The organism is Mesorhizobium sp. CNPSo 4688, assembly GCF_057784295.1.
In genome coordinates this window covers 1-230,686 of the sequence record NZ_JBWLUY010000009.1, presented here as the reverse complement: position 1 = coordinate 230,686, position 230,686 = coordinate 1, and the positions used below count along the sequence as shown (strand labels likewise).

190 protein-coding genes, 1 pseudogene and 1 riboswitch (1 of these 192 cut by a window edge) are annotated in these 230,686 nt (G+C 63.6%); of the genes and pseudogenes, 126 read left to right on the top strand and 65 right to left on the bottom strand.

What is annotated here, in order from left to right; translation table 11 throughout:
• A protein-coding gene (locus AC04SH_RS19020) for an NAD(P)H-dependent oxidoreductase (protein ID WP_488576197.1) crosses the window boundary here: on the top strand, positions 1-705 show its 3' portion. It extends 618 nt beyond the left edge of the window; 705 of the gene's 1,323 nt are visible here — the last part of the coding sequence; its start codon lies off the left edge, out of view; its stop codon occupies positions 703-705.
• Positions 706-724: 19 nt separating this feature from the next.
• Positions 725-2,215 carry a xylulokinase gene (locus AC04SH_RS19015; RefSeq protein ID WP_488576196.1) on the top strand — a complete coding sequence of 497 codons (1,491 nt, stop codon included), beginning with the start codon at positions 725-727 and terminating at the stop codon, positions 2,213-2,215.
• A gap of 210 nt (positions 2,216-2,425) precedes the next feature.
• Here the strand turns inward: AC04SH_RS19015 and AC04SH_RS19010 are convergent, their stop codons facing one another.
• Positions 2,426-3,388 carry a sugar-binding transcriptional regulator gene (locus AC04SH_RS19010; RefSeq protein WP_477237181.1) on the bottom strand — a complete coding sequence of 321 codons (963 nt, stop codon included), beginning with the start codon at positions 3,386-3,388 and terminating at the stop codon, positions 2,426-2,428.
• Between the two features lie 536 nt (positions 3,389-3,924).
• On the opposite strand from AC04SH_RS19010, the gene AC04SH_RS19005 reads away from it, so the two are divergent.
• The 8 genes from AC04SH_RS19005 to AC04SH_RS18970 all read left to right on the top strand — a co-directional run bounded on the left by AC04SH_RS19005 (position 3,925) and on the right by AC04SH_RS18970 (position 13,606).
• Positions 3,925-4,842, top strand: coding sequence for an ABC transporter permease (locus AC04SH_RS19005; RefSeq protein ID WP_488576302.1), 918 nt, complete (start codon positions 3,925-3,927; stop codon positions 4,840-4,842).
• 112 nt (positions 4,843-4,954) lie between these two features.
• The gene (locus AC04SH_RS19000) at positions 4,955-5,893 is read left to right on the top strand and encodes a substrate-binding domain-containing protein (protein WP_488576195.1); all 939 of its coding nucleotides are present in this window, start codon (positions 4,955-4,957) and stop codon (positions 5,891-5,893) included.
• 29 nt (positions 5,894-5,922) lie between these two features.
• Positions 5,923-7,431, top strand: a complete 1,509-nt coding sequence (locus tag AC04SH_RS18995; protein ID WP_488576194.1) for a sugar ABC transporter ATP-binding protein — start codon at positions 5,923-5,925, stop codon at positions 7,429-7,431.
• Positions 7,432-7,534: 103 nt separating this feature from the next.
• Complete coding sequence (locus tag AC04SH_RS18990; RefSeq protein WP_488576193.1) at positions 7,535-8,299, top strand: SDR family oxidoreductase; 765 nt, start codon at positions 7,535-7,537, stop codon at positions 8,297-8,299.
• 11 nt (positions 8,300-8,310) lie between these two features.
• Entirely contained in the window at positions 8,311-9,096 is a 786-nt protein-coding gene (locus AC04SH_RS18985) for an SDR family oxidoreductase (protein WP_488576192.1), read from the top strand.
• Positions 9,097-9,503: 407 nt separating this feature from the next.
• The gene (locus AC04SH_RS18980) at positions 9,504-10,478 is read left to right on the top strand and encodes an ABC transporter substrate-binding protein (protein ID WP_488576191.1); all 975 of its coding nucleotides are present in this window, start codon (positions 9,504-9,506) and stop codon (positions 10,476-10,478) included.
• A 72-nt stretch (positions 10,479-10,550) separates the two neighbouring features.
• Positions 10,551-11,630: a quaternary amine ABC transporter ATP-binding protein gene (locus tag AC04SH_RS18975; RefSeq protein ID WP_477342208.1), complete on the top strand. Its 1,080-nt coding sequence runs from the start codon at positions 10,551-10,553 to the stop codon at positions 11,628-11,630.
• Positions 11,627-13,606: an ABC transporter permease gene (locus AC04SH_RS18970; RefSeq protein ID WP_488576190.1), complete on the top strand. Its 1,980-nt coding sequence runs from the start codon at positions 11,627-11,629 to the stop codon at positions 13,604-13,606. Before AC04SH_RS18975 ends, AC04SH_RS18970 begins: the two co-directional genes overlap by 4 nt.
• Positions 13,607-13,621: 15 nt before the next feature.
• Here AC04SH_RS18970 and AC04SH_RS18965 read toward each other — a convergent pair whose 3' ends face one another.
• Positions 13,622-14,980, bottom strand: a complete 1,359-nt coding sequence (locus AC04SH_RS18965; RefSeq protein WP_488576189.1) for a trimethylamine monooxygenase — start codon at positions 14,978-14,980, stop codon at positions 13,622-13,624.
• A 311-nt stretch (positions 14,981-15,291) separates the two neighbouring features.
• Here AC04SH_RS18965 and AC04SH_RS18960 point away from each other — a divergent pair, with 311 nt between their 5' ends.
• Entirely contained in the window at positions 15,292-16,011 is a 720-nt protein-coding gene (locus AC04SH_RS18960) for a helix-turn-helix domain-containing protein (RefSeq protein WP_488576188.1), read from the top strand.
• 342 nt (positions 16,012-16,353) lie between these two features.
• Here the strand turns inward: AC04SH_RS18960 and AC04SH_RS18955 are convergent, their stop codons facing one another.
• Genes AC04SH_RS18955 through AC04SH_RS18940 form a run of 4 tightly spaced genes read right to left on the bottom strand, consistent with a single transcriptional unit; the run spans position 16,354 to position 20,136 of the window.
• Entirely contained in the window at positions 16,354-17,394 is a 1,041-nt protein-coding gene (locus tag AC04SH_RS18955; RefSeq protein WP_488576187.1) for a heme-dependent oxidative N-demethylase family protein, read from the bottom strand.
• Between the two features lie 9 nt (positions 17,395-17,403).
• Positions 17,404-18,369 (bottom strand): PDR/VanB family oxidoreductase, encoded by a 966-nt coding sequence (locus tag AC04SH_RS18950; protein ID WP_477237202.1) that lies wholly within the window; start codon positions 18,367-18,369, stop codon positions 17,404-17,406.
• Positions 18,366-18,962, bottom strand: a complete 597-nt coding sequence (locus AC04SH_RS18945) for a dimethylamine monooxygenase subunit DmmA family protein (protein WP_488576186.1) — start codon at positions 18,960-18,962, stop codon at positions 18,366-18,368. The genes AC04SH_RS18950 and AC04SH_RS18945 overlap by 4 nt, the downstream gene beginning before the upstream one ends.
• A 40-nt stretch (positions 18,963-19,002) precedes the next feature.
• Positions 19,003-20,136: an aminomethyl transferase family protein gene (locus AC04SH_RS18940; protein WP_488576185.1), complete on the bottom strand. Its 1,134-nt coding sequence runs from the start codon at positions 20,134-20,136 to the stop codon at positions 19,003-19,005.
• Between the two features lie 286 nt (positions 20,137-20,422).
• On the opposite strand from AC04SH_RS18940, the gene AC04SH_RS18935 reads away from it, so the two are divergent.
• From AC04SH_RS18935 to AC04SH_RS18860, 16 genes are all read left to right on the top strand, one after another.
• Positions 20,423-20,710, top strand: coding sequence for a hypothetical protein (locus AC04SH_RS18935; RefSeq protein WP_488576184.1), 288 nt, complete (start codon positions 20,423-20,425; stop codon positions 20,708-20,710).
• A gap of 28 nt (positions 20,711-20,738) precedes the next feature.
• Positions 20,739-21,116, top strand: a complete 378-nt coding sequence (locus AC04SH_RS18930; RefSeq protein ID WP_488576183.1) for a hypothetical protein — start codon at positions 20,739-20,741, stop codon at positions 21,114-21,116.
• Between the two features lie 30 nt (positions 21,117-21,146).
• Positions 21,147-21,302, top strand: a complete 156-nt coding sequence (locus tag AC04SH_RS18925; protein WP_162712379.1) for a hypothetical protein — start codon at positions 21,147-21,149, stop codon at positions 21,300-21,302.
• Positions 21,303-21,311: 9 nt separating this feature from the next.
• Positions 21,312-22,715 carry an APC family permease gene (locus AC04SH_RS18920; RefSeq protein ID WP_192256113.1) on the top strand — a complete coding sequence of 468 codons (1,404 nt, stop codon included), beginning with the start codon at positions 21,312-21,314 and terminating at the stop codon, positions 22,713-22,715.
• A gap of 41 nt (positions 22,716-22,756) precedes the next feature.
• Complete coding sequence (locus tag AC04SH_RS18915) at positions 22,757-23,446, top strand: hypothetical protein (RefSeq protein WP_488576182.1); 690 nt, start codon at positions 22,757-22,759, stop codon at positions 23,444-23,446.
• Complete coding sequence (locus tag AC04SH_RS18910; protein ID WP_488576181.1) at positions 23,443-23,760, top strand: hypothetical protein; 318 nt, start codon at positions 23,443-23,445, stop codon at positions 23,758-23,760. The genes AC04SH_RS18915 and AC04SH_RS18910 overlap by 4 nt, the downstream gene beginning before the upstream one ends.
• 85 nt (positions 23,761-23,845) lie before the next feature.
• A complete protein-coding gene (locus AC04SH_RS18905; protein ID WP_488576180.1) occupies positions 23,846-24,742 on the top strand; it encodes a class II glutamine amidotransferase in 897 nt (298 codons plus the stop codon).
• A 4-nt stretch (positions 24,743-24,746) separates the two neighbouring features.
• The gene (locus AC04SH_RS18900) at positions 24,747-25,475 is read left to right on the top strand and encodes a GltB/FmdC/FwdC-like GXGXG domain-containing protein (protein ID WP_488576179.1); all 729 of its coding nucleotides are present in this window, start codon (positions 24,747-24,749) and stop codon (positions 25,473-25,475) included.
• A 6-nt stretch (positions 25,476-25,481) separates the two neighbouring features.
• Entirely contained in the window at positions 25,482-26,810 is a 1,329-nt protein-coding gene (locus AC04SH_RS18895) for an FMN-binding glutamate synthase family protein (protein ID WP_488576178.1), read from the top strand.
• A gap of 35 nt (positions 26,811-26,845) precedes the next feature.
• Positions 26,846-28,153 carry a type III glutamate--ammonia ligase gene (gene glnT / locus AC04SH_RS18890; protein WP_488576177.1) on the top strand — a complete coding sequence of 436 codons (1,308 nt, stop codon included), beginning with the start codon at positions 26,846-26,848 and terminating at the stop codon, positions 28,151-28,153.
• A gap of 36 nt (positions 28,154-28,189) precedes the next feature.
• The gene (locus AC04SH_RS18885; RefSeq protein ID WP_488576176.1) at positions 28,190-29,443 is read left to right on the top strand and encodes a sarcosine oxidase subunit beta family protein; all 1,254 of its coding nucleotides are present in this window, start codon (positions 28,190-28,192) and stop codon (positions 29,441-29,443) included.
• A gap of 10 nt (positions 29,444-29,453) precedes the next feature.
• Positions 29,454-29,729 carry a sarcosine oxidase subunit delta gene (locus tag AC04SH_RS18880; protein ID WP_488576175.1) on the top strand — a complete coding sequence of 92 codons (276 nt, stop codon included), beginning with the start codon at positions 29,454-29,456 and terminating at the stop codon, positions 29,727-29,729.
• Positions 29,730-29,967: 238 nt separating this feature from the next.
• Positions 29,968-32,946 (top strand): sarcosine oxidase subunit alpha, encoded by a 2,979-nt coding sequence (locus AC04SH_RS18875; protein WP_488576174.1) that lies wholly within the window; start codon positions 29,968-29,970, stop codon positions 32,944-32,946.
• On the top strand, positions 32,939-33,559 hold the full coding sequence (locus AC04SH_RS18870; protein WP_488576173.1) for a sarcosine oxidase subunit gamma: 621 nt from the start codon (positions 32,939-32,941) through the stop codon (positions 33,557-33,559). The genes AC04SH_RS18875 and AC04SH_RS18870 overlap by 8 nt, the downstream gene beginning before the upstream one ends.
• Positions 33,560-33,906: 347 nt before the next feature.
• A complete protein-coding gene (locus AC04SH_RS18865; RefSeq protein WP_488576172.1) occupies positions 33,907-36,276 on the top strand; it encodes a trimethylamine N-oxide demethylase in 2,370 nt (789 codons plus the stop codon).
• A 254-nt stretch (positions 36,277-36,530) separates the two neighbouring features.
• Positions 36,531-38,240, top strand: a complete 1,710-nt coding sequence (locus AC04SH_RS18860) for a trimethylamine N-oxide permease (RefSeq protein ID WP_488576171.1) — start codon at positions 36,531-36,533, stop codon at positions 38,238-38,240.
• A gap of 73 nt (positions 38,241-38,313) precedes the next feature.
• Here the strand turns inward: AC04SH_RS18860 and AC04SH_RS18855 are convergent, their stop codons facing one another.
• From AC04SH_RS18855 to AC04SH_RS18830, 6 genes are all read right to left on the bottom strand, one after another.
• Positions 38,314-39,669 carry an LLM class flavin-dependent oxidoreductase gene (locus AC04SH_RS18855; RefSeq protein WP_488576170.1) on the bottom strand — a complete coding sequence of 452 codons (1,356 nt, stop codon included), beginning with the start codon at positions 39,667-39,669 and terminating at the stop codon, positions 38,314-38,316.
• Positions 39,670-39,801: 132 nt separating this feature from the next.
• Positions 39,802-41,295 carry an aldehyde dehydrogenase family protein gene (locus AC04SH_RS18850; protein WP_488576169.1) on the bottom strand — a complete coding sequence of 498 codons (1,494 nt, stop codon included), beginning with the start codon at positions 41,293-41,295 and terminating at the stop codon, positions 39,802-39,804.
• Positions 41,296-41,412: 117 nt separating this feature from the next.
• Positions 41,413-44,553, bottom strand: coding sequence for an efflux RND transporter permease subunit (locus AC04SH_RS18845; protein ID WP_488576168.1), 3,141 nt, complete (start codon positions 44,551-44,553; stop codon positions 41,413-41,415).
• A gap of 250 nt (positions 44,554-44,803) precedes the next feature.
• On the bottom strand, positions 44,804-45,943 hold the full coding sequence (locus AC04SH_RS18840) for an efflux RND transporter periplasmic adaptor subunit (protein ID WP_488576167.1): 1,140 nt from the start codon (positions 45,941-45,943) through the stop codon (positions 44,804-44,806).
• A 55-nt stretch (positions 45,944-45,998) separates the two neighbouring features.
• Entirely contained in the window at positions 45,999-46,604 is a 606-nt protein-coding gene (locus AC04SH_RS18835; RefSeq protein ID WP_488576166.1) for a TetR/AcrR family transcriptional regulator, read from the bottom strand.
• A gap of 418 nt (positions 46,605-47,022) precedes the next feature.
• Complete coding sequence (locus tag AC04SH_RS18830) at positions 47,023-48,663, bottom strand: acyl-CoA synthetase (RefSeq protein WP_488576165.1); 1,641 nt, start codon at positions 48,661-48,663, stop codon at positions 47,023-47,025.
• A 191-nt stretch (positions 48,664-48,854) separates the two neighbouring features.
• Here AC04SH_RS18830 and AC04SH_RS18825 point away from each other — a divergent pair, with 191 nt between their 5' ends.
• The 5 genes from AC04SH_RS18825 (at position 48,855) to AC04SH_RS18805 (ending at position 53,877) form a co-directional block, all read left to right on the top strand.
• Positions 48,855-49,826 (top strand): sugar-binding transcriptional regulator, encoded by a 972-nt coding sequence (locus AC04SH_RS18825; protein WP_488576164.1) that lies wholly within the window; start codon positions 48,855-48,857, stop codon positions 49,824-49,826.
• Positions 49,827-49,920: 94 nt separating this feature from the next.
• Positions 49,921-51,975, top strand: a complete 2,055-nt coding sequence (locus AC04SH_RS18820) for a bifunctional aldolase/short-chain dehydrogenase (RefSeq protein WP_488576163.1) — start codon at positions 49,921-49,923, stop codon at positions 51,973-51,975.
• A gap of 218 nt (positions 51,976-52,193) precedes the next feature.
• A complete protein-coding gene (locus AC04SH_RS18815) occupies positions 52,194-53,261 on the top strand; it encodes a D-alanine--D-alanine ligase family protein (protein ID WP_488576162.1) in 1,068 nt (355 codons plus the stop codon).
• A gap of 83 nt (positions 53,262-53,344) precedes the next feature.
• Positions 53,345-53,602, top strand: a complete 258-nt coding sequence (locus tag AC04SH_RS18810) for a type II toxin-antitoxin system RelB/DinJ family antitoxin (RefSeq protein WP_488576161.1) — start codon at positions 53,345-53,347, stop codon at positions 53,600-53,602.
• A 2-nt stretch (positions 53,603-53,604) separates the two neighbouring features.
• Positions 53,605-53,877 carry a type II toxin-antitoxin system YafQ family toxin gene (locus tag AC04SH_RS18805; protein WP_488576160.1) on the top strand — a complete coding sequence of 91 codons (273 nt, stop codon included), beginning with the start codon at positions 53,605-53,607 and terminating at the stop codon, positions 53,875-53,877.
• A gap of 78 nt (positions 53,878-53,955) precedes the next feature.
• On the opposite strand, the gene AC04SH_RS18800 is transcribed toward AC04SH_RS18805, so the two are convergent.
• The 3 genes from AC04SH_RS18800 to AC04SH_RS18790 all read right to left on the bottom strand — a co-directional run bounded on the left by AC04SH_RS18800 (position 53,956) and on the right by AC04SH_RS18790 (position 57,645).
• Complete coding sequence (locus AC04SH_RS18800) at positions 53,956-55,008, bottom strand: substrate-binding domain-containing protein (RefSeq protein WP_488576159.1); 1,053 nt, start codon at positions 55,006-55,008, stop codon at positions 53,956-53,958.
• 49 nt (positions 55,009-55,057) lie between these two features.
• Positions 55,058-56,053 (bottom strand): ABC transporter permease, encoded by a 996-nt coding sequence (locus AC04SH_RS18795; protein WP_142869906.1) that lies wholly within the window; start codon positions 56,051-56,053, stop codon positions 55,058-55,060.
• 80 nt (positions 56,054-56,133) lie between these two features.
• Positions 56,134-57,645 carry a sugar ABC transporter ATP-binding protein gene (locus AC04SH_RS18790; RefSeq protein WP_488576158.1) on the bottom strand — a complete coding sequence of 504 codons (1,512 nt, stop codon included), beginning with the start codon at positions 57,643-57,645 and terminating at the stop codon, positions 56,134-56,136.
• Between the two features lie 137 nt (positions 57,646-57,782).
• Here AC04SH_RS18790 and mtnK point away from each other — a divergent pair, with 137 nt between their 5' ends.
• From mtnK to fba, 4 genes are all read left to right on the top strand, one after another.
• Complete coding sequence (gene mtnK, locus AC04SH_RS18785; protein WP_488576157.1) at positions 57,783-59,057, top strand: S-methyl-5-thioribose kinase; 1,275 nt, start codon at positions 57,783-57,785, stop codon at positions 59,055-59,057.
• Entirely contained in the window at positions 59,054-60,148 is a 1,095-nt protein-coding gene (gene mtnA, locus AC04SH_RS18780; RefSeq protein WP_488576156.1) for an S-methyl-5-thioribose-1-phosphate isomerase, read from the top strand. The genes mtnK and mtnA overlap by 4 nt, the downstream gene beginning before the upstream one ends.
• A 207-nt stretch (positions 60,149-60,355) precedes the next feature.
• Positions 60,356-60,500: riboswitch (FMN riboswitch) on the top strand.
• 76 nt (positions 60,501-60,576) lie between these two features.
• Entirely contained in the window at positions 60,577-61,050 is a 474-nt protein-coding gene (locus AC04SH_RS18775) for a 6,7-dimethyl-8-ribityllumazine synthase (RefSeq protein WP_488576155.1), read from the top strand.
• 164 nt (positions 61,051-61,214) lie between these two features.
• The gene (gene fba, locus AC04SH_RS18770) at positions 61,215-62,279 is read left to right on the top strand and encodes a class II fructose-bisphosphate aldolase (protein ID WP_488576154.1); all 1,065 of its coding nucleotides are present in this window, start codon (positions 61,215-61,217) and stop codon (positions 62,277-62,279) included.
• A gap of 205 nt (positions 62,280-62,484) precedes the next feature.
• Here the strand turns inward: fba and AC04SH_RS18765 are convergent, their stop codons facing one another.
• From AC04SH_RS18765 to AC04SH_RS18715, 11 genes are all read right to left on the bottom strand, one after another.
• Positions 62,485-63,774, bottom strand: coding sequence for an amylo-alpha-1,6-glucosidase (locus tag AC04SH_RS18765; RefSeq protein WP_488576153.1), 1,290 nt, complete (start codon positions 63,772-63,774; stop codon positions 62,485-62,487).
• A gap of 16 nt (positions 63,775-63,790) precedes the next feature.
• Positions 63,791-64,831: an ABC transporter ATP-binding protein gene (locus tag AC04SH_RS18760; protein WP_477237272.1), complete on the bottom strand. Its 1,041-nt coding sequence runs from the start codon at positions 64,829-64,831 to the stop codon at positions 63,791-63,793.
• Positions 64,832-64,852: 21 nt separating this feature from the next.
• Positions 64,853-65,698 carry a carbohydrate ABC transporter permease gene (locus tag AC04SH_RS18755; RefSeq protein WP_477237274.1) on the bottom strand — a complete coding sequence of 282 codons (846 nt, stop codon included), beginning with the start codon at positions 65,696-65,698 and terminating at the stop codon, positions 64,853-64,855.
• Positions 65,695-66,540 (bottom strand): carbohydrate ABC transporter permease, encoded by an 846-nt coding sequence (locus AC04SH_RS18750; RefSeq protein WP_488576152.1) that lies wholly within the window; start codon positions 66,538-66,540, stop codon positions 65,695-65,697. Before AC04SH_RS18750 ends, AC04SH_RS18755 begins: the two co-directional genes overlap by 4 nt.
• An 84-nt stretch (positions 66,541-66,624) precedes the next feature.
• Entirely contained in the window at positions 66,625-67,896 is a 1,272-nt protein-coding gene (locus AC04SH_RS18745; protein WP_477237278.1) for an ABC transporter substrate-binding protein, read from the bottom strand.
• Positions 67,897-67,934: 38 nt separating this feature from the next.
• Positions 67,935-68,978, bottom strand: a complete 1,044-nt coding sequence (locus AC04SH_RS18740; RefSeq protein WP_477237280.1) for a substrate-binding domain-containing protein — start codon at positions 68,976-68,978, stop codon at positions 67,935-67,937.
• Positions 68,979-69,371: 393 nt separating this feature from the next.
• On the bottom strand, positions 69,372-70,391 hold the full coding sequence (locus AC04SH_RS18735) for an isopenicillin N synthase family dioxygenase (RefSeq protein WP_477237282.1): 1,020 nt from the start codon (positions 70,389-70,391) through the stop codon (positions 69,372-69,374).
• 138 nt (positions 70,392-70,529) lie between these two features.
• Entirely contained in the window at positions 70,530-71,186 is a 657-nt protein-coding gene (locus tag AC04SH_RS18730) for a methionine ABC transporter permease (RefSeq protein ID WP_488576151.1), read from the bottom strand.
• The gene (locus AC04SH_RS18725; protein ID WP_488576150.1) at positions 71,167-72,255 is read right to left on the bottom strand and encodes a methionine ABC transporter ATP-binding protein; all 1,089 of its coding nucleotides are present in this window, start codon (positions 72,253-72,255) and stop codon (positions 71,167-71,169) included. Before AC04SH_RS18725 ends, AC04SH_RS18730 begins: the two co-directional genes overlap by 20 nt.
• Positions 72,256-72,340: 85 nt before the next feature.
• On the bottom strand, positions 72,341-73,195 hold the full coding sequence (locus AC04SH_RS18720; protein WP_488576149.1) for a MetQ/NlpA family lipoprotein: 855 nt from the start codon (positions 73,193-73,195) through the stop codon (positions 72,341-72,343).
• Positions 73,196-73,367: 172 nt separating this feature from the next.
• Positions 73,368-74,051 (bottom strand): SDR family NAD(P)-dependent oxidoreductase, encoded by a 684-nt coding sequence (locus tag AC04SH_RS18715; RefSeq protein WP_488576148.1) that lies wholly within the window; start codon positions 74,049-74,051, stop codon positions 73,368-73,370.
• A 496-nt stretch (positions 74,052-74,547) separates the two neighbouring features.
• Between AC04SH_RS18715 and AC04SH_RS18710 the strand changes: the two genes are divergently transcribed.
• The gene (locus tag AC04SH_RS18710; RefSeq protein WP_488576147.1) at positions 74,548-75,663 is read left to right on the top strand and encodes an anhydro-N-acetylmuramic acid kinase; all 1,116 of its coding nucleotides are present in this window, start codon (positions 74,548-74,550) and stop codon (positions 75,661-75,663) included.
• Here the strand turns inward: AC04SH_RS18710 and AC04SH_RS18705 are convergent.
• Positions 75,660-76,085, bottom strand: coding sequence for a GNAT family N-acetyltransferase (locus AC04SH_RS18705; protein ID WP_488576146.1), 426 nt, complete (start codon positions 76,083-76,085; stop codon positions 75,660-75,662). The two genes, AC04SH_RS18710 and AC04SH_RS18705, sit on opposite strands and share 4 nt — an antisense overlap.
• Before the next feature lie 73 nt (positions 76,086-76,158).
• Positions 76,159-77,337: an MFS transporter gene (locus AC04SH_RS18700; RefSeq protein ID WP_488576145.1), complete on the bottom strand. Its 1,179-nt coding sequence runs from the start codon at positions 77,335-77,337 to the stop codon at positions 76,159-76,161.
• Positions 77,338-77,385: 48 nt separating this feature from the next.
• Between AC04SH_RS18700 and AC04SH_RS18695 the strand changes: the two genes are divergently transcribed.
• The 6 genes from AC04SH_RS18695 to AC04SH_RS18670 all read left to right on the top strand — a co-directional run bounded on the left by AC04SH_RS18695 (position 77,386) and on the right by AC04SH_RS18670 (position 85,450).
• A complete protein-coding gene (locus tag AC04SH_RS18695) occupies positions 77,386-77,925 on the top strand; it encodes an Lrp/AsnC family transcriptional regulator (protein WP_477237297.1) in 540 nt (179 codons plus the stop codon).
• Between the two features lie 97 nt (positions 77,926-78,022).
• Positions 78,023-79,429, top strand: coding sequence for an SWIM zinc finger family protein (locus tag AC04SH_RS18690; protein ID WP_488576144.1), 1,407 nt, complete (start codon positions 78,023-78,025; stop codon positions 79,427-79,429).
• A complete protein-coding gene (locus tag AC04SH_RS18685) occupies positions 79,426-80,859 on the top strand; it encodes a DUF5691 domain-containing protein (RefSeq protein WP_488576143.1) in 1,434 nt (477 codons plus the stop codon). Before AC04SH_RS18690 ends, AC04SH_RS18685 begins: the two co-directional genes overlap by 4 nt.
• Before the next feature lie 19 nt (positions 80,860-80,878).
• Positions 80,879-81,958 carry an ATP-binding protein gene (locus AC04SH_RS18680; protein WP_488576142.1) on the top strand — a complete coding sequence of 360 codons (1,080 nt, stop codon included), beginning with the start codon at positions 80,879-80,881 and terminating at the stop codon, positions 81,956-81,958.
• A 4-nt stretch (positions 81,959-81,962) separates the two neighbouring features.
• Positions 81,963-84,212 carry a DUF5682 family protein gene (locus AC04SH_RS18675; protein WP_488576141.1) on the top strand — a complete coding sequence of 750 codons (2,250 nt, stop codon included), beginning with the start codon at positions 81,963-81,965 and terminating at the stop codon, positions 84,210-84,212.
• Positions 84,213-84,214: 2 nt separating this feature from the next.
• On the top strand, positions 84,215-85,450 hold the full coding sequence (locus tag AC04SH_RS18670) for a VWA domain-containing protein (protein WP_488576140.1): 1,236 nt from the start codon (positions 84,215-84,217) through the stop codon (positions 85,448-85,450).
• On the opposite strand, the gene tssH is transcribed toward AC04SH_RS18670, so the two are convergent.
• A complete protein-coding gene (gene tssH / locus AC04SH_RS18665) occupies positions 85,451-88,267 on the bottom strand; it encodes a type VI secretion system ATPase TssH (RefSeq protein ID WP_488576301.1) in 2,817 nt (938 codons plus the stop codon).
• A gap of 326 nt (positions 88,268-88,593) precedes the next feature.
• Here tssH and tssA point away from each other — a divergent pair, with 326 nt between their 5' ends.
• The 17 genes from tssA to AC04SH_RS18580 are packed head-to-tail and all read left to right on the top strand — an operon-like array spanning position 88,594 to position 108,735.
• Complete coding sequence (gene tssA / locus AC04SH_RS18660; RefSeq protein ID WP_488576139.1) at positions 88,594-89,772, top strand: type VI secretion system protein TssA; 1,179 nt, start codon at positions 88,594-88,596, stop codon at positions 89,770-89,772.
• 6 nt (positions 89,773-89,778) lie between these two features.
• Entirely contained in the window at positions 89,779-90,318 is a 540-nt protein-coding gene (gene tssB / locus AC04SH_RS18655; protein WP_112565907.1) for a type VI secretion system contractile sheath small subunit, read from the top strand.
• Between the two features lie 3 nt (positions 90,319-90,321).
• A complete protein-coding gene (gene tssC / locus AC04SH_RS18650; RefSeq protein ID WP_112565910.1) occupies positions 90,322-91,830 on the top strand; it encodes a type VI secretion system contractile sheath large subunit in 1,509 nt (502 codons plus the stop codon).
• Positions 91,831-91,886: 56 nt separating this feature from the next.
• Positions 91,887-92,336: an Hcp family type VI secretion system effector gene (locus tag AC04SH_RS18645; RefSeq protein WP_488576300.1), complete on the top strand. Its 450-nt coding sequence runs from the start codon at positions 91,887-91,889 to the stop codon at positions 92,334-92,336.
• Positions 92,323-93,078 carry a type VI secretion system baseplate subunit TssE gene (gene tssE, locus AC04SH_RS18640; protein WP_488576299.1) on the top strand — a complete coding sequence of 252 codons (756 nt, stop codon included), beginning with the start codon at positions 92,323-92,325 and terminating at the stop codon, positions 93,076-93,078. Before AC04SH_RS18645 ends, tssE begins: the two co-directional genes overlap by 14 nt.
• Before the next feature lies 1 nt (position 93,079).
• Entirely contained in the window at positions 93,080-94,954 is a 1,875-nt protein-coding gene (tssF, locus tag AC04SH_RS18635) for a type VI secretion system baseplate subunit TssF (RefSeq protein ID WP_488576138.1), read from the top strand.
• Positions 94,918-95,961 (top strand): type VI secretion system baseplate subunit TssG, encoded by a 1,044-nt coding sequence (gene tssG / locus AC04SH_RS18630; protein ID WP_488576137.1) that lies wholly within the window; start codon positions 94,918-94,920, stop codon positions 95,959-95,961. The genes tssF and tssG overlap by 37 nt, the downstream gene beginning before the upstream one ends.
• Positions 95,958-97,445: a type VI secretion system-associated FHA domain protein TagH gene (gene tagH / locus AC04SH_RS18625; protein ID WP_488576136.1), complete on the top strand. Its 1,488-nt coding sequence runs from the start codon at positions 95,958-95,960 to the stop codon at positions 97,443-97,445. Before tssG ends, tagH (AC04SH_RS18625) begins: the two co-directional genes overlap by 4 nt.
• Before the next feature lie 3 nt (positions 97,446-97,448).
• Entirely contained in the window at positions 97,449-97,901 is a 453-nt protein-coding gene (gene tssJ, locus AC04SH_RS18620) for a type VI secretion system lipoprotein TssJ (RefSeq protein WP_352557200.1), read from the top strand.
• Positions 97,902-97,958: 57 nt separating this feature from the next.
• Positions 97,959-99,293, top strand: coding sequence for a type VI secretion system baseplate subunit TssK (gene tssK, locus AC04SH_RS18615; protein WP_023709959.1), 1,335 nt, complete (start codon positions 97,959-97,961; stop codon positions 99,291-99,293).
• 4 nt (positions 99,294-99,297) lie between these two features.
• Positions 99,298-100,629: a type IVB secretion system protein IcmH/DotU gene (icmH, locus tag AC04SH_RS18610; RefSeq protein WP_488576135.1), complete on the top strand. Its 1,332-nt coding sequence runs from the start codon at positions 99,298-99,300 to the stop codon at positions 100,627-100,629.
• A 1-nt stretch (position 100,630) separates the two neighbouring features.
• Entirely contained in the window at positions 100,631-104,170 is a 3,540-nt protein-coding gene (gene tssM, locus AC04SH_RS18605) for a type VI secretion system membrane subunit TssM (RefSeq protein WP_488576134.1), read from the top strand.
• A complete protein-coding gene (gene tagF / locus AC04SH_RS18600; RefSeq protein ID WP_488576133.1) occupies positions 104,152-104,694 on the top strand; it encodes a type VI secretion system-associated protein TagF in 543 nt (180 codons plus the stop codon). The genes tssM (AC04SH_RS18605) and tagF overlap by 19 nt, the downstream gene beginning before the upstream one ends.
• Entirely contained in the window at positions 104,694-105,800 is a 1,107-nt protein-coding gene (locus tag AC04SH_RS18595; protein WP_488576132.1) for a DUF2169 family type VI secretion system accessory protein, read from the top strand. Before tagF ends, AC04SH_RS18595 begins: the two co-directional genes overlap by 1 nt.
• Complete coding sequence (locus tag AC04SH_RS18590) at positions 105,797-106,819, top strand: 3-oxoacyl-ACP synthase (RefSeq protein WP_488576131.1); 1,023 nt, start codon at positions 105,797-105,799, stop codon at positions 106,817-106,819. Before AC04SH_RS18595 ends, AC04SH_RS18590 begins: the two co-directional genes overlap by 4 nt.
• The gene (locus AC04SH_RS18585; protein WP_488576130.1) at positions 106,819-107,850 is read left to right on the top strand and encodes a PAAR-like domain-containing protein; all 1,032 of its coding nucleotides are present in this window, start codon (positions 106,819-106,821) and stop codon (positions 107,848-107,850) included. Before AC04SH_RS18590 ends, AC04SH_RS18585 begins: the two co-directional genes overlap by 1 nt.
• Before the next feature lie 27 nt (positions 107,851-107,877).
• Entirely contained in the window at positions 107,878-108,735 is an 858-nt protein-coding gene (locus AC04SH_RS18580; RefSeq protein ID WP_488576129.1) for a hypothetical protein, read from the top strand.
• 42 nt (positions 108,736-108,777) lie between these two features.
• Here AC04SH_RS18580 and AC04SH_RS18575 read toward each other — a convergent pair whose 3' ends face one another.
• From AC04SH_RS18575 to AC04SH_RS18565, 3 genes are read right to left on the bottom strand one after another with little or no spacing between them, the layout of a single operon-like run.
• Entirely contained in the window at positions 108,778-109,071 is a 294-nt protein-coding gene (locus tag AC04SH_RS18575) for a hypothetical protein (RefSeq protein WP_488576298.1), read from the bottom strand.
• Positions 109,072-109,112: 41 nt separating this feature from the next.
• Positions 109,113-109,538: a DUF6484 domain-containing protein gene (locus tag AC04SH_RS18570; RefSeq protein ID WP_488576128.1), complete on the bottom strand. Its 426-nt coding sequence runs from the start codon at positions 109,536-109,538 to the stop codon at positions 109,113-109,115.
• Between the two features lie 8 nt (positions 109,539-109,546).
• Positions 109,547-111,880: a type VI secretion system Vgr family protein gene (locus AC04SH_RS18565; RefSeq protein ID WP_488576127.1), complete on the bottom strand. Its 2,334-nt coding sequence runs from the start codon at positions 111,878-111,880 to the stop codon at positions 109,547-109,549.
• A 267-nt stretch (positions 111,881-112,147) separates the two neighbouring features.
• Between AC04SH_RS18565 and tagH (AC04SH_RS18560) the strand changes: the two genes are divergently transcribed.
• From tagH (AC04SH_RS18560) to AC04SH_RS18525, 8 genes are all read left to right on the top strand, one after another.
• Positions 112,148-113,173, top strand: a complete 1,026-nt coding sequence (gene tagH / locus AC04SH_RS18560) for a type VI secretion system-associated FHA domain protein TagH (RefSeq protein WP_488576126.1) — start codon at positions 112,148-112,150, stop codon at positions 113,171-113,173.
• Positions 113,174-113,409: 236 nt separating this feature from the next.
• Entirely contained in the window at positions 113,410-114,942 is a 1,533-nt protein-coding gene (gene tssL / locus AC04SH_RS18555) for a type VI secretion system protein TssL, long form (RefSeq protein ID WP_488576125.1), read from the top strand.
• Positions 114,939-118,457, top strand: a complete 3,519-nt coding sequence (gene tssM / locus AC04SH_RS18550; RefSeq protein WP_488576124.1) for a type VI secretion system membrane subunit TssM — start codon at positions 114,939-114,941, stop codon at positions 118,455-118,457. The genes tssL and tssM (AC04SH_RS18550) overlap by 4 nt, the downstream gene beginning before the upstream one ends.
• Positions 118,458-118,614: 157 nt before the next feature.
• Positions 118,615-119,373, top strand: coding sequence for a PP2C family protein-serine/threonine phosphatase (locus AC04SH_RS18545; protein WP_488576123.1), 759 nt, complete (start codon positions 118,615-118,617; stop codon positions 119,371-119,373).
• The gene (locus tag AC04SH_RS18540; protein ID WP_488576122.1) at positions 119,370-121,769 is read left to right on the top strand and encodes a serine/threonine-protein kinase; all 2,400 of its coding nucleotides are present in this window, start codon (positions 119,370-119,372) and stop codon (positions 121,767-121,769) included. Before AC04SH_RS18545 ends, AC04SH_RS18540 begins: the two co-directional genes overlap by 4 nt.
• 11 nt (positions 121,770-121,780) lie before the next feature.
• The gene (locus AC04SH_RS18535) at positions 121,781-122,236 is read left to right on the top strand and encodes a DUF1036 domain-containing protein (protein ID WP_488576121.1); all 456 of its coding nucleotides are present in this window, start codon (positions 121,781-121,783) and stop codon (positions 122,234-122,236) included.
• Complete coding sequence (locus tag AC04SH_RS18530; protein ID WP_488576120.1) at positions 122,233-124,629, top strand: M23 family metallopeptidase; 2,397 nt, start codon at positions 122,233-122,235, stop codon at positions 124,627-124,629. Before AC04SH_RS18535 ends, AC04SH_RS18530 begins: the two co-directional genes overlap by 4 nt.
• A gap of 226 nt (positions 124,630-124,855) precedes the next feature.
• Complete coding sequence (locus AC04SH_RS18525) at positions 124,856-126,511, top strand: caspase family protein (RefSeq protein ID WP_488576119.1); 1,656 nt, start codon at positions 124,856-124,858, stop codon at positions 126,509-126,511.
• 88 nt (positions 126,512-126,599) lie between these two features.
• Here the strand turns inward: AC04SH_RS18525 and AC04SH_RS18520 are convergent, their stop codons facing one another.
• Positions 126,600-127,136, bottom strand: coding sequence for an OmpA family protein (locus AC04SH_RS18520; RefSeq protein WP_488576118.1), 537 nt, complete (start codon positions 127,134-127,136; stop codon positions 126,600-126,602).
• A gap of 326 nt (positions 127,137-127,462) precedes the next feature.
• Here AC04SH_RS18520 and AC04SH_RS18515 point away from each other — a divergent pair, with 326 nt between their 5' ends.
• The 3 genes from AC04SH_RS18515 (at position 127,463) to AC04SH_RS18505 (ending at position 129,676) form a co-directional block, all read left to right on the top strand.
• On the top strand, positions 127,463-128,026 hold the full coding sequence (locus AC04SH_RS18515) for a DUF6931 family protein (RefSeq protein ID WP_488576117.1): 564 nt from the start codon (positions 127,463-127,465) through the stop codon (positions 128,024-128,026).
• Positions 128,027-128,212: 186 nt separating this feature from the next.
• Positions 128,213-128,851: a response regulator transcription factor gene (locus tag AC04SH_RS18510; RefSeq protein ID WP_488576116.1), complete on the top strand. Its 639-nt coding sequence runs from the start codon at positions 128,213-128,215 to the stop codon at positions 128,849-128,851.
• Between the two features lie 582 nt (positions 128,852-129,433).
• On the top strand, positions 129,434-129,676 hold the full coding sequence (locus AC04SH_RS18505; RefSeq protein ID WP_352589109.1) for a hypothetical protein: 243 nt from the start codon (positions 129,434-129,436) through the stop codon (positions 129,674-129,676).
• A gap of 193 nt (positions 129,677-129,869) precedes the next feature.
• On the opposite strand, the gene AC04SH_RS18500 is transcribed toward AC04SH_RS18505, so the two are convergent.
• Positions 129,870-131,966, bottom strand: a complete 2,097-nt coding sequence (locus AC04SH_RS18500; protein WP_488576115.1) for a DUF5801 repeats-in-toxin domain-containing protein — start codon at positions 131,964-131,966, stop codon at positions 129,870-129,872.
• Between the two features lie 744 nt (positions 131,967-132,710).
• On the opposite strand from AC04SH_RS18500, the gene AC04SH_RS18495 reads away from it, so the two are divergent.
• From AC04SH_RS18495 to AC04SH_RS18485, 3 genes are all read left to right on the top strand, one after another.
• The gene (locus AC04SH_RS18495) at positions 132,711-132,866 is read left to right on the top strand and encodes a hypothetical protein (protein ID WP_488576114.1); all 156 of its coding nucleotides are present in this window, start codon (positions 132,711-132,713) and stop codon (positions 132,864-132,866) included.
• Between the two features lie 71 nt (positions 132,867-132,937).
• Complete coding sequence (locus tag AC04SH_RS18490) at positions 132,938-134,761, top strand: type I secretion system permease/ATPase (protein WP_488576113.1); 1,824 nt, start codon at positions 132,938-132,940, stop codon at positions 134,759-134,761.
• 13 nt (positions 134,762-134,774) lie between these two features.
• Positions 134,775-136,106: an HlyD family type I secretion periplasmic adaptor subunit gene (locus AC04SH_RS18485; protein ID WP_488576112.1), complete on the top strand. Its 1,332-nt coding sequence runs from the start codon at positions 134,775-134,777 to the stop codon at positions 136,104-136,106.
• A gap of 71 nt (positions 136,107-136,177) precedes the next feature.
• Here AC04SH_RS18485 and AC04SH_RS18480 read toward each other — a convergent pair whose 3' ends face one another.
• Positions 136,178-136,825, bottom strand: a complete 648-nt coding sequence (locus tag AC04SH_RS18480) for a ThuA domain-containing protein (protein WP_488576111.1) — start codon at positions 136,823-136,825, stop codon at positions 136,178-136,180.
• Positions 136,826-137,069: 244 nt separating this feature from the next.
• On the opposite strand from AC04SH_RS18480, the gene AC04SH_RS18475 reads away from it, so the two are divergent.
• Complete coding sequence (locus tag AC04SH_RS18475) at positions 137,070-137,726, top strand: YjbE family putative metal transport protein (protein ID WP_488576110.1); 657 nt, start codon at positions 137,070-137,072, stop codon at positions 137,724-137,726.
• A gap of 6 nt (positions 137,727-137,732) precedes the next feature.
• Here AC04SH_RS18475 and AC04SH_RS18470 read toward each other — a convergent pair whose 3' ends face one another.
• Complete coding sequence (locus AC04SH_RS18470; protein ID WP_488576109.1) at positions 137,733-139,118, bottom strand: FAD-binding oxidoreductase; 1,386 nt, start codon at positions 139,116-139,118, stop codon at positions 137,733-137,735.
• Between the two features lie 225 nt (positions 139,119-139,343).
• Between AC04SH_RS18470 and AC04SH_RS18465 the strand changes: the two genes are divergently transcribed.
• Positions 139,344-140,363 carry a LacI family DNA-binding transcriptional regulator gene (locus tag AC04SH_RS18465; RefSeq protein ID WP_488576108.1) on the top strand — a complete coding sequence of 340 codons (1,020 nt, stop codon included), beginning with the start codon at positions 139,344-139,346 and terminating at the stop codon, positions 140,361-140,363.
• Between the two features lie 93 nt (positions 140,364-140,456).
• Here the strand turns inward: AC04SH_RS18465 and AC04SH_RS18460 are convergent, their stop codons facing one another.
• Both AC04SH_RS18460 and AC04SH_RS18455 read right to left on the bottom strand, forming a co-directional pair.
• Positions 140,457-141,605 carry a Gfo/Idh/MocA family protein gene (locus AC04SH_RS18460; RefSeq protein WP_488576107.1) on the bottom strand — a complete coding sequence of 383 codons (1,149 nt, stop codon included), beginning with the start codon at positions 141,603-141,605 and terminating at the stop codon, positions 140,457-140,459.
• 265 nt (positions 141,606-141,870) lie between these two features.
• The gene (locus AC04SH_RS18455; protein ID WP_488576297.1) at positions 141,871-142,632 is read right to left on the bottom strand and encodes a DeoR/GlpR family DNA-binding transcription regulator; all 762 of its coding nucleotides are present in this window, start codon (positions 142,630-142,632) and stop codon (positions 141,871-141,873) included.
• Positions 142,633-142,794: 162 nt separating this feature from the next.
• Here AC04SH_RS18455 and AC04SH_RS18450 point away from each other — a divergent pair, with 162 nt between their 5' ends.
• From AC04SH_RS18450 to AC04SH_RS18410, 9 genes are all read left to right on the top strand, one after another.
• Positions 142,795-143,595, top strand: coding sequence for an aldolase (locus tag AC04SH_RS18450; RefSeq protein WP_488576106.1), 801 nt, complete (start codon positions 142,795-142,797; stop codon positions 143,593-143,595).
• Positions 143,596-143,598: 3 nt separating this feature from the next.
• Complete coding sequence (locus AC04SH_RS18445) at positions 143,599-144,549, top strand: PfkB family carbohydrate kinase (RefSeq protein WP_488576105.1); 951 nt, start codon at positions 143,599-143,601, stop codon at positions 144,547-144,549.
• Between the two features lie 90 nt (positions 144,550-144,639).
• The gene (locus AC04SH_RS18440) at positions 144,640-145,785 is read left to right on the top strand and encodes an ABC transporter ATP-binding protein (RefSeq protein WP_488576104.1); all 1,146 of its coding nucleotides are present in this window, start codon (positions 144,640-144,642) and stop codon (positions 145,783-145,785) included.
• A 120-nt stretch (positions 145,786-145,905) separates the two neighbouring features.
• Positions 145,906-147,153 carry an ABC transporter substrate-binding protein gene (locus AC04SH_RS18435; RefSeq protein WP_488576296.1) on the top strand — a complete coding sequence of 416 codons (1,248 nt, stop codon included), beginning with the start codon at positions 145,906-145,908 and terminating at the stop codon, positions 147,151-147,153.
• Between the two features lie 133 nt (positions 147,154-147,286).
• Positions 147,287-148,183, top strand: coding sequence for a carbohydrate ABC transporter permease (locus tag AC04SH_RS18430; RefSeq protein WP_488576103.1), 897 nt, complete (start codon positions 147,287-147,289; stop codon positions 148,181-148,183).
• Between the two features lie 5 nt (positions 148,184-148,188).
• Complete coding sequence (locus AC04SH_RS18425) at positions 148,189-149,031, top strand: carbohydrate ABC transporter permease (protein ID WP_477238812.1); 843 nt, start codon at positions 148,189-148,191, stop codon at positions 149,029-149,031.
• Positions 149,032-149,050: 19 nt separating this feature from the next.
• Positions 149,051-149,872 (top strand): sugar phosphate isomerase/epimerase family protein, encoded by an 822-nt coding sequence (locus AC04SH_RS18420; protein ID WP_488576102.1) that lies wholly within the window; start codon positions 149,051-149,053, stop codon positions 149,870-149,872.
• Positions 149,873-149,876: 4 nt separating this feature from the next.
• On the top strand, positions 149,877-150,602 hold the full coding sequence (locus tag AC04SH_RS18415; RefSeq protein WP_488576101.1) for a ribulose-phosphate 3-epimerase: 726 nt from the start codon (positions 149,877-149,879) through the stop codon (positions 150,600-150,602).
• The gene (locus AC04SH_RS18410; protein WP_488576100.1) at positions 150,602-151,630 is read left to right on the top strand and encodes an ROK family protein; all 1,029 of its coding nucleotides are present in this window, start codon (positions 150,602-150,604) and stop codon (positions 151,628-151,630) included. Before AC04SH_RS18415 ends, AC04SH_RS18410 begins: the two co-directional genes overlap by 1 nt.
• A gap of 100 nt (positions 151,631-151,730) precedes the next feature.
• Here the strand turns inward: AC04SH_RS18410 and AC04SH_RS18405 are convergent, their stop codons facing one another.
• Complete coding sequence (locus tag AC04SH_RS18405; protein WP_488576099.1) at positions 151,731-152,009, bottom strand: hypothetical protein; 279 nt, start codon at positions 152,007-152,009, stop codon at positions 151,731-151,733.
• A gap of 94 nt (positions 152,010-152,103) precedes the next feature.
• Positions 152,104-153,021: a LysR substrate-binding domain-containing protein gene (locus AC04SH_RS18400; protein ID WP_488576098.1), complete on the bottom strand. Its 918-nt coding sequence runs from the start codon at positions 153,019-153,021 to the stop codon at positions 152,104-152,106.
• A 110-nt stretch (positions 153,022-153,131) separates the two neighbouring features.
• Here AC04SH_RS18400 and AC04SH_RS18395 point away from each other — a divergent pair, with 110 nt between their 5' ends.
• Complete coding sequence (locus tag AC04SH_RS18395) at positions 153,132-153,740, top strand: NAD(P)-dependent oxidoreductase (RefSeq protein ID WP_488576097.1); 609 nt, start codon at positions 153,132-153,134, stop codon at positions 153,738-153,740.
• A gap of 125 nt (positions 153,741-153,865) precedes the next feature.
• Complete coding sequence (locus AC04SH_RS18390; RefSeq protein WP_488576096.1) at positions 153,866-154,603, top strand: SDR family oxidoreductase; 738 nt, start codon at positions 153,866-153,868, stop codon at positions 154,601-154,603.
• On the opposite strand, the gene AC04SH_RS18385 is transcribed toward AC04SH_RS18390, so the two are convergent.
• Positions 154,554-155,492: a LysR family transcriptional regulator gene (locus AC04SH_RS18385; RefSeq protein WP_488576095.1), complete on the bottom strand. Its 939-nt coding sequence runs from the start codon at positions 155,490-155,492 to the stop codon at positions 154,554-154,556. The genes AC04SH_RS18390 and AC04SH_RS18385 overlap by 50 nt on opposite strands.
• A 224-nt stretch (positions 155,493-155,716) precedes the next feature.
• Between AC04SH_RS18385 and AC04SH_RS18380 the strand changes: the two genes are divergently transcribed.
• Both AC04SH_RS18380 and AC04SH_RS18375 read left to right on the top strand, forming a co-directional pair.
• Positions 155,717-156,784: a pyridoxal phosphate-dependent aminotransferase gene (locus AC04SH_RS18380; protein ID WP_488576094.1), complete on the top strand. Its 1,068-nt coding sequence runs from the start codon at positions 155,717-155,719 to the stop codon at positions 156,782-156,784.
• Positions 156,785-156,816: 32 nt separating this feature from the next.
• A complete protein-coding gene (locus AC04SH_RS18375) occupies positions 156,817-157,722 on the top strand; it encodes an allantoinase PuuE (protein WP_488576093.1) in 906 nt (301 codons plus the stop codon).
• Positions 157,723-157,747: 25 nt separating this feature from the next.
• Here AC04SH_RS18375 and AC04SH_RS18370 read toward each other — a convergent pair whose 3' ends face one another.
• From AC04SH_RS18370 to AC04SH_RS18360, 3 genes are all read right to left on the bottom strand, one after another.
• Entirely contained in the window at positions 157,748-160,168 is a 2,421-nt protein-coding gene (locus tag AC04SH_RS18370; protein WP_488576092.1) for a GcvT family protein, read from the bottom strand.
• 121 nt (positions 160,169-160,289) lie between these two features.
• Positions 160,290-161,948, bottom strand: coding sequence for an ABC transporter substrate-binding protein (locus tag AC04SH_RS18365; RefSeq protein WP_477238834.1), 1,659 nt, complete (start codon positions 161,946-161,948; stop codon positions 160,290-160,292).
• Positions 161,949-162,143: 195 nt separating this feature from the next.
• Positions 162,144-163,031, bottom strand: a complete 888-nt coding sequence (locus AC04SH_RS18360; RefSeq protein WP_488576091.1) for a LysR substrate-binding domain-containing protein — start codon at positions 163,029-163,031, stop codon at positions 162,144-162,146.
• 168 nt (positions 163,032-163,199) lie between these two features.
• Here AC04SH_RS18360 and AC04SH_RS18355 point away from each other — a divergent pair, with 168 nt between their 5' ends.
• From AC04SH_RS18355 to AC04SH_RS18315, 9 genes are read left to right on the top strand one after another with little or no spacing between them, the layout of a single operon-like run.
• Positions 163,200-164,618: an MmgE/PrpD family protein gene (locus AC04SH_RS18355; RefSeq protein WP_488576090.1), complete on the top strand. Its 1,419-nt coding sequence runs from the start codon at positions 163,200-163,202 to the stop codon at positions 164,616-164,618.
• A 6-nt stretch (positions 164,619-164,624) separates the two neighbouring features.
• The gene (locus tag AC04SH_RS18350; RefSeq protein WP_488576089.1) at positions 164,625-165,866 is read left to right on the top strand and encodes an FAD-dependent oxidoreductase; all 1,242 of its coding nucleotides are present in this window, start codon (positions 164,625-164,627) and stop codon (positions 165,864-165,866) included.
• A gap of 19 nt (positions 165,867-165,885) precedes the next feature.
• Positions 165,886-166,152 carry a sarcosine oxidase subunit delta gene (locus AC04SH_RS18345; protein WP_488576088.1) on the top strand — a complete coding sequence of 89 codons (267 nt, stop codon included), beginning with the start codon at positions 165,886-165,888 and terminating at the stop codon, positions 166,150-166,152.
• Positions 166,149-169,001: an FAD-dependent oxidoreductase gene (locus AC04SH_RS18340; RefSeq protein WP_488576087.1), complete on the top strand. Its 2,853-nt coding sequence runs from the start codon at positions 166,149-166,151 to the stop codon at positions 168,999-169,001. Before AC04SH_RS18345 ends, AC04SH_RS18340 begins: the two co-directional genes overlap by 4 nt.
• The gene (locus tag AC04SH_RS18335) at positions 169,002-169,583 is read left to right on the top strand and encodes a hypothetical protein (protein WP_488576086.1); all 582 of its coding nucleotides are present in this window, start codon (positions 169,002-169,004) and stop codon (positions 169,581-169,583) included. It begins immediately after the preceding gene.
• 9 nt (positions 169,584-169,592) lie between these two features.
• Entirely contained in the window at positions 169,593-170,501 is a 909-nt protein-coding gene (locus AC04SH_RS18330; RefSeq protein WP_488576085.1) for a dihydrodipicolinate synthase family protein, read from the top strand.
• Between the two features lie 10 nt (positions 170,502-170,511).
• Positions 170,512-171,480, top strand: a complete 969-nt coding sequence (locus AC04SH_RS18325) for a D-2-hydroxyacid dehydrogenase (RefSeq protein ID WP_488576084.1) — start codon at positions 170,512-170,514, stop codon at positions 171,478-171,480.
• Between the two features lie 19 nt (positions 171,481-171,499).
• A complete protein-coding gene (locus AC04SH_RS18320) occupies positions 171,500-173,041 on the top strand; it encodes a trimethylamine methyltransferase family protein (protein WP_488576083.1) in 1,542 nt (513 codons plus the stop codon).
• Positions 173,042-173,044: 3 nt separating this feature from the next.
• The gene (locus tag AC04SH_RS18315) at positions 173,045-174,535 is read left to right on the top strand and encodes an N-acyl-D-amino-acid deacylase family protein (protein WP_488576082.1); all 1,491 of its coding nucleotides are present in this window, start codon (positions 173,045-173,047) and stop codon (positions 174,533-174,535) included.
• Here the strand turns inward: AC04SH_RS18315 and AC04SH_RS18310 are convergent.
• From AC04SH_RS18310 to AC04SH_RS18280, 7 genes are read right to left on the bottom strand one after another with little or no spacing between them, the layout of a single operon-like run.
• Positions 174,520-175,179, bottom strand: coding sequence for a cysteine hydrolase family protein (locus AC04SH_RS18310; protein ID WP_488576081.1), 660 nt, complete (start codon positions 175,177-175,179; stop codon positions 174,520-174,522). The genes AC04SH_RS18315 and AC04SH_RS18310 overlap by 16 nt on opposite strands.
• On the bottom strand, positions 175,176-176,453 hold the full coding sequence (locus AC04SH_RS18305; RefSeq protein ID WP_488576080.1) for a Zn-dependent hydrolase: 1,278 nt from the start codon (positions 176,451-176,453) through the stop codon (positions 175,176-175,178). The genes AC04SH_RS18310 and AC04SH_RS18305 overlap by 4 nt, the downstream gene beginning before the upstream one ends.
• Positions 176,450-177,610: an NAD(P)/FAD-dependent oxidoreductase gene (locus tag AC04SH_RS18300; protein ID WP_488576079.1), complete on the bottom strand. Its 1,161-nt coding sequence runs from the start codon at positions 177,608-177,610 to the stop codon at positions 176,450-176,452. Before AC04SH_RS18300 ends, AC04SH_RS18305 begins: the two co-directional genes overlap by 4 nt.
• Positions 177,607-178,926, bottom strand: a complete 1,320-nt coding sequence (locus AC04SH_RS18295) for a Coenzyme F420 hydrogenase/dehydrogenase, beta subunit C-terminal domain (protein ID WP_488576078.1) — start codon at positions 178,924-178,926, stop codon at positions 177,607-177,609. Before AC04SH_RS18295 ends, AC04SH_RS18300 begins: the two co-directional genes overlap by 4 nt.
• Complete coding sequence (locus AC04SH_RS18290; RefSeq protein WP_488576077.1) at positions 178,919-179,845, bottom strand: nitrilase-related carbon-nitrogen hydrolase; 927 nt, start codon at positions 179,843-179,845, stop codon at positions 178,919-178,921. Before AC04SH_RS18290 ends, AC04SH_RS18295 begins: the two co-directional genes overlap by 8 nt.
• On the bottom strand, positions 179,830-181,260 hold the full coding sequence (gene hydA, locus AC04SH_RS18285; protein WP_488576076.1) for a dihydropyrimidinase: 1,431 nt from the start codon (positions 181,258-181,260) through the stop codon (positions 179,830-179,832). Before hydA ends, AC04SH_RS18290 begins: the two co-directional genes overlap by 16 nt.
• Before the next feature lie 24 nt (positions 181,261-181,284).
• Positions 181,285-181,635, bottom strand: a complete 351-nt coding sequence (locus AC04SH_RS18280) for a RidA family protein (protein WP_477343716.1) — start codon at positions 181,633-181,635, stop codon at positions 181,285-181,287.
• 243 nt (positions 181,636-181,878) lie between these two features.
• Between AC04SH_RS18280 and AC04SH_RS18275 the strand changes: the two genes are divergently transcribed.
• The 10 genes from AC04SH_RS18275 (at position 181,879) to AC04SH_RS18230 (ending at position 193,807) form a co-directional block, all read left to right on the top strand.
• Positions 181,879-183,126: an MFS transporter gene (locus AC04SH_RS18275; protein WP_488576075.1), complete on the top strand. Its 1,248-nt coding sequence runs from the start codon at positions 181,879-181,881 to the stop codon at positions 183,124-183,126.
• Entirely contained in the window at positions 183,126-183,893 is a 768-nt protein-coding gene (locus AC04SH_RS18270) for an SDR family NAD(P)-dependent oxidoreductase (protein WP_488576074.1), read from the top strand. Before AC04SH_RS18275 ends, AC04SH_RS18270 begins: the two co-directional genes overlap by 1 nt.
• Positions 183,894-183,923: 30 nt before the next feature.
• Positions 183,924-184,940, top strand: coding sequence for an NAD-dependent epimerase/dehydratase family protein (locus AC04SH_RS18265; RefSeq protein WP_488576073.1), 1,017 nt, complete (start codon positions 183,924-183,926; stop codon positions 184,938-184,940).
• Between the two features lie 12 nt (positions 184,941-184,952).
• Positions 184,953-185,876: an allantoinase PuuE gene (locus tag AC04SH_RS18260; RefSeq protein ID WP_488576072.1), complete on the top strand. Its 924-nt coding sequence runs from the start codon at positions 184,953-184,955 to the stop codon at positions 185,874-185,876.
• A 14-nt stretch (positions 185,877-185,890) separates the two neighbouring features.
• Entirely contained in the window at positions 185,891-187,225 is a 1,335-nt protein-coding gene (locus AC04SH_RS18255; protein ID WP_488576071.1) for a dihydroorotase, read from the top strand.
• A 104-nt stretch (positions 187,226-187,329) separates the two neighbouring features.
• Positions 187,330-188,103, top strand: a complete 774-nt coding sequence (locus AC04SH_RS18250; protein ID WP_488576070.1) for an SDR family NAD(P)-dependent oxidoreductase — start codon at positions 187,330-187,332, stop codon at positions 188,101-188,103.
• Positions 188,104-188,312: 209 nt separating this feature from the next.
• Positions 188,313-190,175 (top strand): ABC transporter ATP-binding protein, encoded by a 1,863-nt coding sequence (locus tag AC04SH_RS18245; RefSeq protein ID WP_488576069.1) that lies wholly within the window; start codon positions 188,313-188,315, stop codon positions 190,173-190,175.
• A complete protein-coding gene (locus AC04SH_RS18240; RefSeq protein WP_488576068.1) occupies positions 190,175-192,061 on the top strand; it encodes an ABC transporter ATP-binding protein in 1,887 nt (628 codons plus the stop codon). Before AC04SH_RS18245 ends, AC04SH_RS18240 begins: the two co-directional genes overlap by 1 nt.
• 272 nt (positions 192,062-192,333) lie before the next feature.
• Positions 192,334-192,498: a DUF3309 family protein gene (locus tag AC04SH_RS18235; RefSeq protein WP_023667887.1), complete on the top strand. Its 165-nt coding sequence runs from the start codon at positions 192,334-192,336 to the stop codon at positions 192,496-192,498.
• A 94-nt stretch (positions 192,499-192,592) separates the two neighbouring features.
• Positions 192,593-193,807 (top strand): NAD(P)/FAD-dependent oxidoreductase, encoded by a 1,215-nt coding sequence (locus AC04SH_RS18230; RefSeq protein ID WP_488576067.1) that lies wholly within the window; start codon positions 192,593-192,595, stop codon positions 193,805-193,807.
• Between the two features lie 87 nt (positions 193,808-193,894).
• Here the strand turns inward: AC04SH_RS18230 and AC04SH_RS18225 are convergent, their stop codons facing one another.
• The 3 genes from AC04SH_RS18225 to AC04SH_RS18215 all read right to left on the bottom strand — a co-directional run bounded on the left by AC04SH_RS18225 (position 193,895) and on the right by AC04SH_RS18215 (position 196,056).
• The gene (locus AC04SH_RS18225) at positions 193,895-194,317 is read right to left on the bottom strand and encodes a hypothetical protein (protein WP_488576066.1); all 423 of its coding nucleotides are present in this window, start codon (positions 194,315-194,317) and stop codon (positions 193,895-193,897) included.
• 269 nt (positions 194,318-194,586) lie between these two features.
• Complete coding sequence (locus AC04SH_RS18220) at positions 194,587-195,750, bottom strand: MFS transporter (RefSeq protein WP_488576065.1); 1,164 nt, start codon at positions 195,748-195,750, stop codon at positions 194,587-194,589.
• Between the two features lie 75 nt (positions 195,751-195,825).
• Complete coding sequence (locus tag AC04SH_RS18215) at positions 195,826-196,056, bottom strand: DUF1127 domain-containing protein (RefSeq protein ID WP_477238890.1); 231 nt, start codon at positions 196,054-196,056, stop codon at positions 195,826-195,828.
• Between the two features lie 254 nt (positions 196,057-196,310).
• Between AC04SH_RS18215 and AC04SH_RS18210 the strand changes: the two genes are divergently transcribed.
• Positions 196,311-197,828, top strand: coding sequence for a winged helix-turn-helix domain-containing tetratricopeptide repeat protein (locus AC04SH_RS18210; RefSeq protein WP_488576064.1), 1,518 nt, complete (start codon positions 196,311-196,313; stop codon positions 197,826-197,828).
• Here the strand turns inward: AC04SH_RS18210 and AC04SH_RS18205 are convergent.
• From AC04SH_RS18205 to AC04SH_RS18190, 4 genes and pseudogenes are all read right to left on the bottom strand, one after another.
• A pseudogene (locus AC04SH_RS18205) lies at positions 197,807-198,756 on the bottom strand (AraC family transcriptional regulator); the annotation flags it as partial. The gene AC04SH_RS18210 and the pseudogene AC04SH_RS18205 overlap by 22 nt on opposite strands.
• 83 nt (positions 198,757-198,839) lie before the next feature.
• On the bottom strand, positions 198,840-199,865 hold the full coding sequence (locus tag AC04SH_RS18200) for an alcohol dehydrogenase catalytic domain-containing protein (RefSeq protein WP_488576063.1): 1,026 nt from the start codon (positions 199,863-199,865) through the stop codon (positions 198,840-198,842).
• A gap of 12 nt (positions 199,866-199,877) precedes the next feature.
• A complete protein-coding gene (locus AC04SH_RS18195; protein ID WP_488576062.1) occupies positions 199,878-200,579 on the bottom strand; it encodes a glycine betaine ABC transporter substrate-binding protein in 702 nt (233 codons plus the stop codon).
• Positions 200,518-200,808: a glycine betaine ABC transporter substrate-binding protein gene (locus AC04SH_RS18190; protein ID WP_488576061.1), complete on the bottom strand. Its 291-nt coding sequence runs from the start codon at positions 200,806-200,808 to the stop codon at positions 200,518-200,520. The genes AC04SH_RS18195 and AC04SH_RS18190 overlap by 62 nt, the downstream gene beginning before the upstream one ends.
• A 117-nt stretch (positions 200,809-200,925) precedes the next feature.
• Between AC04SH_RS18190 and betI the strand changes: the two genes are divergently transcribed.
• Positions 200,926-201,579: a transcriptional regulator BetI gene (gene betI / locus AC04SH_RS18185; RefSeq protein WP_488576060.1), complete on the top strand. Its 654-nt coding sequence runs from the start codon at positions 200,926-200,928 to the stop codon at positions 201,577-201,579.
• Between the two features lie 54 nt (positions 201,580-201,633).
• Here betI and AC04SH_RS18180 read toward each other — a convergent pair whose 3' ends face one another.
• From AC04SH_RS18180 to AC04SH_RS18160, 5 genes are all read right to left on the bottom strand, one after another.
• Positions 201,634-202,392 (bottom strand): SDR family oxidoreductase, encoded by a 759-nt coding sequence (locus tag AC04SH_RS18180; RefSeq protein WP_477238902.1) that lies wholly within the window; start codon positions 202,390-202,392, stop codon positions 201,634-201,636.
• A 175-nt stretch (positions 202,393-202,567) separates the two neighbouring features.
• A complete protein-coding gene (locus tag AC04SH_RS18175) occupies positions 202,568-203,671 on the bottom strand; it encodes an alcohol dehydrogenase family protein (protein ID WP_488576059.1) in 1,104 nt (367 codons plus the stop codon).
• Positions 203,672-203,679: 8 nt separating this feature from the next.
• A complete protein-coding gene (locus tag AC04SH_RS18170) occupies positions 203,680-205,059 on the bottom strand; it encodes an aspartate aminotransferase family protein (RefSeq protein ID WP_477238906.1) in 1,380 nt (459 codons plus the stop codon).
• 32 nt (positions 205,060-205,091) lie between these two features.
• Complete coding sequence (locus tag AC04SH_RS18165; protein ID WP_477238908.1) at positions 205,092-206,585, bottom strand: NAD-dependent succinate-semialdehyde dehydrogenase; 1,494 nt, start codon at positions 206,583-206,585, stop codon at positions 205,092-205,094.
• Positions 206,586-206,714: 129 nt separating this feature from the next.
• A complete protein-coding gene (locus tag AC04SH_RS18160; RefSeq protein ID WP_477238910.1) occupies positions 206,715-207,203 on the bottom strand; it encodes an Lrp/AsnC family transcriptional regulator in 489 nt (162 codons plus the stop codon).
• A gap of 83 nt (positions 207,204-207,286) precedes the next feature.
• Between AC04SH_RS18160 and ehuR the strand changes: the two genes are divergently transcribed.
• From ehuR to doeB, 10 genes are all read left to right on the top strand, one after another.
• Positions 207,287-208,672 carry a MocR-like ectoine utilization transcription factor EhuR gene (ehuR, locus tag AC04SH_RS18155; RefSeq protein WP_477238912.1) on the top strand — a complete coding sequence of 462 codons (1,386 nt, stop codon included), beginning with the start codon at positions 207,287-207,289 and terminating at the stop codon, positions 208,670-208,672.
• 124 nt (positions 208,673-208,796) lie between these two features.
• Positions 208,797-209,582, top strand: a complete 786-nt coding sequence (gene ehuA, locus AC04SH_RS18150) for an ectoine/hydroxyectoine ABC transporter ATP-binding protein EhuA (RefSeq protein WP_477238914.1) — start codon at positions 208,797-208,799, stop codon at positions 209,580-209,582.
• A gap of 63 nt (positions 209,583-209,645) precedes the next feature.
• On the top strand, positions 209,646-210,497 hold the full coding sequence (gene ehuB, locus AC04SH_RS18145; protein WP_477238916.1) for an ectoine/hydroxyectoine ABC transporter substrate-binding protein EhuB: 852 nt from the start codon (positions 209,646-209,648) through the stop codon (positions 210,495-210,497).
• Positions 210,498-210,686: 189 nt separating this feature from the next.
• Positions 210,687-211,346 (top strand): ectoine/hydroxyectoine ABC transporter permease subunit EhuC, encoded by a 660-nt coding sequence (ehuC, locus tag AC04SH_RS18140; RefSeq protein WP_181061064.1) that lies wholly within the window; start codon positions 210,687-210,689, stop codon positions 211,344-211,346.
• Positions 211,346-212,005, top strand: a complete 660-nt coding sequence (gene ehuD, locus AC04SH_RS18135; RefSeq protein WP_488576058.1) for an ectoine/hydroxyectoine ABC transporter permease subunit EhuD — start codon at positions 211,346-211,348, stop codon at positions 212,003-212,005. Before ehuC ends, ehuD begins: the two co-directional genes overlap by 1 nt.
• A gap of 8 nt (positions 212,006-212,013) precedes the next feature.
• Positions 212,014-212,790 carry an ectoine utilization protein EutA gene (gene eutA / locus AC04SH_RS18130; RefSeq protein WP_488576057.1) on the top strand — a complete coding sequence of 259 codons (777 nt, stop codon included), beginning with the start codon at positions 212,014-212,016 and terminating at the stop codon, positions 212,788-212,790.
• 183 nt (positions 212,791-212,973) lie between these two features.
• Entirely contained in the window at positions 212,974-213,963 is a 990-nt protein-coding gene (gene eutB / locus AC04SH_RS18125; protein WP_488576056.1) for a hydroxyectoine utilization dehydratase EutB, read from the top strand.
• Complete coding sequence (locus AC04SH_RS18120) at positions 213,960-214,952, top strand: cyclodeaminase (protein WP_488576055.1); 993 nt, start codon at positions 213,960-213,962, stop codon at positions 214,950-214,952. The genes eutB and AC04SH_RS18120 overlap by 4 nt, the downstream gene beginning before the upstream one ends.
• A gap of 131 nt (positions 214,953-215,083) precedes the next feature.
• A complete protein-coding gene (doeA, locus tag AC04SH_RS18115) occupies positions 215,084-216,262 on the top strand; it encodes an ectoine hydrolase DoeA (RefSeq protein WP_488576054.1) in 1,179 nt (392 codons plus the stop codon).
• Positions 216,259-217,263, top strand: coding sequence for a N(2)-acetyl-L-2,4-diaminobutanoate deacetylase DoeB (gene doeB, locus AC04SH_RS18110; protein WP_488576053.1), 1,005 nt, complete (start codon positions 216,259-216,261; stop codon positions 217,261-217,263). Before doeA ends, doeB begins: the two co-directional genes overlap by 4 nt.
• 43 nt (positions 217,264-217,306) lie before the next feature.
• Here the strand turns inward: doeB and AC04SH_RS18105 are convergent, their stop codons facing one another.
• Positions 217,307-218,434, bottom strand: coding sequence for a serine hydrolase domain-containing protein (locus AC04SH_RS18105; protein ID WP_488576052.1), 1,128 nt, complete (start codon positions 218,432-218,434; stop codon positions 217,307-217,309).
• Between the two features lie 849 nt (positions 218,435-219,283).
• On the opposite strand from AC04SH_RS18105, the gene AC04SH_RS18100 reads away from it, so the two are divergent.
• From AC04SH_RS18100 to AC04SH_RS18080, 5 genes are all read left to right on the top strand, one after another.
• On the top strand, positions 219,284-221,368 hold the full coding sequence (locus tag AC04SH_RS18100) for a mechanosensitive ion channel family protein (protein ID WP_488576051.1): 2,085 nt from the start codon (positions 219,284-219,286) through the stop codon (positions 221,366-221,368).
• A 294-nt stretch (positions 221,369-221,662) separates the two neighbouring features.
• Positions 221,663-223,111, top strand: coding sequence for a TolC family outer membrane protein (locus tag AC04SH_RS18095; protein ID WP_477238934.1), 1,449 nt, complete (start codon positions 221,663-221,665; stop codon positions 223,109-223,111).
• Between the two features lie 37 nt (positions 223,112-223,148).
• Positions 223,149-225,281: a type I secretion system permease/ATPase gene (locus tag AC04SH_RS18090; protein WP_488576050.1), complete on the top strand. Its 2,133-nt coding sequence runs from the start codon at positions 223,149-223,151 to the stop codon at positions 225,279-225,281.
• A gap of 46 nt (positions 225,282-225,327) precedes the next feature.
• Positions 225,328-226,617 carry an HlyD family type I secretion periplasmic adaptor subunit gene (locus AC04SH_RS18085; RefSeq protein WP_477238936.1) on the top strand — a complete coding sequence of 430 codons (1,290 nt, stop codon included), beginning with the start codon at positions 225,328-225,330 and terminating at the stop codon, positions 226,615-226,617.
• Positions 226,607-227,248 carry a ribbon-helix-helix domain-containing protein gene (locus AC04SH_RS18080; RefSeq protein WP_477238938.1) on the top strand — a complete coding sequence of 214 codons (642 nt, stop codon included), beginning with the start codon at positions 226,607-226,609 and terminating at the stop codon, positions 227,246-227,248. The genes AC04SH_RS18085 and AC04SH_RS18080 overlap by 11 nt, the downstream gene beginning before the upstream one ends.
• 27 nt (positions 227,249-227,275) lie before the next feature.
• Here the strand turns inward: AC04SH_RS18080 and AC04SH_RS18075 are convergent, their stop codons facing one another.
• Positions 227,276-228,220 (bottom strand): transglutaminase-like cysteine peptidase, encoded by a 945-nt coding sequence (locus AC04SH_RS18075; protein WP_488576049.1) that lies wholly within the window; start codon positions 228,218-228,220, stop codon positions 227,276-227,278.
• A 325-nt stretch (positions 228,221-228,545) separates the two neighbouring features.
• Here AC04SH_RS18075 and AC04SH_RS18070 point away from each other — a divergent pair.
• On the top strand, positions 228,546-230,686 hold a 2,141-nt coding region (locus AC04SH_RS18070), incomplete at its 3' end, for an Ig-like domain-containing protein (RefSeq protein ID WP_488576048.1).

Here is a 230,686-nt window from a genome sequence, read left to right as displayed (position 1 = left end):
GCCGAGCGCAACATGAATGCGCGCATGCTGGTCGAGTTCGTCGACGGCTCCAAGACGGCGATCGAGATGGTGGCGATCGCCAACGCCACCGGGCTGGTGCCCGACGTGCCGGGCATGCACGGCCCGACCGCGACGCTGGAGGAACTGGCCAGCGTGCTTTGCCCGCGCGAGGACGGCGGCGTGCTGCACCGCAAGGGCGTGGTCGACTATTCCATCGGCAAGGGCGTGGCGCCCGGCGTGTTCTGCGTCATCGAAACCAGGCATCCGCGCGTCATGGAGCGGATGATCGACCTCAAGGTCGGCAAAGGCCCCTATTTCACGATCTTCCGCCCCTACCACCTGACCAGCCTGGAAGTGCCGCTGTCAGCGGCGCGCGCCGTGGTCTACAAGCGCGCCGACATGGAGCCGCTCGACCATCCAGTGGCCGAAGCGGTGGCGGTGGCCAAGAGCGACCTCGGCGCCGGGCAATCGCTCGGCATGATCGGCGAGACGGACTATCGCGGCTTTGCCATGACCTGGGAGGACGCGCGCGCCAAGGGTGCGCTGCCGCTCGGGCTTGCCGAACGCGCCAAGGTGGTCAAGCCGATCAAGACCGGCGACTTTCTTACCTATGAAAATTGTGTACCCGACGATTCGATGGTGATAACGCAGATCCGCCGTCGTCTCGACCAGTCGGACGGACGGTTCGTGACCAACGCCGCCTGAACCTTCGGGAATAGCTGTGATGGACGATGTCGTTATCGGGATCGATGCCTCGACGACGGCGGTGAAGGCGATCGCTTTCGCGCGCGACGGCGCGGAGCTTTACCAGGCGCGCGAAACCTATCCGCTTTCAAACCCGAAGCCCGGCCATTTCGAGCAGGACGCCGAACATTGGTGGGCAGCCCTTATCGGTGCGCTGAAGCAGGTCACCGACAAAGTCGGCGCCACGCGCGTCGCGGCAATCGCCATCGCACATCAGCGCGAGAGCTTCACGCTGATCGATGACGAGGGCAAGCCGCTCATCCCCGCGATCCTGTGGCTTGACGAGCGCGCGCGACCGCAGGTCGCCAGGCTGTCGGCCGAACTCGGTCGCGAGGCGATCCGCGACTGGAGCGGCAAGCCACCGGATCCTACACCGGCGCTCTATGCCATCGCCTGGCTGGCCGAGCACCAGCCGCAGGTTCTGGCCAAGGCGGCGGCTTTGGTTGACGTCCACGGCTTGTTCGTCCATCGGCTTACCGGCCATCTCGTCACCAGCACGGCAAGTGCCGATCCGCTCGGCCTGCTCGACGTCGCGACAGGAGAATGGCGCCCCGAACTCATTGCGGCCGCGGGACTCAGGCCCGAGCAGTTGCCGGCGCTGATCGGTCCTGGTGAAATCTGCGGCGGACTTGCCGAAAGCATTGCGCAGCTGACTGGCCTGAAGGCCGGTACGCCAATCGTCGCCGGTGCCGGCGACGGCCAGGCTATGGGCCTCGGCATGGGTGTCTATGGCGCCGGCAAGAGCTATCTCTCGCTCGGCTCCGGCGTCGTCAGCGGCTGCTATTCCGGCACGGTCACCACGTCGGATGCGTTTCGCACGCTGGTCTCGCCGACCGGTTCCGGCTTTATGCTGGAGACCGTGCTGCGCTCGGGCATGCAACTGGTCGACTGGATCGTGCGCACCACAGGCGCTTCTTCCGCAGCAGAGCTGGAGAAGCTTGCTATCGACGTCGCGGCTGGCAGTGACGGGCTGCTGGTCATGCCCTATTGGGCCGGCGTGATGAGTCCCTATTGGGATGGCGCGGCGCGAGGCGCTGTCGTCGGCCTGTCGCTCAACCATGAACCCAGGCATCTCTTCCGCGCGACGCTGGAAGGCATCGCTTTCGAGCAAGCCATCGCCAGCGAAGCGATGGAAGCCGAGAGCGGTGGCACACCGGCGGAAATGATTGCCGCCGGCGGCGGCACCAATTCGGCGCTGCTGATGCAAATCATGGCCAGCGTGCTTGAGCGGCCGCTTTTCGTCTCGCCGGTTAGTGAAGCGGCCGCCCTTGGCGCGGCCATGCTGGCGGCCTCGGCGATCGGCTGGTTCGCCTCGCCGGAAGAGGCAGCCAAGGCGATGGCAGCCGCGCCGGCCAGGCGAGTCGATCCTGAAATGGCGCTGGTGCCGGCCTATCGGGCGCGCAAGGCGATCTATCGCGATCTCTATCACGCGACACGCGACATTCATGTGCGGCTGGGTGAGGTTGGGTAGGTTGCTTCAGTGGTGAGACGTTAGCGGGACAGCACCCCCTCTGTCCTGCCGGACATCTCCCCCTCAAGGGGGGAGATCAGCTGTCCATCCGGTTTCGCCAATCTCCAACGTCGCAGAACTGGCTAGGCCGAGAAATTGCCAATCTCCCCCCTTGAGGGGGAGATGTCCGGCAGGACAGAGGGGGGTCGCGAAGGATCGCGACCTCTGAAATCAACGCCCGAGTAACCCCTTGGCCGCGTCCTCGTCGGTGATCAGCACCGAAATCCTGGTGTTGGCGAGTGCCGCGCGCATAACGGCGATCTTCTCCTGCCCGCCTGAAACCAGGATGATGTTGGGAATGTCGGACAGATCCTGCAGCGGATAGGCGCAGACGCGGCGGTTGACCTCATGGTCGACCGGGCGACCCTCGGCGTCGATGAAATGGCACAAGAGGTCGCCGACCGCGCCGGCCGCCTGCAACTCCTCGAGTTCGCTCGGCTTGATGAAGCCGTAATTGGCGATCGGACTGTCGTTGGAGAACGAGCCGACGCTGAGCACGGCGATGTTGGCCCGGCGCGCCCGGAAGACGACGTCCTGGACGCTGCGCTGGCTCATGAAGGCATCGCGCTGCTCGGGCTTGTCGGCATAGACCGGCACCGGCAGCAGGAAACATTCGGCACCGATCTTCTCGGCGAATTCCCAGGCGCTTTCGGTCGGGTTGAGCGGCTGTGCATGGGTGAGGCCGCCGAGCATCGAAACGACGGTGGTTCTGGCAATCGGTCGCCTCGGCAATTCGTTGATGGCGAATTTCAGCGTGCGGCCCCAGCCCAGCGCAATGACATCGCCGGCATTGACGTTGTCGGCGAGATAGGCGGCGGCGGCGTGGCCGATCATCAGCGGCGCGTTGCTGCGGTCGGCGGCCGACGGCACCACGACGGCCTGACTGAGTCCAAAGCGCTGCTTGAGGCTTTCCTCAAGCTGCACGCATTCGACGACACTGTCGCGGATACGGAACTGGACGATGCCCTCCTCGCGGGCGGCGGAGAGAATGCGGTGCACCTTGATGCGGCCGACGCCAAGGATCTCGGAGATGCGCTCCTGTGTCAGGCCCTCGACATAGTAGTGCCAGGCAGCGCGAGCCTTCAGTTCGGCATCGGGGAAGCGCGAGGCCTTCTCGTTTTCGACGGTCGCCATCTCTTGCCCTCCCACGGCCCTTCGGGGACCGCCTAATGCCATTCAGCGTTGCGGCCGAACGGCTGCAACCGCTCGACTCACCTGGCAGCCAAGCTCACGATATCGACAAGACATCGTCCGCAATAAGAGATCAAACTCACAATGCTCTGCTCGCTTGGCGTCACTTGGCCAGCCAAAATTATCTCACAGAGTTCGAAGGGATGAAAACCGTCCCAAGGACAGTCACTCCAGGCCTCCCTCTGGAAAAACTGCCTCGCGACGCCAACTGGTGCTGCATGGCGTGACGGCACTTGACAATTTTCTGATGAACGGCTTAGCTGAACAAAATTGCATATCAAAGATAAATTGTTCACAGGGAGGTGCCTGGTGAACAGAAGCGGACGGCGAGGCATTGCCATCCTGCTTGTGGAGGAGACGAAGTGGCCGTGAGCAACGATGCAAGCGACTCGAAGACTGGCGAGTCGAAGGCTGGCGAATTGAACGCCGCGACCGGCGCCGCCGGAGGCGCAAAGCTGTCGGCGCTGTTTGCCGGAACGATGGGGCCGCTGATCGGGCTGCTGCTGCTTTGCCTGGCGCTGACGCTGACCACCGACACCTTCCTGACGATGCGCAACATCCTCAATGTGCTCGACCAGATCACCGTGCTCGGCATCATGGCGATCGGTATGACGCTGGTCATCCTGATCGGCGGCATCGATCTCTCGGTCGGCTCGGTGCTGGCGCTGGCCGCCATGGTGATGGGCTTCGTCGCCCACCCCGACTATCTCAATCTCGGCATTGCGGCCGGCGTCATCGGCGGACTGGTCGTCGCCGGCCTTTGCGGACTGGTGTCCGGCCTGCTGGTGACCGTCACCCGGCTGCCGCCCTTCATCGCCACGCTGGCGATGATGTCGGTGGCGCGCGGTCTTGCCAACATGATCACCGACGGCTCGCAGATCGTCGGCTTCCCCGACTGGTTCACCAACTTGTCGATCATCCGCCATTTCGGCTTCCTGTCGGTCACCGTCGGGTTGATGATGGTGCTGGCGATCATCTTCGCCATCTTCCTCAACTACCGCGCTACCGGCCGCAGCCTTTACGCCATCGGCGGCAGCGCCGAGGTGGCGCGGCTCTCCGGCATTCCGGTGAAGTCGCTGACCAACTGGGTCTACGCGATCTGCGGCGTGCTCGCCGGGCTTGCCGGCATCGTGCTGGCGGCGCGGCTGGATTCGGTGCAGCCGAGCTCCGGCCTCGGCTATGAGCTCGACACCATCGCCGCCGTGGTGATCGGCGGCGCCAGCCTGTCGGGCGGCGTCGGCTCGATCGGCGGCACCGCGGTCGGCGTGCTCATCATCGGCGTGCTGCGCAACGGGCTCAATTTGCTCGGTGTCTCGCCCTTCATCCAGCAGGTGGTGATCGGCGTGGTGATCGCGCTGGCGGTTGCCACCGACACTTGGCGTCGGCGAGCGCAATGAGGAATTCGCCCGGAGCGTCCGGGCGATAGACGGATCGGTCGATCCGAAACTGGGATGTTCCAAGGGGCGCGATGCGCTGGCGGGACAGTTTGACTATCAACGGAGGAAACACATGCTGACCAAACGTTCACTGCTTCTTGCCGCGGCCGCAATCATTCCGGTGCTCGGCCTGACCGACATGGCCTCGGCCAAAGAGGCCAAGAAACTCGGCCTCGCCGTCGCCAATCTGCAGGCCGACTTCTTCAACCAGATCAAGCAATCCGTCGAAGCCTACGGCAAGGAGAAGGGCATCGAGATCGTCACCGTCGACGCCAAGGGCGATTCGGCGACGCAGGTCAGCCAGGTACAGGATTTGATCACGCAGAACATCGACGCGCTGATCTACATTCCGGCCGGCGCCACCGCCGCCACCGTGCCGACCAAGACCGCCAAGGCCGCCGGCATCCCGGTGATCAATGTCGACCGCAACGCCGACGGCGCGCCCGGCGACACCTTCATCGCCACCAACAGCGTCGCCTCGGCACAGGCGGTGTGCGACTACATCGCCAAGCAGGCCGGCGGCAAAGGCGAGCTGATCATCATCCACGGCCAGAAGGGCACGACGCCGGAAGTCGACCGCTCGAAGGGATGCGGCGAAGCGCTGAAAGCCTACCCTGATATCAAAGTGGTCGGCGAATTGTGGAGCGAAGGTTGGCATCAGGACGAAGGTTTCAAGCTGACGCAGGATCTGCTGCAGTCGCATCCGGATGTCTCGATCGTCATCGGCCAGGCCGATGCGCTGGCACTGGGCGCGGCACAGGCGGTGAAGGTCGCCAATCCCGGCCACAAGGTCTGGGTTGCCGGCTTCGACGGCGACGTGGCGGCGCTGAAGGCGCTGAAGGACGGTGTGTTCGACGTCACCGCAACACAGCAGACGCAAGGCATGGGCCGGCTCGCCGTCGATGCCGCGATCAAACTGGTGGCCGGAGAGAAAGTCCCCGCCGAAGATCTGCAGGACGCGACCCTGACCACCAAGGACAATGTCGAGCAGTTCATCGCCAAGCACCCGTAACAGCTCGCTCCGCGTAAGAGAGCACCACGATGTCCACAGAGCCTCGCCACAGCGAAAGCCCGCATAACGGGCTCTTCGTCAACGGCCTCTGCAAGAGCTACGGACCGGTCCAGGTCCTGGCCGATGCGAGCTTCGAGGTGCGGCCGGGCGAAGTCGTGGCGCTGCTCGGCGAAAACGGCGCCGGCAAGTCGACGGTGTCGAACATCATCGCCGGCTCGACCAGACCCGACGCCGGCACCATCATCTGGCGGGGGAAGCACTACTCCCCCGCCTCGCCTGCCGCGGCAATCGATGCCGGCGTCGGCATGATCCACCAGGAACTGAAGCTGCTGCCGGACCTGTCGGTGGCGGAAAACGTCTATGTCGGGCGCCTGCCAATGCGCGGCGGCCGCATCGACCGCGCCGAGATGAACGCCAAGGCCTCGGCGCAGTTGAAGCGCCTCGGCCTCGACGTCTCGCCGGAACGCAAGGTGCGCACGCTGCGCATCGCCGCCCAACAGCAGGTCGAGATCGCCAAGGCGCTGACGCTGAACGCCGAATTGCTGATCTTCGACGAGCCGACGGCAGCGCTTGGCGGCGAGGAGACGGAACTGTTGTTCCAGCAGATCCGCAAGTTGAAAGCCGAAGGCATGTCCTTCATCTATATCAGCCACCGTCTCGATGAGATCGCGCAGATTGCCGACCGCGTTGTGGTGATGCGCGACGGGCGCATCGTCGCCCGCCACGAACGCGCCGACATTCCCGTGCGCACCGTGGTCGAGCAGATGGTCGGACGCTCGGTCGAGCGGATGTTTCCGCATTTGTCGGCGCCGCGCGAAGAAACACTGCTCGAGGTCGAGAACCTGTCCTCGCCGGAGAACAGTTTCATCAACGTCTCCTTCTCGGTCAAAGCGGGCGAGATCCTCGGCATTGCCGGTCTGATCGGCGCCGGGCGCACCGAACTTGTGCGGGCAATCGCCGGCGCCGATCCGATCTCTTCCGGCTCAATGCGCGTTGGAGGCCAAGCCGTGCATCTCAGTGGCCCGGCCGCGGCGATCAAGGCCGGCGTCGTGCTGGTGCCGGAAGACCGCAAGGCGCAAGGTGTGGTGCTCGACCAGACCATCGGTGAGAATCTGGCGTTCGGCAATTTCGACCATGTCGCGCCGAAGGGCTGGGTGTTTCCCAAAGCGGTGCAGAAATTCGCCGAGGCCGGCATCTCGCGGCTCGGGGTGAAGGGCAAGCCGAACCAGCCGGTCAGCAAACTGTCTGGCGGAAACCAGCAGAAGGTGATCATCGCCAAATGGGTGTCGCGGCCACCAAAGGTGTTCATCCTCGATGAACCCACACGCGGCATCGATGTCGGCGCGCGCGCCGCGATTTATGACGTGATCGCCGACCTCGCCCGCTCCGGCATGGCGGTGGTGGTGGTGAGCTCCGACCTTGAGGAGGTGCTGGGACTGTCGCACCGCGTGCTGGTGCTGAGCCGCGGCCGCCAGCGCGGCATTCTCGACCGCAGCGAGGCCAGCAACGTCGCGGTCATGGAACTCGCCACCAGTTGAGGGATCGGAACAAAGCGCAGCAGGTGATATCCTCCCAGGCACCGGACCGCGCGGGGCGCTAACTCAAGGGTTAGCGCCCCTTCATTTCAGGAGAGGGAGAGACATGACATTATTCGATCTCAGCGGCGACGTGGCGCTGGTGACAGGTGCGGGCAGCGGCATCGGGCAAGCCATCGCCATTGGGCTGGCAGAGGCCGGCGCAGACATTGCCTGTTTCGGCCATGCCTCGAAAGGTGGACTGGAAGAGACCGCGCACAAGATCGCCGCACTCGGCCGCAAAGCGGTGGTGCTAGCCGGCACGGTGACGTCGGAGGACGACCTCGCGTCGGCGGTCGCGCGCACCGAAAACGAACTCGGGGCACTGACCATCGCGATCAACAATGCCGGCATTGCCGGGGCCGAACCGGCGGAGACGATGCCGCTGGAGACCTGGCAGAAAATCTATGACGTCAATGTCAGCGGCGTGTTCCTGTCCTGCCAGGCCGAGGCGCGCGCAATGCTTTCACGCCGCAAGGGTTCGATCGTCAACATCGCCTCGATGTCCGGCTCGATCGTCAATCGCGGCCTGACCCAGGCGCATTACAATTCATCGAAGGCGGCCGTGATCCACATGTCGAAGAGCCTCGCCATGGAATGGGCCGATCGCGGCCTGCGCGTCAATGTGGTGAGCCCAGGCTACACGCTGACGCCGATGAACAAGCGCCCTGAAGTCGCCGAACAGATCAAGATCTTCAAGCGTGACACGCCCATGGGGCGCATGGCGACGCCGGAAGAGATGGTCGGCCCGACCGTGTTCCTGGCCAGCCGCGCCGCGAGTTTCGTTACCGGCATCGACCTGATCGTCGATGGCGGCTTTGTCTGCTGGTAGGAGAACAAGAAGTGCAGAAGCGTTTTGAAGGCAAGACAGCGGTTATCACCGGCGCCAGCGGCGGTATCGGCGCGGCGATGGCGAAGCGCTTTGCCGAGGAGGGTGCGGCGGTCGTGGTCAGCGCCATCGATGCCCGCGTCGAAGAGGTCGCCGCCAGCCTTAAGGCAGCGGGCGCCAAGGTCGCATCGATGCGCATGGACGTGACCAAGAAGGATGAGGTCACTGCTCTTTACGACCTCGCCGAGAAGGAATTCGGCCGCGTCGACATTTCGGTGCAGAATGCCGGCGTCATCACCATCGCCCGGATCGAGGCGATGACCGAGGCCGAGTGGGACAAGGTGATGGCGGTCAACACCAAGGGCGTGTTCCTGTGCTGCCAGGAGGCGATCGCCCGCATTCGCAAGCATGGCGATGGCGGCCGGCTGATCAACACGGCGTCGGGCCAGGCGCGGCAGGGTTTCATCTACACGCCGCATTACGCGGCGTCGAAATTCGGCGTCGTCGGCATCACCCAGAGCCTGGCCAAGGAGGTGGCCAAGGAAAAGATCACCGTCAACGCCATCTGCCCCGGCATCATCGACACCGACATGTGGGCCTATAACGACGCCGCATGGGGCAAGCTTATGGGCGACTACAAGCCCGGCGAGCTGATGGCCGAATGGGTGAAGAACATTCCGATGGGCCGCGCCGGCAGCGGCGAGGATGTTTCGGGCCTGGTCAGCTTCCTCGCCAGCAGCGACGCCACCTACATCACCGGCCAGACGATCAATGTCGATGGCGGCCTGATCATGTCGTAATCGGCAATCGACCCGTCTGAAATTCCGCAGTGCACGAGCCATCAGCCGTTGCGCCGCATGAACGTTGGTATATATAATTTCATCCCATGAAACGGCGATGGCGGGAATGGGGCTCGCCGGCCGAGATCATGGGACCTTGATGGCTCGCACGTCTCAGAGCGCCGCCGGAGCGGCGATCGATCCGTTGACGATTGCTCGCGCAGCAATCCATGCGATGCCATGACGCGAACCCATCCAGCATCGGACCACGACCAGATTGAGCACCATCTCGCCTGCGCCGGTTGCGGCCATGGAGATGGTATGGCGCGAACGAGCTTGCGTAACGACCCGCCTTTCCAACACAATCAAGAAAAGACGCAAGAAGGGAACGACTAAGAACTTCCACATGGTTTGACAGGAGAACAAGCATGTCATTTCGCAGTGTGATTTCGAACCTATCAATGGGAGCCTTCACGCTTGCCGCGGCAAGCGCGCTGACACCGGCGGCGCAAGCGGCCGCGCCTGAATCCAACGACCCGATCAAGATCGCGCTGTTCGACTGGACCAGCGTCAACCTCAACGCCAAGATCCTTGGTGGCATTTTGGAAAAGCTCGGCTACACCGTCGAATATCCGACCGCCGACTACCTTTCCAGCCTGACCACCGGCCTCACCAATGGCGACATCGATGTCGGCCTGGAATTCTGGGACACGACGGCAGGCGAAGCGATGAAGGCCTCCGACGCCACCGGGCAGACCGAGCGACTCGGCAAGCTCGGACCGAAGGCCAAGGAAGAATGGTGGTTTCCCGAATATATGAAGGAGAAATGCCCGGGCCTGCCGAATTGGGAAGCGCTGAAGGACCCGAAATGCGCTGAGGCGTTCTCGACCGCGGAAACGGCGCCGAAGGGCCGCTATCTCGGTGGCCCAGTGACCTGGGAAGGCTTTGACGACGAGCGCGTCGAGGCGCTGAAGCTGCCCTTCACCGTCATCCATGCCGGCACCGACGCGGCGATGTTCGCCGAACTCGACTCGGCCTATCAGCGCAAGGCGCCGATCATGCTGTGGATCTATTCGCCGCACTGGGCGCCGGCCAAGTACAAGGGCGAATGGCTGCAATTCCCCGAATATACGCCCGAGTGCTACACCGACCCGAAATGGGGCACCAACCCCGACGCCAAATATGATTGCGGCAAGCCGCATGGCGAGATCTGGAAATACTCGTGGTCCGGCATGAAGGACAAATGGCCGGTCGCCTACAAGGTCGCCAAGGCCTACACGGTCGACACCGACGAGCTCAACAAGATGAGCGGCGAGATCGACCTCGGCGGCAAGACGCCTGAAGAAGTCGCCGCCGCCTGGATTGCCGCCCATGAGGCCGACTGGAAAGCCTGGGCGCAGTGATCGTTCCGACTGGAAGCCAGACCCGGCCGTAGCGGCCGGGTCTATTTCCCTATTTTCCAGAAGGACCATTGGATGACGGAAGCGACTGAACCGCAGGCAGTTGGCACGCCAAAGGATGCGCGGCCGATAAAGCTTGCCTGCCGCAATGTCTGGAAGCTGTTCGGATCGAACGCCGCGAACTTCATTCGCGAGCGCGACGGCAAGGCCAGCATGGCCGATGTCACTGCCGCCGGACTGGTTGGCGCGGTGCGCGCCGTCGATCTCGAAATACGCCAGGGCGAGATCTTCATCATCATGGGGCTTTCCGGCTCCGGCAAGTCGACACTGGTGCGCTGCATGTCGCGGCTGGTCGAGCCGACCCACGGCAAGGTCGAGTTCGAAGGCAATGATCTGCTCAAGATTTCCGATGCCGCGCTGATCGAACTGCGGCGCCATCGCATGGGCATGGTGTTCCAGAATTTCGCGCTGCTGCCGCATCTCAATGTGCTGGAGAACATCGCTTTCCCCCTCAGCATCCAGGGCCAGGATCGGCCGACGCGGGAAGCGCGGGCGCGCGAGGTTATCGAACTGGTCGGCCTGCGTGGCCGCGAGCATTTCTATCCGCGCGAGCTTTCCGGCGGCCAGCAGCAGCGCGTCGGCATTGCCCGCAGCCTCGCCACCAAGCCGGAGATCTGGTTCCTCGACGAGCCTTTCTCGGCGCTCGATCCGCTGATCCGCCGCGAGATGCAGGATGAGCTGATGCGGCTGCAAACCATGCTGCACAAGACCATCGTCTTCATCACCCATGATTTCGATGAGGCGATCAGGCTCGCCGACCGCATCGCAATCATGAAGGATGGCGAGGTCATCCAGATCGGCACGCCGGAACAGCTGGTGGTCAATCCGGCGACCGACTATGTCGCGGAATTCACCCGCGACGTCGACCGCGCCAAGGTGATTTCCGCGCGCAGCCTGATGCGCGCCTGCGACGGCTCGGAACATGGCGGCACGGTTTCGCCCGATGCCAAGATCGCCAGTTTCTCCGCCAGCATCGTAGCGTCAGGCAAGCCGTTCGCCGTGGTCAACGGCACCGGCAAGCCAATCGGCGAAGTGACGCCGCAAGCGGTGATCGGGCTGCTGGCCGGCCTGGACAAACCGAGAGCCGGCGCATGACGGTAACGGCAAGCGCCAGCGAAACGAGGCCGCCGGTTCAGCGCTGGCTGCTGGTCTGGGCACTGGCACTTGCCGCCGTGCTGGTGGTGTTCCTGCTGCAGGACCGGCTGCCCTGGGCCGTCAATTATCCGGCCGAGGCGGTTGTCCCGGTCGCCGACTGGGTCAGCGCGCTGATGCGCTGGATCAAGTCGAACTTTTCGTGGCTGACGCGCTCGATCACCGCGGTGCTCGGCGTTCCCCTCGATTTCGCGCTCAATCTGCTCGCCAAGAGCTTCAAGATCGGCCACGGCGCGGATGCCTATGTTCTGCCGCGCTTGTCCTGGGTCGGCGTCTGCGCCGCCGCCTTCCTCGCCGGGTATTCAGCGGGCGGACGGAAACTTGGCCTGCTGGTCGGCGGCTGCTTCCTCTACATCGCGCTGTTCGGCCAGTGGACCAGCGCCATGCTGACGCTGGCGCTGATTTCCATCGCGGTGCCGTTCTGCATCGTCACCGGGATGTTCGCCGGCATCTGGGCCTGGCGCAAGCCATGGGCCGAGAGGCTGATCATCTCCCCTGCCCTTGACCTGATGCAGACCATCCCGACCTTCGCCTATCTGATCCCGATGCTACTCCTGTTCGGCAACAGTCCGGTCTCGGCGATGATCGCCACCGCCATTTTTGCCACACCGCCCATGGTGCGGGCAACGATGCTGGGTCTCGCGCGCGTGCCGTCCGAGATCGACGATTTCAGCGAGATGGCCGGCTGCACGGCGCGGCAGAAATTGTGGCGGGTGCTGTTGCCCTCGGCGCGGCCGACGCTGATGGTCGGCGTCAACCAGGTGATCATGCTGGCGCTGAACATGGTCATCATCGCCTCGATGATCGGCGCCGGCGGCCTCGGCTACGAAGTGCTGCTCGCGCTGCGCGCGCTGAAGGTCGGCGAGGCGATGGAAGCCGGCCTTGCCATCGTGGCTTTGGCTATCGCGCTCGACCGGCTGAGCCAGGCCATCGCCCACAAGCAGGCGAAAGGCCAGACGCATCAGGCGGTGAGCCCGGTCTTCTGGCGGCGCTACCCCAACCTGACGCTGGCCGTCGCGATCCTTGCCGCCACCACGCTTCTCAGTCTCTATGTGCCGGCCTTCGCGGCGGTGCCGAAGGCGATCACCTTCACCACCGCGCCTTTGTGGAAGGCGGCGGTGAACTGGGTGACGATCAACTTCTTCGACGTGATCGAGGCGTTTCGCGTGGCACTGATCCTCAACGTGCTCAACCCGCTGCGCGCCTTCTGCGAAGGCTTTCCGTGGCTCGGCGCGGTGGCCCTGCTCGGCCTTGCCGGCTACCACTTAGGCGGCCTCCGCCTCGCCGCTTTGGTCGCGGCGTTGACCGCTTTCTGCGCCATCACCGGTCTCTGGGAAAAGACCATGGCGACGGTTTATCTCTGCGGCATCTCGGCCTTCATCGCTTGCCTGATCGGCATTCCGATTGGCCTGCTGGCCGCGCGCAGCGACCGGTTCGAAAAGATCGTCACGCCCATCATCGACACGCTGCAAGTGCTGCCGTCCTTCTGCTTCATCATTCCGGTGGTGATGCTGTTTCGGGTCGGCGACGTCACCGCCATGATCGCCACGATCGCCTTCGCCGTGGTGCCGGCGATCCGCTACACCAACCACGGCATCCGCCAGGTGCCGCCGGCATTGATCGAGGCGGCCAAGGTGTCGGGCTGCACACCGCGCCAGACTTTCTTCCGCGTGCAACTGCCGCTGGCGCTGCCGGAGATCATGCTGGGGATCAACCAGACCATCCTGATGGCGCTGGCGATGATCATCATCTGTGCCATGGTAGGCACACGCGATCTCGGCCAGGAGGTGTTCATCGCTCTGTCCAAGGCCGATTCCGGGCGCGGCATCGTCGCAGGCCTGGCCATCGCCTTCATCGGCATCGTCGCCGACCGGCTGTTCAACGCCTGGACGGCGAAGGCGCGAGCAAGGCTGGGGTAGTGTGCGGTGCGATGGCTATTCCGCCGCCACCCCTTTGACCTCGAGATAGCTCTCCATCGAATCGTCCAGTGCCTGCAGCCAGGGCGTATGATGCAGCGGCGCCATGGTGCCGGTCATCAGCGAGCGGTAGGCGTGGTCGCGGAAGCTCATAATGTCTTCTGCCTTGTGGTGCTCCCACTCCATGAACGTCTGGTTGACCGCCTCGACGTCGAAGCCGGGATAGTCGGTCTGGTCCATCAGTTCCTTGGTGTAGTCGCCCTGGAACCAGATCATCTGTTCGGCGTCTTCGAGCGTCTCCTCGCGGGCGCGCCATTTTGCGCTGTGCTCGGCCATCGCTTGCGACGACGGCAGCTTGATGCGGCCCATGATGACGTCGCGGGCGAACCACGCCTGGGCGTCGAACATATTGAAGGTGTAGAACTGGTCCTGCATGCCGATATAGGAAACCTTTGTGTTCTTCTCCCAGACGACGCCCTCATAGAGGTCGAGCGGCCACATGCGATTGGCGGTCTTGAGTTTCAGGTCGTCGGTGAGGAAGGGGAAGGAATGGAGATAGCCGGTGCACAGGATGATGGCGTCGACATCCTTTGTCGTGCCGTCCTTGAAATGCGCCGTCTTGCCGACGACCTTCTGCAACAGCGGCACCTCCTTCCAGTTCTCCGGCCACTTGAAGCCCATCGGCTTGGAGCGGTAGCTGGAGGTGATCGATTTGGCGCCGTATTTGTAGCATTGCGAGCCGATGTCCTCGGCCGAATACGAACGGCCGATGATCAGGATATCCTTGCCCTTGAACTCCATCGCGTCGCGGAAATCATGGCTGTGCAGGATGCGGCCGTTGAAGGTGGAGAAGCCTTCGAAATAGGGAACGTTCGGCACGGAGAAGTGGCCGGACGCGACAACGACATAGTCGAACTCCTCGGAATAGGTCACGTCGTTGGTGCGGTCATGCGCGGTGACGGTGAATTTCTTCGTCACGTCCGAGAATGTCACCATGCGCACCGGGCTGTTGAAGCGCACCCATTTGCGCAGGCCTGACTTCTCGACGCGGCCCTTGATGTAGTCCCACAAAACGGCGCGCGGCGGGTAGGAGCCGATCGGCCGGCCGAAATGCTCCTCGAATGTGTAGTCGGCGAATTCCAGGCATTCCTTCGGCCCGTTCGACCAGAGGTAGCGGTACATCGAGCCGTGGACGGGATCGCCATGCTCGTCGAGGCCGGTGCGCCAGGTGTAGTTCCACAGGCCGCCCCAGTCGGACTGCTTTTCGAAGCAGACGATTTCGGGAATTGCGGCACCCTTGTCTTCGGCCGATTTGAAGGCCCTGAGCTGGGCCAGGCCGGATGGCCCGGCTCCAATGACGGCAACGCGAGTGTTCATGGCAGGCCTCCCGGTCTCATTTCAACTTTGGCGCAATCCTATGGGAAAACCGTTTCACGCTTTTCCAGGGATTGCTCTTACGAAACAAATTTCACTCACAGTGACACTAATTGCCCCTTCGATGCTGTCAACAGGGCTTGTGGCGAAACCGCGTTTCCTCCCAGCGGATTTTCGGCAAAAACCGATGACAGCGCAAATTCGGACCCGACACCATTCGACTTAAGGGCTTGCTGTCGCGGTTGCGTTTCTGTACCGGCACCGAATATGTTCACCTTGAGTGAAATAAATCTGCGATTCTTGGGAGCGGCGACATGGCGAAGACAGCATCCGATCTCAAGCCCGGGGCAGCTCCGGCCAAGGCAAAGCCGCTGGCGAAGGTCTCGGTGGACGGAAAGACCATCCGAGCGCCGCTGACGCAGAACCCGCACGCCATCCGCGACACGCGCGAAAAGGTGCTGGAGGTGGCGATCGGCCGCGAGGTGCGCGCCTTCCGCAAGAAGCTCGGCATCACCGTCGCCGATCTGGCTGTCGCCACCGACATTTCGCTGGGCATGCTGTCCAAGATCGAGAACGGCATAACCTCGCCCTCGCTGACGACGCTGCAGGCGCTGTCGCGAGCGCTCGGTGTTCCGGTCACCGCCTTCTTCCGCCGTTTCGAGGAGGAGCGCAGCGCCGTCTTCGTCAAAGCCGGCGAAGGCCTCGATGTCGAGCGCCGCGGCACGCGCGCCGGCCACCAGTACAATCTGCTCGGCCATATCGGCTCCAACACCAGCGGCGTCGTCGTCGAGCCCTATCTGATCACGCTGACCGAGGATTCGGATGTGTTCCCGACCTTCCAGCACGAGGGCATGGAGTTCCTCTATATGCTGGAGGGCGAAGTCGTTTACCGGCACGGCAGCAACCTCTATCCGATGAAGCCCGGCGACAGCCTGTTCTTCGACGCCGACGCGCCGCACGGACCGGAACAGCTGACGAAACTGCCGATGCGGTATTTGTCGATTATCTGCTATCCGCAGAATAGTGCGGGTTAGCTGATCTCCCCCCTCGTGGGGGAGATGTCCGGCAGGACAGAGGGGGGCGTCGTGGAGCGCCGGCTATCGAGTTCGTCATCCTAGGGCGAAGCAAGGAGCGAAGCGACGCGCGCAGACCCTAGGATCCATGCCGTGACGCTAAAGTATTGCAACGGTTCAGAATTCTGCTCCACCGCGCCTTCGACGAAGGCCACGGCATGGATCCTCGGGTCAAGCCCGAGGATGACGAAGCGCGGCACGAGCCAGTCCAAGTACCGATAAGTCGGCGCTCTACAGCGCCCCCCTCTGCCCTGCCGGGCATCTCCCCCACGAGGGGGGAGATCAGCAGGTTCGTCGGCAGCCCTAATCCGGCCCAAACCCCGGTGACGTCGCGCTCCCGTCATCCAGCTTCGACAGCCACTCGACCAACGTCGGCCGATACCGCGTCAGCCCCTTGTAAGTGGCCAGTTCCTCCGGCAGGTCGCGGATCACCCGGTGCAGGCGGCGCGCCCATTTCGGCTGCGTCACCAGCTCGTCCATCTTGATGAGGTAGCAGCGGATCGGGAAGACGATGCCGTTGGAGCGCGGCAGGCGCCAGAAGCTTTGCAATTCGACGCGCAGATGCACCTTGTCGCCGACATTGTCTGGCGTCACCGTCGTGCGGTCCGGACCCCATTTGTGGTAATTCTCGGGGCTGGTGTCGAGGCGCGGATTGATGGTCATCGTCCAGTTAAGCCGCCGCGCCGGCTTGCCCTGCTGGATGTTGGTGAGGAATTTCAGCGCCCTGACAAAAATCCCCTTCTCATGCGCCAACGGCACCGGCGCGTGCCATTCGAAGAAGTTCATGCCGATGTCGAAATCGAGCGACCAGTCGGCCTGGGTGGTGACCATGCCGGCGTCCATCCACAGATTGCCGTCGCGCTGGTCGAGGATGCAGAAATCGCCCTGGCTCTGGCGGGTGATGTATTCCATCGGCCCATAGGGCAGCGTCGAGGTGTCGCCGAAGGTGAAGGTGTCGTCGATGCCGAGCGGCCGGTTGATCCAGCGCCAGCGGTCGCCGTTGCGCTCAAGCGTGAAATGCTCGGGATAGCCAAGCGCCTGCTGCTCCATCAGGAGTTCGAGCAGGTCCCAGCCGGCCAGCGTCATGTGGGGCAGCGACTGACAGCGCAGCGGGTCCTCGGCCAGCACCAAAGCGCGGTCCTGCATCTCGGCGACATAGTGCTCGTCGACGTCGATCAGGTTTTCCAGCACGCTGCCCTTGGGACCGACGACATGCGGCTCGATGTTGACCGCGTACATGTAGCTGTCTTCGTGGAACGGGAACGGGAAGCGCCTGATGTGCTCCGGGCTGTTCTTGAAGGTGAAATCGTCGCGGAACGTTTCCTTGCGAAAGGTGATGCCCATGATTTCCTCCTACCGCTCCAAGACCAGCGACTTGCCTTCGAAGCGCGACACGCACGGCATAATCTTGCAGCCGGAACGGTGGTCTTCCTCGCTCAGCCAGTGGTCGTTGTGGATGAACTTGCCGTCATACGAGATGACGTTGGTCTCGCACTGGCCGCAGACGCCGCCGCGGCAGAGATAGGGCGGATCGACGCCGGCGGCTTCGATGGCTTCGAGCAGGCTCTGCTGTTCGCCGACGCGGATGGTCTTGCCGCTGACCGCAAGTGTGACGTCGAACGGCAGGCCGGGCTGGGGTGCTGCGAAATGCTCGTAGTGCACGGTCTCCGGCGGCCAGCCCAGTTCTGCCGCGCGGGCTCGTACCCAGTTTATCATGCCGGCCGGACCGCAGACATAGAGATGCGTGCCGAGCGGCTGCGAGGACAAGAGACGGTCGAGTTCGATGCGCTCGTCCAGATCGTCGTGATAGAGCCGGATGCGGCGGCCATAGCGTTCCTGCAGCACATCGGCATAGGTGCCGAGCGACGCGGTGCGGCAGGTATAGTGTAGTTCGAAATTGCCGCCTGAGCCGGCAAGCTGCGCGGTCTGCGCCATGAACGGCGTGATGCCGATGCCGCCGGCCAGCATCAGATGTTTCTTTGCCCTGAGATCAAGCGAGAACAGGTTTACGGGATAGCTGACCACCATCTCCAGGCCGGGCTTGACCGACCGGTGCATGAACAGCGAGCCGCCGCGGCCGACATCGTCGCGGCGCACCGAGATGGTGTATTCGCGCGTGTCGAGCGGCGAACCCATCAGCGAATAGGGGTTGAGCCTGGTGAGGTCGCCATCGCGCATCTCGACCACGACATGGGCGCCGCCGGAAAAGGTCGGCAACAGTTCACCGTCGCGGCGGCGGAAATGGAAGCGGGTGACGAGGTCGTTGACCGGGACGACATCGCTGACCACGACATCGAGCTTGGTGGTGCCGGTGCTCATGGGAAGGCCTCCTCGACAGGAGGAATTTCACTGCGATCCTCGGCGTTGATGCAAACGCCCTGGAAGGCCGCGAGCCGCCTTGAATAGTGGTCGCGCACCAGAAGCAGCAGACCGCAATGCGAACAGGTCGCCGGCTGCGTCGTCACGTTTTCCGTGATGCCCTTGCAGTGCACGCACTGCATGCGCCGCGCCAGCGAGCCTCGGTGTTCGGTCTGCATCGAGGTGTGGTCGATGCCGGCTTCGAGCGCCACCTGCATGGCCTGGCCGATCAGCCCTTCGGTGCCGGCGAGATAGAGGCGCAGGCCCATATGGGCGTTGGCCAGCGTCTGCTTCAGCCGCGGCAGCAGGCTGGCGAAGGACGGCGCGACATGGAATTGCGCCGGCTTCAGCGCTTCGAGGGCTGCGACATGCTTGCCGTCAGACCCGGGAATGAAGACGATCTCGGCCCCATCGAAGAAACCAGGCGGGGCTGTCTTTGCCATATCAACAATCGCCAGCGCGCCTTCCGCATCCGCCACGAAAAGATGATGCTTGCCGGGCTGCGGAGACAGGGTTCCGTAAATGGGCCGGCTGATGATCGTCTTGGCTGCCATACTCTCTTTGTGCCCCAAATCCCTCGCTGTCGATTGTGCCTCAACCCTTGGCGGTGCGCTTGGTCTTTTTGGGATCGTCGAAGGGAAGCGGCTGCGCCGTCGCCTTGATCGAACCGCTCTTGTTGCGGATCTCGAGCTTGGTGTCCTTGACCGCGCAATCGACGTCGAGGCGAGCGATGCCCATCGATTTCTTGACCAGCGGCGAATACATGGCGCAGGTCACCACGCCGACCTTTTTGCCGTCGCGATAGACCGGCGCACCCTCGTCGGCCGGCTCCTTGCCGTCGAGCAGAACGCCATAGATCTTGAAGCGTTCCTTGCCCTTCAGCCGATAGTGCTCCTCGGCGCCGCGGAAACCGGTCTTGCCGGGACTGACGGTGAAATCGAGGCCGAGCTCCCAAAGCGTGTCGCCGGGGCCTTCATTCTCGAACGGGTATTTTTGCGAATTGTCGTAGGGATAGAACAGCAGATAGCTTTCGACGCGCAGCATATCCAGCGTGGTGAAGCGGCAGGGAATGATGCCCGCGCTCTTGCCCTCGTCGAGGATCCTGTCCCAGATCGTGCCCGCATCCTGGCCGCGGCAGAAGATTTCGTAGCCGCGCTCGCCGGTGTAGCCGGTGCGCGAGATCATCACCGGGAAGCCGAAGAGCTGCGTCTGCATGTGATGGAAGTACGGCAGGTCACGAATGCCGGGCACATGCTTGGCGAGATAGTCGACCGCGGTCGGCCCTTGCAGCGACAGGTCGTGCAGATTGTCGTCGAAGCGCAGCGAGACGTCGCGGCCGACGGAGGCGCGCTGCAATTCCTCATGGCCGGTGCCGGAACCGTGCACCACCATCCAGGCGTTCGGGCCAGTGCGGTAGAGGATGCAGTCGTCGGTGAATTTTCCGGCCTCGTTCAGCATGCAGGCATAGGCCGACTTGCCGGGATAGATTTTTTCGACGTCGCGCGTCGTGGCGAGATCGATGAGGTGCGAGGCGTGCGGCCCGGTGATGTGGACCTTTTTCAGGCCGGAGACATCCATCAGCCCGGCCTTGGTGCGGATGGCGGTGTATTCCTCGTCGGCGTCCTTGTCATAGGTCCAGGCGGTGCCCATGCCGCTCCAGTCTTCGAGCTTCGAGCCGAGCGCGCGATGGCGATCCGCCAGGGTCGAAAATCTCCAGGATGCCGTCATCCGCTAATCCTCCGTTCGAAAATTCTGTGCTGTTCCCTGCCCCTCGCACTGCTGCGGGCGCTTTGGGTGGAATATTGATCGCAAACGTTCGGGCGCCGCAATACCCGTAAGCAAATAATTTCATTGTCAGGCAAAATTTCCCACGCGAAATGACCAGTTAACCAAACGTAAATTCGTCTTGACAATTCCGCAAATCGGCCTGAATTTATGAAAAAAATTTCACTCTCTTGAAAGAGGGCAGCGATCGGCCGATTCGGAAGCCGGCGTTGGAAAAAGGGGAAAACCGATGTCAGACCTGCAGCAGCGCATCGAAGCGCTGTACCGTTCCGACGTGCGCGGATCCGCGCTCCTGATCATCTGCCTGTGGGCGACGATCCTCTTCGTGCTCATCATGACATGGCCCTACATCCCCGACAGCGGGATCAAGATCGTCGTCGCCATCGCGGCGGCGGCCGTGCTGATCTTCAACACGGCCGCCATTCTGGCGATGATCAATCACTACAAGGAAGACAAGGACTTCATCTACAGTCTCGACATCAAGAACGCCGACGCGGCCCGCAACCGCAAGTCCTGAAAATAGAACGTCCTGAGGGGTAGAAGACATGTCGCGCTACACGCCGCCGGAACAAGGCAAGGCCGGGCAGATTTTCGATATCGTCGTCGTCGTGGTCGCTATTTTCGTGGCGCTGTGGCTGCCGCTGAAACTGGGCCTCGCCGGTGCTGCAAAATCCATCGACGCGCTCGACGCCAAGACCTGGGAGGCGCTCGGACAGAACCCGACCATGGCCTCGATCTGGGAAAAGCTCGGCTACACGCCGGAGACCGCGCACGACATCATCCAGAACCGCTTCCACTACATCATCGACTGGCCGACGCTGATCATCATGGCGGCGGTGCTGATCGGCTATTTCGTCTTCCTGTTCCGCGCCTCCGACCGCGAATACCGCGACGTCATCAACGAAAAATTCGGCGACAAGTAACGCCAGAGATTTTGGGGACGCACCATGTGGATGGCTCTGTCTTATGCATGCTGGGGTATCTCGGTCGTGCTTGCGCTGTGGATGCTCTACGACTGGTTCAAGATCGACACGACCTACTCCGAGGAGGTGCTGACCTCCTCGCGCGAAGGCGAGCTTGAAGCCGTTTCCGAAAAGCACCGGGTTTAGGGGAAAACAATGGCGGTCGCGGCTGAAACGATAATTACGGCAATCCACGGCGACAGGGTTTCGCTGCTCAGGGTGCTCGGCCCGGCCCATGTCTGGGCGCTCGGCGTCGGCATCGTCCTGGTCGGCGAATTCACCGGCTGGAATTTCTCGGCCGACAAGGGCGGCGCGCTGGCAGCACTCATCGTCTGCTGGGTGGTCGGGCTGCTCTACACCTCGGTCGCCATGATCGATTCCGAAGTGACATCGACGGTGGCTGCCGCCGGCGGCCAGTACGCGCAGGCCAAGCACATTGTCGGTCCGCTGATGGCGTTCAACGTCGCGCTGTTCCTGGTCTTTGCCTACACGATGCTTGAGGTCTCGGACGCCATCCTGCTCGGCGATACCATCGTCGCCAAGGCCGGCGTCGAGGGGCTCACCCACAATTCCTTCATTGCCGCCACCATCGTCGTGTTGGCGTGGCTGAACTATCGCGGCGTTCTAATGACGCTCAACGTCAACTTCGTCATCACAGCGATCGCCTATGTCTCGATCGTCATCCTGTTCTTCTCGGTCAGTCCGTGGACGCAAGGCGCGGTGCTGAAGCTCAACGAGCTGGTGACGCCGGGCAATGCGTTGCCCTATGGCTGGATCGGCGTCATCGCCGCCTTCCAGTTCGGCATCTGGTATTATCTCGGCATCGAAGGCACCACGCAGGCAGCCGAGGAAGTGCGTTCGCCGGCCCGCTCGCTGCCCTACGGCACCATGGCCGGCATGATCACGCTTCTGATCGCCGCCGCCATGACCTGGTATGTCTGCGCCTCGCTGATGCCCTGGGAATATCTCGGCATCACCTATTATCCGCTGTGGGATGCCGGCAAGCTGACCGGGAGCGCGCTGCTCGAAAACCTGCTTTTCATCGCCACGCTGCTGGCCGCGCTCGCTTCCGCCAATGGCTGCATCAACGACGCGGCCCGCGCCTGGTTCTCGCTCGGACGCGACCGCTATCTGCCGACCTGGTTCTCGGCGGTGCATCCGAAATACCGCACGCCTTACCGCTCGATCCTGTTCCTGCTGCCTATCGCGCTCGCCTTTGCCTTCATCGCCGACCTCAACCAGGCGATCACCTTCTCGATCCTGTCGGGCGTGCTGCAATACACCTTCATGAGCATCAACATCATGATGTTCCGGAAGAAGTGGCCGCTCGGAACCATCCGCCGCGGCTACACACACCCATTCCACCCGCTGCCCGCGATCGTGCTGTTTTGCCTGTGTGTGGTGACCTTCTTTGCGATCTTCCTCGGCTTCGGCTCGCAGCTGATCGCGATGACCATCTTCTATTTCCTGATCTCGCTGTGGTTCCATTTCTACCGCTACCGCTATGTGCGCCGCGGCGACCAGTTCACCATGCCGTGGCCGAAGCCACAGGGCTATTGACAGGAGAGGGCCTGCCGGTTTGGGCAGGCATTGCGTGACGAGTGTCTGACGTGACGACAGCATTGCTGGCCGGGGCGATAGCCTTGGCTCTCGTCGTGCACCTCGCCTGGCTTGCGCGCGCCAGCCGCAACAGGGCCATGGCTGCTCATGCCGCCGAGGAGGCCAGCATCCGCACCGTCATCGCAGATGCCGTCGACGTTTCAGATGGCACGGTTGGCGTCGTCACCTGGGTGGGTTCGTGGAACGAACGGCGCGTGCAAGTGCGCACCATCGTCGACACGCTGGCGACGCGAAAACTGCCGGCGCGCTGGCTCAGCGTTTCGGTCACCGAACCTGTTGCGGTACCGGCGACCTTCGACATGATGATGCGGCCGGGATCGCCGACCACCTTCTCCAATTTCGATCACCTTCAGCACACGCTTCCGAAAGCTCCGGGTTTTCCGGCCGAAGCCGTGTTGCGAACAGACTTAAGGGGCGCGCGCTTTCCGCAGAACCTGATCGCCAGTCATCTGGACATCTTTGCCGAGGGCCGCGCCAAGGAACTTTTGATCACGCCGAACGGCGTGCGCATCGTCTGGCTGCTGGCCGAGGCCGAGCGCGCGCGCTACGGCGTGTTCCGGCAGGCTGCCTTCGGCGGCGCGAGCCTCGATCCGGCACTGGTCGAGAGGCTGCTCACCTCGGCATCGGCGCTGCGCGATGCCATCAACAGACAGGAAAGGCAGGTGGCATGAGCGCACCCGCACCGACAAATCCTTATCTGGTGCTTGGCGCCGCAATCGTCCTGCCGGCAAGCGGCCATGTCATTCTGGGCGTGCCTGTGCGTGGCCTGCAGTTCCTTTTCTTCATGGTGATCCTCGCCTGGGTGACAGCCAAGATCGCGCCGGCCGACGCCAGCTTTGTCGGCCGGCATGCCGGCGGCTTCCTGATCTATGCGCTGTCGATCCTAGATGCCTACAAAATCGCCCGTGTCCGCACCGCCACATGGGTTCACAGTGTCCGCCTGGGCAGCGATAGTGCACAAAGTGGGATTGAGCCGCATACGTAACTAGAGGAAAATTTTTTTCATATGATTGAATTCGGACAGCGCATTCGATACATCATCTCTTAGCTGCAAACGCCGGGAGGCTGACATGTGTGGAATCGTCGGACTTTTTTTGAAGGACAAGTCGCTTGAGCCGCAACTCGGCTCGATGCTGTCGCAGATGCTGATCTCGCTCAGCGATCGCGGCCCCGACAGCGCCGGCATCGCCATCTATGGCGCCACTTCCAAAAACGAAGCCAAGATCACCATCCAGTCGGCCAAGCCCGAGCGCGATTTTCACGGCCTCGATGCCGAACTTGCCAAGGCCATCGGCGCACCGGTGAGCATCGCGGTGAAGTCGACGCACGCCGTACTCAGGACCGCGCCAGGCAAGGTCGACGCCGCGCGCGAAGCGTTGCAGTCGATCCGGCCCGACGTGCGCATCATGGGCGCCGGCGAAGCGGTGGAGATATACAAGGAAGTCGGCCTGCCGGAGGCGGTGGTCGACCGCTTCGACGTCCGCTCGATGACCGGCACGCATGGCATCGGCCACACCCGCATGGCGACGGAATCGGCCGTCACCACGATGGGTGCGCATCCGTTCTCGACCGGCGCCGACCAGTGCCTGGTGCACAATGGCTCGCTGTCCAACCACAACAATGTGCGGCGCGAATTGCGGCGCGAAGGCATGACCTTCGAGACCGAGAACGATACCGAGGTGGCGGCCGCCTACCTCTCTTCGCAGATGGCGCACGGCAAGAATCTCGGCGAGGCGCTGGAAGGCACGCTGTCCGACCTCGACGGCTTCTTCACCTTCGTCGTCGGCACCAAGAACGGCTTTGGCGTGGTGCGTGACCCGATCGCCTGCAAGCCGGCCGTCATGGCCGAGACCGACCAGTATGTCGCCTTCGGCTCGGAATATCGCGCGCTGACCAAGCTGCCCGGCATAGACAATGCGAGGGTCTGGGAACCGGAACCCGCAACCGTCTATTTCTGGGAGCATTGAGCCCATGCCGGCAACCAAACTTTCGAAGGTGGCGCAAGACCACGCCTCCCGGGTCTTCGACCTCGATGTGTCGTCGCTGCGAGAGCTCAATCAAGCGCTTCACAACTTGACGCCCGGTTCCAACGAGACGGCGTGGGAGGTGCTGCACCCCAAGGGCAGCCATTCGGTCGCCGTCGGCGTCGACCAGCCTGTCACCATCGATGTGCGCGGCAGCGTCGGCTACTATTGCGCCGGCATGAATGACGGCGCTGCCATCACCGTGCATGGTTCGGCCGGCCCCGGTGTCGGCGAAAACATGATGTCGGGCTCGATCGTCATCAAGGGCGACGCCAGCCAATATGCCGGCGCCACCGGCAAGGGCGGGCTGCTGGTCATCGAGGGCAATGCGTCATCGCGCTGCGGCATCTCGATGAAGGGCATAGACATCGTCGTGCACGGCAATATCGGCCACATGTCGGCCTTCATGGCGCAGTCGGGCAATCTGGTGGTGCTGGGCGATGCCGGCGATGCGCTGGGCGATTCCATCTACGAGGCGCGGCTGTTCGTGCGCGGCAAGGTCGAAAGCCTCGGCGCCGATTGCATCGCCAAGGAAATGCGGCCCGAGCACATCGAACTCCTGCAGGGCCTGCTCGACCGCGCCGGCGTGACCGGCGTCAAGCCGTCGGAGTTCAAGCGCTACGGCTCGGCGCGCACGCTCTACAATTTCAATATCGACAACGCCGACGCGTATTGAGGCATCATGACCTACAAGAACCCGCCGACGACGCCGCGCAAATCCGCGACCTTCGACGACTACACGCTCTCCGAAATCCGCCGCGCCGCGGCGACCGGCATCTATGATATCAGGGGCGCCGGCGCCAAGCGCAAACTGCCGCATTTCGACGATCTTCTGTTCCTCGGCGCCTCGATCTCGCGCTATCCGCTCGAAGGCTATCGCGAGCGCTGCGACACATCAGTGGTGCTGGGTTCGCGCCATGCCAAGAAGCCGATCGAGCTGAAGATCCCGATCACCATTGCCGGCATGAGCTTTGGCTCGTTGTCCGGCCCGGCGAAAGAAGCCCTCGGCCGAGGCGCGACACTGGCCGGCACCTCGACCACCACGGGCGATGGCGGCATGACCGAGGAAGAGCGCGGCCATTCCAAGACGCTGGTCTATCAGTATCTGCCATCCCGCTATGGCATGAACCCGCGCGACCTGCGCCGGGCCGATGCCATCGAGGTCGTTGTCGGCCAGGGCGCCAAGCCTGGTGGCGGCGGCATGCTGCTCGGCCAGAAGATCTCCGACCGCGTCGCCGAGATGCGCACACTGCCGAAAGGCATCGACCAGCGATCGGCCTCACGCCACCCCGACTGGACCGGCCCCGACGATCTCGAGATCAAGATCCTCGAACTGCGCGAAATCACCGACTGGGAAAAGCCAATCTACGTCAAGGTCGGCGGCGCGCGCCCCTATTACGATACAGCGCTTGCGGTGAAGGCCGGCGCCGATGTCGTCGTCGTCGACGGCATGCAGGGCGGCACGGCCGCCACCCAGGAAGTGTTCATCGAAAATGTCGGCCAGCCGACGCTTGCCTGCATCAGGCCGGCTGTGCAGGCGCTGCAGGACCTCGGCATGCACCGCAAGGTGCAGCTGATCGTGTCGGGCGGTATCCGCAACGGCGCCGATGTCGCCAAGGCGCTGGCGCTCGGCGTCGACGCGGTGTCGATCGGCACGGCAGCGCTTGTCGCACTGGGCGACAATGATCCGCGCTGGGAGTCGGAGTACAATGCGCTTGGCACCACCGCCGGGGCCTATGACGACTGGCACGAGGGCCGCGACCCCGCCGGCATCACCACGCAGGACCCCGAACTGATGAAGCGGGTCGATCCGATCGCCGCCGGGCGGCGTCTCGCCAACTATCTCAAGGTGATGACGCTCGAGGCGCAGACGATTGCCCGTGCCTGCGGCAAGAACAGCCTGCACAATCTCGAGCCCGAGGATCTCGTCGCACTCACCATCGAAGCCGCCGCCATGGCCGGCGTGCCACTTGCCGGCACCAACTGGATACCGGGGAAGAACGGCTTCTAAGACAACATCCAAAATACCATAAGCGAGGAACTATAATGGGGAACGATCTCGCCGCATTCGCCAAAGAGAACGGCGTCAAATATTTCATGATTTCCTACACCGACCTGTTCGGTGGTCAGCGCGCCAAGCTGGTGCCGGCGCAGGCGATATCAGACATGCAGAAGGACGGCGCCGGCTTTGCCGGTTTCGCCACCTGGCTCGATCTGACGCCGGCGCATCCCGATATGCTGGCGGTACCCGATCCGGCCTCGGTCATCCAATTGCCGTGGAAGCCAGACGTCGCCTGGGTCGCCGCCAATTGCATCATGGACGACAAGGAGGTCGAGCAGGCACCGCGCAACACGCTGCGGCGGCTGATCGCGGAAGCCGCCGGCGACGGCATGCATGTCAAGACCGGCGTCGAGGCCGAGTTCTTCCTGATCTCGCCGGACGGCAGCGTGATCTCCGACAAATACGATACCGCCTCGAAGCCCTGCTACGACCAGCAGGCGGTGATGCGCCGCTACGATGTCATCGCCGAGATCTGCGACCACATGCTGGCGCTGGGCTGGAGCCCGTACCAGAACGACCATGAGGACGCCAACGGCCAGTTCGAGATGAACTGGGCCTTCGACGACGTGCTGGCAACCGCCGACAAGCACTCCTTCTTCAAGTTCATGGTCAGGTCGGTGGCCGAAAAGCACGGCCTGCGCGCCACCTTCATGCCGAAACCCTTCCAGGGCCTGACCGGCAATGGCTGCCACGCGCATATCTCTGTGTGGGACAAGGCGGGCAAGACCAATGTCTTTGCCGACAATGCGATGGAGCTTGGCCTTTCAGCCAAGGGCAAGAATTTCCTCGGCGGCATCATGAAGCATGCCTCGGCGCTCGCCGCGATCACCAACCCGACGGTCAATTCCTACAAGCGCATCAACGCGCCGCGCACCATTTCGGGCGCGACCTGGGCGCCGAACACGGTGACCTGGACCGGCAACAACCGCACCCACATGGTGCGCGTGCCCGGCCCCGGCCGCTTCGAGCTGCGCCTGCCCGATGGCGCCGCCAACCCCTATCTCTTGCAGGCCGTGATCATCGCCGCCGGTCTCGACGGCATCCGTTCCAAGGCCGATCCCGGCAAGCGCTACGACATCGACATGTACCAGTACGGCCACACGGTGAAGGGCGCGCCGAAGCTTCCGCTCAACCTGCTCGACGCGCTGCGTGAGTTCGACAAGGACAAATCGCTGAAGGCGGCGCTGGGTGAGGAATTCTCGTCGGCTTACCTAAAGCTGAAGCACCAGGAATGGAATTCCTATGCTTCGCACTTCACGCAATGGGAGCGTGACCACACGCTGGACATCTAACCGTCCAAGCGGTGCGAGCGACCTCGGAATGAACGTATGAAATATTCGATCTTCTCGCTTGCTCGCGCCGCCCTTTCCGGCCACAAAAACTGGCAGCGCACCTGGCGCGATGCCAGCCCGAAAGACCACTACGATGTGGTAATCATCGGTGGCGGCGGCCACGGTCTCGCCACCGCCTGGTTCCTCGCCAGCGAGTTCGGCATCAAAAACGTCGCCGTGCTGGAAAAGGGCTGGATCGGCTCCGGCAATGCCGGCCGCAACACCACCATCATCCGCTCCAATTACGGCCTGCCCGGCAATACCGGCTTCTACGAATTGTCGATGAAGCTGTGGGAGCGGATGGAGCAGGACCTCAACTACAATTCGATGGTCAGCCAGCGCGGCGTCCTCAACCTCTATCATTCCGACGCGCAGCGCGACGCCTATGCGCGGCGCGGCAACACGATGCGCATCAACGGCATCGACGCCGAACTGCTCGACCAGGCGGCTCTGAAGAAGATGCTGCCCTTCCTGAATTTCGACCATGCGCGCTTTCCGGTGCAAGGCGGGCTGTTGCAGCGGCGCGGCGGCACGGCGCGGCACGACGCGGTGGTGTGGGGCTATGCCCATGCGGCGAGCGAACTCGGCGTCGACATCATCCAGAATTGCGAAGTCACCGGCTTTGTCAGAGACGGCAATGGCAAGGTCAGCGGCGTCGAGACATCGCGCGGCAAGATCGGCGCTAGCAAGGTCGGCATGGCAGTTGCCGGTTCCTCCTCGCGCGTGGCGGCGATGGCGGGCCTGCGGCTGCCGATCGAAAGCCATGTGCTGCAAGCCTTCGTTTCGGAAGCGATCAAGCCGCTCATTCCCGGAGTCATGACCTTCGGCGCCGGGCATTTCTATGTCAGTCAGTCGGACAAGGGCGGCCTGGTCTTCGGCGGCGATATCGATGGCTACAATTCCTACGCCCAGCGCGGCAATCTGCCTGTCATGGAGGATGTCTGCGAGGGCGGCATGGCGCTGATCCCGATGATCGGCCGCGTGCGGCTTTTGCGTCAGTGGGGCGGCATCATGGACATGTCGATGGACGGCTCGCCGATCATCGACAAGACGCCGGTCGACGGGCTCTATCTCAATGCCGGCTGGTGCTATGGCGGCTTCAAGGCGACACCCGGCTCCGGCTTCGTCTTTGCCCATCTTCTGGCGCGCGACGAGTCGCACAAGGAGGCGGCTTTGTTCCGCCTCGACCGCTTCCAGCGCGGCGCCATGATCGACGAAAAGGGCCAGGGCGCCCAACCGAACCTGCACTGAGGACAGTTAGATGCGTATTACCTGTCCCTTCTGCGGCGAACGTGAACTCGGCGAGTTCACCTATCTCGGCGACGCCAAGCCGCAACGCCCCGTCGCGGGTGCCGGCGAGGATGCCGTCTACGACTATGTCTATCTGCGCGACAACGTCGCCGGCGTGATGAGCGAGAACTGGTATCACGGCGGCGGCTGCCGGGCCTGGCTGAAGGTCACCCGCAACACGCTGACGCATGAAATTTCGGCGGTGGAGCCGGCGGTTGGTGCTGGTGCGAGGCTGGTGGCGAAATGAGCTATTTTGGCCACGTCGGCGCTGCCCCTCACCTGCCTGCCGGCATCCTCTCCCCGTATAGAGACGGGGAGAGGGGCGCTCTCGCCAACGGTTTCGCCAATCATCAGCGAAGCAAGACGAAGGCCGGCGTTGCGGCCAGCCCCCTTCTCCCAGTCACTATACGGGGAGAAGTGCCCGGCAGGGCGATGAGGGGCAGCGCTACCCTTCGCGACGACATCAAATCGAGAGGCTGGACATCGTGACCTCTCAATCCCATCGCCTCACCTCCGGCGGTCTCATCGACCGCTCGAAGCCACTCACCTTCCGCTTCGACGGCAAGAGCTTCTCCGGCTTCCAGGGCGACACGCTGGCGGCGGCGTTGGTCGCCAATGGCGTCAAGCTGGTCGGCCGTTCGTTCAAATACCATCGCCCGCGCGGCATCCTGACCGCCGGCTCGGAAGAGCCGAATGCGTTGGTCGAACTGCGCACCGGCGCAAGGCGCGAGGCCAACACCAAGGCGACGACCGCCGAGCTCTATGAAGGGCTGGAAGCCGCCAGCCAGAACCGCTGGCCGTCGCTGCGCCACGATGTGATGTCGGTCAACCAGCTGTTCGCGCCGATCTTCGTCGCCGGCTTTTACTACAAGACCTTCATGTGGCCGGCGAAGTTCTGGGAGATGATCTACGAGCCGGCGATCCGCCGTGCCGCCGGCCTCGGCCGTGCTGCGGTAACCCCCGATCCCGATCACTACGACAAAGCCTGGGCGCATTGCGATGTGGTGATCGCCGGCTCCGGCCCGGCAGGTCTCGCCGCCGCGCTCGCAGCAGGTCGCAGCGGTGCGCGCGTCATCCTGTGCGAAGAGGATTTTGTCCCTGGCGGCCGCCTTCTGGCCGATGGCGGCACCATCGACGGCCTGCCGGCAGCGGAGTGGACGCAGCGCACGCTGGCCGAACTGGCGGCGATGCCGGACGTCCGCATCATGACGCGCACGACATTATTCGGCGTCTATGATGGCGGCACTTATGGTGCGATCGAGCGCGTCAACGATCATCTGCCGACGCCACCCGAGCACCAGGTGCGCCAGCGCCTGTGGCGGATCGTGGCCAAGCGCTGCGTCGTAGCTGCCGGCGCGATCGAACGACCCATAGTCTTTGCCGGCAACGACACGCCCGGCGTGATGATGGCGTCCGCCATGCGGACCTATGTCACACGCTATGCCGCTACGCCGGCAAAGCGCATCGCGCTGTTCACCAACAATGAGGATGGCTGGCGCACGGTCGAGACCGCGCTCGGCGCCGGATTGCAGGTCGCGGCGGTGATCGACGCACGGCCGGATGTACCACCGGCGCATCGGTCGTTGGCATCCAAAAACGGCTTCACGATCCTGCACGGTTCAGTGAGCGCCGTCGACCGTGGCAAGGACGGTGTACGCAAGATCTCGGTGTCACTGACGGGTGGCGCCCGCGCCGAAGTCGAGGCTGACGGGCTCGCCGTTTCCGGCGGCTGGAACCCGGCGGTCGGGCTTACCTCCTACCATCGCGGCCGGCCGAAATGGCGCGACGACATTGCCGCCTTCGTCCCGGACGGCGCGCCTCCCGGCATGGTCGCCGCAGGTGCCTCCAACGGCGCCTTCGGTCTTGGCGCCTGTCTGCGTGAAGGGTTTGAGGCCGGCGCGACGGCGGCACGTGATGCTGGGCGCGCCGGCACTGCGGGATCGACGCCGATTGCCGACAACGAGGCCTTTTCGCTGACGCCGCTCTGGCATGTCACCGGCAAGGGCAAGGCCTTCGTCGACCAGCAGCATGACGTCACCGCGTCCGACATCGAGCTGGCGCAGCGCGAGGGTTTTGAATCGGTCGAGCATCTCAAGCGCTACACCACGCTCGGCATGGCGACCGACCAGGGCAAGACGTCCAACGTCGCCGGCCTCGCCATCATGGCGGCAGTGACCGGCAAATCCATTCCCGAGACCGGCACGACCATCTATCGGCCGCCTTACGTGCCCGTCGCCATCGGCGCTTTCGCCGGCCATCATCGCGACGAGAATTTTCACTCGACGCGGCTGACGCCCTCGCATCACTGGGCCGCCGAACAGGGCGCGATCTTTGTCGACACCGGCCTGTGGAAGCGCGCGCAGTGGTATCCGCGCGCCGGCGAGAAGGACTGGCTGGAATCGGTCACCCGTGAGGTCAAGGCGGTGCGTTCGGGCGTCGGTTTCTGCGATGTCTCCACCCTCGGCAAGATTGACGTGCATGGCCCGGATGCCGGCGCCTTCCTCGACCGCGTCTACATCAACACTTTCTCCAACCTCGCTGTCGGCAAGGCGCGTTACGGGTTGATGCTGCGCGAGGATGGTCTGGCCTACGACGACGGCACGACCTCGCGGCTGGCCGAAGATCACTATTTCCTCACCACCACCACGGCCAAGGCCGGGCTGGTGATGCAGCATCTCGAGTTCTGCCGGCAGGTGCTGTTTCCCGAACTCGACGTACAACTGACCTCGGTCTCCGACCAGTGGGCGCAGTTCTCCATCGCCGGGCCGAAGACACGCGATCTGCTGAAGGAAATCGTCGATCCGGCCGAGGACCTGTCCAACGAAGGTTTTCCGTTCATGGGCGCGCGCGAAGTCGCGTTGCGCGGCGGCATCAGGGCGCGGCTGTTCCGCATCTCTTTCTCCGGCGAGATGGCGTTCGAGATTTCGGTGCCCGCGCGCTATGGCGAGGCGATGGCGCGCAATCTGATGCTGGCCGGCAAGCAATTCGGCGTGACGCCTTATGGAACTGAAGCGCTCGGCGTGATGCGCGTCGAAAAAGGCCATGTCGCCGGACCGGAACTGAGCGGCACGACGACTGCCGCCGATCTCGGCCTCGGCAAGATGATGTCGACCAAGAAGGATTTTATCGGTCGCGTCATGGCCGGCCGCGAAGCGCTGGTGGCGCCGAATCGACAGGTCGTCGTCGGCATCAAGCCGGTCGACAAGGCAAGGCGCCTGCGCTCCGGCGCGCACATCATTCCGAAAGGGCAGACACCCGGCCCCGACAATGATCAGGGCTACGTCACCTCGGTCTGCTTCTCGCCGACGCTCGACCAGTGGATCGGGCTTGGCCTGGTCGAACGCGGCCGCGAGCGCACCGGCGAGATCGTGCATGCGCATGATCCGCTGCGCGGCGAGGACTATGATGTCGAGCTCTGCAATCCCGTCTTCTACGATCCGGATGGAGGGCGCCAGCGTGGCTGAATTTTCCTGGGATGTTCGCAGCCCGCTGGAGCGGGCGCTTGTTGCCGGCGCTTATGGTGCACGGGGCGATGCCGGCGTGTCACTGACCGAGATCCGCAACTTCGACCTCGTCCAGGTGATGGCGCGGCGCGGCAAGGCGGGCGAGCTGACCAAGTCGGCGAAGGCCCGCTTCGGTGTGGCGGCTCCGCAAACACCGAGGGCGGTCGGCACGTCGGATGCAACGCTGATCTGGTCGGGACCAGACCAGTTTTTCGTGCTGTCGAAGGGTGGCAAGCATGGGATTGGGGCGCTTGCCCCAGCCTTCGCGCAATCGGCGTCGCTCTCCGATCAATCGCATGCGCGGGTGCTGACCAGCATCTCCGGCGCCAAAGCGCGGACGATGTTGGCCAAGCTGTCGTCGATCGATTTGCATCCCGATGCGTTTCCGGTTGGCGCGGCGGCGGCCACCTCGATGGACCACACCAGCGTCACGCTCTGGCGCGGGAAGGATCGTGACGGACTGGCGGTGTTCAACGTTCTGGCGTTTGCGACTTTTGCCGAGAGCCTTTGGCACACGATGCTGGATTCGGCTGCGGAGTACGGCGTGGCGATCGGGCATTCTGAGGAACTTTAACGCGCCAATTGTAGATCTCAGCGCTGCCCCTCATTGCCCTGCCGGGCATTTCTCCCCGTAAACGGGGAGAAATGGGCTGGCCGCGGCCCCGGCGCTCGTTCGCAACGCTGGCGATTGGCGAAATCGGCGATGACTGCGTCCTTCGCCCCGTTTACGGGGAGAAGATGGCGGCAGCCAGATGAGGGGCGGCGCTGACGTTCGTACGACAAGGCTGGTCAGCCAGTTCAATCCGGACGGGTTGGTCCGAAACATCACCTTCGCCTTGCCAAACGCAACCGCGCTGCTATTCTTACAGCTAAAATAATTTCACACACAGGCAAACTTGTTTCTCGAACCGTAAGGCTGAGATGAGCCAGTCGCCCTACCCCACTATCGCAGCCGGACCGCCCCGACCAAGCCTCATCCTGCGGCCCGGCCAGATCGCGCTGCCGCCCGGCATGGAGCGTTATACGATCCAGGGCAATGGCGCCGTGCTGATCGAGGTCGAGGCTGGGGACACGTTCACCGTCCGCAATGTCGAGGGCGGACAGGCTTGCGAGCTTTTGGCCTGGGACAAGTCAGGCGTAATCGACCCTTCCATCTTCGGCGAAAAATCCAACAGCAATGCCGCCGGCATCAAGGCGCTATTGGCCGAGGGCGATGACAGCCTCGCTTCCGTGCGCCGCAGCCTCGAGCGCCGCCAGGTGCAGATCGACCGGGCCAAGGCGGTGCGCGTGTTTGGCGGCGCGACGCCTGCCGGCACCGAGCAGTCGTTCACTATCGCGCGCGACGGTGCGATGTTGATTGCCGCCCCCGGCGGGCCGATGCTGGTCGATGGCCATGACACGGCAACGCCGCTCACCGTCATCGTGCGCCGCGCCACGGTGCGCCCGAAGTCGAAGTCTGAGCTGGCCGATCCGCTCGCCGATCCGGTGCTCGATCTCAGGGTGCATTCGGCAACCGCCGAATCCTACTTCGTCAAGGCCGGCGACTATCTGCAGATCATCGATGTCGACGGGCGCCAGTGCACCGACTTCCAGTGCTTTTCAGCGCGCAAGCTGGACAAGGGTCGCGACCACCCGCTCGATGTGACGACGACGCGCACGCTGATGGGATCGAGCTACCCGATGCCCGGCCTGCATTCGAAATATTACGACCAGGACATGGAGCCGCTGGTCGAGGTGGTGCAGGACACGTGCGGCCGGCACGACGCCTTCGCGCTCGCCTGCGCGGCGAAATATTACGACGACATCGGCTATCCCGGCCACACCAACTGCTCGGAGAACTTCAATCGCGCGCTGGCCGACAGGGGCGTGACGCCGCGCGCGGGCTGGATGGCGATCAACTTCTTCTTCAACACGGCGATCGACGCGCATGGCGTCATGGTGTCCGATGAGCCGTGGTCGCGTGCCGGCGACTATGTGCTGCTCAGGGCGCTCACCGACATCGTCTGTGTTTCCTCCGCCTGCCCCGACGACACCACGCCGGCCAATGGCTGGGACCTTACCGACATCCATGTGCGGACCTATTCCGGCCAGCACAAATTCTCGCGAGCGATCGCCAGACGCATGACGCCCGATTCGGAACCCAAGATGACCCGCGAGACCGCCTTCCACTCATCCTTCGCCAAGCACACCCGCAACTTCGCCGAATACAGGGGCTATTGGCTGGCCAACGCCTTCGCCAAAGAGGGGCCGATCGCCGAATACTGGGCCTGCCGGCAGGACGCGGTGATCATGGACCTGTCGCCGCTGCGCAAGTTCGAGGTCACCGGTCCGGACTCCGAAGCGCTGCTGCAATACACGCTGACCCGCGACGTCAAGAAACTCGGCGTCGGCCAGGTCGTCTATTCCGCCATGTGCTACGAGCATGGCGGCATGATCGACGACGGCACGCTGCTGCGGCTCGGCAAGGATAATTTCCGCTGGGTCGGCGGCGACGACCTGTCCGGCGAATGGCTGCGTGAGACGGCGAAGAAACTTGGCCTCAACGTGCTGGTGCGCTCGTCGACCGACCAGATGCACAATGTCGCCGTGCAAGGGCCGAAGAGCCGCGACATTTTGCGAGAGGTGATCTGGACCTCGCCTGTGCAGCCATCGATCGACGAGCTCGAATGGTTCCGCTTTGCGGTGGCGCGCATCGGCGGCGGCAACGGCATCCCGGTCGTCGTCTCGCGCACAGGCTATACCGGCGAGCTTGGCTATGAGATCTGGTGCCATCCGCGCGATGCCGAGAAAGTTTTCGACGCCATCTGGGAGGCCGGCCAGCCGCACGGGCTGAAGCCGATGGGCCTGCAGGCGCTCGACATGGTGCGCATCGAGGCCGGACTGATCTTCGCCGGCTACGAATTCTCCGACCAGACCGACCCGTTCGAAGCCGGCATCGGCTTCACCGTGCCGTTGAAGACCAAGACGGACGACTTCATCGGCCGCGAGGCGCTGATAAGGCGCAAGGAGCACCCGCAGCACAAGCTCGTCGGCCTCGACATCGACAGCAATGTCGCGGTCGGCCATGGCGATTGCGTCCATGTCGGCCGCGCCCAGATCGGTGTCGTTACCTCAGGCATACGCTCGCCAGTGCTGAACAAGAACATTGCGCTGGCCAGGCTCGACATCACCCACGCCGCCATCGGCACGGAGGTTGAGATCGGCAAGCTGGACGGCCATGCCAAGCGGCTGCCGGCGCGGGTGGTGGCCTTCGCCCATTACGATCCGCAAAAGACCAAACCGCGTTCCTGACGACAACCCTCAAAGCCTGATCGAACTGCTTCGCCGGCTGCTACCGGCGTCGGTCGGAGGTGTGTTTCGCAAGCGTGATGTGCACGACATCACAAATCGCTTGACGTGAAAGCGCGTCGGATCAATGTTCACTGTTAAGAAAAAAATACGACTGAGTGGAAACACCGGAGTCGTGACGGTCATTTGCCGGGGAACAAGCTTCGCGCAGTCGAGGCATCGCCGGCGGGAACAGCGAAAAAGGGGAATTCACAGACATGAGCTCCATTAGCACGGCCCTCGAGCAGCCTGCCGAAAGCAAGCTGCTCAGGCATATCGACTGGCGCGGCGCCTTCTGGGTGGCAAGCGGCGTTCCGGCCCTGGTCCTGTTTTCGATCGGCGGCATTGCCGGCACGACCGGGACGCTGGCCTTCCTGATCTGGACGGTGTCCATGATCATGGGCTTCCTGCAATCCTTCACCTATGCCGAAATCGCCGGCCTGTTCCCGAACAAGTCGGGCGGCGCCTCGATCTATGGCGCCACCGCCTGGCTGCGCTATTCGAAGTTCATCGCGCCGCTGTCGGTGTGGTGCAACTGGTTCGCATGGTCGCCGGTGCTGTCGCTCGGCTGCTCGATCGCCGCCGCCTACATCCTCAACGCGCTGGCGCCGGTGCCGATCGTCACCGAGGCGTCGCCCGACGTCGTCGCCTATATCGCCGCGCATGCCGGAACGGCGCCTGCCGATGCGATTGCCGCGGTGACCGCCGCCGCGACGCCGGCGATCCGCACCTGGACGCTGTGGAGCCACACGCTGGGGCCTGTCTCCTTCACCCTCAACGCAACCTTCTTCATCGGCGCGGTGCTGATGCTGATCATCTTCTCGATCCAGCATCGCGGTATTCTCGGCACCGCCAATGTGCAGAAATATATCGGCCTCTTGGTCATCATCCCGATGCTGATCGTCGGCGTGGTACCGATCGTCACCGGCCAGATCAACTGGGCGAATTTTTCGCCGCTGGTGCCGCTGGCCGCCGCCTACGCGCCGGAGCCCGGCTCATGGAACATCCCGGGCTGGACGCTGGTGCTGGGCGGCATGTTCATCGCCGCATGGTCGACCTACGGCTTCGAGACGGCTGTCTGCTACACCTCGGAGTTCAAGAACCCGGGCACCGACACCTTCAAGGCGATCTTCTATTCCGGCCTGCTCTGCATGCTTTTGTTCATCCTGGTACCTTTCACCTTCCAGGGCGTACTGGGTCTCAACGGTATGCTGGCGACACCGATCGTCGACGGCTCCGGCGTTGCGGATGCACTGGCCGGCATGGTCGGCGGCGGCGCGCTGATCCACAGCCTCCTGGTGATGCTGATGATCCTGGCGCTGGTGCTGTGCATCATGACGGCGATGGCCGGCTCCTCGCGCACGCTCTACCAGGGCTCGGTCGATGGCTGGCTGCCGCGCTACCTCAGCCACGTCAACGAGCATGGCGCGCCGACCCGCGCGATGTGGACCGACCTCGTCTTCAACCTGATCGTGCTGGCCATCGCTTCGGCCGACGCGACGAGCTTCTTCTTCATCCTCGCCGTGTCGAATTGCGGCTACATCATCTTCAACTTCCTCAACCTCAATGCCGGCTGGATCCACCGCATCGACAACGGCCACATCAACCGGCCGTGGAAGGCTCCGAGCTGGCTGCTCGGCGTCGGCGCCATCTTCGCCTATGTCAACGCCATCTTCATGGGCGCCGGCGCCAAGGTGTGGAACCCGATGGCGCTGTGGGCCGGCTTGATCACGGCTGCCTTGATCATCCCGGTGTTCTGCTACCGGCACTATGTCCAGGACAAGGGCAAGTTTCCCGACCACATGCTGGCCGATCTCGGCATGGCGGGAGCCGACCTCTCGGTCAAAAAGGCCGGCATGCTACCCTATCTAACGCTGGTCGCCGGCGTGGTGGTGATGCTGCTGGCCAACTGGTATTTCGTCATCTGACACCCGCAACTGATGAAAATGGGCGCGCTTCGGCGCGCCCGTTTCTTTTTGCATAAGCGAATCCTAGAGTGCCTCAGCCGGTCTTGCGGATGGTTGCTTCGGAGCCTTCGAAGAACCGGTTCGGTGGCCGCTTCAGGCCGAGATTCTCGCGCAAGGTCGTGCCCTCATATTCACGCCGGAAGAGCTTTCGCCGCTGTAGTTCCGGCACCACTTTCTCAGCGAAGTCGTCGAGCCCGGCGGGAAGGTAGGGGAACATGACGTTGAAGCCGTCAGATCCCTCGGCAAGCAGCCATTCCTCCATCGCGTCGGCAATGGTCTTCGGCGTGCCGACAAAGGCGAGGCCGGAATAGCCGCCGAGCCGCTGTGCCAGCTGGCGGACGGTCAGGTTTTCGCGGCGCGCCAATTCGATGACACGCTCGCGGCTGCTCTTCGAGGCGTTGGTCTCGGGGATTTCAGGCAAGGGCGCATCGGGATCGAAGTGGGCCGCGTCATGGCCCAGTGCGATCGACAGCGAGGCGATGCCGCTCTCGTAATAGACCAGGCTGTCGAGCTTTGCCCGCTTGGCCTGCGCTTCCTCGACACTGTCGCCAACGATGACGAAAGCGCCGGGCAGGATTTTGATGTCGTCACGCGAACGGCCGAGTTTTTGCGCCCGCCCCTTCACGTCGGCAAAGAAGCGTTGCCCGGCCGCGAGATCGCTATGGGCAGCAAAAATAACCTCCGCCGTTTCGGCCGCCAATTGCCGCCCGGCCTCCGACGCGCCGGCCTGAACGATGACCGGCCAGCCCTGCACCGGGCGGGCAATGTTCAGCGGGCCGCGCACCGAGAGGTTTTCGCCCTTGTGGTCCAGCACGTGCAGCTTCGCCGGATCGAAATAGAGCCCGCTCTCGGCGTCGCGGATGAAGGCGTCGTCGGCAAAGCTGTCCCACAGGCCGGTCACGACATCGTAGAATTCCCGCGCCTTGTGGTAGCGCTCGTCATGCTCGACATGCTCGTCGAGGCCGAAGTTCAGCGCCGCATCGGGGTTGGACGTGGTGACGATGTTCCAGCCGGCGCGGCCGCCGCTGATATGGTCGAGCGAGGCGAAGCGCCGGGCGATGTGATAAGGCGCATCGAAGGTCGTCGACGCGGTGGCGACCAGGCCGATATGGTCGGTGACGGCGGCGAGCGCCGACAGCAGCGTGAACGGCTCGAACGAGGTCACCGTATGGCTGCGGCGCAGCGCCTCGATCGGCATGTTGAGCACGGCCAGGTGGTCGGCCATGAAGAAGGCGTCGAATTTCGCCGCCTCCAGCGTCTGCGCGAAGCGCTTCAGATGGGCGAAGTTGAAATTGGCGTCGGGATAAGCGCCGGGGTAGCGCCAGGCGCCGGTGTGAAGACTGACCGGACGCATAAAGGCGCCGAGCCGCAATTGTTTTTTGTCTGCCATGGGATGATCACCTGAGGTGGACGAGCTCTATTGCCCCAATATGCGGGCCAAGATCGGACGGCTTTGCCGTCCTGAAAAGGAATCCTGTTTTGCAAAACCCCTGTTGCGGAGCATTTTCTAACCGGCGGCCGTTCAATCTATCTTGATGAACACACCCTTGGTGTTGAGATATTCGCCGAGATGTTCGGCACCACCCTCGCGGCCGTAACCGCTCATCTTGTAGCCGCCGAAGGGCACCGCCGGATCGATGGCGTGATAGGTGTTGACCCAGACCGAACCGGCGCGAATTTTTCGCGACAGCTGGTGCGCGGTGGCGACGTTCTGGGTGAAGACCCCGGCGGCAAGGCCGTAGGGCGTGTTGTTGGCGCGCTCGACGGCTTCGTCCAGCGTGTCGAAGGGCAGCGCCGAAATGACCGGCCCGAAGATTTCCTCGCGGGCGATTTTCATCTCGTCCAAGACGCCGGCAAAGACGGTCGGCGCGACGAAATTGCCGGCGGCGAGAGCGCCTTGCGTCAGCCGCGCGCCGCCGGTCACCAGCTTAGCACCTTCGGCCGTACCGGCTTCGAGGTAGCCGGTCACCCTGAGCAATTGTTTCTCCGACACAAGCGGGCCGATCTCGGTCGCCGGATCGATACCGTCGCCGATCTTCAACCCCTCTGCGTAAGCAGCGAGCCGCGCGACGAACTCGTCATGGATGGAGCGCTCGACGAACAGGCGCGAGCCGGCAATGCAGATCTGGCCGGAATTGGCGAACACCGACATCGCCGCCACCGGCACGGCCTTGTCGAGATCGGCATCGGCGCAGACGATGACCGGCGACTTGCCACCGAGCTCCAATGACACGCGCTTCAGATTGCCGGCCGAGGCGCGGACGATCGACTGGCCGGTCGCGGTCGAGCCGGTGAAGACGATCTTGTCGACGCCCATATGTTCGGCAAGCGGCGCACCCGCCTCGGCGCCGGTGCCGGTGACGATGTTGACGACACCTGCCGGCACGCCGGCCTCGTTCATGATGTCGGCGATCAACAGCGGCGTCAGTGGCGCCTCTTCCGACGGTTTCAAAACGATGGTGCAGCCGGTGGCGAGCGCCGGGCCGATCTTCCAGATCGAGGCCGCAGTCGGCGCGTTCCACGGGATGATGGCGCCGACGACGCCGACCGGCTCCTTAAGGGTGAAGGAGACGATCTCGCCCGGCAGCGAATTGTCGATGGTCTCGCCATGCAGCGCCGTCGCCATGCCTGCGTAGTAGCGCAGCATGCCGATAACGCGATTGCGGTTGGCGCGGGCGCGTACGATCGGCATGCCCATATCTGTGGTGTCGGAGCGGCTGATCTCTTCCCAATGCTTTTCGAAAAGATCGGCTATTTTCAGCAGCAGCACCTGCCGCTCATAGGGCTTGAAGCGACTCCACGGCCCGTCGAAGGCTTTTCGGGCCGCGGTGACGGCGAGTTCGATGTCCTGACGGTCGCCGCGCGGCACCGTGGCGATGACCGCTCCGGTCGCCGGATTGCGGGTCTCCATGGTGCGGCCCGAGGCGGCATCGACCCAGGCGCCGTCGATGAACATCTGCCGATGGCGTCCGTCGATCGGCAGGCGCAGGGCGATCGATGTCTGGGCCAGGGTCATGATCATCCTCCACGCAACAGACGGAGCATCACGGCCGCCGGAACGCCACAACGCCGCACGTCAAACGTACGGCGTTGTAGCATTTTTCCAAGAGCGCATCCTATGCGCCAGCGGTGGTTACTCGGCGGCCAGGGCCAGTTGCGGCCTGTCATTGTCCTGCACCGCCTCGCCCGCCGGCTCCTTGGCCTTCTTCGGCTCACGGCCGAAGAATAGGGCGTAGCCTGCCGGCAGCACCAGGATGGTGAGTACGGTGGCGACCAGGATGCCACCCATCATGGCGTAGGCGAGCGGCCCCCAGAACACGGCGCGCGAGATCGGGATCAGCGCCAGCACCGCCGTCATCGCGGTCAGCACGATCGGCCGGAAACGGCGCACGGCCGAGCCGATGATGGCCTCCGATCGATCCATGCCTCTGGCGATGTCCTGGTCGATTTGGTCGACCAGGATGATCGAGTTGCGCATGATGATGCCGAGCAGCGCGATGACGCCCAAGATAGCGACGAAGCCGAAGGGCGCACCGCTGATCAGCAATGCTGCCGCCGCACCGATGATGCCGAGCGGGCCGGTGGCCAGCACCAGCATCGCCTTGCCGAAATGCTGCAGCTGGATCATCAAGAGCACGACGATGACGGCCAGCATGACCGGCGCCTTGGCGGCGATCGAAGCCTGGCTCTCGGCAGAATCCTCCGCACCGCCCTGGATCTCGATCTTGTAGCCAGGCGCCAGGCCGGCGCGCATGCCTTGCATGTCGTTGTACATCTTGGTGACGACGTCGTTCGACTGCACGCCGTCCGGCAGCGTGGCGCGCACCGAGATGGTCGGCAGGCGGTCACGCCGCCATTCGACGCCCTGCTCGAGCACCGGCATCACCTTGGCGACCTGCGACAGCGGCACGAAGCCACCGAAATCGGTCGGGATATAGACCGAGTCGACCGACGACAGCAGATTGCGGCTGGCATCCGGTTCGCGGGCGACGATGGACACCGTCTCCTCGCCGTCGCGGAAGTCATCCAGCGGCGCGCCGGACATCGACGCCTGCAGCATCTGGCGGATGCGCTGCGAGGTGACGCCGAGCGCACGGGCGCGGTCCTGGTCGATGACCAGCTTCATCGCCGGCACCGGCTCCAGCCAGTCGTCATGGACTGCGACGAGCAGCGGATTTTCAGCGAACTTGGCCTTCACCTGATCGGCGATGCGGCGCACTTCCTGACGGTCAGGTCCCATGACGCGCATCTGCACCGGCCAGCCGGTCGGCGGGCCGAGGAACAGGCGATCGACCTTGGAGCGGATCGAGGGGAAATCCTGCGCCAGGATTGAGCGCAGCTTGAGGATCAGCCGCTCGCGCGCCGGCTCGTCATTGGCCATCACCAGAAGCTGGGCATAGTTCGGGTTGCGCAATTGCTGGTCGAGCGGCAGGAAGAAGCGCGGCGCGCCTTCGCCGATATAGGTGGCGATGAAGCGCTTGTCCTTGTCGTCCATCATCCGGGCTTCGAGCGCCTTGGCCTGGGTCTCGACCTCCTTGATCGAGGTTCCCTCAGGCAGCCAGAGATCGACCAGGATTTCGGGACGCGACGACTGCGGGAAGAAGTTCTGCGGGATGAACTGGAACGCCCACAGGCTGGTGGCGAAGGTGACCAGCGTCATCACCAGAACGATGATGCGATGGCGCACCGCCCAGCCGACCGTGGCGCGCAGCCGCCGGTAGAAGCCGGTGTCGAAGGCATCGTGGTGATTGCCGGCATGCTTGCGCTGCTTGAGGATCATGTAGCCGAGCCACGGCGTGAAATAGACGGCGACGAACCAGGACACGACCAGCGCGATGCCGACAACGTAGAACAGCGTGCGCACATATTCGCCGGCCGTCGAGGCGGCGAAGCCGACCGGGATGAAGCCGGCGGTGGTGATCAGCGTGCCGGTCAGCATCGGGAAGGCGGTCGAGGAATAGGCGAAGCTCGCCGCCTCGATCTTGACCAGCCCCTCCTCCAGCTTGCGCTCCATCATCTCGACGACGATCATGGCGTCGTCGACGAGCAGGCCGAGCGCAATGATCAGCGCGCCCAGCGAAATGCGCTGCAGGTCGATGCCGAGCTCGTACATGATGGCGAAGGTGGCGGCGAGCACCAGCGGAATGGCGATGGCGATGACCAGGCCGGAGCGCCAGCCGATCGACAGCAGCGAGACGGCAAGCACGATCAGCAGCGCTTCGCCCAGTGCCTCCATGAACTCCTTCACCGCATCGCGCACAACTTCCGGCTGGTCGGAGATCTGGTCGACCGAAACGCCGTAGGGCAGCGCCTCTTCGAAGCGCTTGTAGGTTGCTTCGACGTCCTTGCCGACATCGGTGACGTTGAAGCCCTTGGCCATGACGACGCCGACCTGGACGCTTTCGTGGCCGTTGAAGCGGTATTTGCGCTGATAGGGATCCTCGAGGCCGGACGACACGGTGGCGATGTCGCCGAGACGCGTCACCTGGCCGCCGGCGCGCAGGCGCAACTCCCTGATGTCGGCTGCCTTGGTGACGTCGCCTTCGACCGAGATGCGCACCGAGCGCAGGCCGGTGTCGACCGAGCCTGCCGGATCGACATTGTTCTGGCCCTTGATAGCGTTCTGCAAATCGGTCAGCGTCAGGCCGCGTTCGGCCAGCGCCTTGGACGAGATGTCGATATAGATCTTCTCCGGCTGGTCGCCGATTATGACGGCCTTCTCGACGCCCGGCGTCGTCAACAGCATGTCGCGCGCCTGGATGGCGAACTTCTTCAGCTCGGGATAGGAGTAGCCATCGCCGCTGATCGAATGCAGCGTGATGAAGGTGTCGCCGAACTCGTCGTTGAAATATGGGCCGAGCAGGCCTTGCGGCAGGTCGCCTGAGATGTCGCCGACCTTCTTGCGCACCTGGTAGAAGGCGTCCTTCACCTCCTCGCCATTGGTGTCGCCCTTGATCTGGACGGTGATGATGGCACTGCCGGCGCGCGTGTAGGAACGGACGAAATCGAGATGCGGCGTTTCCTGCAGCTTGCGCTCGATCTTGTTGACGACTTGGTCCTCCATCTCCTGGATCGAGGAGCCCGGCCAGATCGCCTGGACAACCATGACGCGGAAGGTGAAATCGGGATCTTCCTTCTGGCCCATGCGCATCAGGCCGAGCCCGCCGGCTATGATGATCAGGCCGAACAGGAAGCGCGCAATGGAAGGATGGCCGATGGCCCAGCGCGAAAGATTGAAAGGCCGCTTTTCACTGCTGTCCTTGGTGGTGGTCATCGGCGTCAGTCCAATTCGTTGATCGTGAGCGCATACCCTTGGCATGCGGCTTCAGGGAATTCCGATGCTGGCTTCCGGGCGGCGAGGCTTTCCGAGCGGGAGAGACTCTCATCGCGGTGGGACGCGTGGATCGATGCGGGGGAACTCGACCTTGGCGTCTCGACCATCGGGCACTCGCCGCCCGGAAACTCTAAATTGCTTGCCGGCCTTTCGCCGAAGCGACGATCAAGCCGGCTTCATGCGCCTGCCTTCAGCGCAGCGCCTTTGCGGCGTCGCCTTCCGCAGAGGCGGCCTGCACCGCATCGCCGGTCAGCTTGACCTTGAGATTCTCGCTCATGAACTGAGTGCCGGCGGCAACGACGACATCACCCGGCTTGAGCCCGTCGGCGACACTGACGCCGTCGGCGGTAAACTCCGCTACCTTGACCGAGCGCTCGTGCACCGTCTCGCCGGCGCGGTCGACGGTCCAGACAATCTTGCGGCCATCCTTTTCCGCCAGCGCGCTGAGCGGGATCGACACCATCTCCTGCTTCTTGGCCACCGAAGCCTCGATGTTGGCGGTCATGCCGAGCAGCACGCGCGGATCGTCGGGCAGCGAGACACGGACGGCAAAGGTGCGCGACTGCTGGTCGGCGCTGCCGGCCACTTCGCGAACCTTGCCGGAGAGCTTCAGCGCATCGTCGGACCAGAAGCTGGCCGTGACATCCTTGCCTGGTTTGAAGGCGGCGATGTCCATTTCGGGAACCGCAATCAAGACTTCCTTTTCGCCATCGACGGCAACGGTCATCACCGGCGTCCCGGCGCCGACCACCTGGCCGACATCGGCGCTGACAGCGGTGACGATGCCGTTCTCGCTCGCCTTGAGATCGGTGTAGACGACTTGGTTCTGCGCCTGTGAAAGGGTCGAACGGGCGGCATCGCGGCTCGCCACCGCCTGGTTGTAGCTCAGCGTCGCCTGCTCGAGCTGCGACTTCGAGGTGAAATTCTTGGCATAGAGCTGCTCGGCGCGCTTGCGGGTCAGGTCGACCGTCTCGACCTGCCGCTCGGCGGCATCGAGACTGGCCTTGGCGCTCTTGACCGAAAGCTCGTAATCGGTGGAATCGATGCGGGCGAGCACGTCGCCCGATGTCACATGCTGGCCGATATCGACAAGGCGCTGGGTGACCTTGCCGGAGATGCGAAAGCCGAGATTCATTTCGGTGCGGGCGCGCACCGAGCCGGAATAGGCGAGGTCGCGGCTGTTTTGCGCCTGGCCGATCTCGACCACCTTGACCGGGCGGATGACGTCCTGGACTTCGGCCTTTTCCTGGCTGCAGGCGGCGAGCCCGAGCGTGGCGACGATCAGGCCGGCGGCAGGCAAATTGCGGAGGATGGAACTGGACAAAGACACTTTCGTACTCCCGACTGGAGATGAACGGTCGACACCGGCGCCCGGCGGGCGGCGGTTATTTCAGGGCTTTGATTGCGTAATCGATGAGGTCGTCGGGCATCGCCCGGTTGGTCTTGGCAAGGCACTGCGCCACCATTTGCGGGTGGCACAGAATGACGGTGGCGGCGCCGAAGCAGCGCGATGCGATGACCGGATCCTGGTCGGCAAACTCGCCGGCCTCGATGCCTTCGCGGATCACCTCGGCAAACAGGTCGTGAATACTGTCGATATGCTTGTCGATCACACCCCAGTCACGCTCGAGGGCGACGATGACCATCTCGTGCACCTTCTGGTCGTCGAGCATGACTTCCAGTGTCATCTTGTACTGCGCATGCACGTAGCGGCGCAGCCGTTCCTCGGCGCTGATCGGCAGGTGGCAGATCGCGTAGGCCATATTGTAGCTGGCGAGCAGCATGCGGCCGCAGACGGCCTGGTGGATTTCGACTTTGGAGGCGAAGAAACGGTAGATGTTGGCCGGCGACATGCCGAGTTCGCGGGCGATGTCGGCAACATTGGTCTTGCCGTACCCATAGTGGCGGAAGAGGCGCTCGGCGCAGTCGAGAATGCGCGTGACATTCTCCTGGCGGGTGGCGTCGGCCATGATGCTGGCGGCTTCGGACATTAGCTCTCTGTCAATTAACGAGTGACGAATTTCAATTTTCGTCAGTCGTAAATCCAAAAGAGCGAGGTGTCAATGCGGAATCGACGTACGCGTACGAATGGTGACAGATGGTGACAGTCAGCTGACGGCAGTCGCCTCGCGCTCGTCATCCTAGGGCGGAGCAAGGAGCGAAGCGACGCGGCGTAGACCTAGGATCCATGCCGCGACGCCTGCAAAAGAGCGAGGCGGATCAATAGGTTACGCCGCCCAGCGATCTGTCATCCGACGCAGCCATTCTCGCCGGTAGCGCACTGCCGCGAGGTGACGGCATGGATCTAGGGTTTCCGCAACGTCGCTTCGCGACTGGTACACCCTAGGATGACGAAGTCGCGGAAGGCTGCGGCAAATTGTCGAGGTCGTAGCAAGCATGGCCGGCGCGCTAAGCCCCCTTCGCCATTTCCCGCAATCGGAACTTCTGGATCTTCCCGGTCGACGTCTTCGGGATCTCCGCGAAAATCACTGCCTTCGGCACCTTGAAGCGGGCGAGCAAGGCGCGGCAGTGGTCGATGATCTCGGCCTCGCTCGCCGCCTTGCCAGGCTTCAGCTCGACATAGGCGACCGGTACCTCGCCCCATTTGTCGTCAGCCCTGGCAACGACACCGCAGGACGCTACGGAAGGGTGCTTGTAGAGCGCGTCCTCGACCTCGATCGACGAAATATTCTCGCCACCGGAGATGATGATGTCCTTGGAGCGGTCCTTGAGCTGGATGTAGCCGTCAGGGTGCATGACACCGAGGTCGCCGGAATGGAACCAGCCGCCGGAAAAGGCCTCGTCGGTTGCCTTCCTGTTTTTCAGATAGCCCTTCATGACGATGTTGCCGCGGAACATGACCTCGCCGATGGTCTCGCCGTCGGCCGGTGTCTCCTGCATTGTTTCCGGGTCCATCACCGTCAGGCCTTCTAGTGCGGCATAGCGCACGCCTTGCCTAGCCTTCTTCTGCGCTTTCGACCCCTTGTCGAGAGCGTCCCAGGCGCCATGCCATTCGTTGACGACCGCCGGACCATAGGTCTCGGTCAGGCCATAGAGATGGGTGACGGCAAAGCCGGCATCGGCCATGCCCGACAGCACGGCTTCCGGCGGTGGCGCGGCCGCGGTGTTGAAGGTGACGGTCTGCGGGAAGTGGCGCTTGTCCTCATCCCTGGCGTTGATCAGCACCGACATGACGACCGGCGCGCCACAAAGGTGGGTGACGCCGTGATCGGCGATGGCATCGTAGATCGGCTTCGGCCGCACCCAGCGCAGGCAGACATGGGTGCCGGCCTGGACGGCCAGCGTCCACGGAAAGCACCAGCCATTGCAGTGGAACATCGGCAGCGTCCAGAGATAGACCGCGTGCTTGGCCATGCCGGCATGGATCGTGTTGGTGTAGGCCATCAAGGCAGCACCGCGATGGTGGTAGACGACGCCCTTCGGATTGCCCGTCGTGCCCGACGTGTAGTTGAGCGAGATGGCGTCCCATTCGTCGTCAGGCATCGACCAGGCAAAGTCCGCATCGCCGCCGGCGACGAATTCCTCATAGTCGACCGAGCCGATGCGCTCGCCCTTCGGATAGGGCGCATCGGCGGCATAGTCGGGATCATCATAGTCGATGACCAGCGGCTTGACCTTTGCCAGCGCCAGCGCCTGTTTGACGACTGCGGAAAATTCGCGATCGACGATCAGCACCTTGGTCTCGGCATGGTCGAGCTGGAAGGCGATGACGGCGGCGTCGAGGCGGGTGTTGAGCGAATGCAGCACCGCCTTGGTCATCGGCACGCCGAAATGCGCCTCCAGCATCGGCGGCGTGTTGGACAGCATGACGGTTACCGTATCGCCCTTGCCGATGCCGCGCTTTGACAGCGCCGAGGCGAGTTTCAGCGAGCGCCGCCAGAAGGTGCGATAAGTGATGCGCTGGCTGCCATGGATGATGGCGACATGGTCGGGATAGGTGCTTGCCGCCCGCTCCAGATAGGTGAGCGGCGTCAGCGGCTGGTGGTTGGCGGCGTTCTTGCCGAGATCCTGATCGTAGGGATTGCCCATCCCGTTCTCCCCGAATTTTCTTTTATTGAGAACTTCTAAACACAGGTTCCGGCCACGTCACCAGAAGCGAATCCCGACCGGGCACATTTGGTGCAATGATTATCCAGATTCGGCAGGCAAAAAGGTATCGTGTACCCGTGCCAGTTTGACTTTTGTCGAGAGCCGTGAATAATGTCAGCCGAGGAGACGGCATGGCGATCCGACCGGCAGAACAGCTTATCCACAAGGCCGCATGGCTCTATTATGCCCATGGCCTGCGCCAGGACCAGGTGGCTAGCCAGCTTAACATTTCCCGCGCCTCGGTCGCCATGTATCTGCGCAAGGCGCGCGAGACCGGCATCGTCAACATCTCGACCTCGACGCAGCTGTTCACCGACGATGTGTTGGCGCGCCAGCTCGAGGACGCACTCGAACTGGACGCCGTCTGGATCGCGCCGGAGAACGACTATGTCCTCGATCCATCGACTGACATTGCGGTGCTCGCGGCGAGCGTCTTTCTCGAACTGGTGAAGAAGGGCGACCGCATCGGCGTCGCCTGGGGCCGCACCGTCTACACCATCGCCGACGTCATGTCCTACGCCGATCTGCAGGACGTCACTGTGGTGCAGCTTTGCGGCAATCTCGGCGCGCCCTACTCCTACCGCCCCGATCAGTGCACGATGGAAATCGCCCGCCGGCTCAACGCCAAGGGCCTGAATTTCTACGCGCCGCTGGTGCTGACGACGGAATTGCTGGCGCATGGGCTGCGCGCCGAGCCGGTGATCCGCGAGCAATTGGCCGATATCGGCAATTGCGATCTGGCGCTCTATTCGGTCGGCACCGTCGACGCCGACAGCCATGTCGTCAAATGCGGCGCGCTGAGCCCCGGCGAGATGGGGGTGTTGCGCGAGGCGGGTGCGGCCGGCGTCATCGCCGGCCAGATCATCGACGCCGCCGGCAAGGCGCTCGACTGCAGCTATAACAGGCGCGTCATCTCGGCCTCACTTTCTTCGCTGCGCCAAATCGAAAAGCGCCTGATGGTGGTGCAGGAAGACAGCAAGTTCGAACCGCTGCTGGCCGCGCTGGCCGGCGGGCTCTGCACGCATCTGGTGGTCGGCGCGCGCATGGCGCGGCGGCTGCTCGACCATGCCGGAGCCAGTGCGGGGGCAAAAAAGGCTTCCTGACAAACGACATCCCTGCAGCCGGCGCATTGTCATCAAGGCGTCGCGGCATTCCTGTTCACAGCAACATCAAAGACAGCAAAGCGGACATAGCGACATGAAGAACCTTTGGAATGATGGCGAGGCGGAAAAGCTCGTTGCCGACTATGCGAAAAAGGGCGTTGCCCGCGACCTCGCGCTGCGCGTCTACACCACCCGGCTGCTCGGCGGCGAGCCGCGGCTGGTGCTGCATGGTGGCGGCAACACCTCCTGCAAGACCAAGGCGACCGACCTCGTCGGCGACGAGTGGGATGTGCTGTGCGTCAAGGGCAGCGGCTGGGACATGGGCGTCATCGAGCCGCAAGGACTGCCGGCGGTGAAGATGGGCGCGCTCTTGAAGGCGCGCGCGCTGGACAGCCTCGCCGACGAGGACATGGTGGCGCTGCAGCGAGCTAACCTGATCGATCCTGCCTCGCCCAACCCTTCGGTCGAGACGCTGCTGCACGCCTTCCTGCCACACAAATTCGTCGACCACACCCATTCGACCGCGATCCTCGCCATCGTGGACCAGGAAGACAGCAAGGCGCTGATCAAGACGGTGTTCGGCGACAGAATGGGCTACGTGCCCTACATCAAGCCGGGCTTCGACCTCGCCAAGGTGGCGGCCGATGTCTATGACGCCGACCCGAGCGTCGAGGGCCTGATCCTCGACAAGCACGGCATCTTCACCTTCGGCGACGATGCCAGGCAGGCCTATGACCGGATGATCCACTATGTGAACGTGGCGGAAGACTACGTCACCAAGCATGGCAAGCCGCAGCCGGCCAAGGCGGCGCTGCCGGCAAAGCTCGCAACGCCCGCCTCCATCGCACCGACGCTGCGCGGCGCCGTGGCGGTATCGCGCGGCGAAGGCCGCTTCGACCGCATGATCAGCGACTTCCGTACCTCGGATGCGATCGTCGATTTCATCAACTCGGCCGGCATTGCAGACTACGCCGCGCGCGGTGTGTCGACCCCCGATCTGTCGATCCGCATCAAGACCGGGCCGATGGCGGTGCCGGCGCCGGACGCCGACAAGGCTGGCGACTACAAGGCCGTCATCAAGAGCCATGTCGACGCCTTTGCCAAGGACTATCGCGCCTATTTCGAAACCAATGATGCGCTGGACGACGTCAAGCGCACCATGCTCGACCCGATGCCGCGGCTGACGCTGGTGCCGGGCCTCGGCATGTTCGGCCATGGCCGCACGCTGAAGGATGCGAAGATCGCGTCCGATGTCGGCGAGATGTGGATCGAGGCGGTGCGCGGCGCCGAAGCCGTCGGCAGCTTCCATCCGCTGTCCAAGGCCGACCTGTTCCCGCTCGAATACTGGTCGCTGGAACAAGCCAAGCTTGCCTCCAACAAGCCGAAGCCGCTGACCGGCCAGGTGGTGTTGATCACCGGCGGCGCCGGCGCGATTGGCGCAGCGACGGCCAAGCTTTTCGCCGCCAATGGCGCGCATGCGGTCGTCGTCGATCTCGACGCGGCAAAGGCTGCAGAAGCTGCCAAGGCGGCCGGCAACAATTCAATCGGCGTCGGCGCCGACATCACCGACCCAGCCCAGATGCGCGCGGCCTTCGACAGAGCGGTCGCCGTCTATGGCGGCGTCGACATTCTGGTCTCCAACGCTGGCGCCGCCTGGGAAGGCCGCATCGGCGAACTCGACGATGCCCTGCTGCGCAAGAGCTTTGAGCTCAACTTCTTCGCCCACCAGTCAGCGGCGCAGAACGCGGTGCGCATCATGCTGGAACAAGGCACCGGCGGCGTGCTGCTGTTCAACACCTCCAAGCAGGCGGTCAATCCCGGCCCGAAATTCGGCGCCTATGGTGTGCCGAAAGCGGCGACGCTTTTCCTGTCCAGGCAATATGCGCTGGACTATGGCGCGCACGGCATCCGCTCCAATGCCGTCAACGCCGACCGCATCCGCTCCGGCCTGTTGACCGACGCCATGATCGCCAGCCGCTCGGGCGCGCGCGGCGTGTCGGAGAAGGAATACATGTCCGGTAATCTGCTCGGACAGGAAGTGACAGCCGACGACGTGGCGCAAGCCTTCCTGCATCACGCGCTGGCCGAGCGCACGACAGCCGATGTCACCACCGTTGATGGCGGCAACATCGCGGCGGCGCTGCGTTGAACATAGAACTGGAGCGGTTCATCGTTTCACCAACGGCGAGCCGCTTCACCTCTCGGTCTTGACGGACTCCAGGCGGAAAACCGCTTTCGCACGTCGTGCTGAAAAACTGCTCGAACCGGTCAAAATCCCACTCCAATCCTTCGCTTATTGCTTGACCAGTTTCTGGGGCGCCTGGTGTTTCGCATGCAAGCCCCAACTGATCCTTGGTGGAGTAATCGATGGCAGCGAAAAGACTACGTATCGGCGTGCTGTTTGGCGGGCGCTCCGCCGAGCATGAGGTTTCGCTGCTTTCGGCAACCAATGTCATGGCCGCGCTGGATCCGGCGAAATACGATGCCATCCCGATCTTCGTCACCCGCGAAGGACAGTGGCTGCTGAGCCGCTTCAAGGACGGCGTGCTGGCGACGCCGTCTGACGGCACGCAGCTCTGCCTGGTGCCCGGAGGACATGGACGGATGCTGGCGATCCCCGCCAAGGGCGCGCCTCACGACCTGCCCGCCATCGATATTCTGTTTCCGGTGCTGCATGGCCTGCATGGCGAGGACGGCGCGGTACAAGGGCTGGCCGAGGTGGCGCGCGTGCCGCTCGCCGGCTGCGGCATCCTCGGATCCGCCGCCGCGCTCGACAAGGACGTCGCCAAGCGGTTGCTGAAAGCGGCAGGAGTGCCTGTCGCACGCTCGGTGACGATCGAGGAGGGTGCAGCGCCTTCGCTCGCCGTGCTGGAAGACCAGCTCGGCCTGCCGATTTTCATCAAGCCGGCGCGGCAGGGTTCGTCCGTCGGCGTGGCAAAGGTCAATGGCAGCCAGGAATTCGAGCGGGCGCTTAGCGAAGCCTTCCAGCACGATCGTAAGCTGCAGGCGGAGGAATTCATTCGCGGCCGCGAGATCGAATACAGCGTGCTGGAAGACGCCGCAGGCGAACTCTTCGTCTCGCGGGCGGGCGAGATCGTGCCGGCAGAAAGCCACGGCTTCTACAATTACAACGCCAAATACATTGACGAGGATGGCGCGGCATTGATGGTGCCGGCCGAGTTGCCGCCGGAGGTCGAGGCCGCCATGCGCGCCATGGCGGCAAAGGCTTTCCGAGCCCTCGGTTGCGACGCGATGGCGCGCGTGGACTTTTTCCTGATGCCGGACATGACATTTGTGATCAACGAGCTCAACACCATCCCCGGCTTCACCGACATCAGCATGTACACCAAGGCAATGGCGGCAAGCGGCGTCAGCTATGCTGAAGTCATCGACCGGCTGGTGGCGCATGGGCTGGCGCGCGCCGGGCGGACATGATGAAGGTATAAGCTTGAACGGCAGTCCGCTTGCAATTGCCGCGCTTTGTAGCTACATTGTGGCTCTATAGAAGGAGTCACGACATGGCTACTGATTCAGTAGTTCGCGCTCGGATAGATGCCGCGACAAAAGATCAGGCGACTGAGGCGTTGGCGGCGATGGGATTGTCCGTCTCCGATGCCATTCGCCTGCTTTTGGTGCGCGTGGCCGCCGACAAGGAATTTCCCTTTCCCGTGAAAGTGCCTAACGCAACCACGAAAAAAGCCATGGCCGAGTTGGAAAAAGGCAAAGGCAAGCGCTTCTCCTCGGCTGACGAGTTATTCAAGGATCTTGGGCTTTAAGCATGCCAGTTCCCGTTCACTCCGGGCAATTTCGCCGGGATGTGAAGCGCATGGAAAAGCGCGGCAAGAATCTTGGCAAGTTGCGTGATCTGTTAGGCCTGCTCATCGCCGGACATGACCTGCCGGCGGCGTATAAGGACCATCCTCTCAAAGGCGACTGGAAAGGCTTTCGGGACGCCCATATCGAACCGGATTGGCTGCTGATCTACCGCGTTGTCGGCGACGAATTGCAGCTTGCCCGCACAGGTTCGCATTCCGACCTGTTCAACGAGTGAACTCTATGGAAAAGCCGCCCGCAGCGTTCTGCTGCAAGCGGCTTCGTATCAATTCCACCAGACATAGAATGCCGCACGCTACTTCGCGTTCGGGTTGGGCATCCAGGCCGGCATGGCGACATCGGCATGGGCGAATTGCGGCAGCTTGGCCGACAGGTCTTCCATGTTCTTGATGTCCTTGTCGATCAGGTCCTTCTGGGTGATCAGCGTCGGCGGCACGGTGACGTTGTGGCCGGGGTCCTCACCGGCGAGCAGCTGTGCCAGCGCGCGCACCGAGACCTGGCCGACGACGGCCGGGTTGGTAGCGGCGGTGGCTGCCCAAGCACTGTCGGTTTCGCGCATGGCGGCGATATCCGAGGTCGAAATGTCGGCCGAGTAGATCTTGATCTTCTTGTTCAGCCCCGCCTCGTCGACGGCGATCTTCACACCCTTGGCGAATTCGTCATAGGGCGCGAACATCACATTGATGTCGGGATGCGCCTGCAGCACCGAGCGCGCCTGGTTGGCGACGGAGTTGGCGATCGGGTTGTCGAGCGTGCCGAACATCGCGACTTCCTTGATGCCGGCGTACTTCTTCTTCACGTCGACCCAGGTCTCGTTGCGGCGGTCGAGCGGCGCGATGCCGGCGACATAGACATAGCCGGCGTTCCAGCTCTCGCCATTGTCCTTGACCGCCTGTTCGAGCGCGAGGCGCGCCAGGTCTTTGTCCGACTGTTCGATCTGTGGGATTTTCGGGTTTTCGACATTGACGTCGAAGGCCACGACCTTGATGCCGGCATCGACCGCACGCTGGGCGGCGTCCTTCATCGATTCCGTCAGGCCGTGCTGGATGATGATGCCCTGCACGCCAAGCGCGATGGCCTGGTCGACCATGTCGGACTGAAGGGCCGCATCCTGGCGGCTGTCGAGCACGCGCAAATCGATGCCGAGCGCCTTCGACTGCGACTCGACGCCCGAGAGGTAGGCCTGGAAGAAATCGCCGGTCGAGAGATAGCGCACCAGCGCGATCTTGACGCCCGGCTTGTCGAACGGCGCCGGCTTGTCGGCGGCAAGAGCCGGGACCTGCAGCAGCATTGTTGCGCCGGCCAGTCCGAGCGCGACCTTCCCCAGAAGTCGTCTTGTGATGTTCACGTTTTTTCCTCCGTTTGTTGAACTTACAAAAATCCTGTTCCGGCCAAACCTATCTTCGACCCCTGCCCGAAAGGGCGAAGGTGAAGACAAGGGCGACGACCAGAACCACGCCCTTGACGAAATCCTGCGTGTAGTAAGGCGCGTTCATCATCGTCAGGCCTTGCAGCAAGATGCCGACGAACAGCGCGCCGACGGCGGTGCCGAAGGCGTTCGGCTTGGCGGCGCCGAGCACCGCGTAGCCGATCAGCGCCGCGGCAACCGCATCGAGCAGCAGATTATTACCCGAGGCGATGTCGCCACGTCCAAGCCGTGCAGCCAGCAAAATCCCGCCGATCGAGGCAAAAACTCCTGAAATGACGTAGGCCCAGATTTTGTATGCCTTGACAGGCGCGCCGGCGAGTTCGGCGGCACGTTCATTGGAGCCGACGGCATACATCATGCGGCCGAAACGCGTGTATTCGAGGAAGAACCAGATCAGCACGGCAAGCACGATGAGCACGACCACCGAGACCGGGATGAGGTTCGGAATGAAGAAGTCGAAGCGGTGGCGGCCAAGCGCCAGGAAGGCGTCGGCAAATTTGCCGTTGGCGACGGAGCCGTCGGGCATGGTCATGCCGGTGGCGATCGAGCGGCCTTCGGTCGGAATGCGCTGCAGGCCGACAAGCAGGAACATCATGCCGAGCGTCGCCAAAAGATCGGGCACGCGCATATAGACGATCAGCCAGCCATTGATCAGGCCGACAATGGCGCCGATGAGCAGACAGACGACGACGGCGACGACGACGTTCTGCTCCAGCACGACCATGACATAGGCCGCCGCCATCATGGCCGATGTGGCGACCGACCCGATCGACAGGTCGAAGCCGCCGACGACAAGCGTGGCGGTCACGCCGAGCGCCAGCACGCCGGTGATGGCGACCGACTGGAAAATGAACACAGCACTTTGCGGCGAAACGAACCCGTCAGCGGCGATGGCGAAATACGCGATCAGGCCGAACAGAAGCACGATGAACCCATAGCGGATGGCGTAGTCGCGCAGCGTCATTCAGCGCCCGCCGTCAATACCCAACTCAAACCCATGCGCTTCATTCCAATTCCCGTCGTCAGTTCTTCAATCATCTTGGCTCAGGCCGCGCTGTGCAGCGGTCCGCCCGCCACTTCGGCGAGCAGGCGGTCGAGGTCGACATCAGCGTTGCGGTGTTCGCCGACGATGGTCTGCTCCGACATCACCAGGATACGGTCGGCGGTCTCCAACGCCTCGTCGAGCTCGGTGACAAACAACAGCGTGGCGCGGCCATTGGCGCTTGCCCGCAGCTTGGCAGCAATGTCGCGCCTGGCCGAGATATCGACACCCTGGAACGGCTCGTCGAGGATGAACAGTCTCGCGTCCTGCGCCATCCAGCGCGCCACCATCACCTTCTGCTGGTTGCCGCCCGACAGCGTGGCCATTTCATCCTTCTCGGAACGGCAGACGATGCCGAGGTCCTCGATCTGGCGGCGGGCCGTGGCACGCTCGAGGCCGCGCTTGAGAACGGCAAAGCGCGACATGCGCTTATGGAAGGGAAGGCTGATGTTTTCCTGGATATTGAAGCCACCGACAATGCCGTTTTCGCCGCGGTCCTTGGCGACCAGGAACACGCCCGCCGCGATGGCCTCGCCTGTTGTGTCAGGCGCGTAGGGCTTGCCGTTCAAATTCATAGTGCCGGCGAGCGGCTTGCGCAGGCCAAACAGCGTCTCGGCCAGTGCGGTCTTGCCGACGCCGACGAGGCCGGTGACGGCAACGACCTCGCCATCGCCAAGCGTCAGCGAGATCGGCCGGGCGCCCGGCGCGATGCGCAGGCCCTCGATGGTCAGGATCGGCTTGGCCGAATTCCTCGCTTCGATACGGTCGAGATGGATCTTGCGGCCGAGCATGGCGTTGACCGCGCCTTCATAGTCGAGCGGCTTTTTGTCGAAGGTGCCGCTAATGGCTCCATCGCGCATCGAGACAATGCGGTCGGCAAGCCGCCGGATGTCAGACATGCGGTGCGAGATGTAGAGGATGGCGACGCCCTGCTCGCGCAACCGGTCGAGCAGCGAAAACAGCCTGTCGGCCTCGGCGCTGGACAGCGACGAGGTCGGCTCGTCGAGGATCAGAACTTTCGGCTGGTGCGCCATGGCGCGCGCGATCGCCACCATTTGGCGGTCGGCCAGCGACAGATCGCTGACGCGGGCCCTGAGGTCGATGGCGAGCCCCATGCGGTCGGCGACCGCCCTCGCCTCCCGGCGCACGCGGCCAGGGTTGAACAGCAGCGGCGCGCCTTTGCCACTCAACCGATCGAGCGTCAGATTGGTGACGACATCGAGATCGGCGACAACACCATCATTGATATTCTGGTGCACGGTGACGACACCGGCACGGATCGCTTCGGCCGGCGTGTTCGGCGCGAAGTTATCGCCGGCAAGGTGCATGGTGCCGCCGGCATGGTCGTAGACGCCGCTGATGATTTTCACGAGGGTGGATTTGCCGGCGCCATTGGCGCCCATCAGCACGGTGATCTCACCGGCATGCAATTCGAGCGAGACGCCGCCAAGCACCTCGATATGGCCAAAGGACTTCCTCAGCCCGTCCACGCGGAACACGGCATCATTGCCCATTCGTTCCTCCCTAACGATGACGCTATGGGCTACGTCATCAATTGTCAACTCGATTGACAATTGCCAGACAGCTTCCTAGCTTGGCCCCGCCGCCATCGCTCCACTATGATCGGAGCGACCAAGCGCGAGGGTGAGGAATGACTGGGAAATTGCCGTTCGAAGCACTGTCGGTGGAGACGCTTGCAACGCGCCTCGGCGCCAACGAAGCGCTCTGCGCCAGGATCGGCAAGGACACGAGCGCCTGGAAGGTGCGCGAGGTCGGCGATGGCAATCTTAACCTCGTCTTCATCGTCGAGGGCGCCTCGGGGGCTGCCGTGGTCAAGCAGGCGCTGCCCTATGTCCGCCTGGTCGGCGACAGCTGGCCGCTGCCGCTGAAACGCTCCTTCTTCGAGTACCACGCGCTGACAAGGCAGGAAGCCCGTGCGCCGGGCTCGGTGCCGGCGATCTACCATTTCGATGAGGCCCAGGCGCTGATCATCATGGAATATCTGGCGCCGCCGCACATCATCCTGCGCCGCGCCCTGATCGACGGCCGCCAGCTGCCGAACATCGCCAGGGATATCGGCCTGTTCATGGCCCGCACCTTGTTCCGCGGCTCCGATCTCTCCATGCCGACCAAGGACCGCAAGGCCGATCTGGCGTTGTTCGCCGACAATGTCGAGCTCTGCGGCATCACCGAGGATCTGGTGTTTTCCGACCCCTATTTCGACGCCAAGCTGAACCGGCATACCTCGCCGCAGCTTGACGGCCTGGTGGCCGAACTGCGCGCCGACCGCGACCTCAAGGTCGAGGCGCAGCGGCTGAAGCATATCTTCGCCGCCAATGCGGAGACGCTGCTGCATGGCGATTTGCATTCCGGCTCGATCATGGTCACCGATACCGAGACAAGGATGATCGATCCCGAGTTCGCCTTCTACGGTCCGATGGCCTTCGATGTCGGCATGCTGCTCGCCAATTTCTGGATGTCCTTCTTCTCGCAGCGCGGCCATGAGCAGAACGGCAAGCGCGACGCCATGCGCGCCTATCTGCTCGGGGTGACGGCGGAGACCTGGGCGGTGTTCCGCGCCGAGTTCTCGCATCTATGGCGCACCGAGCGCACCGGCATGCTTTATCAGAAGAGCCTGTTCGAGGATCAGGGCGACATCCTTGCCTCGGAGCAGGCGCTCGACCATGTGCTGCACCAGATCTGGACCGACCTCTTGGGCTTTGCCGGCATCGAGGTGCATCGCCGCATTCTCGGCCTCGCCCACAATGCCGATTTCGAGACCATCGAGAACGAAGATCTGCGCGCCTCCTGCGAGGCCAAGGCGCTGAAGTTCGGCCGTCACATCGCCGTCAACCGGCGCCAGATCTACAGCATGGACGAGGTCAACAACCTCGCCGCGCTGATCGAACGGGAGAGCAGCATTTGAACGTTGGCGAGCGCCACTACCGCACCATCTGGCTGAGCGACGACAAGCGGTCGGTCGAGATCATCGACCAGCGCTGGCTGCCGCATGACTTCCGTGTCGAAAAGATCGGCACGGTTGCTGGCATCGCCACCGCCATCCGAGACATGTGGGTGCGCGGCGCGCCGCTGATCGGCGTCACTGCGGCCTATGGCGTCGCCATCCAGATGGCGGACGATCCGTCGGATGCAGCGCTCGACGCGGTGTGGGAGACGCTGAACAAGACGCGGCCGACGGCGATCAATCTGCGCTGGGCGCTGGACGAGATGCGGCGCTCCTTGAAGCCGCTCGCGCCAGCGCAGCGCGCGGAGGCGGCCTACAAGCGCGCCGCCGAGATCGCCGACGAGGATGTCGGCTTAAACCGCGCCATCGGCGAGAACGGCCTGAAGATCATCAAGGAGATCGCGGCGCGCAAGAAGCCGGGCGAGCCGGTCAACATCCTGACCCATTGCAATGCCGGCTGGCTGGCGACGGTCGACTACGGCACCGCGACGTCGCCGATCTATCTTGCCGTCGAGGCCGGCATTCCGGTCCATGTCTATGTCGACGAGACACGGCCGCGCAATCAGGGTGCTCAGCTGACCGCCTGGGAGATGGCCGGCCACGGCGTGCCGCACACGCTGATCGTCGACAATGCCGGCGGCCATCTGATGCAGCATGGCGAAGTCGACATGGTGATTGTCGGCACCGACCGCACGACGGCCAATGGCGATGTCTGCAACAAGATCGGCACCTACCTCAAGGCGCTCGCCGCCGCCGACAATGACGTCCCCTTCTATGTCGCCCTGCCGTCGCCCACCATCGACTGGACGGTGGGGGACGGGCTGGCCGAAATCCCGATCGAGGAGCGCTCCGGCGACGAGGTGTCGCTGGTATGGGGCAAGACGGCGGACGGCAAAATAGCGCAGGTGCGCGTGTCGCCGGAAGCGACGCCGGCCGCCAACCCGGCTTTCGATGTGACGCCGGCGCGGCTGGTGACGGGGTTGATCACCGAGCGCGGTGTGGCCAAGGCCTCGCGTGAAGGGCTGAAGGCGATGTTCCCCGAGCGGGGGTGAAGGCTGATCTCCCCCCCTTGAGGGGAGATGTCGCCGAAGGCGACAGAGGGGGTCAGTGCGTCCTGGCGCGACCTCCCAGCATCGACAGATGACGCTAGCACTCCACGCGAGACGACCCCCTCTGGCCTGCCGGCCATCTCCCCCTCAAGGGGGGAGATCAGCGCTCCCAATTGACAGCCCCTTCCCACCCCTCCATATCTCCCCCGTCAATGTTCTCAGGGCGGGGTGAAAGTCCCCACCGGCGGTAAGGGTTTCGGCCCAAGCCCGCGAGCGCCTTCCGGCAACGGGAGGGTCAGCAGATCCGGTGCGATTCCGGAGCCGACGGTTACAGTCCGGATGAAAGAGAACGATCGCAAAGGACGGCTCGCTCGCGGGCCGGTTTTTGCGTCGTGCGTCCTGATTCTGGTTCGAAACGGAAGGATGGACCCATGAATCAGCATACCCCGAAAGACTATGAAACCTACCGCATCGCCGTCATTCGCGCGCGCTGGCACGCCGATATTGTCGACCAGTGCGTGCAAGCCTTCGAGGCGGAACTCGCCACTCTCGGCGGTGGGCGCTTCGCCGTCGATATCTTCGACGTGCCCGGCGCCTACGAAATTCCGCTGCACGCCAAGACGCTTGCCGCGACAGGCCGCTACGCCGCGATCCTCGGCACGGCTTTCGTCGTCAATGGCGGCATTTATCGCCACGACTTCGTGGCGGGCGCGGTGCTCGACGGCATGATGAATGTGCAGCTGTCGACCGGCGTGCCGGTGCTGTCGGCGGTGCTGACGCCGCACAATTATCACGACAGCGCCGAGCATCACCGCTTCTTCTTCGAGCATTTTACGGTCAAGGGTAAGGAAGCGGCCAATGCCTGCGTCCAGATCCTGGCCGCGCGGGCGTCGATCGCCGCCTGACCCATCAAAAATGCCCGGATTTCAGCCCTGCAACAAGAATTGCGGCGCAAGCGGCCGCTGACGGTTGCGGTTGGCGTGAAATTTGGCCAGAAGCATCAGGGACCGGCCGGCAACCGGCCGGCCCCGCGACGTTGCGCTTGAAACCAGATACGGGAGACTATTGGGTGGCTCGCATAACACTGAGACAATTGCTCGATCACGCCGCCGAATATGGCTACGGCGTACCCGCCTTCAACATGAACAATATGGAACAGGGCCTCGCCATCATGGAGGCCGCCGAGGAGACCAAGTCGCCCGTCATCCTGCAGGCAAGCCGCGGCGCTCGCGCCTATGCCAATGACGTGGTGCTGGCCAAGCTGATCGACGCGCTGGTCGAAATCCACCCCGACATTCCGGTCTGCATGCATCTCGACCACGGCAACAACGAAGCCACCTGCGTCACCGCCATTCAGTACGGCTTCACCTCGGTGATGATGGACGGTTCGCTGAAAGAGGACGGCAAGACGCCGGCCGACTACGCCTACAACTCCGGCATCACCAAGCGCGTCGTCGACATGGCGCATTGGGGCGGTGTCTCGGTCGAAGGCGAGATCGGCGTGCTCGGTTCGCTGGAAAGCGGCGGCGGCGAACAGGAGGACGGCCACGGCGTCGAAGGCGCGATCAGCCACGACCAGTTGCTGACCGATCCGGAACAGGCGGTGGAGTTCGTCAAGGACACCCATGTCGATGCGTTGGCGGTGGCCATGGGCACCAGCCACGGCGCCTACAAATTCTCACGCAAGCCGGACGGCGCGGTGCTGGCGATGAACGTGATCGAGGAGATCCACCGTCGCCTGCCCAACATGCATCTGGTCATGCACGGCTCGTCCTCGGTGCCGGAGGATTTGCAGGAGATCATCAACAAATATGGCGGCCAGATGAAGCCGACTTGGGGGGTGCCGGTGGAAGAGATCCAGCGCGGCATCAAGCATGGTGTGCGCAAGATCAACATCGACACCGACAACCGCATGGCGCTGACCGGCGCCATCCGGAAGGTGCTGACCGAAAACCCGAGCGAGTTCGATCCGCGCAAATATCTGACGCCGGCCATGGCCGCCATGCGCAAGCTCTGCAAGGAGCGTTTCGAGCAGTTCGGCACTGCCGGCAATGCGCAGAAGATCAAGCCGGCGCCGGTTGCTGAGATGGCCAAGCGGTACAAGTCGGGCAGCCTTGATCCGAAGTTTGGGTGAAGTGCTAATCTCCCCCCCTTGTGGGGTGAGCAGCCGGTTCGCGAAGCGAATTCATCGTGCCAGTGGCACGATGAAAGGCCGGCGAACGCCGGGACGCTGCGAAGCAGCGGGGACCCGGCAGGGCACTTTGGCCATTGGCCGCCCGGCCCTTCGCAGGCTCAGGGCGTTCGAAGCTCGAAAAGCCAAGCAATTGGCTTTTCGTCTGCTACGCAGACCGCTTCTCACCCCGCAAAAACTCGATCACCATTGCTGCTGTCCAGGTGAAGCGGCCGCCACCTAGTGGTTCGCCGGTGAGCGGGTCGTAATATTCGGCAAAGCCGCTCTCCCGTATCAGTTCGAGACTGGACCGGGTGATGCGCTGCGCAACGTCGCCGTGGCCGGCAGCGGCAAGGCCGTCGGCGATCATGTAGTTGACGACCAGCCAGACCGGGCCGCGCCAGTAGCGCTTGGCGTCGAGGCGCGGATCGTCGGGATCGTGCGAGGGCACGACATAGCGCGCTCTGCCGGCAAGGTGATCAACGCGTGCCGCGAGCGCCGCAGCGCGGCTTTCCGGGATGCCTGCGAAGGCCGGCAGGATACCGCCGACGGAGGCGCTGTCGATCAGCGTGCCGGTGGTGCGGTCGAGACAGAGATACTGGCCGTGCGCGTCGCTCCACAGCCGTTCCATTGCCGCCAGACCCTTTCGGGCACAAGCGCGGTTGGCTTCGGCGATCTCCGTTTCGCCGAGCGCCTCTGCGAGATCGGCAAGGTCGGCGCAGGCGCGGATCAGGATGGCGTTGAAGCCGGGATCGACGACCTGGAACGGCGAGGCGTCGTGCAGCCTGGCATTGTCCCAGCCCAGTGCGCGAAAATGCTGCAGCAGCCAGAGATAGCGGTCGTATTGCGCCTTGGTCGGCCGATGCGCCGGATCGGCATGCAGAATGTCGCGGCGGGTGTAGGGCTCGACGCCTTCGGTCGGCACGCGCTCGAAGGCGTCGTCCCAGTCGATGGAATTGTCGCGGCCGGATTCCCAGGGATGGATGATGGCGACCAGCCCCTCGCCTTTGGGGTCGCGGTTCTCATAGAACCAGCGATGCCAGGCGTCGATCTTCGGCAGCAGCGCATGCGCCCGCTCGGCCGCCAGTTTCCTGTCCCTGGCGCGGTCGAACAGGCGGCGCACGGCAAAGCCGGCGACCGCCGGCTGGGTGATGCCGGAGGTGGCGATCGGTCGGTTGGTTTGCCAGACATCAGGCCCGGGAAAATAGCCGTCGCTCCAGACATGGAAGACAATGTGGGGCACCATGCCGTCCGGCCATTGATGCGCGAACAAGGTGTCGATCTCGGTCCAGGCCCGCGCCTCGTCGTAGTGGGCAAGGCCAAGTGCGGTCAGGCAGGAATCCCAGTTCCACTGGAAGGGGTAAAGGCCTTTGGTCGGTATGGTGTAGGCGCCTTGGTCGTTTTCCCTCAGCACCTCGACGGCGCGGGCGATGGTTTCGTCGACGGCTGGAGAAGTCATGGAAGGCATTCGTTCCTTAAAGGGCGTTGGTGGTTTCGGGATCGAACCAGCGGATGCGGTCGGCTTTGGGCGCCAGCCGCAGCTGCTCGCCAACCTTGACGCCGACATTCGATTCCAGGATGGCGCGGAACAGGCCGCCCTCGACATCGCAGGTGACCAGCGTGTGCGGCCCGAGCGGCTCGATGACCCGCACGGTGGCGTGCAACCCTTCGCTGCCGGCGTCGACATCCTCGGGGCGAATGGCGAATTCTATTGTCGGCCGGTCCGATTTCGGGCCAGGCAGCGTCAGCCCGGCGACGCTCCAGCTGCCGTTGCCGGCCTTGGTCGCCGGGATGAAATTCATCGGCGGGTTGCCGATGAAGGAGCCGACGAAACGGGCGGCCGGGTTGCGGTAAACCTCGACCGGCGACGCAGCCTGGACGATGCGGCCCTGATGCATCACGGCGATGCGGTCGGCGAGGCTCATCGCCTCGACCTGGTCGTGGGTGACATAGATGGTGGTGGTCTTCGACGCCGCCAGCACGCCCTTGAGCTCGGCGCGCATTTCGAGCCTGAGCAGCGCGTCGAGATTGGACAGCGGCTCGTCCATCAGGATGACATCGGGCTCCATTGCAAGCGCGCGGGCAACCGCGACGCGCTGGCGCTGGCCGCCGGACAGCTGGCCGGAATAGCGCTTCAATAGCTGCTCTATATGCATGAGCTCGGCGGTGCGGTTGACGCGGCGCTCGACGTCGGCCTGCGGCAGCTTCTTCATGCGCAGGCCGAAGGCGATGTTCTCGAACACGGTCAGATGCGGAAAGACGGCGTAGTTCTGGAACACCATGGCGATGCCGCGCTCGCGCGGCGGCAGATGGTCGACGCGGCGGCCACCGATCCAGACCTCGCCCTGGCTCGGTGTCTCCAGCCCGGCCACGATCCTGAGCAGCGTGGTCTTGCCGCAGCCGGAGGCACCGAGCAGCACCATGAATTCCTGGTCAGCGATGGCGAGATCGACCTGATGCAGCGCGGTAAAGCCGCCGAAGCGCTTGGCGACGCCCTTGATCGCGATTTCAGCCATGACCCCTCTCCGTGTCGCGTGTCATCGGTTGGCAATCCCCCACATGGCGAACAGATATTTGCGGACGGCGAAGATGAAGATCAGAGCCGGCACGACCAGAGCCGCGCCGCCGGCGAATTTGAGATAAAGCGGCGACTCGCCGAGGCTTTGCAGAAGAAAGGCGGTCAGCGTGCGGTTCTCGATGGTGAGCACGGCTGCAGCAAACACCTCGTTCCAGGAGATGGTGAAGGCGAACACCGCCGACGCCGCGATACCAGGCAGCGCCAGCGGCAGGATTACCTTGCGAAACGCCTGCAGCCTGGTGCAGCCAAGCGTCCAGGCGGCCTCCTCCAGTTCGACCGGAATGCCTGAGAACAGTGAGAAGGTGATCAGCACCGCGAAGGGCAGCGCCAGCGTGGTGTGGACCAGCGCCAGGCCGATCGCGGTGTCGTCGAGGCCGGTGCGGATGAACATCACCGCCAGCGGCAGCGCCAAGAGCGGAAGCGGGAAAGCCCGCGTCATCAGCACCAGGAAACGGAACGTGGCCTTGCCAGGGAAATCGAAGCGCGACAGCGCGTAGCCGGCCGGAGCGCCGAAGCCGATCGACAGGATCATCGTCAGCGTGGCGACCAGAACCGAGTTCCACAGCGCCCTGGCGACGCCGGCGAAATTGATGAAGAACGACAGGCTGCCGGTATCGAAGGACGGGAAGAAGCGCTTGGGAAAGGCGGTCACTTGTTCGGGCGACGACAGCGCGTTGACGATCAGGAGATAGATCGGCAGCAGCACCCAGACGCCAAGCAGGATGACGGTGGCGACGAGCAGCCAGTCGCCGGCCTTACGGGCATCGACGCTTGCGGCGGCTGGGGTTTGCGTGACCGCACTCATATGCGCGCCTCCTTGGGCACACGCAGCACCCTGAGGAAGAACAGCGTGAAGCCGATCGAGATGGCGAGGATGAGCAGCGCCGAGGCGGCGGCGACATTGCGGTCCTGCAGCGTGAATTGCCAATTGTAGGTCTCGCCCATCAGCACTGGCAGATTGGTGCCGCCAAGGGCGGCGACCACGGCGAAGACCTCGAAGGCGAGGATGACGCGCAGGATGATCGCCGTCTGCAGGCTGGGGCGCAGCAGCGGCAGCGTGATGCGCACGAACCGCTTCCACGGCCCGGCGCCGAATACTTCCGCGGCTTCGTAATATTCCTTGGGGATCAGTCCCATGCCGGCGACGAGGATGACCATCATGATGGCGGTGGCGCGCCAGATCTCGGCCAGCGCCACGGCAATGAAGATGGTGAGCTTGCTCTGGTAGCCAAGGAACATGATCGGCCTGTCGACGACGCCAAGGCTGGAGAGCAGCGTGTTGAGGAAGCCCGACTGGTCGAAGATGGCGAGCCAGATCAGGCCGGCGGCGAGATCGGAAATGCCGAGCGGAATGGCAAAGATGTAGAGTGCTACACTGCGCCCGGTCTCCAGCCGCGACACCACCGAGGCCATCAGCAGCGCCATGGCGAGCTGGATAGGCACGACGATGGCCGCCAGCAGCAGCGTATTGCGCACCGTGACCGGAAACTTCCAGCTGCCGGCCATGGTGCGGAAATTGTCGAGGGTGAAGACGCCGTCACGGGTCACTGCCTCGAAGGCGACCAGCACGAACGGGTAGAGGAAGAAGACGCACAGGAACAAGGTCGCCGGCATCAGCAGCAGATAGGGCAGAGCCTTGCCATGCATGGTGGTGTCCTTCGACGATGCTGCGGTCAGGCGCCCGGAGTGCAACAAACTCCGGGCGCCCCCTCGGGAGGATCTGGTTGGTTGCTACTCCACCGGGCAAGCGCCCGTGGATGGCTTGTCCGGCGTCCAGCATGGCGCCTTTGCCTGGTCGATGAGGGCCTTGAGTGCTGCCGCCTGCTCTTCGAGCACGCCGTGCACGTCCTCGCCGCCGAGCACGATGCGCTCGAAGGAGTCGGTGTAGACCTGGTTGAACTTGCCGCCGAGGTCGCCAAGCCCCATCGGCAGCAGCGCCGGCAGCGCATCGGGCGCGCCGGTCATGGTGGCGATCGCCGGGCCGAAGGCCTTGACCGAGGCCGGCATGTCGTCGGGCAGCTTGACGTCGACGACCGGGAAGAAGTTGGTCGCCTTCAGCGTGGCGATCTGCGTCTCGGGCTTGATCATATAGGCGACCAGGGCCTTGGCCTTGTCGACATCCGGCGATGTCTTGGGGATGGCGACACCGGCAACCACCGGCATGAAGCCGCGGCCGGCCGGGCCTGCAGGTGCGGGAAAGGCGACGAACTCGTCGGGCTTCTGGTTGAAAGCATCGGCAAGCCGCGCGACATGGTCGAACGCCACCCAGACTTCACCCGACAGCAGCGGCTCCTGCATGAAGGCGTAGCTGGTCGAATTCGGGTTGGTGTACTGCCACAACTCCTTGAACTTGTTCCAGGCGGTCTCGGCCTCGGGCGAGCGGAACTTGGTCACCATCGAGCCGGTGTAGGACGGATAGAGAAAGCCCTCGAAGAAGCGGTGCTTCAACCCCTTCGGGCCAGCCGGAAAACCGAATTTCGGCGAGCCTGTTTTTTCGGCGATGTTCTTCGACCATTCGATCAGCTGGTCGTAGGTGATGGTGTTGAGGTCGGTGCCGGCCGGCAGATATTGCAGCGCCTGCTTGTTGGCGGCCATCAGATAGGTGGCCTGCATCCACGGCATGTATTTCTGCTCGCCGGTGCCGAGCATGCCGAGCTTCTTGTAGGCCTCGTTGACCTTGACGCCGCCGACATCGACCGCCGAGAGATCGATGAGGTTGGCACCGACGGTGGAGAAGTCGCCATGCAGGCCGCCAAGCAGGCCGATCGTGCCGGTGCCGGCCTGCAGTTCGGCCTGCAGGCGGGTGAGCCAGGGACCGTCCTCGGCGACCTGATAGTCGACGGCGCCGTCAAAGCCTTTCAGCACCGCATCGCGCATCTTCTGGGTTTCCTCGACCGGGCGCGCCTGCGTCGACCAGAACAGCACCTGCTGCGCCTGCGCGCCGCCAACGGCAAACGACAGTGCCAGCGCGGCGCCCGCCAGTGTCCTCAATATCTTCATCATCGTCTTCCTCCCTGGATGTGTGCGCCGTCGTTGCGGCGTCAGCTTCTTGTCTGCGGTGCAGGTCCGTGGCTCGCTCGCGGCACCAGCGTCGGCCGGATCAACCGCGTCAGCGGCGCGGCAGGCCGCTCGGCTATGACCGTGAGCAGCATGTCGGCGATCTCGCGCGCGCATTGGCGGATCGAGGCGTCGAAGGTGGTGAGGCCGGGCGGCGCATAGGCCGAGGCAACGACATTGTCGAAGCCGATGACCGAGAGATCGCGCGGCACGCTGAGGCCGGCGCGGGCCGCCTCCTCCATCACCGTCAGTGCCAGTTCGTCGAACAGAGCGATGATAGCGGTCGGCCGCTCCGGGCCTTGCAGCATGCGGCTGATCGCCTGGATGCGGGCGCCGCGATCGAAGCGCGGCGCTGTCGCCACGTCGAGGCGCACCGACGGGTCGCCGCGGCGGCCGATGGCGGCGGCAAGACCGTCCTGTCGCAGATGCCGGAAGGTCATCGGCTCGGAAATCGTCACTAGGCCGAAATGACGATGGCCGAGATCGTAGAGCATGTCGAAGGCCTCGCCGAAGGCGTGCGCGCCATCTGTGTCGAGCCAGTTGTAGGCAAAGTCGCCATCAAGCAGCCGGCCGTGGGCGACGAAGGGAAAGCCGCGCTCGCGCAGATAGGCGAGGCGTTCGTCGACCTCGGCGATGCGGGTGACGACGACGCCGTCGGCGCGTCCGGATTCGACGACATGGCGCAGCACCGACAGTTCGGACTGGCCAAGGGCTGCGGTGGCGAGGATGAGGTCGGCGCCATGCGACACCAGCCCTTCGCCAAGCCCGGTGACGAACTCGCCGAGGAAGGAATCGACCAGATTCGGGCCTCTGACCGGCAGCACCAGGCCGACGAAGCCGCTGCGGCCGGAGACAAGCGTGCGCGCCGCGGTGTTGGGGACGTAGCCAGCCTGTCGCGCTGCTTGCGCGACACGCTCGCGAGTCTTCAGCGCGATCTGCTCATGCCCGGCAAGAGCTCGCGACACCGTCGTGATCGACAGGTCGAGGCTCGCCGCTAGCTCCTTCAGCGTGGTGACGCGGGGTGGCAAACGTTCCTCCCGAACGAACTGTTTGAAACGTTTGTAATTAGCTTTGGGCTAAATGCAAACGTTTTAAATTTCTGATGAAGGGATTACCGAGTCGTTCTCGAACCGATGATGCGCGTCGAGTCGGGGTGCTGGATGGCTGGACAAGGAAAAATGGCCGGGCTCGAAAACGGCCCGGCCAAAAGAAGGTCAAAACCTTCAGAGGGGAACACCGTTCGGTGGAATGGGAGGAAACCGCCGAACGATTTTTCCTATATGGGCTTATTTGCGGCCGGTTGCGACGAATGGCTTTCTAAAAGCCGACAACAACGGGAATTTTCATCCTAGGGCGTTTCACCATTTCACGGAAACGGCGAACCGCTCACACTTTTCCTGGAATTGCTCTGGTTGCGGTCATCAGGCCGGCGAGGCGCCGGTCTCCAGGAGATCGGCATAGTGCCGGCGCGCCACGTCGGGATGCGAGCGCAGGCGGCTTTTCAGCACATTGGTGCCGACATCGCGAAACAGCGGATTGTCGGGATCGCTAGCCGGCCCGCGTGCCTCGGCCGCCAGGTCCTCGGACAGGTCGAGCAGCGGGATGGTAGCGTCGAGCCGGGCGCTGAAGAAGAAGGGAACCGAGATCCGCTCGACGCCGGCCGGCGGCGTCACCACGCGATGCACGGTCGCGCGGAGATAGCCGTTGGAGGCCAGTTCGAGCAGTTCGCCGATGTTGACCACCAGCGTATGGGGGAGCGGATCGACGTTGACCCAGCTGCCGTCATATTCGACCTGCAGCCCCTTGTTCTCGTCCTGCAGCAAAAGCGTCAGGAAACCGCCATCCTTGTGCGCGCCGACGCCCTGGTCGTCGCCGGTGGCATCGCGGCCGGGGTAGCGCACGATCTTCATGCGGTGGTTGGGCTCGGCCCGATAGATTGGATCGAAGGCGTCCTCGGCCTGGTCAAGCGACAAAGCGAAAGCCCTGAGCAGCCGGATCGCCACGGCGGTGGCCCTGGCCTGCCACGCCAGCAGCGCCGGCTTCAGCTCGGGCAATGCCGCCGGCCACTGGTTCGGCCCTTGCAACCGCGTCCAGGCGGGCACGCCGGGGCCTTGCGGGATGGCCGGGCGTTCGACGCCGATGTCGAGCTGTTCGCGCCAGTCGGCCTTGCCTTTGGTGAGCTCTCCGCCGGCGCGGGTATAGCCGCGGAACTGCGAGGACTTGACCATTTCGATCGCCAGCTTGTCGGCTTCCGGCAGAGCGAAGAACCGGCGCGCGGCGTCGAGCACCTCGGCGGTATCAGCAGCCGATATGCCGTGGCCGGTCAAGTAGAAGAAGCCGACGTCGCGCGCGGCCGTGCGCAGGTCGAACAGAAACGTTCGATGCTCCGAGGCGCCCTGTTCGAGGCGGCTGAGATCGAGCACGGGTACGATCCTGGGCATGGTCAAGCTCCTTGTTTCCGCTTTCACGGTGGCACGCAGGCTGGTCCAATCAAAGCAATGCGCAATCCAATCTCGAGGCGAATGAAGAAAGCCGGCGCTGCCTTTTGCAGCCGACGGGCAAAGAATGTTCGCGGCCGCTCATCCGCGTCGATCCAGCTTTGCGACCAGCCGGTCACCGACCCACTGGATGCCGCAGACGAGGATGATCAGCACGATGACCACGGCGACCATGACGCTGGTCTCGAAACGCTGGTAGCCGTAGCGGATGGCGAGATCGCCAAGGCCGCCGGCGCCGATGGCGCCGGCCATGGCCGAGGCGCCGATCAGCGTCACCAGCGTCACCGTGAAACCGGCGACGATGCCGGGCAAAGCTTCGGGCACCAGCACCTCGCGGATGATGGTCCAGCGATTGCCGCCCATGGCGCGCGCCGCCTCGATCAGGCCGCGATCGACTTCGCGCAGCGACACTTCGGCGATGCGGGCATAGTAGGGCGTGGCGGCGATCGACAGCGGCACGATGGCCGCCCAGGTGCCGATCGAGGTGCCGACGATCAGCCGCGTCACCGGGATCAGCGCCACCAGAAGGATGATGAAGGGCACCGAGCGGAAGCCGTTGATGACGGCGCCGAGCGCGCGGTTCACCGAGATGTTTTCAGCGATGCCGCCGCGTTCGGTGGCGATCAATGCCAGGCCGAGCGGCAGGCCGAAGACCAGCGAGATGAGGCCCGACGCCGCCGTCATCAGGACCGTCTCCCAGATCGAACGCAACAGAAGTTCAAACAGAACCGGCGACATGGCCAAGCACCTCCACCCGCGCGTCGCGGGCCTTCAGGAATGCGATTACGTCAGCGAGATGGCGCGCATCGTTGCCCGCCACCGCCAGGAACAGCGTGCCGACAGGCTGCTGCTGGACATGGTCGATGCCGCCATGAACGAGGCGGAATGGACCCGGCACCGCCACCGCAAGATCAGACAGCAGCGGGCCGCGCGCGGCTTCTCCCGCGACGTCGATCCTGAGGATGAGTTCGGCGCCCTCACCCGGAACAAGCCGGCCGGCAATCTCCGCCGGCAGCTGCGGGCGGATGCCGCCAAGTAGGCTCCTGGTGATTTCGGAGCGCGGCTCGGCAAAGACCGACCACACCGGGCCTTGTTCGACAATGCGGCCGGCGTCGATCACCGCGACACGGTCGGCGATCGACCGGATCACCTCCATCTCGTGGGTGATGAGCAGGATGGTCAGGCCGAGCTGCCGGTTGATATCTTTCAGCAACGCCAGGATGGAGCGCGTCGTCTCCGGATCGAGCGCCGAGGTTGCTTCGTCCGACAGCAGCAGCGCCGGCCGCGCGGCCAGCGCCCTGGCAATGCCGACGCGCTGCTTCTGCCCGCCCGACAGCGAGGACGGGTAGGCTTTCGCCTTTTCCGACAGGCCGACGAGGTCGAGCAGTTCGGCCGCGCGCGCCAGCCGCTCTGCTTTGGGGCGGCCTTCGATCTTGAGCGGCAGCGCGACATTGTCCTCGACGGTCTTGGCCGACAGCAGATTGAAATGCTGGAAGATCATGCCGATGCGCCGGCGCAGCGGCTGCAACTCACGCTCGCCAAGCCGGCCGATCTCACGGCCCTCGATGAAGACATCGCCGGAATCCGGCCGTTCCAGCCCGTTGAGGCAGCGGATCAGCGTGGACTTGCCGGCGCCGCTGCGGCCGATAATGCCGAGAATCTCGCCCTTGCGCACCGTCAGCGAAACGCCGTCGAGCGCCGGTGTCGCGCCGAAACGGCGCTTCAGATCGACGAGGCGAACGACATCCTCCTGCCCGGCCGATATGTCGACCGGATGGGATATTTCGGCCTTAACGTGCTGGTTCATCTCACTGTCCGCTTCAACGGTGCGCAAATGCGACAGCGGCCCGCTCAACAGCGGGCCGCCTGCTCCTGAAAGCCAGGCGCGCCGATCAATAGGCGCTGATCCCGGTGCCCTTGTAGACCTTGTCGAATTCGGCCTTGACCTTCTCGTTCTGGTAGGACGCGACCAGCGTCTTCACCCAGGCCTCGTTCTCATTGCCGGATTTGACGGCGATGAAGTTGCGATACGGGTTGTCGGCCACCGGCTCCTGGGCGATGCGGTTGTCCGGGCCGAGGCCGCTTTTCAGCGCCCAGTCGGTGTTGACGACGGCCGCGTCCAAATCCTCGACCGAGCGACCGACAATGCCGGCGTCGAGCTCCTTGATGACGACCTTCTTCGGGTTCTCGGCAATGTCGGCGGTGGTGGCCAGAATGCCGGTGCCGTCCTTCAGCTTGATCACGCCTTCGTTCTGCAGAACGCGCAGCGCGCGGCCTTCATTGGACGGGTCGTTGGGCAGGCCGATGACGGCGCCTTCCGGCAGGTCGGCAACCTTGGTGTATTTCTTGGAATAGAGGCCAATCGGCCAGACGCCGGTGTAGCCGACGCGTACGATGTGATAGCCTTGAGTCTTGATCTGGTTGTCAAGATAGGGCTGGTGCTGGAAGGCGTTGGCGTCGATCTCGCCGCGCTCGAGCGCCTCGTTGGGCTGGGTGTAATCGTTGAACACCACGGTCTCGACGGTCAGCCCCTTTTCGGCGGCCTGGGCGACGACGACGCGCCAGACATCCTCATCTTCGCCGCTGATGATGCCGACCTTGATCGCCTTCTTGTCCTCGGCGAAGGACGGCGTCGGCTGGGCCAGGCCGACAAGTGTGACGGCCGAGGCAAAAAGTGCCGCAAGGGCAGCTCGCCGGCTGAGTGCTGACAAAAGAAGAGAATTGGAAGCGTTTCCGCGCTCGGACATTGTCGATCCCTCGTAATCCTGAAGTCATATCGGTTTGGTGGAATACCAAGCCTTGACGACATCATCGGCAATGCTGTGTGCCGGATCAAAGAACCGCATTTCTTCTCAAACACGAAGCCGGGAATATTCTCTCAAAGATTTCACGTTCGCGAGAACGGCCCTGCCTAATTGATCAGAATGTCTCGACCCAGGGCCGCAGCTCGATCTCGAAGCTCCAGGCGCTGCGATGCTGGCGGTGGGTCGCGAGATAGGTCTCGGCGATCGCATCGGGCGACAGGTGGCTATCCGGCCGCTCGGCCGTACGCCCCGCTGCCGCGATCTGGCCGTCGATGACGAAATGCGCGACATGGATGTTTTTCGGACCGAGTTCGCGCGCCATGGACTGGGCCAGGCCGCGCAGGCCGAATTTCGGCATGGCAAAGGCGGCCGAGTTGGCAAAGCCCTTGATGCTGGCGGATGCGCCGGTGAACAGGATCGAGCCCGAGCCGCGCGCGAGCAGCCGCCGCGCCGCCTGCTGGCCGACCAGGAAACCGCCATAGGCGCCGACCAAAAGGGCTTGCTTGACCGCGTCGGCATCGATTTCGGCGATCGGACCGCGCGTGCGGCCACTGGCGTTGAAGACGGCAAGCGCCAGCGGGCCTTGCTTGTCGGCGGCCTCGAACAGGCTGGCGACGGAGGCCGCATCGGCGACGTCGGTCTCGACCGCCAGTGCGCCGGTCTCCTCGACCAGCGCCGCGAGTTTGGCCGTATTCCGGGCGGCGAGCACCACGCGATAGCCTTCCCGGGTCAGAAGGCGGGCCAGCGAGGCGCTCAGACCCGCGCCCGCGCCGGCGATCACTGCGACTTCGGATGGCATGTGGTTTCTCCCTGATGATTCTGCGTACAGACACGCGGCCTAATGCCGATGTCGTTCGTCCCATAGCTGGCGTCTTGAGCGACGAGAGACAAGAACGGCGTTGCTCGATTTTCGCCGCTCGAAGCAAAAAGCCCGTTGTCATATGAGACAAAGCCATCACGGATTCAGAGCAGTCGTCACGGACAGGCGGTCGATGTCAGCGCCGCCCCTCATTGCCCTGCCGGGCATTTCTCCCCGTATAGTGACGGGGAGAAAGAGCTGGCCGCAACGCCGGCGCCCTTTTTGCAGCGCTGGTGATTGGCGAAAGTCGCGACGAAAGCGCCCCTCCCCGTCACTATACGGGGAGAGGATGCCGACAGGCAGGTGAGGGGCAGCGCAAACGTCGCGGGAATTCAAAATCGTGAAACGCTTGCCTTGATCACTAAAGGGCAAAAGACTTGCCTGCCCGACCGATCCATCCGACACCTTGCTAGAACAGCGATTCGAGAAAGCGACCATGGAACCAATCTGGGCCGTCGGCCTGATGACCGGCACCGTGCTTGACGGCAATATCGACGTGGCCTTGATCAAGACGGATGGCGAGCGCATCGCCGATTTCGGCACTTATACGCTTGCCCCCTACCCGCAATCCATTCGCACCTTGCTGGAAGAAACGCTGCGCCAGGCCAGGGCGTGGAATTTCGACGGGCCGGAGCCGGCAATCTTTCGCGAGGCAGAAGAGGCGCTGACGCGGGCGCAATCGGCGGCGGTGAAAGATCTCGTTGAAAGCTATGGCCTGACCATGGCCGATATCGGCGTCGTCGGCTTCCACGGCCAGACCGTGCTGCATCGCGCCCCGCAACCTGGGCGGCGCGGCGACACGCGCCAGCTCGGCGATGGCGAGCTGATGCATTCGATCCTGGGCGCCAAGGTCGCCTACGACTTCCGCTCGGCCGATGTGCGCGCCGGCGGCCAGGGCGCGCCGCTGGCGGCCGCCTATCACGCAGCGTTGCTCAGGGAAGCGGACCCGAGCGGCGATACCGCCGTTCTCAATCTCGGCGGCGTCGGCAACATCACCTGGTGGGACGGCAAGGACAACATCATCGCCTTCGATACCGGCCCGGCCAATGCGCCGCTCAACGATTTCATCAAGGCAAAGGGCCTGGGCGAGATGGACCGCAATGGCGCATTGGGTGCGGCCGGCACTGTGGATGAAGCGCGGCTCGCCAGATTGCTGCAGCATCCGTATCTGACCAAGCCCTACCCGAAATCGCTCGACCGTTTCGACTTCGGCGCCGCGATGGCCGACGGCCTCAGCGCCGAGGACGGCGCGGCGACCCTGACGGCCTTCACCGTCTCGGCCGTCGGCAAGGCGCTCGACCTGTTGCCGCGCCGGCCGAAGCGGCTGGCTGTCAGCGGCGGCGGCCGCCACAACCCGACGATGATGGCGATGCTGGCTAGCCGTGCCGGCGTCGAGGTGGTTCAGGCCGAGACGCTGGGCTGGAAAGGCGATGCAGTGGAAGCCGAGTGCTTTGCTTTCCTGGCGGTGCGCGTGCTGCGCGGCTTGCCGATCAGCTTTCCCAGCACCACCGGCGCGCCGCAGCCGATGCAAGGCGGCAGGCTGGCGGGCTAGGCCACCAGTCTCTTCTGCAGGAAGATGCGGTTGCGGCCGATGGGAAAATCCGGCAGTTCGCCGAACGGCCGGTAACCCTGTCGCTCATAAGCTTTGGCCGCAACGGGATTGAACGTGTCGATCCAGGCATTCCGGCAGCCGCGCGCCACTGCTTCGCGCTCGGCGGCGTCCAGCATATCGCCGGCCATATGCCGGCCGCGCAGGCGCTCATCGACCCACAGCCATTGCACGTAGAGCCAGCCCCAGGCGGTGTAGCCTGAAATGCCGGCGACAACAGCGCCGTCCTCGTCGCGCACGAAGACGGCGAGCGCTTTGCGGCCGGAGGCGCCGACATCGCCGTCATTGAACGCCGTCAGCCGCTCGGCCAGAAAGGTGAGGTCTTTGGCCAAGGGTTCGGCGGTGGTCTCAAGTGTCGTCTTCATCTGGCTTGGCTCGCACGGTGAGCCGAACCTCTAGCGAAGGACAGGACAGGAACGCAAGCTTTGCCGCAGCCGCTTACGGCCCGATGGGCGAACGCCAGGTCCCCGCCGCGGCTGCAACCAGCATCAGCACGGCGGCGACCAGCGCGCAGGCGGCAAAGCCGAATGTCGAATAAAGCGGCCCGAAGCTGGTGGTGCCGATAAAGACGGCGAGATAGGTCACCGAGCTGTTCAGGCCCATGATGGTGCCGCGGCGCGACGGATCGAGCGCGGTGAGACGCATCACCAGCACGTTCAGGCCGAAATGATTGGCAAGGCCCCATATGGCGATCATGGCCAGGATCAGCGCGAAATTGCTGCTTGCGAGCGCAATCGCGACATACACGGCGGCGACCAGCAGATAGGCGAAAGGCATGACGCGTCGCGCGCCGATGCGGTCGATGACGCCATCGAGAAAGGCCGCCGAGCCGAAGCCGGCGCCGTAGGCGAGTGCGGCGAGCGCGTTGGCGCTGACGGGCTTGCCGAGATCCTGGTGCAGATGATCGCCGAGATAGCCGTAGACGCCGTAAAAGGCGGTCATGAAGGCGGTGCAGGCAATGAGCAGCGGCACAATGCCGGGAACGGCAAGCGCCTCGAACGGGGTGGGCGCCGGGCCGCTCTTCCTGACGTCGCTGAGCGAGGTCATCGACAGAGCGGCGAGCGCAAGCCCTGAGAGCACCGCCACCGCGGCGAAGACGGTGCGCCAGTGCACGAGGTCGGCAAGCACCGCCGACAGCGAAACGCCGGCGACCATGGAGACCGTCCAGCCGGTCAGCACGACGCCGATGGTGCCGCTTTCGCGGCCGGGCGGCGCGATCGCCGCCGCACTGGCATAGATTGCCGGCATGGCGACGCCGGCGGCAATACCGGCAACGGCCTGGGCCGCGACCAACATGATCACCGTCGGTGCCAGCGCGCTGGCGAGAAGCCCGACCGCCAGCAACAGCAGCGCGCCCTGCAGCATGCGGCGGGCGCCGACGCCGTCGATATAGCGGGCAAGGAACAAGGCGCTTGCCGAGGTGCCGAGACCGAAGGCGGCCGACGCGGCCATCACCGCCGGCACGCTGGTACCGAAGGACGCAGCCACCGCCGGGGCGATGGGGCCAAGAACCAGCGAGTTCGAGCCGATGACGGCGATGCAGCCGGTCAGGAGATAGGCCAGGGCCGGTATCGGCGCTGTTGTTGGGAGCGTTGCGGCTTGATGTGTGTTCGTCATATCGGCATAGTGGCCGAATTAAATTCTGCGACAATAAGGAATTTCGTTATGGATGAAGAAACAGATGGTGTTCTGCAGAACAAGGCAGCCGCCCGCGAGCTCGACGCGATCGACCGAAAAATATTAGGCGTGTTGGTCGAGGATGCAACGATCAGTTACGCCGAACTTGGCGAACGCGTCTGCCTGTCGCCGCCGGCGGCGCATGAGCGGGTGAAGCGCCTGCGGCGCAGCGGCGCCATCCGCGGCACAGCGGTGATCATCGACCCCAAGGCGGTGAAGAAGCCGCTGCTTACCTTCGTGCATATCGACACCAAGGGTTGGGGCAAGACGCCGGAGCTAATGGCGGTTTCCCAATATCCTGAGGTCGAGGAAATCCATTCGGTAGCCGGCGACACCTGCATGCTGCTCAAGGTCCGCACCGAGGACACCAGGGCGCTCGAAGGCTTGTTGGCGCGTCTCTACGAAACGCCCGGCGTCACCTCGACGCGAAGCTATGTCGTGCTGTCGACCTATCTCGAACGGCCGGTGCAGCCGGGCGTCACGACGGAATGGCCAACGCCCCGGCACATGGCAACGCCGCTCTATTGATCTGCGCCATCTTCGTCTTGCCGCAGCCACAACAATCCTTCACAAACGGCACCCTATACTGATTTCAGGCATGATTTGGGGTGACGAGAGGCGCGGCTTGGAATTCGACCTGAAAACCATCGAGGCGCTGGCCCCCGATCAGGCGTCGCTGAGCGCCGCCTCGAAGCTGACCAAACGCTCGAACTGGCCGAGGCTGGAGAAGAACGAGCAGCAAGCGCTGATCTGGGGGGAATGCCAGGGCTCCGGCTCCAATCCCTACCGCACCGTGGTCGACACCGGCGACCACGGCTACAAATGCACCTGCCCGTCGCGAAAATTTCCGTGCAAGCATACGCTGGCGCTGATGTGGATCGCCGCTACCGCGCCGGCCAGCTTCACTGCGGCCGAATCGACGCCGGAATGGGTGAATGACTGGCTTGGCCGGCGTAGGAAGACGACAGCCCAGCCGGCGGCTGCGAAGCCGGGCGCCGGGGCCTCCGGCAAGAGCATCGGCGAGGCCTCGCAACCCGACGAAGACACCGCAATCGAGGACGCTGCCGCGGCGGAGCGCCGTGAGGCGGCGCAGCGCAAGCGTGCGGAAGACACGCGGTCTTCAGTGACGGGAGCACTGGACGAACTCGACCAATGGATTGCCGACCAGCTGCGGCTCGGCCTCTCCGCCTTTGCCGATGCCAGCAGCGAGCGCTGCCGCCGGATTGCCGCGCGGCTGGTCGACATGAAGGCGACCGCGCTTGCCGGGCGCATCGACGAGATCCCAGCGCGGCTGATGGCGCTGCGCAGCGAGGAACGGCCGGATGCGGCGATCCGCGAACTCGGCAAGCTGGTGTTGCTGGCCAAGGCCTGGCGCTCGGCGCCCGACGATCCCGAACTGAAACGGCTGGTGTCGGCATCCGAAACCCGCGACCAGGTGCTGGCCAATCCCGAGGCCAAACAGGTCGACAGCCAGTGGGAAGTCATCGGCGAGAAAATCGAAACCCGCCGCGACGGCCTCGTCAGCCATTCGACCTGGCTGCTCGATCTCAAAAGCCCGACGCCGCAATTTGCGCTGCTGCTTGATTTCTTTCCGGCCTCGGCCGGCCGCCGCTCGGCGGCGTTCACGCCTGGCGACCGCTTCGATGCGCGTCTGGTGTTTTATCCCTCGCGCCAGCCGCTGCGGGCGCTGGTGGCGGAACGCAAGGGCGATGTCGCGTCCGGCGCCTGGCCGGATTTCGGCCTCGGCACCATCAAGGATCCGCTCGCGACACATGCATCGCAGCAGGACGCGGCACCCTGGTCCACCGACTGCCCGCTGATGCTTCCGGCCGGCGCGATCCTGCTCGATGAGCGCGGCGCCGCCTGGTGGCAAGCGGCGCACGACCCACAAGGGATTGCTCTGCCCGTCGCCGGAACCGTCGACCAGACCGTGCTTGGTCTCGACCTTTCGGCCACGGCAGCGCTTTGGAACGGCACGCGACTCGATCTGCTCGCGGCGCAAAGCGGCTTCGGGAGGCTCGATCTGTCATGAACGAGCTCGAACTGACCGGCCTGGCGACGATGCGCGACTGCTGGATCACCGGCGGAACCACATTCGATCTGGCGCCGGCCGCATGGAAGGAAATCGCCGCCGGTGCAAGCCCGGACGAGCGCGAGCGGCTGTTGCTGGCGATCGCCGCGCAGGCGCTCGATGTCGGCTTGCGGCCCGCGGCGCCGAAGACGCTGAAGCGGCGGCCGCCGCTGCCAAGGCTTGGCCTGCCGCTGCTGCCGGAGCGGCTGCGGCCGCTGTTGCGGGCTGCCCTGAAGAATGCCGCCGATGCGCGGCGCAAGGCGCGCGTGGCGACGCTTGTCGCCAGCCGTGGCTATGTGCTGCATCCGATGGACTGGATGCCGCCGGCATCGGACCAGAACAGCCCCGACATCTATGCCCCCTGGATCGACTGGCAGGCCAGCGTCGAGGGGCTGAAGATTGCCCCGCAGGAGCAGCTGACAGCGCAGAATTGGGACGATTTCTATCCCGCGGCGCGGCGGATTGCGCTGGCCGAGATGCGACGCCGCGACCCGGCGACGGCCCGCACCCTGATCGAAGCCAAAGCGCCGGGGGAACCGGCTGAAGTCCGGCTGGCGCTGATCGAACTCATGCATTTCGGCCTCTCGGCCGCGGACGCGCCGTTCCTGAAGAGCCTCGCCACCGACCGTTCCGGCAAGGTGCAGGAACTGGCGGGCCGGTTGCTGGCAAGGCTGGGCGAGCACGGCCGCACCGGCGACGGCGGAACCGACGATCCCGTTGCCGAACTCGCCGCTTTCATCGTGGAAGGCAAATCCGGCTTCATCCGCCGCCGCACCACCTACACGCCGGCAAAGCTGAAATCGCCGGCGCAGGAAAGTCGTCGCGTCGACCTGTTTGCAAGCTGTTACCTTGTCGACCTTGCCGCGCGCTTCGGTAAAACAGAATCCGATTTCATCGAGGCATGGCAATTCGGTGTCGACGAAAAAGCGGATCTGTCTCTCGTTCGTATGGTCGCGGTGTCCGGCAGCGATGCCACGGTGGCGCTGTTGGCGGACACGCTTGTCGCCGAAGGTGGCAAGCCGGCGCTATTCGTCTTCCACCTCATGTTGCGTCTGGACAGCGGCAGGAAGCGTACCCTGATCAGGCAAATCCTGAATGACGCGCAAAATCTTGAAGCGCTCAACCAGGTCGAAGGCGCCGAAGCCAGCTGGCTTGAATGGGGCGACCTGACAACTGGCAAGGCGCTGTCGACACTGCGGTCCAAGGTTGCGGGAAACGACGAGCCCGCGAAGCGAAGCGCAGACCACGCCCTGGAAACGATAGGCTTTCTGGCCACAGCAGCAACAGCGGAACGACTGATCGGCGACATTGTCGCGGCCGGCATGCCGCCAGCGGCCGCTTCGCTCGCCTTTCTGCGCCTCAATGCAGCCCTGACGGGAACCAACACATGACACTCCGGAGAACAGCACAATGAACGCAGCCATCCGCCTCCCCGTCGAGCAGGCCTACGCGTCTGAACTGCAAGCGCTCGCGCGTGGCGACGACCGACAGAAGCCGGCCGGATGGAGCCTGTCGCCAAAGGCCGTGCTGACCTACCTGCTCGGCGGCAAGGCCAGCGACGGCACCGTGATATCGCCAAAGTATGTCGGCCGCCGCCGGCTGATGGAAACGGCGGTGGCGACACTCGCCACCGACCGCGCGCTGCTGTTGCTCGGCGTTCCCGGCACCGCCAAATCCTGGGTGTCGGAACATCTCGCCGCCGCCATCATGGGCGACTCGACGCTGATCGTGCAGTGCACGGCCGGCACCGATGAGAACCAGATCCGCTATGGCTGGAACTATGCGCAGCTTCTGGCCAAGGGGCCGAGCCAGGAAGCGCTGGTGCCGACGCCGCTCTACCGCGCCATGGAGAGCGGCAAGCTCTGCCGGCTGGAGGAACTGACGCGCATGGGGTCGGACGTGCAGGACACGCTGATCACCGTGCTGTCGGAAAAGATGATGCCGATTCCGGAACTCAACACCTCGATCTACGCCCAGCGCGGCTTCAACATCATCGCCACCGCCAACAACCGCGACAAGGGCGTCAACGAATTGTCCTCGGCGCTCAAGCGCCGCTTCAACGTCGTGGTGCTGCCGCTGCCCGAGGACATGGCCGAAGAGGTGGCGATCGTTTCCAAACGGGTCGACGAGATGGCTGGCGGGCTCGACCTGCCGGTGCCGAAGAATGTCGGCGAGGAGATCGCGCGCGTGCTGACCATTTTCCGCGAGTTGCGCTCGGGCGCGACATCAGATGGCAAGGTGACACTGAAGACGCCGTCGGGCTCCCTGTCGACCGCCGAGGCGATCGCGACAATGGTCGGCGGCCTCAGCCAGGCGGCGTGGTTCGACAGCGGCAAGCTCGGCGCCGAAGGTCTTGCCGCCAGCCTTGTCGGCGCCATCATCAAGGATCCGGTGCAGGACAAGGTGGTGCTGGAGGAATATCTGGAAACGGTGCTCAAGAAGCGGCCGGACTATGCCGGCTACTACGCGGCGCTGAACGCAGCGATCTGAGGTCATGAGCGACGTCGCCTATTTCGGCATCCGCCATCACGGGCCGGGCTCCGCCGCCAGCCTGGTGCAGGCGCTGCGGGACTTGCAGCCGGTCGCGGTGCTGATCGAGGGGCCGAGCGATGCGTCCGCCCTGCTGCCGCTGCTGGCGCGTCCGGAAATGCAGCCGCCGGTGGCGCTGCTTTGCTATCCCGAGGACGATCCTGCGGCGACCAGCTTCTGGCCGTTCGCCGAGTTCTCGCCCGAATACCAGGCGGCGGTGTGGGCGGTGGAGAACAAGGCGGCGTTGCGGTTCATCGACCTGCCGTCGTCGGCGCGGTTCACCCCGCCAGCAACCGACGACGACAAAACTGAAGAGGGCGACGAGACCAAGCCCAACGACGAAGCCGCCGAGGATGGTGAGCCCGCATCGCATCGCGACCCGATCGGCACGCTGGCTGCGGCCGCCGGCTATGAGGACGGCGAAAGCTGGTGGGCCGACATCATCGAGCAGAACCCGCAGCCCGGTCCGATCTTCGCGGCCATCGCCGATGCGATGACGACGCTGCGCGATGGCGAAGGCACGATCGCGCCGTTCGAGGCCAAACGTGAAGCGCATATGCGGCTGGAAATCGCTGCCGCGCGCAAGGAGTTCGACGGACCAATCGCCGTCGTCTGCGGCGCATGGCACGTGCCGGCCCTGCAGGCCGCGCACACGCAGAAGAACGACCAGGCGCTGATCAAGGGAATTGCCAGACGCAAAAGCATCATGACATGGGCGCCGTGGACGGGACCGCGCCTGGCGCTGGGCTATGGCTATGGCGCCGGCGTTGTTGCGCCCGGCTGGTGCAAACATCTTTGGCGCACGCGCGACCGGCGCGACGCCGCGACTTTGTGGCTGGCGATGATCGCGGCGGTGCTGCGGGCGAAGGGCCACCTGGTCTCGACGGCGTCGCTGATCGAGGCCGAGCGGCTCGCCCGCACACTGGCTGCCATTCGCGAGCGGCCGAAACCCGGCTTCGAGGAATTGCGCGACGCGGCGATCGCGGCGCTGTTCAACGGCGAAGCGATGTTGTGGGCGCTGGTCGAGGCCGAGTTGCTGCTGGGCGCGGATGTCGGCGAGATCCCGCCCGACACGCCGCTGGCGCCGCTGATCGAGGATCTGCAGCGCAACCAGAAAGCGGCACGGCTGAAGCCGGAGGCGCTTGAGCGCGAGCTGTCCGTCGATTTGCGCAGCGAAAACGGGCTGTTTCGCTCGACGTTACTGCACCGGCTGAATGTGCTTGGCGTACAGTGGGGCAGGCTGGCCGATGCCGGCCGCAGCCGCGGCACCTTCCGCGAAAAGTGGACCCTGGCCTGGGAGCCGGAATATGCCGTGCGCCTGGTCGAGAACCTGATCTACGGCCCGACCATCGAAAAGGCCGCCAATGGACGCCTGATCCAGATGCTCGGCGCCGCAGCCAGCCTCGACACGCTGGCAGCCCTTGTCCAGAGCGCCATCACGGCGGACCTGTCGGAGGCCGCGAGCGCCGGTCTTGCGGCGCTGGAGGCACGCGCGGCGCACAGCAGCGAATGCCTGGAAATCCTGGCCTCGGTGCCGCCGCTTGCCGACATCATCCGCTACGGCGAGGCGCGCAGGACCGAAACCAACCGGTTGTCCGGTTTGTTGGAACGGCTGATCGTTGAAGGCGCAATCGCCTTGCCTTATGCGGTGCGCGATCTGGACGAACAGGCCGCCGCGACGCTGGTCGGCGCGGTGCGCAAGGCCGACGCGGCGATCCGCCTGGTCGAGCCCGGCGAAGGCGTTCTCGATGCCTGGCGCAACGGGCTGACCGGCGTACTGGAAGGTCCGCGCTCGACGGCGCTGCTCGCCGGCTGCGCCGCGCATCTGCTCTACGAAGCCGGACAACTGTCGGCCGAGGACGCCGCCAGACTGCTCGGGCGCAGGCTGTCGCCGGGAACGCCGGTTGCACAGGCGGCGGGTTTCTTTGAAGGTTTCTTCAGCACCGCCGGTCAGCGGCTGATCTATGACGAGGGCCTGCGCGGCGCGGTCGATGCGTGGCTGAAATCGCTCGACGAGGACGCCTTCGTCGCGCATCTGCCGCTGCTGCGCCGTGTCTTCTCCAATCTGGACAGCATGGAGCGCCGCCGGCTGATCGAGGCCGTGCTCGGGCGCACCGCGCGGCTGCCGGCCGGGTTGACGCCGGCGCCGGATGGCGGCGAGGGCTGGCGCCGGCACCTGGAGCGGCTTGGCCCCTTGCTGGCGGGCGGAACGTGACGATGGACGACGAAACAAACGCGGAAGGCTCGGCCCCTGCACCAACCGATAGCGGGCGCGAGCGCCGCTGGCGGCTGGCGATCGGCGCCGATGATGAGTCCTCCTCAGCCCTCTCCAACGACGACAAAAAACTGTCGTCGGCGCTCGATGCGCTTTACGGCGACGGCGCCAATGCCGATGCCGACCCACGCAAGCGGCGCGGCGGACTTGGCCGCTCGGCGCCGCGCGTGGCGCAATGGATGGGCGATATCCGCTCCTTCTTTCCCGCACAGGTGGTCCAGATCGTCCAGAAGGATGCCTTCGAACGGCTGAACCTGAAACAGATGCTGATGGAGCCGGAATTCCTGAAGGCGATCGAGGCCGACGTCAACCTCGTCGCCGACCTGATTTCGCTGCGCTCGGTGATGCCGGCCAAGACCAAGGACATCGCCCGCACCATCATCGCCGACATCGTCGCCAAGCTGATGCAGCGGCTGGAGCAGAAGACCGCCGAGGCGATCCGCGGCGCGCTCGACCGCTCGCGGCGCACCAACCGCCCGCGCCAACGCTACATCGACTGGCCGCGCACCATCTCGGCCAATCTTCGACACTACCAGCCGGAGCACAAAACCATCGTGCCTGAGAAGCTTGTCGGCTTCATGCGCAAGCAGCGCCGGCTGGTCGATCTCGACGAGGTGGTGCTGTGCGTCGACCAGTCCGGCTCGATGGCGAGCTCGGTGATCTATGCCTCGATCTTCGCCGCTGTCATGGCGTCGCTACCGGTGGTGCGCACCAAGCTGGTCTGTTTCGACACGGCAATCGTCGATCTGACCGAAGAGCTCAGCGACCCCGTCGAAGTGCTGTTTGGCGTGCAGCTCGGCGGCGGCACCGACATCAACCAGGCGGTCGCCTACTGCGCCGACCGCATCGAGCGGCCGACCAAATCCCACTTCGTGCTGATCACCGACCTCTATGAGGGCGGCAACGGCCAGGACTTGCTGCGGCGGCTGGCGGCGCTGGTGCGGTCCGGCGTCAATGTCGTGGTGCTGCTGGCGCTGACCGACCAGGGCCGGCCCGGCTACGATCCGGCAATGTCGGCCTCGGTCGCCGCACTTGGCATACCGGTCTTTGCCTGCACGCCAGACCTGTTTCCCGACATGATGGCGGCGGCCTTGCGGCGTGAGGATATCGGCGCCTGGGCGGCGGGCGCCGACATCAAGGTGATCCGCGCCGAGGCGGAAACGAGCAGTCCGACCTGACTATTCGAACGAATAGGCAAACCCGTCGGCGGAAGCACTGACCGTCACCTTGGTCATCTTCTCGCCGTCGAGCGACCGGTTCAGTACGCCACGGCTGAGTTCCGGCAGCAGCGTGTTGGTCAGGATGGCGTCGATCATGCGGCCGCCGGACTCGATCTCCGTGCACCGCGCCTTGACCAGCGCCATGACACCATCGCCGATCACCAGTTCGGCGTCGTGGCTGGCCCGCAGCCGGCGCGCAATCTTGGAGAACTGATGGCGGGTGATGGCCTCGATCATCGAATCCGAGAGCGGATAGTAAGGGATGGTCACCACGCGGCCGAGGAAGGCCGCCGGAAACACTTTCAGCAGCGGTCCGCGCAACGCTGCGTCGAGCCCGTCGAGCCCCGCCCTCACCGTGCCGTTGCCGGTCCGCTCCATGATGACTTCGGAGCCGACATTGGACGTCAGCAGGATCAGCGTGTTCTTGAAGTCGATGCGCCTTCCTTCGCTGTCGTCCATCATGCCCTTGTCGAAGACCTGGAAAAAGATTTCGTGCACGTCGGGATGCGCCTTCTCTACCTCGTCGAGCAGGATCACCGAATAGGGTTTTCTGCGCACGGCCTCGGTCAGGATGCCGCCCTTGCCGTAGCCGACATAGCCAGGCGGTGCGCCCTTCAGCGTCGAGACGGTGTGTGCCTCCTGGAACTCCGACATGTTGATCGAGATCAGGTTCTGCTCGCCGCCATAGAGCGTTTCGGCCAGTGCCAGCGCCGTCTCGGTCTTGCCGACGCCCGAGGGGCCGCAAAGCAGGAACACGCCGACCGGCTTTTCCGGCGCTCCGAGCCCGGCGCGGCTCGTCTGCACCCGCTTGGCGATCATCTCCATGGCATGGTCCTGGCCGACGACACGCTCGGACAAAGTCTCGGCGAGCTTGAGCGCCTTCTCGGTCTGGCTGGACAGCATTCTCCCCGTCGGGATGCCGGTCCAATCCTGGACCACGGCAGCCACCGCATTGCGGTCGACGGAGGGCAGGATCAGCGGTGTCTCGCCCTGCGCCGTGGCAAGCTCGGCCATGAGTTCACGCAGCCGCACGAGATCGGCGGCCGGGTCGGCTGGAGGCGTGTCGGCATCCGCCGCAGCCGTCCCAGCCTTGGCCTTGGATTTTTTGCTCTTGGCCGTTTCAGCCTTCGCCGTTTCAGCCTTGGGCGGCTCGGCCCTCGGCACCTTGGTCTTTTCCGCGTCCGGCGCTGCCGTTTCGGCGTCAGCCTCGGCGGTTGCTACCTCATCGAGCGGCACGCCCTCGCCGCGCAGCCGCGCGCGCAATTCGAGGATCTCGGCTACCAGCACCTTTTCGCGCTCCCAGCGCTCCTGCGCAGTAGCGAGCGTGGTCTCAGTCTCGGCGAGCCCGGCTTCGACCCGCGCCTGCCGGTCGGCCACTTCGATGCCGATCGCGGCTTCGCGGCCGATGATGCCGCTTTCAACCTCCAACGCCTGGCGGCGGCGCAAAATGTCCTCGACCTCGGCCGGCGTCGCATGCTGCGAGACCGCGACCCTGGCGCAAGCGGTGTCGAGCAGGCTCACCGCCTTGTCGGGCAATTGCCGCGCCGGGATGTAGCGATGCGACAGGCTGACCGCCGCCTCGATCGCCTCGTCGAGGATCTGCACCTCGTGGTGCTGTTCGAGCACGCCGGCGACGCCGCGCAGCATGAGAACGGCGACCGCTTCCGACGGCTCGTCGATCTTGACCACCTGGAAACGGCGGGTCAGCGCCGGGTCCTTTTCGATGTGCTGCTTGTATTCGGCCCAGGTGGTCGCCGCGATGGTGCGCAGTTCGCCACGGGCCAGCGCCGGCTTCAGGAGATTGGCAGCGTCGCCGGTTCCGGCGGCACCGCCGGCGCCGATCAGCGTGTGCGCCTCGTCAATGAACAGAATGACCGGCGTCTCCGAAGACTGGACCTCATCGATCACTGCCTTCAGGCGCTTTTCGAACTCGCCCTTGACGCTGGCGCCGGCCTGCATCAGGCCGACATCGAGCATGCGCACGCTGATGCCTTGCAGCGGCGGCGGTACGTCGCCCTGGGCGATGCGCAAGGCAAAACCCTCGACCACCGCGGTCTTGCCGACGCCGGCCTCGCCGGTCAGAATCGGGTTGTTTTGCCGGCGCCGCATCAGGATATCGATGATCTGCCTGATTTCCGGGTCGCGGCCGACGACCGGATCGATCTTGCCGTCATGGGCGCGCTGGGTGAGGTCGGTGGCATATTTGGCCAGCGCGGACTCCCCGCCCGGGGCGCGCCGCGGCGCCTCGGCGGTGGGGGTAGCCGCTGCCGCGGCACCGGCTTCGAGGGACCCTTCCACCACTTCGGCAAAGCGGGCGATGACTGCGTCGGCGTCGATCTTGTCGAACTCGGCGCTGATCTTCGACACCAGGCCTTCCAGCACCGGCGTCTTCAGGCAGGCGAGCAGGATGTGGGCGCTGCGTACCTCTTCCACGCCGAACTCTAGCGTCGCCAGACTCCAAGCATCGTGAATGGCTTGAAAGATATGCTCGGACATTTCCTCCACTGAGGTGGCACCGTAAGGCAACTTGTCGACGGCGCGGTTCATATCTGCCGTTAGCCGGCTGACATCGATCCCGGCGTCGGCGACGATCATCTGCACATCCGAGCGATCGGAAAGCACCAATTGTTCAATGAAATGGACAAGCTCGACGTAGGGATTGCCGCGCAATTTGGCTGCGCTGGCAGCTGCCATGAAGGCACGCTGACTGACATGATTGAGCTTGCCGACCAGTTCCTTGCGTTTGAAGCTCTGCGACGACCGGCGCTGTTCCATCGAACCTGCTCCTGCAACCTGCCCGTCGACAGCCTGCCACATAAGCAGCCGCTTGACAAAGCGCGTCATTCAGCCGGCCGCTTCCCTTTGTGGAAAGTCCCGCGCCATCAAATGCAGACAACCACGAATTTTTCCAATTCTATGCGATGCGCTTCACATACGGGGGCTGGGCAAGCACGCCATAGATTGCGCCATTCGAGATGCAGTTGCACTGGCTCGCATTAGCGCCCGTTAACTTTTGAGCGGTTTGCCGAATTGTGGTAGGGTGCAACCGTGTGCTAACGTTGGGTCACGTACGGTTTTAGAGCCGGTCGCTGGGGGTAGCTGTGATCGATCTCGCACTCTGGCTTGCTCCGTTGGACGGTGAAAATCCGTCAGGCGGAGACTTGCGCAACGATCCGGTCTTTCACGAGCTCGAGCGCCTCACCGAGCCGCAGATCAAGGTCGTCCATGACGGGCGCAACAAGCCTGCCGCGCAATCGACGATTCCCGTCGATTGGCCTGCCGTTCTCAGCAAGGCCGAGGAATTGCGTTCGCATGGCCGCGACCTTCGCCTGCTTGTCATCGTCGCCCGGGCGCTCGCCAATGAAGAAGGTCTCGCCGGGCTGGCGCAGGGCCTGACGCTGATCGCGCGGACTTTCGAGGCGCATTGGGAGACGATGCACCCGGCGCTGCGGCCCGGCGGTCAGCCGCGCGACGCAGCCTTGCGCCGCCTCAACGCGCTGGCCGACCTGCAGAATAACCAGGACGGGCTGCTTGCGAACCTCAGGCAAATGGTTTTCTTCGCCCCACGACCCATGGGGCCGATCACTGGACGCGATCTGGAACAGGGCGCGCTCGACGACCGCGTCATGCTTCAGGAAGCGGCGTCGGGATTGAATGCCGCCGAAAAGGCAGCGCTGGTCGGCGCGCATGGGCAGCTTCTGAACCGGGTGGGCAGCGGATGCGCCGCGCAGCTGGATCAGGCCGGCGAACAGATGACGGCACTGATCGCCGATACTCACGCCGCGATCGGAGCGCTCGACGCAGTGGACACGGCGCTGAATGCCCGTCTTGAAGGCCACGGCGCGGCGGTTCCGGACCTGAAGCGCTTTTTGCAGCGCGTGCTGACGACGTTGGAACGCAACACGGCGGTGGAAACCACGGCCCCGGCGGCGACGAATGGCGCAGCCAGCCCGGTGCCTGCCACGGCAAGCCCGGCAATGCCGGCCAGAAACGGTCATGGAGCCGAGACGATGGCAAGCTACGCAGAGCCAAATGCGGGGCTCCCCGACAGGATTTCCTCGCGCGACGATGTGGTGAAGTGCCTCGACCTTGTGGTGGCCTTCTACGACCGCACCGAGCCGTCGAGCCCGATCCCGCATCTCGCCCGCCGTGTGCGCCGCATGGTGCACATGGATTTCGTTGAACTGATGGAAGATCTCGCCCCGTCGGGGCTGAAGGAATTCCGGCTGCTCGCCGGCGTTCCCGACGCCAAGAAGACTGCCCAGAAGGATGAAAGGTAGCAACACATGCCAGCCGAAAGCAAAGCGAAGGTCATCGAGCGAAATCGCGCCCCGCGCGTGCAGATCGCCTACGATGTCGAAACCTACGGCAGCCCGACGACGATCGAACTGCCGTTCGTCATGGGCGTGATGGCCGACCTGTCGGGCGCATCGCAGACCAGGGAAGCGGCAAAGACGGTGCTCGACCGTTCCTTTGTCGAGACCGATGCCAACCGCTTCCCCAAATTCATGGAAGCGCTGGGACCCAGGGTCAAGGCGCGGGTGAAGAACACCCTGCCGCAAGCCGAAGGCCAGGAGCGCGACGAAGAGCTCGCACTCGACCTGACCTTCACCAAGATGGGCGATTTCGCCCCCGACAAAATCGCCGAACAGGTTCCGCAACTGGCCGAGATCCTCAAGATGCGGCGCCAGCTCGAGGAACTGCTCGGCTTCATGGACGGTCGCGTCGATGCCGAAAAGCGCATCGCCCAGCTGCTGAACAATCAGCCGCTGCTGGCACAGATCGCCAGCCAGGCGATGTCCGACGACGACAAGGGCGAGGAATAAATCATGGCCGAACAGCAAAAGACCGCAGCATCCGTCGCCGAAGCCGAGGCAGTCGATCTCGGCGAATTCAGCCAGCTGCTGGAGAAGGATTTCAAGGTCAAGAAGGACGACAGCGAGAAGCTGCAGCAACTGGTGCGCAACCTGGCGCTGGCGGCGCAGTCGCGCTCCGAGACGACGACGATTTCGTCGAACTCGATCAAGTCGATCAAGTCGCTGATCGCCGGCATCGACAAGATGCTGACGACGCAGGTCAACGAAATCCTTCACGCCCCGGAAGTGCGGGAGATGGAAGGCACATGGCGCGGCCTTTGGTATCTCATCAACAACACCGAGACGGATGCGAAGCATCTCAAGATCCGGGTGATGAACATCTCCAAGGAGCAACTGGCCGACACGCTTGAAGACTATGAAGGCCAGATGTGGGACCAGAGCCCGATCTTCAAGAAAGTCTATACGGACGAGTATTCGATGCTCGGCGGCGAGCCGATCGGCTGCATCGTTGGCGCCTACGAGTTTTCGAACCATCCGCGCGACGTCGGCCTGCTGCGCAACATATCCGGCATCTGCGCCTCGGCGCACACGCCGTTCATCGCCGCCGCCTCACCGCGGCTGTTCCGTATGGACAGCTGGCAGGAACTGCCCAACCCGCAGGACCTGCAGATGATCGTGAACAATCCGGCCTATGCCTCGTGGCAGTCGCTGCGCGAAAGCGAGGACGCCCGCTATATTGGCCTCACCATGCCGCGTGTGCTGGCGCGGCTGCCCTACGGGTCCGAGACCGTTCCGGTCAAGGGCTTCTCCTTCGAGGAGGAGGTGCATGGCGACCACAACAAATATGTCTGGATGAACGCCGCCTTCCCGATGGGCGTCAACATCAACCGCAGCCACAAATTGTTCGGCTGGGGCACGCAGATCCGCGGCGTCGAGAACGGCGGCACGGTGCTCAACCTGCCGGTGCACGCTTTCCCGACGGATGACGGCTCGATCGCGATGAAATGCCCGACGGAAGTCGCCATCGATGACCGGCGCGAGGCGGAACTGGCCAAGCTCGGCCTGATGCCGATCCTGCACCGCAAGAACACCGATCTGGCCGCCTTCATCGGCGCCCATTCGCTGCAGGACGACGAGACCCGCGCTGGACGCCTTGTCGATCCCGACGCACAGTCCAATGAACGGCTCTCCGCCAACCTGCCGTATCTGTTCCCGGTTTCCCGTTTCGCGCACTACCTCAAGGCCATTGCGCGCGACAAGATCGGCTCGTTCAAGGAACGCTCCGACATGCAGATCTGGTTGACCGAATGGATCAACCGGTACGTGCTGGCCAATCCGGCCTTCGCCGACGACAAGGCGCGCGCCAAGCGTCCGCTTGCCGCTGCCGAGGTGCAGGTCGACAGCGTGGAGGGCCGGCCGGGCTACTACAACGCCCGCTTCTATCTGCGCCCGCACTACCAGCTGGAAGGCATCAACGCCTCGCTCAGGCTGGTGTCGGAACTGCCGTCTGTGAAGACTTGATTGCAGCAACCAAAACTTTTTTCGTTTGAAAGCGGTGGAGAAAGAAAATGCCGACCATGAAAATCGATGGTTTTTTGAAAGTTCCGGACATTAAAGGCCCCAGCACCCGCGACGGCCACGACGACGAGATCGAGATCCATGGCATCGACTACAAGATGGTGGCGCCCTATGACCCGAATTCGCTCTCGCGCCGCGGCCGCGTGTCGATGGGCATGATCAAATTCACCAAGCACTATGACAAATCTTCGCCCTACCTCGCGAAGGCCCTGTTCGAAAACAAGGCGCTGGACGAGGTCAAGTTCTCCGCACGGCGGACCATCGACGGCGAGAGCAAGGACTATCTGGTCGTCACCCTGACCGATGCCTCGATCATGGAATACGACATGTCGCAGGCCGACGATGAAGCCGACCTGATCCAGGAGGAGGTCTCCTTCGCCTACAAGAAGATCAAGTTCGTCTATGACGACAATGACGAAGCCGAAATGGATGTCTATGTCGGCAAGTGAGGGGCGTGCAAAGCGCCCTGCCACTGACAAGGCACAGGCGGGCGGTTCACGGGCCAAGCGCGAGGCAGTACAGCCTTCGCTCTGGGACCGCCTCGTCAACGATTTGCCCGGCCTGAGTTCCGAGATAGACGGGCTCAGGCAGGCTCTGCATGACGAACTCGGTGAAGAGCGTCTGGACGAGCTCTTGGCGGACGGGCCGAGGCGCATCGACGCCGACGATGCGCTGAACGCCGATCAGAAACGCCGGCTGCACAGGCTGGCGTTTCAGAACCGGCATCGCGGCGAGCTTGAAAGCCGCGGCATCGTGGTGTCGCCCGACGTGCTGCGCGAGGCCGTGCGGCGCGACATCGAGGCGTTGTTCAACACCGAACGCTTCGAGTCGACGCCCATGCTTTCCGATCTCGAGGCCGAGCAGATGACCGACAGTCCGACAGCGCTGGACGACTTTCCGGAGGTGCGCCGCAGCGTGGTCAATTACGGCGTGCCGTCCTTTTCCGGCCGCTCGTCGCGCGACTTCGATCGCGATGTGCTGGCGCGCGAGATCCGCGCCGTGCTCGCCACCTTCGAGCCGCGGCTCAAGGAGAGCGCGACGAAGGTCTCGGTCAATCTTGGCGACAAGACCGGCCTGAAGATCGAGATCGACGCGGTGCTGATCATGACGCCGACGCCGGAGCGCATGCGCCTGCGCACGACGATCAATCTCGACAACGGCCTGGCGCGCACCGAGTTCAGGGAAGCCTGAGATGGACCGGGTCTTCGTAGAATATTACGAGGAAGAACTGTCCCACATACGCGGGCTGGCGGCGGAGTTCGCCGACATGCATCCGGCCGTCGCGCGCAATCTGTCGCTGGATACGGTGCCGTGTCCGGATCCCTATGTCGAGCGCCTGCTCGACGGTGTCGCCTTTCTTGCCGCGCGCACGCGGCTGAAGGTGGATGCCGAACGCTCGCGTTTTTCGCGCGCCATCCTCGACGTGCTTTATCCCGATCTCGTCACGCCGGCGCCGGCCACCGCCATGGTGGTGCTGAAGCCCGGCCAGCAGGTGCAGACCATGCTTGCCGGCCATGTCGTCAAGCGCGGCACGCGGCTGGTCTCCAGCCTGCAGGCCGGCCTGTCGACACGCTGCACCTTCACCACCGCGCAGGACATGACGCTGTTTCCGATCGCGATCAGTTCGGTCGGCTATTTCCAGGACCGCAGCGCGCTGGCCGCCGCCGGTATTGGCCCGATCGGCGGCCAGGGCGGCGAAGCGGCACTTCGTATTACGCTTGCCCCGATTGGAAAGGTCAAACTGGGCGAACTGGCGCTCGACCGGCTTGACCTCTACTTCGCCAACCGCACCAAGGCGCCGCTGACGTTCGACGCGATCTTCGGCGTCTGCGCGAGCGTCGGTGCAAGACCTGAAGGCAAGACCAATCCGCTGTCGCCTCTGCCGGCGCCGGAGATGGTGGGCATCGCCGATGCCGAGGCGATGATGCCGCGCACGCGGCCGACTTTCGAAGGCTACCGCCTGCTGCGCGAATATTTCATGATGCCCGAGCGCTTCCACTATGCGCGCGTAACCGGCTTGCAGCCGGTGGTGCGCAAATGCCAGGCGGGGCTTGAGATCGTCTTCCTGTTCAGGCGTCCGGTGCCGGAACTCGCCGATCTGACGCCGGCGGATTTCGAACTTTTCGCGACGCCGATCATCAATCTCTTCGAGCGCGAGTGCAATGTCATCGAGCTCGATCAGCGCAAGACGCGGCAGGTGCTGCACGCCGATCGCACGCGCGCGCGGGATTTTGAGATCTACCGCGTGATCCGGGTCGAAGATGCTGACGCCGAAGGTCCCGATGCGGAAATACCGGAGCTCTTCAGCCTCGGACAAAACCGTGGCAGCGGCTGGGTCTATTCGACCGAGCGGCGGCCGCGTCGGCCAACCGAGGACGAGCGCAGCCAGGGCGTGACGCGCACCTCCTATGCCGGCGACGACGTCTTTCTGGCGATCTCGCGCCCGGTCCGCAGCCAGGCCAACCGGCCGCTGAAGCGCGTCGACATCGTGGCGCTTTGCACCAACCGCGACCTCGCCATCCTCGACGACACGCCGACCCTGACGCTGGAGGCCGGCGACCCGGTGGAGACGGTCCGGCTGCTTGGCGCGCTGCGTTCGCCGCAGCCGGCCATTCCGGCAGCGCTGCCGGCCGGCGCCGACGGCGAGTCGCGCGCCGACGATTTGGCCTGGCGGCTGGTGTCGCAACTGGCGCTCAACTTCCTCAGCCTGGCCAAGGAAGGCCGCGGCGTCGATCCGCTGCACGCGCTGCTCGATCTCTATGCCGAGCGCGGCGATCCCGGGCTCGCCCGCAATGTGCGCTCGATCGTGCGCATCGACTCGCGCGCGGTGATCGAGCGGCTGGCGATCGACGGACCGATGTGTTTCGGCCGCGGCACGGAAGTGACGCTGCATGTCGACCAGTCGGTGCTGGCAGGACAAAGCACCTTGCTGCTGTCAGGTCTGCTGTCGCGGCTGTTTGCCCGTCATGCCGGCATTAATGGGTTCGTGCGCACCCGCACGCGATTGCTCCAGAAACAGGAGGATGTGCTATGGCCGATGACGCCCGGCAATCGCTACCTGATCTAGAGCGAGCCGCAACCCTGTCCGAGAGTTTCGACTTTTTCGAACTGCTGCGCCGGCTGGAACGGCAAGGCGGCCTGTTCGGCCATTCCGGCCGGCCGGACCGCGAGCCGGCAAGGCTCGGCCAGAATGTGCGGCTGTCCTTCGCGGTGCAGGACGTGGTGGATTTCCGCGAGCCGACGGACAAGTTGCCGGCGCGCGTCACGGTCAACAATCTCGGCCTGCTCGGGCCTGAAGGGCCGATGCCGCTGCATCTGACGCGCTGGGTGCTCGATCGCCTGTCGCAACGCTGGTACGCGGGTGCGGAGGCACGGCAGACCAGCGACACCACCTTCGTCGATTTCGTCAACATCCTGCAGCACCGGATGATCGCGCTCTACTACCGCGCCTGGGCGGATGCCCATCCGGCGGTGCAGGTCGAACGCGGGGTCGGCGGCCGCGTCCGTTCCATGCTCGAAGCAATGGCCGGCATCGGGCTGCCGGGCACGCAGGATGCCGAACTCGATGCCGTAAAACTGCGCCAGGCCGCCTCGCTCGCTTCCCAGGTCGACGGCCCCGAGCGGCTGACCCTGTTCATTGCCGAAGCCTTCAAGGTGCCGGTGGTGCTGAAGGAGTTCGTCGCCGCCTGGATGACCATCCCCAAGGGGCTGCAGAGCCGGCTTGGCGGCAGCTATGCCGCGCTCGGCCGCAGCGCCACCATCGGCCCGCGCTCGTTCAGCCGGCAGAGCCGGATCGAGCTGCGCATCGGCGCGCTGAGCTACAAGGATTACAAGGCCTTCCTGCCGGGCGGCGAGCGGCTGAAGCTGTTGAAGCAGGCGGTGCGCGACCTGATCGGCGAGACCATCGATGTCGATCTGAGGATCGTGCTTGCGGCAAAGGCAGTGCCGCCGGCGAAGCTCGGAACCGTCCAGCTCGCCCGCACCACCTGGCTGGCGCGCAACCCTGAGCGGGGAGATGCCGACGACATGCGGCTGCGGACCATTGTCGGCTGGCGAGAAGAGGTGGCGGCATGAGCCTGCTGCTGACGCTCGAACAGGGACCACGCGCACAAGTCACGCGACAGGCGCGGCTGGACGAGGGTGAGCTGGTGATCGGCCGCAGCGCCGACGCCGACTGGCAGATCAACGATCCCGACATGTTCGTCTCGCGCGCCCACTGCACGATCACCAGCAAGCAGGGCGGCTATTTCGTCACCGACACGTCCAGCAGCGGGTTGTTCATCGACGATGCCGCCAGCCCGCTCGGCGCGGGAAATTCGGCGCGCCTGCAAAGCGGCATGCGGCTGCGGCTGGGCGACTATGTGGTGTGGGTCGATCTGCAGACGGCGAAGACCGAAGCACCGGCCTCCAGACCCTCAGCACCTGCCAGCAAGCCGGCGGCGTCGCGGGCACCGGTCAGTCTCGGCGGCGACGATTTCTTTTCGTCCACGACGGAAGAAGAGCCGAGACGGCCGCGACCCGCCGACCTGCCCGATCCGTTCGAGAAGCCGGTGCCCGGCGCATTCGCGCGCGCGCTCTCCGACGAACGCAGGTCGCAGGCGTTCGACGATCCATTCAGCCTCGACCCGGTGGCGACGCCAGCGCCGGAGGCCGCCACCGACAAAGGCGGCGGCAAGCCGCTGTTCGACGACCCCTTCGGCCTCGACTCCGCGCCGCTGTCGAGAGAGCCGATCAGATCCAGTTCCGAGAAGCCGCCGGCCTTCGATGACGGGTTTGGTTTTGGCCCTGCCGAGTCCACCAGCCTCGACGCCGGGGTGACGGATGGCGGCGGAACCGATGCGCCCTCGCCTGCCCCCTCTCCGGCGCCTTGGGATCTGCCCGCCCGCGCGGCCGAGCCATCGCCACGGCAGCCACCGCCAGCTCCGTCCCCACCGCCGCCGCGCACTCCGGTCCGGCAAGCCGCAGCGCGGCCGTCGGCCGGACAGTCGGACGCGGAATTGCGCGCCGCTTTCCTGCGCGGCATGGGCATGGACGAGGCCGATTTTCCCGGCCGCGACCCGGTGGCCGATATGGAGAAATTCGGCCGCGAATACCGGCTGATGATGGAAGGGCTGATGCAGCTTTTGCGCAAGCGCGCCGAGGAAAAGGGCAATGCCCGCGTGGCGCAGACCGTGGTCGGTGCGTCCGAGGTCAACCCGCTCAAATTCCTGCCCTCGGTCGACGATGCGCTGGTGACCATCCTGGCCGAGCGCAGCCCCGGTTTCCTCGGTGCCGACGCGGCGATCAAGGACGCGGTGCGCGATCTGGCGCAGCACCACGTTCGCGCCTGGCGCGGCGTGCAGGGCGCGCTGAAACGCATGATCGACCGCTTCGATCCGGCGGCGATCGAACAGGAACTGAAGTCGAGTTCGGCGATCGGCAATCTGCTGACCGGCGGACGCGGCGCAAAGCTCTGGGAACTGTACCAGAAACGCCACCGTGAAATCGCTCACAGCGCCGAGACGCGCTTTCTGGGCGAAATCGGCGCTGATTTTAGGGACGCATATGAGGAGGACTAGGACATGATCGACAGACGCGAATTCATTCTTGCCTTGGGCGCGACAGGATTGCTGACGGCTTGCCAGAGCGGCCCGCCGAAACCTTCCGTCATCACCGTCAATCTTGCCGGCGGCGCCGGCATGAATCCAGGACCGGGCGGCGGCGACAGGCCGGTGACCGTCATGATCCTGCGCCTGAAGAGCACTGGCGCCTTCAATTCGGCCGACTATTTCGCCCTGCAGGGCGGTGCCGGCGCGGCACTTGGCGGCGATCTGATCGGCTCCGACACGATTTCGGTTGGGCCGGGCAAGACCGCGTCGAAGACCATCACGGTCGAACCCGAGGTGGCGGCCTTGGGCTTCGTCGCACTGATCAGGGACCCCACCGGACGCAACTGGCGCACGACCAAGTCGGTGTCGCCGGGATCGAAGTTCACCGTCAATGTGACGCTCGGCAGCGGCGGCATTTCCGCCTAGCGGCGGTATTCCGCAAAGCCGCGCCAGGGTGATGAGCAGGAAGCAGAGAGTGCCGGCATGAGCGATGCAAACAGGGTGCTGTGGTCGGAGGGGCTGTTCCTCCGCACCCAGCATTTCCAGCAACAGGACCGCTTCTTCGAGGCGACGGTGCGCGGCGCCTTGCAGGCCGGGCACCTGCACACGTTCGGCTTTCGAACGCTGACGCTCGACCAGGCACAGCTCGATGCCGGCCAGATCTCGGTGCTTTCGGCGCGCGGCATCTTTCCCGACGGGACGCCGTTTGCGATCCCCGAGACGATGGATGCGCCGCGGCCGCTGGCGGTCACGCCGGAGATGGGCGCGGGACCGGTGCTGATCGCACTGCCGCTCGAACCGCCCGGCGGCGTCGGCTTCGACCCGGCGCACGCCGAGCCATCCGGCGCGCGCTACCGCGGCCGGATCGTCTCGGTGCGCGACGCCGTGCATGGCGGCTCCGACCCGGAGGAAATCGAGATCGCGCGACCGCAGGCGCTGTTGCTGGCGCCGGGCACGGCGGTGGGCGGTTACACCGCCCTGCCGGTGGCCGAGCTCAAGGGCGTACGCGCCGATGGCGGCGTGGCGCTCGACGACACATTCCTGCCGCCGACCTTGGTCATCGGCGCGGCCTCCTGGTACAGCCGCCTGCTGCAGGAGGTGGTCACCGGCCTCGACCAGATCGCCGAGGCGCATGGCAAGATGGTGCTGGGCGGTCCAGGGCGCAGCGTCGAGGATCTCTTGATCCTCAACCTGGTCAACGCCGCGCGGCCACGGCTGGCGCACATGCTGGCGCAGGACGTGTTCCATCCGGCCGAGGTTTATATGGAACTGGCGGGTCTTGCCGGCTCGATGGCCACCTACGGGTCGAGCGCAAGGCGGCTGGGCGAACTGCCTGTTTACGATCACATGGCGCCGGGGCCGGCCTATTCGGCGCTGGCCGACGCGCTGCGCTCGCTGATCCTCAGCCTGCGCTATATCGAGCCGAAGTCGCGCGCACTGCCGGTCATGCGGCATGCCACCAATGTGTGGAAGATCCGCATCGACAACCCAAAGCTTCTGGTGGCGAGCCGGATCGTGGTGCGGATCGGCTCCGAACTGTCGGAGGACGCGTTGCGCAAGATTTTCGTCAATCAGGCGACCGTCGGCTCGGCCAGCGAATTCGAAGGGCTGTGGAAATCACGCCTGCCCGGCATTCCGCTGAAACCATTGCATTCACAGCCGCGCGAAATTCCCTATGACGGCGACCGGCTGTGCCTCGAACTCGACCAGAAAAGCGAGCACTGGGCCTCGCTGCTTGAAGCGCCCGGCTTTGTGATCGGCGTTTCGGGCGTGCTGCCCAGCGAACCGCAGGTCGACTGCTACTCGGTCAACAGGTGAGATGATGAGCAGGGACGATCCATTCGGACTGTCCGAGGATCGGGAGCGCACGCGCATCCGTCTGAGCGGAGCGCCGACGCCGCGCGCCATGCCGCTGCCGGCGTCGGGCGTCACCGCGAAGCGCTCGTCGCGCGCGCATCCGAATGCACTCGTCAACGCCTTCTCGCCGCTGCTCGAATTTGCGCCCGAACTGGAAAATGCGCTGCCGCCGGAAAATCCGGAAGCGCTGCGCACGAGGCTGCTCGATGAACTCGTGCGCTGCCGCGATGCCACCATGGCGCAAGGCTCGTCGCTCGAGCGCGCCGACCAGGCGGCGTGGCTGGTGGCGGCGCTGCTCGACGACCTGGCGCTCAACACGCCGTGGGGCGGCGCCAGCGCCTGGCCGCGCCAGCCGCTGGTGGTGATGCTGCGCGGTGACGTCGACGCAGGCGCGCAATTCTTCGCCCGACTCGAAGACCTCGAGCGCCATCCCAACCGCGACCGCGAAATGCTGGAGCTGCAATATCACTGCATGGCGCTGGGCTTTCGCGGCAAATACCGCGTGCCCGGCCGCTCCGGCGACCGCTCGCTCAATGCCGTGCGCGTGGCGGCAGCGCGTTTCCTGCGCGACAGCGACGCCGAAGGCGCACCTTTGTCGCCCAACTGGAGGGGCGTGATCGCGTCCGACGAACCGCAGCGTTTCATCGTGCCGATCTGGGTGATGGCGGTGGCCGCGGCCGTGATCGCGACCGCCATCCATGTTGGCCTGTCAATGGGGCTGAGCAGCCAGGCGGTCGAGCTTTCGGCCCTGGTGCGCGCACTGCCGCCGCCGACGCGGGCTGACGTCACCCGCGCGGCGCCCAAGGCTGACGCTCCGCCGCCTCTGCCGGTTGCCGTGGACTACGCGCTGCTGCCGGAATTCCAGAAGGCAGCGCCGGCGGAAACGAGCAGGGCGCTGAGCGGCACGGAGAGCGTCTCGCTGGCCAAGCTGGTTATCCAGGCTTCCAGCCCCGAACTCTTCCAATCGTCGCGTCCGACACTCACCCAGGGCTATGAGCCCCTGATCGAGTCCATCGCCAAGGTGATCCTGGACAATAAGGACCTGATCGGAAAGATCACCGTCGTTGGCCACACCGACAATGTGCGCCTGCAAAGATCCAACCCGCTTGCCAGCAACCAGCGCCTGTCGGAAGCGCGCGCCGAAACCATAGCCGAGCTTCTGATACAAGCCGGCGTGCCGAAGGAGAGCATATCTTCCGAAGGCCGCGCCGAAAGCGATCCGGTGGCCGACAACTCCACGCGGGAAGGCCGTGCGCTCAACCGCCGCGTCGAAGTGCTGGTCGAGAAGAGGCTGTGACATGTTCATCCTGCGCTTCCTCTGGGCGGTCCTGACCTCGCGTTTCCTGTGGACGCTGATCGGGCTGGCGCTGCTGTCGCTGATCATCTGGGTATTCGGCCCGATCGTGCGGGTCGGCGACTATGTGCCGATGGCGTCGGAGACGGTGCGCATCGTCATCATCGCGCTTCTGATGATCTTCTGGCTGATCTGGCTGATCGTCGCGCAGCGCCGGGCGATCCGCGCCAACCGCATGTTCGTCGCCGAGATTGCAGCACCCGTCGAGGAAAAGCGGCTCAGCCCCGGCGAGGAGAATGTCGCCGCGGTCGGCGCCAAATTCCAGGACGTCATGGTCGAGCTGAAGCGGCGCAAACTCGGCAACCGCAAATTCCTGCGCGAAATGCCGTGGTATGTCATCGTCGGCCCGCCAGCGACCGGCAAGACGACGGCGCTGCGCCAGTCCGGGCTCAACTTTCCGATCGACCTGACCGACGATCTGCAAGGCATTGGCGGCACCCGCAACTGCGACTGGTTCTTCTCCGAAAACGCGGTGATGATCGACACGGCCGGCCGCTATGTCCAGCAGGAAAGCCAGCCCGATGTCGACGCCGCCGAATGGCTGGGCTTCCTCGACCTGTTGAAGAAGCACCGCGGCCGCCGTGCGCTGAACGGCGTCATCGTCGCGCTCGGCATCGATGCGCTGTCGGAAGGCGACGAAGCCGTCAAGGCGCATGGCCGCAAGATCCGCCGGCGACTGGCCGAATTGGAAGAGCGGCTGGAAATCCGCTTGCCGGTCTATCTGATGCTGACCAAGGCCGATCTGATCAGAGGCTTCGAGGCCTTCTTCGGCGGCCTGTCGACGCAGGCGCGCGAACAGGTCTGGGGCACGACCTTCCCGCTCGACGCACGCGTCGACGCCAAGACCATCGCGGGCGAAATCTCGACGCTGTCCAGGGAGCTTGAAAAGCGGCTGGTGCCGAGGCTGGAAGACGAGGACAAGCTCGCCGAACGCGCCGAGATCTTCCGCTTCCCGGCGCAGCTGCAAAGCCTGTCCGAGCCAATCCAGGTGCTGGTCGAGGCGATGTTCGGCGAGAGCCGCTACGAGGAAGCAGCGTGGCTGCGCGGCCTCTATCTGACCTCGGCGACCCAGGAAGGCGCACCGATCGACCGGCTGACCGCCGCACTCGCCTCTTCCTTCGGCCTGCCGGCGCGACGCTCGATGCCGGCTCAGCGCTTTGAAAAGCGCAGCTTCTTCCTGAAGAACCTTCTGACCGAAGTGATCTTCAAGGAGGCCGGGCTCGGCACGTTCGATCCGCTGGCACAGCGCCGCCGCAGCTGGATCTGGCGCGGCGCCGCCGCCGCCTGCGCGGCCGCCGCCATCCTGGCCGGCTCGCTGTTCACCTGGTCCTACTATGACAACCGCAATGCGATCGCCGCGCAGGCCGGCCAGTTCGAGGCATTGCAGGCGCCGCTGACCTCGACCGCCGCGACGCCCGCCTCGGTGCAGCAGCCGGCGATGGACGTTGCCCTCAACGCCATGGACGAGGTCGCCAGTGCCAGGACTGCGCCCCCCGACAAGGCGCAGGATCTGCTCGGGCCATCGGCTTCCGCCGAACTGATGCGGGCGCAGACCGACACCTACGACCATGCTTTGCGCAACGTGCTGGAGCCCCGCATGGTGGCGCTGCTGGAAGCGACGATGTGGCGGCAGATCCGCGATCCGGATTTCATGCTGGGCGCGCTCAAGACCTACCGCATGATGACCGGCCTGTCGCAGATGGATTCGGATTTCGTTGAGAATTGGTGGGTGAACGACCTGCCCGAATTCGCGCCGGCTGCCCCCTTCCCGACCGCCGATGCCGAAGAGCATCAGCTGGCCGCGATCCGCCGCATGGCGGTCGACGACAGCTACATCGCGCCCGATCAGGCGCTGGTCGCCGAAGCGTTGAAGACGGTCTGCACGATCTCGCTGCCAGCGCGCGCCTACAAGCAATTGCTGGCCGACCCGGCGGTGGCCGGATTGAAGGAATGGATCCCAGCCAACTTCGCCGGCCCGAACGGCGCCAAGGTGTTTTCGCGGCGCTCCGACAAGACCCTGCGTGTCGGCATATCAGGCGCCTTCACCTATGACGGTTTCCACGATGCGATCCTCGACCGGGTCGAGGATGTCGCCGCCCAGGCGGCACTCGACCGCGCGGTGTTTGCCGGCGGCTGTTCGGAGAATTCCGAAACGTCCGTGGCGGCGCTGTCAGAAGATATTCTGAAGCTCTACTATGACGACTACATCGCGCAGTGGGACAGTTTCCTGCGTGACATGCGGCTGGCGCCGCTCAGCGATCTCAACATTGCCAGCGAGAATCTGAAGGACCTTTCCAGCGCCGATTCCGCGCTGAAGCGGCTGTTGACGGCGGTCGTCCAGGAGGTCGATCTCACCCGCTCCGACGAGGCGCCGGCGACCGACGACAAGGCGGCGACGAAGGGCGGCTCCAAACTGCTGGGCAAACTCGGCAAGCTGGGCAAGATCGTCAAGACCGGCGCCAAGCTGTTGCCGCGCGTCGGCTCGGCCAGCGAGGTCGACCTGACCGGCACGCTGGTGGCCGAACACTTCAAGCCGCTCAAGAGCACGATTGCCGAGGTCGATGGCCAGCCGCCGGCGCTCGATGCCGCGGTGGTGGCGCTGACGGCGCTGTCCAATGTGCTGCAGACGGTCACCGCCAATCCCGACCCGCAGGATGCGATCAAGAAACAGGGCGGCCTTGCCGAGCTGACCGGCGCCGTCGCCAGGCAGGCGCAGATCCTGCCCGACCCGGTCAACACCTGGCTGAGCGGCATTGCCGGCGACACCAGCGGGCTGACGCAGAAGGCCGTGGCTTCGGAGCTCAACGCCATCTGGCGCGCCGACATCCTGCCCTTCTGCCAGGCGGCGCTCAACGACCGCTATCCGTTCAGCCCCGACAGCGCGGTCGACGTCAACGTGCGCGACTTCGCCCGCCTGTTCGGACCGGCGGGGATGATCGACGGCTTCATCAACGACCATCTGATCAGCTATGTCGACACCTCGGCACAACCGTGGAAATGGCGCGCCGATTTCGGCCTCGACCCGTCCGCGCTTGCCGCTTTCGAACAGGCCAGACGGATCCGCGACGATCTCTTTCCCGGCGGCCAGGGCCCGGTGATGGCGTTCACGCTTGAGCCGACGGACCTGTCGCCCAACGTCACCCGCGTCACCCTCAATCTCGACGGCCAGAACCTGGTCTACTTCAACAATGCGACACGGCCGCAGCCAATGACCTGGCCCGGCAAGGACGGCACCGGTGTCATCTCGCTCGCCTTCCAGCCGATCGACGGCTCGCCCGAGATCATGCTCAACGAGACCGGCAGCTGGGCATGGCTGAGGATGCTGCGCGGCGGCCGCTTCACCGGCACCTCGCTGTCCGATGTCTACAGCCTGCGGCTGGGAACGAAAGGCATGTACGCCGACTTCAAGCTCAAGGCGGCAAGCGTCGAAAATCCCTACAACCTCCAGATGTTCAAGAAATTCTCATGTCCGCCGCAGATATGATCCTGCCCGGCTTCTACGGCAAAATGCCTGCCACCGGCGATTTCGTGACCCGGCGGCTGACGGGCGAGTTCGTGCGCGCCTGGGACCGCTGGCTGGCGCAGCATCTGGTGCCGCTGTTTGGCCAGGACATCTGGGCCACTGGAACGGCGTTGCGGTTTCTCGCCGGCCCGAATTCCTTCGGCGCATCGGCAGGCATCATCCTGCAAAGCGCCGACAAGGTTGGCCGGAAATTCCCCTTGAGCGTCGTTGCCCTGTTACCCGAAGCGCCTGTCGCGCTGACGCATGCCGAGGCATGGTTTACCGGAATCGAGGAGGCCGCCACCGCCGCCCAGCAGGGTGACCTGACGCCCGACGAACTGCACGCAGCGCTCGGCGAACTGTCTGTGCCATCCGTGGAGCCGAGCGAGGAGCTGATCGCCGACATGGTGATCTGGACCCGTCATTCCGACATTTTCGACATCGATCCGCACTCGCCACAAGCGACGCTGGAGACGATCCTCGCCGGCAGTTGGGAGACCAACTGATGCAGATCTGGAACCAGATGGGTTATCCGCACGAATTCACCATGGGCATGGACAAGGCCGGCCACGAATGGATCGTCGTAGTGGTGAAAGGCACGTTCGATTTTCCCGAGATGCCGGGCGAACCGGTACGCAAATCCGCGGAGCAGGCGCCGCTCGTCTTTGCCGATACCCAGACTGGCGAGCCAGGCTACTCAGCCACGCTATGGGAAACCGATTTCGCCTTCCGCAAGCCGCGTTGCGATGTGGTCGCCAATGGCTGTGCCTATGCACCAAACGGCAGACCAACCGAGCGCGTGCCGGTCGGTATCAAAGTCGGGAATTGGTCAAAACTTTTCGAGGTCGTCGGCCACCGCGAATGGCGCTCCATCGGTCCGCTCTTTACTACTACGTCGCCGCAGCCCTTCCTGAAACTGCCGATCTCCTATGACGTCGCCTGGGGTGGTGTCGACAGGCTCGATCCGGAGGACAAGCTTCCCGCCAGCTACAGATACAACCCGGTCGGAACCGGCTGGTCGCGTGCCAAGAACCAGCGTCTCATTCCCGGCCTGCGGTTGCCGAACACGCAAGCTGTCGGCGAGGATATCCGATCACCGTTCGGCGACTACAAACCGATGAGCTTTGGTCCGATGGGGCGCGGCTGGCCCAGCCGCATCGAATATGGCGGCACTTACGACCAGAACTGGATCGACAACGTCTTCCCTTTCCTGCCGCAGGATTTCGACGAACGCTACTTCCAGATGGCGCCGCCCGACCAGCAGATCGACGCGCCGAAAGGTGGCGAGGACGTGCAGTTGGTGAACCTGACATCCAATGGACGCGAGAGCTTTCGACTGCCGCAGACGGCATTGCCGATGAGGCTCTTCAAAGGCAGGCTAACTGCCTTCGAAGGGGACGTGAGTCCCGACACCATACTGTTCGATCTCGAGGCACGACGCTTTTCGATGGTCTGGCGTTTGTCTCATCGAATCGAGCGAACGGTGCTCGACTTCACAGAGTGCTGGGTCGGCGCCCCAACGGAATCGATGATTCATGCCCACGAGACTGGTCGCATCTTCATTCGGGCAAATGGCGCAGCGCCGGACGACGATGAGGAGGACGCCGCTTGAACGGGACGATCGACATCGCCTCGGTTGGCATGGTGACGCCTGTGGGGCTCGATGCCCCCGCTTCTTGCGCCGCGATGCGTGCACGGCTGGACGGCTTTCAAGAGACACGTTTCACGGGAGCACGCGGCGAACCTCTGATCGGAGCACCAATACCGCTACCCCGAGACTGGATCGGTGAACGAAGGATCGCGCACCTGGCAGCCGGCGCAATCTCCGAAGCATTGGCCGAAGGGCATACGGCTGGTGAGCAAACTGCCCTCATTCTATGTTTGGCCGAAGACAGCCGCCTGGGAAAACCGGTTAGAGACGCGTCGAGGCTTTTGACAAGAATCGCCGAGATCGTTGAGATAGCTCCGCACGTAAAGTCGCGCGTTATCAGCTACGGCCGACCTTCGGGCCATGTGGCGCTTGAGCAGGCTCGTCGCCTGATCTCTTCAGGACAAGTGCCCAACGTCGTGATCGTGGGCGTCGACAGTTACCTCACTTCGCGAACGGTCCGACACTATCTCAATCAGAGCCGGCTGATGACCAAATTCAATCCAAACGGCTTCATCCCCGGAGAGGCCGCCGCGGCCGTTCTATGCACCAAGCCTGGAAAGGGCCTGCTGACGTTACTTGGGCTTGGCCTGTCACGCGAACCCGCAGCCATTTACAACAAGGAGGATCTCCCACTCCGTGGCGACGGTATGACTGCTGCATATGGCGTAGCGCTGCAGGAATCACGCTTCGACATGATCGGAATTGGCTATCGAATATCGGATCTGATCGGCGAGCAATATTGGTTCAAGCAAACGGCTCTTGCGTCACTTCGCCTGACGAGGGGCCATATCGAATTTCAGGACCTCTGGTCCCCGGGCGAGTCGATGGGAAATGTCGGAGCCGCCGTTGTACCCACGATGATCGGAATGGCCTTCACTGCGGCAAAGAAGGGATATGCCGCCGGCAATCCGGTGCTCATCGAGGCTTCGAACGACGAAGGGGCCTGTGGCGCCGCCGTCGTGGCGTCGAGGCTGAACTAATGTCCAACGTCTTTGCAAACGGACTGGAGATTTCCGGCAAGGCGGTTGACGCCAAAACAATCGCGGCGTTCCCCGACGTCTGCTTCACCCCGCCGGAAAATCCGGCGACACCACCCGGGGTTCCGATCCCATATCCCAGTTTTGGATTTGCTTCCGATACGGAGGATGGTACCGGGACCGTGAAAATCGGCGGTAAGACGATAAACATAAAGAACAAGTCCGACCTAACTAAAACATCTGGAACAGAAGCCGGATCCGCTGCCAAAAAGGGCGTAATAACTTCCAATAATACCGGCAAAGAATACTTCAATTCGTGGTCGCCAAATGTGAAAGCAGATGGCGAACCCGTAATAAGATTTACCGATCTTGCAACGAACAACCACGGATCGACGATAGCCAACACACCACCTTGGCTGCATGTATGCAAGCTAAACCCCGGATGGACTCCGACTTGTCAGAAATTGTACGAAGATTATCTATTTATGTACAAGCCGAACAAGTGTGCCAAAGGCTATGAACCGCACCATATTATAGACAATTGTGCTTTCGTACGAGCAGGGGCGCGCGCCTCAACCAAGAAATCCTTTAAGTCGGCAAAAAAGATGGCGGCCCGCGTCTGGAAAAAACTTAAGAATATCTTCCAGGCCGGAAGCCCCCATCCAGGCCGAAACTACAATGAAGACGATGCACCCTGTATCTGTCTGAAAGACAACATGGATCATGGTGAGCAGCACAAGGTCGCACATGACGTTACGCGGGCGGAGGCAAAGAAAGCGAATGTCAAGGCCAAGGGAGGGAAATGGAAGTACAGTCAGGCGAGAGCTGCCGGCGTCAAGTCCGTGAAGAAGGCGGCCAATTTGACGGACGCACAGGCCGAATGCATCAAGATCGTGCTCGATTCCTACTACAAGAAACAAATGGGTTGCACGGAAAGCACGGAGGTTGGCGGGCCTGAGACCAGCGCTCCGACCGCGACATCCTTCGCTACGGGTAACGGCGGTAACGCCAACATCAGTGCCGTCCCGTCGTAGAGCGGAGCACCGCAAGGAGTTAGACCTATGAGGTATCGCACGCCTGATGGTTTGTATCCTACCTGCGTCGCGTTGCACGATGCGGGCGCATACGTGATTGCGCATCCGATCGGCGACGGGCCGGTAGACGCGGATCGAACGCTCTTGTTCGAGGTTCGTAACAACGTAGCCACGCTCATCCGGGACTTTGGCATCGAAGTGACCGGGATCGCTTGTGTGGCGGATTCTCTATTCGCAGTGGACGGCTATTCGGGCCTCTATCGATTGCGCGACGGCCAATGGACGGATCTGCCGGACGTTGGCGATCCCGTCCCACGAATAAACGCGTTGCGTGTGGTCGCCGGCAAACTGTGTGGCCTGACTTCAGAAGGCGTCATCTGCCTGTGGCAAGACCCGGCCTGGGTCGAAGTTACTCCCAACGATGATGACACATACCTGTTCGACCTTGCACTCGACGGCAGTGGAAAGATGATGGCGACCGGCGACAACGGCTTCCTGGCCTATGTCGTGAACGGCGCTTTTCAGCAAATAGACGTACCGACAAACGCCAGTCTGACATCGGTGTTCGCGCTGTCCAAAGATACCATGCTGGTGACAGGGTGGAATGCCACGGCTTTGATAGGCAACGCCGACCAGCTAACCCAACTCAACGTGGACGGACGCACCGAGACCCTCATGAATTCAGTTCGCTGGGACAACAAGGTCTTGATTGCGGCAGGCGAGGAAATACTCGAACTGAACGGTACGATCTTGTCGGTTTTTGACTCAACGCCGGCGATCAGGTTGACCTGTGACGGAAATCAGCTGTGGAAGCAGTATGGTCGCGGCGTCGACAAATTCGAGAGCGGTCGGTGGATAAATATACCTCTGATCGCAGATATCTAAATGGACTTGTCGGCGTTTTAGCCGCGACAGACGCGGGCAAGGTCACGAGCGCGGAGCGGAAGCCAGGTAAGTCCGCACCTTATCAATGTCGAGATCGAGGATTCGTGGCGGCTCGGCCGCCGATAGCATTCTGAGCACGAAAAGCTCACCCTGTTCAGGGAACTCGTCATATCGCTCCTTTGCGATCCTGAGGCCGGCTTCGCGCGCGACCCGCAGACCGTCGAGATGAGCCTCAAGACGCTCGACCAGCCGGGCAATCCTGACCTCGTCCAGTTCAGCGTTTTCTTCAGGATGCAGGAGGTGGCGGTCATAGACAGACCAGAGAAACGCTGCCATTTCCGCGTGCTGCCGGACAATTTTTTCCAGAACAAACTTGCTCAATTGAGATTCACCGACCCGCCTCGAATATTATTCGTGACACTGGCGTGGCTTGTTACATACGTGCCCCGGATTGTGATGTGACCATCCTTCTCCATGATTATGGCCGCCTTGCCGCATCGTAACTCGATCCGTTCCTTGCCGACTACCTTCACCGTCTCTCCGTCCCTGACGATATGCACCGCGCTGTCGCCTCGGCTCGGTTCGACGATGCGGCCGACAATCAATGGCCGTAACGGATCTCCATCCTGAAACAGCAATGCAACCTCGGTTCCGATCATACCGGCGGAAAGATCCGTCAGCGTGCGTGCGGGGATCGCCGTGTCGTTGGGATTTCCGGGAAATACGACGAGTGGTGCGTCGTCTCCAAAGCCGAGGAATACGCCGATCACCACGCCTTCAATTCGATCAACGACCGTTGTCATAGCTGGCCTCAGTTCTGCTTGATCTCGGAGCCTTTCATCGTGATGTCGCTGGAAGCCTTGACGTTCACTTTGCCAGACGCCTTCACGATAATGTCCTTTCCACTGATAGTGATTTCCCCGTCTTTCTTGAGTGTGATGGACGACGATCCACAATTGAAGATGATCTGCTCGCCGGCTGTGATGGTCATGCCCTTGGCGACCTTGATGAGACCGTCTTCGCCGATATCGAGCATATCCTTCTTCGCAACCTTCGTGCTACGGGCACCTCCGATCTCTGTCGAGTCGTCTTCGCCGACTTTTGCGCCGCGCTCCTTGGCAATTTCGGTGCTGTGAGCGCCGCCTATCTTGAATACCTGGTCCGCACCCGTCTGCACGGTCTGATCTGCAGAAATCTGCCAGGTGTCACTTGCACCAATCGTGTGGCTTTGCCCCGCGCCAACAGTCATTGATCGCGTGGCGCCAATATCGTTCATTTGAGGGCCGCCAACGCTACGCTGCTCCGCCGCGCCGACACTGTCGATGCGCGCCGCTCCCACCGTGATCGTCTGGACGATCGCCACGGTCTGTGTGTGGTTCGCGCCTATGGTTTCGGTGGAATTCGACCCAATGCTGATCGTCTCGTTCGACCCCACCGTCAGCGAGCGATTGACGCCCACCGTCTCGGTGTCGTTGTTGCCGATATCGGTCGTCTGGTCGACGCCGACCTTGACCGTCTTGTTGTTGCCGACGTCCTCGTCGAGGTTGTGGCCGACGGAGTGCTTGGCGTCGTGGTCGATGCGGTCGGACTGGTCGTGCTGGACCGTCTTGTTGCGATCGTGCTTGATCAGAAGGTGATGGTCCTTCTGCGCCTGGAAATTGACCAGTTCGGAGCCGGCCTTGTCCTCGAACATCAGTTCGTTGTAGCCGCCACCGCCCTTCGATGAGTTGGATTTCCAGCCCGACTGCGTGGCGTTGCCGGGCAGGCCGTAGGGCGGCATCTGCGAGGCGTTGTAGACCCGGCCGGTGATGATCGGCAGGTCCGGATTGCCTTCGATGAAATCGACGATCACTTCCTGGCCGATACGCGGGATCTGGATGAAGCCCCAGCCGCTGCCGGCCCAGGTCTGCGACACCCGCACGAAGCAGGAGCTCTTCTGGTCCTTCTTGCCGAGACGATCCCAGTGGAACTGCACCTTCACCCGGGCATATTTGTCGGTGAAGATCTCCTCGCCGGACGGACCGACCACCGTCGCCGTCTGCGGTCCGCGCATGATCGGCCGCGCCGTGATCCGCGGCGGCCTATAAGGCACCGAGGTCGGCGCCACGCCGAGCACCACCTTGAAATTCTCGCCATCGGTGTCGACGCCGGCGCGATAACCCGGATCGAACAGCCGGTATTCGGCGCTGACGACCAGATATTCCTTGTTCTGGTCGTCGCGCGGAAAGCCGTCGAGCTTGAAGGTGCAGCCGGAGAACAGGCCGCGCACGGTGCCGACGGCGGCAATGCGCATATGCGGCGCCTGGATCTCCTCGCGCCTGATCGCCGCCAGGCTGTCGCCGCGGCCGACTTCCAGATGCGCGCCGGGGTGGCGATAGTTCTCGCCGGCCGCCTGTTTGTGGCCGAAGGGCTGCGCCGATTTCGCCATCAGGTCGGCGGCGGGCTTCTCGAAATCGTAGTCGGTGTGGGCATAGGCGCCCGGGCGCACCGCGCTGCCTGGAATCCACTCGGTGATGTATTCGACGTCGCGGCGCGAGCCTTGTCCTTCGAACTGATAGAGCACCGTCTCATAGCCAGGCGCAGGCTTCAGCTTGCTCATGGCGTCAGCCAGGATCAGTTTGTGCTCGCCCTCGGCATGCTCGAAGAAATACATGATGCCTTCGTGCTCGAGCAGCCGCTGGACGAAATCGAGGTCGCTCTCGTCATATTGCACGCAATATTCGCGCGGTGGATAGGACCCCTGCAGCCGCTTTTCGAACTTGGCGATGCCGCCATATTTGGAGAAAATCTCCTCGACGATCTCGACGGCGGTCTTGTCCTGGAAAATGCGGCAGTCGGTAGTATTGCCGAGGAACCACAGCCACGGCCTGACGACCGCTTCGTAATAGGCCATCCGATCCTCGATGCGGGTGAGACGAAACTCGGCGATAAGGCCGCTGAACCAGCGCTTGGGATCGGACTCGCCTTCGATCGAAACGACGCCGCCCAGCATCTTCAGCGGATCGATATCCGCATTGGTGCTGACAAATCCCACGGTGTAGGCAAGGCAGCGGCTGATCTCGTCGCGGCCGACGAGATGCGTGAAGGTCAACAGCTCGGCGCCGACCGGCGTCTGCACAAGTGCGGCGCGTTGTTCACTCGGCATGGGTCGTGCCCCTCCTGGACGCTAGTGTGGCAGGTTCGCAGCCCTTCTTGTGTTAACGACCTCACGTTCAGGACTGAATTTGCCACCCAGGGTCATGTTGAGCCTACCACATGTTCCGTGGCAGACCAAAGAGAGCGAGCGGCTGGCAGGTCCCTGTTTGCGCCGCTTTCGCCAGTGTGAAACGCCGCTCTCCCGCTGTGCCCGCAAGCTGCTAGACTATGGCGCATCGGATCAATGGGAAGGCCAGCGGTCGACAGGCCATATTGCATGTTCATCAGGCTGCAGATCAGCAATGTCGATGTCCTGCCTGCCGGGCTGCCGCCCGGTTACGCATCGCGCGACCGCGGGTTCGAGATCGGGCGCGAGCACTGCGCCTGGACCTTGCCCGATCCGGACAAATTCATCTCCGGCCGGCACTGCGAAGTCCGCTATGAAGGCGGCGCTTTCTTTCTCTACGACGTCTCGCGCAACGGCACCTTCGTCAACGGCTCGAGCCAGCGCCTGACCGGCCCGCACCGGCTTGCGCAAGGCGACCGGCTCCGGATCGGGCGCTATATCGTCTCGGTTTCGATCGATGACGCGAACGCAGCCTTCGGTGGCCATGGCTCGACGCAACGGCAGATGCCCGTGGCCGGATCCTTCCCGGACCATGTCGCTGCGCCACGGTCACCGACCGCGCCACCGGCTTCGGTCTCCAGCCGGCCACAGCAAGCCGACGAGATCCTGCGCGCGATTGCCGCCGGTGCCGGAATCCCGCCGGAAGTGCTTCTGCTGCGCCAGCCGAATGAGGTGGCCGGCGAGATCGGCGCCGTATTGCGGATCGTCGTCGACGAACTGGTGCTGCTGCTGAAAGCGCGCGCCGCAGCGAAAGTCCTGGCCAAGACCAGCGATAGAACCATGATCAATGCCGCCGACAACAATCCGCTGAAGTTCGTGCCCGGGACCGACGAAATCCTCGACATCATGTTTGCGCGGCGCAGGGCCGGCTATCTCGACGCCAGGCACAGTATCGAAGACGCTTTCCACGACCTCAAGGCGCATGAGTTCGCCACTTTCGCCGCCATGCAGGCGGCCCTGGCGCGGCTGCTCGACGATTTGTCGCCCGAGGCGATCGCCAAAAAACTGCCGCCGTCTTCCTTTGCCTCGAGGAAGACGCGCGCCTGGGACGCGCTGGTCGCGACCTGGCGAGCCAAGGAGGAGGCGCACGAAAACGGCCTGCTGGACATATTCCTCACCTATTTCAGCGAAGCCTATGCCAAGGCCGCCAAACAGAAACCGCCAGGCAAGAGCTGACCTCGCCTGCCACGAAGCCGGTCCGGCAGCTGGCGACCAAAATTGCGCCGGGTTTCAATCGGAACCTTCTGAGACTACGATCACATACGACAATTGAGCACGCGGGTACGGTTGGTCGACCTCGGGGGTCTGCGGCACATGTCACGTCACGGCGAGATAGCGTCCTGCGGTCCGCGTTCGCGCGGACATGGCGCTGCGCGTCGCGCGGCCGTGCGCGCGTCGGGGCACGATCGGCGATGAGCTCGAAGGACGATCCTTTCGATCCGGCCGGCAAGACCGTCATCCGGCCCAGCCGCCCCAACCCCAGCCGCAAGCAAAAGACGGTCCTCGCCCGCGATGCGCCGGCGCCCAACAGCACCGTGATCGCCCCTGCCAGCATCCCGGAATCGACGGTTTTCGATCCCAACGCCGGCCGCCAGCCGCCACCGCAGGCCGACCTCACGGGGACGGTGATCTATCAAGGCGCGCCTTTCGCCGCAGTGCCCGCCGATCCGTCGTTTCACGGTTCGGCCGAGACGGCAGAGAAAACGCCGTGGGATACGCTGCTCGGCGCCAGCGACGGTGTCGACTATGGAACGGCCAACCCGATCGTTGCTGCCGCGGCGCCCTTGCTGATGCTGCTTGGGCACCTGCGGCTGGTGGCCGTCGAAAGACAGGCTGAGCCGCTGGCGGAGCATGTCGCCGGCCTGATCGAGGAGTTCGACCGCAAGATCGCCAGGACCGAAACCTCCGAAGAGGATGCGCGCATCGCCAGCTATGTGCTTTGCGAAACCGCCGACGATATCATCGCCAACCTGCCCGGCTCCGGCCGGGATGCGTGGGCGCAGTACGCCATGCTGCAGCGCTTCTTCCAGGTCAAACCGACCGGCGCCGGTTTCTTCCAGGCGCTCAACACAGTGCTGGCGACGCCGGAACCGCACCGCAATCTGATCGAACTGATGCATGTCTGCCTGTCGCTTGGCTTCGAAGGCCAGTATCGCGGCCAGCCGCGCGAAGGCCTGGAGCGTGTCCGCCGCGACGTCTACGAGACGCTGGCCTACTTCCGCGTCCCCGGTGACGACGACATCTCGCCGCGCTGGCAAGGCCTGTCGCTGACGTCAGCACAAGGCTCCAGGCGAATTCCGCTCTGGACCATCGCCGCCGCGACGGCCGCCGTTTTGACGGCAGCCTTTTTCACGCTGCGGGTTCTCATCACCAATGACGGCGAGGCCGTCGCCGGCGAATTGCTGGCGCTCAATCCGGCGACGCCGGTCACCATCGAGCGCACCGGCTTCGTGCCGCTGACCGAGGAGGTGAAAGTCGTCGCAGCACCAACGGCGATTGCGCAGGTCGACCGCATCCGCGCCGCGCTGGGCAAGGAGATCGAAGCCGGCGGCGTCAGCGTCGGCACCAAGGGCGATTTCATCGTCGTGGAAATCAGCAACGCTCTGCTGTTCCAGTCCGGACGAGCCGAAGTCAAAGCCGAGTTCGAGCCGGTGGCGATCAGCATCGCGGCGGCGCTCGATGCCGAGCGCGGGCCGATCCGGATCGTCGGCCACACCGACAACGTCAAACCGAAGAAGACCAGCGCCTTCAAGTCGAATTTCGACCTCTCCGTCGCCCGCGCCCAATCGGTCGAAAAGATGATCGCCGCGCATTTCAGCGATCCGTCGCGGACAAAGGTCGAGGGCAAGGGCGAGGACGAGCCCATCGCCGACAATGCAACACCGGAAGGCCGCGCCAAAAACCGCCGTGTCGACGTGATGATCCCGCGGGAGGAGACGTTGTGACCGGCTGGCTGGTGCGCATCTTCAGCACGCTCGCGCTGGCCGGCTTTGCCGCCGCAGTCTGGTTCGCGGGCCCGTTGATCCGCTTTGCCGGCGCCCGGCCGCTGGACCCGGTCTGGCTGCGGGCGGTGGTCATTGGCGCCGTCGTCGGTACGGTGGCGATCATCTACGCGATCCGGCTCTGGCAAAGGCGCAAGGCACAGAAGGCGCTGGAAGCCGCCATGGCCGCCGCCGAGGATGACGGCAGCGATGCAAAGGTGCTGGAAGCCCGCATGAGCGAGGCGGTTGCGACGCTCAGACAGTCGAGCGGCAAGCGCAACTTCCTCTACGACGTCCCCTGGTACATCGTCATCGGCCCGCCGGGCGCCGGCAAGACCACCGCATTGGTCAATTCCGGGCTGAACTTTCCGCTTGCCGGGTCGGGTCAGGCGCAGCCTGTGGCAGGCGTCGGCGGTACGCGCAATTGCGACTGGTGGTTCACCGACGAGGCGGTGCTGATCGACACGGCCGGGCGCTACACGACGCAGGACTCCAACGCGCGGACCGACGCCAAAAGCTGGCTCGCGTTCCTGTCGCTGCTCAAGCGGTATCGGACTCGGCAGCCGATCAATGGCGTCATCCTGGCGATCAGCCTTGCCGATCTGATGGCGGACGGTGAGCAGGCCGCCCGTGTCGCCGAGATCCGCAGCCGATTGCAGGAAATCCACGCGGTCCTGAAGGTCCGCTTTCCGGTCTATGTGCTGTTCACCAAAGCCGACCTGGTCTCCGGATTCATGGAGACTTTCGGCGGTTTCGACGAAGCACGCCGGCGCCAAGTATGGGGCGCAACCTTCCAGACCGCGGAGCGCGGCCTGAACATGGTTGGCGAGGCGGCGGCCGAATTCGACGCGCTGGTGAAGCGCCTGAGCGAGGAGATGAGCGAGCGGCTGCAGGCGGAGACCGATCCCGTCGCCCGTATCGCCATTTTCGGCTTTGCAGCGCAGCTCGGCGCGTTGAAAGGTCGGATCATGCATTTCCTCGACGGCGTCTTCGAGCCGACGCGCAAGCAGCTGAACGCGCCCTTGCGCGGTCTCTATTTTTCCTCCGGCACCCAGGAAGGCACACCGATCGACCAACTGCTCGGCAGCATCGGCCGCAGTTTCGGCAAGAACGCCCAGGCGCATCTTTCCGGCACCGGCAAAAGCTTCTTCCTGCACGATCTGCTGAGCCGCGTGATTTTCGCGGAGTCCGGCTGGGTGTCCTATGACAAGGCAGCCGACAGGCGGGCTACGATCGCCCGCTATGCCGGCCTGACGGCAATCGCGGCCACAGCGATCGCCGGGCTTGGCGTTCTCGGCCTGAGCTTCACGACAAACAAATCGCTGGTCGCCGCCACCAGCCAGGCGGCCGGCCAATATCGCCAGACAGCCGCCCCGCTGCTTGCGAACACAACGGTGTCGGATGCGGACCTCGAAACCGTCATCGGCGCGCTCGATGCGCTGCGCAGCCTGCCGGCCGGCTATGACGCAAAAGACCAGCCGACGCCGGCCGAGGCGACGTTCGGCCTCAGCCAGCGTGAGCGTATCCTGTCCGCCTCCGAGACCGCCTACAGGCAGGGGCTGGAGCGGATGTTCCGCTCGCGCCTGCTGTTCCAGCTCGAACGCACGATCGAGGCCAAAATGGCCGATCCGATGGCGCTGTATGAGCCGTTGAAAATCTACCTGATGCTTGGCGGCAAGGCGCCGAAAGTCGATGACGAACTGGTCGTCACCTGGCTGAAGCGCGACTGGGAGCAGAACCGCTACCCCGGCGCCCACAATCGCGACGGGCGGGCGCAATTGGAGAAGCATCTGCGCGCCATGCTGGCGCTTGATGACGACCAGGACCCCACCTTCGAACTCAACCGTTCGCTGGTCGAATCCGCTCAGCGCTCGCTCGGCCGTATGACGCTCGCCGACCGCGCCACCGCGCTCATCCAGTCGGCCACCTATGCGGCGGCGCTGGACGATTTTTCGGTGTCGCAGCAGGCCGGCCCAGAAGCGCCGGTACTGTTCGAGCGCAATGACGCCAACGACCTGGCCTCGCTTCGCGTCCCCGGTCTCTACACCCATGCCGGCTTCGATTTCTATCTGGCGCAGCTCGCCAAGGTGGCGCAGGCGCTGGTCGACGATCAATGGGTGATCGGCAGCAGCGGAGAGCAAGGCGGCTTCGACCAGGAGTTACTCAAGCTCGGCCCCGAGCTTCTCGATCGCTATGGCAAGGGTTTTGCGGCGGCGTGGAACGAGGTCCTCGACAGGTTGAAGTTCAAGGCGATGGCCGCCGACAAACCGCAATATCTGGCGCTGTCCGCAGCCGGCTCGCCGAGTTCGCCGCTGATGCAGCTGTTCGAGGCGATCGCGAGCGAAACGGCTTTGACGCAGGAGCGCAATCCGGCTGCGTCTCAAGACAGTGATCAGGAAGCCGCCGCCCGCACCAAGGGCCTCGCCCGCATCGGCATCCAGCTCGCGGCGCGCAAATCGCAAAGCCGGGCCGGGACCGCCTTTGTCAGCACGCAGAGCCAGGATCCGGGCGCCAACATCGAAGCCCAGTTCCGGTCCGTTCAGGCTTTGGTGGCCGGCGCACCCGGCCAGCGGCCGCTCGATGCCTTGACCCAGAATTTCCGCGAAATCTACCAAAGCGTGCGGCTGGCGGCTGATGTCCCCGCGCAGACGGACCAGGCCAACGCCAATCTGCAGCTTCAGATATCAACGCTGCGCGCCAACGCCTCGCGGCTGCCGAAGGCGCTGGCCAGGATGGTGAGTGCGGCGGCGGATGATTTCGAGGGCACTGTCGCCGAAACATCGACCACGCATCTCAACGAAATGCTGGAAGAGACCGTCGGCCGTCCGTGCGAAGAGGTGATTGCGGGGCGCTTTCCATTCGCCCCTGCCGGCACCGACGATGTCGCGATGGCGGATTTTGCCAGGCTGTTTTCTCCGGGCGGGGTTCTCGACCGGTTCTTCGCGCAGAACCTGGCGTCGCTGGTCGACATGAGCGGCCAGGACTGGGACTGGAAACAAGACACCAAGTTCGGCCGCAATCTGGCGAAATCGACGCTGAAGAATTTCCAGCTTGCGGCACAAATCCGCGCGGCTTTCTTTCCGCTTGGTGGGCCGGTGCCGTCGATCAACATCACCTTCACGCCGCTCTCGCTGCATGGCGATGCCGACATGGCGCTGCTCAATATCGATGGCCAGGTGCTGCAAGCCACCCAGGCCGGCAACACGCCGGGCCTGATCCCGTGGCCGGGCAAGACCGGCTCAGCCAGTCTCAGCCTGACGCCAGAGCTGCCGGGACGCGAATCCGCAATCAAGTTCGACGGCCCCTGGGCGTTGAAACGATTGCTGGACAAGGGACAGGTCACCGCCAATGGCGACAGTCTCGAAGCGCATTTCGTCATCGGCGGGCGCGATGTCGCCTACACGATCAAGACCGGGGAGGACGGCAACCCATTCACGCTGCCGGCGCTCTCCGCGTTCAGCTGTCCGAAGGCCTTCTGATGCGGAATTGCATGGCAGGACCGGCGATTGCAGGGCGTAGAGACAGCGGCTGCACCACACCGTCCGTCATCGGCGGCCTAGATTTCGATACTCTAATGCATGGGGCTGTGGCAGACTGGCCAGGCACGTCAGCCAAGGCGTTGCGGAGGGTAGGCAAGTGAGCGGTGCCGCCTTTGAGAGCTACGGCGTTAGCCACAAGGGCTGCGTGCGCGACCACAATGAAGACAGCTATCTGGTTGAGCCGCAGATCGGCCTGTGGGTCGTGGCCGACGGCATGGGCGGGCATGAAGCCGGAGAGGTCGCCTCGGCGAGCATTGTCGAGCATCTGGCAACGATCGGCATCGCCAGCTCGGCGCCGGATCTGCGCGCGCGCTTCGAGGACCGGCTGAACCGAGCCCATGCCGAGATCCGGCGTATCTCGCGCTCGCGCGGCGTGACCATAGGCTCCACCGTTGCAGCACTTCTGGCCATGGACGGCAGGTTCGCCTGCCTGTGGTCCGGCGACAGCCGCGTCTATCTCGTGCGCGACGGCGCGATCTCGCAGATTTCGCGCGACCACACCGAGGTTCAGGAGCTTCTCGACAGCGGCGCGATCAGCGCCGCCGAGGCGGAGAACTGGCCGCGCCGAAACGTCATCACGCGCGCCATCGGCGTCAACGACGACATCGCCATCGACTTCCAGCAAGGCGAGACGCTGGCGGGCGACATTTTCATCCTGAGCACTGACGGGCTGACGGCGCATGTTAGCGATGCGGAGATTGCGGCAGCAGTGCTCTCGGCAGCGCCGCCGGCTGCCTGCGAAAAGCTGCTCGCAATGGTGCTTGAGCGCGGCGGCACCGACAACGTCACCATCGTTCTGGTCAAGATCAGAGACAAAGGCAATGGCCTGTCCCGAGCAGGAGGCCACGACCGATGAGCTCCGACGACAAGACGCGGCTGTTGCCCAATATGGCGGATACCAGCGTCGGCACTCAGCTCAGCGGCATCTACGAGCTCGACGAACGCATCGCCTCGGGTGGCATGGGCGAGGTCTATCGCGGCCACAACATCCAGACCGGCGATCATGTCGCGATCAAGATCGTGCTGCCGGAATTCGCCCGCGACCAGACGATCCTGTCGCTGTTTCGCAAGGAAGCCTCGATCCTCAACCATTTGTCGCATGACGCTGTCGTGCGCTATCACGTCTTCACCATCGATCCCGGTATAGGGCGGCCCTATCTGGCGATGGAATTCGTCGACGGCCAGTCGCTTTACGACGTCATGCGCGGCGGCGCGATGGCGACGCAGGATGTGCGCAAGCTGTGCCACCGGCTGGCATCGGGCTTAAGCGCCGTGCACCAGGCCGGCGCCATCCACCGCGATCTTTCGCCCGACAACATCATCCTGCCGGGCGGACGGGTCGATCGCGCCAAGATCATCGATTTCGGTATTGCGCGATCGGCGACGGTCGGCGGCGAGACGCTGATCGGCGGCAAGTTCGCCGGAAAATACAATTATGTCTCCCCAGAGCAGCTCGGGCTCTATGGCGGCGAGGTCAGCGAACAGTCCGACATCTACAGCCTGGGGCTGGTGCTGGCGGCGGCGCTGCTTGGCAAGCCGATCGACATGGGCGGCTCGCAATACGAGACCGTCGAAAAGCGGCGGAGCGTGCCTGATCTCTCCGGGATCGATGCCGATTTCAGGGACATCGTCGAAGCGATGCTGCAGCCCGATCCGCAACAACGGCCGGCCAGCATGGCCGAAATCGCAAGGATGACCCGCGACGATGATGACGCCACCTTGCCGCCGGCTTCGCTTGCGCCGCGGCCGGGTCTGCCGCGAACCGGGCAGACCGCCGGTCCGGTTTCGAAGGTCGAGGGTTCGCAGGGCCCCAGTGCGGTCCCCGCAAGCGGCACGGCAGAGCCATCCTTCGTGCCACACGTGCGCCCAGCGCTTCTGTCGCAACCGAAGCCGGCAGCTGAAATTCCCAGGCGAGCAAGCACACCGACGAAGCCTGCTACGAAAGGCCGAAGCCTGACGATCGCGGCGCTGGCGGCTGTTGTCGTGGCATCGCTGGGAGGACTCTATGCATCGGGCATCCTGGGTTTCGGAGACCGGCCTCGCGCCATCGATACCGGCAAGACACCGCCGCTCCAGCCCGATCTGACTAAGCCGATCGTCGCGGACAAGCCCCCGCCGGACACTGCGCCGGTGGAAGAGCCAAAGCCGCAACCGGCAGAGACTCCGGCTGAAGATCAGGCCAAAGCGCCGGTCGCGCCGCAGCCGACGCCGCCGGTCGCGCCGAACACTACAGTCCCGCAGCCAGCCGAACCAACCGACAAGACGGTCTCGTTGCAACCGCCTTCCAACCCGACGCAGCCCGATGTCGCAGAGAAACCCGAGCCTGTCAGCCCGTCGGCAGAGACCAAGGCAACAGAGCCGATCACGCAAACACCTGAACCAACGGCCGAGGCACCCAAACCCGTGGCTCCGACGCCGGGACCCACCGCTCAAGCCCCCGAGGTGCAGGCGCCTGAACCGACCGCACAGGCGCCCAAGCCCGACACGCAGGCGCCTGAACCGACCGCAGAGCCCAAGCCAAGCAAGCCCGATATCGCCAGCGGTGAGCAGGCCGACAGGCCGGCAGAGCCCGACATTGCCATGAATGTGCCCAAACCAGAGGTGCCGCCGCCGGCCGATCCGGCCGCGGAGCGGGTCACCTGGGTAAGCGCGTTCAATGGTGGTGACTGTTTCTACGCGACGGTGACATCGGTCACCAACAAGGGCGTCGCGATTGAAGGCTTCGGCACGTCGGTGCCGCCTTTCGAACAGTTGCTCGGGGAGTTCCAGGCGAAGTTCCATGTCGAGCCGGACATCAGCGTCCGCCTCATCCAGCCCACGCAATGCGGGATCACCGGTTTCCTGCGTTTCATGGGGGCAAGCACGGCCGACAGACCGCAGCTGGTGCTCGACCAGACTTCAGTGCCGGACGGTTCGGCGATCGACGGCACGCTGGTGACGCGCGGCGGGCTGGTGTCCAGCGTGATCCTGATCGACCACAGGGGCATCGCCTTCAACCTCGACGACCGTGTTGTCGCACAAGCCGACAAGGCGACCTTCTCGATCCCGATCGGGCTCGGCGCCGCCGACAAGGCGGTAGGCAAGGCGCTGCCGCAGATCATCATGGTGATCACCGGTCCGGACGAGATCAAGGCGGCGGACTTCACGACGCCGACGCCGGCCTCGGTGCTGCTGCCCAGGATCCTCGACGAGATCGGCGCCAGGACCTCGGCATTTTCGGCGACCGCCAAATATTTCCGCCTCGGCGGGTAGCACGGACGCCGATGGAACGCCGTCGCCGTGATCCCATTGCCCTGAATGCCCGCGCAAAACTCGCCGCGATCGCGTTTGCGACGCTCTTGCTGGCACTTCTTTCCACTGGGCAGGCGCGCGCCGAATTCACCGTCTGCAACCAGACCCTCGACGTCGTCAATCTCGCCGTCGGCCAGAAGGTCGACGACGCCGACCAGACCGATGGCTGGTGGACCATCGGCGCCAATCAGTGCGTCAACGTCATCCGCGAGGAGCTGACCAACCGCTACATCTACATCTACGCCACGGATGTCTTCGGCCACGCCATCTTGGCCGGCTCCACTGACATGTGCATCGAGCGGCGGCGGTTCTCGATCCGCGGCATCACTGAATGCTGGCAACGCGGCCATATCGCCGCGAAGTTTCTCGAAGTCGACACGCAGGAACAGGTGCGCTGGACCTTCTTCCTGACCGGAAGCGCGCCGTGACCCACAGCATCGACACCAGCTTCAAGGCAAAGAAGCAGGCGCGCGCCGCACTGCGCAGACGCAGGATCTGGCTCGGGCTGGCGGTTGGTCTAGGGGTCGTCGTCCTTGCCGCGATCGCCACAGGCTTCTACCTCACCGCCGACTACTGGTCGTTTGGCGACGAGGACGAGGAGTTGCATGCCGTCGAAGGCTCGGACGACGTGCCGGCCGACGCGTCGGTCTATGTGCCCGCCATCATAGATCTCGCCGGCGACCCGATGTGGATCACGCTGGCGCCCGAGGCCGGCGCTGCAACCAAGGGTCGCGCGATGCCGCGCCCGGCGGAGCTCGACCAGGCCGGCATCTCTCCTGAGATCGAAGTCCTGTCCGACGTGATGCTCAGCGCCAGCGAAAAATTCATGACGACGATCCCGTCGACGCAGGAGGATTTCGCCTTTTTCCAGGCGCAGCGGAAGACCGCGGTTGCGCCGCCCGAACCCAGCGATCCGCAGAATGATTTGCAGAACGATCTTCAGCCCGCGCCCGGCGCGGACGAGGTTCCGGCGGCTCCCGGCCCGGCTCCTGATCCGCAGGCCGCTCCGGGTGCCTCGGCGGCAGCTGATGATCCCGAAGCCGGTTGGGGCGAGACCATCGATGAAGGCGAAGCGGCACTGCCTGCCTTCCAGAAAACAGCGGTCGAAAACAACACCAGCGTTGCCACCGTCACCTCGGAATACCAGCGCTTCGAGGCGACCGAGGACACGTTCGTGAAAATCCTCAACGACCGCAGCCTGGACAGCGTAGCACTCGATGCGCATTTTTCCGCCGAGGACGCAAAGCTTGCAGGCGAAGCGCTGAAGGCGCTGTTCGACAAGGACGGCCTGCAGCCTGGCTATGTCGTGGCGATGCGCGGCTTCAGGCCGACGCGCGAGACCACGACGATGTCGCTGATGCAGGTCTCGATCTACGCCAAGAATGTCTTTGTCGGCACGCTGACACGCAACGCGGCCGGCGCCTTCGTGTCGGGTGTCGACCCCTGGGTGCGCGAGGATCTGTTCAACTATTCGGGCGCCGAGACCGAAGGCACGCAGAAACGGCAATACCGCCTGCTCGATGCGATCTATTCGACGGCGGCGCGCAACAATGTGCCGAGCGGCATCATCGGCGAAGCCATTATGTACCTGTCGCGCGGACAGGATCTGGACGCTTTTGCCAGCGAGGACCAGCGCCTTGTGCTGATCTATTCGCAGACGCCGCGCGGCAAGAACGAGACCGACGGACGGGTGCTCTATGTCGGCGTGCAGGGCGCGCAAAAGAACCTCGACTGTTTCGTCTTCCAACAGAGTGATGGCCAGTTTTCCTGCGTCTCGGGCGACGACCAGGTGCGCTCGCTGACAGTGGCCAACGGCATGGTGACGCCGGTCAGCGGCGTCATGACGTCGACCTTCGGGCCGCGCAAGCATCCGATCCTGGGCGTGGTCCGCATCCACAAGGGTGTCGACTGGGCGGCACCTGTCGGCACGCCGATCGCCGCCGCCTTCGATGGCGAGATCATCTTCCAGGGCGACGGCGGCGGTTACGGCAATGTGGTCAAGATTGCGCATGCCGGCGGCCGCGAGACGCGTTATGCGCATATGTCGAAATTCGCCATCGCTAGCGGTGTCGGCACCAAGGTGAAGGCCGGGGACATCATCGGCTATATCGGCACCACCGGCCTGTCGACAGGGCCGCATCTGCATTTCGAACTCTATCAGGGCGGCGAGGCGATCGATCCGCTGGGCACCGCGACCGCCGCGATCGCCGCGACGTCCAGCGATCCCGCCGTCGAAACGCTGACCGACCGTATCGTTCATGTCGAATCGGGCGGCAGCGCGCGGGCGAAGAACCCGCTGTCTTCGGCAACCGGCGCCGGCCAGTTCATATCCAAGACCTGGATCCGGATGATGAACACCTACCGTCCCGAACTGGCGCGCTCGCTGTCGACCGCCGACCTGCTCGCGCTGCGCTACGACGCCACCATCTCGCGCGAGATGGTGCGCAATCTGGCGCGCGAGGGCGAGGCCTATCTCAAGGCGCGCGGCCACCAGATCACCGCCGGCCGGCTCTATCTCTGCCACTTCCTCGGCATGGAGGGTGCGCATCAGGTGCTGGCGTCGCCGGGATCGGCGCAACTGAGCGCGGTGCTCGGCTCGGCCGTCATCCAGGCCAATCCTTTCCTCACCGGCAAGACCGCCAGCTACGTCGTCGACTGGGCGGAGCGGAAAATGGGCCGCAAATTGCCCACGCCCGCGACGACCGATGCAGGCCAGACAACAACGACGGAAGTCCGCCAGACATCGCCGGAGTTCGAAAAATACAAGCAGGCCATCACGGCGTTGGTGGGTTCACTTCAGAACAGCCTTGAGCCGGGCTAGCCGCAGTTCGCAGCCGCCCCGGTTTTCGCCAGGCCGATTGGTTTTGAGGCCGGCAAATGGTATATTAGCGGGCATTTAGAAAGCTTTTTTGGGTCCGTCGTGAACCAAAACTGTGGTTGGGATCACATACGCCCAAGAGCCATGTTGGTAGAAGCGACTGTGTCGCTGGTGAAATTTAGCATGCGCAGACATCCATAGCGCGCCCCGTGGGGCGGAGGGCTGATCCATGAAAGCGTTTGCCGTCCTTTTGAGCGGATTTTTTCTGTTGATGCTGACCGCGCTTGGCACCGCCCAGGCTGCAGCGCCGGATGCCGGAGCGCCTGGCGCCAAACGCGTCGCGCTGGTCATCGGCAACAGCAAATACGTCCATGCCGTCGAGTTGCCCAATCCGGCCAATGATGCGCGCCTCATCGCATCGACGCTGCGCAATGCCGGCTTCGAGGTGATCGAGGGCGTCGACCAGGACAATGCCGGCATGCACAGCCTGATCAGCAAATTCACCGAGCAGTCCTACGACGCCGACCTGGCCGTGATTTTCTATGCCGGCCACGGCATGCAGGTCGACGGCAAGAACTTTTTGATCCCGGTCGACGCCGAGTTGACGTCGCCGGCCTATCTCAAGACCCGCACCATCCAGATCGACGACTTCATGGCCGCACTGCCGCCCGACCCGGCGGTCGGCGTCATCATCCTCGATGCCTGCCGCGACAATCCGCTGGCACGGACGCTGGCCGCTGCGATGCCGAAGACCCGCTCCACCGCCCTGGGTACGGGTCTCGCGCCGATCGATCCGAAATCGGAAGGCGTCGGAACCGGCGGCATCCTGATTGCCTATGCCACCGACCCGGGCGCCATCGCCTTTGACGGCAACGGCGTCGACAGCCCCTACTCCACCGCGCTCGCCAGACATCTGACCGAACCGGGCGTCGAGATCCAGAGTGCGCTGACCCGGGTGCGCGGCGAAGTGGCCGAGACCACCCAAGGCCGCCAGCGGCCATGGCACAACGCATCGCTGGGCCGCGAGGTCTTCCTTGGAAAACCAGCAGCTGAAGCCGCGGCCAAGCCGGCCGCCGATGCTGCGAACACCACGGCAGCGCCAGCCCCTGCCCCCGTCGCCAGCGAACCGCCCGCGTGGGAAGTCGAGCAGCGCCTGTGGGACGAGGCCTCGAAGCGCAACACCGCGCCGTTTTACGAAGCCTATCTCGAACAGTTCCCGAACGGCCGCTTCGCCACGGTGGCGCGGCTGAACATCGACGCGCTGAAGGATCCGAAAGCCCAGGAACGCGAAGTAGCCGCGCTTGATGCTGCCGAAGCGAACCCCGGATCTGCCGTGCGCACCTCGGTCGGCATTTCGGACGACATGAAGAAGGTGCTCGGCACCGCGGAGACAGAGAACGCCATCGGTCTCGATCGCCAGGGCCGCATCGACCTGCAATTGCGCGTCGAGGCGCTGGGCAACGAGCTTGGCCGCGTCGACGGCAACATCGGCGCCAAGACCCGGCAAGCGATCGGCGACTGGCAAGAGGAGAACGGGCTGCCCCCGACCACTTTCCTGACGCGTGAGCAGCTGGCGTTCCTGGAGATCCAGACCGATCCGATGATGGAGGCCGTGCGCGCCAAGCATGAGGCCGACCAGGCCGGCGTAAACAAGCCGAAGAAACAGGTGGTGCAAAAGGCCCGCACGCTGAAGCCGGTGGCGGAGAAACCGCGCAAGAAGCAGTACGCCCAGAAGCCGCGCGGACAACAGCAGTTCGTGCAGAAAAGGCGCAACCGCGAGGTCGTGCGCGAGGAAGGACCGCCGCCGCAGGACAACAATGATTTCCTGACCAAGGCGCTGATCTTCGGCACCGGCGTAGCGGTCGGCGGCGTGCTCAAGAACTGATCGATCACGTCAAACGACAAAAACGCCGCGTGTCCACTGGACGCGCGGCGTTGTGTTTAGTCACGGCCGAAAGACGCAGCCAGCGAAGCTACTGCGCCTTGATCCGCATCTCGACCCGGCGGTTGACGGGATCGTAGGGGTCGGGATTGCGCGGATTGGCCTCGCCCAGCCCGACCGCCGTGATACGCGTGGACTCGATGCCGTTGGATTCCAGGAAAGCCGTCACCGATTGCGCCCTGCGCTGCGACAGGCCCTCATTGTAGTTCGCCGAGCCGGACGCGTCGGTATAGCCTTCGACGACGAAGGACAGCTTGCTCAGCCGATCGTCCCTCAGCGCCTTGGCGAATTCGTCGAGTTCGCTGCGCGCCTTGGCGTCGAGCTCGGACGAATCCAGGCTGAAATTGATCAGCATATCGAGGCTGGCCTTCTCCGACGGCTTATCTTTCTGGCCGGTCTTGCTCTTGCACTCATCCTCGGTGCCGACGCAAATCCCGCGCGCCGCGCCGTGATCGATCGCGCCGGCAAAAAACTTCACGATGTCTTCCGATTTCTGAAGTGGGTCGGCATAAGCGTGCGTGGAGAAAAGCACGGCCGCCAACACTAAGACTAAACTGCCCCGCTGCATGACGGTTACTCCTGCTCTGACTCATTGTTTCGTCGCAATTCCGGACGGAAAGCCGCTTCTTCCTGGAATTGCTCCGAGCTTCTGATGTCACCAAAGCCCGATCCGTCGGACCAAGACGGTCAGGCTCCATGTTCCGTTCGACCCAAATCTTCTCCGAAAGCCGGCTTCGCCTTTTTTCGGATCGGAGGGTCTGTTTGTGGAATATACCAAAGCGCGGCGCGTTTGTCTGTGAACAACGTCATGGACATGTGGCGGTCGACAGGCTTGACCCGCGCCTCGCAGGCGAGTTGAGTGAGAGCTGCCCTGGGGGGAGGACAACAGCAGCGATGGTCAACGGGCTTCGATTCCAGACCGCACGCGATCTCTTCGCCGCCAACACTGCTGTCGCCCAGGATATGACGGCAGTTCCCACCGACCAGCCCTCGCTCGAGTTCTGCCGCCGGCTGATGGCCGGGCGCATCCCCGAGGAAGCGATCACCTTTTGCGCCTATCTCCTTCCCGACCGGGCAGCGATCTGGTGGGGCCATGAGTGCCTTGATCATCTGACCGAACTGCTCGAGGAGCAGGATCTCGAAACGCTGGCGCTGATCCAGGACTGGGTCGGCGAACCCGGCAATGCAAGCCGCCGGGCGGCTGTCGCCGAGGCGGCGATGGCGCGGCAGCAAACCCCTGCCGGCTGGATCGCGCTGGCGGTGCAACGGCATATCAATGGCTCGGCGGATCAGTCCAACGGGTCGAGGCTACGGCCGCTGCCCGCTGCCCATGCCGTCAATGCCGGCATTCTGGCCGGACTGGCGCGGGTTGCGGTGGCGGATCGTTTCTCGGTGCTCACCGCCTTTGTCGAAATGGGCATCCATCTGGCCGAAACCGAAGCGCTGCGCAGAGCCTGATTGCTCTTACTTGCGCAATCACGAGCGTCTCGGTGGTGCCTATCGATCGCGCAGAGAACGCCCACGACTTTCTTTTATAGCCTTGGTTATATTAGTATATTAGCAAATTCTTGACAATTGCCCAAAGCTCTGGTTTTCTTGACATATTAAACAAAGTTCGTTGCGTTTTTTACGGACGGGGTACACATGTCTGCACTGGTTGTAGCAGACCCGCGGGGGGTCTATCTCGCCGGTCTTGAGTGGGTTTTGCGTGAGGCGGGACACAGCGTTGTCGCAGAATGCCACCTCACGATTGAGGTTCTCCCCTTGGTGGAGCGCCACCGGCCTGATATCGTCATCGTCGGCCTGGATATCGCGGACCCGCAGACGGCCGCACTTTCCTCCCGGCTGAAGGCCGCCAACGGCGCTCTCGGCATCATCTTTATCGTGCAGCCTACCGGCAGGCTGGATATCAAGGAAATACAGGCACTCGATGTCGACGGCCTGCTTCTGGACGGCATCAGCCACCACTATCTCGTCGAATGCGTGAACGCGGTGGCGAGCGGCAAGAAATGGATCGACAACATGATCGTCCAGCAACTGCTGATGCCCCGATCGCAGCCGCAACCGATGTCCAGGCTGACCGGGCGGGAGACCGAAATCGCTGATCTCGTCTCGCGCGGGTTGCGCAACAAGACCATCGCGCAGCGGCTGCACGTATCCGAAGGCACGGTGAAGATGCACCTGCATCACGTCTACGAGAAGCTGCGCCTCGGCAATCGGGCGGAACTCGCCTGGATGGCGCATGGCAAAGGCTTCGACCATCCAGGAGCAGGCCTCCTCTGACAGCAGCACTTTAAACTGGCATGGACGAGACCGGCAGTGGGCCGGAAAGCCGTGTGATGGCATCCGCCGTGATACCCGCCGCAGCGCCTGCGCCGGCCTGGTCTAATGATCCAAATTGTGTGAGGCCTATTCCGGCAGCCCAGCCTTGCGCAGACCTTCGATAAAAGCATCGTGGTCGGCGCTTCTGGCTACCGCCTTAGCAGGACGGGAAACTCCGGCAATGCTCTCGGACGAACTCAAGTCGTCCAAAACGTACACGCACATAGAAGGTGACGTGTGCGGCCTTCGGCCAAGAACATGTAACCATGTTCGTGTCCTCCGCGGGATGGTTCCCGGTTAACCGGAACGCAGGATGCGCCCCGCCGGGTATCAGGGCGGGTCCTGCGGCCGGTCAGGAGTTAGGCCGAATCAAATATTATTCGATTCAATTGATTCCGACGACTCCAACAACGAGCCGTGCCCAGTTTCCAGAGGGGTGAACATTCCCCTACGGCTGGGTAGCGCGATAGCTTAGTTGCGCGATCACTAATATGCCGATAAATTAATCAGCGCGGGAGGCGTCCAACAGCCATGAGGATAACCATGTCCGGCAAACCGGCAATCTTTCCAGCGCTCGATTATCTGCCGATCCAAGCTCAGGACCATGCCCCACCTGCATCGTTCGATATCAATGAACTGCTCTTAGCGGCTGCGCCCAATCATCCCACCGGCCCGGCAGAGCATTTTGCGCCCCATGCAACCGTTGACCTACCTGATGCTGGCCTTGCCGGCATTGAGAACGCGAGCCACCTCCCAACCCACATTTCGGATTGGTTGCTGATCTAGCAAACTCGATCTCGTCGCACAGATTTCGGCCCGCCTTTTGGAAGGGCGGGCCGTTGCCGATTTCTCCGGTTTCCGCAAAGCGGGGCCGCAAGCTTTTCACTAGAGTCCGACCTAGGTTTGTCAACGACATAATCGCCTCCCCAAAGGGGGACCGGATCGCCAAGCGTTGAGCTTGCAGGGTACGAGGACGCCATTAAACGATGTAGTCCTGGCTTGCGAGGATGTTCAGTGTTTGCGTAACAGCATCCCCGTCGAGGTCGGTGTTTGTCAGCTCGAAGGCGAACGGCTGATCGGGAACCGGAGCCTCGATGCTCGTCGAGAAGTCGAGAATGCGAACACCCGAGTTGGCACCGGGGACGATGAACTGAACGTAGGCCGTGTCGAAGGCTTGACCACCATCATCGTCGTTGATCGTCACGGTCTGATTACCCGAGCGCAGGCCAGTAACGTTGTCGATATTGTGGTCGATCAGATTACCGGCATCGTCGTAAAGCCACGATTCAACCGTGATGGCGTTGATGTTTCCAATTCCTGCGACCGCAAAGGTTAGATTGTTGATGTCAGACCCGTCCGCAGTCGAGAAGGTGAAGCCCTCGTTGTTATTGATCTGCGAAGCCTGACCGCCTTTCACCCCGAATCCAACTGCATCGGGGTTCAGGTCGTCAGCCGCTACAGTAGGGCCTCCCAGTGGAGCAGTGTTGAACGGCGCAAAGGCTGCCTCGGCCGCGTCCGCCGCGGGCGTAGCGTTGAAGATCAGGCCGTCGAAGACGATGCTGCCGGTGTTGTCCACCGTGGGTACCGTCAAGGTCTCCTGGGGACCGCCCGACTTGACCGCATTGAAGTCGAGGTTGGACTGCTCACCCTGGGGTGTGAAGAGCACGTCGAAGGTGTAGCCTGAGTCCGTCACGCTCAGTTGGTAGAGGTCCGTATCGGTGGCCACGTCGTGGTACGTCAGCGTGGTTCCGTCGGCGTTGAGGTTCTCCGTGATGGCAGTGCCACCGAGATCGGTCCAGTCGGTGATGGTGACGTGTGAGCCGTCGGCTCCGGGAGTAAGGGTGAACGTTCCATCGTCGTGTTGACCGGCGGCCAATCCGACCTGGAACGGCGTGGCATCACCAGTGATGCCGGTGAACGTCGGCCCGGCGTCCTCGAACACGAGGTGCGTCCCGAGGTCCTCGTGGTTGACGACCGTCACCTCGCTCGATGATGGGAACGCGACTTCGAGGTTCTCAACGCGTACGCCGGAGGTGCTTTGCTTCGTGTCGTAGCTAAATCGAACGTAGATTTGATCGACACTATCCGCCGATTCGATGGTGTAATTCTCAAAGACGGCGCTGCCAGAAGGTAAGCTTACTGTGTCGGTCCCGTGCTCAATTACTGTCCCATTATCGACAGTCCACCACTCGATGTTGACGCTCTTCACGCCGCCTACGGCCTGGATGTCGAACCTGATGCCGCCAATCTCGTTCGCATCCGGATCACCAGAGGTCCAGGCCGCGTCTTGAACGAAGAAGCCCTCATTTTGATTCATCTGAGAGGCTTGGCCGCCCTTCACACCGAAGCCGATGGCGTCGGGGTTCAGATCATCATTGGTTCCGGGGTTCTTGTTGATGAGCGTCGGATCAATGACTGAACCCGGGAAGATGATTCCATCAAACTTGGCGCTGTGGTTGTCAGTCGGATCTGTTGTCGCAACCGTGAGCGTCTCCTGCGGGCTCCCTGACGGGATCGACGCGAAGTCGAGTGTCTGAAACGTCGTCACGATTTCAGTGGTCGTTACATCCAGCGTGATCTTGCCCTGGGCAAAAGACAGGATGTCGTCGTCGTCAATGACAGGAGGATCACCAGGAACGTTGTGTTGCAGCGGTTCGTATTGAATGAGGTAGATCTGCGCCGAGGACAGGTCGCTGTCGTCGAGCGCAACCGCGAACGCCAGGGCGCCCGCGGGGTCAGCATCACCATTCACGTCGGCCTCGCGCCCATAAATGATGCCGCCGTCCTCGTAGAGGAAGATTGCCACACCGTCGACGGTAGAGAGGCCGCTCGGCGTGCCGTCCCCATCGGGGATCGACAGCGCCAGGGCGGTCGCTCCGGTTGTGTCAAGGAGGGCGTCGTTGACGGCCACCTGCGGGAAACCTGTCGTGGGGTCGGTAGGACTGATTCCAACCACGCCGAGAGCGGTGAGCGCGTCGCTCAGCGTCTGGTTAAGAAGGACATCATTATCGGTATCGTCGGTCTGTACGCCGATTTGCTCGTCGAGAACGAGATTTGTATCGGTAATAGTAGCCATAACCTGCCTCCCAATTGTGATTGAGCTGTTCCAGGGTGAGTTGGAATTAGGTCAGGCCGCGCCGGAAATGGTGGATGTCGAGAACCGGAACAGGGCACGCCTTAACGTACGCAAGTTCCGGAAGCGTAGAAAACCACGATTGCCCGCCCGCCATCACTTGAAATGCTAACAAACCCCAAACTGCCGAGGGAGCCATTTGGCGCAGCCTGAGGATGGCAAGTCAACTTTCCGTCTGATAGTATTATGGCCTATATCGAACGATATATATCGTTTCGATAGAGTCGCTGTCGCCAATACAACTGGGAATATTGACCCGACAGCGAAGCGCCGTAGTAAATGCTCGCGTCGGAGTAAATCATACATGTCCGGGCGGAACTGGCCTGGGTGGCGCGTGGCAAAGGCCTCGACCATCCAGGCACCGGCCTTCTCTGACACCAGCACTTTCAACTGGCATTGACAGGAGGCCGGCAACGGGCCGGAAAACCGCGTGATGGCATCGGCCGTGATACCCGCCGCAACGCCCGCGCCGGCCTGATATCGAAAGATATATATCGTTCGATCAGGTGCGGACATTGGCCTCAATACCATCGAACCGGGAATGGACGCGTCCTCTTCGGCGGCGACACAATGGAAGATCAAAGGCCGCAGTTCAGCGCGTCAGCGCGCGAGCGGAGGCACTCGGGTAAGGGGCATCTGGGGAGGGGAAACCCTTTTCTTGATGCGTAAAAAAGGGGGAGAATCTCCATGGCACTCACCATAGCAGCTCAAAACGTCATCATCGACAAGAGCGCCGGAATTCAGATCGATAGTGATGGTATTGACCACGTTGCACTGTACAACTCCGACCTTACGCTGCAGCGAACTCCGAAATCTTCGGGACGGGTCACGTCCGTCATCTGACACTTGACCCACGGGCAGCCATGGCTGCCCCACTGCAATCCCTTGCACGAGATGTCATCAGAGAAATAGTGATGAAAACCAGGCAACAGCCCCCCGCCCTTCAGGTGGTGATGAAAGAGGCCAGACGCGCCATCCGGCCGCTTATCTGGTTTAGTGGTGGCATCAACGTGCTGATGCTGACTGGGGCGCTTTATATGCTCCAGGTCTACCATCGTGTGTTGTCCAGCCACAGCCTGGAGACGTTGGTGATGCTGTCGCTGATGGCGGCAGGGGCACTCGCGGCAATGGCGGGTCTGGAGGTGGTGCGCGGGCGCCTGCTGGCTAAAGTCGGATCGTGGATGAACGCGCGGTTGGGACCAGTTCTCCTGACAGCATCGGTGGAATATGCCGCCTCGGCGCCCGGTCAGGCCAACGCCCGTCCGCTGCGCGACCTGGATCAGGTACGGAATTTCTTCACCAGCCCGAGCATCTTCCCGATCCTTGACGCGCCCTGGGCACCGCTGTTTTTCGTCGCCATATTCTTCATGCATCCCTGGCTGGGCTGGTTGGCGCTGTGCGGCGGAATCGTCCTGTTTGCGTTGGCGTTGCTCAACGAATACGTCACACGCAAACCGTTGACCGAGTCCGCAAGCGCACAGTCGCGGGCCTATGTGCAGGCCGAGGCGGCGATCCGCAACGCCGAGGTCGTCCAGGCGATGGGCATGTTGAAGCCGCTGCTGGAGGGCTGGAAAGCCCAGCAGGACGATGCAAACAAAGGACAGGTTCTTGCTGCCAACCGTGGCGGCGTCATCGCGGCCATCGCGCGTTGTCATCGGATGGCCCTGCAGATGGCCATATTGGGTCTTGGCGCCTATCTGGTGCTTCGGAACGAGGCTTCACCCGCTATCATGATCTCCGCCTCGATCCTGATGGGTCGCGCATTGTCCCCGGTCGAGCAAGCGATCGGCACATGGAAGGGGACGGTGGGAGCGCGTGCCGCTTACCGGCGTCTCACCGCACTCGCCGGACAGCATTTGGAGGCCACACCGGTTCTGCCACTGCCACGGCCGAAAGGCAGGTTCGAGGCCGAGAACCTGGTGCTTGCCCGACAGGGCGCCGAGCCTATCCTGAAAGGGATCAGCTTCCGGCTCAATCCGGGTGAAGCAATGGCGTTGATCGGCCCGAGCGGGGCCGGCAAGACTAGCTTGGCGCGAATACTGGCCGGCGCCTGGCGTCCGTCCGGGGGGCGTGCGCTGCTGGACGGCATGGACGTTGCCCAATGGGCGGCGGAGGACCGGGGTCACCATGTCGGTTACCTGCCGCAGGACATCGAGCTCTTCGCCGGCACCGTCTCCGAAAACATCTGCCGCTTCGCGACACTCAACCCGGCGGTCTTCAACAACGTGGTCAAGGCCGCGCAGTTGGCGGGCGTTCACGAGCTGATCAAGGGACTGCCGAAGGGTTATGCCACCGAGATCGGCGAATCTGGCGCGGTGCTGTCAGGCGGGCAGCGCCAACGCATCGGATTAGCGCGGGCACTCTACGGCGACCCGGCGCTCATTATCCTGGACGAGCCCAATTCCAACCTCGACCGCGAGGGTGAGGACGCATTGATCGCAGCCCTCGGCACGGTCAAGGCGGCGGGCACGACCGTTATCCTGATCGCGCACCGGGCGAACATGATAGAGAAGGTCGACAAGATATTGGTTCTCAACCGGGGCCAGCAAGACCTCTACGGTTCGCGTGACTATGTCTTCAACGAGCTCGCCGCGCGCATCCGTCAGGTAAACCAGATACCGGCGAGTCCGACGCCAGAGATCTCCACCGCCGTGATCGGCGCCAGCAACGATCCACCTCCCTCTTCAAAGCGTACGTCGCGTGCATTGGGCACGACTGAAGTAGCGAACCAGGCATGAAACGAGAACCGATATGAACGTCGTGCCGTTACCGCTCCCGCCACCCTCCCTGCTGGAACCTGTACCCCTACGTCTTACGGGCGTGACGTGCACCGGGTTCGCGATCATGTTCCTGTTCTTCGGCGTCGCCGGGGGTTGGGCGGCGCTGGCGCCTCTGGACAGCGCCGCAGTGGCGCCGGGCGTTGTGAAGGTCGCCGGCGACCGCAAGCTCATCCAGCACCTCGAGGGCGGCATCATTGCGGAATTGAACGCCGCCAACGGTGATATCGTCAAGGCCGGCAAGGTTCTGGTCCGGCTCGACACCACGCAGGCAAGGGCGCAGCTTGACCTGATCCAGAACCGGATAGCAACGCGAGAGGCGCTGGCCGCGCGTCTGAGGGCCGAGCGTGACGACAAGGCCGAGATCGCGTTTGATCCGGCGTTGCTCGCAAACCCCGCCACGGCCGCAAAGGACGCGGTGGCCGCGCAGCGTGACGTGTTCGCGGCGAAGCACCATAATTTGAAGGACGAGCGGGAAATTCTCAGCCAGCGCCGTCACCAGACCGAGGAAGAGATAACGGGACTGGAGCAGCTCATCGTCACCAAGGACAAGCAGATCGAGGCGATCGAGGGTGAAACCAAAGACCTCGAGAGCCTGCTCGAGAAGGGGCTGACCACCCGCGAGCGGAACCTGTTGCTCAGGCGACAACAGCAGGAACTCGAGGGCGAGCGCGCGACCAACATCGCCGCAATCGCTCGTGCCAGAAGCGCCATGGCCGAGATCGACATGCAAATCTTGAATCTCGGGACTGTACGGCTGAATGAGGCCGTCGATGAGTTGACCAAGGTCGAGGCGGAGTTGTTTGACCTCGGACAGCAGGAGCGTGCCGCCAGGGACGTGCTTACCCGTACCGATGTCGTCGCACCGGTTGACGGCATCGTCATGGATCTGAAGGTCCACACGGCGGGCGGTGTCGTGAAACCCGGCGAGACATTGATGACAATCGTGCCGCTCGGACAACAACTCGTGGTCGAGGCCATGGTCAAACCAGAGGATGTCGAGACGATCGCCCCCGGACAGCCCGCGCGCGTCAGCTTCCCGGCCTTCGCACGCTACAACCTGCCGCCACTCGACGGCGTCGTGGAGATCGTGTCGGCCGACCGCATGGTGGACGAGCGCAGCGGGGCACCGTACTTCGCCGCGACCGTGTTGATCGACAAGGGCGAACTCGCCAAGCTGGAGGGCCGCAAGCTGCTGCCTGGCATGTCGAGCGAGGCGATGATCCGGACAGGTGCTCGCACCGTACTTTCTTACCTCGCCGAGCCGATCACGCAGAACTTCCGCCGGGCAATGCGGGAAAAATAGCCGCGGGCCGTCCAAGACTTTTTTGTCTTACCGGACAAAGACCGCCGCCCGACTTGACGACAGGCCCGGGATCAGGCCGCTCGGCTGGCCCACAGCACGCCGCGCTCGAAGATGCTGCGCATTTGCGGCACGGAAAACTCATCCGCCGTGTGGCCAAGCGCGCTGAAGAAGACTCGGCCCTTGCCGTAGCGGCGCTTCCAGACCACGGGCATGACGACGCCGTCTACGAAGTCGAGATGCTCGCCGCCAAACGTCGTCGTGGCGAGCACCTCGTTGCTCGGGTCGACATGCATGTAGTACTGCTCGGAACGGTAGGCGAAACCGTCGATGCCCCGCACGATCGGATCATCGCTGGTGATGTCGACGCGGTAGTCGATGATGTCGCCGGGATGGGCGACCCATTGGCCGCCGGTCATGAAGTGATAGGCCGGCTCGTTGCGAAAACTGTCGCCCATGGTGCCGTGGAAGCCGGCAAGGCCGGTTCCACCGCTGACGGCGGCGACGAGGTTCTGCAGCTCCGGTTTCTCGATCGTCGACATTGTGACCACAGGGACGATCAAATCGATTGCCGAAAGCTGCGGATCGGCGAGAGCCGAGGTGCCCTGTTCGATCCGCACGTCGAAGCCGTGGCCGGCCAGCATCTCGCTGACGACAGCGGCACTGCGGGCCGGGGTATGACCTTCCCAGCCGCTCCAGAAAATCAATGCCGTCTTGCCCATGCTCGTCTCTCCTTTGGTCGGCAATATTGATAGTCAAGCAGAACTCTTTTGTCTTCCCTTTCCATGGAGCCATTTCTGTCGGCAAGCATCGATCCGGCGATGAATTCCGTGGATGAGGAACGATTGGCTGCGCCTGGCGTCTTGTTTCGATGCCGGGCTGCACTCAAATCAGCTGTCTTGGCGTTTGCGCAGACATCGGTCCGATCCGCCGCAACCAGCCGGAGCCTTCCGGGGAGACCGCTCTATGAGTTTCGACCAGACGACTGTCGCCGCCTATCTGGAAGTCATCACCATCAACCTCGTGCTCTCGGGCGACAATGTCGTGGTGATCGGCATGGCGGCCGCAGGCCTGGCCAAAGCATTGCGCCAGAAGGCGATCGTTGCCGGCATAGCCGCGGCCGCGGTGATCCGCGTCGTCTTTGCCGTGATCGCGGTGCAGCTGCTGGAGATTCCGGGGATCATGCTGGTTGGCGGCATGCTTTTGTTCTGGGTGTGCTGGAACATGTTCCAGGAATTGCGTTCCGCCCGCGGCGATGAAGACAGCGATGCCGACGCCGACCCTGCCGCGACAGCGCTTGCGGCTGTGCGGCCGGCCAAGGCGCTGCGCACGGCGATCCTGCAGATCGTGGTCGCCGATGTCTCGATGTCGCTGGACAATGTGCTGGCCGTGGCGGGCGCGGCCGCCCATGACATGAATGCGCTGGTGTTCGGTCTCATCCTGTCGGTGGTTCTGATGGCTGTCGCCTCGACGCTGGTGGCGGCGCTGCTTGCCAGATACCGCTGGATCGGCTGGCTCGGCCTGGCGATCATCGTCTATGTCGCCGGCAACATGACGCTGGACGGCGTCGAGCAGGTGAGAACGGTCAACTACCACGCGCTGCTTTCGCCAACTGCGAGCTAGTAGCATTCAAGCGATGTCGAAAATCCGCCCGGGGTTGAGAATGTTGTGGGGATCGAACGCCGCCTTGAGGCGGCGCATGGCTGATATTTCGGCATCGCTGCGCACCAGGCTCAGCCATTTCTTCTTGTCGAGGCCGATGCCGTGTTCGGCCGAGACGGCGCCGCCGCATGCGGCCACGCCGCGATAGATGATCTCATAGGCGGCCGCTGGCTCCCTGGTGTCGACCTGATAGTGCAGATTGCAGTCGCCGAGGTGGCCGAAGACGTAGATCTCGGCGCTGGCGTCCCTAGCGCGGATCGCCGCTTCGGCGTCGCGCAGGAAAGCCGCCATCGTCGACAGCGGAATGGAGATGTCGACGCCGATCAGGCCCTCGATTGCAAACAGGAAGCGGTTGGCCTCCTCGCGTACGTCCCAAAGCGCGCGGAATTCGCGCGGCGATTGCGAGACGACCACATCGTCGACGATGCCGTCTTCGACGGCCTTCATCAGCACCGAAGCAAAACGTTCGCCGTCCAGCTCGGCCTGGTTGCCCTGGATCTCGGCCAGAACATAGACGGGCGCGCCGGCAGGCAGCGGCGCCGGCGCGTCCATGCCGGCAATCATGGCGCCGTAGAGCGGCGAGAAATTCACCTCATAGGCGGAGAGCAAGGGACCGAGCCGCTGCTTCAGCAGCCCGAGCAGCGCGATAGCCGCCTCCAGCGAGGCAAGCGCGCAGAAGGCGGCGACCTCCGTGGCGGGCTTCGGATGCAGCCTCAGGCAGGCGCGGGTGACGACGCCCAGCGTGCCTTCGCTGCCAATGAACAGCTGGTTGAGATCGTATCCCGAATTGTCCTTGGCCAGACCGCGCAGCGAGGTCAGGATCGAGCCGTCGGCAAGCACCGCCTCCAGCCCCAGCACCTGGGCGCGGTACATGCCGTAGCGCAACACGCGGATGCCGCCGGCATTGGTGGCGATGTTGCCGCCGACCGTCGCGGTGCCGCGCGCACCGATATCGACGCCGAACATCAGGCCGGCCGCATCGGCGGCTTCCTGCACCATTTGCAGCGGCACGCCGGCTTCCGCGATGATGGTTGCCGCCTGGCGATCGAGAGCCTCGACCGCGGTCATGCGCTCCAGCGACAGAACCGCTTCGCCCGGCTGCACGCGCGCGGCGCCGGCCAGCCCGGTGCGGCCGCCATGGACGACCAGCTTCTGGCCAAGGCCGCTGCAAACTCGCAGGATCTCGGCGACTTCGCCGGCGCTGCGCGGACGCAAGACCAGTTCGGGCCGGTTTCCGTCCTTGCCGGAGAGATCGTCTACATAGCGCGGATCGACCGCATTGCCGGTGACAACAGCGGCGGCGTCGAGCCGCGGCTGAAGCTGGGAAAGAAGCTGATCGATCTGTTGCGTCATGGTTCCTGGATATTCGCTTGCTCGCTGCGGTCGAGACTTTGATGCGGGACAATTTTCGCGTCAATTGATTACATTTACGCACGGTATAATTTGTCATTGCGCGTTGAAACGACTGAAGTTTCCTGTAAATTTCGTCTGAGGTTGCGTGGCGGCGCGCCGGCTACAGGACCGTGGGCAGCGCCAAGGGATGACCAAGGTTCTGGCGCCCGCCAGACGAGGGATCGAATGACAAAGCACAGGACGATGGAGGATTTCGCCCGCTCTTGCGGCGTCTCTAGGCCGACACTGTCGAAATATTTCGACGATCCGACCAGCGTCAAACCGGCAACGCGCAAGCGCATCGAGGAGGCGCTACGCTCATCCGATTACCAGCCCAATCTGTTTGCCCGCAACCTCAATCGCAAGCGTACCCGCAGCATCGGCATCGTCGTGCCGACGGTGGCCGATCCCTTCTATTCCGAAATGGTCAGCCGCATCGAGCTCAGACTGCGCGACGAGGGCTATTGGCCCATCGTCATTTCCTCACACGGTTCGCGCGAGCTCGAAATCGAGGCGACGCGCACCATCCTGTCGCTGAAAGTCTCAGGCGCGCTGATCGCGCCGCTCGGCTTGCGCTCGGACCGCCGCGCGCTGGAGAAGCTGACGCAGACAATGCCGGTCGTCTATTTCGACACCTATCTCGAAGGCGGCGCACCCTTCGTCGGCAACAACAACGCCCAGAGTGTTTCGACCATCGTCGACTATCTCTGCCGCTCCGGCGACGCGCCGGTCTATTTCGATATCCCGCACGTCAACCACAATTCGCCGGAGCGGCTGAACAGCTATATCGGCGCCATGCAGCGGCTGGGCCAGGAGCCGGTCGTCATCGGCAACACAAGCGACTATACATGGGATTTCGAGCGCATCGGCTACGAGCAGATGGAACAGATGCTCGGGGCTGGCGGCCTGCCGGGCAAGACCATACTGTGCGCCAATGACCGGCTGGCCTTTGGCGTCATGGCGGCAGCCTTCGCGCAAGGCAAGAAGGTCGGCCGCAAGGCAGACTGCGACCTGCGTGTCGCCGCCCATGACGACCATCCGCTGAGCCGCTACACCTGCCCCGCTCTGACTACCATCGCGCAGGATTTTGCCGCCATGGCGGGGCGCAGCGTCGAGACGCTGCTCGCTTTGCTCAACGAGGACACAGCGAGCGTCGCACCGAAGGTCAGCCTCGACGCCGCCCTGGTGATGCGTCAGTCGGCCTGAACACTTCCAAAGGCGGGGTCGAAGCTGCGCCATGCGGCGACCGCGGCAGTAATGATGGCGTCAGCGGCGATGTCGTCACGAACCAACCTGCCGTCAGGCAAGCAGGCTTGCCGCTTCCTCCTCGCCAAGCAGCGGCGGCTGGTCGACCGTGCCGTTGACGGCAACCGAGCCGCGGCTTTCGCCCGAAGCCAGGATCGCTTCCATGATCTCCAGCACATGCAATGCGAGTTCGCCCGAGGCGCGCGGCTTCCTGCCCGTGGTCAGCGCGGTCGACAGATCGGCGACGCCGAGCATGCGGTAGTTGGCGCGGTCGGGCGCGGCATAGGGCCAGTTGCGGGCGCCGTAGAGCTCGCTCTCGCTGGCGAAATCGGCCCAGTCGGCGCCGCGCGCCGACAGCGAGACCGTCCCGCCGAATGTGTCGGGGTCGGGCAGCCTGAGCGAACCCTCGGTGCCGTGCAATTCGATCGGATGGTTGGAATGTCTGAACACGTCCCATGAGGCGCCGAAGGTGACGGTGGCGCCCGAGCGGAATTCGAGCAGCGACAATATGTTGGTCGGCGTGCCGACCTTGAACGTCGTGTTCTTGAACGGGCCGTCGGCCGTGATCAGCCTCTCCTCCTGGCCGCGCGTCGCCATCGCCATGACGCGCTCGACCGGACCGAGCAGATTGACCAGCATGGTCAGGTAATAGGGACCCATGTCGAACACCGGACCGCCGCCGGGCTGATAATAGAATTGCGGATTGGGATGCCAGTGCTCCATGCCGCGTCCCATCATGAAGGCGGTGCCGGTCACCGGCTTGCCGATGGCGCCCTCGTCCATCAGGCGGCGGGCGCGGCGTCCGGCGGCGCCAAGGAAAGTATCGGGAGCCGAGCCGATCAGCAGGCCGCGCTTTGCCGCTTCGTCGACAAGCCGGCGGCCGTCGGCGGCGGTAGTAGCCAGCGGCTTTTCGGTGAAGACATGCTTGCCCGCCGAAAGCGCTGACAACGAAATGTCGAAATGCGCCGCCGGAATGGTCAGGTTCAGCACGAGGTCGACATCGGGATCGGCGAGCAGCGCGTCGACGCCAAGCGCGCGGATGCCATATTCCCTGGCGCGGAGCTCAGCCATATCAGCCGAAATGTCGGCGCAGGCGCGCAGCTCGACCCCGCCGAACAGCGCTGCATTGCGCAGATAGGTCATCGAGATGTTGCCGCAGCCGATCACACCGACGCCGAGCTTTGTCTTTGATTTTCCGTGCATTTCCAGCTTTTCCTCCGAAGCCAATGGCATGCTTGGGGGACCGTCGTAGTGCAGCGGTCCACCTTCACAATCCGCTATACAGGATTTTAAATGTTGACGCGCGTAAAATTTTTATAGAGCATGTGATAATTCTGGCGCAGCGTTGGGAGGCCGCCAGCCTGAGGAGGAGAACATGACTGTCATGAAAAACGGCCGACCGCCGATGCGAAGCCCGTGGGTCATGCGCGCATTGGATCTTTCCGTCGCGGTCGAGACCGAGACGGGTTCAGGCATAGATCACCTTGGCCGCGATCTTATCAAGCTGGCTGCGTATTGGACCGGGCAGGCCATCGTCGGTGATCACCACATCGACGGCCGACAGCGAAAATGCCTTGGAGGTCCCGCTGACGCCCCATTTGCTCGAATCGGCGAGGAGGACAACGCGCCGGGCCATGCGAACGAGGTTTCGCTTCGTTCGCGCCATGTCTTCGTTCACGTCGACCACATCCAGTGATGAGTCTATCGCATGCGCTCCCACAAAGACCTGATGCGCTACCAAGCCGCCGAGAGCCGTATCGGCATCTGTGATCAGCGTGCTCACCGTGTCGGGATAGACCCGGCCGCCGATCATATGAACGTCGAGCCCAGGACGATGCATAAGATGCTGCACGATATTCATGGCCGTGGCCGCGACCACGACATTGCTGAGCGGCGGTAACTGCATGGCAAGCTGCATCAATGTCGAGCCGCCGTCGAAGATGACCGATTGGTTGTCCTCGAACAGGTCTACCGCCGCCCGGGCGATGCGCTTCTTTGCATCGAGGTTCGTTTGCATCCGCCGGGCGAACGCGGCCGTGGTCGAATCGGTGGTCCGGGTCACCGCCCCTCCACGGGTCTTGGTCAGCAGTCCCTTGCGGTCCAGTATCTCGAGGTCGGTGCGCACCGTGACTTCCGACACGCCAAAATCGTCCGACAGGTCCTTGATGCGAACCTGTCCGCTGCGCTGCACCTCACCCAGGATGGATTGGCGTCTCTGCTCCGACAACATTGCCCTGCCCTTGCCTCCCTGCGCCAGGCAATCGCTCTGGCCTCGGCTCACCTTATCAAAAATACGCAAATTCGAAAGCTTTCGAAAGATTGTTTTTCTTTTTTCTTTCGGAAACACTGAGTCCGGGATTTTGAAATCAACCGATCAGGGAATTTTGCACTCATGAGCCTGGGAACCAAAGTGCGTCTTGCGCGCCTCTTCTCGCATCCATCGGGGAACCTTTTTGGCGGTGCGGTCGACCACTTCGTCGGCTATGGCGACGTGCGCAAAGGCGGCCTTGCCGACCTGCCGGGTGCGCTCGCACGCGTCATGGCGGGCAAACCCGACTATGTCAGCATCCAGCCTGGCACCGCGCGCCATCTGTGGCCGCAATATGCGGGCAAAGCTTCCCTGGTGATCCAGGCGGGCTGCTTCACTGCGGACGATCGCATCAGCGAGTTGATCGCAACGCCCGAGGATGCGGTGCGCGCGGGGGCCGACGCGTTGGCCGTGGCCATTCCGGTGCGCGGCGCGACCGAGGGCAGATACATACGCTGGCTGACCGATTCGGTAAATGCAGCGGCCCGTTACGGCATGCCCGTGGTGGCACATATCTACCCACGCGATTTTACCGACGGAGCAAAAATCGTCTTCACCCCCGACGAGATCGCCTATGCGGCGCGCATCGGCTACGAGTCCGGCGTCGACGTGATCAAGATCGGCTACACGGGCGATTTCGAGTCATTCCAAGAGACCGTCCGGACCTGCCCGGTGCCGGTTGTGATCGCGGGCGGTCCAAAGACCGATACGCTGCTCGGCGCGCTTCAGCAGACGGCGGACGCCATCCGTGCCGGCGCACGCGGTGCCGTGGTCGGCCGCAATCTCTGGGGGCATGGCGATCCGGAGAAGGCAGCGCTTGCCTTTCGCGGCGTCATCCATGACGGCCTTTCGGCGCAAGACGCCCTGGCGAAGGCGGGGGCCTGAACCATGCCCACCGTCCCCTCGATCCTCGGCTTCGGCGCTATTGCGATCGACGACATCGTCTACGTCGATCAGCCGTTGTCGGCAGGCAAGGGGAAGGTTCTGCAAAGTGCCCGCGCTTTCGGGGGAAATGTCGCGACGGCGCTGGCCGCCGTCGCGCGGCTCGGCGGAACCGCCGGGTTCGTCGGATGGCTGGGCAGTGCCGAGGACGACGCCGTGCTGTGTGATCTCGTTGCGAGCGGTGTTGAAACCGCATTCGCGCCGCGCCACCCGGACGCACGCCCGGTGCGCTCGCGGATCACAGTCGGCTCGGACGGGGAGCGGTTCATTGCGTATGACGACGAAGCGATGCTGGGCACCGCGCCGGACTTTCCGGACGATATCCTCAGCCGCGCGACCGTCCTGATCGTCGATAGCTACGCGATCCGGTCGCTGGATGTCGTGGCTCGGGCTCGCGATCTCGGCCTTGCGATCCTCGGCGATATCGAATGGAGCAGCGGCCCAGCCACGGAGCGGCTGATCGCGCTTTGCGACCATCTCATTCTTCCCCTCGGCTTTGCGCGGACTGCCACAGGGTGCCGATCGCCCGCCGAGATGCTCGATGCATTGTGGTTGCCGTCGCGATCCGCCGTGGTTCTGACCGATGGCGGCAAGGGCGTCTATTATCGCGGACGCGACGAGACAGGGCTTTGGCACCTGCCCCCGCACCGGGTTGCGGTCGTCGACTCGACCGGCGCGGGTGACTGCTTTCATGGCGCCTATGCCCATGCATTGACGCGCGGTGCCGATACCGCCGGCCGGGTGGCATTCGCTGCCGCGGCGGCGGCCTTTTCGATAACGGGGCGTGGCGGGCGCGAGGCGCTTCCGACCGCCGACCAGGTCACGGAACTCCTGGCGTCGACGACCGCGCCGTCGGCAGTCGAACTGAAATATGCGCAACTCGATACCGGAACATAGCCCGAACCATCCGAGGATATATTTCGCAGGTGAACATAAGCCGAGGACAACCATAAAAATCAGTGGCTTAGACTTGTGGAGGAGAGGAATATGGCAGAAGTCGTTCTTGAGAATATCTGCAAGACATACGGGAACAATTTTCACGCAATCGACCAATTGAACCTGTCGGTCAAGGACGGCGAGTTCTTGATTCTCGTCGGGCCTTCCGGCTGCGGCAAATCCACCGCGTTGCGGATGATCGCGGGACTGGAGGACATCACCAGCGGCAGCCTTCGGATCGGCGGAGTCGACGTCGTCGACATGCCGCCCAAGGACCGCGACATCGCGATGGTCTTCCAGAGCTACGCGCTCTACCCGCACATGACAGTGTCCGAAAACATCGCCTTTTCGATGCGGCTGGCAGGCAAGCCGAAGGCCGAGCGCAAGAAGCGCGTGGACGAGATCGCCAAAACCCTTCAGCTGACCTCTTTGCTGGACAGCAAACCCGCGAACCTTTCAGGCGGACAGCGTCAACGGGTTGCCATGGGCCGCGCCATGGTGCGCGAGCCGGCCGCCTTTCTCATGGACGAACCCCTTTCCAATCTGGACGCGAAACTGCGTGTGCAAATGCGCGCCGAAATCACCAGCCTGCAAAAGCAGCTCGGCGTAACGACCATTTACGTGACCCACGACCAAATCGAAGCGATGACGATGGGGGACAGGGTCGCGGTGTTGAAAGGCGGCGTGCTGCAGCAGGTCGACACACCCAAGAGGCTCTATGAATCGCCGGTGAACGCCTTCGTTGCCGGCTTCATCGGCTCTCCTTCGATGAACCTTTTCGAGGCGACCCTTTCGGGCGACGAACTGATGTCAGGCACCTTCGCCATTCGGCTGCAGGATGCAGCCTTCGTGCGCAGGCCGGGTTTGAAGTCGTATGCGGGGCGCAAGGTCGTGTTCGGGATACGACCGGAGGATCTCTATGACAGCTGCCTCGAATCTGGCCGCAAATATCAGACGATACCGGCAAAGGTGACCTCGATCGAAGAACTCGGTTCGGAACATATCGTCCATCTGAACATCGACGGGGTCCGGGTGGACTCCGGCGACCCCGACGCGGTGCAGGATTTCGGCCTGACGTCGAATGCGGTGGCGAGATTCGAACCGGACAGCGCAGTCCGCTCCGGTTCGGCAATCCGGTTGGCCCTGGATGATACCAAGCTCCATTTCTTCGATCCCGAGACGCACTTGGCGATCTGAAGATCTGTGGCAGAGCCCGCAGGCGAGGGTGAGGCGCCTGCGAAGTACTCGTAAGAAGACTTCTGAATGAAGCAGACGATCGGCTGCATTGTGCGGTCGATCTTGAAAAAGGAGGAGAAAATGATGTTTCGGATAAAACCCGCGATACTGAAAATAGCCGCGGCCGCATGGTTGCTTGGCGCAACCGGCGCCATGGCGGATACGACGCTGGAGTTCACCCAATGGTGGGAGCCCGAATTGCCGGCCGGATCGCTCAGGGCAATCATGGATGACTTCGAGGCTGCAAACCCCGGAATCAAAGTGACGCTGGTCAGCGGCCCCTATGCGACCACGCGAGACCAGATCTCGGTTGGTGCCGCAACCGGGACGCTTAGCGACGTCGTCGGTCTCGACGGCGCATGGGTGAACAATCTGAACGCGCAGAGCGCGCTGGCCGACATGAACCCGATGATGGATGCGAGCGGGTTCGACAAGACCCAGGTCGCGGATATCATCAAGGTGGACGGCAAGGCGGTGATGTTTCCAGTGGCTTCGTTCGTCTATCCGGTGTTCGTGAATTTGGACCTCGCCGCCCAGGCAGGCGTAACCAAACTGCCGTCGACTCGTGCGGAGTTTCTCGATGCCGCCAAGAAGATGACCCATGCCGACAAGAACCAGTATGGCTGGGTGCTGCCCTTGTCGCTTCAAACGCCGTCCGGTGTCCAGAACGACATGATGTCGTGGGTCTGGGCCTCGGGTCAATCGATGATGGCTGACGGCAAGCCGGCTCTCGAGGGCAAGCCTGTCATCGATATGCTCACCTTCGTCAAATCGCTGAACGACGCCGGCGTCGTCTCGCCTGGCATTGCCACCAAAACAGAGCAGGAAAAGGTCGAGGAATTCGTCAACGATCGGGTCGGAATGATGATCGACTCGCTTGCGCATGTGAACCTCATCCGCAAACGCAATCCCAAGCTGAACTTCGATCTCATCCCGGTCCCGGTCGTGGAAAACTATACCGGCAAGCGCGGCCTTCCCTATGCCTCCTGGGGCATCGGCATCTCTGCTGCCTCGAAACATCAGGAAGAGGCCTGGAAACTCGTCCAATATCTGATGAGTGAAAAGGTGAACGCCAAGCTCGTGTCGCTAGCAAACGCCTTCCCGGGCAACGTCAACGCCAAGCCGGATTTCGTGACCTCGGACAAGGCTTTCGGCAAGGCTTTTGAAATCTTCAAGACCGGTTATCTCGCCAATGAGTTCACGGGCCTGCCGGTGGCTGAAGACCTGATGACCCAGTTCGACGTGCAAGCCCAGAAGATGCTCGCCGGCGAGCAGTCTCCGGAACAGGCCGCCGCCGCCACCCAGAAGGGCTGGATGGCGAAATTCTGATCGGCCTGTTTCCGTTTCTTTGACCGGGTGGCCTGACTTCGGACAGGCCACCCGGCACCAACGGATGGGCAATTTGAGATGGACCTGTTTTTGAAGCTTACCTTCTCTTGAAGGCGTATCCCAAGGTTGGCACATGACCCGGCAAAAGCGCTCCCACCACAAGCTGAAACGAGCGGTCGCACCCTACCTCTATCTGTCGCCCTCGCTGCTCATAATCGGGCTTCTGATGCTGCTGCCGATGGTGACGGTGATTGGCTATTCGTTCCAGAACAGCGCGGTGCTGCGTCGTGACCCATCCTTTGCCGGACTGAAACACTACCAGGCGATCTTTGCCGATCCGGTGTTCTGGGCCTCGCTGTGGCACACGCTCTACTTCACATGCATGAGTGTCATTTTCCACATGACCATTGGCATGATCTTCGCGCTCATGCTGAACAGCGACCGCATCAATCCGATGCTGCGCAATATTCTACGCGTGCTTTACATACTGCCCTGGCTGTTCACCGCGGTGATTATCGCCGTGATCTGGCGCCTCCTGCTTGAGCCGAACGGTGTCGTGAACAGCGTTCTCATGCAGATGGGCATCATCGGTTCCAAGGTCGAGTGGTTTTCCTCGCCCGCGACCGCACTGCACGCCGTCACCTTCGCCAACATCTGGGCGGGCTACCCGCTTTTCATGGTCAGCCTGCTCGCGGGTTTGCAGGGCATTCCCAAGGATTTCTACGAAGCCGCCGATATCGACGGGGCGAAGGCCTACCAGAAGCTGATCTTCATCACTATCCCGCAGCTGATGCCGATCATCATCAGCATCTCGCTGCTGGATTTCATCTGGACGATGCAGGTTTTCCCGTTGATCTGGATAACGACGGGCGGCGGTCCGATCTACTCGACCGAGGTGCTGAGCACCTACACCTACAAGCTGGCGTTTTCGAGCTACAACCTGTCGCAGGCGTCGGCGAGCGCCGTGGTCATCCTGCTGATCTCTCTCGGCCTGACGCTGTTCTACATCCGTTATCAAAAGGCTCGGTAGTCACCATGAGGAAAAGGCACACACCGAAAGACAGGCTGATCACCGTCGCGCTCCATGCCGCGCTTGCCGCAGGGCTCTTTTTCGCGGCCTTCCCGATCTACTGGATGTTGAGCAGCTCGTTCAAGTCGAACACCGAGATCTTTGCCCTGCCGCCAACCATCCTGCCGAAGGCCTTCACGCTGGAAGCGTATGCGGCCATCCTTGGCGACCCGGTAAAGCTGCGCTTCTTCTTCAACAGCTACTTCGTGGCCGGAGCGGTAACCGTGCTGACGGTGCTGATCGCCTTGCTGGCGGCCTATGGGTTCAGCCGTTTCAATTTCCGCGGCAAGGGCAGCCTCAACACACTCATCATCAGCACGCAGACGATCCCGCCGATCACGCTTTTGATCCCCTTCTTCGGGCTCGTCGTCTCGTATGGCATCTTCGACACCTATGTCGCGCTGATCCTGACTTACCTGGTGTTTACGCTGCCCTACGCGATCCTGCTGATGACGGGATATCTGAACACCTTGCCCCGCGATCTTGATGAAGCGGTGGCTGTCGACGGCGGCACCAGCTGGACGGCACTCTGGCGGGTGATCGTCCCGATTTCACTGCCTGGTATCGTGGCGACGTCGGTCTACACCTTCCTGTTGTGCTGGAACGAATTTCTTTTTGCGCTGACGCTGACGAAGTCAACGTCCATGCGCACCGTCCCGATCGGCATCCAGCTGTTGATGGGGCAGCACGCCTTCGAATGGAACCAGATGATGGCGATGAGCGTGCTCGGCTCGCTGCCGCTCCTGGTCATCTATCTCGTTGCCCAGAGGTTCTTCCTCGCCGGCATGACCGCGGGCTCGGTCAAGTAGGACATCAAGGAATGAAAGGATGACCGTGAAAGACCTGAAAGTTGGCTGCCAGACCTTTACTTGGGAAATGCTCGGAGACCGTTTTGCCGGCGGCCCCGACGATCTGTTGAAGGCGATCGCCGATGGCGGCTATGCCGGTATCGAGATCACCGACACGATGATCGGCCGCTATGGCAACCGTCCAGCGGAATTCGCCGCCGCGCTGAAGGCTAACGGCCTGACGCTGGTGTCCTTCGCCTTCGGCTCGAAGAGCGGCTTTACGCTGCAAGATCAGATCGGCGCTGACCTCGATACCGCGCGGCGCTGGATCGATTTCGCCGCCGCTTTTCCGGGCGCGTTGGTGTCGATGGGCTCGGCCACCGTCGTCTCCGACGGAGCGCGCGATGACAAGTTCGCCATTGCCGCCGAGGTCTACAACAAGGCCGGCGAGTTCGGGCGCAAGGCGGGCGTCCAGGTCGCCGTGCATCCGAGCTCGCACCACAACACTTTGCTGTTCGATCGCGCCGACTATGACCGCATCTTCGGACTGGTCGACGCCGCGCTGGTTGGCTGGGTGCCCGATACCGGCCACATCTTGCGCGGCGGTCAGGACATGGCCGATACGCTCACCACCTACCGCGATCGCATCCGCTACGTCCACCTGAAGGATGTCGACGCGAGCGGCACCTGGGCGATGCTCGGCAAGGGCGTCTGCGACACAGCGAAGGGGATCGAGATCGCCAGCGCTGCCCCCAATTTCAACGGCTGGCTGGTGCTGGAGGAAGAGTCCGAAACTGCGGCCGCCGATCCGGCCAAGGCGGTCAAGACCAACCGCCAGACCATGCGCGGCTACGGAGCCTGAAACGATGACCACGAGCAAATCCCTGTCCGGCCCCGCCGCAATCGCCGCCTTGCCGCGCAACCGTCTGATCGGCGAGTTCTCGCTGTGGTCGGCCGACCTCGCCAATATGGAGCGCGACCTCAAGCGCATCGAAGCCCACGCCGATATCCACCATATCGACGTCGCCGATGCCCGTTTCACCCCGGGCTTCCTGTTCTTCCCGGATCTTGTGGCGCGCATCGCAAAGCTAACGGCGAAGCCTATCCACGTGCATCTGATGGTCGAGGCCGAGATCGTCGAAGAACAGACGCGGCAATTCATCGAGGCCGGCGCCGACCTGATCAGCGTCCACGCCGAAAACGGCGAGGCCGGGCTGCACGCTGTGAAACTGGCGCATGAGCTCGGCGCCGAGGCCGGCGTGGTGCTGCGGCTGGAAACGCCGGTCGCGGCCGTCACGCCTTTCCTTTCTGAAGTGGCGTTCGTGACGCTGCTGGGCACTTCTATTGGCGTCAAGGGTCAGAGCCTGTCGGAACAAGCCTGCCCCCGCCTGATCGAGGCGCGCGCGCTGATGCGCAAAGCCGGCCGTGAAGCCGACATCGTGCTCGCCGCTGATGGTGGCATCCGCCACGAGACCGTGCCGCAGCTGCGCGCCGCAGGTGCGGAAACCGTGGTGCTGGGCTCGCTCGCCTTCGGCGATCCCGACCTTGCCCGGCGCATGGCCTGGCTGCACGGGCTGGAGGTCGCCGCCTGATGAGCAAGCTTGCGCTCGCCTTCGATCTCGGCGGCACGGCGCTGCGCGGCGCGCTGGTCGAAAGCGACGGCAGTGTCGTCGTGCATGTTTCGGCGCCAACGATGGCCGGCGCGGGCTCGGAAGCGGTGATCGGCCAGATCATTGCGCTCGCCGGCGATCTCATAGCGCAAAGTCCGCAGGCCGAAATTGCCGGCATCGGCGTCGGAGCGCCGGGGCCGCTGGACCCCAAGGCGGGGATCGTGATTGCGCCGCCAACGCTGGCCGGCTGGCACGACGTGCCCCTGATCGACATTCTGGGGCAGCATTTCGGCCTGCCGGTGCGGCTGGAGAACGACGCCAATGCGGCGGCGCTCGGCGAATGGCGCTTCGGCGCTGGACGCGGCAGTGGATCGCTGGTGTTCGTCACCGTGTCGACCGGCATTGGCGGCGGCGTCGTCGCCGACGGCCACATCTATCACGGCAGGCGTGGATTGGCGGCCGAGATCGGCCACATGACCATCACCGGCGAAGGCGACCGCTGCTTTTGCGGCGCCATCGGCTGCTTCGAGGCCGTTGCTTCGGGAACCGCGCTCGGACGTCGCGCCACGCGACAGACCGCCCCGGGCGACGGTTCATTGCTGCGACGGCTTTCCGCCGACGGCGACGTCTCGGCCAGGCATGTCGTCGACGCCGCACGCGCCGGCGACGCAGCCGCAATCGACCTGCTAGAGGCGGAAGCGAGATGGCTGGGCATCGGCTTCACCAATCTCTTGCATCTCTATTCGCCCGACCTGATCGTCATGGGCGGCGGTTTGTCCAACGGTTTCGACCTGCTGGCGCCTTCAATCAAAACGGTCGTCCAGCAGCGGGCGATGCCGGCCTACCGCGATGTGCCGATCGTGCGCGCCGAGCTTGGCGACCGCGCCGGGCTGATCGGCGCCGCCAGCCTGATCCTGTGGGAAGGTGAACCGGGTTTGGCACTGGCGATGGCGCAGGACGACAGCAGCACGACCGCTGATGCCAGGGAGCGCGGGCGATCTCCTGATTGATGGCGTGCGCGCCAACGACATCGTGCCGTCGGCCTGCCACCTGTTCCGCACCGACGGCCCGGCGCTGGCACCGCTGCCTTAGGGAAGCCGTCCGCTCCGCCTATTTCCCGCAATGGTGGTCGTTGATCTTGTTCAGCGCATTCGCGTCCGGTCCGACCCGGTTGTAGGAGCAGGCGCCAGCGGCTGTTGTGGTCAGCATGGTGTCATAGTAACGCGGGCCGCCGAACAGGGCGTAGATCAGGTCGCGATGGGCGGGAACGTAGTGTTGCTCCGGTTCCGGCTGACGATGGCGGTGCTTTTCCTTGGCGATGGCCGTGCTGGACAGGCTGCAGCCCACCGCGAGGACGAGCGCGCAGGTCGCAAGGATCTTGGTGGTCATCGGCAGCACCCTTCTGACGGTTCGGAATCGCAGCATATCCAAAAGCGCCGGCCGAACAAAGGTTCCCTGGCGGCATTGCCGGCTGGCGTGACAATCAGCCCGCAACAGCATTCCGCGCCCGCCGCCTTTCGGCAGCAACGAGCAGGTCGACGAAGGCACGCACCTTGGCCGGCCTGAAGCGGGCCGGCGGAAAGACGGCATGGATGCCGCCGGACGGCAAGGTCCAGTCCGTGAACACCCGCACCAGCCGCCCCCGTGCGATGTCCTCGGCAACGCTGTAATCCGGGAAGATGCCGAGCCCGATACCGGCCAGCACGCAAGACAGCACGCCCGGTGTCTTGTCGCAGCTGACGATCGGATTGAGCTCGGCCGGCACCGTCTCCGTGCCCCTGGAAAACAGCCATTGGCCGATGCCGCGCAATTGTGCATTGCCGACCCATGGCAGCGATTTCGCTTGCCTGGGGCTGGCATCAGCCGGCAGCCCGGCGGCGAGCTCCGGGCTGGCAACGACGAATTGTTCATGGCTTCCCAGCCGCCGCGCCAGATTGCTGGAATCGGCCAGCCAGCCGACGCGAATGCCGAGGTCGATCTGCTCGTCGACCAGATTGCTGACGGCATCGTCGAAGATCGTTTCGACTCGCATCTTCGGGTATTTTTTGAGATAGGCGGCGATTGTTGGCGCCACCACCTTCTCGCCGTAGTCGAGCGGCGCCGTCAGCCGCAGCATCCCGGTTGGCTTCAAGGCGCTCTGCGAGATGTCGCCATAGGCAGCTTCCGCCTCGTGCAGGATGATGGCCGCCCGGTCGTAGAACAGGCGCCCCTCTTCGGTCAGCGTCACGCGCCTTGTCGTGCGGCGCAGCAGCGTCGCGGCCAGTTCCTGCTCCAGCCTGCCGACCTGATGACTGACCACTGCCTTGGCGACATCGAGCCGGTCGGCGGCGGCTGTGAAGGAGCCGGTCTCGACCACGGTGGTGAAGTAGACGAGCCGGTTGAGGTTCAGAAGCTCGGTCACAGCTCACTCATTGTCCGATCTGATCAGACAGTTTGTATGATTGATCGCTATTTTTCGCAAGCGGTGGCCTTGCCATGTATCGCAGCAACCACTGACGAAAGGAAATCCCCATGAAAATCGCACTCATCGGCGCGTCCGGCCAGGTCGGCTCACGCCTGCTGAAAGAACTCTCCGATCGCGGCCATTCCATCACTGCCATCGCCCGCAATCCGGACAAGATCGCCGCACTGCCGGGCGTGACCGCCGAGAAGGGCGACGTGTTCGACAAAGACGGCCTTGCTGCGCTGATCAAGGGGCATGACGCGGTGATCAGCTCCGTGCATTTCCTCGACAGCGATCCCGACACACTGATCGCCGCCGTGCGCGCCTCCGGCGTCAAGCGCTACCTCGTCGTCGGTGGCGCCGGCAGCCTCGACGTCGCGCCCGGAAAGCGCCTGGTCGACACACCGACCTTCCCGGCGATCTACAAGGCCGAAGCGCAGAAGGGCGCCGACTTCCTCGACACGTTGCGGACCGTCGGCGATCTCGACTGGACCTTGCTGTCGCCGTCGGCGCTGTTCGTTGCCGGCGAGCGGACCGGCAAATACCGCATCGGCAAGGACACGCTGCTGACGTCCGACAAGGGCAGCAGCATTTCCTTCGAGGATTATGCGATCGTCATGACCGACGAGATCGAAAAGCCGGCGCATATTCGCCAGCGCTTCACCGTCGGCTACTGATCGGACTGCCGACATTGGCGACAAGTGCCATCGGAGCCTCCGATGGCATTATCGTTTTCTCCCGTTTCCACTCCTGCCGCCGGTCTGCGAAATCTCGCCCGAAACGGTTAGGATCGGAACGGAATATGGCAGACGAGAATAACGCTAAATCAAAGATCGTCATCGTTGGCGGCAGTTCCGGAATGGGGCTGGCGTTGACAAAGCGCTGCCTGGACTCAGGCGCCGAAGTCGTCATTGTCGGACGCGGCGAAGACAAGCTGCAGCGCGCCCGCGATGCCTTGCAGGGACCGGCCGGTTTGAGCGCCATCGTGGCTGACATCGCTAGGGAAGATCAGGTCGCTGACCTATTCGCGCGGATCGGCCGGCTCGACCATATCGTCAGCACCGCCGCCGATATTGAAGGCGCCTACGAGTTGTTGCCTTCAGTCGACCTGAAGGCGGCGCAGCGGGTCGTCGAAAGCAAATTCTACGGGCCGTTGCTGCTTGCCAAACATGGCGCGCCGAAGCTTTCGGCCAACGGCTCCATCACCTTCACCTCGGGAATCGCCGCCTACCGGCCGGCGGCGCGCGGCTCGGTTGTCGCCGCCGTCAATGCGGCGCTGGAAGGGCTGGTGCGGGCGCTGGCGGTCGAACTGGCGCCGATCCGCGTCAACGCCGTTTCGCCGGGTTGGGTCGACACGCCGATCTGGCACTTCGTTGCCGGCGACAAGAAGGACGAGACGCTTGATGCCATGGCCAAGCGGCTGCCGGTCGGGCGTGTCGGACAACCGGACGACATCGCCGACGCCATCGCCTTCCTGATGGGCAACGGCTTTACGACAGGGACGATACTGCATGTCGAGGGCGGTCACCGGCTGATCTGACCGGCGCGAAAGTCTCACCCGCCGCCGCCAGCAGCAGCTTCAGCGCCGGCGACTGCACCCGGCGGCGGCGCCAGATCATGACCAGGGAGGCTGCTTGGGCTGAACCCGGCCAGGGCAGCTCGACAATCTCGCCGCGATCGAGCGCCTCGGCGACGGCCAGCCGCGGCACCAGGCCCATGCCGATACCAGTCGCCACCAGGCTCGCAATGGCGCCGATGCTGCCGACTTCGGCGGCAAGTTTTGGCGCCGCCATTCCTGTCTCGGCGAACGCTGTGTCGAACAGATGCCGGTAGACGCATCCGGTTTCCGTCACCACGAAACGCATCGCGGCGAGCGCGGCCAGATCACCTTGTCCTGATGCGGTGGCATTCTCGGCGGAGGCGACAAGGACCAGCGGCTCGGCCGATATCGTGCGCCGGGCCAGGCGTTCATCGAGCCCGCCCTTGTCGAAACAGAAAGCGACGTCGATCTCGCCCTCTTCGAGCTGGCGCAGCAACACGTCGCTGCCGGCGATTTTTAACCGCAGGCCAATCTCCGGGTGATCGCCCTGAAAGGCCGCCAGCCATTGCGGAAGTTTGACAGTGGCAATCGTCTCCAACGCGCCGACCGTCACTGTCGCGGCGGTCGTTCCCGTCCTTGCCTCGACGGCAATTCGCGCCTCGTCCGCCAGTTGCAGAATCTCTTCCACATAGGGTTTCAGCGCTTCGCCGGCCGCCGTCAGGTCGAGGCCGTGGCGCGAGCGGATGAAGAGGGCGACGCCGAGTTCGCTTTCCAGCGACTGGATCTGGTCGCTGACGCTCGACTGCGCCAGATGAACCTCCCGCGCCGCGCGGGTGATGTTGCGGTGCCGCGCCACGGCGAGGAAGGTCTTGAGCAATCTTGGATGCATGCCGTTTCCGGATCTGGTCTGTGTCCGATATTTCGGACCTGGCCGGCTTATTTGCAACCATTGACGCCGGCGAATGCGATTGCGGCAGACAGAAGGGCCAGAATTTCGCAGCCATTGCGCGGCGAGTTTTTGCTTGTGAACGGGCCGGCGGCTTGTAGCTTGCTCGAAAGCCGGTCCGACGGAGGCAATTCGGGGGAAATGAGCGTCATCAGGATTGTTCGGGCATGCCGCTGAAAGCCGTCGCCCATATCGAGGCTATGTCGGCCTTCGCGCTGGCGAACTTCGGCGGCTATGACCGGCCGACCCTTGCCCAGAACGAGAGCGCCTTCCCGCCCAGCCCCAAGGCGATCGCCGCCGGCCAGGACGCGATTGCGCGCAGCCATCTCTATCCCGATCCGGACTGGACGGTGCTGCGCGAAACTATTGCGCAAGCCTACGACGTCGAGCGCGAGTTGATCCTGTGCGGCGCCGGCTCGATGGACCTGATCGCCTGCACCATCGCAGCCTTCGCCGGCCCTGGCGACGAGGTGCTCGCCACCGCCTATGCCTATAATTTTGCGGCCTCCGCTTCTGCGCGTGTCGATGCAGTCTATGTCAAGGCGGCTGAACGCGACTTCGTCGTTTCCGTCGACAGCATTCTCGCCGCCGTCACGCCGGCGACGCGGATCGTCTTCGTCTGCAATCCCGGCAATCCGACCGGCACCCTCATCCGCAATGCCGAACTCCTGCGCTTGCGCGCCGCCTTGCGCGGCGACGTTCTACTGGTCATCGACCAGGCCTATGGCGAGTTCGACGACCAGGATCCTCAAGCCACCTTTGCGCTGGTCGCACGCGGCGACACCGTCGTGTTGCGCAGCCTTTCCAAAGCCTATGGGCTGGCCGGCGCGCGCGTCGGCTGGGGCTTGTTTCCGCCGTCGGTCGCGGCCGAAATACGCAAGCTGCAGAACTCGAACCAGGTGACCACGCCAAGCCTCGCTATGGCGGTCGCGGCAATTGAGGACCAGGCCTATATGCGCGAGACGGTGGCGCGCACCGCCGCGATCCGCGATCGCTTCGCGCAGGATCTGAGAGCGACCGGTTACGGCGTTCCCGAAAGCTGGACGAATTTCGTGCTGATCCGCTTTGCCGATGCGGCCGCAGCCGCGGCTGCCGATGCCGCCTTGCGCGGTGCCGGCATCATCGTGCGCAGTCTCGGCGGCTACGGCCTGACCGATTGCCTGCGCGCAACGGTCGGCCCGCAAGAGATGATGGACCGGGCATTGCGCATCCTGACCGATCTGCGCAGCGGCTGACTTTGCGATAATATCAGAGGGAAACTTGAGCGATGTCCTATGTGCCGACCCGTGACTTCATCGGCTATGGCGACAAGCCTCCTGCCGCAGCGTGGCCCGGCGGCGCCAAGCTGGCGCTTAACATCGTCGTCAATTACGAGGAAGGCGCTGAATACAGCATCGACGAGGGCGACGGTGTTTCCGAGACGATCCTGTCGGATCTGGCCGTATCGCCAGCGGTACCCGGCCTGCGCAACCGCAACATGGAATCGCTCTACGAATATGGCTCGCGCGTCGGCGTCTGGCGGCTCGCTTCGCTGTTTCGCGACAAGGGCATCGTGCCGACCTTCTACGTCGTCGGGCGGGCGCTGGAACTCAATCCAGCCGCCGGCAAGGCGATCGCCGAGCTCGGCAGCGACATCGTCTGCCATGGCTGGCGCTGGATCGACTATGCGCCGCTGAGCGAGGAGGAGGAACGCAAGCACATCGCCATGACCGTCGACACGGTACAGCGGATCACCGGCATCCGCCCGCTCGGCTGGTACACCGGCCGGCCCAGCCTCAACACCAGGCGGCTGGTGGCCGAGCATGGCGGCTTGCTGTTCGACTGCGACGACTACAATGACGACCTGCCCTATTTCGTCGAAGTCGATGACAAGCGGCATCTGGTGGTGCCGCACTCCTTCGACAACAATGACAGCCGTTTCTCCCGCGGCTCTGGCCTGGAGACAGGCGGCCAGTTCTTCGACTATGTAAGCGACGGGGTGGACTGGCTGCTGGCCGAAGGCCAGACAACACCGCGCATGATGACGGTGTCGCTGCACTGCCGGCTCGCCGCACGGCCCGGCCGCATGATCGGGCTTGCCCGCTTCCTCGACAAGATCAGGAACAATCCCGACATCTGGATCTGCCGCCGCTCCGACCTCGCGCAGCATTGGCTGGACCGTTTCGGCGGCTGAGCCGCCGAACCGGTCCAATAGCTGCCTACGCCCGCAGCCGTTTGCCTTCGGGGTCGAAGGGCGGCTCGCTCAACAGCACCGCGTCGTGCGGCCGGCCGAGGATCGCCACCGACACCTTGTCGCCTGCCTTGGCGGAGCCGGCCTTGACGTAGCCGAGCGCCAGCGACTGCTCGACGAAGTAGCCATACGCGCCTGACGAGACCTGGCCGATCGGCGTGCCGTCCGGCAGGAAGATCGGCTCGCCGCCAGTGGCGTCGGCATCCTTGGCAGCGATCGACAGCATGATCAGTTGATCGCGCGCCGGCTTTTCGGCGATGGCCGCATAGGCATCGCGGTTGAGGAACGCCCCCTTGTCCATCTTGATCAGGCGGTCGAACCTGACCTCCTGCGGCCAGTATTCGGGGGAGTATTCGCGGCTCCAGCTGCCGTAGCCCTTTTCGACACGCAGCGACATCAGCGCGCGCGAGCCGACCGGTCCGGCGCCGACCTCGCCGCCGGCCTTGAGCAGCCCGCCGTAGAGAGCGACCTGGTCGGCAACCGGGCAATAAAGCTCCCAGCCGAGATCTCCGGTGAAGGAGACACGCAGCGCCACGACATCGACGCCGCCGACCGTGATCCGCTTCGAGCGCATGAAGGGAAAGGCGTCGGTCGACAGATCAGCATTGGTCAGCCGCTGCAGCAATTCGCGCGACTTCGGACCGGCGACGTTGAAGCCGCCCATCTCCTCAGTGCGCGAGCGGAAGCTCGTGCCTTCGGGCAACGGAACCGCCTTGAAGAACCTCTGATGGAAGCGTTCGGCCATGCCGGAACCGAAGACCATGAACTCGTCTTGGCCAAGCTTCGTCACGGTGAAGTCGCCGGCAATGCCGCCGCGCTTGCCAATCAATGGCGTCAGACAGGAGCGGCCGATTTCGGCCGGCATGCGGTTGGCGAACAGCGAATTCAGCCAGGCCTCGGCGCCCGGTCCCTTGACCTCGTATTTGGCGAAATTCGAAACGTCGATGATCCCCGCATGTTCGCGCAGCATGCGCGCCTCGCGGCCGACCAGGCCCCACCAATTCTGCCTGGTGAAGCCGTTGGTCTCCTCGCGTGGCTCACCCTCGGCGGCGAACCACAGCGGATGCTCCCAGCCGAAATTGAGACCGAAGACAGCGCCCATCTGCTTTTGCATCTCATAGGCCGGGCGGGTGCGCACGGGGCGCCCGGCGGCGCGCTCCTCATTGGGGAAATGGATCTTGAAGCGGTGGCTGTACTGGTCCTGCACGCGGGCCTTGGTGAAGGCCTTGCCGGCCCAGTGGCCGAACCGCGCCATGTCCCAGGCGAACATGTCGAGCGACGGCTCGCCCTCGATCATCCACTCGGCCGCCAGCTTGCCCATGCCGCCGGATTGCGAGAACCCGGGAATGATGCCGTTGCAGCAGAAATAGTTCCGCAGTTCCGGCACCGGGCCGAACAGCACGGCGCTGTCGGGCGACCAGATCATCGGGCCGTTGATGACACGCTTGACGCCTGCCTTGCCGACCGCCGGAACACGCGTGATGGCGCGCATCATGTTGTCCTCGATGCGGTCGAGGTCGTCGGGAAACAATTCATGGCCGAAGTCGAGCGGCGTGCCGTCCTCGGCCCAGAACTTCATGTTGCGTTCATAGGCCCCGATCAGGAGGCCGAGCCCTTCCTGCCGCAGATAATATTCACCGTCGCGGTCGGCGACCGAAGGCAGCCGGCGGCCCATGGTGGCGATTTCGGGGATGGTCTCGGTGACGAAATACTGGTGCTCGGTCGGGATCAGCGGCAATTGCAAACCGGCCATCGCAGCGACCTCGCGGCCCCACAGGCCGGCGGCATTGACCACCCATTGCGTGCGGATCTCGCCCTTCGGCGTACGCACGATCCAGCTGCCGTCGGCTTGAGCTTCCGTGGCGATGACCGGGGTGAAGCGATGGATCTCGGCGCCGCGCTGGCGCGCACCAGCGGCGTAGGCGGCGGTGACACCGGACGGGTCGACATTGCCGCCTTCGGGTTCATACATGATGCAGCGTATGCCGTCGAAATCGACCAGCGGATGGAGCCGCTCCGCCTCGTCGCGCGCAACTTCATAAAAATTCATTTTGTAGCGCCGGGCCTTGGCTTCCTGCAGCCGCAGCTGGTGCTCGCGCGCCTCGGTCTGGGCGAGATAGAGCGAGCCCGGCTGGAAGATACCGCAGCCCTGGCCGGTCTCGGTCTCCAGCTCCTTGTAGAGCGCCATGGTGTAATGTTGCAGGCGGCTGATGTTGGTCGAGTCATGCAGGCCATGGATGTTGGCGGCCGCGTGCCATGTCGAGCCGGAGGTCAGCTCATCGCGCTCGAGCAGGACGACATCGGACCAGCCATGCTTGGCCAGATGATAAAGGATCGAGCAGCCGATCAGGCCGCCGCCGATGACAACGGCTTGTGCATGGGTACGCATATCGAGATTTCTTCCCTTTGTGTTCGGCGACTTGTCTTGTTGTGTGCTTCTGGTCGATGAATTCGGTCTCGTCGCCTTGGCGAATTCCAGGGGGCGATCAGGCCGCCCCCTGGCTTAAAGTTCAGGCCTTGTCGAGCCAGACCTTGTCCAGTTGCAGTTCGAATGTCTGATGCATTTTGAGGTTTTTCACATAGGTGGCGTGATGCCGGTAGAGAGAGCGCCAGAATGACTGAACCAGAACGCCGGAATCCTGCAGGATGAACTCGACATCCTTCATCAGTTCCTTGCGCTTGGCCGTATCGGCGATGGCGAGTGCGGCATTGAGCTTCTTGTCGAAGTCGGGATTGGCGTAGGCCGACTCGTTCCAGGCTTCGCCGCTGCGATAGGCAAGCGCCAGCACCTGTACACCCAGCGGACGCATGCCCCATTCGGTGGTCGACCACGGATATTTCGTCCAGTCGTTCCAGAACGAGGTTCCCGGAATGATCGTCCGTTTCACCTTGAAGCCGGCCTCACGCATCTGCGCGGCAACGACGTCGGCCGGATCCTTCACATAGTCCGAATCGTAGGAGATGAGTTCGAACTCGTGATCCATCTGGCCGGCCTCGGTCATCAGCGCCTTGGCCTTGGCGAGATCGCGCGGCACTTTCGGCAGTTCGTAATATTCCGGATGGATCGGGCAGACGTGGTGGTTTTCGGCGACCTGGCCGAGACCGCTATAGCCGAGTTTCAGCACGGTCTCATTGTCGACGGCGAGCTGGATGGCGTTGCGCACCCTTTTGTCGTCATAGGGCTTGTTGCTGATATTGGTGCGCAGCACGATCGTTCCGGCGGTGACGACGGATTCCTTGACCAGGCCCATGCCGTCATAGAGGTCCACCGTGCCGCCGACGGTCTGGTAGTTGCAGTCGATCTCGCCGGCCTCGAAGGCGCTGGCGATGGCGGGGTTGGAGGCGTCTGTGCCGTAGTCGGTCCAGTCGACGCCATCGAGATAGGTTTCACCGCCAAACCAGGTGAAGTCCTTGCGGCGCCGAACCGATGCCGAGTCGCCGACCTTGTAGGAGATCAACTCATACGGACCGGTGCCGGGCGTCTTGGTCATGTCGGCGCCGTTCTTGTCGAAGTCGCGGTGGACGATGATGGCGGGATAGTCGGCGAAGCCCGGGATGATGGTGACGTCGGACTGGCCGCATTTCAGCTTCACCGTGTGATCGTCGACCTTTGTGATAGCGCCGGCGATCGCCTTCTTGGTGGCAGGATCGATCAAAGTGGCCATGCGGCCGGCCATCGAATTGCCTTCGGCCGCCTTGTCGCACCAGCGCTCGATGTTGAAGACGATGTCGTCGGCGTTGAGCTCGTCGCCGTTCGACCACTTCACGCCTTTGCGCACATGCAGCGTGTATTCGGTGGCGTCGTCACTGACGTCCCAGCTCTCGATGAGATGGCCCTCGAAGGTGAAGTCCTGGGTGTAGCGGATCATGTAGTCGTTGCACTGGCGCAGCACATTGGCCATCTCCGACCAGTCCCATGTGCGCGGATCCTTCATGTCCTTGATGATCATCTGCATCTTCAGGATACCGCCCTTCTTGCCGGGCTCCATCGTTGCAGCTTCGGCCGGGGCGGGAAGGCCGGCCATTGCATAGGCGAACGCCGTCGAGGCGCCCATCGCGCTCGCCATGGCGAGGAATTCGCGGCGGTCCATCCTGCCGCTTCTGACTTCATCTGCGTAGCTTTCGATGACCGCCGGGACGCGGTCACCGTTGCTCCTGAAAAGTGCCATTGTTGCTTCTCCGGTTTGGGCTTTCCGCCCGTTCATTCCCCATTACGCAGGGAATGTTAGAGGCGATGCAAAAATCCCGGAAGGGCTTGAGAGCTCACAAACCGCTGAAAACCGGCCCGTAAGACCTAATAAAACGATGCCATTGGCGTCTCAATTTTTTTCGCGTGCGAGCGCGCTGACATCGGCGACCACCCGTCAGGCGCTGTCTTCCTGCGCCCTCGCAATGATCCATTCGCGCACCGTGCGGGCGATGTTGCCCTTGGAGAGCTGGGTCTCGGTCAGGTAGTAATTCCAGGGGCTGGGCGGCCGGACCGGAAACGGTTCGACGAGCAGTCCGCGCCTGAGATACGCGTGAGCAAGCGAACGCTGGGTGGCTACGAGGCCGGCGCCCATGGCGGCAAGTTCGAGCGCAATGTTGGACGCATTCGTCGACAGGCCCTTGTCAAAATCCTGCATGTCGACGCCAAGTGCGGTGGCAACGACCTGCCAGTATTCCTGGCGGCCGTGCACGAAGATCCGGTCCACCTTGAGGATATCCTCCGGCGCTTTGACGGCGTGCTCGCCTTCGAGCAGCGAAGGTGCGCACAGCAGCACCAGCTCGTCATTCCAGAGCGGAATGGCGGCGGGCGGGCGATCGTCGAAGCGCCTCGTTGAAATGGTGATGTCGGCGATCTGTTCGCTGAGATCCTCCCAGATCGTGCCGTGCAGCACGATCTCGATTTCGGGATGTTTCTTGCGGAAGGCGGCCATGCAGCCGGCCAGCCAGTTTTCCGCCAGGCTCATAGGACAGGAGACGACCACGGTGCGGTTGCGCGACGACGTCACGATCGCCTCCGTCGCCTGGTCGATCTGGTCGAGCGCCTGGCGCAGTGTCGGCAGGAACGCCTCGCCCATCTCGGTCAGCTTGAGGCTGCGCGGATAGCGGATGAACAATTGCCGGCCGATATAATGTTCGAGCGAGCGGACATGCGTGCTGACCGCGGCCTGCGTGTAGCCAAGCTCCTTGGCGGCCATGGTGAAACTCAGATGCCGGGCCGAGCTCTCGAACGACCTGATATAGTTCAAAGGCGGGGGTGGCTTCATCTCCGGCTCCTGGGCTGTGCCAGAATAGGTAGACCATGGAGCCGCCGGCGTTCAATTGCACGGAGGCGACATGGCATAGATATTTTTGGTCAAAGCCGCTGAACTAATTGCGTGAATGCACGATGAACCCAAATTAATGATGGCGTGACGACAGAGGGAGTGGAGCAAGTGGCTGTGTCGCCCCATCGGCGTGAAGGGCCGGACGCAAGCGCTGAGACTGCCGTGCGCCTGGCCGACTTCGTGCTACGCCGGCCGGCATCGGTTTTCCCTCAGGCGGTGCTGGATCAGGCTCGCTACCTCTTGCTCGACACGATTGGAGTAGCGATTGCCGCGGGGCCGATGGAGGCCGGCCGGATCGCCAGGGATACCGCGACCCTCCTCTACAATTCGAGCGACCCCAGGCATCGCGCGCGCATGCTTTTCGACGGCCGCCGCGCCTCGATGGCGGGGGCGGCTTACGCCGCGGCGACGCAGATCGACAATCTCGATGGCCATGACGGCTACAGCCCGACCAAGGGCCATATCGGTGTCGTGGTCGTGCCAGCGCTGGCGGCGCTGGCCGAACAGCTTCCGGAGCTCAGTGGCCCTGACGCGCTGGCAGCCCTGGTCGTCGGCTATGAGGTCGCAGGCCGCGCCGGCATCGCGCTGCATGCGACCGTGTCGGACTACCACACGTCGGGCGCCTGGAATGCGCTGGGCGTCGCCGCCGTGGCGGCGCGTCTGCGCCGGCTGAGCGACGGGCAGTTGCGCGAGGCGCTGGGCATCGCCGAGTATCATGGCCCGCGCAGCCAGATGATGCGCGAGATCGCCACGCCGACGATGCTGCATGACGGTTCGGGCACCGGCGCGCTGACCGGCCTGTCGGCGGCTGTGCTCGCCGAACGCGGCTTCACCGGCGCTCCGGCGATCACGATTGAGGCCCCGGAAGTCGCTGATTATTGGCAGGACCTCGGCGTGTTCTGGCAGGCACTGCACCAGTATGTGAAGCCGTATCCGATCTGCCGCTGGGCGCATGCGGCCATCGACGCGACGCGCGGACTGGTGCTTTCGCATCATCTGACGCCGGCCGATATCGGCCATGTCCACGTCAACAGTTTCCACCATGCCGCAACGCTGTTCCGCGACATGCCGGACACGACGTCGAAGGCTCAATATAGCCTGCGCTTTGCCGTCGCCACCTTCGTCCTGCATGGCCGCATCGGGCTGGAGCATATTTCCGGCGCCGGCCTCGAGGATGCCGCCGTTGCGGAAATGCTCAGCCGCATCAGCGTGTCTGAGCAGGAGCGCCACAGCGTCCGCTTCCCGGCAAGCCGTTGGGCCGATGTCGCCATCACCACGACCGACGGGCGCGTGCTGACCTCGGGCGATGTCCACGCACGCGGCGGACCGGAAGCGCCGCTGACATCAGGGGAGATCGAGGCCAAATATATGGAATTCGCAACGCCCGTGCTCGGACGGGGCCGCGCCATGGCGATCCGCGACGCCATCCTGTCGCTCACCGATCCCGACAGCCGCTTTTCCGAGCTCTCCGCCCTGCTCTACGATCCTCCCGTGATCAGCAAGATCCTCCAGCGGCCGGCGTGGTAGACTGACATGCCGCTCAGGCTGCTGAAATACGGTCTCAGCCGGGACTATCCGGTCAGCGAGGATATCCCCGCGACGCCGGAGCTCAAACCGTCCTACGATGTCGTCATCATCGGCGGCGGCGGCCATGGTCTTGCCTGCGCGCATCATCTGGCGAAGTATCACGGCATCACCAGCGTCGCGGTGCTCGAGAAGGGCTACCTCGCCGGCGGCAACACGGCGCGCAACACCACAACGATCCGCTCCAACTACGTCACGCCGCAAGGCATCGCCTTCTACAAGGAAGGCGTGACGCTGTTCGAGACGCTGTCGCAGGAACTCGACTTCAACGTCATGTTCTCGCAGCGCGGCCAGCTGACGCTTGCGCATTCGGAAGCGACGCTGCGCAGCTTCCATTCCCGCGCCGAGATGGGCAAGCATCTGGGCACACGCACCGAGGTGGTCGACCAGAAGGCGGTCCAGGAACTGGTGCCGTCGCTCAACATGGACTATGGCGGCGCGCTCGAAATCCTCGGCGGGCTCTGGCATGCCGATGGCGGCACCGCGCGGCATGACGCGGTGGCCTGGGGCTATGCCGCACAGGCGTCGCGGCGCGGCGTCGAAATCCACCAGCGCACCGAGGTGCAAGGTTTTGAAATCGCCGGTGACCGGGTCCATGCGGTGAAGACCAACCGTGGCCGCATTGCCTGCGGCCAGGTGCTGATCGCCACCGGCGGCATGAATTACGACGTCGCGCTGATGGCCGGCGTCGAACTACCGATCCGCTGCTATCCGCTGCAGGCGATGGTGACGCAGCCGCTGAAGCCATGGCTCAACACGCTGGTCTCCTCCGTGTCGCTGCACACCTATCTCGTGCAGTCGTCGCGCGGCGAAGTGGTGATCGGCGGCGGCTCCGATCCCTACCAGCTCTACTCGACACGCTCGACGCTGGACATGAAGGAGCATCTCGCCGAAGGCGCGGTGCATCTCTTCCCGTTCCTGCAAGGTGTCAGGCTGCTCAGGCAATGGGCCGGGATTACTGACATGACGCCGGACTACAGCCCGATCATGGGCGCCAGCCCGCTCGACAATCTGTGGCTCGATTGCGGCTGGGGCACCTGGGGCTTCAAGGCAACGCCGGTTGCCGGCAAGCGCATGGCCGAAACCATAGCCAGTGGCCGCGTGCCCGATATCCTCAAGCCGTTCGCGCTGGAACGCTTCGAGACCTTCCAGCTGCTCAACGAAATGGGCGCGACGGCGGCCAGTCATTGAACATGAAACAACACTGACGATGAAAATCCTGACCTGCCCGATGAATGGCCCGCGCAACATAGAAGAGTTCCAGTCTTTTGGGCCGGTGCGCGACGAGTTGGATCCTGAACAGACCGCCGACGCGGACTGGTCGCGGCACCTGTTCCGCGCCGAAAACCGCAGGGGCGTCGTGGTCGAGTGGTGGCGGCATGTGCCGAGCAATTACTTTTTCCTCGCCGAGCGCGATCTCGTCAGCAACGAGATCATCCGCACCTTCGACGCCTCGCAGCGCAGCGGCCAGCCATGAACCGCCTGCCTGCTCCTTTCGGTACCCGCATCGACCGGACGCGCCCGCTGCGCTTCAGCTTCGAGGGCAAAAGCTTCGAGGCCTATGCCGGCGACTGCATCGCCAGCGCGCTCGCAGCCTCGGGGCGATGGATGCTGTCGCGCTCGTTCAAATACCACCGCCCGCGCGGCGTCTTCAGCATGGCCGGCGCCGAGGCGAACACGCTGGTGCAGCTGCCATCGGAGCCGAATGTCGCCGCCGACCGCACACCGGTCAGTGAGGGATTGCAGGTCAGCGCGCAGAACGTCAACGGCTCGCTGGCGCATGACCGCGACGCCATCATCGACAGATTTGGGCGCTTCCTGCCGGTCGGCTTCTACTACCGCACCTTCATGGGACCGCGCCGCGACAGCTGGCTGAAATTCTGGGAGCCGATCATTCGCCGCAAGGCAGGGCTCGGTGTGGTCGACACCAAGGCCGCGCACCGGCATTTCGACAAGTCGCATCTGCATTGCGACGTGCTCGTGGTCGGTGCCGGTCCGGCCGGACTGAGCGCGGCGATTGCTGCAGCCGAAGCGGGTGCCGATGTCGTGCTCTGCGACGAGAATCCGGAGATCGGCGGATCACTGACTTACGGCCGCTACGACCCGGCAATGCTTGCGGACCTGACGGCGCGTAGCGAGGCGCTGCCCAATCTACGGATCATGACGGGCACGCTCTGCAATAGCTGGTACGAGGACAATTGGCTGCCGCTGATCCAGGGCGACCAGCTCTATCGCATACGGGCGCGCGAGGTGATCCTCGTCACCGGCGCGATCGGGCAGCCCGCCATCTTCCGCAACAACGATCTGCCGGGGATCATGCTTGGCAGCGCCGCACAGCGGCTGATCCGCCACTACGGTGTGCGCCCCGGGCAAAGGGCCGTGGTGCTGACCGGCAATGATGAGGGTTATGCCGTCGCGCTCGATCTGGTCGAGGCCGGCGTCTCGGTCATGCTGGTCGCCGATCCACGATCCGGCGGCGTGCCGGGTCCGCTCGAAGCCGAACTGCACGGCAAGGGCGTGGCGATCCAGAAGGGCGCGACGGTCGAAGCTGCGGAAGGTCGCGGCGGACACTTGGCCCGCGTTCGCATCGGCGGGCACTGGGCAGAATGCGACCTGCTGACGATCTCCGCTGGCGAGGTGCCGGCGTGGCAATTGCCTTGTCAGGCAGGAGCCAAGGTCGGGTACGATGACGTCAGCGGATCGATGACGCTGACGCTGGCGCAGGGGTCGGTGCACCTTGCCGGCTCGGTCGCCGGAGATCATGGCCTCGAAGGCGCTGTTGCCGGCGGCCGTCGCGCGGCTGCTGCTGCATTACAGCGGCTCGGCCATGCGGCGGCACAAGACACGGTTCTCGGCAAAGTCAAACCGTCCTGCCCGGTCCATGTACAGCCGATCGTAGCCAATGCGAAGGGCCGCGACTTCGTCGATTTCGACGAGGATCTGCAGGTCAAGGATCTGCACAACGCCATCAAGGACGGCTATCGCGAGATTGAGCTGGTCAAGCGTTTCACCACGGTCGGCATGGGGCCAAGCCAAGGCCGTCATTCGGCGCTTGCGACGGCAAGGATCGTCGCCGAGGCGACCGACCGGACGGTCGCCGAAGTCGGCATCACGACAGCGCGTCCGCCTGTCGGACCGGAGACGCTCGGCGTGCTCGCCGGCCATCACGAGGTGCTGGAACGGCGCACCGCACTGCACGGCAGGCATCTGGCGCTCAACGCCGCGATGAAGCCGGTCGGGGCCTGGTGGCGGCCGTATTTCTACGGCGATGCCAAGGATGCGCAAAAGGCGATCCGCAACGAAATCATGGCGGTGCGCGAGGGCGTCGGCCTGCTCGATGTCTCGACGCTCGGCAAGCTGGAACTGCGCGGGCCGGATGCCGGCGCGTTCCTCGATCGGCTTTACACCATGGCGCATGGCAATCAGCCGGTCGGGCGCGTACGCTATTGCCTGATGCTCAACGAAATGGGCTCGGTGGTCGATGATGGTGTTGCCTACCGCATGGCTGACGACCGCTTCTATGTGACGGCCACCACCGGCGCCGTCGCGCGCGTCTATGCCGACATGCTGTTCTGGAACGCGCAGTGGCGGCTCAAGGTCGATGTGCTCAACCTCACCGGCGCCTTCTCCGGCTTGAACGTCACCGGCCCGAAGGCGCGGGCTGTACTTGAAGCCTTGCCAAGCGATATCGATTTCAGCCGCGAGGCCTTCCCCTATCTCAGCGGCCGCGACGGCGTCGTTGCCGGCGTGCCGGTGCGGGTGATGCGGATCGGCTTCACCGGCGAACTCAGCTTCGAATTGCATTGCCCGTCCAGCCTCGCGCCGGCGCTCTGGGATGCGGTGATGGCGGCCGGCAAGCCGCATGGCCTCACGCCCTACGGGCTGGAAGCGTCGCGTATCCTGCGGCTGGAGAAAGGCCATATCCTGATCGGCCAGGACACGGATTCGATCACCACGCCAGACGAACTCGGCTTCGGCTGGGCGGTGTCGAAGAAGAAGCCGTTCTTCGTCGGCAAGCGTTCCATCGAAATGCGCGCCAGGCTTGGCCAGGCGCGCAAGCTGGTTGGTTTGCAATTTCCCGCCGACGCCAAAGACATACCCGGCGAGAGCTGCCTGGTGCTGCGCGGTAACGACCCTGTCGGCCAGATCACCTCGATCGGCTTTTCGCCAACGCTCGGCTGTTTCATCGCGCTGGCTTATGTCCATGTCGACGATTCCACAGACGGAAGCCGGGTGACGGTGAAGTGCCGCAATGGCGCTCTGGTCGAGGTTCCTGTGGTTGGGCACGCCTTCTTCGATCCGACCAATGCGCGGCAGGAGATGTAGATGGCGGGCCTCGACGCAATGCCCATCTTTCCCTTCGAGCCTGGTGGCGCGGCGCATGGTGCGGCACTGCCTTCCGGCGCTGTTGCGCTGACCGACCTCACCGCCAGCCCGCGCTTCGGCCTGAAGGGCGGCGGCAGCGCGGCCTGGCTCGCCGCGCGTGGTGTTATCTTGCCCGCGATCAATCGCATCGGCAGCCATCGCCGCATGCGCGTGCTCCGCCTCGGCAATGAGGATATCCTGCTGCTTGGCGAAGATGCCGATGAGGCGCTGGCCGAACTCCGGAGCGCCTGGGAAAGCGACAGCGGGCCGAAGGGATATTCGTCCTGGCGCGAGGAAGGCTGGGCGTGGATGCGGCTTTCCGGTCCGGCAATTGCCGAAGCGATGAGCCAGCTCTGCGCACTCGATCTGCGGCCCGACAAATTTGGCGCCGAAGACATCGCGCAAACGCGTGTCGGCCATATCGAAGCCGTTAGCTTCCGCGCGCCGGCCGGTTTCGATGTACTGTTCGACGTCACCGCGTCGGCGTATTTCGCCCGGACCGTCTCGGCGGTGGCCAGGCACTGCACGCAACATCAGGCATAGAGGATATAAATGACCCGCCCGCAAGGAACCATCGCCCCGATCCTGACGCCGTTCGAGAACGATGGCCGCATCGCCCGCGACCTCTGGATCTCGCACGCCAAATGGGTGCTGGACCAAGGCGCGCATTTCCTGTCGCCCTTCGGCACCACGGGCGAGGCGCTGTCGCTCTCGCTGAGCGAGCGCATGCAGGCGCTGGAATGGCTGGTCGAGGCCGGCATTTCGCCCACCCGCATGATGCCCGGCACCGGTGTCACCGCACTGCCCGAAACGGTCGAGCTGTCGAAGCACGCGGTCGGGCTCGGCTGCGCCGGCGTGATGGTACTGCCGTCGTTCTTCTACACCGCTGCCGGCGACAACGGCCAGGCGCGCTATTACAGCGAGCTGATCGAACGAGTGGCCAATCCGGCGCTGAAGATGATCCTCTACCACATCCCGCAAAACTCCGGCGTGCCGGTCAGCCCGGCTTTGACCGCCCGGCTGAGCGCGGCATTTCCCGATACTGTGGTGGCCTACAAGGACAGCGCCGGCGACTGGAACAACACGGCGGCGGTGATTGCCGCCGCACCTGCGGTTGCTGTGTTCCCCAGCTCGGAAGCGCAGCTCACCAAAGGGCTGGCCAGTGGAGCTGCGGGCTGTATCTCGGCGACCGTCAATCTCAACGCCGCCGCCATCCGGGCGCTTTACGACGCAACCATCGCAGGCAAGGACGTCAGCGAAGCAGATGCCGCGATCAAGGCGTTCCGCAAGGTGATCCAGGACGCCGGCCTGATCCCGGCGATGAAGGCGGTGCTGGCGGTGCGGTCCGGCGACCAACGCTGGCTGAACCTGCGTGTGCCGCATGAGAATGCAACGCTTGAAAGCGGCAAGTCGCTGCTCACGGCGCTGGGTTCTTCAGCCGATCATATTGGCCGCAGCTGAGGCCCGCACAATGTCGACTCGCCCCACCATCATCCTGCACACCGACCGGCCGGCCGCAGCGATGGCGGTGCTTGGCGAGACACATCCGGATCTCACCGTCCACGCCTGTGACACCTACGCGGCTTTGCCGGCTCTGATCGAGCAGACGGCCGCCGAGGTGGTCTACACCGTCCGCTTCGACGGCACGCCGCGCTTTCCCCGCCAGGCTCTTGTCGAGAGCCCAACCGTGAAATGGGTGTCGGTGGGCGGCTCGGGAACCGACCATCTCGGGCGCTGGGATCCGGCGCGCGTCACGGTGACCAATTCGGCCGGCGTCGCCGCCGGCATGCTGGCGGAATATGCGCTGGGCGCCATGCTGTCCTTCTCGCTCGACCTGCGCGGTTTCGAACGCCGCCAGCAGGCACGCCAGTGGGGCGGTGGCCGTGTCGAGCCGATCGAAGGCAAGACGGTCCTTGTCATCGGCCTCGGCAAGACCGGTACGGCCGTTGCTATGCGCGCCAAGGCGATGGGCATGGAAACACTCGGCATCCGTGCCCGGCCAAAGCCGATGCCCAGCCTCGACGAGGTGCACGACCCGGATACCCTGCTTGCTCTGCTCGGCCGCGCCGATTTCATCGTGTGTTGTGTGCCGCTGCTGGCCAGCACGCCCGGCCTGCTCGGCAAGGCGGCCTTCGCGGCGATGAAACCTTCGGCCGTGCTCATCGATATTTCGCGCGGTGGCGTGACCGACGAGGCAGCGTTGCTCGAAGCCCTCGACGGCAAGCGGATCAAGGGCGCGGCGCTGGATGTCTTCACAGCCGAGCCGCTGCCGGCGGAGCATCCTTTGTGGGGCTACGACAATGTCGCCATCACGCCACATTGCGCGGCGGTCTACGAGGGCTGGGACATCAAGTCGGTGCGGATGTTCGCCGACAATCTCAAGCGCTACCGCAGCGGCCAGACGCTGGAAAACACAGTCAATCCGGAGCGCGGCTACTGAGGCCGGGAGAACGAAACAAATGACGCAGGACAGGCGCGGCGGTGGCCGCAGATCGAAGATCGAACGCAGCGGCGGAGGCATCGCCCAGTTGCCCTGGCAGCATGTGGAAAACCCCTATCCGCCGATGCAGTTGCTGGACGAGGATCGGATGCAGCGTCTGCACGACACCTCGATGCGCATCCTGTCGGAACTCGGCATCCGCGTCATGAGCGACAAGGTCATGGATCTGTTCTCCGCCGCCGGCGCCATTGTCGACCGCGAGGAAAAGACCATCCGGATCGACGAGAGCCTGGTGCGCGAAGCGCTGCGGGCGGTTCCGTCCTCTTTCAGGCTGACCAGCCGCAATCCGCAAAAGCAGGTCCATCTCGGCGGCAATTCGCTGGTATTCGGTCTCGTCGCCGGCCCGCCCAATGTTCATGACCGCATCAATGGTCGCCGCCAGGGCAATCTCACCGACTATCAGAACTTCATCCGGCTGGCGCACCACTTCAACGCCATCCACATCATCGGCAACCAGGTGGTGGCGCCGATGGAATTGCCGGCCAACCAGCGGCATCTCGACACCTATTACGCCAATCTGACGCTGAGCGACCTCTCCTTCCACTGCACGGCAATCGGCCGCGCCAGGGCGATGGACGGTATCAACATGATGGCGATCGCGCGCGGCATCAGCGTCGAGGAGATGCGGGCCTCGCCGGGCGTGACGACGATCATCTCGATCAATTCGCCGCGCCTGTTCGACGACGCCATGGCCGAAGGCCTGATCGCGATGGCCGAGCACGGCCAGCCGGTGACGGTCACCCCGTTCACGCTGATGGGCGCGATGACGCCGGTGACGTTGGCGGCGGCGCTTTGCCAGCAAAACGCCGAAGCGCTGTTCGGCGTGGTGCTGACGCAGCTGGTCAATCCAGGCACGCCGGTGATGTATGGCGCCTTCACCTCCAACGTCGACATGAAGTCGGGCGCGCCGGCATTCGGCACGCCGGAGAACGCCAAGGCCAACATCATCGCCGGGCAGCTGGCGCGGCGCTACAATCTGCCCTACCGCACCTCCAATGCGAATGCCTCCAACGTCGTCGATCTGCAAGCCGCTTATGAGACTGAGATGGCGACCTGGGGCGCGGTGCTCGGCGGCGCCAATCTGATTTATCACGCGGCGGGCTGGCTGGAGGGCGGGCTGACGGCCTCCTACGAAAAGCTGGTGCTCGATGTCGAGATTCTGCAGAACATGATGGAGTTCCTGCGGCCGCTGCCGTTCCAGGAAGACGATCTCGGCTTCGAAGCCATCAAGTCTGTACCGGCCGGCGGCCATTTCTTCGGCGCCGAGCATACGATGTCGCGCTACACCACGGCCTTCTACCAGCCAATGCTGTCCAACTGGCAGAACCATGGCGCCTGGGAGGAAGCGGGCGGCAAGGACGCGCTGGAGCGCGCCACCGAACTCTGGCAGCAGGCCCTGCATGATTACGAAGAGCCGGTGATGGATCCGGCGATCCGCGAAGAGCTCGACGCCTACGTCGCGCGCCGCCGCGAGGAAATCGCCGCCAATCCGGACGGCTGACCGATGCCGTACGATCTCGTCATCCGCCATGCGACGCTGATTTCGGGCGACGGCACGGATCGCTTCCAAGCCGATCTTGCCATCGACGGCGACAGGATCGCCGCCATCGGCGACCTGGGCGATGCACGTGGTGCACAAGAGATCGATGCCGCGGGCAAGATCGTTGCGCCAGGCTTCATCGACGTGCACACGCATGATGACGGCGCGCTGCTGGCGCCCGACGGCATGGTGCCGAAGATCAGCCAGGGCGTTACGACGGTGATCGCCGGCAATTGCGGCATCAGCCTTGCGCCACTGCTGCTCGACCGCGCACCGCCGCCGCCTTTCACGCTGGTCGGCGGCCAGGAGAATTTTCGCTTCGACCGTTTCGCCGATTATGTCGCGGAACTGAAGACACGCGGCATCGCCACAAACGCCGCCTTGCTCGTCGGCCACACCACATTGCGCCAGCGCTGCATGCCGGTGACCGACCGCCCGGCCAACGAGATCGAGACGGCGGCGATGCAAGAGGCGGTAACGCAGGCGATGGCCGAGGGCGCGTTCGGCCTCAGCACCGGGCTCGACTACCCGCCGGCGGTCAACTCTTCGACTGAAGAGGTCAAGGCGCTTGCGGCGACGGCGGCAAGCCTCGGCGGGCCGTATGTCACCCATACGCGCAACTATTTCGAGACAATGGATGAGGCGATCGAGGAAGCCATCGACATTGCCGGCCATGCCGGCGGCAAGCTGTTCATCTCACATCACCAATGCACGGGCCGTGCCAATTTTGGCAAGAGCGATCCTTCGCTGAAGCGCATCGACCAGGCGCGCGAGACGATGGACATCGGCATGGATGTCTACCCCTATGCCGCGAGCTCGACGGTGCTTCGGCTGGAGCGGTGCGACACCGGGCTGAAGATCCTCATCACCTGGTCCACGCCGCACCCCGAAATGGCGCGGCGCGAGATCGCCGACATTGCGCGCGAATGGAACTGCACAGAACGTGAGGCCGGCGAGCGGCTGCTGCCGGCGGGCGCGGTCTATTTCCAGCTCGACGAGACAGATGTCCGAAACATCATCGCCCATCCGCGCACCATGATCGGTTCGGACGGTCTGCCGCACGACATCCACCCGCATCCGCGCCTGTGGGGGACATTTCCGCGCGTGCTCGGACACTATGCCAGGGATGTCGGCCTGTTCAGCCTGGAAGAGGCGGTGTTCCGGATGACTGGGCTTCCGGCGCGTGAATTCGGCATCGCGCAGCGCGGCACGCTGGCGGTCGGCAATTTCGCCGACCTGACGATCTTCGACCCGCAGACAATCATCGACACCGCGACCTTCGAAGAGCCGCGCCAAGCCGCCGCTGGCATCGAACATGTCTTCGTCAACGGTGTGTGTGTGTGGAGTGACGGAAAGGCGACAGGGGCGCTGCCGGGCGCGGTGCTCAAGCCCACCACTTCAAAGACAATCGTGAAAGCAGCCTGCGGCTGCGGCGGTGATCACAGCGCTTCGTAGAGGCTGTCGACCGTCTCCAGCGTGTAGACGAATTCCACCGGCCGCGTGCAGCGCCAGCCGCCGAAACTCTGACCGGCGAGCGCCTTCAGCGCCTCGGGCATACGCAATATGCCGCCGCCATAGAGGCGGTTGGCCATGTCGAGCATGCCGGTGCGGTGCATGGCCTCGCTCATGCTGCCGCAGGCGTCCTTGACCAGCCAGACGCGAAACCCCTGATAGACCGCGTCGAACACGCTTTCGGTCACGCAGCTGTCGGTGAGCACACCGGTGACGATCAGGTTTTCGATCTTGAGATCAGCAAGCCGCTGCGAAAGATCGGTGCGGCGAAAGGCGCTCGGCCAGTGCTTGTGGACGACGATGTCGCCAGGCAGCGCCGCCACTTCGACGCAAATTTCGGCGCCTTCGCTGCCCGCCACGGCGGAGCGAAACTTCTCGGTCAGGATCTCTTCCTGCCTGGCGTAACCAGCGCGTCCCTCCGGCTTCACCCAGGCCTGCGCATGGATGACGGGAATGCCGGCAGCGTGGGCGGCTTCGATCATGCGGGCGGCATTGGCGAGCACCGCATCATAGCCGATGACTGGCCAGGCGGCGCCCGGGCGGTATTCGTTCTGCAGGTCGATGACGAGCAAGGCGGCGCGGTTCATGGCTGGTCCTTGTCGAAATCGGTGACGAAGCGCAGGAGCAGACGGATCGCCCGATCGAGGTCGGCGATCGCCATCGCCTCATGCGGATTGTGGCTGCCATTTTCGTTGCGCACGAACAGCATGGCGGTCGGAATATTCGCGCCGGCGAAGCTGGCGGCGTCGTGCCCTGCCCCGCTCGGCACATGCGGCGCCGGCATCTGCAGATCGGCGGCAGCGCGGTCCAATCTCGCAATCAATGCCGGCGACATCGTTGCAGGCTCCCAGGTGAAGCGTGGCCCGGCTTCGAAGCGCACACCGCGCCTGGCAGCCACTTCGGCGAAGAGCACGTGCAGCCGCGCCTCGATCCGTTCGAGAACAACGGCCTCGGCGCTGCGCACGTCGAGGGTGAAACCCAGTTCGCCGAGCACGCGACTGCCACCATGCTGCGTGGGGTCGGACTGCACGCGGCCAAAGGTGATGGTGGCCTCCCGCCCGTCGCGCTCAAGCGCGTCCCATTCTGCTTCGAGGCCGGCGACCAGATCGGCGAAACCAAGCACGCTGTCGTGCCGGGCAAAGCGCGGCTCGGCGCCGGAATGGGCGTAGGCACCAAAACATTTGGCATCGACATAGCGGAAGCCGCCGGCAATGCCGGTGACGATGCCGACCGGCACACCGGCGGCGACCAGGCGCGGTCCCTGCTCGATGTGCACTTCGACGAAAGCGGTGATGCGGCCCGCGTCGATGCCCGGCACGCCGCGCCTGACGGCATCGGGGTCGAAACCTTCCTCGCGCATGTGATCGGCCAGTGTGCGGCCACTGTCGGACCGCTTCGCATCAAGCGCTGCGGGCTCCAGCAAGCCGAGCGCGGCCTGGCTGCCCGGATAGGACAGCGGAAACCACACCGCTTCCTCGGCGCGTGTCACCAGCACGATCAGATCGCGTGGCATCTGGACACCTTGCCCGACCAGTTCGGCCATCACCGCCAGCCCCGCCACGACACCGGCAGCGCCGTCGAAATTGCCGCCATGCGGTACGCTGTCGAGATGCGAGCCGATGACGATCGCCGGCAGAGCCGGGTCGCGACCTTTCAGCGTCAAATAGAGATTTCCGGCGGCGTCGATGCGCCCAACCGCGCCGAGCTTTTCCGCTTCCTCGCGCATGAGAGCGTGGGCAAAGCGCTCGCCAGGTCCGTAGGCGACGCGCGTGATGCCCGGCGCATCGGTGGTGGCTTGCGCCAGCGTCTCCAGCAGGCGCCCGGCCAGAACGCCACCGGCCGTCAGTCCGGCATCGCTCATGAAGCAGCCCGCGTGGATTGAGCTCTGCACAGCCTGTGCGGCGTGAGATCGTCGAGCGACACCCCTTGCCGCGCGACATCATCCGGCATGCCGCCGCCGGCGATCAGGCTGGCGCAGACGCGCGACAGAGCCGGCGAGGTCTTGATGCCATAACCGCCCTGCCCGACCAGCCAGATGAAATCCGGCACCTCGTCGTCCGGGCCGACGACGGGCGAACCATCGGCGACAAACGTCCTGAGACCGGCCCAGGAGCGAGACACGCGCTGCACCTCGATCGTGGTCGCCCTTTCCAGACGCTCGGCTCCGATGGCGACATCGATGTCCTCGGCATAAGCGTCCATCGGCTCCGATGGCGTCGCATCGGCCGGCGAGACGAAGAGTTGTCCTGCATCCGGCTTGAAATAGAATTCGGCACCGACATCGTTGACCAGCGGCCAGTCCGCTATGCCGACGCCGGCGGGCGCCGGGATGTTGAAGGCGGTGCGGCGCTTCGGCAGCAGGCCGACCGGACGCACGCCGGCCATGACAGCGATCTCGTCCCCCCAGGCGCCGGCGGCATTGACGATCCGCGCTGCGAGGAAGGTCCCGGCCGAGGTTTCGACCCGCCATTGGCCGCCTTGCCGGTCGATCCCCTTGACGCCGGCATTGGTGACGATCCGTGCGCCGCGCGCGCGGGCGCCACGTAGAAACCCCTGGTGCAGGCCGTTGACGTCGATGTCCATCGAATGCGGCTCGATATAGGCACCGGCGAGATAGTCCGCGCGCAGCACCGGAACGCGTGCAATCGCCTCGGCAGGGGTAATGGCAACGATGGACGGAACCAGCGCCTGCGCGGCCTCCAGATCCTGGCGCAAAAGGTCGAGTTGACCTTCCCGCGCGACCGTAATCATGCCGCGCTTGCTCAGCAGCGGATAGTCGGAAAAGCCAGCCGGCGGTTCGGTCAGGAACGAGCGGCTGGCAAGCACGATGCGGCGGATGACGCCGTTGCCGTAGTTTTCGGTAAAGCTTGCCGCCGAACGGCCGGTGGTGTGGTAGCCGCAATGGCTTTCGCGCTCGAGCAGCACCACCTTGGCCGTACGGCTGATCTCGAAAGCGGCCCCGGCGCCGGCCATGCCGCCGCCTATGACGATCACGTCGGTTTCTTCAGCAACACTCATGGACGTCCATCCTTGACCATAGCTGTTTCGTTCAGGCGCGGCACCGGTCGCGGTTCGCCCAGCCTCCCGCGTTTGGCGCGGGCGCGGGCGCCACGGCCCTCGGTGAGATTGTCGGCCAGCGTGTTCTGCAAGGCGCAATCCCGCAGGGCAAGATCGGTGACCACAGGCACAGGCTTGCCGGCAAGCTCGATGCCTTTCAGCCGCGCCCAGACGGCGCGACGCTTGCGTGTCTGGTGCGACTGCAGCTCGCCAAGTTCGGCAAAGCTGGTCTCACGCTTGATCGCCAATGCGCCGGCTGCAACCGCCGCTTCGAACAGCCCCAGGCCACGCCCGGTGCGCACGATGATGCCGTTAAGGGCTTCGTCATCGACCGCCGGCCCGCCATTCAGCCAGGCATCGGACGCGACGATGTCGGCGACCTGGCCGATGGCGTCGGGACAGATCTTGCAGCGCGGCTGGATCATCCATTTGTCCTCATCCTCCCACAGCTGCCGATAGGTGAGCTGGAAGGCGCGGCCGTCTTTGGTCTCGATCCGGTTGGGACCGGGATTGCCGTAACCCCGGTAGCGGAACAGCGCGAGTTCGTCTTCGGCGAGGCCGAAACGGTGCAGCACCTGCTCGGACTTCGACAGGTCGGACGCGCCGCCGCAGACGAAAGCGAGCGCATAGCTCATATATTTATCGACGCGCGGATCATGCCGCGCCAGATTGCGCACGGCGGTGATGTCGCAAGGCTTGGCGATCAGCGCGAAGGGTTCGCCGCGAGCGAGGATCTCGCTGAAATCCTCGAGCGGCGCCACCGGCCCGTAGCGCGACCCGGCGCCTTCGAGAGCCGACGCGGCATCGAAGCTCAGCCTACGCTCGCTGCGCATCGGCGCGGTTCGCGACGCCGAGACGTGCAGGACGAAGTTGACGCGGCCGGACGTCAGCAGGAACTGGCTAAGCGCCGTCAACACGCCGCCGCTCGATGCCTGGAACCGCACCGCCGGGTCTCCAGCATAGCCAAGGCTGACCCGCTCGGCCGGGCCCCACACCGTGTCTGTCAGCGCGGCTGTAGCTGTTTGCGACGGCGGTGGCCCGGCAATGCGCGTTCCCGGGCAGACAGCATTGATGCGCATCAGGGTCGCATGGCTGAGCGCCGTGTGGGTCACTGGCCGGAGGCGCCCCTCCGGCGTCATGATCATCTCGATCTCTTGCGGACCCGCGAGCGAGCGGCAGAGCCCGCAGCCGATACACAGCCCGTTCTCGACGATCTCGTCGAGCGATAGCGGCGGCGCGATGCACTCGGCGGATGGAACGCGGCCCAGGTCAGACATGCGAACCGACGGGCTCGCTGATAAGTCGATATTGATCGGGGCGGCGATAGAGCGCGAAGTCGAAATTCACCTTCCTGCAGGTGGCGATGAGGTCGAGATCGGCGCGATGGACAATGACCTCGTCGCCAAGCGAAATCGCCTGCGCGGCGATCTCCCCGGTCGGCGCGATGATGCAGGAGCCGCCGATCAGCGCTTGGCCATCTTCGAGCCCAGCCTTGGCGGCGGCGGCCACCCACAGCGTGTTCTGGTAGGCGCCGGCCTGCATCGGCAAATGGTTGTGGAACATTCTGAGATGCGCCAGCGCCGGCGCCTCATCAAGCAGCAGCGGGGTGTTGTAGCCGAGCACCGCCACTTCCGCGCCGTTGAGGCAGAGCATGCGGTAAGTCTCCGGCCAGCGGCGGTCGTTGCAGATCGCCATGCCGACGCGCACGCCGCGATAATCGAAGACAGGAAAGCCGAGATTGCCCGGCTCGAAATAGCGCCGCTCCAGATGCGTGGTCGTGCCTTCTTCCGGCTCGGCCGAGCCCGGCACATGCATCTTGCGATAGCGGCCGATGAAGTGCCCGTCGGGACCGACAAGGTCCATTGTGTTGAAATAGCGCGTGCGGCCATCTTCCCGCGTGATTTCGCAATAGCCGAGTGCAAAGCCGATCTTGAGACGAGCGGCCGCATCATAGAGGCGCTGCGTTTCCGGACCGGGCATTGCGCTTTCGAAGAAGGCGTCGATCTCGGCCTGATCGTCGATGCGCCAGCGCGGGAAGAAGGTGGTCAGCGCCATTTCCGGAAAGACCGCGATCTCCGCGCCGGCAGCGGCCGATTGTTCCAGCAGATGGATGAGGCGATCGACGGTCTCGGCACGCGTCGCGCTGCGCTGGATCGGCCCGGTCTGGCAGACCGCTATGGTCAGGCATCGAGCCATGGCGTCGTCTCCTCGACAGGTTTTCCCGAGCGGGCCGGGTCGGCGGCGGTGCGCTCCACGAATTGTCCGAAACCCGGCTTTGCCTTGAGCACGCCATCGGCGATCACCGGCACGCCGCGCACCAGAACGGTGGTCGGCTTGCCGGTCACGCTCCTGCCCTCGTAAGGTGTGAAGTCGACGCGCGAATGCAAAGCGGCGTGGCCGAGCGTCCAGGTCGCTTCCGGGTCCCACAGCGCCAGATCGGCATCGAGACCGACCGCTATGCTGCCCTTGCGATCGGCGAAACCGTAAATCGCAGCGGCATTGCGCGAGGTGAGATCCAGATAGCGCTCAAGCGTCAGCCGGCCCGTCAACAGCCCTTCCGAAAACAGCAGCGGCAAACGAGTCTCGATGCCGGGAATGCCGCTGAGTGTCGTGGTAAAGCCAGGTGTTTCCGCCTTGCCGATCTTGTCGGCGAAGTAATAGGGCGAATGGTCGGAAGACCAGAGGTCGATGCCGCCGTCGACCAGCGCCTGCCACAGATGTTGATGGCTGCGCGGTGAACGCGGCGGCGGCGAAAAGACGAAACGCGCCGCATCGACTGCCGGACGATCGAGATCGGCGCCGCTGATGAAGAGATATTGCGGACAGGTCTCGGCGATCGCATCGACGCCACGCGAGCGCGCCCGCGCCACCTCCTCGGCCGACTGCCAGGACGAGACATGCACGATGGTCATGCGCGCGCCGGTCATTTCGGCGAAGGCGAGCGCGCGATGCGTCGCCTCGCGTTCCATGGTCTCGCTATGCGCGACGACGTGGTAGCGTATGTCGGTGCGGCCAAGATCGATCAGCCGCTGGCGCGTGCGCCGGATCGCGGCATCGTTCTCGGCGTGAACCATGACGATCCAGCCGAGATTGTGAGCGGTATCGAGCACCTTGAAGAACAGATCATCGTCAACGGCAAAGCCCTGATAGGTCATGAACAGCTTGACCGAGGCGATGCCGCGGCTGGCAAGCGCCGCGAGTTGCTGCTCGACATCGGCGCCGGTGCCCATGGTCACCACGGCATGCAATCCGTAGTCGATTACCGCACGGCCCGAAGCGCGATCGAGCGCACGATCAATGGCGCCGATCGTCGACATATCGGGGCCCGGCATGCCGAACGGGACGATGCAGGTGGTGCCGCCGAAAGCCGCCGAGATGGTGCCGGATTCGAAATCGTCGGCATTGCCCGCCCCACCCCAGACCGGCTGGTCGAGATGGCAATGGGCGTCGATGCCGCCGGGCATGACCCAGCGCCTGGCTGCGTCGATCAGCGTCTCGCCGGACAAGCAATTGCCGATGGCTGAGATGCGGCCGGCATCAATGCCGATGTCGCAGTCGGCCCAGCCGTCGTCGAGCGCGACGCGTCCACCTGTGATGACGAACTCATGCATCCGGTTTGCCCACCCCAATCGGCCTCAGCCGACCGCCGCCGTCACCATGATCTCGACGCGATATTGGTCGCCGGCAAGGTGCGCCTCGACCGTCGCGCGCACCGGCATGGCGCTGCGGTCGATCCAGGCGTCCCAAGCCGTGTTCATCATCTCGAAATCGGCGATGTCCCTGAGCCAGATCTGCGCGCTGAGGATTTTGGTCTTGTCGCTGCCGGCTTTGGCCAGAAGGGCATCGATTTTGGCGAGGATCTGCTTGGTCTGCGAGGTGGTGTCGCCGGAGAGGTCGTCCGCCGTCAGGCCCGCGACATAGACGGTGCCGTTGTAGCGCAGCACCCGGCAGAAGCGTTGGCCGTTTTCAAGACGCTCGATCGTCATGGAATTCCTCCTTGCTGCTTTCGATCAGGCAGCTCGCGATGTCGGTGACTTGCCTATGGTATGGATGGCACAAAACCGCTGTAAAGCCCTGCCGGCGGCCTAGATGCCGCTTTCCATCATCGGCATGGCCAAAAAAATCAAAGCCATAGCCGTATCTATCTTCGTTTGCAGCAATTGCTGCCCCGTGTAGCCTCTCGCTCAGGGTGGCGTCGGTGTCGGCGCGGCCAGGGGAGCAGCGCAGCCATGAGGTCGATCGCCCAATCCGCGATGCGGCTATGGCAAAACGCGGAGCGGTCGCGCGCTTTGCTGCCGATCATGACCGGTATCTGTCTCGCCTGCATCGGCAGCGCCATGCTGACCACCGCCGTGTCGCTGCATCTCGGCAAGCCCGGTATTTCTCCCGATCTCGTCCAGATCGTGCTCACCGCCTATCCCGTCGGCTTTTTCGTCGGCTGCCTGGTCACGCGCCCGGCGGTCGCCCATTACGGCCATGAGCGCACCTTCGTGGTGATCCTTGTGCTGGCGCTGCTGGCGGCGGCAGGCTTCGTCTTCACCGATTTCGTGCCGAGCTGGATCTGCTTTCGCCTGCTGGGCGGCATGTCGATGGCGTCGCTCTTCGTCGTCTGCGAAAGCTGGATCAATCTCTATGCCGAGCAGCACAATCGCGGCGCGATGTTCTCGCTCTACATGCTGACGACGGCGATCGCGGTGCTGCTCGGACAACTCCTGGTCGCGCTGGTCGGGCCGCAGTCGCCGCATCTGTTCCCGGTTGCTGCGGCAACGGTGCTGCTGGCGCTGGTGTCCAAATTCATTGGCGGTCGCTGGCCGGCTTTGCCCGTCGCTCCGCCAGAACCGGAGCATGCGAGCGGACCCGTCAAACGCCTCGGCCCGCTGGCGCTGTTCCGGCTGGCACCGGTGACGGTCGTGGCCATCTTCCAGGGCGGCATCAGCAACATGAACATCTTCGTGCTGACGCCGATCTACGGCACCCAGATCGGGCTGTCGGCGGGAACGACGGTGGGCCTCGTCACCACCATCAGCATTGCCGGCATGCTGGCGCAGACGCCCGTCGGCTGGCTGTCGGACCGGTTCGAGCGGCGGCTGATTCTGTTGGCGCAAGGCCTGCTGTCGGTCGTGCTGTGTGCCACAATCGCCTGGCTTGGCAATTTTTCCGAGCCGCTGCTGTTCGTGCTGTTCTTTCTCTACGGCGCCACGGCGCTGACGATCTATCCGGTGGCGATGGCCTTCGGCGCCTCGCAACTGCACAGCCGGCACATGGTCGGCGCCTCCGGCACGCTGCTTTTGCTCTATTCGATCGGCAATGTCGCGACGCCCGGCGTTTCCGCAGGATTGATGGCGCATATGGGTGCACCGGCGATGTTCCTGCTGCTTGGCGGCGGCGCGGTTCTGGTGACGCTTGCCGCCTGCTACAATCTCCTGCGCCGGCCGGTCTCCGGGCCGGCTCTGCAAGCCGCGGAGAAAGCGAGCTGATGACCGACAATCCCGCAGCCAACCGCCTTGCCGGCAGTGTCATCCTGATCGCGGGCGCCGCAAGCGGCATCGGCGCAGCGATCGCCGGGCGATGCATCGCCGAAGGCGCGAAAGTGGTTTGCGCCGATTACGATATCGAGCCGGCGACACAACTCGCCGACACTCTGGGTTCCGCGGCCGCAGCATGCCGATGCGATGTGACTGACATCGCCTCCGCTGGGGCCGCCGTCGAATTCGCGCGACAAAAGTTCGGCCGGCTGGACGGGCTGGTGCACAACGCCGCTGCCCCTTCGACCAGCGCGACGGTCGTCGATCTCGACGAGAGCGCATGGCGGCGCGAGATCGATGTCGGCCTGACCGGCGCGTTCCTGATGAGCAAGTACGCGGTGCCGCTGATCGCGGCCGGCGGCGGTGGTTCGGTTGTCTTCATCGGCTCGCAATTCGGTCGCGTCGCCACCACAAAGGCAGTCGCCTACTGCGCCGCCAAGGCGGGGCTCATCCACCTCGCCAAGGCGATGGCGGTCGACCACGCGGCCGACAAGGTGCGCGTCAACAGCCTCTCGCCGGGGGCGGTGGCAACGACGCGGCTGTTGCGCCGCTTTAGGGATTTCGAGGCGGCCAACGCCACGCTCGGACCGGCGCATCTGCTTGGCCGGATCGCCGAGCCGGAGGAGGTCGCGGCGGCGGCCGCTTTCCTTTTGTCGTCGGACGCCTCCTTCGTCACCGGCTCCGATATGCTCGTGGATGGCGGCTATGCGACGCGCTGAATTCTTCAAGTCGATTTCACAGGAGTTCCCATGACGCTTCTCGTCACCGGCGGCACCGGTTTTGTCATGAGCGTGGTGGCGCGCGAATGGCTGAACCGCGATCCGCACGCCCGTGCCGTTATCCTCGACCGGTCGGGGCTCGACGCGATTGCGGAAAAATTCTTCGCGCCGGTGCACGACCGCCTAACCGTGCTCACCGCCGACATACTGGATCCCAAGCAATGGGTGACAGCACTCGACGCGCATGGCATCACGGCAATCGTCCATGGCGCGACGGTGACGCCGAACTCGCGCCCGAGCGACCCGACGCAGCCTCCCGAGGCCAACGATCCGGCCGCCATCGTCGACGTCAATCTGATGGGCACGGTGCGGATGCTGGAATGGGCGCGCGGCCGCCCCGGCATCAAGCGCTTCGTCTATGTCAGCTCCGGTTCGGTCTATCGCCACAACGGGCCGGACTGGAGCGGCGAGCCGCTGCCCGAGGATGGCTATGTCGCGCCGCTGACGCTTTACGGTATCTCGAAATTCGCCGCGGAAATGGTCACCAACCGTTATGCCGACCTGTTCGGTCTGTCCGCCATTTCGGTCAGGCTGTCCTCGGTCTATGGGCCGATGGACCGCGTCACCGGCAGCCGCAATGTCCGCCATCTGCCGAACCGCATCGCGCATATGGCGCTCAGCAACGAGACGATCCGGCCGAACAGTCTCGAGCCGCTCGGTGACTATGTGCTGTCGAGCGACGTCGCCAGGGCCGTCATGGCGCTGCTCGATGCCGAAGATTTGCGCTATCGGCACTACAATATCGGCAGCGGCGGCACGCAGACGGTCGGCGACTTCATCGGCTGGGCCAGCGAACGCTTCCCCGGCCTGAAAAGCGAAGTCAGCCCGCAAGAGACGGCGAACATCACAATGAACGCCGCGCTGAAGACCGGCATGTGGGGCGAATATGACCTTGCTCGCATCGCGCGTGATACCGACTGGCGGCCGACGCCGGCGAGACAAGCGTTCCACGACTACATCGACTGGATCGCCGCCAACGAAAGCTGAGGAGCTAGAGTGATGCCGACCGATTTTCAGCAACCGCGCGACTTCGTCGGCTACGGCCCGAACCCGCCTTTCATGACCTGGCCGGGTGGCGTCAAGCTCGCCATCAATCTGGTGCTTAATTACGAAGAGGGCTCGGAGTACTCCTGGCTCGAGGACGGCCGCAACGACAATTGGGGCGAGTATAATCTCACCTCCAGCCCGCCGGTGCGCGACCTCGGCACCGAGACGCATTTCGAATATGGCAGCCGGGCCGGCGTGTGGCGGCTGGCGCGGCTGTTCGACCGCTACGACATCCCGATCACCGTTTCCGCCTGCGCGGTGGCGCTGGAGCGCAACCCGACGGTCGCCGAATGGATGAACGCGCGCGGACACGACCTTCTCGGCCATGGCCTGCGCTGGATCGACTACACGACGATGGAGCGCAGCGAGGAAGAGCGCCAGCTGCACGAGGCGATTGCGCTCTACGAGAGGCTGATGGGCAGGCGTCCGCAGGGCTGGAACTGCCGCTCGCTGCCGAGCGTCAACACGCGCGATCTGCTGGTGCGCGAAGGCGGCTTCCTCTACCACTCCGACCCTTGCAATGACGACCTGCCCTATTTCCTCGACCATCAGGGAACGGAGATCCTGGTCGTGCCCTATTCCAAGACCCTCAACGACAGCCGCTATCTCGTCGCGCCGGGCTACAGCAATCCGCGCGACTTCGCGCAGGATTGCCGCTCGGCCATCGACTACATGCTCGACGAAGCCGACGAGACCGGCGGCCGCATGCTGACGATCGGCATCCATGCGCGCTGGATGGGCCAGCCCAACCGTGCCTCCGGGTTGCGCGAGGTGATCGAGCATGTGAAGCAGCAGCCGGCCGCTGCCTTCATGCGACGCGAGGACATCGCCCGCTTCTGGCTGGAGAACCATGCCGGCTTCGAGCGGCACGGCTGACGAGAGCGAGGCGCATGTTCGAGACGCTGATCAGGGGCGCGACCGTCGTCAACGCCGAGAGGCAGGAACGGCGGGATGTCGGCATTGCCGGCGGCCGGATCGCGGCGCTGATCACACCCGGCGGAACAGCTGAAGCCGCGACGGTAGTGGATGCCTCGGGCTGCCTGCTCCTGCCCGGCCTGGTCGATGCGCATGCGCATCTGCGCGAGCCTGGCTTCACGCACAAGGAGGATTTTTCCTCGGGCACGCATGCCGCAGCCCTTGGCGGCGTCACGACGGTGTTCGACATGCCGACCGACGAGCCATGGACGGCCAGCGCCGAACAGCTCGCCGACAAGATGGCGACGGCGACAGGCCGTCTCCATGTCGATGTCGGCCTCCAGGCCGTGGTCAGCCGCGATCTGTCGCGCATTACCGGCCTGCTCGCGCTCGCACCGGTGTCGTTCGAATTGTTTACCTCCGATGTGCCGGAAGCCTTCCTGTTTCACAATTTCGAGATGGTTGCCGAGGCGCTCAGATATTTCGGCCATGCCGACACGCTGATCGGCATTTCGCCGGGCGACCAGTCGATGCTGACCGGCGCCAATGAGCGCAACAAGACGGGGACCATCGCGGCCTTTCTCGACAGTCGGCCCCCGCTGGCGGAAGCCGGCGGCGTTGCGCGCGCCGTGCTTGCCGCCGCCGCGACCGGCGCGCGTATCCATGTCCGGCAGATCAATTCGGAACCGGGCGTCGAAGCGTGGCGCCGGCTGCGCGACAGGGCCGATGCCAGTGTCGAGACCACGCCGCAGAACCTGTTCTTCACCGCCGACGACTACGAGACGCAAGGCGCCAGGCTGAAGGGTTCGCCACCGCTACGGTCACGTCAGGATGTCGAGGCCTTGCGCGCCGCGCTGAAGGGTGGGCTGATCGACATCGTCGCCACCGACCACGCGCCCCATGCACCGGCCGAGAAAGCCGCTGCCTACGCCGCTTTCGCCGATATCCCCGGCGGCATGCCAGGGCTGCAGACGCTGCCGCAGGTGATGCTGAAACTCGTCGACGAAGGGCTGATCACGTACCCCGATGTGGTGCGGATGTGCGCACGCAACCCGGCCGAACGTTTCGGGCTCGGCCGGCGCAAGGGACGCATCGCCACCGGCTACGATGCCGACCTGCTGATCGTCGACCCGCGCCTGTCCAGTTCCATCTCGGACGCCGATCAGGTTTCCCGCGCGGCATACACGCCGTTCGACGGCTGGAGCGTCAAGGCGCGGCTGACCAATGTGTTTCTGCGTGGGCGACAGATCGTGCGCGATCAGGTGCTGACCGGTGCGGGGCAAGGCAAGGTCGTGCGCCGGGAACACTAGAGCGGCTCACCGTTTCAGGGAAACGAACCGCTCTACCTCTTGTTTTACGCAATCCCCAAGGGAAAGCGCTCACACTTTCCTGGAATTTGCTCAAAGGAGAAAAAATGCCGCTGCTCGAGAACAAGGTCGCGATCGTCACCGGAGGAAGCTCCGGCATCGGCCGCGCCATCGCGCTGAAATTCGCGGCCGAAGGCGCTGCCGTCGTCATTGCCGATATCGCCGAATTGCCGATCGAAGGCGGCCAGAGCACCGTCGATCTGATCCAGTCGGCCGGTGGGACAGCGATGCATGTCGCGACCGACATTTCGGACTGGAACGCGGTCGATGCGCTGGTCGGCGCGACGACCGCGCGTTTCGGCCGGCTCGATGTGATGGTCAACAATGCCGCCATCTACACCAGCACCAACCTGGTCGAGACCACGCCTGAGCAATGGAACCGCGTGATCGGCGTCAACCTCACAGGCTTCTTCTACAGCTCCAAGCGCGCCGTCATGCAGATGCTGACCCAGGCGCCGGTGAACGAAGTTCGCGGCCGCATCATCAACGTTTCCTCGCAGCACGGCATGGTCGCCTGCCCCGGCGATTTTCCCTATTCGGTGAGCAAGGGGGCCATCGTGCAGATGACGCGGCAGATCGCAGTCGACCACGCCGACGATTTGATCGTCTGCAACGCCATAGCGCCCGGCAAGATCATCACCGGCAAGCCGGGTGTCGCCAACGATCCCGACGCGCTCTCCTATTCACGCAGCCGCACGCCCTGGCCGCGGCTCGGCGCCCCGAATGATGTCGCGGGTGCGGCGCTGTTTCTTGCCAGCGATATGGCAAGCTACGTCACCGGCATCAATCTGATGGTGGATGGCGGCTGGATGGCGGGCTGATCGTGCGGAACAATGCCTCGTAATGCGCCATAAGCCAAACCTGCAATCTTAGCGCCAGCTCATATGGTCGTGCGCCACCCTACAGGCACAGCGCGATGCTGTCATTGGCCCTTGAACGGCCAAAATGGAGGCGTACCATCCCAGCATCTGAAACTGAGTCTGCTTTCATTCGTCCGGGCTAATGTCCGGATCGGGCTGGATATTTTTCCTTGAATACGGATGCAACCAGCGGCGCGGCGAAGCGCGGCAAATCGTTTGCCCATGTGGCGGAGGCCTCCTGGGGCAAGGGCCTCAGCACGCTGCTGCGCATCGTACGCATGACGCTGCGCCATCCCTGGCAGGTGGCGATCACCATCGTCTCGACCTTCATCGCCGCAACGCTGCAGCTGTTCATCCCGCGCCTGCTCGGTCGCGCCATCGACCAGGCGCAAGGCGTGATGGCCGCGAGCGGAGGGGCGGCGGCGGAGCAGGCGCTGTGGACGACGGCGCTCACCCTGCTGGTCGTCAGTATCCTGCGCGGCCTCTTCACCATGGCGCAGAACTATTACGGCGAGGCTGTCGGTCACCGCACCGGCTATGAATTGCGCCTGGCCTTCTACGAGAAGATCCAGCGGCTGAGCTTCGCCTTCCATGACAGGGTGCATACCGGCGATCTCATAACGCTCGGCCTGCTCGACCTCGACGGCGTGCGCATGTTCTTTTCTACCGGCATATTGCGCGTGGTGCTGCTCGGCGTGCTGATCGGCGTCGGCTCGTACCTTTTGATCAGCACCGACCTCGAGCTCGGCCTGCTCAGCCTGAGTTTCGTGCCGTTCGTGGCCTGGCGGTCCTCGGTTACCCAGCTCAGGCTGCGCAGCACCTGGCTGACGCTGCAGGAGCGGCTGTCGGTGCTGAGCCGGGTGATGGACGAGAATCTCGGCGGCATCCGCGTCGTCCGCGCCTTCGCCGCGCAGCGGCATGAGTTGGAAAAGTTCGACCGCGCAAAGCGGTCGGCATTGGAGCTTGCCAATGAGCGCGTCGACATTCGCGTCTCCAACACCAGCGCCATGAATTTCTCCTTCCTGGCGGCCATGGGGCTGGTGTTGTGGTTCGGCGGCCAGAAGGTGATCGCCGGCGAGATCAGCGTCGGCACGTTGGCGCAGTTCCTCACCTTCATGACCATCCTGCAGATGCCGGTGCGCCAGCTCGGCCTGATGGTCAACTCGTTCGCCCGCGCCTCGACCTGCGGCACAAGGTTGTTCGAACTGCTCGACGCCGAACTCGACATTCAGGATGCACCCGGCGCCAAGGATCTCGTGGTTAGCGAAGGCGTGCTGCGCTTCGACAATGTTGGCTTCCGCTATGCAGGCGCGGGCGGCCGGCCAGCGCTGTCGGGCATCTCGTTCGAGGCCAGGTCCGGCGAGACCGTCGGCATCGTCGGCCCACCGGGCAGCGGCAAGTCGACCATCGCGCATCTGATCCCGCGCTTCTATGACGTGACGTCGGGCGCGATTACCATTGACGGGCAGGATATCCGCAAGGTTACGCTGCAGTCGCTGCGCAAGGCGGTCGGCGTCGTGCAGCAGGACGCGTTCCTGTTCACCACCTCGATCGAAAACAACATCGCTTACGGCAATCCCTGGGCGCGCGAGACCCGCATCGGGCAGGCCGCCGAATATGCCCAGCTGCACAACTACATTATCGGCCTTCCCGCCGGCTACACCACGGTCGTCGGCGAACGTGGCGCGTCGCTTTCCGGCGGCCAGCGGCAGCGCTTGACCATCGCCCGTACCCTGATGCTGCGGCCTTCGGTTCTGGTCTTCGACGATTCCACCGCGGCCGTCGACGCCGGCACCGAGCAGCGCATCCGCACGGCGATGAAGCGCTTCGCCAAGGACCGCGTGACGCTGATCATCTCGCACCGGCTGAGCTCGCTGATGCATGCCGACCAGATCCTGTTTGTCGAGAACGGCCGCATCGCCGAACGTGGCACGCACCAGGAATTGCTGGCGCTCGGCGGACGCTACCGCGCGCTTTACGACCTGCAGCTGCGGCCGGATGACGACCTGCCTGTGGCCGTGGGAGCCGCATGATGTCGACACAGAATGACGACGAGAAGGAAGACACCAGCGGCCGGCCGACCAAGGCCGTGGTCGGCTCGCACCGCGACGAGGAAGAGGTTTTCGGCAAGGTCTACGATCCGCGCATCGTGCGCCGCATCTGGAGCTTCGTAAAACCGTATCAGGGCCGGATCTTTATCTCGATTGCGGCGGTGCTGGTGTTCACGCTGACGCAGCTGGCGATCCCGCTGGTCATCCGCTACGCCATCGACCACGGCATGGCGGCAGGCAAGGCAGACCGCTCGGTGATGAACTGGGCGATCGGCGCTTTCGCACTGATCATCCTGATCAACTATGCCGCCAGCTATGTGCAGGAAAGCGTCGTCGGCAAGGTGGCCGAGAATGTGCTGTCGGACCTGCGCCGTGCCATGTTCAGCCATCTGCAGCGCGTCTCATTGAGCTTCATGGACAAGACCGAAGTCGGACGGCTGATGTCGCGCCTGCAGGGCGACGTCAATTCGATGCAGGAATTCCTCGAGACCTCTGTCATGTCGGTGGGCGACATCGTGCTTCTGTTCGGCATCGTCAGCGTTCTGTTGTGGCTCGATTTCCGGCTTGGGCTGCTGACGCTGTCGACCATGCCGGCGCTGTTCATCGTGCGCCTGTTCTGGCTGCCGCGCGCCAAGGTCGCCTTCATGGCCGCGCACGAGACCAATTCGATCGCCAACGGCGCGCTCGCCGAAGGCATCCATGGCGTTCGCACCGTGCAGAGCCTGGAGCGCCAGCACGTCAATTTCGACCTCTATGACGAGAAAGTGCTGGCCAATCTGAGGACGCATCTGACCTCGGCAAAGTATGCGCAGGTGATGGTGCCGATCGTCGACACGCTGACCGGCATCGCCATGGCCACCGTCATTGTCGTCGGCGGTTCGATGGTGCTGTCGCACAGCCTCGACATCGGCGTCATGGTGGCGTTCCTGTTCTACATCCAGCGCTTCTTCGACCCGATCCGCTCGCTCACCATGCAGTACTCGGTCATGCAGCGCGCCATGGCTTCGGGCCAGCGCATCTCCGAAGTGCTCGACGTGCCGGTCGACGTCAGCGACAGGCAAGGCGCGGTGGCGCTGACGCGCGACATGGACGGCTCGGTCGAGTTCAGGAACGTCACCTTCGGCTACCGGCAGAACCAGCCGGTGCTCAAAAATGTCTCGTTCCGCGTCAATCCAGGCGAGACCGTGGCCCTGGTCGGGCCGACCGGATCGGGCAAGTCGAGCTGCATGGCGCTGGTGCACCGTTTCTACGATGTCTGGTCGGGCGAGGTGCTGGTCGGCGGTCACGATGTCCGCGACGTGACGCAGGATTCGCTCGGCGACCAGGTGGCGATGGTGCTGCAGGAACCATTCCTGTTTTCGGGAACGGTGCTGGAAAACATCCGCTACCACAAGACCGGCGCCAGCCGCGAAGAGGTGGTTCGCGCCGCACAAGCGGTCGGCGCGCATGAGTTCATCGAGCATCTGTCCGACGGTTACGACACCGAGCTCGAACAGCGCGGCGGCAATCTCTCGCTTGGCCAGCGCCAGCTGATCAGCTTTGCCCGCGCGCTGGTCGCCGACGCCAAGATCCTGGTGCTCGACGAAGCTACGGCCAGCATCGATTCCTACACCGAGATGCTGATCCAGAAGGCGCTGCTCACGCTGCTGGAAGGCCGCACCGGGCTGGTCATCGCCCACCGGCTTGCCACCATCCGCGGCGCCGACCGCATCATCGTCTTGCAGAACGGCGAGATCGTCGAAAGCGGCAATCACGACCAGCTAATGGCGGCGAAAGGCCTCTACGCGCGGCTCTACAACATGAACTACGCCTCGTTCGACGACATTGCCGAGGAAGACATAAGCGCACCGGCCGGCAAGGCGACGTGATTGCCGCCGGCTGAACTCGACTGCCGCCGCACCGCCAGGCGGAGTTGCGAATATTCCTTGTCGTGCCTTCCAGCGCAAACTCGGTGTCACGCCCGCCGCCTACCGGCGCGTTCTATGAGCCGCAGACCGTGCCTTGAAAAGCCGGCAATCCGCTGCCGTTGGCTCCTTAGCCGTCAAACAGAACCGAGACGTGGGAACAGGAAGGCTTGCCGCGAGTTTCTTCCTTCGAAGCCGCGCGGCGTGAATGGCGCGGCAGCGCAAGGAGACGGCATATGGGCCTGGGTACCATTCTTATTATCATCCTGATCATCGCGTTGCTCGGCGGCTTCAGCGGCCTCGGCGGCGGACCGTTTTACGGCACCGGCTACTATGGCGGCGGCGGCCTCGGGCTGGTGCTGATCATCGTCATCATTCTGGTTGTTCTCGGACGCATATAGCGTCGCCAGCGGCCACCGAAGCTCGGAGCTACGGCGGCCGCTCTTCGCTTGAAGACCTTTGGTTGGCAGACTTTGCCGGCGTCTGGAGACATTGGTGGCCCGCAAACTCGACCTGCGCAGCGGCCGGCCGGTCTGGTTTGCCTATCGGGCGCCATCGGTGCCGACGGAAAGACTGACCCGCGACGTCAAGACCGACGTGTTGATCGTCGGCATGGGGATCAGCGGCGCCATGGTCGCCGAAACGCTGACCGCCTCCGGTCATTCTGTCATCTGCATCGACCGTCGTGGTCCGCTGCTGGGGTCGACCTCGGCAACCACCGCCCTGGTGCAGTTCGAACTCGATCAGCCGCTGACGAAACTTTCGGCAATGGTCGGCAAGGCCGATGCCGGACAGGCATGGCGGCGCTCGCGCCTTGCGGTGTCCAACCTTAGCGGTCGGATCGCCGAACTCGGCATCGACTGTCGCCTGACACCATCGTCCTCGCTCTATCTGGCCGGCGATGTGCTCGACCCCTCCACACTGCGCGACGAGGCAGAGGCGCGCCGGCAGGTCGGCATCGGCGCAAGCTACCTCACCCGCAAGGCGCTCACCGACAGCTTCGGCATCGACCGTGCCGGCGCCATTCTTAGTCACGGCAATCTCGCGCTCGACCCGCGCAAACTGACTGCCGGCCTGCTGCTGAAAACCCTGCAGCGCAAGGCGCGTTTCTATGCGCCGGTGCAGGCGACAGCGATCGAGGACAGAAGCGATCAGGTCGTCGTCGCCACCAGTCTCGGGCCGACGATCACCGCGGGGCATCTGGTGCTGGCCACCGGTTACGAGCTAACCGACATCATCCCGAAGACCGCGCACAGCGTCGTGTCGACCTGGGCGATCGCCACGGCGCCGCAACCGAAAAACATATGGCCGGGCGCGGCGCTGATCTGGGAGGCGTCGGAGCCATACCTATACCTGCGCGCGACGGAAGATGGCCGCGTCATCTGCGGCGGCGAGGACGAGGACTTCACCGACGAGGGACGCCGCGATGAGTTGATCGCCGACAAGGCGCAGCGTCTGACGAAGAAGCTGCATCGTTTGCTGCCGCGGCTCGACGCGCGGCCCGAATTCGCCTGGACCGGCTCGTTCGGAACGACCAGCACCGGCATGCCATATATCGGCGCCCTGCCCCGGCATCCGCGCATCTATGCCGTGATGGGTTATGGCGGCAACGGCATCACCTTCTCGCAGATCGCTTCGGAGATCGTCGCCTCGGCGATCGGCGGTGTAGAAGATGCGGACGCGAAGCTGTTTTCATTCAGCCGATCCTGATCGGACGCTTTCGCCCACGCCGCGGTTCAGGCAATGAGTTCTACAGCACCGCGGATGAAGCTTCCGTCTTCAACCGGCCAGTGCATTTCAGGGTGTGCAACTGCTGACGCTTTTGAACGTCATTTCATTTCTGCAATCATATTCTGGAGGCCAGTCGTTGGTAATTCTGGTGCAGTATTGGGCGATTATGGCTTCCGCGCTATACCGGCCAATGAAAATATCAGGCTTTATGGAATTGTCGGTTTGCAGCCCGGAGAAAAAGCTGATTTCCGATCCGCTTTTGCAGGCATAACCGATCATCAGATCGTCTTTCATCCGACCGGCAATCTGAGCGCAGCCTGCCGGTCCAGGAAGTGCATCTGAAATTTGAGTAATCTCCAGGCAGGTTCCGTGTTGCGGTTCACGCCACTTCGAGTTCAAGGCGGGAAGATCATCTGCCAATGACGCCGTTGTCGCCACGCCTAGAAATGCTATCTCGACAATGACAGCAGTCAGGAAAGCTTTCTTCATCGATATCTCTCCCTGTTACATCCAGGTGAGCATAGCATATTTGCAAGGTCTGGTGTGTGATCGGCTTTACTGACGGAGATCTACGCGATCGCAGGCTCTACAGAGCGAGCGGTCCGGGTGATGGGCAGAAGCCCTTTCATCGCGAAGGCGCATCGGACGTTTCGAGAAACACAGGACAGCCGTCAGGCGAGCGCGGCCTTTCTCGCTCTCGTCGAAGGGCAGCGTCGACCTGACAGCCGCAATGGCAGTACGCCCTACGCTGAGCTCGCTCAAACCCGCCGCCGCCTCTGGGCCATCAGAAACACCACCAGCACACAGCACAGCAGGCCGAGCGACGATGGCAGCCCCTGGTGTCCGGTCAGCTGCATTGTCAGACCTGCCACGGGCGAGCCGACGATGCCGCCTATGCCCCATACGATTCCGAAGGCGGCATTGCCGGCGATCAAGGCCTGGCCGGTGAAACGCTCGCCGAGCTGGATCAGAGACAGCGTGTAGATGCCGAACGAGACCCCGCCCCAGACGAAGAAAAGCGGCCAGATCAGCCAGGTAGCGAAGAGCAACGGCAACAGCAGGCAACCGGCCAGGCACGCCAGGACGCAGAACAGCATCATCCGCGTCGAGCCGAACCGTTCGGCCGCGCGCCCGAGCACGATCTGCAGCACAGCATTGCCGGCGATGAAACAGGTGATGAGCGACGCGATGCGCTGCTCAGTGCTGCCCAGCGCGGCGCCATAGACCGCGAACAGCGAAAGCAGGACCTGCTCGAAGGCGGCAGCGGTGAAAACCGCGAACAGAAGCAGCGGCGCCAGGGCGAAGAAGCCGCCGACCGATACCGCCTCGCCCTCACGCGGCATGTCGGGCAGGCGCGGCGCGACCGCAAGCACGATCAGGCCGCAGACCAGGAAGGCCGCGCTGCCGATGAGGAAGGGCGGCCACCCTTGCGTGCCCACAAGGCCGAGCGACAGCGGGCCGAGGCCGAAGCCGGCCGAAACAATGGAGGAATAAAGGCCCATGATGCGGCCCCGGCGTGCGGCGGGCGTGATCGAGACCAGCCAGGTTTCGCTGATCATGTAGAGCGGGTTGGCAAAGAAGCCGAGCAGGAAGCGCAGCGGCATCCAGGCCCAGACGTCCTGCGTCCACGCAATCGCGATCAAGGCGGTCGCTGCCAGGATCGAACACAGAACCGCAAAGCGCGCCGCACCCACGCGCCGCACCAGCGCAGGCGTGAAGAGCGACGAGACGATGAAACCCAGGGGCGTCATCGCCGCCGAGAAGCCGATCAGGCCCGGTGTCGTCCCCTGCCGTTCCAGGATGAAGCTGAGCAGCGGATAGGTTAGCCCCTGCGCCACCGCGAACACCGTGACGGTGGCGATGATGCCGGCCATCGCGGCCCATGGGAGCTCGCGCGGTGACGTCGTGTCTTCGGCGCTCATGCAGCCTTCGAAGCAGGATCGGCAAGTTCCGGCAAGTGCAAATCGCGGCAAACCGGTGTTACTCGCGGCATTCGCCTACGCTTGCCAGAAGCGCTTGACGATCTCTGCCTCGACCTGGCGTCTGGTCAGGCCGATATCGTCGATCAGATGCGGATTGGCCTCAGCCTTCTGCTTCAGGTCCCAGCGAAAGCGTATCCGCTCACGCCAGGCCGCAATCATGCTGCGCGGGCCCGTCAGGCACCGGCGCGATGACGCCGCGGGTTTTTCCAGCCAGGCGGTCGGGGCAGAAGCAAGGATATCGTTCATGGCAACCTCCATTCGGCTTGAGGGGCAAGAGAGCCCTCGGTTTGGAAGAGGCTGAATTCTGCAGCATGCGGACGGCGCCGTAATTAAGCCTTCCCAAATAGTTCTCAAAACTTCCAAACCGGTTAGATCACTTCGCCGTTTCACGAAAACGGCGAAGTGATCTAACTCTTTGTTTTGACGCAATTCCTCAGGGAAGCGCTACGCGCTCCCCCCGGGGAAAACCGCCTCACACTTTTCCTGGAATTGCTCTATAGATGCGCGTTATGCAAGGAGCGCGCTTTGCCTTTGGTCCGTTCGTGCTTGATCCGGGTGCGGGAACGCTCCTTCGGGACGATGTCCCCGTCGCCGCCGGTCATCGCGGACTGCAACTGCTGGCGGCGCTCGTCGCACGGCCCGGCGAGATCCTGGCCAAGGCCGAGTTGATGGACGCGGCATGGCCAGGCACGGCCGTCGAGGAAGGCAACCTCACGGTCCAGATCGCGCAATTGCGCAAGCTGCTGGGTCCGGCCGCGAATGGCGGGGAATGGATATCGACGGTTCCGCGTGTCGGCTATCGCTTCACCGGCACCATCGAACAGCTCAGTGACGCGAAGCGACAGGCTTTGCCGCTGCCCGGCAAGCCATCGATAGCCGTGCTGCCCTTCGCCAATTTCAGCAACGACCCCGAGCAGGAAGCCTTCGCCGACGGGTTGACCGAAGACCTGATCACCGACCTGTCCCGGATCGGTGGCCTGTTCGTCATCGCGCGCAACTCGACCTTTGCCTACAAGGGCAAGGCGGTGGATGTGCGCGCAATCGCCGGAGATCTCGGCGTGCGCTATCTCCTGGAGGGCAGCGCCAGACGTGCCTCCGGGCGCGTGCGCATCAACGCCCAGCTGGTCGACGCGTTGAGCGGCGAGCATCTGTGGGCGGACCGCTTCGATCGCGGCCTGGAAGATATCTTTGCCGTCCAGGACGAGGTGACGGCCAAGATCGTCGAGGCCCTGCTTGGGCGGCTGCGTGCGCCGCTGCCGCGCAACCGGCCGGGAAATCTCGAGGCCTATGATCTGTGTGTGCGGGCCCGCAAGCTGATCGACGTCTCGCCGGAGACGGCGCGCGAAGCGCATCTGATGCTGACGCGCGCGGTTGGGCTCGATCCGGACTATGCCGAGGCCTATCGCTGGCTTGCGATGAACCACTGGATGGGATGGGTGCATTGGGGCGATCCTATCGAACCTGCCCGCGGCCTTGCCCTGGACCTGGCGCGCAAGGCCGTGGCCATCGATCCCAATGATGCCGGCTGTCACTGGGTGCTTGCCAACCTGCTTGCCTATGAGCGCAGATTCGATGAGGCGGACGCGGAATTTGTCAAGGCGTTCGAGCTCGACCCGAACGACGCCGACGCCTGGGCGACATTGTCCGACATCACGACCCTGGCCGGTCAGGTGGAGGAGGGCCTCGAGCAGATCCGCAAAGCGTTCCGGCTGAACCCGTATCCGGCAAGCTGGTACTATCTGACGCTCGGCCAGGCGCAATATGCGGCGCGCGACTACGAGGCCGCCGTCGAGACGCTGCGCCGGGACGAGACCTATCGCACAAGCTCGCGCCGCTTCCTGGCGGCGAGCCTAGCCCAGCTCGGCCGGCTCGACGAGGCGCGCGCCGAGGTCGCAATGTTCCTCGTCGCCAACCCGCATTTCACAACCCGCCACTGGGTCGAGACCGAGCCATTCCGCGACACTGCCACGCTCGAACATTTCGTCGATGGCTTCCGCAAGGCCGGGCTTCCGGAGTGACAGACCGGCGGTGACCTGCCGCCTACTATGCCGCCGCCTTTGCGTAGCGGCCGGGCGGCTGGCCGACATGGCGGCTGAAGGCGGTGCTGAAGGTGCTCGCCGAACCGTAGCCGACACGCTCTGCAACTTCGGCGATGTCGATTTCCTGTCGACGCAGCATGTCTTTGGCAAGCGCCATGCGCCAGGCCAGCAGATATTCCATCGGCGGCACGCCGACGCTGCGGCTGAAGCGGTCGAAGAATGCCGACCGGGAGAGCGCTGCTTCCTTTGCCAGTTCCGCCATCGTCCAGGGGCGAGCCGGATCGGCATGCATCTGCCGGATGGCTTCGGCCAGCCGTACGTCCCCCAGGCCACGCAGCAGTCCGGCCGGTGCATCCGGCGTTTGCGTCAGCCGCAAGGATTCGACCAGCAGGATCTCGATCAGCCGGGTCAACACCAGCTCGCGCCCCGACTGGCGTCGGGCCGCTTCCTCGATCAACAGCTTCACCAGGATCGACAGGCGTTCGACGCCGCGGACATGGACCTGATCCGGCAGCAGCGAAACCAGCAGTCCGGAATCCTCGCTGTCGAAGATGAAGTAACCGCCAAGGATACGTACGCTCGGCGGGCCGTCCTGGGCGCCATGGCGAACTTCACCCTCAGCCGAGAGAGCCGCGACATGCGGATCGATGATCTCGGGGATGACGGGCTCAAAACCCGTCATGGTGAAGCCCGGTGTCTTCGGCAGCAGGATGAAATCGCCGGCCTCCAGCGTGAGCGGCTGTTGCCCATCGACGGCCAATCGGCATGCACCCTCGATCACGATGGCGAAGCTCGGGTGGCCAAAATCGCCATAACGGACGCCCCAACGGCCGGCGCCGCTGATGCCCTTTGTGAACACGGCCCGAGGCCGGAGCAGTTCAATGATTTCGGACAGCGGATCGACCATGGAATGGACTGTTCCGAACAAATGGCAAGCCGTCAATTGTCTATAGTCTCGCTGCAAAGCAGCCAGCGCCGTTTTTCGTGGGGTCACCCTTGGTTGTCAGAACCAAAGACGATCGCCTGCCGCCCCTCGGTATTTCCCGCCTTCAGCCGAACCAAAGCGCTGGTTGCCTCGGCCAGCTTGAAGCGCTGGACCTGGGCCTCGAACGGTTGCGCCTTATGCAGCTGGATCAGCTCGCGCATCTGCGCGCGCGTGCCGACGCTGGTCCCGGTTATCCAGACACCGCTTGCGGTCAGCCACTCCTGGCTGAGGGGCACCGGCTGCGAGACCATGGCCGCCGCGATGATCCTGCCGCGCGGGCGGATTGCCGCGACCATGGCATCCCAGCTTGCCGGCGTCGGCGCAAAATTGATGCAGACATGCGCACGCAAGGCGACCGGCCAGTTGTTGGCCAGTTCGGGTGAGGCAAGCAGCGTGTGCTCGGCACCAAGGGAAGCAGCAAGGCGAAGCTTGGCTTCATCCGTATCGATGGCGACGACTGTTGCGCCAAGCCGTCGGGCGATCTGGACGGCATAAAGGCCGAGGCCGCCACAGCCAAAGACGGCGCAGATTTCTCCGGCTTTGACGCCTGCCCTTTGCACCGCGCCAAAGGCGGTCAAGCCCGCGCACATCAACGGCGCCAGCACCGCCGCATCGCCCTCATCTGGCAGTCGCGCGGCAAAACGCGCATCGGCAACGACATATTCGGCAAAGGTGCCTGCAACATTGAAGCCGTGCGCGCGCTGGTGCTGGCAGAAAGACTCCATTTCGGCGTGGCATTCGTCGCAGTCGCCGCAAGTGTCGTGCAGCCAGGCGACGCCGGCACGCTCGCCAAGGCGCCAGTCCGTGACACCGGCGCCGAGTTGAACCACCCTGCCCACGCCCTCATGGCCGAGAATTGTCGTCAGCTGCCCTGACGCCGGCCGCACGTGGCCTTGCCAGACATGTACATCGGTATGGCATATGCCGCTCGCTTCCAGGCGAACCAGTATCTCTCCTGGACCGGGTTCCGGCCGCTGCATAGTCATGATGCGCAGCGGCTCACCTGTCTTCTCCAGCACAGCTGCGAGCATGCTCTGGCTCATCTAGAGGCCCAGCGCGCTTTTCACGACCGGCAGGCCTGGCTGACCGTCAAAAGCCGAGACGCCGTCCAACCACTTCGCGAGCTTGTCGGGGTTGCGCTTGATCATCTCACGGGCAGCTTCGTCGGCGGATTTCCCCTCCCCCAGGATCATCCGCATGCCGTAATTTTCGTAGGTGAGATCGAAGGCCAGATTGGCAAACAGCTTGGCGGCGTTGGGGCATTCCGTCGAAAAGCCCTTGCGGGCGATGGTGCGGACGGTGGCGCCGCCGAAATTCGGCCCGAACTCGATGTCTCCGCCCGACAAATAGGTAATCTTGTAGTCGAGGTTCATCGGATGCGGCTCCCAGCCGAGGAACACGACCCATCCCTTGTCGGCCACCGAGTTGGCGACCTGCGTCAGCATTGCCGCCTCGCTAGACTCGATAATTTGCCACTCGCCGAGCCCATGGCGGTTGGCCGCCACCATGTCGAGCAGCGGCTTGTTCGAGCCCGCCTCGATGCCATAGATCTTGCTGCCGAACTTGTCGGCGCGGGCGGCGAGATCATCGAAGCTCTTGACGCCCTGGTCGGCAACATATTGCGGTACGGCGAGCGTGTATTTGGCGCCCTCGAGATTCACGCCAAGCACTTCGACCGATCCCTCATCGAAATAGGATTTGTATTCCTCGTCCTGGACCGGCCGCCAAATTGCCGAGGAACACATCCATGTCGTTCTCCTTCAGCGCCGAATAAGCGACGCCAAGGCCGAGCAAGGTCTGCGAGGCGTCGTAACCCAGGGCATCGAGGATCACCTCGGCGGTGGTGTTGGTAAGCGCAATGTCGGTCCAGCCAAGATCCGCCATACGGACCTTCTGGCACTGCGCCGCATCGGCGGCCATGGCGGGCGATGCGATCAACCCGGAAAGCAAGGCAAAGATGACTGTCGTGCGCATTCTTGGTTCCCCATTTTCTTGATGAGACGACTGCCAGCCAACGCTATTGCGTCCGTGCTGTATGTCAATATAGAATCTTGTATGAGCGTACAAAAATCTTATTTGCTAGAAAGGGAAATGGCGACTCACGGCAAGCGAACCAGAATCGAGGACATAAGGCGCGTCGAACTGATCGCGGCCGCGCATCGCGTATTCCTCGAGCATGGGCTGCAAGGCATGACCTCGGCCCGCATATGCCGCGAGGCCGGCATGTCGCCGGGCATTCTCGCCTATTATTTCAAGGGCAAGGACGAAGTCCTGTTCGGCATGGTGCGCTACAACAATCGCCTGCTGATGGAAGACGTCATCGCGCGGCTGAGTAAGGCCCAGACCAACTGGGCGCGGCTGGAAGCGATCGTCGAGGGGAACTTCCCCGCGCAAGCTTTCACCCGTCCCATCGCCAGCGCCTGGATATCCGTCTGCGCCGAAGCCGGCGTGAACGAGCAATATGCAAGGCTCCAACGCGTGTTCCACCGGCGGCTGCGCTCCAATCTGGCTTCGGTGTTTGGCGGGATGTTCGATGCGGCGCGCCTGCACGAGGCGAGCCTGATCATCGCGGCCCTGCTCGACGGGCTCTGGCTGCGCAAGGCGGTCGCCGACGACATCGGGCGCGACGAGGCCATCACCCTGGTGTTCACCGGAATTCGCTCCTTGGTGAGCGACAAGGAAGAGAAGCTCCTGCGTTCAGGCCGAGAGCCCAAGCGAGCGGCGGCTCGACGACGGCGGCAATGAGCCTCTGGCGCACCTGGCGACAACGTCGCCGGCGCGGCAGACATCACGGGGGAACTAGGCAGCCACCGCACGCCGCGCCTGGCTCAATGCCACCGCGTCAGGTCCTGCCGGAAAGCTGATCGTGGCTGACTCATCGTGCGCGGCCTTCCAGACGATCTCGGCGACGTCCTCAGGCACGGTGTGTGCCGTCGGGCGGGTCATCTCTGCAAAGATCTCGCCGGCATAGCCGGCATAGGCTTCGGGGATGAAGCGCTCGATGTAGGACGCAGCATCGCGCGAGAAAGCCGTCGTCGGCCCGTAGCCCGGCTGGACCATCTTCACGCGGATGCCGAAATGATTGAGCTCGTTGGCAAGCGAGGCGGTGAAGCCGTCAATCGCCGTCTTGCTGGCGGTGTAGATGGCGACCAGCGGCATTGGCGCCAGCACGGCGCTGGAGGTGACATTTATGAGCGTGCCCGAACGACGAGAGCGGAACTGCGGGATCACGGCCTGGGTCATGGCCATGACACCGAATGTGTTGGTCTCAAAGATCTGGCGCGCCGTGTCGATCGACGTCGCCTCGAAGGCGCCGAACATACCGATGCCGGCATTGTTGACCAGCACATCGATCGGGCCGGCAGTTTCGACCGCGGCCTTGATGCTGTCGACATTGGTGACGTCGAGCGGCACGATATGGATGCGGTCGGATTTGGGCAGGACATCCTCACGCGGTGTGCGCATGGCGGCGATGACGTTCCAGCCTTTGGCGTGAAAAAGCCTGGCGGTTTCCAGGCCGTAGCCCGACGAGGTTCCAGTGATGAAAGCGGTCTTCATGGCAATCTCCTTCGTTGTGGATGAAGCCAAGATAACCGTGAATTTCGGACTATATACAATCAAAAGTCCTAAACTAGTTTGCATAAGTCCAAATCACGCGGTCGGACGGGCGAGAGCGATGAGGTCCGACAGCTTGTGATGATTTTCTTACCCGCACGAAGCGCGTCCTGCCAGGTCAGTGACCATCGATCCACATGGCGTCCGGCACGACCACCAGCTTGCCGACAAAATCCTTGGCGATGAAGTCGGCCTGCGCCTTGTGGAAATCGGACAGTCTGTAGACACCGCCAACCAGCGGCCGGATTTTCTTCGCCTCGATGTAGCGGACGATGCGGCGGAAATCGGCGCGCGTGCCCTGGCTCGAGCCGTGCAGCTGCAACTGCTTCAGATACATGGTCCGGAGATCGAGCTGCACCACCGGTCCGGCGATGGCGCCGGCGGTGGTGTAGCGGCCTTCGGGCCTCAGGATGCGAAGCAAGTCGTTGAAGATCGCGCCACCGACGAGATCGGCGACCACGTCGATCGGCTGGCCGCCGGTCGCCTCATTCACTGCGGCAGGCAAGTCGGCGACGCCGCGGATGATGACGGCCTCGGCGCCTATGTCGCGCACCGCCTGTTCCTTGCCCTTGCCGACAACGGCGTAGGGAATGGCGCCGCGCGCTCGCGCCAGCTGCACGATGCCGGAACCGACACCGCCCGAAGCGCCGGTGACCAGCACGCGCTCGCCGGCCTTGAGTGCGGCGCGCTCCAGCATCTGCTCGCCGGTGAGGTAGGCGCAGCAAAAGGTGGCGAGCTCGACGTCGCTCATCTCGGTGTCGACGACATGGGCATTCTCAGCCGGCACCGTCTGGTATTCGGCGTACCCGCCGTCGCGACCGTGGCCCATATAGTCGATGTCGGCGAGTGAATCGTCGTCTCTGTTGTAGATGGAGAAATCGACCATCACCCGTTCGCCGATACGGTCCGGCGAGACGCCTTCGCCCACGGCAGCAATAGTGCCGACCGTATCGGTGCCCTGGATGCGCGGGAACACAAGCGTGTTGCCTTGCCGCCGCCAGGTCGACACGGCGGCAGCATCTTCCTCCGTGCCATAGGCGCCCTGGCGCACCCAGACATCGGTGTTGTTCATGCCGCAAGCGCTAACCTTGACCAACACTTCACCCGGGCCGGGCGCGGGCACTTTCACATCGGTACGGTAGACGAGTTTTTCCGGCCCGCCATGCCCGGTGAGCAGCACGGCGGCCATGGTGGCGGGAAGGGTCTTGGTCATGACATTCATGGTCGAACTCAGAGATTGGCAAACACGCTGTTGACCGCATCGGCGGCCTTCGAGACGACGATGTCGGCTTCTTCGCGCGTCAGGCAGAGCGGCGGCGCGAAACCGAGAATGTCGCCCTGCGGCATGGCGCGGCCGATAACGCCACTGGCGGCAAGTGCCGTCGCCACCTGTGGGCCGATCTTCTGCGAAGCGTCGAAGAACACCCGGTCGTCCTTGTCTGCGACGAACTCGACCGCCGCCAGCATGCCGTCGCCGCGCACATCGCCGACATTCTTGTGGCCGCCGACCGCCTTGGCCAGTTCGGCGCGGAAATAGGCGCCGGTCTCGCGGGCGTTTGTCACAAGGTCCATCTCGTCGATCAGTTCGAGATTGGCGACGCCTGCGGCAACGCAGATCGGATGCGCAGCATAGGTCCAGCCATGGCCGAGCGACCCCAGCTTGTCGGAACCCTGCACCAGCACCTGCCACATCTTGTCGGCCACGATGACGCCCGACAGCGGCGCATAGGCCGAGGTCAGGCCCTTGGCGATGGTGATCAGGTCCGGCTTGATGCCGTAGTGGTCGGAGCCGAACATGGTGCCGAGACGACCGAAGCCCGTCACCACCTCGTCGGCGACCAGCAGCACGTCATACTTCTTCAGCACCGTCTGGATCTTTTCCCAATATCCGGCAGGCGGCGGGACGATGCCGCCGGTGCCCAGGATCGGCTCGCCGATGAAGGCGGCGACGGTTTCGGGGCCTTCGGCCAGGATCATTTCCTGGAGCTTGTCGGCGCAGTGCTGCGAGAACTGCTCCTCGCTCATCGAACGGTCGGCGCGGCGGAAATAGTAGGGCGCCTCGGTGTGCAGCACCGGCGCGCGCGGCAGGTCAAAGGCGTTGTGGAAAAGGTCGAGCCCGGTCAGCGATCCCGTCATCACGCCCGAGCCGTGATAGCCGCGCCAGCGCGAGATGATCTTCTTTTTCTCCGGCCGCCCCAGCACATTGTTGTAGTACCAGATCAGCTTGATGTTGGTTTCGTTGGCGTCCGAACCCGAGAGGCCGAAATAGACGCGGCTCATGCCCTTCGGTGCGCGGTCGATGATCATCTTGGCCAGTGTGATCGAGGCCTCGGTGCCGTGACCTACATAGGCGTGGTAGTAGGCGAGGTTCTTCGCCTGGGTGGCAATGGCATCGGCGATCTTCTGGCGGCCGTAGCCGACATTGACGCAATAGAGGCCGGCAAAGGCATCGATGCTCTTCTTGCCATTGTTGTCCCAGACGGTGACGCCTTCGCCGCCGGCCATGATGCGCGTCGGCGATTCACCGCGCGCATGCGTGCCCATATGGGTCGAGGGATGGAAGAAATAGTCGCGATCCCAGGCGTTGAGTTCGTTGGACTGGTCGAGCATTTTTTGACTCCTTAAGGGATGGCCGGGCTGACTTATGCGACGTCCAGGCAGAGATATTTCAGATCGGTGAAAGCCTCCAGCCCGTGGCGTGAGCCCTCACGGCCGATGCCGGATTGCTTGACGCCGCCAAAGGGTATCGGCGCGCCGGTGATCTTCACCCGGTTGATAGCGACCATGCCGTAGTCGAGCGCGCGACCCATGCGCTGCTGACGGGCGCCGTTCTCGGTCACGACATAGGCGACGAGACCGTATTCGGTGGCGTTGGCACGTGCGATCACCTCGTCCTCGCTGTCGAAAGGCGTGACGGCTGCGACGGGCCCAAAAGTCTCCTCGCGCATGATCAGCGCCTCGTCAGTGACATCGGCCAGCAGCGTCGGCTGGTAGAACAGCGGCCCGGCCTGATGTCGCTTGCCGCCGGCGAGGCACCGCGCGCCGCGAGCGATGGCATCGGCAACCTGTTCCTCGACCTTGATGACGGCGCGCTCATGCATCAGCGGCCCGATGTCGATGCCGCCGGCAAGCCCATTGCCGGTCCGCAGTGCCTCGATGCGCCTGGCGAAGGTGGCGCAGAAGTGATCGTAGATCGGGCGCTGGACGTAGATGCGGTTGGCGGCAAGGCAGTCCTGGCCCGATGTGGCGAACTTGGCGTCGATGGCAATGCTCACGGCCTTGTCGAGATCGGCGTCGGCAAAGACAATCAGCGGCGCGTGGCCGCCAAGCTCCATCACCAGCCGCTTCATCGTCGGCGCACTTTGCCCGGCGATCAGCCTGCCGATCTCCGTCGAGCCGGTGAAGCTCATGGCGCGAACGCGCGCGTCCTCGCACATCCTGCCGACAATCGTCGCGGCCTTGCCGGTGAGGATGTTGAAGACACCGGCGGGCAGGCCGGCGCGCTCGCCAAGTTCAGCCAGCGCCAGCGCCGACAGCGGTGTCTCCGAGGACGGATGCGCGACGATGGTGCAGCCGGCGGCAAGGGCTGCGGCTGCCTTGCGGGTCAGCATGGCGGACGGGAAATTCCAAGGCGTGACGATGCCGACAACGCCAAGCGGCTCGCGCCGCACCAGCATTTCCGCATTCGGCAGATGGCTGGTGACGCTCTCGGCATTGAGGCGCTTTGCTTCCTCGGCATACCACTCAACGAAGGAGGCGGCATAGTCGATCTCGCCGCGCGATTCCTGCAACGGCTTGCCCTGTTCTAAAGTCATCAGAAGAGCGAGATCGTCTTTCGCGGCGATGATCAGCTCGAACCATTTTCGCAGAATTTTCGAGCGCTCCTGCGGCAACAGGGAGCGCCAGGCTGGAAGGGCGCGCGCGGCGGCATCGATTGCTTTTGTCGTTTGCCGCGCATCGAGCGCCGCGACGAAAGCGACAGTCGCACCGGTGGCCGGATCGGTGACTTCGAAACTTTCCGCCGCCTCGCTTGCCGTCCAATGCCCGTCGACATAGGCGAGTTCGCGCAGCAGCCGGCGGTCGGTGAGCCGGTCGAGCGCTTCATGGCGATGCGAGCGGGCGAAATGCGCGGACATGGTCGAGGCCTCCCGGTTCGGACTGATGCGGGAAGCCTATCCGTCATGAGCAGACAGAGAGGCTGTTTGCGTGCCTGGCCGCAGAGAGAGTCTCTCTATTCTGCCGCCGTGGCAGACAATCTCTCCGGCCTACGATGCCGGCAGCAGGTCGGCGACGGGGAGAACGATTTCCTCCTTCACCGTCTTGGTGACGATGTAGGTGAAGTAGCGATCGATGCCGATCTCGCGCTCGAGCAAGCCGTCGACCAGCCGCTGATAGGCGTCGATGTCGCGCGCCATCACCTTCACCACATAGTCGACGCCGCCGCCCACCGACCAGCAGGCGACGATCTCGGGGATGTCGCGGATGACGCGTTCGAAGCGGTCGAAATCGGCCTGGCGGTGGCTGGCCAGCGTCACCTCCATCAGCACGGTGGCGACCGGCGCCACGACGCGCATGGCGATCCTGGCGTGATAGCCCGAGACGATCCCGGCCTTTTCCAGCTTGCGCAGCCGCATCCAGCACGGCGTCGGCGACAGGCCTACCTGCTCGGCCAGCGCCAGCTTGGTGATGCGCCCGTCGCGCTGGATGGCGTCGAGGATTTTCAGGTCGATCGCGTCGAGTTTGGCTGATGTCATCGGCGTCCGCTTTTTTGTCGGCATCACCATGAGGGCGCATTATTTCGATTGTCAATTGCACTGATTTCGATCTCTAATAAGTCATGACATTGTGGCAACCCGATCCCGCGCTCCTTCGCCGGCCGGCCTATCAATCGCTGGCCGACCAGTTCGCGCGCGCCATCCATGACGGGCGGCTGGCCAATGGCGCGCGGCTGCCGACACACCGCCGGCTGGCCGACGATCTCAAATTGTCGGTGCAGACGGTCAGCCGCGCCTATGAGGAACTGATCCGGCGCGGCCTGATTTCGGGCGAGATCGGCCGCGGCAGCTTTGTCCAGACGCAGCGCCGCGAGCCGGAGCCGCCCTATCTGCCGGAGCGCCTCGGCGAGGTCATCGATCTCTCGATCCTGAAGCCGGTCTGCGAGCCGATGCATCTGGAGCGGCTGAAGCAGGCGCTGGGCTGGCTGGCCGAAAACCTGCCGTCGAGTTCGGCGCTGTCGTTCCGGCCCAATATGGTGTTCCCGCGCCATCGCGCGGTGGCTGTGGACTGGCTGAAGCTGTGCGGGCTGGATGTCTCCGCACAGAATATCAGCCTGACCAACGGCGCCACCGCGGGGATGACGGTGGCGTTGATGAGTGTGGCGCCGCCGGGCTCGACCGTCGCCACCGAAGCCATCGGCCACCACACGCTGGTACCACTGGCGCGTTACCTCGGTTTCAACCTCGAAGGCCTGCCGATCGACGGCAACGGCCTGATCCCGGAAGCGCTCGACGAGGCGTGCCGTCTCACCGACATTCGCGCGGTCTTCGTGCAGCCTTCGGTGATCAACCCGACGGCCACGCTGATGGATGCGCGTCGGCGCGAGGAAATCGCCGCGGTCGCGCGCAAGCACGACGTCGCCATCATCGAGAACGATGTGCTGGGTCCGCTGGTCGAGGATCGGCCGCCGCCGGTTGCCGCGTTCGCGCCGGAGCGCACACTTTACGTGACGTCCTTCACCAAGATCACCGTGCCTGGCCTGCGGATCGGCTATCTCGCCGCGCCCGACCGTTACGTCGCGGCTGTGGCCAACCGGCATCTGGTGTCCAACTGGATGGCGACGCCGCTGGTGGCCGAGATTGCCACCAAATGGGTGGCCGACGGCACGGCGATGGAGCTCGTGCGCTGGCAGCGCGCGGCATTGCGGCGACGCCAGGACATCGCGGCCGAAGTGCTGGCCGGGGTCGACTACCGCGCCCGGCGCGACGGGCTGCATATCTGGTTGCAATTACCGGCCAACCGCGCCGAGGAGAGCTTCGTCGCCCAGGCCCGCCTGCAAGGCGTGGCAATCGCGCCCGGCACCTCCTTCCGTATCTCCGACGCGCCCTGGCATCCGGCGGTGCGCATCTCGCTGGGCTCGACCACCGAGGGGGAACTGCGCGCCGGCCTCGGCGTTGTCACCAAGCTGCTGCTCGGCGATCCGGAGCATCTGCTGCTCGCAATCTGAGCGGAAATTGCCCTGAAATTGTGCGACGCCGGAAATATTGTCATGATATTATTTTCTCAATTGACATGATTTGGCGCCTTCCCCATCGTTAAGGGCACAGGCTTCTCCAGCAGGGGAAATTCATTTGTCCACACCCATCATCAAGGTCGACGCCATTTCGAAGAGCTTCGGCTCGTTCAAGGTGCTCGACGGCCTGTCGATGCAGGTCATGCCCGGCGAGAAGCTGGCGCTGATCGGCCCGTCCGGCTCGGGCAAGACGACGATCCTGCGCATCCTGATGACGCTGGAAAAGATCGACGGCGGCCATATCCAGATCGATGGCGAGCAGCTCTACCACATGGAGCGCAACGGCCAGCTGCTCCCCGCCGACGAGCGGCACCTGACGAAGATGCGCCAGAAGATCGGCATGGTCTTCCAGCTGTTCAATCTGTTTCCGCACAAATGCGTCATGGACAATGTCACCTTAGCGCCGATGCTGACCAAGGGCACGCCGCGCGCCGCTGCCGAAAAGCGGGCGATGGAGCTGCTCGACATGGTCGGCATGTCCGACAAGGCGAAGTCGATGCCGGCGCAATTGTCCGGCGGCCAGAAGCAGCGCGTGGCGATTGCGCGGGCATTGGCGCTGTCGCCGAAGATCATGCTTTTCGACGAGGTGACCTCGGCGCTCGACCCGGAGCTGGTCGAAGAGGTGCTCAATGTCATGCGCAAGCTCGCCGCCGAGACCGACATGACCATGCTGCTCGTCACTCACGAGATGGGCTTTGCCCACGACTTCGCCGACCGCGTGCTGTTTTTCGACCGCGGCAGGATCGTCGAGGAAGGCAAGCCCGACGAGATTTTCCGCCATCCCAAGCAGGAGCGCACGCAAGGCTTCCTGAAGAAGATCATCGCGGCCGGACATCGTGTCTGACCGCTTTGCGGGGCGGAAGACCGCCCAGACAAAACCAAGAAGACAAACAAGGAGTTGGGAACAATGAAGAAACTTGGCATTCTGGCCGGCGTCGCCGGTCTCGCACTGACGGCGGTTCTGGCCGCTTCAAGCGCCGGTTCGGCCGATGACGATAAGCTCGAGCAGCTGAAGGCGCAGGGCTTTGCCCGAGTCGCGATCGCCAACGAGCCGCCCTATACGGCGGTCGCCGCCGACGGCAAGGTTTCGGGTGCGGCGCCGGACGTGGCCCGCGAGATCTTCAAGCGTCTCGGCGTTGGCGACATCGTCGCGTCGATCTCGGAGTATGGCGCCATGATCCCCGGCCTGCAGGCAGGCCGCTTCGACGTCGTCACCGCCGGCCTGTTCATGAAGCCGGAGCGCTGCGCGGCGGTCGTCTATTCCGAACCGGTGCTGTGCGACGCCGAGGCGATGCTGGTGAAGAAGGGCAATCCGAAGGGCTTCAAGAGCTACGAGGATGTCGCCAAGGACACGTCAGCCACGATCGGCGCGCCGGGCGGCGGCACCGAGGAGAAGCTGGCGCTCAACGCCGGCGTGCCGCGCGAGCGCGTTATCGTCGTGCCGGACGGCCAGAGCGGCCTGAAGATGCTGCAGGACGGACGTATCGACGCCTATTCGCTTCCCGTTCTGTCGATCAACGACCTCGTCAAGAAGGCCAACGATCCGAACCTCGAAGTCATCGCTCCGGTGCAGGGCGCGCCCGTCTATTGCGACGGCGCCGCCTTCAAGAAGGGCGATGAGGCATTGCGCGATGCCTTCGATGTCGAACTGGCCAAGCTGAAGAAATCCGGCGACTTCGCCAAGATCATCGAGCCCTACGGCTTCTCGGCGGCAGCAGCGATGTCAACGACGCGCGACAAGCTCTGCGCAGCGAAATAGCGGCTTCTCCCTTCTCCCCGTTCACGGGGAGAAGGTGTCACGAAGTGACGGATGAGGGGCGGCGCGTCTTTCATAGGTTCGTGCTGCCCGTCCTACGCAGCAGCTGCGCTGCAGCTACGGAGGGTAAACCCGGCATCTTCTCCCCGTTGAACGGGGAGAAGGGAGCTAACCGCCAACGTTGGAACCCGAATGACCCAGTGGTCCGGCTATCTCGGCCTGATATTGCAGGGAGCGCTTGTCACCATCGAGCTGACGCTGATGGGGTCGGTGCTTGCGCTGATCATGGCCTTCCTTGCCGGCATGGGGCGCGTGTCGCGCTTCTTTGCGCTGCGCTGGCTGGCAACCGTCTATATTGAATTCTTCCGCGGCACCTCGATCTTCGTGCAGCTGTTCTTTGCCTATTTCGTGTTGCCGTTGATCGGCCTGGAACTGACCCCGCTGCAGGCCGGCGTGCTGGCGCTGGGCCTCAATGTCGGCGCCTATGCGGCCGAAGTGGTGCGCGGTGCCATCCAGTCGGTCGGCCGTGAGCAATATGAAGCCTGCATCGCGCTCAATCTCGGCCGCTGGCAAGGCATGCGCCACGTTATCCTGCCGCAGGCGCTGCTGATCATGCTGCCGACCTTCGGCAACAACGCCATCGAGCTGCTCAAGGCCACGTCCGTGGTGTCGCTGATCTCGCTCGCCGATCTCACTTTTCAGGCGCAGGTCGTGCGCTCGCAGACCGGCAACACGCTGGTGCCGTTCACCACCATCCTGATCATCTATTTCGCGCTGGCGCTAATCATCTCCTGGGGCGTGCGTTCTCTGGAACGCCGCATGGCGCGTGGCCTCGATGGGGTGCGCGTCTGATGGAGTGGGATTGGAACTTCGTCTGGGAGATCATGCCGACGCTGATCCAGGGCGTGAAGATCACCATTCTGGCGGCGCTGCTCGGCTCCGTGCTGGCCGCAATCGTCGGCTTAGGCATCGCGCTGGCGCGGCGCTCGCCAAACAAGGTGCTGTCGCGCACCGTCGGCTGGGCGGCCGAATTCATTCGCGGCACGCCGCTTCTGGTGCAGCTCTATTTCATCTTCTACGTGCTGCCCGATTTCGGCATCCTGCTGCCGCCGCTGGTCGCCGGCGTCATCGGGCTTGGCCTGCACTACGGCACCTACACGGCCGAGGTCTATCGCGCCGGCATCGACAACGTGCCGCGCGGCCAGTGGGAAGCGGCCAAGGCTTGCAATCTCAGCGCCACGCAGACCTGGACCAACATCATCATCCCGCAGGCCATCCCGCCGATGATCCCCGCGCTGGCCAATTATTTCATCGCCATGTTCAAGGAAACGCCGCTGCTGTCGGCGATCACCGTGCTGGAGCTGATGAACCAGGCCAAGAGCGTCGCCAACACCTACTATCGCTACATCGAGCCGATCACGCTGGTCGGCGCTTTCTTCCTCGTCATCAGCCTCTTTTCGGTCGTGTTGCTGCGCTGGCTGGAACATCGCTACGGCAAGATCGAAAGGTAATTCTCAAGATGAAACCGCTGCCCGAAATCAGGCTGATGCCGACAAGTCCGGCGCTCGATGCGCGCCCGCTGGAAAAGCGCGTCGGCCTGATCATCCTTGCCACCGACCACACCAGCGAGCCGGATTTCCGCCGCATGGTGGCGAGCGAGCGGGTCGGCGTCTATGTCGCGCGCATTCCCTACAAGAACCCGACCACGCCGGAAAACCTTCGCAAGATGCAGCCGGAGCTGGCGGCAGGCGCGGCGCTCATCCTGCCCGACGAGTGCCTCGACGCCATCTGCTATTCCTGCACCTCGGCCTCGGTGGTGATCGGCGACGCCGAGATCGAGGCGGCGATCCAGTCTGCCAAATCAGGCGTGCCCGTCGTCACGCCGCCGATGGCCGGCGTGCGCGGGCTGAAGGCGCTGGGCGCGAAGAAGATCAGCATCCTCACCCCTTACACCGTCGAAACCTCCAGGCCGATGGCTGCCTATTTTGCGGCACGTGGCTTCGAGATCCTCAGCTTCACCTGCCTCGGCTTCGAGGATGACCGCGAGATGGCGCGCATTGCGCCGGCAGCGATTGTCGATCTGGCACTGAAGGCTATGCACGCCGAGGCCGAGGCGCTTTTCGTGTCCTGCACCGCGCTGCGCGGGGCGCTCGCGGTTCCCGGCATGGAAGAGGCGATCGGCCGCCCGGTGGTGACCAGCAATCAAGCCAGCGCCTGGAACTGCCTGCGGCTTTGCGGCGACGGGACACCGCGCCCTGAGTTTGGCCGCCTGATGATGCTGCCGCTGGGACAGTAAGATTATGTCCCGCATTCACGAGCGACCCCTTCTGGCCTGCCGGCCATCTCCCCCTCAGGGGGGGAGATTAGCTGCTGCCACGCCTTCGCCAATCATCGACCTTGCAGGAAGAGCGGCAGCATCGAAGCTGCTTATCTCCCCCCTTGAGGGGGAGATGGCCGGCAGGCCAGAGGGGGTCGCCCCATGACGCGCGCCGTCACCCTAACGGACATCCATGCCGCCCGTGAGCGTATCGCCAACAAGGTTGTGCGTACCCCAACCGTATTGTCCCATAGCCTGTCGGAACGCTTCGGCGTCCCCGTTCACCTCAAACTCGAACATCGCCAGACCACCGGAAGCTTCAAACTGCGCGGCGCCTCGAACGCCGTCGCTTCGCTGAGCGCTGAAGAGAAGGCACGCGGTGTGGTCGCGGCGTCGACCGGCAATCATGGCCGCGCGCTGGCCCATGCAGCAAAACTCGAAGGCATGCGCGCGGTGATCTGCATGTCGCGGCTGGTGCCGGGAAACAAGCTCGACGAAATCCGCCGGCTTGGCGCGGATGTCCGCATCGTCGGCAACAGCCAGGACGAGGCGCAGCAAGAGGTCGAGCGGCTGGTGGCGCAAGAAGGGTTGGTGATGCTGCCGCCCTTCGATCATGCCGACATTATCGCCGGACAAGGCACGCTCGGGCTGGAGATGATCGAGCAGGTTCCGGACGCCGCTCTCGTTCTGGTGCAGCTCTCCGGCGGTGGGCTCGCCTCGGGCATCGCCGCAGCCGTGAAGGGCGTCAGCCCGCGGACAAAAGTCATCGGCGTTTCGATGGCGCGTGGCGCGGCGATGAAGGCCAGCCTCGATGCCGGCCGCCCGGTAGAGGTCGAGGAGTTGCCGACGCTGGCGGATTCGCTCGGCGGCGGCATCGGCCTCGACAACCGGCTGACCTTCGCCATGTGCCGCGACCTGCTCGACGATGTCATCCTGCTCAGTGAGGACGAGATCGCCGCCGGCATCCGCCATGCCTACGAACAGGAACGCGAGATCGTCGAAGGCGCCGGCGCGGTCGGCATCGGCGCTCTGCTGGCCGGCAAGGTCAGAGTGAACGGGCCGGTGGTGGTTCTGCTTTCCGGTCGCAACATCGATATGAACACGCATCGCAAGATCATCTGCGGTGACGCCATCGCGGGGCGCGCGGCATGAGCCGGATGACGATCCTCACCGAGAAAGAACTGCGCACAATCGTGACGCTCGATCTCGATGCTGTTGCCTGCGTCGAAAACGCTTTCCGTGCGCTTGCCACGCTGCCTGTCGCGATGCCGCCGATCCTGCGGCTGGATATTCACGAGCATCGCGGCGAGGTCGATGTGAAGTCGGCCTATGTGCCTGGCATAGATGGCTTCGCCGTCAAGATAAGTTCCGGGTTCTTCGATAATCCGAAACTCGGTCTGCCCAGCGGGGGCGGCATGATGGTGCTGCTATCGGCAAGAACCGGTGTGGTCGAGGCGCTGCTGCTCGACAATGGCTATCTCACCGATGTCCGCACGGCCGCCGCGGGAGCTGTCGCAGCCAAGCATTTGTCGCGGCCGGATTCGTCTGTTGCCGCGATCTTCGGCGCCGGCGTGCAGGCCGGACTGCAGCTCGAAGCGCTCATGCTGGTGCGGCCAATAGCCGAGGCGCGCATCTGGGCGCGCGATGCCGTCAAGGCGGAGGCGACGGCAAGCGCGCTGCGCGAAAAACTTGGCATCCTCGTGCGCGCCGAACCGGACGCGGCAAAGGCTGTTGGCGGCGCCGACATCATCGTCACCACCACGCCGTCGACCGAGCCGCTGATCAAGGCCGGCTTTGTCGTTGCCGGCCAGCATATCACCGCCATGGGCTCGGACGCCGAGCACAAGAACGAGATCGCGCCGGCGATCCTGCGCATGGCCGATCTCTATGTCGCCGACAGCGCGAAGCAAACGCGGCGTCTCGGCGAACTCCATCACGCCATCGCGTCGGGCGTGATGAGTGCCGACGCCGAGGTCACCGAACTCGGCCAGATCATCGCCGGCGAACGTCATGGAAGGGGCTCAGCCAGCGACATCACCATCGCCGACCTCACCGGCACCGGCGTGCAGGACACCGCGATCGCCACGCTCGCTCGCGACCGGGCGCGAGCGGCCAATGCCGGAACCATCTTTGAAAGCTGATGCTGGCCAAAGCGTGATCCGGAAAAGTGGGAACCGGTTTTCCGAAAAGATCACGCTCAAACAAGAACGACGAGCCTGTTTCAACAAAGTTGAAACAGGCTCCAGGCCCAACAAACGAGGACCCAAGAACAATGCAACCGAACCTGAAATTCTCGCGCGGCGAATTTGCGGAACGCCTCGCCAAGACGCGGCAATCCATGGAGGCGAAGGGCGTCGACCTCCTGATCGTCAGCGACCCCTCCAACATGGCCTGGCTGACCGGCTATGACGGCTGGTCGTTCTATGTGCACCAGGCGGTCATCGTGCCGCCGTCGGGGGAGCCGGTCTGGTACGGCCGCGGCCAGGACGCCAACGGCGCCAAGCGCACGGCCTATCTCGCCCATGACAACATCGTCGGCTACGCCGACCACTATGTGCAGTCGACCGAGCGCCACCCTATGGATTTTTTGTCCGGCGTGCTTGCCGATCGCGGCTGGGGCAAGCTCACCATCGGCGTCGAGATGGACAATTACTGGTTCTCGGCCGCCGCCTTCGCTTCGCTGCAGAAACACCTGCCCAATGCCCGCTTTGTCGATGCCACAGCTTTGGTCAACTGGCAGCGCGCGGTGAAGAGCGCGACCGAGATTGATTATATGCGCAAGGCGGCCCGCATCGTCGAAGCCATGCACCAGCGCATTGTCGACAAGATCGAGGTCGGCATGCGCAAATGCGACCTTGTCGCCGAGATCTATGATGCCGGCACGCGCGGCGTCGATGGCATCGGCGGCGATTATCCGGCGATCGTGCCGCTGCTGCCGTCGGGCGCCGACGCTTCGGCACCGCATCTGACCTGGGACGACAAGCCGATGAAGTCCGGGGAAGGCACCTTCTTCGAGATCGCCGGCTGCTACAACCGCTATCACTGCCCGCTGTCGCGCACCGTCTTTCTGGGCAAGCCGACGCAGGAATTTCTCGACGCCGAAAAGGCGACGCTGGAAGGCATGGAGGCGGGGCTTGCAGCGGCCAAACCCGGCAACACCTGCGAGAACATCGCCAACGCCTTCTTCGCCGTGTTGAAGAAATACGGAATCGTCAAGGACAACCGCACCGGTTATCCGATCGGCCTGTCCTATCCGCCGGATTGGGGCGAGCGAACCATGAGCCTGCGCCCTGGCGACCGCACAGAGCTCAAGCCCGGCATGACCTTCCATTTCATGACCGGCCTGTGGCTGGAGACGATGGGGCTGGAGATCACCGAATCAATCCTGATCACCGAAACCGGTGTAGAGTGCCTGGCCAATGTGCCGCGCAAACTGGTGGTGAAGAATTGAAGACGACGTCCCGCCCATCCCCGATCGCCCCGACCGTCGATTTCGACAAGGATGGCGTGCAACATGGTTTCCTGCGCTTGCCCTACAGTCGCGACGACTCCGCGTGGGGCTCGGTGATGATCCCGATCTGCGTCATCCGCAGCGGCAAGGGGCCGACTGCCCTGCTCACCGGCGGCAATCATGGTGACGAGTATGAGGGGCCGCTGGCGCTCTACGACCTCGCCCGCACGCTCGATCCCAAACAGGTCAGCGGCACTGTGATCATCGTGCCGGCGATGAACTATCCGGCCTTTCGCGCCGGTACCCGCACCTCGCCGATCGACAAAGGCAATATGAACCGCAGCTTTCCTGGCCGCCCTGACGGCACGGTGACCGAGAAGATCGCCGACTATTTTCAACGCGAATTGCTGCCGCGTGCCGACCTCGTCTTCGACTTCCACTCCGGCGGCAGGACGCTCGACTTCGTGCCTTTCTGCGCCGCGCACACTTTGCCCGACAAGGCACAGGAGCAGAAAGCCTTTGACGCGGTCGCGGCCTTCTCGGCGCCGTTCTCGATGCGCATGATCGAGATCGACTCCGTCGGCATGTACGACACGGCAGCCGAGGAGATGGGCAAGGTCTTCGTCAGCACCGAGCTTGGCGGCGGCGGCACCTCGCGTGCGCAAACGGTGCGGATCGCGCGGCGCGGCATCAGCAATGTGCTGCGTCATGCCGGCATTGTTGAGGGTGCCGTCGAGATAGGCACGACCCAGTGGCTCGACATGCCGTCGGGCGATTGCTTCTCCTTCGCCGAGGACGACGGCATGATCGAAACCATGGTCGATCTCGGCGAGCCTGTGAAAGAAGGCGCGGTGCTGGCGCGCATCCATTCCACCGGCCGCACCGGCATCGCGCCGCAGGAAATCAGGGCAAAAATGTCCGGCATGCTGGCGGCGCGGCATTTTCCAGGCCTGGTCAAAGCCGGTGACTGTGCAGCGGTGGTTGGCGCTCTGGTCTCGTGATGTTCGGAGTCAGCGAAATCGATGACCAGCGTGTGTGCTTACATTAGAGCGCGTCGTAGACGGCGTCGATCACAACCTTGCGGCGCGGGTCCATGTCGTCGAAACCGAGCATACGGTTGGTAACGTAGCCGAACCCGACACCGGCGATGGGATCGGCAAAGCCGATGGCGCCACCCCAGCCGCTGTGGCCGAACGTTTGCGGTGACGCGCGGCTGGCGTAGGTGGGATCCTCCATCTGATAACCGGCGGCAAAGGCTGTCGGCAACGCGAAGCTGTCGTCCATGCCGCGAATGCGAGGTCTTGCTGCTTCTTCGACCGCGGTAGGGCCGATCAGAGGCTTGCCCTCCCAAACGCCGCCGGCCGCCATCATGCCGTAGATGCGTGCCAGTGCGTGTGCCGTCGACTGGCCATTGCCGCCCGGCACCTCGGCGGCGCGCCAGGCGCGATCGTTGGGCGCCGTTGCCCGGGGTGTCGGATTGTCGCCTGCGTGGGGAAAGGGCGAGGCGCGGACAAACTCGACCCAGTCGGAAGCCTTTGGACCTTCAATCATCTCTGCGACCCTGGGATCCTCGCTGGCCGGCAGACCGACGTGAAAATCAGCGCCAAGCGGGCCTGCGATCTCTTCCGCGATGAAGCGGCCCATGCTTCGCCCATCGACACGGCGCAGCACTTCGCCCGCAAGGTGGCCGTAGGCAAGCGCGTGATAGACGCAGCGGCTGCCCGGCTCCCACAGGGGTGACATGGCGGCAAGGGCATCGACAAAAGGCGTCCACGCCAACAGTCCTGCCTCGTCCATCGGTACGGCGAGACCGTTCAGCCCGGCCTGATGCGACATCATCTGATCGAGCGTGATGCGCTCCTTGCCGCCGGCCGCGAATTCGGGCCAATAGCGCGCAACGGGGGCGGCATAATCGAGCTTGCCGCGCTCCACCAGCATGGCGATGGCCAAGGCGACAACGCCCTTGGTGCAAGACCAGACATTGACCAGCGTGTCTTCCCGCCACGGACGGCTGCGTGCAGCATCCGCATGACCGCCCCACAAATCAACGACGGTCCTGCCGTGGACCACGACCGACACGCCGCCGCCATGCTCCAGCCCTTGCGCGAAACTCGTGGCAAACGCGTCGCGCACACCGGCAAAGCGTGGATCGCAGGTACCATCTATGTTCATGCGCGACTTCTCATTCGGTTCCCCAACGCGATGCAGTTTCAGTGGCTGCCCCTGGATTGGCAACCAAGCTCTGGGGACCAGCACAGAGACATGGTGCCGCAGTCAGTCCCGAGGGCAGTGGCGTGCCGCCCCAATAGGGCGTGCCTGCATAATAACGATTTGCCGCCGTGTTCCTGACGCGAAGCGCGATTGCAACCTCCCCCCGCGAGACAGGCAGAGCGAAGCGCGCTTCTCCCGCGATATGCCGACCTATAAATGCGCCGTCGAGCCAAAGCTCCACCGTTTCATGCAGGCCCGGCAGCAATTGCCGCGCTGTAAAGCCCTTCCGACATAAGGGACAGACATAAGGCTTATGTCGAAAACAACGGGGAATGGCGATGGACATCCCAAAGCGTCTGGGGCCACTTTTACCAATAAAATCAACTGCTATTGTGGGCCCGCAAGACGCGGCGGCGCGTCCCTGCCGCCAGTGCATGAAGCAAAGGCCATGATGACAGCCTTGCCGGTCGCCAGGTGCCCTGCCCAACGGACTAGCCAAGAACGATGAGACTTGCACCACAACATCGGCTTGTTCAAGGTAGGTGCAACGACGGACCTAGCTGTCTTTGCTCGCCGATTTGACCGGAAGGTTACCGCACGATGCCACTCATGAATCGACGATTGGGAGCCAAGACTCTGGCGCGCCCGGCACGACGTCTCGGAGATCTGACTGCGATGCTTGTCCTGATTGCAAGACCGCTCGTCTTTGGGATTGCGCTCTTGTTGGCTGGTCAGGCACAGGCGCAGGCGCCGGCAACCGTCCCGCCTGAAAGGGTCAAGCAGCTGTTCGAGCTTCTCGACGATCCGTCGGTGAAGGCCTGGGTGGCCGAACAACGAAATCAGGACGCAGGATCAACGCCTGCCGAGACGGGAGCTTCGCCGGCCGACGGATCGTCCGACGCCGTGGCCCCACCCGGCCAGATGAATACGATGGCATCCTCGACGCTCGATCGGATCAGGCATCATATCGAAAGGATCGTGCGGACTGTGCCTCTGCTGCCAGGCCAGTTCGCGCGCGTTCGGGCAGAGACCATGCAGGACATGTCCAGCAAGGGGCCTGTCAGCGTATTGATCCTGACGGTGATGTTCATCGCGGCCGGCCTGGCGCTCACTTGGGCAACGTACAAAGTCACCCGTCCATTTCGTCTTTGGGTTATCGCGCAACCGAAGGATACGCCCGTCGGGCGAGCCAAGAAGATTGGTGGTCGCGCGCTTTATTCCAGCATGCTGATCGTCTCGTTCGCATTGGGCAGTGCCGGCGCGTTCATGCTGTTCGACTGGCCAATGCTTATCCGCGAGATTGTGCTGACATTTCTGATGGCGGCAGTCGTCACATGGGGTGTACGCCTGTACGTCATGGCCACGCTCGTCCCGTCCTTCATGGAGGTCGAGAACGCCGTCGAGGTTCGTGCTTTGCCGATCACCAACGAGACGGCTGACCACTGGGCCTATTGGTTACCCCGGATCGTTGGGGTCTTCGCCTTCTTCGGCGCCGCATTTATCCTCTTGCCGGGTCTCGGCATCGATCAGGACGGAATGATGGTCCTGTCACTGGGCGCCGATTTCGTGTTGCTGGTGCTCTTGCTGCTTGCCATTTGGCGTCGGCCAAGAACGCAGCGAGACGGTGTGCGCCATGGCGGTCACACGGAAACGACATGGCTATTGACTGCGTATTTCGTCGCTCTGTTCCTGCAGCGCATCGCCGGCCTTTATACGTACTTCTGGTTTACTTTCGCGGCATTCTTCCTGCCTTTGGCAATCGTGCTGACGCAGCGCGGGGTCAATTTCGTCCTGCGGCCGGGTTCGGAAGACGCCGGCCGGCCCACGGTCCCGGCGGTGACGATCGCCGTCATCGATCGCGCAATCCGGATGATTTTCATCCTGGCGGCGGCCTACTTTCTCGCGCGCGTCTGGGGTCTGAACATGCAATCCATGCGCGACAGCGATTCGACGACGACGTTCATATTGCGCGGCTTGATCAATGTCGTGGTCATTGCGCTTGCAGCCGATTTCGGCTGGTCGATCATAAAGGCTTTGATCGAACGAAAACTGGGCATCGAAGCACCGCACCCTGTGATCAACGAGGAGGAAGCCCCGATCCTCGATCCACAGCAGGCGCGGCTGCACACGCTGTTGCCGATCCTCCAGAACATTCTGCTCGCATCGATCATCGTGATGGCGGTGCTTATGATGCTCGCCTCGCTGGGTATCCAGATCGGCCCGCTGATCGCCGGCGCCGGCGTCGTCGGCGTCGCGGTGGGCTTTGGAGCACAAACCATCGTCAAGGATATCATTTCGGGTGTGTTTTTTCTGCTCGATGATGCGTTTCGTGTCGGCGAATACATTTCCTCGGGCAATTACAAGGGTACCGTGGAAAGCTTTTCGCTGCGATCAGTGAAGCTGCGCCACCATCGTGGTCCGCTGTTCACGATACCTTTCGGTGAACTCGGGGCAGTCCAGAACCAGAGCCGTGACTGGGTTATCGACAAGTTCAATATCACCGTCGGCTACGACACCGATATCGACTTCGCCCGCAAGCTGATCAAGCGAATCGGCCTCGAACTGGCGGAAGACCCCGAATTCAAGAACTGGGTGCTCGACCCGATCAAGATGCAGGGCGTGCAGGAGTTCGGCGAGTACGGCATCGTATTGAGGGTCAAGGCCATGACCAGACCCGGAGGCGCTTTCGCCATGAAACGCAAATTCTATGTGCGCCTGCGCCAGGTCTTCAAGGAGCAGGGCATCGAACTGCCATTTCCGACGGTCCACGTCCAAGGGCTGCAGAACACGCATGAGACAGAGAATGCGCCGTTGGAGATCACACCCGAGTTGCAGATGGCCGTCGCGCAGTCGCACACCAATCGGCGCAGAAAAAAAGCTGGCACAACGGAGTAGGAAAGCTGGGCTCCTCGGTCACAGGGTGGGCCTTCCACCTGGGCGCCGTCAGCTCCAGGGTCGCAGACCATGGAAATAGGCGCACGTGGCCGGCAGCGCTTAACCGGAGGGCGGCCGGGCATTCTTTGTGCTATTTTTGCTACATTGCGTAAATTTGTGGCTTGAATCCAGCGTTTTAGTGTCCACTAAATTGTAAGTTTGTAGACAATTGTGCTTGGGTCGTAGCGCGTAGACAATTATGCTTGGGTCGTAGCGCTTGGAATAACGTGCAGGGGGAATGTTGGGGTGGGTAAAATGAATTCGACAACTATGTCGGCCATATGCAAGCGCCTTGGCCTGCTGACGACGGTTGCCATATTGAGCTGCGGGAATGCCCACGCGCTCACTCTTAAAGAGGCGATGGCGGTCGCGGTGGAGTCCAATCCCGAGATTGGCCAGGCAATCGAAAATCGCGAAGCAATCGAATTCGAACTTCGCCAGGCGAAGGGGCTTTATCTTCCCAGCGTTGACCTGGAAGCGTCGGCGGGGGCTCGCCGCCTCGACAATCCGGACAGGCGCGCGCTTTCCATCGACAATGACGCACTCTATCCAGCTGAAACCGACCTCACAGTTACGCAGACGCTCTACGACAGCGGTGCAAGGCGCGCCGAACTAAACCGCCAGGCCTCCCGCGTCGATGGCGCCTCGTTCCGGGTTCTGGAACGGTCCGAATTCATCGGTCTTTCGGTTGTCCAGGATTACCTCGAAGCCATGTTGCAGGCCTCGATCGTTGTCGAAGCAAAAAAGAACCTCGGATTCCATCAGGGAATTCTCGGCGACATCCGGCAAGGCATTGCCGGCGGCGCGCTGAACGAGGCCGACCGTCAGCAGGCTGAGGAGCGGCTGTTCGCCGCCAAGGCTCGTGTGCAGGAAGCCACCGAGGAACTAGAGGCAGCAAAGATCCGGTTCTTCAAGACTGTCGGAAAGCCGCTGACCAGCGCCTCGAGGCCGGGCGATGTGTCCGCCGCGCTGCCGAGATCGCTTGACGAAGCAATCGGGCTGGCACGACAGAACAATCCGCGCGTGCATATGGCCAACAGCGATATCGACGCGGCGGCTTCCCTCGTGGATGCTGCACGGGCAAAATTCGGGCCGTCGATCACCGCCGAAGGTATCGCCCGGGCAGGATCCGACATCGATGGCAGTGACGGCGGCACGAGTGACCTTCAGGCAAGGGTCGTGCTGCGCTGGAACCTTTATCGCGGCGGCATCGACAAGGCCAATGAGCAGGAGCAAATCCGCCGCACCAGCGAGCAGCGCCTTGTCCTGCACCAAGTCCTGCGCGAGATCGAGGAAGCCGTCCGTACGTCATGGGATCGACGCTTCCGGCAGGCCGACCTGGCCAAGACGCTGAAGCTTCAGGCAGCCGCCAGCGAAAAGTTGGTGGGGTCCTATCGCGAGCAGTTCAAGGTCGGACAGCGCTCGCTGCTCGACGTGCTTGACGCACAGAACACCCGGTTCAACACAGCGACGCTTGCCGACACCGCGTCCTACGCGTCGCTTTTCGCCCAGTACCGGCTGCTGGCGGCAACCGGACAGTTGCTGAACACCATGGGCCTTCATCCGGCCAAACAGGCAACCGCCTACGCCAAGGCCGAGTTCAATGCGCCTGAAACGGCCGACACCGAAACCTATGCACGCACGCCGTCGGAGCAAAAGAACGATCTGCCTTTTGACATCCTCGCGCCGGTAAGGAAAAAGTAGGAAGGCCAAGGTCGAACGATAGTCCTGCGGGCGGATCGTGAACCCACAACCTAAAATCCTGTCCCCAAAGGAGGCCTTCAAGGCCTGCTTTTCGGCTGTTGCCGGCTACCTGGGCAGGCCGAGTGCCGAGACCGTGCTGTTTGCCGGCGTGCCGCTGTCGGATACCCAGATCGATATCGACGCCATTCGGCATCTTGCCGAACGCGTCGGCCTTGAAATCACGGCGTTCAGCCATCGCGATTTTCTTCGCGGACGCATCGACCTCCCCGCCATCCTGTTTCGCGTTAGCCAGTTGCCGGTTGCGCTGCTTGCCGAGACAGAGGACGGTGGATTTACGACCGCTGCCCAGGAGGACGGTCGCACAATCATCAGCAAATCCGAACTTGCCGGAAGCTACATAAGCGGCGGTGTTTCCTTCTCGATAACCTATGCCAACGCGGTCGAGGGGATGAGCGTCGGTTCGGCGGCCAAGATTGAGCGGCGACATTGGTTGACCGGAACGATGGGGCCATTCTGGCGCACCTATTCGAAGGTCATCCTGTCGGCGGTATTCATCAATCTGTTGGCCCTTGCCTCGCCGATCTTCACCATGAATGTCTACGACAGGATCTTGCCGAACAAGGCGATATCGACGCTTTGGGTGCTGTCGATCGGGATCGGCGCGGTCATTCTGTTCGACCTGCTCTTGAAGACCGCCAGAGCGTCGCTGATCGACTATGCAGGGCGCAAGGCCGATCTTCGCATCTCCTACATGCTGTTCGAGAAGGTGCTGAACTCGTCCCTGTCGGCGCGGCCCGGCTCAACCGGCGAATATGCAAATCGGGTGACGCAGTACGAGTTCGTACGCGAATTTTTCACGTCGAACACCGTCAGCGTCTTCATCGACACCGCATTCGTCTTCGTCTTTCTTCTTGTCATCTATGCGATAGGCGGCTGGCTGGTCATCATACCGGCCATTGCCTTTGTCGCCTCCGTGATCGTCGGGCTGATCACGCAACGGCGTATCGGCAAACGCGTTGCCGCCTCCATGAACGAGGCTTCGCAACGCCAGGCCCTGCTGGTTGAATCCATCTCCACGCTTGAGACCATCAAGTCGTTGCGGGCAGAGGCGTATCTTCTGCGAAAATGGGCAGAGCATTCCAAGAACGCATCAAACACCTCCGAGAAAATCAAGCAGCTTTCGGCTGCCGCCGGCAACATAACGCAGGCCATTCAGCAGCTGGTGACCGTCGCCCTGATCGTGGCCGGCGCTTATGCTTTTTCGGAAGGGCATGTCTCCACCGGCGCCATCATCGGCACCGTCATGCTGGCGGGCCGGGCGGTGGCTCCGCTTGGCCAGATCGCTATCACCTTGTCCAGACTTCGTCAGGCAATGCTCTCCTTGCGAATTGTCAATTCGATCATGGCGCAGCCGGAGGATCGGCCGGACACGGTTGGTTTCGTCAACCGCCCCATTCGCAATGGCGCGATGGCGTTCAGGAATGTCGGTTTCGTCTATCCGGGTTCCGAAAACGAAGTTCTGACCGGCGTGAACTTCTCGGTGAAGCCTGGTGAGCGGATCGGCATCATCGGCCGCATTGGCTCGGGAAAGACGACCATGGGGCGGCTGATTGGCAGGCTCTTCCTGCCGACCTCCGGCGAGCTGCTGCTGGACGGCATCGACATCCGCCAATACCATCCGTCGGAGGTTCGCGCCGCGGTCGGTATCGTCGCGCAAGCCAACGATCTGTTTTCGGGCACCATCAAGGAAAATCTCCTGATGGCGTGTCCGGAGGCGACCGATGAACAGATCGTCGAAGCGGCCAAGGCTGCCGGCGTCGACGATTTCGTCTCCCGCCATCCGCGCGGCTACGACATGAATGTCGGCGAGCGCGGCACCAATCTCTCGGGCGGCCAGAGGCAGACAATGGCAATTGCCCGCCTGTTGCTGACCAAACCGAAAATCGTCTTCCTGGACGAGCCGTCCGGCTCGATGGATCTGGCTTCCGAGCGCCAGTTGATCAAGCAGCTCAAGGTGGCCTTCGATCGCAGCACGACGCTGATCGTTTCGACGCACCGCTTCAGCATGCTAGAGTTGGCCGACCGCCTGATTGTCATCGAGCAGGGCAAGATCGTTGCCGATGGACCGAAAGACCAAGTGATACAGGCGCTGCAGAGAACGAGCGCCTGACAGAAACAGACTTGTTGAGTGCATTCAATATGTTGGGGCATGAGAAATGCTTGCCAGGGAAGACCGCCCGCCGCTTTTTGCGTCAGCGTCGATATTCATCATCGGAGCGCTTTTTGCGAGTTCGGTCGCCTGGGCGTCCTTTGCCGAGGTCGATGAAATCGCACGCGGCGACGGCAAGATCATACCCGCGTCGAAGACCCAGATCATCCAGGCCAGCGAGCCCGGCGTTGTTCAGGAAATCGCTGTGAAGATCGGGCAGATCGTCAAGAAGAACGACCTCATCATTCGCCTCGACAACACCTTCAACACCTCAAGCCTTGGCGAGCAGCAGGCCAAGGCGCGGGCGCTGCAGACGCGCATTGCACGGCTCAAATTCGAACAGACCGGCAATCTCGAAGGCGCATTTCCCTGCCCGTCCGAGATCCAGAAGGTCGCGCCGGAAATCTGCGACAACGAGCAGAAGCTGCTCATCGCGCGCCGCGACAACTTCGAAGTCAAGCTATCGGTTCTCAAGTCGCGCCTCGATCAGCGCGAGAAGGAACTGGATGAGGCCAACGCCAATGCCGATCGCCTCACCAAGAATCTGGCCGTCAGCGACCAGGAGGCGACGCTGGTCGAAGCGATGGTCAAGAAAGGCCTGATGGCGCGAACCGAGCAACTCCGCGTCGAGCGCGAGCAGACCGAGCTCAATGGTCAGCTGGCACTCGCCGGAGAAACCATCAAGAAAGCCAAGTCGGCCATCACGGAAGCCCAGCTTCAGGTCGATGAACTCGGCCTGCAGCTGCAACAGGAAGCGCTCAGCGATCTGACACAGGCGCTCGCCGACCTCTCGGTGGTGGATGAGACGATCCGCGGCGCCACCGACAAGGTGGCGCGCACCGACATACGGTCGCCTGTCGACGGTATCGTCAACACGCTCGACATCAACACGGTCGGCGCCTTCGTCCAGCCCGGCGCAGTCGTCGCGGGTATCGTGCCGACCTCCGAGACCCTGCTGGTCGAAGCGCGGGTTTCACCGCGAGACGTCGCCTTCATCCGGCCGGGGCAGGATGCCCTGATCAAGGTGACTGCCTATGACTTCTCGATCTTCGGCGGCATCGAAGGCAAGGTCTCGAACATCACCGCCGACAGCCTGGTCGACCAGAAGACCGGCGAACCCTATTATCAGGTTCGCGTCGCCACCGACAAATCGACGCTGACACGCGACGGCAAGACATATTCCATCATCCCCGGCATGATCTGTTCGGTCGACATCAAGACCGGACGCAAGACGATCCTCACCTACCTGATGAAGCCGATCAACAAAGCGCGCGAGGAGGCGATGAGTGAGCGGTAGCGCGATCTCCTCTCCTGCCGATCGCGACCGGCTGCTGCCACCGCTGGCGGCAGAGGATTTCGGACTGGAGTTCCGGGTCGTGGCACGTGGCGGCACGCGCCGCGGCATTCGTCTGGAGAGGGCGTTCTGGACCTCGCTGAAGCAAATGGCCGAAAACCGGAAATGCACGATCGGCATGCTGATCGAAGAGATCGCCGAGAGCCACGCCAACACCGGAAACCTGACATCGGCAATCCGCGTAGCCTGCATGCGTGGACTGGCCGACGAGAACCTGACCTTACAGAGGCTGGCGTCGATCAAGACCATCAACGCCATTCTGGTCGCGTGTCCCTCGCCGGCCTTTGCCCTGTCATCGTCGAAGAAGATCCTGACCTTCAATGCGCCGTTCCAGCAACTGGTGCGTCGTCAATTACCGGTGGCGCCGAACGAGGACACGCGCCACGACCTCAAGCTGGCGCTGGACCTCAATGTCGCCGACATATTCGCCAGGCTCGAGGCCAATGGCGAGACGCCGGTTGCCACCGGTTTCGTCATCGGCGCCGGTGACCGCCGCTACCGGGGTCAACTGAACGCGGTGCGGGCGCCGGTGGTCGAGCCGGAACTGCTGATGGCGTTCGTCTTCGGCGGCTAGGGCGCCCAAGACACCCTGACGGCATACTTACTGTTGCAGACCTTCGCCCGGCGCGACCGTCGAAAGGCCGCCCTTGAAATCGGCGATTTGCGCAGAGCCGGTCTTTGCGCCATGGATCCATGCGCGGTCGGTGCTGAACGAATACAGCGGCACGTAGCTCGGCAGGTCGCTGTCGCGCGAAACGACATTGCTCAGACTGTCGAGAATGAAGACGCCGCTGCCGGTGCTGACCGACAGCACGGCATGGAAGAAACCGCGCTTGCGATCCTGCAAGACAACCAGCGACATGCTCTGAGCCGGGATGCCCGCATGCAGCAGCGCGGCCATCTTGAGGATGGCGAAATCCTCGCAGTCCCCTGCCCGGCGCTCGAGGATTTCCGAGGGCTTGGCCCAGTAGTCGAGCTTGCCGTAAACCACGCTGTCCTTCTTGTAGGCGATCGCGCGATTTATACTTGAGTTGACGAAGGACAGCTTGTCGAGGAAGCGCTTGTCCCGGGCTGCCTCGACGATCCCGGCAAAGGTGCTGTTCTTGCGCTCGCATGCACTGCCCGCGGTGCACTCGACAATTGCCTTGTAGACAGGCGCCCAGCGCGCCGAGACCGGGAAATTGCGCATCGACAGGGCAACCGAACCGAACACGCCGGGAATGATAGTTGCCGTCTGGATCGGGTCGATCCCTGCGTCGTCCTGTGCGATCGAAGGATCGCGCTTTTCATTAATGGCAACAGGACCATAGCTGCCGAAAATCATGCCGACCCTGTAGGCTGAAACAGGCTGCCAAGGTTGCTGTCGAGCCAGCGAAACGCCGCCGAGACTGGGTGGGGTTTCGACCGCCGCCAGCATTCCAGCGACAGCGCTGGCATCCGCGGCAACGGCGCTCGCGGATGATGGCTGCGGCAGGCTTGCGATGCCCATCGCCAGCAGGAGCAGCTTGAGCCCGGTTATCCCCGGGGCGGATTTTTCTTTTTTCATAACGCCCACCTTTGACTGTGGACGCTACCAATCTTGTCTCAACTTACTGGAAAGGAAGGTGGATAAGTTTCTGGCAAATCGGAACATCTATTTTGCATAAAACTTTATTCAATTTTATACTGTTGTTTACCAACCCATCCCGACTGGCGGATATCAAACGGGGCCACGGCCCCTGCCAATGTATACCAGGTTATATGTTTGGTGTTTACCACGTAGAAAAAATGCCGAGACAGTTATACCAGAATATATGAAAGTGATTGCAGGATAGTTGCAAAGCAGAGGCCGTCACTGTCTCTTGCCGGGAAATGCCGGAGGGGTTTTGGCTATGACGAACAGTAACGAATTGGACACCGTCTCGAATTCCTGGGACGAGCACTCTGCCTCTGAACGTGGCGGCTCGCCGTCGCAGGCAGGGACGCAGATTGCGCAAGCCGCCGAGGGGGCGCCTGCCGAGCCCGTACCGGTCGATGTCGGCAGCGGCGCGCCCGTCAAACAAGATGCGCCTGCGGAGGCGAAGGCCCCGGCGGCAGCTGCGCCCCACGAATACGTGGCCGACGCCAGCAACGTGGTAAAGCTTCCGGCCGACGTCTCGATCGATAACATCAAGGTCGACGGCCACAACCTCGTGCTCGAACAGGCTGATGGCTCGGTCATCGTGATCAAGGATGGCGCCTTGAACGTGCCGACGTTCATCATTGGCGACGTCGAGGTACCGCGCGTTGCCCTGATCGCCGCGCTCGAGGCCAGCCACGTCGATGTCGCCTTTGGCGCCGACGGCTCTATCTCGGCCGGTCCAGGCGGTTCGAACTCAAGTGCAGGCGGAGACTTTTCGGTTCCCCCCGGCGGCATCGGCGACGGATTCGGTCTTTCGGCGCTGTTGCCCCCGACAGACCTGGCGTTCGGCCAGCCGGATAACCGCGAGTTGTTTCCGAGCCTGCGGCCGGATTCCACACCCTCGATCATCGACCTGACGCCTTCCGTCGACGGCGGCGACACCATCGTCAATGAAAAGGGCCTGCCGGCAAGCTCGGGGTCGGAAGGCTCGGGCGAGGCGCAAGATTCTTCGCCCAACACCGACCAGTCGGAGATCAACACCGGCACCTTCACCATCACCTCGCCCGACGGTGTCGGCTCGCTGACCATCGCCGGCCAGGTGATTTCGGGCGCGGCCCTTGCCAACAGCGCATCGACGCCGATCGACATAACCACGCCGCTCGGCAACACGCTGACCGTCAACGGCTACGACGCCAGCACAGGTCAGGTGAGCTACAGCTACACGCTCGTCCATAGCGCGACTCACCCCGACGCGGGAATCGATTCCATCTTCGACAACATGACGGTGACGGTCACCGACACCGACGGAGACGTCTCCCTTCCGGGCACGCTGTCCGTCCAGATCGTCGACGATGTGCCAACAGCGGTTGCCGATACCGATGCGGTGGCGGCGGGCTCGTTCGGGCCGGTCGGCGGCAATGTAATCGACGGCAGCGGGTCCGACGGCAATGCGGCGGGCACCGACACCCAGGGCGCCGATGGCGCGGCGGTGGTCGGCGTTGCGGCGGGCAACACCAATGCCGATGTCGACGACGCGGCCACGCTTGGCACGCAGATCCAGGGCGCCTACGGCAAGCTGACGCTGGCCGCCGACGGCACCTACAGCTATGTTCGCGATGCCGGCACGCCCGGCGGCGTCAACGACGTCTTCACCTACACCATCAAGGACGGCGACGGCGACACCTCGCACACCACGCTGACCATCTCGATCGGCGATGGAACGCCGACCGTATCGATCCCGGTAGCGGGCGGCGCCGACACGACGGTCTATGAGGCTGGCCTGCCGGCGCGCGCCGGCGAGCCTTCGGGTTCGAACGAGCCTGCGACCTCGGAGACGACCTCGGGTACGATCGGCTTCACGTCGCCGGACGGCCTGACGACAGTGTCGCTGGGCGGCCATGTACTGACCGGTGTCCCGACGGCGTTCGCCGACGGGACGACAGGCACGCTGACGGCAAGCTATGTCTACAATCCGGCGACCGGCCTCGGCACGATCAGCTACTCCTACACGCTCATCGACAACACGCTGACCGATCCGTCGAGCACCAGCTTCGCGGTGGTGGTGACCGACGCCGACGGCGATCCGGCGCCGGCCGGCAATCTGGTCATCAACATCATCGACGACGTGCCGACAGCGGTTGCCGATACGGACAGCATTGCAGCCGACCAGTTTGGTCCCGCGACGGGCAATGTGCTTGTCGGCGGTACTGACGCGGTCGACGCGAACACCACGGATGGCGTTACCGACACCCAGGGCGCCGACGGCGCTGCCGTGGTTGGCGTTGCGGCGGGCAACACCAATGCCGATGTCGACGACGCGGCCACGCTTGGCACGCAGATCCAGGGCGCCTACGGCAAGCTGACGCTGGCCGCCGACGGCACCTACAGCTATGTTCGCGATGCCGGCACGCC

What these genes read in the sequence shown, in the direction of transcription:
- AC04SH_RS19015 (WP_488576196.1), top strand. Translation starts at nt 725, where the DNA reads ATGGACGATGTCGTTATCGGGATCGATGCCTCGACGACGGCGGTGAAG.
- AC04SH_RS19010 (WP_477237181.1), bottom strand. Translation starts at nt 3,388, where the DNA reads ATGGCGACCGTCGAAAACGAGAAGGCCTCGCGCTTCCCCGATGCCGAA.
- AC04SH_RS19005 (WP_488576302.1), top strand. Translation starts at nt 3,925, where the DNA reads ATGGGGCCGCTGATCGGGCTGCTGCTGCTTTGCCTGGCGCTGACGCTG.
- AC04SH_RS19000 (WP_488576195.1), top strand. Translation starts at nt 4,955, where the DNA reads ATGCTGACCAAACGTTCACTGCTTCTTGCCGCGGCCGCAATCATTCCG.
- AC04SH_RS18995 (WP_488576194.1), top strand. Translation starts at nt 5,923, where the DNA reads ATGTCCACAGAGCCTCGCCACAGCGAAAGCCCGCATAACGGGCTCTTC.
- AC04SH_RS18990 (WP_488576193.1), top strand. Translation starts at nt 7,535, where the DNA reads ATGACATTATTCGATCTCAGCGGCGACGTGGCGCTGGTGACAGGTGCG.
- AC04SH_RS18980 (WP_488576191.1), top strand. Translation starts at nt 9,504, where the DNA reads ATGTCATTTCGCAGTGTGATTTCGAACCTATCAATGGGAGCCTTCACG.
- AC04SH_RS18975 (WP_477342208.1), top strand. Translation starts at nt 10,551, where the DNA reads ATGACGGAAGCGACTGAACCGCAGGCAGTTGGCACGCCAAAGGATGCG.
- AC04SH_RS18970 (WP_488576190.1), top strand. Translation starts at nt 11,627, where the DNA reads ATGACGGTAACGGCAAGCGCCAGCGAAACGAGGCCGCCGGTTCAGCGC.
- AC04SH_RS18965 (WP_488576189.1), bottom strand. Translation starts at nt 14,980, where the DNA reads ATGAACACTCGCGTTGCCGTCATTGGAGCCGGGCCATCCGGCCTGGCC.
- AC04SH_RS18960 (WP_488576188.1), top strand. Translation starts at nt 15,292, where the DNA reads ATGGCGAAGACAGCATCCGATCTCAAGCCCGGGGCAGCTCCGGCCAAG.
- AC04SH_RS18955 (WP_488576187.1), bottom strand. Translation starts at nt 17,394, where the DNA reads ATGGGCATCACCTTTCGCAAGGAAACGTTCCGCGACGATTTCACCTTC.
- AC04SH_RS18950 (WP_477237202.1), bottom strand. Translation starts at nt 18,369, where the DNA reads ATGAGCACCGGCACCACCAAGCTCGATGTCGTGGTCAGCGATGTCGTC.
- AC04SH_RS18945 (WP_488576186.1), bottom strand. Translation starts at nt 18,962, where the DNA reads ATGGCAGCCAAGACGATCATCAGCCGGCCCATTTACGGAACCCTGTCT.
- AC04SH_RS18940 (WP_488576185.1), bottom strand. Translation starts at nt 20,136, where the DNA reads ATGACGGCATCCTGGAGATTTTCGACCCTGGCGGATCGCCATCGCGCG.
- AC04SH_RS18935 (WP_488576184.1), top strand. Translation starts at nt 20,423, where the DNA reads ATGTCAGACCTGCAGCAGCGCATCGAAGCGCTGTACCGTTCCGACGTG.
- AC04SH_RS18930 (WP_488576183.1), top strand. Translation starts at nt 20,739, where the DNA reads ATGTCGCGCTACACGCCGCCGGAACAAGGCAAGGCCGGGCAGATTTTC.
- AC04SH_RS18925 (WP_162712379.1), top strand. Translation starts at nt 21,147, where the DNA reads ATGGCTCTGTCTTATGCATGCTGGGGTATCTCGGTCGTGCTTGCGCTG.
- AC04SH_RS18920 (WP_192256113.1), top strand. Translation starts at nt 21,312, where the DNA reads ATGGCGGTCGCGGCTGAAACGATAATTACGGCAATCCACGGCGACAGG.
- AC04SH_RS18910 (WP_488576181.1), top strand. Translation starts at nt 23,443, where the DNA reads ATGAGCGCACCCGCACCGACAAATCCTTATCTGGTGCTTGGCGCCGCA.
- AC04SH_RS18905 (WP_488576180.1), top strand. Translation starts at nt 23,846, where the DNA reads ATGTGTGGAATCGTCGGACTTTTTTTGAAGGACAAGTCGCTTGAGCCG.
- AC04SH_RS18900 (WP_488576179.1), top strand. Translation starts at nt 24,747, where the DNA reads ATGCCGGCAACCAAACTTTCGAAGGTGGCGCAAGACCACGCCTCCCGG.
- AC04SH_RS18895 (WP_488576178.1), top strand. Translation starts at nt 25,482, where the DNA reads ATGACCTACAAGAACCCGCCGACGACGCCGCGCAAATCCGCGACCTTC.
- glnT (WP_488576177.1), top strand. Translation starts at nt 26,846, where the DNA reads ATGGGGAACGATCTCGCCGCATTCGCCAAAGAGAACGGCGTCAAATAT.
- AC04SH_RS18885 (WP_488576176.1), top strand. Translation starts at nt 28,190, where the DNA reads ATGAAATATTCGATCTTCTCGCTTGCTCGCGCCGCCCTTTCCGGCCAC.
- AC04SH_RS18880 (WP_488576175.1), top strand. Translation starts at nt 29,454, where the DNA reads ATGCGTATTACCTGTCCCTTCTGCGGCGAACGTGAACTCGGCGAGTTC.
- AC04SH_RS18865 (WP_488576172.1), top strand. Translation starts at nt 33,907, where the DNA reads ATGAGCCAGTCGCCCTACCCCACTATCGCAGCCGGACCGCCCCGACCA.
- AC04SH_RS18860 (WP_488576171.1), top strand. Translation starts at nt 36,531, where the DNA reads ATGAGCTCCATTAGCACGGCCCTCGAGCAGCCTGCCGAAAGCAAGCTG.
- AC04SH_RS18855 (WP_488576170.1), bottom strand. Translation starts at nt 39,669, where the DNA reads ATGGCAGACAAAAAACAATTGCGGCTCGGCGCCTTTATGCGTCCGGTC.
- AC04SH_RS18850 (WP_488576169.1), bottom strand. Translation starts at nt 41,295, where the DNA reads ATGACCCTGGCCCAGACATCGATCGCCCTGCGCCTGCCGATCGACGGA.
- AC04SH_RS18845 (WP_488576168.1), bottom strand. Translation starts at nt 44,553, where the DNA reads ATGACCACCACCAAGGACAGCAGTGAAAAGCGGCCTTTCAATCTTTCG.
- AC04SH_RS18835 (WP_488576166.1), bottom strand. Translation starts at nt 46,604, where the DNA reads ATGTCCGAAGCCGCCAGCATCATGGCCGACGCCACCCGCCAGGAGAAT.
- AC04SH_RS18830 (WP_488576165.1), bottom strand. Translation starts at nt 48,663, where the DNA reads ATGGGCAATCCCTACGATCAGGATCTCGGCAAGAACGCCGCCAACCAC.
- AC04SH_RS18825 (WP_488576164.1), top strand. Translation starts at nt 48,855, where the DNA reads ATGGCGATCCGACCGGCAGAACAGCTTATCCACAAGGCCGCATGGCTC.
- AC04SH_RS18820 (WP_488576163.1), top strand. Translation starts at nt 49,921, where the DNA reads ATGAAGAACCTTTGGAATGATGGCGAGGCGGAAAAGCTCGTTGCCGAC.
- AC04SH_RS18815 (WP_488576162.1), top strand. Translation starts at nt 52,194, where the DNA reads ATGGCAGCGAAAAGACTACGTATCGGCGTGCTGTTTGGCGGGCGCTCC.
- AC04SH_RS18810 (WP_488576161.1), top strand. Translation starts at nt 53,345, where the DNA reads ATGGCTACTGATTCAGTAGTTCGCGCTCGGATAGATGCCGCGACAAAA.
- AC04SH_RS18805 (WP_488576160.1), top strand. Translation starts at nt 53,605, where the DNA reads ATGCCAGTTCCCGTTCACTCCGGGCAATTTCGCCGGGATGTGAAGCGC.
- AC04SH_RS18795 (WP_142869906.1), bottom strand. Translation starts at nt 56,053, where the DNA reads ATGACGCTGCGCGACTACGCCATCCGCTATGGGTTCATCGTGCTTCTG.
- AC04SH_RS18790 (WP_488576158.1), bottom strand. Translation starts at nt 57,645, where the DNA reads ATGGGCAATGATGCCGTGTTCCGCGTGGACGGGCTGAGGAAGTCCTTT.
- mtnK (WP_488576157.1), top strand. Translation starts at nt 57,783, where the DNA reads ATGACTGGGAAATTGCCGTTCGAAGCACTGTCGGTGGAGACGCTTGCA.
- AC04SH_RS18775 (WP_488576155.1), top strand. Translation starts at nt 60,577, where the DNA reads ATGAATCAGCATACCCCGAAAGACTATGAAACCTACCGCATCGCCGTC.
- AC04SH_RS18765 (WP_488576153.1), bottom strand. Translation starts at nt 63,774, where the DNA reads ATGACTTCTCCAGCCGTCGACGAAACCATCGCCCGCGCCGTCGAGGTG.
- AC04SH_RS18760 (WP_477237272.1), bottom strand. Translation starts at nt 64,831, where the DNA reads ATGGCTGAAATCGCGATCAAGGGCGTCGCCAAGCGCTTCGGCGGCTTT.
- AC04SH_RS18755 (WP_477237274.1), bottom strand. Translation starts at nt 65,698, where the DNA reads ATGAGTGCGGTCACGCAAACCCCAGCCGCCGCAAGCGTCGATGCCCGT.
- AC04SH_RS18750 (WP_488576152.1), bottom strand. Translation starts at nt 66,540, where the DNA reads ATGCATGGCAAGGCTCTGCCCTATCTGCTGCTGATGCCGGCGACCTTG.
- AC04SH_RS18745 (WP_477237278.1), bottom strand. Translation starts at nt 67,896, where the DNA reads ATGATGAAGATATTGAGGACACTGGCGGGCGCCGCGCTGGCACTGTCG.
- AC04SH_RS18735 (WP_477237282.1), bottom strand. Translation starts at nt 70,391, where the DNA reads ATGCCCAGGATCGTACCCGTGCTCGATCTCAGCCGCCTCGAACAGGGC.
- AC04SH_RS18730 (WP_488576151.1), bottom strand. Translation starts at nt 71,186, where the DNA reads ATGTCGCCGGTTCTGTTTGAACTTCTGTTGCGTTCGATCTGGGAGACG.
- AC04SH_RS18725 (WP_488576150.1), bottom strand. Translation starts at nt 72,255, where the DNA reads ATGAACCAGCACGTTAAGGCCGAAATATCCCATCCGGTCGACATATCG.
- AC04SH_RS18720 (WP_488576149.1), bottom strand. Translation starts at nt 73,195, where the DNA reads ATGTCCGAGCGCGGAAACGCTTCCAATTCTCTTCTTTTGTCAGCACTC.
- AC04SH_RS18715 (WP_488576148.1), bottom strand. Translation starts at nt 74,051, where the DNA reads ATGCCATCCGAAGTCGCAGTGATCGCCGGCGCGGGCGCGGGTCTGAGC.
- AC04SH_RS18710 (WP_488576147.1), top strand. Translation starts at nt 74,548, where the DNA reads ATGGAACCAATCTGGGCCGTCGGCCTGATGACCGGCACCGTGCTTGAC.
- AC04SH_RS18705 (WP_488576146.1), bottom strand. Translation starts at nt 76,085, where the DNA reads ATGAAGACGACACTTGAGACCACCGCCGAACCCTTGGCCAAAGACCTC.
- AC04SH_RS18700 (WP_488576145.1), bottom strand. Translation starts at nt 77,337, where the DNA reads ATGACGAACACACATCAAGCCGCAACGCTCCCAACAACAGCGCCGATA.
- AC04SH_RS18695 (WP_477237297.1), top strand. Translation starts at nt 77,386, where the DNA reads ATGGATGAAGAAACAGATGGTGTTCTGCAGAACAAGGCAGCCGCCCGC.
- AC04SH_RS18685 (WP_488576143.1), top strand. Translation starts at nt 79,426, where the DNA reads ATGAACGAGCTCGAACTGACCGGCCTGGCGACGATGCGCGACTGCTGG.
- AC04SH_RS18680 (WP_488576142.1), top strand. Translation starts at nt 80,879, where the DNA reads ATGAACGCAGCCATCCGCCTCCCCGTCGAGCAGGCCTACGCGTCTGAA.
- AC04SH_RS18675 (WP_488576141.1), top strand. Translation starts at nt 81,963, where the DNA reads ATGAGCGACGTCGCCTATTTCGGCATCCGCCATCACGGGCCGGGCTCC.
- AC04SH_RS18670 (WP_488576140.1), top strand. Translation starts at nt 84,215, where the DNA reads ATGGACGACGAAACAAACGCGGAAGGCTCGGCCCCTGCACCAACCGAT.
- tssH (WP_488576301.1), bottom strand. Translation starts at nt 88,267, where the DNA reads ATGGAACAGCGCCGGTCGTCGCAGAGCTTCAAACGCAAGGAACTGGTC.
- tssB (WP_112565907.1), top strand. Translation starts at nt 89,779, where the DNA reads ATGCCAGCCGAAAGCAAAGCGAAGGTCATCGAGCGAAATCGCGCCCCG.
- tssC (WP_112565910.1), top strand. Translation starts at nt 90,322, where the DNA reads ATGGCCGAACAGCAAAAGACCGCAGCATCCGTCGCCGAAGCCGAGGCA.
- AC04SH_RS18645 (WP_488576300.1), top strand. Translation starts at nt 91,887, where the DNA reads ATGAAAATCGATGGTTTTTTGAAAGTTCCGGACATTAAAGGCCCCAGC.
- tssE (WP_488576299.1), top strand. Translation starts at nt 92,323, where the DNA reads ATGTCGGCAAGTGAGGGGCGTGCAAAGCGCCCTGCCACTGACAAGGCA.
- tssF (WP_488576138.1), top strand. Translation starts at nt 93,080, where the DNA reads ATGGACCGGGTCTTCGTAGAATATTACGAGGAAGAACTGTCCCACATA.
- tssG (WP_488576137.1), top strand. Translation starts at nt 94,918, where the DNA reads ATGGCCGATGACGCCCGGCAATCGCTACCTGATCTAGAGCGAGCCGCA.
- tagH (WP_488576136.1), top strand. Translation starts at nt 95,958, where the DNA reads ATGAGCCTGCTGCTGACGCTCGAACAGGGACCACGCGCACAAGTCACG.
- tssJ (WP_352557200.1), top strand. Translation starts at nt 97,449, where the DNA reads ATGATCGACAGACGCGAATTCATTCTTGCCTTGGGCGCGACAGGATTG.
- tssK (WP_023709959.1), top strand. Translation starts at nt 97,959, where the DNA reads ATGAGCGATGCAAACAGGGTGCTGTGGTCGGAGGGGCTGTTCCTCCGC.
- icmH (WP_488576135.1), top strand. Translation starts at nt 99,298, where the DNA reads ATGAGCAGGGACGATCCATTCGGACTGTCCGAGGATCGGGAGCGCACG.
- tssM (WP_488576134.1), top strand. Translation starts at nt 100,631, where the DNA reads ATGTTCATCCTGCGCTTCCTCTGGGCGGTCCTGACCTCGCGTTTCCTG.
- tagF (WP_488576133.1), top strand. Translation starts at nt 104,152, where the DNA reads ATGTCCGCCGCAGATATGATCCTGCCCGGCTTCTACGGCAAAATGCCT.
- AC04SH_RS18595 (WP_488576132.1), top strand. Translation starts at nt 104,694, where the DNA reads ATGCAGATCTGGAACCAGATGGGTTATCCGCACGAATTCACCATGGGC.
- AC04SH_RS18585 (WP_488576130.1), top strand. Translation starts at nt 106,819, where the DNA reads ATGTCCAACGTCTTTGCAAACGGACTGGAGATTTCCGGCAAGGCGGTT.
- AC04SH_RS18580 (WP_488576129.1), top strand. Translation starts at nt 107,878, where the DNA reads ATGAGGTATCGCACGCCTGATGGTTTGTATCCTACCTGCGTCGCGTTG.
- AC04SH_RS18575 (WP_488576298.1), bottom strand. Translation starts at nt 109,071, where the DNA reads ATGGCAGCGTTTCTCTGGTCTGTCTATGACCGCCACCTCCTGCATCCT.
- AC04SH_RS18570 (WP_488576128.1), bottom strand. Translation starts at nt 109,538, where the DNA reads ATGACAACGGTCGTTGATCGAATTGAAGGCGTGGTGATCGGCGTATTC.
- AC04SH_RS18565 (WP_488576127.1), bottom strand. Translation starts at nt 111,880, where the DNA reads ATGCCGAGTGAACAACGCGCCGCACTTGTGCAGACGCCGGTCGGCGCC.
- tagH (WP_488576126.1), top strand. Translation starts at nt 112,148, where the DNA reads ATGTTCATCAGGCTGCAGATCAGCAATGTCGATGTCCTGCCTGCCGGG.
- tssL (WP_488576125.1), top strand. Translation starts at nt 113,410, where the DNA reads ATGAGCTCGAAGGACGATCCTTTCGATCCGGCCGGCAAGACCGTCATC.
- AC04SH_RS18540 (WP_488576122.1), top strand. Translation starts at nt 119,370, where the DNA reads ATGAGCTCCGACGACAAGACGCGGCTGTTGCCCAATATGGCGGATACC.
- AC04SH_RS18535 (WP_488576121.1), top strand. Translation starts at nt 121,781, where the DNA reads ATGGAACGCCGTCGCCGTGATCCCATTGCCCTGAATGCCCGCGCAAAA.
- AC04SH_RS18525 (WP_488576119.1), top strand. Translation starts at nt 124,856, where the DNA reads ATGAAAGCGTTTGCCGTCCTTTTGAGCGGATTTTTTCTGTTGATGCTG.
- AC04SH_RS18520 (WP_488576118.1), bottom strand. Translation starts at nt 127,136, where the DNA reads ATGCAGCGGGGCAGTTTAGTCTTAGTGTTGGCGGCCGTGCTTTTCTCC.
- AC04SH_RS18515 (WP_488576117.1), top strand. Translation starts at nt 127,463, where the DNA reads ATGGTCAACGGGCTTCGATTCCAGACCGCACGCGATCTCTTCGCCGCC.
- AC04SH_RS18510 (WP_488576116.1), top strand. Translation starts at nt 128,213, where the DNA reads ATGTCTGCACTGGTTGTAGCAGACCCGCGGGGGGTCTATCTCGCCGGT.
- AC04SH_RS18505 (WP_352589109.1), top strand. Translation starts at nt 129,434, where the DNA reads ATGTCCGGCAAACCGGCAATCTTTCCAGCGCTCGATTATCTGCCGATC.
- AC04SH_RS18500 (WP_488576115.1), bottom strand. Translation starts at nt 131,966, where the DNA reads ATGGCTACTATTACCGATACAAATCTCGTTCTCGACGAGCAAATCGGC.
- AC04SH_RS18495 (WP_488576114.1), top strand. Translation starts at nt 132,711, where the DNA reads ATGGCACTCACCATAGCAGCTCAAAACGTCATCATCGACAAGAGCGCC.
- AC04SH_RS18490 (WP_488576113.1), top strand. Translation starts at nt 132,938, where the DNA reads ATGAAAACCAGGCAACAGCCCCCCGCCCTTCAGGTGGTGATGAAAGAG.
- AC04SH_RS18485 (WP_488576112.1), top strand. Translation starts at nt 134,775, where the DNA reads ATGAACGTCGTGCCGTTACCGCTCCCGCCACCCTCCCTGCTGGAACCT.
- AC04SH_RS18480 (WP_488576111.1), bottom strand. Translation starts at nt 136,825, where the DNA reads ATGGGCAAGACGGCATTGATTTTCTGGAGCGGCTGGGAAGGTCATACC.
- AC04SH_RS18475 (WP_488576110.1), top strand. Translation starts at nt 137,070, where the DNA reads ATGAGTTTCGACCAGACGACTGTCGCCGCCTATCTGGAAGTCATCACC.
- AC04SH_RS18470 (WP_488576109.1), bottom strand. Translation starts at nt 139,118, where the DNA reads ATGACGCAACAGATCGATCAGCTTCTTTCCCAGCTTCAGCCGCGGCTC.
- AC04SH_RS18465 (WP_488576108.1), top strand. Translation starts at nt 139,344, where the DNA reads ATGACAAAGCACAGGACGATGGAGGATTTCGCCCGCTCTTGCGGCGTC.
- AC04SH_RS18460 (WP_488576107.1), bottom strand. Translation starts at nt 141,605, where the DNA reads ATGCACGGAAAATCAAAGACAAAGCTCGGCGTCGGTGTGATCGGCTGC.
- AC04SH_RS18455 (WP_488576297.1), bottom strand. Translation starts at nt 142,632, where the DNA reads ATGTTGTCGGAGCAGAGACGCCAATCCATCCTGGGTGAGGTGCAGCGC.
- AC04SH_RS18450 (WP_488576106.1), top strand. Translation starts at nt 142,795, where the DNA reads ATGAGCCTGGGAACCAAAGTGCGTCTTGCGCGCCTCTTCTCGCATCCA.
- AC04SH_RS18445 (WP_488576105.1), top strand. Translation starts at nt 143,599, where the DNA reads ATGCCCACCGTCCCCTCGATCCTCGGCTTCGGCGCTATTGCGATCGAC.
- AC04SH_RS18440 (WP_488576104.1), top strand. Translation starts at nt 144,640, where the DNA reads ATGGCAGAAGTCGTTCTTGAGAATATCTGCAAGACATACGGGAACAAT.
- AC04SH_RS18435 (WP_488576296.1), top strand. Translation starts at nt 145,906, where the DNA reads ATGATGTTTCGGATAAAACCCGCGATACTGAAAATAGCCGCGGCCGCA.
- AC04SH_RS18430 (WP_488576103.1), top strand. Translation starts at nt 147,287, where the DNA reads ATGACCCGGCAAAAGCGCTCCCACCACAAGCTGAAACGAGCGGTCGCA.
- AC04SH_RS18425 (WP_477238812.1), top strand. Translation starts at nt 148,189, where the DNA reads ATGAGGAAAAGGCACACACCGAAAGACAGGCTGATCACCGTCGCGCTC.
- AC04SH_RS18420 (WP_488576102.1), top strand. Translation starts at nt 149,051, where the DNA reads ATGACCGTGAAAGACCTGAAAGTTGGCTGCCAGACCTTTACTTGGGAA.
- AC04SH_RS18415 (WP_488576101.1), top strand. Translation starts at nt 149,877, where the DNA reads ATGACCACGAGCAAATCCCTGTCCGGCCCCGCCGCAATCGCCGCCTTG.
- AC04SH_RS18410 (WP_488576100.1), top strand. Translation starts at nt 150,602, where the DNA reads ATGAGCAAGCTTGCGCTCGCCTTCGATCTCGGCGGCACGGCGCTGCGC.
- AC04SH_RS18405 (WP_488576099.1), bottom strand. Translation starts at nt 152,009, where the DNA reads ATGACCACCAAGATCCTTGCGACCTGCGCGCTCGTCCTCGCGGTGGGC.
- AC04SH_RS18395 (WP_488576097.1), top strand. Translation starts at nt 153,132, where the DNA reads ATGAAAATCGCACTCATCGGCGCGTCCGGCCAGGTCGGCTCACGCCTG.
- AC04SH_RS18390 (WP_488576096.1), top strand. Translation starts at nt 153,866, where the DNA reads ATGGCAGACGAGAATAACGCTAAATCAAAGATCGTCATCGTTGGCGGC.
- AC04SH_RS18385 (WP_488576095.1), bottom strand. Translation starts at nt 155,492, where the DNA reads ATGCATCCAAGATTGCTCAAGACCTTCCTCGCCGTGGCGCGGCACCGC.
- AC04SH_RS18380 (WP_488576094.1), top strand. Translation starts at nt 155,717, where the DNA reads ATGCCGCTGAAAGCCGTCGCCCATATCGAGGCTATGTCGGCCTTCGCG.
- AC04SH_RS18375 (WP_488576093.1), top strand. Translation starts at nt 156,817, where the DNA reads ATGTCCTATGTGCCGACCCGTGACTTCATCGGCTATGGCGACAAGCCT.
- AC04SH_RS18370 (WP_488576092.1), bottom strand. Translation starts at nt 160,168, where the DNA reads ATGCGTACCCATGCACAAGCCGTTGTCATCGGCGGCGGCCTGATCGGC.
- AC04SH_RS18365 (WP_477238834.1), bottom strand. Translation starts at nt 161,948, where the DNA reads ATGGCACTTTTCAGGAGCAACGGTGACCGCGTCCCGGCGGTCATCGAA.
- AC04SH_RS18360 (WP_488576091.1), bottom strand. Translation starts at nt 163,031, where the DNA reads ATGAAGCCACCCCCGCCTTTGAACTATATCAGGTCGTTCGAGAGCTCG.
- AC04SH_RS18350 (WP_488576089.1), top strand. Translation starts at nt 164,625, where the DNA reads ATGCCGCTCAGGCTGCTGAAATACGGTCTCAGCCGGGACTATCCGGTC.
- AC04SH_RS18345 (WP_488576088.1), top strand. Translation starts at nt 165,886, where the DNA reads ATGAAAATCCTGACCTGCCCGATGAATGGCCCGCGCAACATAGAAGAG.
- AC04SH_RS18340 (WP_488576087.1), top strand. Translation starts at nt 166,149, where the DNA reads ATGAACCGCCTGCCTGCTCCTTTCGGTACCCGCATCGACCGGACGCGC.
- AC04SH_RS18335 (WP_488576086.1), top strand. Translation starts at nt 169,002, where the DNA reads ATGGCGGGCCTCGACGCAATGCCCATCTTTCCCTTCGAGCCTGGTGGC.
- AC04SH_RS18330 (WP_488576085.1), top strand. Translation starts at nt 169,593, where the DNA reads ATGACCCGCCCGCAAGGAACCATCGCCCCGATCCTGACGCCGTTCGAG.
- AC04SH_RS18325 (WP_488576084.1), top strand. Translation starts at nt 170,512, where the DNA reads ATGTCGACTCGCCCCACCATCATCCTGCACACCGACCGGCCGGCCGCA.
- AC04SH_RS18320 (WP_488576083.1), top strand. Translation starts at nt 171,500, where the DNA reads ATGACGCAGGACAGGCGCGGCGGTGGCCGCAGATCGAAGATCGAACGC.
- AC04SH_RS18315 (WP_488576082.1), top strand. Translation starts at nt 173,045, where the DNA reads ATGCCGTACGATCTCGTCATCCGCCATGCGACGCTGATTTCGGGCGAC.
- AC04SH_RS18310 (WP_488576081.1), bottom strand. Translation starts at nt 175,179, where the DNA reads ATGAACCGCGCCGCCTTGCTCGTCATCGACCTGCAGAACGAATACCGC.
- AC04SH_RS18305 (WP_488576080.1), bottom strand. Translation starts at nt 176,453, where the DNA reads ATGAGCGATGCCGGACTGACGGCCGGTGGCGTTCTGGCCGGGCGCCTG.
- AC04SH_RS18300 (WP_488576079.1), bottom strand. Translation starts at nt 177,610, where the DNA reads ATGAGTGTTGCTGAAGAAACCGACGTGATCGTCATAGGCGGCGGCATG.
- AC04SH_RS18295 (WP_488576078.1), bottom strand. Translation starts at nt 178,926, where the DNA reads ATGTCTGACCTGGGCCGCGTTCCATCCGCCGAGTGCATCGCGCCGCCG.
- AC04SH_RS18290 (WP_488576077.1), bottom strand. Translation starts at nt 179,845, where the DNA reads ATGGCTCGATGCCTGACCATAGCGGTCTGCCAGACCGGGCCGATCCAG.
- hydA (WP_488576076.1), bottom strand. Translation starts at nt 181,260, where the DNA reads ATGCATGAGTTCGTCATCACAGGTGGACGCGTCGCGCTCGACGACGGC.
- AC04SH_RS18280 (WP_477343716.1), bottom strand. Translation starts at nt 181,635, where the DNA reads ATGACGATCGAGCGTCTTGAAAACGGCCAACGCTTCTGCCGGGTGCTG.
- AC04SH_RS18275 (WP_488576075.1), top strand. Translation starts at nt 181,879, where the DNA reads ATGAGGTCGATCGCCCAATCCGCGATGCGGCTATGGCAAAACGCGGAG.
- AC04SH_RS18270 (WP_488576074.1), top strand. Translation starts at nt 183,126, where the DNA reads ATGACCGACAATCCCGCAGCCAACCGCCTTGCCGGCAGTGTCATCCTG.
- AC04SH_RS18265 (WP_488576073.1), top strand. Translation starts at nt 183,924, where the DNA reads ATGACGCTTCTCGTCACCGGCGGCACCGGTTTTGTCATGAGCGTGGTG.
- AC04SH_RS18260 (WP_488576072.1), top strand. Translation starts at nt 184,953, where the DNA reads ATGCCGACCGATTTTCAGCAACCGCGCGACTTCGTCGGCTACGGCCCG.
- AC04SH_RS18255 (WP_488576071.1), top strand. Translation starts at nt 185,891, where the DNA reads ATGTTCGAGACGCTGATCAGGGGCGCGACCGTCGTCAACGCCGAGAGG.
- AC04SH_RS18250 (WP_488576070.1), top strand. Translation starts at nt 187,330, where the DNA reads ATGCCGCTGCTCGAGAACAAGGTCGCGATCGTCACCGGAGGAAGCTCC.
- AC04SH_RS18240 (WP_488576068.1), top strand. Translation starts at nt 190,175, where the DNA reads ATGTCGACACAGAATGACGACGAGAAGGAAGACACCAGCGGCCGGCCG.
- AC04SH_RS18235 (WP_023667887.1), top strand. Translation starts at nt 192,334, where the DNA reads ATGGGCCTGGGTACCATTCTTATTATCATCCTGATCATCGCGTTGCTC.
- AC04SH_RS18225 (WP_488576066.1), bottom strand. Translation starts at nt 194,317, where the DNA reads ATGAAGAAAGCTTTCCTGACTGCTGTCATTGTCGAGATAGCATTTCTA.
- AC04SH_RS18220 (WP_488576065.1), bottom strand. Translation starts at nt 195,750, where the DNA reads ATGAGCGCCGAAGACACGACGTCACCGCGCGAGCTCCCATGGGCCGCG.
- AC04SH_RS18215 (WP_477238890.1), bottom strand. Translation starts at nt 196,056, where the DNA reads ATGAACGATATCCTTGCTTCTGCCCCGACCGCCTGGCTGGAAAAACCC.
- AC04SH_RS18210 (WP_488576064.1), top strand. Translation starts at nt 196,311, where the DNA reads ATGCGCGTTATGCAAGGAGCGCGCTTTGCCTTTGGTCCGTTCGTGCTT.
- AC04SH_RS18200 (WP_488576063.1), bottom strand. Translation starts at nt 199,865, where the DNA reads ATGCTCGCAGCTGTGCTGGAGAAGACAGGTGAGCCGCTGCGCATCATG.
- AC04SH_RS18195 (WP_488576062.1), bottom strand. Translation starts at nt 200,579, where the DNA reads ATGTGTTCCTCGGCAATTTGGCGGCCGGTCCAGGACGAGGAATACAAA.
- AC04SH_RS18190 (WP_488576061.1), bottom strand. Translation starts at nt 200,808, where the DNA reads ATGCGCACGACAGTCATCTTTGCCTTGCTTTCCGGGTTGATCGCATCG.
- betI (WP_488576060.1), top strand. Translation starts at nt 200,926, where the DNA reads ATGGCGACTCACGGCAAGCGAACCAGAATCGAGGACATAAGGCGCGTC.
- AC04SH_RS18180 (WP_477238902.1), bottom strand. Translation starts at nt 202,392, where the DNA reads ATGAAGACCGCTTTCATCACTGGAACCTCGTCGGGCTACGGCCTGGAA.
- AC04SH_RS18175 (WP_488576059.1), bottom strand. Translation starts at nt 203,671, where the DNA reads ATGAATGTCATGACCAAGACCCTTCCCGCCACCATGGCCGCCGTGCTG.
- AC04SH_RS18170 (WP_477238906.1), bottom strand. Translation starts at nt 205,059, where the DNA reads ATGCTCGACCAGTCCAACGAACTCAACGCCTGGGATCGCGACTATTTC.
- AC04SH_RS18165 (WP_477238908.1), bottom strand. Translation starts at nt 206,585, where the DNA reads ATGTCCGCGCATTTCGCCCGCTCGCATCGCCATGAAGCGCTCGACCGG.
- AC04SH_RS18160 (WP_477238910.1), bottom strand. Translation starts at nt 207,203, where the DNA reads ATGACATCAGCCAAACTCGACGCGATCGACCTGAAAATCCTCGACGCC.
- ehuR (WP_477238912.1), top strand. Translation starts at nt 207,287, where the DNA reads ATGACATTGTGGCAACCCGATCCCGCGCTCCTTCGCCGGCCGGCCTAT.
- ehuB (WP_477238916.1), top strand. Translation starts at nt 209,646, where the DNA reads ATGAAGAAACTTGGCATTCTGGCCGGCGTCGCCGGTCTCGCACTGACG.
- ehuC (WP_181061064.1), top strand. Translation starts at nt 210,687, where the DNA reads ATGACCCAGTGGTCCGGCTATCTCGGCCTGATATTGCAGGGAGCGCTT.
- ehuD (WP_488576058.1), top strand. Translation starts at nt 211,346, where the DNA reads ATGGAGTGGGATTGGAACTTCGTCTGGGAGATCATGCCGACGCTGATC.
- eutA (WP_488576057.1), top strand. Translation starts at nt 212,014, where the DNA reads ATGAAACCGCTGCCCGAAATCAGGCTGATGCCGACAAGTCCGGCGCTC.
- eutB (WP_488576056.1), top strand. Translation starts at nt 212,974, where the DNA reads ATGACGCGCGCCGTCACCCTAACGGACATCCATGCCGCCCGTGAGCGT.
- AC04SH_RS18120 (WP_488576055.1), top strand. Translation starts at nt 213,960, where the DNA reads ATGAGCCGGATGACGATCCTCACCGAGAAAGAACTGCGCACAATCGTG.
- doeA (WP_488576054.1), top strand. Translation starts at nt 215,084, where the DNA reads ATGCAACCGAACCTGAAATTCTCGCGCGGCGAATTTGCGGAACGCCTC.
- AC04SH_RS18105 (WP_488576052.1), bottom strand. Translation starts at nt 218,434, where the DNA reads ATGAACATAGATGGTACCTGCGATCCACGCTTTGCCGGTGTGCGCGAC.
- AC04SH_RS18095 (WP_477238934.1), top strand. Translation starts at nt 221,663, where the DNA reads ATGAATTCGACAACTATGTCGGCCATATGCAAGCGCCTTGGCCTGCTG.
- AC04SH_RS18085 (WP_477238936.1), top strand. Translation starts at nt 225,328, where the DNA reads ATGCTTGCCAGGGAAGACCGCCCGCCGCTTTTTGCGTCAGCGTCGATA.
- AC04SH_RS18075 (WP_488576049.1), bottom strand. Translation starts at nt 228,220, where the DNA reads ATGAAAAAAGAAAAATCCGCCCCGGGGATAACCGGGCTCAAGCTGCTC.